The following is a 224859-nucleotide window of genomic DNA, read 5'->3' as shown; positions in this document are numbered from 1 at the left end:
CGCTGGTGCAGACCTCGACAGCGCTGCCGATCATGCTGTTTTCCCTGATCTCGGGTGCGCTCGCAGACAATTACGACCGCCGCCGGGTGATGCTGACGGCGCAGTGCATGATGCTCACGGTCTCGGGCCTGCTGACGGCATGTGCGCTTCTCGGCTGGATCACGCCCTGGCTGCTGCTCTTCTTCACCTTCCTGATCGGCTGCGGCACGGCGCTCAACAATCCCTCCTGGCAGGCCTCGGTCGGCGACATGGTGCCGCGCGCCGATCTGCCGGGCGCCGTCACCCTGAACAGCATGGGCTTCAACATCACCCGCAGCGTCGGCCCGGCGATCGGCGGCGCCATCGTGGCGGCCGCCGGCGCCGCCGCGGCCTTTGCCGTGAACACGCTGAGTTACCTGCCATTGATCTACGCTTTGTCGCGTTGGCGGCCGAGCATGCCGATTTCGACCCTGCCGCGCGAGGCGCTCGCCAGCGCCATCTTCGCCGGCCTGCGCTATGTCTCGATGTCGCCCAATCTCGAAAAGGTTCTCGTCAGGGGGCTTATCTTCGGCATAGGCGCCAGCTCGATCCTGGCGCTGCTGCCGGTGGTCGCGCTTGACCTGGTGGCCGGCGGGCCGCTGACCTATGGCTTTATGCTCGGCGCTTTCGGCATCGGCGCGATCGGCGGCGCCGTGCTGAGTGCGAGAATTCGCCAGGCGTTTTCCGGCGAGACGATCATCCGCCTGGCCTTTGCCGGCTTTGCGCTTAGCGCCGTCATTGCGGCCGTCAGCCCGAGCGCCGTCCTCACCTCAGCCGGGCTGCTCGTCGCCGGCGCCTGCTGGGTCTCGGCGCTGTCGCTCTTCAACACTATCGTCCAGCTCTCGACTCCGCGCTGGGTGGTGGGCCGTGCGCTGTCGCTCTACCAGACCGTCACCTTCGGCGGCATTGCCGGCGGCAGCTGGCTGTGGGGCGTTGCTGCCGATCGCTACGGCGTCGCCAATGCGCTGCTGACGTCATCCGTCGTCATGCTGCTCGGCATTGCGATCGGCTTGCGTTTTTCGATGCCGGCCTTCGCCTCGCTCAATCTCGATCCCCTGAACCGCTTCACCGCGCCGGCGCTCAGCCTCGACATCACGCCGCGCAGCGGCCCGATCGTCATCCAGGTCGACTACGAGATCGCCGACGACGATCTTGCGGAATTCATGACGTTGATGGGCGAGCGGCGGCGTATCCGCATCCGCGATGGCGCGCGGCACTGGGCGCTGATGCGCGATCTCGAAAATCCCGGGCTCTGGACCGAAACCTACCACACGCCGACCTGGGTCGAATACATCAGGCACAACCAGCGGCGCACGCAGGCCGATGCCGAAAACATCGACAGGCTGCGCGCCCTTCACCGCGGCGAAGGTCCGCCGCATGTTCACCGGATGATCGAGCGTCAGGCCATCCCGCCGGGCGATGACGTCTTCCATAAGGCGCCGATCGATCTGCACCATTGAGAACAACCATGTATGATTTCAGGCTTGCCCGCCGATCGGACCTTGCCGCGATCATCGGGCTTCTCGCCGATGATGATCTCGGCAGCACCAGGGAGATCGTCTCGGATCCCGTCGACGCGCGCTATCTCTCGGCCTTCGCTGCAATCGAGGCGGATGCCAATCAGATGCTGGCCGTGGCCAGCGATGCGGACGATCAGCTTGTCGGCTGTCTGCAGCTGAGCTTCATTCCCGGCCTGTCGCGAACAGGTATGTGGCGCGGACAGATCGAAAGCGTGCGGATCGCGCGGGAATTACGCGGCTCTGGCCTCGGCTCCGAGTTCATCGAATGGGCGATCGCGCAATGCGCCGAGCGCGGCTGCGGCCTCGTGCAGCTGACAACGGACAAGACGCGAGGGGATTCGATCCGCTTCTATGAAAAGCTCGGCTTCGTCGCGAGCCATGAAGGGCTGAAGCGCAACCTCTGAAACGGCTACTTCAGCCTGCCTTTCATCGTGGCCTCGGGAAAGCAGGTCGGCTTCATGCTGTTCTTCGCCTGCCACTGGCCGATCGAGCGCCGCGTCTTGTAGCCCGGCAGGCCGTCGGAACCACCGACATCATAGCCCTGCCGCTCCAGCGCCTTCTGCATGGCGGCGACATCCGAACGAAGCATCTTGCCGACATCGCCCCATCGGCCCTGGAAGGCGCCGCCGTTGGAGGCGATCCGGTCGGCGAGATTGCCGATATAGAGCGCATAGAGATCGGAGTTGTTGTATTCCTTGATGATGTAGAAATTCGGGGTGACGATGAATTCAGGCCCGTTGCGGCCGGCCGGCACGAGCATCATGCTTTGCGCGTTCATCTCGCCCGAGGGGAAGTTCTTGCCGGAGATGCGGTCGATGCCGAGCGAGGCCCAATGCGAAAGCGGCTTCGCGAGGTCGGGACCCTCCTGCGCGCAGGAAACTGCCTCCGGGATCGATACCTCGAAGCCCCAGTCGCGATCACGCTGCCAGCCTTTCTTGACCAGGTAATTGGCGATCGAGGCAAGCGTATCCGGCACGGAGGTCCAGATATTGCGGTGACCGTCGCCATCGAAATCCACCGCATATTTCAGATAGCTCGTCGGCATGAATTGAGGCTGGCCGAGCGCGCCGGCCCACGAGCTCTTGAAATCGGCGGGCGTCACGTCGCCGCCGTCGAGAATATGCAGCGCCGCCACCAGCTCGGTGCGGAACATTTCCTTGCGAGTCGACATGAAGGCCTTGGTCGCCAGCACTTCGACCGCCGAATTCGGGATCTTGGCCGCGCCGAAGCCCGTCTCCCGGCCCCAGATGGCCAGCACGATCGAGCCCGGCACGCCATAGGTCTTCTCGATCCGCTTCAGCGTCGAACCATATTGCGCGGCAAAGCCGCGCCCGGTTGCGGCAAGCCTCTTCAGGTGGTCCTCGTTGAAATAGGGGCCTGGCGAGGAAAACTCCGCCTGTGTCTGTTTCTGCTCCTTCGGCGGCGGGAAACCGGGCGGGGCGAGATCCGGCAGGTTCCAATTCAGCGCGACGCCCGAGAAAGCTGCCTTGAAAGTCTTCTCGGAAATACCGCCGGCCTTGGCTTGCGGCCAGAGGTCCTTCTGCACCCAGCTTTCGAATTGCGCCTCGACATCGGTTTTCGATGGGGCTGCGTGGGCTGAGAGGGGGAGGAGTGCGGTCACTACAGCGAGTGCGAGTATTCGCGGCATATAAATCCCTTTCATATCACCGTCCGCGCCCGCAGCGCCGCCGCCAGCGTGCCCTCGTCGAGATAATCGAGCTCGCCGCCGACAGGCACGCCATGCGCCAGCCGCGTGATCTTCACGTCGAGTCCCTGCAGCTGGTCGGTGATATAATGTGCTGTCGTCTGTCCTTCGACGGTGGCGTTGACGGCAATGATCAGCTCGCGGATGCCGCCTTCGCCGATCCGGTCGATCAGCCCGCGAATATTGAGATCGTCGGGGCCGATCCCGTCGAGCGGCGACAACGTGCCGCCTAGCACGTGATAGGCGGCGTTCATCGCGCCGGCCCGCTCCAGCGCCCAGAGGTCCGAGACATCCTCGACGACGATGATGACGGATTGGTCGCGCTGAGCATCGGTGCAGACCGTGCAGGGATCGACCGTATCGACATTGCCGCAGCGCGAGCAGATCTTCACCTTGTCGTAGGCCTCGCCCATCGCGTTCGACAGCGGTCCGAGCAGCTGGTCCTTCTTCTTGATCAGATGCAGTGCCGCCCGGCGCGCCGAGCGCGGCCCGAGGCCCGGCACCTTCGCCAGAAGCTGGATGAGTTTTTCGATTTCGGGGCCGGTGACTCGTTTTGCCATGCGCCGTTCTTAGCTGATATGCAACGAAAACGGAATCGCGGAAGGATCGGCCGTCCCATGAAAATCCTGGCACTCTGCACCGGACATCCTGAAAGGCTGCCCGGCAAGAACTACAAGACCGGCATCTTCAAACTCGCCGTCAACGGCGCCGTGATGATCGATGCCGAAGGGCTGGTCGGCGACGCGATCTGCAACCGCAAACACCATGGCGGCGTCGATCAGGCAGTCTATATCGAGGGATCGCTGACGCTCGACTGGTGGGCGCAGCAACTTGGCCGGCCCTACGGCCCCGGCACCTTCGGCGAAAATATGGTGATATCGGACCTCGACAATCGCGACGTTTCCGTCGGCGACCGCTTCATATCAGGCGATCTCGTCCTCGAAGCCAGCGCATGCCGCATCCCCTGCGCCACCTTCGCCGCCAGGATGGCCGATCCGAAATTTGTCAAGCGCTATACCGATGCCGCCCGCCCCGGCATCTATTGCCGCGTCATCCGCGGCGGCATCGCCGAAGCCGGAATGCCGGTGGAGCATCAGTCATTTGCCGGCGACAAAGTCACAATGCCGGAGCTGATGGAAACCTTTGGCCGACGGCTTTCCGAGGCGGACCGGGCGCGATATCTCGCTGCCCCTATTCACTACAAGCTGCGAGCGATGTTGGAAACACAGCGTTAGGCGCCAGTTTCACCTGTGCATCGCGAACGCGATTGTCACTTCGCCCATCGCAACATCGGTGAAAGAAGATCGAATTGCCTGCTATTAAAACGGCATCTTGAAGCCGGGAGGGATCGGCAGGCCGGCGGTGAGCGCCTTAGTCTTTTCGGCGGCGAGCGCTTCGGCCTTGTCCTTGGCGTCCTTGTGGGCGGCGACGATCAGGTCCTCGAGGATCTCGACATCGTCTTCCTTGAACAGCGACGGGTCGATCTTCAGGCTCTTCAGCTCGCCCTTGCCTGATATGACGACCGTGACGAGGCCGCCGCCCGCCTTGCCTTCGGCCGAGAGCTCGGCGATCTCCGCCTGCATCTGCTCCATCTTGGCCTGCATTTCCTTGACTTTGCCCATCATGCCCATGATGTCGCGCATCGTCTCACTCCTTCTTGAAACTTTAGAATTCTATGTCGTCGCCGGGCAGGATGTCACCTTCTTCGGATTCGGCGGCGGCAGGCGGTGTCGCTTCTTCCGCTTCCTCCTCCGGCGTCGGCGCCCTGACGCGCACATCGATGATCTTGGCGCCCGGAAACTGCGCAAGAATGGCGGCGACATCGGGGTCCTGGCGGGCGTCGCTGACCCGCTGTTGCTGCGCCTTGGCTTCCGCCTCCACCATCGTCGGCCCGCCCTCTTCGCGGCTGGTGCTGACGATCCAGTGGATGCCTGTCCATTCCTTGAGTTTGACGGCGAGCTCGTTCAGCAGCGTGCCCGGCGCGCCCTCGGTGAGGTTCACGTCGAGCCGGCCGGGCTCGATGCGGACAGGCCGCACGAAGTTGCGCACGAGTGCCTTCAGCTTGACGTCCCGCTTTTCGGCCGCGAGGTCGACGATATCGCCGATCGTATTGACCAGGACCAGCGGCTTCGGCGCTTCAGCCGACCTCGTCTCGACGCGGCCGATTGTCTGCGGTTCCGGATTGGGGACGGCGCGCAGCATCGCGGTCGGCCCTGAGGGCTGCGGCCGCGGTGTCGGCTCCGGCGCCCGAGCCGCGACGCTGCTCTGATAGGGAACCCGTGTTCCGTTGCCGCCACCACCGCCGGTAGGCGGGGAGGAGGGGCGCGAGCCGGCACCGTCGCCGGAAAATTCGGCAAGCCGCCGCGCCGCATCCTCGGGCGCCGGCAGATGTGCGGCATGCGCCAGCCGGATCAGCACCATTTCGGCCGCCCCCGCTGTGCGCGACGAGCCTTCGGTTTCGGGAATACCCTTCAGCAGCATCTGCCAGATGCGCGACAGCGTGGTCACGGCAATGCCCTTGGCCAGTTCTGCCGCTTTCGTGCGTTCGATTTCGCTGAGCGAGGGATCGTTTGCTGCATCCGGCACATATTTCAGCCGCGTCACCAGGTGGGTGAAATCGGCAAGATCGGTCAGCACGACCACCGGATTGGCGCCGGCCTCGTACTGGCTCTGGAATTCGCCGAGGGCGCCGGCGACATCGCCTTTGACGATATGCTGGAAGAGATCGACGATCCGGGCGCGGTCGGCTAGGCCAAGCATGCCACGCACGGCTTCCGCCTGCACGGCGCCGGCGCCATGGGCGATCGCCTGATCGAGCAGCGACAGGCCGTCGCGCGCCGAGCCTTCGGCGGCGCGCGCGATCATCGCGAGCGCGTCCGCTTCCGCCTCGATACCTTCCTTGGCAGCAATCGTCGTAAACAGCCCGACGAGGTCCGACGCGCTGATGCGGCGCAGGTCGAAACGCTGGCAGCGCGACAGCACGGTGATCGGCACCTTGCGGATCTCGGTGGTGGCGAAGATGAATTTCACATGCTCCGGTGGCTCTTCCAGCGTCTTCAGCAGACCGTTGAAGGCCTGCGTCGACAGCATGTGCACTTCATCGATGATATAGACCTTGTAGCGCGCCGAAACCGGTCGGTAGCGCACCTGTTCGATGATCTCTCTTATATCGTCGATACCGGTATGGGAGGCGGCGTCCATCTCGATCACATCGACATGCCGGCCTTCCATGATCGCCTGGCAATGTTCGCCGGGCGTGCGAAGGTCGATCGTCGGCTTGTCGATCTCTGCCGTCTTGTAGTTCAGCGCCCGCGCCAGGATGCGCGCCGTCGTCGTCTTGCCGACGCCGCGCACGCCGGTCAGCATATAGGCCTGCGCGATGCGGCCGGTCTCGAAGGCGTTGGTGAGCGTGCGGACCATCGGCTCCTGGCCGACCATCAGATCCGTGAAATCCTTGGGGCGGTATTTGCGAGCCAGCACCCGGTATCCGGTGCCCGTCGAGGCGGCATCTTTTGATTGTCGCTCGGTGTCGCTCATCGCCCTGCTTGTCGCCCGGATGCCGGGCACTTCGTAAAGAGAAGGTGGGAGGCTGGCACGATGACCCGTGCCGGGCTCGTTAGGGCTGCTTCCTTCCGGACCTGACCCGGTTGGCGAGTGGCTCGTCCACCACCAACCTCCCGGATGCACATATCGGCAATATCGTCATCAAAAGCAAGCCAACATGATAAAAAACTGCTAGTCGTTGGAAAAGACAGGAGGAATGTCCCTTGAACGGCTTTACGCTCGACCCCCGGCTGGAAAACGACAGCATCAGCGTCATGGTCACAGGCCTCTGTGATCTGAGATTGTCGAGGGATGCCCGCTGGCCCTGGCTCATTCTCGTGCCGCGCCGGGCCGATATCACCGAAATCTTCGAGCTGACGCCGCTCGACCAGGTGCTGCTCGCCTTCGAGACGGAGCTCACCGCCAAGGCGCTCAAAGAGATCACCGGCGCGACAAAAATCAATGTCGGGGCTCTTGGCAACATCGTCGGCCAGCTTCATGTTCATGTCATTGCCCGCTTCGAAGGCGATGCCAACTGGCCGGGTCCTGTCTGGGGCTTCGGGCGCGCTGAGCCCTACGAGGACGGGAAAAGAGACGAATTCATAGCGAAGCTGCGGGAAGCCCTTTCATCATGAGTCATTCGCTTTTCGATTCGGATGTGCCGCATCCGGAACCCAGCAATCTCACCGCCTTTGCTGCCAACGACCTCAATCGCGATTCCGAACATCGCGACGAAAAGTCGGTCGAAAGGGCGCTGGCGAGGGAAGGCACGCATATCTTCGCCTTCGCCAGGGACAAGCTGGTGCTGAAGCATGATGGCCAGGTGCTCGATCCGCTCTTTGCCCGCTACGAGCTGCAGGAACTGCAGCCGGATTGGGACGAGACGGTGCTTCTCGGCTATCGAAAGACCGGCGAGCCCCGCCTCGCCGTTCCCGTCGGCATCGACGTCGAGGATCTCGCCAGCCAGTACAAGCCTGCGGACGGCCGCACGCTGTTTCGCGAGATGCTGATCGATGAGGTGCTGCTCGGCGAATTCGCCCAGGCCGCCAGCCTCATTCGCTGGAACGGCGACAACCGCTTCTGCGGCCGCTGCGGCTCGGCGATGGAAATTCATATCGGCGGTTACAAGCGTGTCTGCGCCGCCTGCGAGCACATGATCTTTCCCCGCACCGACCCAGTCGTCATCATGCTGACGATCGACGAGAGTCGCGATCTCTGCCTGCTCGGCCGCAGCCCGCATTTTGCGCCCGGCATGTATTCCTGTCTTGCCGGCTTCGTCGAGCCGGGTGAGACCATCGAGAATGCCGTGCGCCGGGAAACGCTGGAAGAGTCAGGCATCCGCACCGGCCGTATCCGCTATCACGCCTCGCAGCCCTGGCCGATGCCGCATTCGCTGATGATCGGCTGTTACGCGGAGGCGAAATCCACCGAGATCAAGCGCGATGAGACGGAGCTCGAGGATTGCCGCTGGTTCACCCGCGAGGAAACGCTCGAGATGCTCGAGCGCCCAGGCGCCAACGGCAAAGCCTCGCCGCCGAAAGGGGCGATCGCCCACCGCCTGATGCGCGACTGGGTGGAGTGGAAGCGCTAGTGCCATGCCGGTTGCCCGTTCGGAACGGCTCCTGACGCTGCTCCAGACGCTTCGGCGTTATCGCAGGCCGGTGACCGGCACCGTGCTCGCTCAGGAGACCGGCGTCAGCCTGCGCACACTCTATCGCGATATCGCCAGCCTGCAGGCCCAGGGCGCCATGATCGAAGGCGAAGCCGGCATCGGTTATGTGCTGAAGCCCGGTTTCATGCTGCCGCCGATGATGTTTTCCGAGGAAGAGCTGGAGGCACTGGTGCTCGGCTCGCGTTGGGTGGCCCGCGCCGCCGAGCCGCGGCTTGCCGGCGCCGGCGCCGATGCGCTGGCCAAGATCGCCGCCGTACTGCCGGCCGATCTGCGTGAAATGATCGATTCGGCCGCTCTCTTCGTCGGTCCCAAACGCCGCGATGAGGACAGCGCGGATGTCTCGGCCATCCGCAGGGCGATCCGCCTGGAGCGTATTCTCGAACTGCATTACGGCGACGAGCAGGGCCGGATCTCCCGCCGCCGTGTCTGGCCTTTCGCGCTCGGTTATTTCGAGCACGTGCGCGTCCTCATGGCCTGGTGCGAGCTGCGCCAGGATTTTCGCCATTTCCGCACCGATCGCATCATCGACATGGCACTGCATGAGGTGCGTTATCCGCGCCGCCGCACAGTGCTTCTCAAGGAGTGGCGCGAGACACAGGACGTGCCGATCGAGAGGTGATCGCTGCTGCCATAAACTGTCAGCAGTTGGCGTTATGATCAGTCTCAATCCACTAAGAAAGGAGTACCGATCATGGCAACGTCTTCATTCATCCGCCAAACCAGCGACCGTTTTGCGGTCGACGCCTTTGCCGATGTCATTTCGGCCGAAACTTTCGCCGATGTCGGGCAGCCCGCGCACTCCGGCCTTCTGCGCCTGGTCATGAACATCTTTCGGATTCGCAGTGCAAACCACACCAGCCTCGATCTCGAGGCTGCACCGGATTGCCGCAAGCGCGACCTCGGCTTCATGGATGGACGCGACCCGCACCGCGAGAGCCGTTTTTCGCTTTAGACTATCCGATCATTATCCACACCGCCCGTCGAGAACGGGGCGTGCTTTCGCAGCGCGCTCAGCTTCCTGCTGCCATGAATTGGCAGCAGGCGATCTCCCGGGTGCCCCAATTGGCAGCAACAGGAAAACCGAAATGACCAGCCCCAATCTGATTATCCTCTACGTCAAGGATCCCGGCGAGAGCGCCGGCTTCTACCGCAACCTCCTGAACCGCGAACCGGCCGTGGAGGCGCCGAATTTCGTCGCCTTTCCGCTCGACGGCGGCTTTACGCTCGGCCTCTGGCGGCGCAGCAAGGTCGAACCGCAGCCCTCCGCCATCGGCAACCGGGGCGAAGTGGCCTTCATGGTGGCGGGGGAAAATGCCGTCGCCAGGCAGTATGAGGACTGGCGCCAGCGCGGCCTGCCGATCGCCCAGGAACTGACGGAGTTGGATTTTGGCCCGACCTTCGTCGTCCTCGATCCGGACGGGCATCGGCTGCGCGTCTGTGAGCCGGATAAGTAATAGCCTGAATGACGGGGCCTGCTTAGAGCAGGCCTCGCATCGCATGCCCCTTGTAGACGCCGAGGATGCGCACCTTCTCGGAGAAGAAACGCAGCTCCTCCAAGGCCCGGCGAACGTTCGGATCGTTCGGATGGCCTTCGATATCGGCGTAGAACTGCGTCGCCACGAATTTTCCGCCGAGCTGGTAGCTTTCCAGCTTCGTCATGTTGATGTTGTTGGTAGCAAAGCCGCCGAGCGCCTTGTAGAGCGCGGCCGGAATGTTGCGGACGTTGAAGACGAATGTGGTGACGACCTTTTCTTCCGCCGAATTGCGCTGTGCCCATTCCTCGTCACGCGAGAGCACGACGAAGCGGGTGACGTTGTTTTCCGTATCCTCGACATTTTCGGCGACGATCTCGAGCCCATAGAGATCGGCGGCAAGGCGCGGCGCGAGCGCGGCCATCGAGCGGTCGCCGGTTTCCTTGACGAGCTTTGCCGCCCCTGCCGTATCGCCGGCGATGACAGGCTTCCAGCCATGGGCGCGCACGATCTTGCGGCACTGGCCGAGCGCATGGATATGGCTGTGCACCGTGCGGATCTCGTCCTTGGTCACTCCGGGCAGCACCATCAGCTGGAAGCGGATCGGCATGAAATATTCGCCGATGATGTGCAGCCGCGATTCCGGCAGCAGGTGATGGATATCGGCAACGCGGCCGGCAATGGTGTTTTCGATCGGGATCATGGCGATATCGGCGTCGCCGTTGTCGACCGCGGTGAACGCATCCTCGAACGTCTGGCACGGCAGCGGCTCCATGGTCGGAAACATGTCACGGCTGGCCATATCGGAATTGGCGCCGAACTCGCCCTGGAAGGCGATCCTGTTGGTCTTGATGTTCATGATGGTTCCGTCAGTTCGACTTTGCGGAGAGGATGCGCCGCGCTTTTTCAAGGTCGGCGGGAGTATCGACACCGAGCGGAACCGTGTCAACGATCTCCACGTCGATGCGCATGCCGGCCTCCAGCGCCCGCAGCTGCTCGAGCGATTCGCGCTTTTCGAGCGTCGACGGGCCGAGCGAGACGAATCGCTCCAGCGCCGAACGCCGATAGGCATAAAGGCCGATATGGTGATAGAGCGGCCCCTTGCCGTAAGGTGCTGTGGCGCGCGTGAAGTAGAGGGCGTGCAGACGGGTGTCCGAGACGGGCGAACCGACGATCTTGACGATATGCGGCGCGGTCTTGTCGTCCTCATCGTCGATTTCGGTCGTCAGCGTGCCGATATCGACCACCTCGTTCTCGAGAGGACGCAGAGCCGCGCGCACGGTTTCCGCATCGATCGTCGGCAGGTCGCCCTGGACGTTGACGATGATTTTCGCTTTCCCGTCCGGATCGACCTTGGTCAGCGCTTCGAAGATCCGGTCGGAACCCGATTGATGGTCCCTGCTGGTCATGACGGCGTCGAAGCCGGCGGCAGAAACGGCATCGAACACCTGTTGATCGTCAACGGCGACGACCACGCGGCCGATGGCTGCCTCTTTGGCGCGCATCGCCACCTGCACTATCATCGGCAGTCCGCAAATATCGGCGAGCGGCTTGCCCGGAAGCCGGGTGGAGGCCATGCGTGCCGGGATCAATACCAGCACCTCGTCTAAATTTGAATCACTCATGGTTCGGGCCTTCTATTCCGGGCTGAAAAGTGTCAAAAAGTCTCACGCATAAGACCATTTAGACAGTTGCAACGATCAGTCAAAAGACATAGGTTCCGCGCGATTTCAAGATGGTCCGGTTCTGGTCTGCCGGCTGCAAGGGGAGCATTGCAGATGAATTCATACGTCAATACGGCCGTGGGGGCGCTGCTCGGAACGATTTTCGTTCTGATGTCGGTCTCCATCGCGTCCGAGGGGATCTTCCATTCCGAAGCGCCGGAAAAGGAAGGTTTCGCGATCGTTGCCGAAGAGGCGCCCGCCGCCGGTGGTGAAGCCGCGCCCGCCGCTGCCGCTCCGATCGCGCAATTGCTCGCTTCTGCAGATGCCAAGGCCGGTGAAGCCGCCTTCAAGAAGTGTCAGGCCTGTCATGACGCCACCAAAGGGGGGCCGAACAAGGTCGGTCCTAACCTCTTTGGTGTCGTAGATCGCCCGATCGCCTCGCATGAAGGCTTCGCCTATTCCGCCCCCATGAAGGATTTTTCCAAGGGCAGCAGCGAGAAGTGGACCTTCGAGAACCTCAACAAGTTCCTGCTGGCGCCGAAGAAGGATGTGCCGGGCACCGCGATGGGTTTCGCAGGCTTGGCGAAGGATCAGGAGCGCGCCAACGTCATCCTCTACCTGCACACGCTCGCCGATTCGCCGGTGCCGCTGCCGGATCCGAAAACCGCAACGCAGTAAGGCGAAGCTCCATCGCATGACAATCGAAGCCCGGCCGCAAGCCGGGCTTTTGTTGTTGATGGAAGATCAGGCGCCGAGGAAATAAGCCCAGAGCGAAACGGTGATGGCGCCGAGCGCTGTTGTCACCGAGATCGTCGAGGCGGCGAGGCTGTGGCCGACGCCGAAACGATTGGCGATCAGCCAGGCGTTGACGCCTGTCGGCACGGAGGAGGTCAGCACGATCGCCGCCGTCCATTCCGGGCTGAGACCGAGGAGACGGCTCGCTGTCCAGACGCAGCCGGGCAGCAGCAGCAGCTTGAGGCTCGAGGTAACGCTGGCGATGCCGAGATTGCCGGAGACGCCGTATCTCTCCAGCGCCATGCCGAGCGAGATCAACGCCGCCGGGCCGGCTATGCCGGCGATCTGGCCGACGACCGATGCCACCGCAGTCGGCATGGTGAGGCCGGAAAGATGCACGGCCATGCCCGCCGCAAGGCCGATCACCAGAGGATTGCGGATGAGATTGATGGCGATCTGGCGAAGCACGAAGACCATGCTGCGGTCGCTTTTGCCGGCGATCTTTCGTTCCGCGTGCTCCATCAACACCGTGCCGGCGACCATCATCACGGGCAGATGCACGGCAAGCAGGATCGACAACGCCACCAGCCCTTCGTCGCCGACGGTCCTCTGGACGAGCGGCAGTCCGATGAAGACGTTGTTGGCGAAGGCCGAGGAAACGCCGGCCAGCACGCCGATCCGTTCGTCGCGGTTGAAGAGGCGCGTGGCGGCGATATGGCCGGCCGTCCAGGTGATGGCGACGCCGGAGAAATAGACGATCCAGAGCCGGAAGGGCGAGGCGCCATGGAAATCCGCCTCGGCGATGGTGCGGAAGAGCAATAGTGGCACGGCGATCTTGAAGACGAATTCACTGAGCGCGTCGCCGACATTTGATGCCATCAAGCCGCTGCGAACGATTACCCAGCCGATGAGGATCAGGATGAAGATGGGAAGGACGTCGAGAATGATGCCTGACATAAGGGAGAATGCTCTGCGGGGAGGGAGTATCCGAGGTCTAGCAGCAAAAGGCCTGCGTTGAAAACGCAATCGGCGCGCGGCCGCGGATGGACTGCATCCGAACGCAAAAAAAGCGGGCATGGCCCGCTTTTCCGCTCCGGCCTTGCCGGATATCCGGATCGCGAGGCTGCCAGTTCATCCGTGGTCAGCACCGCGCCGGTAAGATCGAAGGGATCATCCCTCGTCGCCCGACTGCAACTGAAAGCTGCTCATGCCGGTCTTCTTGCGAGCATGTGTAGGTCTCGAAAATGACAGGGACATGACGGATAAGCGGCACTTTTGCGAAGAATGGAGACGCCATTCACCATTTATCCTTCCAAACCGCGGAAATTTCGCTAAGACCGAACCCCTGATATCACAAATCCGGGACTCCCCATTTCATGACAAGATTCGATGTTCTGACAGTCGGCAACGCGATCGTGGATATCATTGCCCGCTGCGACGACCAGTTCCTCCTTGATAACAAGATCACCAAGGCGGCGATGAACCTCATCGATGCCGAGCGCGCCGAACTTCTGTATTCGCGCATGGGACCGGCACTCGAAGCCTCCGGCGGCAGCGCCGGCAATACGGCGGCCGGCGTTGCGAACCTCGGCGGCAAGGCTGCCTGATTTCGGCAATGTCGCCGCAGATCAGCTCGGCGACATTTTCACCCACGACATTCGCGCCCAGGGCGTCCATTATCAGACCCGTCCCAAGGGGACGTTCCCGCCGACGGCGCGTTCGATGATCTTCGTCACCGAAGACGGCGAACGTTCGATGAATACCTATCTCGGCGCCTGCGTCGAACTCGGTCCTGAGGACGTCGAGGCCGATGTCGTTGCCGACGCCAAGGTCACCTATTTCGAAGGTTATCTCTGGGATCCGCCGCGCGCCAAGGAGGCTATTCGCGACTGCGCCCGCATCGCCCATGAAAACGGCCGCGAAATGTCGATGACGCTGTCCGACAGTTTCTGCGTCGACCGTTATCGCGGCGAATTCCTCGATCTGATGCGCTCCGGCACGGTCGATATCGTCTTCGCCAATCGCCAGGAAGCGCTGTCGCTTTACCAGACCGAAGACTTCGAAGAGGCGCTGAACAGGATTGCTGCGGACTGCAAGATCGCCGCCGTGACGATGAGTGAGAATGGCGCCGTCATCCTGAAGGGCCGCGAGCGTTATTACGTCGATGCGATCCGAATCAGGGAAGTTGTGGACACGACGGGCGCCGGCGACCTTTTTGCCTCCGGCTTCCTCTACGGCTATACGCAAGGACGGTCCCTGGAAGATTGCGGCAAGCTCGGCTGCCTCGCGGCCGGCATCGTCATCCAGCAGATCGGCCCGCGCCCGATGACCTCGCTCAACGAGGCCGCCAAGCAGGCAGGGCTTATTTGAAGGCTTCGCCGGGATAGGCGCCCCAGATTTCCGATTGCGCCACCCAGCCGGTGGCGCCGTCGGTTTCGGCGCGGCACCAGTCGCCATTGCATTCGCCGATCGTCAGCATCACGCCGGGTTCCAGCTTGGCGATGATCGAGGCGGAGGGCTGCGCCTCGCGGCGCAGATTGACGAAGATGCCCTTGCCCTTCGTCTTCATCCAGGGTGCGGCGATCGCCGCACGCTGGCCGGAGAGCAGCGACTGATTGACCCAGCCTTCGGTGCCGTCGGCATCACGGATGCGACGCCAGTTGTCGTACTCCTGGATGATCTCCACCGGCAGGCCGGATTTCAGATACATCCACGAAACCGCGTAATCGGTTCCCGGGCCGATGCGCAGGTTGACACGCTTGGATTTCAGCGTGACGAAACGCGGCAATGGCAGGCCGCTCGGTCCCTTCGCCGCCTGCGCATGGGCAAATTCGACGGGGCCGAGCGATGCCGCCAGAGCGATCGCGAGGGCGAGGCAGGACTTCAGGACTTTGCTGCGCATGGAGGCATCCGTTTGCTCGAATTCACGGGCAGGCCCGCCTGCACGCGGTCCGGGCTGTGACATTCCCCGGCTGCACCACGAGTTTTGTTTGTCTTCGCGTGCGGGTCTGGTAGAAATTGCCCGGAACGGGAAAATTATCACCCCTCTTGGTTAAAGACCTCTGAACAAGGCACCGCAGGCAGCCATGACAGCGAAGAAAAAACCGAAGGTCTACATCACCCGCAAGCTGCCGGATGCCGTCGAAACCCGAATGCGGGAACTCTTCGATGCCGAGCTGAACATCGACGACGCGCCGCGCTCCGTGCCCGAGCTCATGGCGGCTGTCCGGACCGCCGACGTGCTGGTGCCGACCGTCACCGATCGCATCGACGCGGCGCTGATCGAGGCGGCCGGCCCGCAGATGAAGCTGATTGCGAGCTTCTCCAACGGCACCGACCATATCGACGTCGAGGCGGCGGCGCGCAAGGGCATCACCGTCACCAACACGCCGAACGTCCTGACCGAGGACACCGCCGACATGACGATGGCGCTCATTCTCGCGGTGCCGAGACGGCTCGGCGAAGGGGCGCGGGTGCTGACCGACAAGCCCGGCGAGTGGGCCGGCTGGTCTCCCACCTGGATGCTCGGCCGGCGCATTCACGGCAAGCGCATCGGCATCGTCGGCATGGGTCGCATCGGCACGGCGGTCGCGCGCCGCGCCAAGGCTTTCGGCCTTTCGATCCATTACCACAACCGCAAGCGCGTCAATCCGGCCGTCGAGGACGAGTTGGAGGCGACCTATTGGGAAAGCCTCGACCAGATGCTCGCCCGCGTCGACATCGTCTCGGTCAATTGCCCGTCGACGCCGGCAACCTTCCATCTGATTTCAGCCCGTCGCCTGGCGCTGCTGCAGCCGACCGCCTATCTAGTCAACACCGCCCGCGGCGACGTGGTCGACGAAAGCGCGCTGATCAAAAGCCTGAGAGAGGGCAAGATCGCCGGCGCCGGCCTCGACGTCTTCGAAAACGAACCGGCCGTCAACCCGAAGCTCGTCAAGCTCGCCAACGAGGGCAAGGTCGTGCTGCTGCCGCATATGAGCTCGGCGACGATCGAAGGCCGCATCGATATGGGCGAAAAGGTGATCATCAATATCCGCACCTTCATCGACGGCCACAGGCCGCCGAACCGGGTGCTGCCCGGGCGGTGAATGCGGTCAGACGATGCGGGCCTGAGCCGCAAGCATCTTCCGCATCTCGACGAAGGTCGTTCTGGCAAAGCCCGGATGTGCCTTCTCGGCGGTTCTCGAAAAACCCCAGGCGCCAAAGACGGCATGATTTTCGGTGAGTTCGATGCGCGTCTCCAGCCGCAAAGCGGCAAGGCCAAGCGCTGCCGCCGTCGCCTCGGCGGTTGCCAGCAGCCGCTTGCCGAGCCCCCTGCCTTGTGCCTCCGGGAGAACGGCGAGCTTGCCGACATAGAGACAGTCGGCCTCCGGCCGCAGGAACAGGCAGCCGATCAGCTTTTCGTCTTCGATGGCGACATGACCGATCTCGGTTCCGGCTTTTTCGGCCAGCGACTCCGTCGTCAGCTTGAGCGCCGAAGAGGGCGGGTCGATCCTGCCGTTCATCGAGGCGAAGGCAGCGAGGATGAGTGCCAGCAGTTCGTCCCAGCGCGTGAAGCTCTGATCCAGGCGGATGATTGTCATAGGGTCTGTCCTTGCCTTTCCCGGTGGCGTTTATAGCGGATCGTGTCGAACCGGGCCGAGAGCGCGTCGTAGAGCAGCAGCCGTCCGATCAGCGGTTCGCCGGCGCCGGTGATCAGCTTGATCGCCTCCATCGCCATCATCGTGCCGATGACGCCGGTGAGCGCGCCGATGATTCCGGCTTCGGCGCAGGAGGGGATCAGGCCCGCCGGCGGCGCTTCCGGAAACAAATCGCGATATCTGGGATTGGGTGTTCCGTCGTCGCCGGTCTCATAGGGCTTGAGCACCGTCAGCGAACCGTCGAAACGCCCGACCGCGCCGGTGACAAGCGCAATCTGCGCCGCCTCGGCGGCGTCGGCGGCGGCATAACGCGTGTCGAAATTGTCGGAACCGTCGATCAGCAGGTCGAAGCCGGCGAGCTGCCGCTGGGCGGTCTCCACGCCAAAACGTTCCTCGAAGCGGATCAGCCGCACATGCGGATTGAGCCGGGCAATGGCGAGCGCAGCACTTTCGGTTTTCAATTCGCCGATCGTGCCGGAATCATGGATCACCTGCCGCTGCAGGTTGGAGAGCGACACCCGGTCGTCATCGACGATGCCGAGCGTGCCGATACCGGCGGCGGCCAGATATTGCAGGATCGGCGCTCCAAGGCCGCCGGCGCCGATCACCAGCACGCGGGCGGCCTTCAGCCTCTGCTGGCCGGCGCCGCCGATCTCGGGGAGCAGAATGTGTCGGTGATATCGGGTGATTTCGTCGGGGCTGAGCGGTTCCATGGCGGCGATGCTATCATGACGCCCGACGTCGGGGAAAGCCGCCTCCCTCATCCGAACACCTTTCCGTCGGCAACGGTGAAGAACTGCGCCCGGTCTGCGAGCGCTGAAAACATTGTCCGATCCGTGCCCGTCATGAAGGCCTGGCCGCCGAGCCCGTCAATGAGATCGAACAGCGCGGCGCGGCGGCCCTCGTCGAGATGGGCGGCGATCTCATCGAGCAGCAGGATCGGCGCATGGCCGGTGAGATTGCCGACGAGCCGCGCATGCGCAAGCACCAGGCCGACGAGCAGCGCTTTCTGCTCACCGGTTGAGCAACGCTCCGCCTCCATCGCCTTTTCGCGGTGGTGGACGATGAGATCGGCTCGGTGCGGCCCCTCCAGCGTGCGCCCCGCGCCGGCGTCCCGATACCGGCTCTCCGCCAGCATCGCCGCATATTCGTCCTCGAGATCGACCGAGGGGCGGGAGAACTGGCCGTCCATGAAGCCCGAAAGCTGCAACGATGCCGAAGGGAAGGGCGAGCTCTCCGGCCTTTCTTCGATCAGCCGGGTGAGCAGGCCGAGCATTTCCTGTCGGGCGAGCGCCATGGCGATGCCGAGGCTTGCCATCTGCTCCTCGATGCCGGCGAGCCAGGCAGGATCGAAGCGGCCTTCGTCCAGCAATTTGTTGCGGCTGCGCATGGCGCGCTCGAAATCGCTGGCGCGGCGGCCATGGGCGGGATCGAGCGACAGCACCAGCCGGTCGAGAAAGCGTCGGCGGTCGGAGGAGGAGCCGGTAAAGAGCCCGTCCATCGCCGGTGTCAGCCAGAGAAGACGCAGATGGTCTGTCAGTTCGTCGGCGGTTTTTGCCGCGGTACCGTTGATCCGCAGCCTGCGGGTGGTGGTCTCCTCCCCGCTTCAATGCCGGTGCCGATCTCGACTTCGCCCTCCATGCCGTCAAGCGCGGCAAAGATCGAGAAGCCGCCGGCCGCGCCGACGCGGGTAATATCGCCATAGGCGGCGCGGCGAAGCCCCCGGCCCGGCGAAAGCAGCGAGACCGCCTCCATGAGATTGGTCTTGCCCGCACCGTTGTTTCCCGTCAGCACGGCATGTCGGCCATCGAGGGTGAGGCTCACTGCCGCATAGTTACGGAAGTCTGTCAGCTTCAGACGGGAAAGAGAAACCTTGTGCGGCATCGCGTGTCCGGGTTTGGTGAAGCCTGACAGCTATGCCGAAGCGGCGTCGATAGCAAGGCTTGCGGCTCGGCTGCCACGGATCACGCGTAAAATACCCGGGCGGCATTTCGCATGCTCCCGTAAATGAGCTCTGATTCCGGAACTGCACGGTACATTTTTCCAGCAATTCCCAAAAAATACAACCGCATCGAAGCGACCCTGCATCGCACCCTGGGCCGCCCTCAGCCTCGCCATAGCTTTCAAACCGCCTGGATACCAACGGCTCCGCCCGATTCTTCCGAGGCCACTGACGTAACGTAAAGCCCAGAAAAAGTCGGTTGAATTTTGCAACTAACTGGTTGAGTTATGCGGCGGAAACGCTATGGTAAACGAACCGTTTGCGTATGAAAGAATGACGAAGTGCCAGATCCGGTTGATATTATCGTTGGTCGCAACATAAGACAGCTTCGCGCCCTTCGCCGGGTTTCCCAGCTCGAGCTTGGTGAAGCCCTTGGACTGACCTTCCAGCAGATTCAGAAATACGAAAAGGGGACGAACCGCGTTTCCGCCAGCAAACTGCACCAGATCGCGGTTTTTCTCGATGTCGAGATCTCGGTTCTTTTCGAGGGGGCCGACATGCCACAATTCGGCAGCCGCATCGAGCTCAGCCCTGACGCCTATGCGCTTGCCCTGAGTTACGACAAGCTGAATTCACCGGCAGGCAAGGAAGCGGTCAAAACCATTCTCACGCTCATAAGCAGTGGGCAGGCTGCCGAAACCGCCGCGTGATTCGAGCCGGGAACTCGGCTTCCTCGCAGACATTGCAATCTGTTTAAGCTCCGCGTTTCGCAGAAGCCCAAGAACAGCGAGGCATGAAACGCGCCGCGTCGTGTTCGATAAAAAACGTCAGTGAAATTCGCGCTCGTGCAACGCCGTCAGCAGGTCGTCCTGCGTCTGGTGGCCGGCATGATAGAGGTCGATCGCGATGCTGGCGATCGAAAGGCCCTGTTGGCTGCGAAGCTTGATGTTGCGCTCGGCGCACCATGTGTAAATGGCGCCGGCGAGAACGTCGACGTCGTCGTGCTGAGAGGAGAAGGCTGGCGCCATGGCAGTTACTCTTGCTTTGGTTATTCCCCGAACAGAGCGCCGCGCCCGGAAAGGACGGCCAAGGTCGCTCCATCATTCCAATCCGCGCCTGATCCTTCGAAAACCGATTCCGATCTCCGGGCTATGCGCTGACGACAGAGACTGAATTCATTTGGAAAACTTGCAAGCGCCATTATCCGGCTGCGTTAACGCAACTCGACTTTAATCCCGCTGCCGTCTCAATGCGGTACAAATTGCCCGGCGCGCCATGCGAATGTGCCAAAACGGGTCGTCATAACGAAAAAGCCGGGGACGTTTCCGTGCCCCGGCTTTCGAAACGGCTATTCCGGTTGTGGCTCAGCCTTCGAAGAATTCCTTCATTCGGGCAAAAAAGCCCGTCGATTCCGGATTGTTCTCCTTGGAGGAAATCTGCTCGAATTCCTGCAGCAGCTCGCGCTGGCGCTTGGTGAGCTTTTGCGGCGTCTCGATCTGGATCTGAATGTAGAGGTCGCCCGTCTGCGCCGACCGCAGCACCGGCATGCCCTTGCTCTTGAGGCGGAACTGTTTGCCGGCCTGCGTGCCCTCCGGCACGGTGACCCGCGATTTGGTGCCGTCGAGCGTTGCCACGTCGAAGGTTCCGCCGAGCGCCGCCGTCGTCATCGAGATCGGGACCGCGCAATAGAGATCGGCTCCGTCGCGCTGGTAGAATTCATGCGGCTTCACCGACAGGAAAATATAGAGGTCGCCCGCCGGTCCGCCGCGGGCCCCGGCTTCGCCCTCGCCCTGCAGGCGGATGCGCGTGCCGTCCTCGATGCCGGCAGGGATATTGACCGAGAGCGAACGTTCTTCGGTTACCCGGCCCTGGCCGTGGCACTTCTGGCAGGGATCGGGAATGATCTGGCCGCGGCCGTGGCAGGTCGGGCAGGTCCGCTCGATCGAGAAGAAGCCCTGGGCGGCGCGCACGCGCCCCGTCCCCTGGCAGGTGCCGCAGTTCTTGGGCTGCGTACCGGGTTTGGCGCCCGACCCCGAACAGACGTCGCAGGTGATCGACGTAGGCACGCGGATCTGCGCCGTCTTGCCGGAGAAGGCCTCTTCCAGCGTGATTTCCATATTGTAGCGAAGATCGGCGCCGCGTTCGCGCCCACCCGACGAACGCTGGCGCGCCCGTCCGCCACCCATCATCTCGCCGAAAATATCCTCGAAGATGTCGGAGAAGCCGCCGCCGGCAAAGCCGCCACCACCACCGCCCATGCCGCCATGCTCGAAGGCCGCATGGCCGTAACGATCATAGGCCGCCCGCTTCTGCGGGTCCTTGAGCATCTCGTAGGCTTCGTTGATTTCCTTGAACTTCCGTTCGGCGTCCTTGTCATCCGGATTCTTGTCGGGATGGTATTTCATCGCCAGCTTTCGGAAGGCGCTCTTCAGCTCTTTCTCGTCCGCCGACTTGGCTACACCCAGAGTTTCGTAAAAGTCCGCTTTTGCCATTAAGGATTAAACCCCGGAAATGGATTTCCGGCTGCCATGGTGAGCAGCCGGATCAGGTGTTGAAGCATTACCACGCCGCCGCGGATTACGCGGACTTCTTGCGGTCGTCGTCCTTGATTTCCTCGTAGTCGGCGTCGACGACATTGTCGCCGCCTTCCGCGGAGGCATCGGCAGCAGCGCCGCCTTCGGCCTGCTGTGCTTCATAAATCGCCTGGCCGAGCTTCATGGAAACTTCCATCAGCGTCTGGGTCTTGGCCTTGATGTCGTCAGCATCCGGTTCGGAGGCTTCCGATGCCGTCTTCAGCGCGGCGATCGCATCCGAAATCGCGGTGCGGTCGGTTTCGGAGACCTTGTCGCCGTAATCCTTCAGCGACTTTTCCGTCGAGTGGATCAGGCTTTCGGCCTGGTTCTTGGCTTCCACGGCCTCGCGGCGCTTCTTGTCTTCGGCCGCGTGCGACTCGGCATCCTTGACCATCTTCTCGATGTCGGCGTCGGAGAGGCCGCCGGAGGCCTGGATGCGGATCTGCTGTTCCTTGCCGGTGCCCTTGTCCTTGGCCGAAACCTGGACGATGCCGTTGGCGTCGATGTCGAAGGTCACTTCGATCTGCGGCACGCCGCGCGGCGACGGCGGCAGGCCGACGAGGTCGAACTGGCCGAGCAGCTTGTTGTCGGCAGCCATTTCGCGCTCGCCCTGCGAAACGCGGATGGTGACGGCCTGCTGGTTGTCTTCGGCGGTCGAGAAGGTCTGGCTCTTCTTCGTCGGGATCGTCGTGTTGCGCTCGATCAGGCGGGTGAACACACCGCCGAGCGTTTCAATGCCGAGCGACAGCGGGGTCACGTCGAGGAGCAGGACGTCCTTGACGTCGCCCTGGAGGACGCCGGCCTGGATGGCGGCGCCGAGAGCGACGACTTCATCCGGGTTGACGCCCTTGTGCGGCTCCTTGCCGAACAGCTGCTTGACGACTTCCTGCACCTTCGGCATGCGGCTCATGCCACCGACGAGAACGACTTCGTCGATTTCGGCAGCGGTGACGCCGGCATCCTTGAGAGCGGCCTTGCACGGCGCGATCGTGCGCTGGACGAGATCGTCGACCAGGCTTTCGAGCTTGGCGCGGGTCAGCTTCAGCGTCAGGTGCTTCGGGCCGGAGGCGTCAGCGGTGATGAACGGCAGGTTGATTTCGGTCTGCTGCGAGGAGGACAGCTCGATCTTCGCCTTTTCCGCAGCTTCCTTAAGGCGCTGCAGGGCGAGCTTGTCGTTCTTCAGGTCGATGCCGTTGTCCTTCTTGAACTCGGCAACGAGATATTCGACGAGACGCATGTCGAAGTCTTCACCGCCGAGGAAGGTATCGCCGTTGGTGGACTTCACTTCGAAGACGCCGTCGCCGATCTCGAGGATCGAAATATCGAAGGTGCCGCCGCCAAGGTCGTAGACGGCGATCGTCTTGCCTTCTTTTTTGTCGAGGCCGTAGGCGAGAGCGGCAGCGGTCGGCTCGTTGATGATGCGCAGAACTTCAAGACCGGCGATCTTGCCGGCATCCTTGGTTGCCTGGCGCTGCGCGTCGTTGAAATAGGCCGGAACGGTGATGACCGCCTTCTCGACCTTTTCGCCGAGATAGGATTCGGCGGTTTCCTTCATCTTCTGAAGGATCATCGCGGAAATCTGTGCGGGCGAGTAGCCCTTGCCATTGGCTTCGACCCAGGCGTCGCCATTGTCGCCCTTGACGATGCTGAAGGGAACGAGATGCTTGTCCTTCTCGACGGTCGGATCTTCGTAGCGGCGGCCGATCAGGCGCTTGACAGCAAAGAGCGTGTTCGTCGGGTTGGTGACCGCCTGGCGCTTGGCCGGCTGGCCGACGAGGCGCTCGCCGTCATCGGAAAAAGCCACCATGGAAGGGGTCGTGCGCGCACCTTCCGCATTCTCGATGACCTTCGCGTCCTTGCCGTCCATGACTGCGACGCAGGAATTCGTCGTTCCGAGGTCGATACCAATTACTTTTGCCATGTCATTCTCTCCTTGAAGCAAGCTGTCGGAACCCCCAGAAGGCATTTCCCTGACAGCCCCTTACGGGATGGGTCTACTTAAGATTACGCAATCGTGATTGCGGTGATGCGGCGTATATAAGGAGCGGTTTTCTGGACTGCAAGGCGGGAAATCGCCCGGAATCCAGCAAAACGAATGTGTTGCCTCCAATTTTGACGGTAGCCGGGAAAGAGCTCTGCCCATAGCAGGAGGGTGGCTGATTTCCGCGCATGCCCTGCAATGGCGGGTGGCGGTTTTACGGCAGAGACATGCGACAGGCAAAGGCGCTGAACATCGCAGGCGAATCGGAAAGGTCGCGATGCGTTTTGCGGATCGGGCCTGTGCCGGGCGCGCTGCAAAAATCTCACTGGCCCATGATCAGATCGAGCAGCGTGGTGCGCCGCGGCTGCACCGAAGAGGTCGTCTGCGGCGTCCCGACATTGCCGGGCGGTACGACGTTTCCATAGTCGGACCCGTCGCTTTCGGCAATGTCGGCAGGCGGAACCGGGCCGTTTCCTGACGGCGCGGTTTGCTGCCGGACGGGCGCCTGCGGATAGCGGTTGGCATTCTCGTCACCACCGAAGACACCGGAAATGATGCCGCCGATCATCGTCGATGGCGGCGCTTCGGCCGTGACCGGCTGCCCGCCGTCCGGTGCTGCCTGCGCCATCGGCTGGCCGCTGTTCTGATCGCCGATCAGCTGGCCGTTGCCGAAGAGCGGCGCCGGCGAAAGACCCTTGTGGGCGGCGATCATGAATTCCTTCCAGGCCTTGGCCGGCAGGCCGCCGCCGGTCACCTTCTTCATCGGCTTGCCGTCGTCATTGCCGAACCAGACGCCTGTCGTGAGGTTGCTGGTGAAGCCGACGAACAGCGCGTCGCGTGAATTCTGCGTCGTGCCGGTCTTTCCCGCCGCCTGCCAGCCGGGAATCTTGGCGCTCTTGCCGGTGCCGTTGTCGATGACGCCCATCATCATCGCATCCATCTGCGCGGCGATCTGTTCGGACAGCACACGCGGCGGGCTGTCATAGGTATTTTCGTAAAGAACCTTGCCGTCTGCGGTCGTCACCCGGCGGATGACGTGCGGCGTCGCCTTGTAGCCGCCGTTCATGAAGGCGGCATAGGAGGCGGTGAGTTCCATCAGCGACACTTCCGACGTGCCGAGCGCAATCGAGGCGTTCGGCTGCAGCTCGCTTTCGATGCCGAGCCGGTGGGCAAGCTTGATCACCTGGTCGGGCCCGTCATACATCACCAGCTGCGCGGCAACCGTGTTCAGCGACTTGGAAAGCGCGGTGGCAAGGGTCACTTCGCCATTGTATTTCTTCTCGTAATTCTCCGGCGTCCAGTCACCGATGCGGATCGGCGCGTCATTGAACACCGAAAAGGGCGTCAGCCCCTTTTCCAGCGCTGCGGCATAGACGAAAGGCTTGAACGAGGAGCCCGGCTGGCGTTTGGCCTTGACGGCGCGGTTGAACTGGCTCGTTGCATAGTCCCTGCCGCCGACCAGCGCCCGGATTGCGCCGGTGCCGTCGATCGAGACGAGGGCTGCCTGCGAGGCGTCGAGCTTGTCGCCTTCCGCGTCGAGCACACCGACCAGTGATTGCTCGGCCTTTTTTTCCAGTGACTTGTCGATGGTCGTATCGACGATGACGTCCTCCTTGACGTCGCCGATCAGGCCCGGCAATTGATCCATCACCATGTCGGCGACATAATGCCCGGCGCCCGACCAGTAACTCTTGGCCGAAGCCGGGGTCTGCGACATCGCGGTCTTGACCTCGGAATCGGTGATGAAACCCTGTTCGCGCATCGCCGCGAGCACGAGCTGAGCACGCGCATTCGCAGCGTCCGCGTCGCGGGCCGGCGAAAGCCGCGACGGCGCCTTGAGCAGCCCGGCCAGCACCGCCGCCTCGCCGAGGTTCACGTCGCGCGCCGATTTGCTGAAGTAGCGGCGTGACGCGGCTTCGACGCCATAGGCGTTCGATCCGAAGAACACCCGGTTGAGATACATCGCAAGGATCTGGTCCTTGGTGTATTTCTGCTCCAGCCAGAAAGCGAGCAGTACCTCCTGCACCTTGCGCTCCAGCGTTCTCTCGGGAGAGAGGAAGAGGTTCTTGGCAAGCTGCTGCGTCAGCGTCGAGCCGCCCTGCACCATGTGGCCGGCCGTCAAATTGGTGACGATCGCCCGGCCGAGGCCGAGTGGATCGACGCCGAAATGCGAATAAAAACGCCGGTCTTCGATGGCGATGACGGCCTCGGGAATATAGGGCGACATGTTTTCGAGTGATAGCGCCTCGCCGCCGGTGGCGCCGCGATTGGCGATGACGCTGCCGTCGACGGCGGTGATCTTGACGTTCGGCGGCCGCTCGGGAATTGCCCATGTGCTGGCGCTCGGCATGCGCGAACCATAATAGACCACAAGCCCGGCAACGCCGATGCCGGCCCAGATGAAAAGCACGACGCACCAATAGACCACACGTCGCAGAAAGCCGAAAAAGCCGCCGCCTTCACGCTCGCGCGGCTCGCGCCGCCGCTGGCGGGCGGCCCGCTGCGGTGGGGGCCTGGAACCGCCGCGCCGTGTCGGTCTGCTGCCGACGACGCGGTCATCGGCATCGAGCGAAAATTCGTCATCGTCGCGGGCCGGGCGGCCGCTGAAGGACGGTTCTATTCTGTCGCTTGATCTGCCTCTGCCTGCCATCGCCGACCGGTCGCATCCCCTGTTCGATCGCGAAGCCCGCTTCGCATAACGGCGCCCCTGCAGCGCTGCGTGTCCTTCCGGACGCGCAAAGAACGCTGTAGCACTTTGAAGGGCTGCGTGATTTTGCCTTCAACCGATTCCGGTTCAAGGAACGACGCAGCGGGCGACGCGATCATCCGATTGAACTGTAATTGCGGCGATTTAACGGGATGTTAAAGGGCGGCAAACGACGGCGCCGCGCTGCCTCGCGTTAGATCGTCTCTTCAATATTGGCGGGCTTCGCAATCGTCGGGCGTTTCCGGATCCTGCTTATATTCCCACTGTCGGTGACCTCGCGCGGACCAAGGCTTCCCGCTGCTGCCTCGCTGCCCTTCGTCACGCCCGCTGAGGCCGGGAGATCGCGCCCGTCGCGGATCGTCCTTCGCGGCCACCTGCGGGAGCAGAGACACGTTGAATCGATCAAATGCGATTTCTGATTTAAGGAATTATGCGCAGGGCGGAACCAATAGGCTCGACGATTGTTTATTGAGAAGCGGGACACCCCCTCACGTCCCGCCTATGATCGGCCGTCTCCCCTCAACGCGCGCCGATCGACATCAGGCCCGGTGCATCCCCCCAAGGAGCGCCGGGCTTTTTCTGGCACTGCTGTCGCATTGAACCCGTCCATGCAGAAAGGGCGGCATCGCTGCCGCCCTCGATATTTCAGTTGTCGCAGGACGGGTCGCCCGGGCGGCAGACAAAGGGCGAAGCCCTGGGATCCGGGCGGTTGTAGGTGTCGGCCTTCCCGCCCCTGAACTGCGGCAGATCACGGAAATTCGAACTCCTGTTGTCGTCATCCCTGCGGACCTCTCTGCGCCGTTCCTCCCTGCGGACGTCGTCGCGTCGGTCCCGGTCACGATCCCGGTATTCGCGGACCTGATAATCCCGATCCCGATACTCCCGCGGCCGGTAATCCCGATCCCGGTAGTCGCGGTCGCGGTAATAATAGTCCGGGCCGCGGCTCCAGCGGTCACGCTCGCGATAGAAATCGCGGCCGCGGTAGTAGCGGTCCCAATAATTGCCGACGCTGAAGGTAACCATTGGAATGCCCAGCGGACGGTAATATTGCGGACCGACATAGACACGGCGTTGCTGATAGACGGCCTGCACATACTGGCCGGAAACCCAGCCGCGGCCGCCGTAGAATTCGACGTCGCACCAGTTGACGTTGGAAAGACATCCACGGATTTCGACCGAAGAGCCGGCGGGGATGACTGCGACGGCGGGATAGCGCGTGCTTGGTCCCGCACGCATGTTGACATTCGCCGTCGAGTAACCCTCGGCGGCCTGTACTACCGCCGGAGCCAACACAAGCAGCGCGGCCGCGGCGATCTTGACGATGAGGTTTTTCACGCTTCTCACTCCTCGTTGGCGTGTTTTCAGCAGCACTTGGCTGCGTTTCTTTGCGGCATATGCCATATGCGCAAAGATAGAGCGATCGCCGGCATTTGTTAGGGCGTCACCATTTTCCTTGTCTTTCAAAAGCTTATACTGAGGTCGCGATGAACGCAGCTTGAACGAGGGGGATTTTGTGATGCGATTTGGCGGTTTCGACACCGCAGACGCTTGTGCAAGTGTCGTTAACCGCTCGTTAACCTTTCGAAGGCAGTCTCGTTGCAATACCGCCTTCTCCTTGACCACGGATGAACTGGCACTGAGACGAGCGGATAACGAAAGGCCGGTTTGAACCGGCCTTTTTGTTGTCGCAAATTTTTGTGCTGCGTGAGACGCGCCAGTCTCTCTCAGGCGGCAAGGGCCTGAAGAATCCGTATCCAGGAGCGGATGCCCTTGTGATAGGAGAGAAGCTCGTATTTTTCGTTCGGCGAATGGATGCGGTCGTCGCTGAGGCCGAAGCCGACGAGCAGTGATTCCATGCCGAGCATCCTCTGGAAGTCGCCGACGATCGGGATCGAGCCGCCCATGCCGATGACGATGGCGGGTTTCGGCCATTCGTCGGAAAGCGCCGTCTTTGCCTTGGTCAGCAGAGGCGAGTCATAGGAGAGATGAATCGCCGGCGAGCCACCATGCGGATGGAATTCGACCGAGCAATCGGCCGGAATTTTCGACCTGACATAGTTGCGGAAAGCCTCGCGGATGGCGGTCGGATCCTGGGTGCCGACGAGCCGGAACGACACTTTCGCCGAAGCCTTGGCGGCGATCACCGTCTTGAAGCCTTCGCCGGTATATCCGCCCCAGATGCCGTTGATTTCGGCGGTCGGCCGCGCCCAGGTCAGTTCCAGCACCGACCGGCCCTTTTCGCCGGAGGGAATGGAAAGGCCGACTTCGCCGAGGAATTTGTCCGCGGTCTTGCCGAGCGTCTCCCATGACGCCTTGATGTTGTCGGGCGTTTCCTCGACGCCGTCATAGAAGCCGTCAAGCGTGATGCGCCCGGTTTCGTCGTGCAGGCCGGCAAGCGCCTCGACGAGAATATGGATCGGATTTGCCGCCGCGCCGCCGAACAGACCGGAATGCAGATCGCGGTCGGCGGCGGTGACGACCACCTCCTCGCCGACGAGGCCGCGCAGCGCCGCGGCGATTGCCGGCGTGTCGCGGTCCCACATGCCGGTATCGCAGACAAGCGCATAGTCGGCCTTCAGCTCGGCGGCGTTGGCTTCGAGGAAAGGTTTCAGCGACGGCGAGCCCGATTCTTCCTCGCCTTCGAAGAGAATGGTGATGCGGCAGGGAAGCGCGCCGTTGATCTCCTTATAGGCGCGGCAGGCTTCGACGAAGGTCATCAGCTGGCCCTTGTCGTCGGATGTGCCGCGGCCGGTCAGGATCTTGCGGCCCTCGCCGATATCCTTGATCGACGGCTCGAAGGGATCGTTTTCCCAGAGCTCGATCGGATCGACCGGCTGCACGTCGTAATGGCCGTAGAACAGTACATGGGGCGCATCGGCGGAGGCTCCGGCATGGTGGGCGACCACCATCGGATGGCCGGGCGTGTCACGCACCGAAGCGGAAAAGCCGATTCCCTGGAGATAGGCGACCAGCCATTCGGCGGCCTTCCGGCATTCCGCCTTGAAGGCGGGATCGGTGGAAATCGACTGGATGCGCAGAAGCTCGAACAGCTTTTCGAGACTCGAGGAAAGGTTCTGATCCGCGCGTGCAAGCACCTGTTGTACATCCGTCATTTTCGACTCCTTTTTGAAATTCGGCCGGACGATAGACCAAACCAGCAGGGCAGGCGAGGCGGAAAAAACAAAAGGGGGCGCGGCGGAAGTGACCTGATCTGACCCGCGTCGGGAAGATTTGTCGGATAGTATAGAAGAACATCCTAATTCAATTTACGGTTATTTAGTACAACCAAATTAACTTGACCGAATTCAGCTGTGCGAGGGGCGAGATGTTTTCGGTCATTACTTGTATTCGCGACAATCACGATTGGCGGCTGGTGCTCGCGGCGGCCGTGGTCTGCCTGATCGGCGCGATGGCGGCGATGCTACCGCTTGCCCGCGCCCAGGAATGCGATGCCGGACGCCGCAAGCTTTGGATCGGCGCGTCGGCTTTCGCCTTCGGCACCGGCGTATGGGCAACCCATTTCATCGCGATGCTGGCCTATGACGGCGGCATGCCGATCACCTACCAGCTGGGCCTGACGGCGCTTTCCTTCCTCTTGTCGGTGGTCGCCTCGTGGGCGGCAATCCTCGTCGCTTCGCAAGGCCGGGGCAGGTTTTCGTGCATCCAAGGCGGCGTCCTGATGGCGCTCGGCATCGCCTCGATGCACCTGACCGGCATGCAGGCGATCGAGACGCAGGCGGTTATCCTCTACGACCCGTACATGACGTTGAGTGCGGTACTCGCGGGGGTGCTGCTGTCGAGCATTGCCTTCCACGCCTTCTTCCACTTGAAGGGACTGAAACGGCTCCTCGCCTCGTCGGTCACCTTCGTCCTTGCGATCTGCGCACTCCACTTCATTTCGATGGCCAGCATCACACTCGTGCCGGATCCCGGCAAAGAGGTTCCGGCAACGGTGCTGGATACCAGCCTGCTGGCCGCGATCGTCGTAGTGGCGGCCACAGCTCTCATTCTGATCGCTATTGCTGTGGTCTTTGTCGAAAGCCACCTGACGGATCTGAGGGGGCTGGCAAATGCGTCGCAGGAAGGATTGCTGATCCTGCGGGAAGGCAGGATTATCGATGCCAACGAACGCTTTCAGGGCCTTTCCGGCTGGAAGCTTGCCGATCTCCTGGGCAAGGCGCCCTCCATTGTCTTAACCCAGGGACAGAACAGGCCGGGCGAGACGCTGCTCAACACCAGGAACGGCAGGGAGATCTCCGTCGAAGTGAACACCAGCAGGATCGTCTATCGCGGACACAACTGCGACGTGCTGGCGGTGCGCGATCTCACCGAGCGCAGGCAGGCCGAGGAGATGATCGAGCACCTCGCCCACCACGATGTTCTCACCGACCTTCCAAATCGGTCGTTGTTCGACAAGCGCATCCGCCAGGCGCTGCAGATGGCCAAGGGAAAGAACAGCGAGGTTGCCCTCTTCTATATCGATCTCGATCGCTTCAAGACCGTCAACGATATTTTCGGCCACGCCGAGGGCGACCGCATTCTTTGCAAAGTCGCCTCGATCCTGCGTCGCGTGGCCGATGAACGGGATACCATCGCCCGTCTCGGCGGCGATGAATTTGCCATCATTCAGTCCGCCGGACAGCAACCGGCGGCCGCGCAGAAGCTCGCAGCCGCGATCCTCGACGAATTCGCCGCCGAGATGGATATGGCGCGCGACCCGACCGCCGTTGGCGTCAGCCTCGGCATCGCTCTTTATCCAACAGACGGAAGCGATGCAGACGAGATCTGCAACAACGCCGATATCGCCCTCTATCGGGTCAAGCACGGCGGCCGCGGCAAGGCCTGCTTCTTCAATGCGGAAATGGACGAGGCCACGCGAGCCCGCCGCCAGATCGAAAGCGAACTGCGCCACGCCATCACCCGCAATCAGATCCATGTCAGCTATCAGCCGGTTCTTGATGCACAGAGCGGCGAGATCAGCGGTTACGAGGCCCTGATGCGCTGGAACCGGCCGGGCCACGGCCTGAGCGAGCCGGATATCTTCATTCCGATCGCCGAGGAAAGCGGGTCGATCGTCCAGCTCGGCGAGTGGGTGCTGCAGCAGGCCTGCAAGGAGGCCGCGCGCTGGCCGCTTCCGCTGAGGATCGCCGTCAACGTCTCGCCGGTGCAGTTCATGCTGCCAAACCTATGCGAGCGGATCGAGGCGATCCTCAAGGAAACCGGGCTTGCGCCCGGCCGGCTGGAAATCGAGATCACCGAGGCCGCTCTCATCCGTGATCGCGACCGGGTGATGGCCACGCTGCAGCGTCTGCGCAGTCTGGGTGTTCACATCGTCATGGACGACTTCGGCACCGGTTTTTCCTCGCTTTCCAACCTGCGAACCTTCCCTTTCGACAAGATCAAGGTCGACCGCAGCTTCACCGGAATGCTGGACCATGACGCGGCGGCGCGCTCGATCGTGCGCGCGATCATCGGCCTCGGTCACAGTCTCGGCATGCCTGTCGTGACGGAGGGCGTCGAAACCGAGACGCAGCGCCAGATCGTCGTCGAAGAAGGCTGTGCGCAGGTACAGGGGTTTTTGCTCGGCAGACCGGATGTCGAGCCGAGCACCAAGCTCGCTGTCCGCGAAAGCCTCCTGTCCTCGACAGCCTAATGCATGTCGCCCCGACGTGTGCAGCGGTTCCGGGACAACGACATGCATAAAAACAAAAGGCTAAAGCGCGTCGCATGAATCAAATTTGATACGACGCGCTTTAAACGGACGATCCGTCGATAGCGTGGCGGCGATCCACCCGTCTTGCCGGCGAGCAATGCCGGTCAGAGCGCCTTGGCGTTTTCCAGCAGCCGGCGGATATATTCGAGCGTCAGCTCGCGCTCGAAAGTCCGAAAGCCCTTGAACAGCGCGAGGTCGGCCTCGCGCGCGCTTTCGATCGCCTCGGCTTCCATGGCACGCGCCTTCGGCGTCAGGAAGATCAGCTGCGCCCGCTTATCGGATGGATGCGGCCGACGTTCGATCAGCCCGTCGCGGACCATGCGCGACAGCGTATTGGCCATGGTCGCCTGCTCGATATCGACCCGCTCGAGCAGCTGTTTCTGGGTCAGGCCGTCTTCGCCCCAGAGTTCCAGCAGAATGGGAAACTGACCGGGAGAAAAACCGAGCCCGACCGCGCGCCGGTGCAGCGAGCGGGCAAAACCCTTCGCCAGCTGGCTGGCAAGGTAAGCTCCCGAATCCATGCGGTTAAATCCCATGATTGCAAGTTAGGCTCAAAACCATGCCGGAGACAATGCAGCAAATCGCATAGGACGCTCCAAAAAATGCAAGCTTCGCCCATCGTTTCGAGGAGCTGGAAAAACAAAAGTCGCCATGACCTGGAGGTTGGCCATGGCGACCTTAAAATGGGGACAAAGGCCCGGAGAGGGGGATAAAGGCCTTTGTCCAAGCCTGATGCGGCGGGGGACAAGCCGGTAATCAGACCCGCGGCGCGATCAAGCGCCGGTGACATGAATTTGTAACTGCGAATGTGGTTTTTCAAGGGTCACGCCACGTTACAAATCGGTAACAGTTTGGTGAGCAGGAATCCCTTCTGCATACTTCCTTGAACCCGACGCCATAATCTCCTGGCGCGCCGAACTTTATATGGACCTCGTTCCGTGCCCGCGCTATCCATGCACGCATGAAAAAAGGCGATCACCTCTTCCTAGTCGACGGTTCCGGTTTTATCTTCCGGGCGTTTCATGCATTGCCGCCGCTGACGCGCAAGACGGACGGCCTGCCGGTCGGCGCCGTTTCCGGTTTCTGCAACATGCTGTGGAAGCTCCTGAGGGATGCGCGCAATACCGATGTCGGGGTGACGCCGACCCATCTTGCCGTCATCTTCGATTATTCCGCCAAGACATTCCGCAAGGATCTGTACGACGCCTACAAGGCGAACCGTTCAGCCCCGCCGGAAGAGCTCATCCCGCAATTCGGGCTGATCCGCGAGGCAACCCGCGCCTTCAATTTGCCCTGTATCGAGACCGAAGGCTTCGAAGCCGACGACATCATCGCCACCTATGCCCGCCAGGCCGAAGCGACCGGAGCCGACGTCACCATCGTTTCCTCCGACAAGGATCTGATGCAGCTCGTCACAGCAAATGTCCACATGTATGACAGCATGAAGGACAAGCAGATCGGCATTCCCGATGTCCTCGAGAAATGGGGCGTGCCGCCGGAAAAGATGATCGACCTGCAGGCAATGACCGGCGATTCCGTCGACAATGTGCCCGGCATTCCCGGCATCGGCCCGAAAACCGCGGCCCAGCTGCTTGAGGAATACGGGGATCTCGACACGCTGCTCGAACGCGCCACCGAGATCAAGCAGGTCAAGCGCCGCGAGACCATTCTAGCCAATATCGAGATGGCCAAGCTTTCGCGCGAACTCGTGCGGCTGCGCACCGACGTGCCGCTCGATCTCGATCTCGACGCGCTGGTGCTGGAGCCGCAGAACGGCCCGAAGCTGATCGGCTTTCTCAAGACGATGGAATTCACGACGCTGACGCGACGGGTCGCCGAAGTCTGCGATTGTGATGCAAACGCCATCGAACCGGCGGTCGTCCGCATCGAATGGGGTGATGCCGCCCATGGTCCCGATCTCGATGCGGTCGAGCCTGCGCCCGTGGCCGGCGGCATTCCTGATGTCTCGGGGCCGTCCGTGCCCGTGCCGCCGCGTGCGAAGGCTGGCGTCGAAGGCGCCTTTTCACCTGCCGATCTTGCCAAGGCGCGGGCCGAGGCCTTTGCGACGCTGCCCTTCGATCATTCCACCTATGTGACGATCCGCGATCTGGCGACGCTCGACCGATGGATCGCCGATGCGCGCGACACCGGCCTCGTGGCCTTCGATACCGAGACGACGTCGCTCGATGCCATGCAGGCCGAGCTCGTCGGCTTTGCGATGGCGATCGCCGACAATGTCGCCGACCCCACCGGCACGAAGATCCGCGCCGCCTATGTGCCGCTTGCCCACAAGAACGGCGTCGGCGATCTGCTCGGCGGCGGCCTTGCCGAAAATCAGGTCCCGATGCGCGATGCCCTGCCGCGGCTGAAGGCGTTGCTGGAGGACGCTGCGGTTCTCAAGGTCGCCCAGAACCTGAAATACGACTATCTCTTGATGAAGCGTTATGGCATCGAGACGAAGAGTTTCGACGACACGATGCTGATCTCCTACGTGCTAGACGCCGGCACCGGCGCCCATGGCATGGACCCGCTCTCGGAAAAATTCCTCGGCCATACGCCGATCCCCTACAAGGATGTGGCCGGCAGCGGCAGGGCGAACGTGACCTTCGATCTGGTCGATATCGACCGCGCCACTCACTATGCCGCCGAAGACGCCGACGTGACGCTGCGCCTTTGGCTGGTGCTGAAGCCGCGGCTGGCCGCAGCCGGACTGACCAGCGTTTATGAACGGTTGGAGCGGCCGCTATTGCCGGTGCTGGCGCGCATGGAGGCGCGCGGCATCACCGTCGACCGGCAGATCCTGTCGCGTCTGTCCGGCGAGCTGGCCCAGGGTGCGGCGCGCCTGGAGGACGAGATCTACACGCTGGCCGGCGAGCGTTTCAATATCGGCTCGCCGAAGCAGCTCGGTGATATCCTGTTCGGCAAGATGGGTCTTGCCGGCGGCAGCAAGACGAAGACCGGGCAATGGTCGACCTCCGCCTCGGTGCTCGAGGATCTCGCCGCCGCCGGTTTCGAGCTGCCGCGCAAGATCGTCGACTGGCGCCAGCTCACCAAGCTGAAATCGACCTACACCGATGCGCTTCCCGGCTATGTGCATCCGGAGACAAAGCGGGTCCACACCTCCTACTCGCTGGCCTCGACGACGACAGGGCGGCTATCCTCCTCCGAGCCGAACCTGCAGAACATTCCGGTGCGCACCGCCGAAGGCCGCAAGATCCGCACCGCCTTCATCTCGACACCGGGCCACAAGCTGATTTCCGCCGATTACAGCCAGATCGAACTGCGCGTGCTTGCCCATGTGGCCGAGATCCCGCAGCTGACCAAGGCCTTCGAGGATGGCGTCGATATTCACGCCATGACGGCGTCGGAAATGTTCGGCGTGCCGGTCGAAGGCATGCCGGGCGAGGTGCGCCGCCGCGCCAAGGCGATCAATTTCGGCATCATCTACGGCATCTCGGCCTTCGGGCTCGCCAATCAGCTTTCGATCGAGCGGTCGGAAGCCGGCGACTATATCAAGAAATATTTCGAGCGCTTCCCTGGCATCCGCGACTATATGGAAAGCCGCAAGGCGATGGCGCGCGACAAGGGTTATGTCGAGACGATCTTCGGCCGGCGAATCAACTATCCCGAAATCCGCTCGTCCAATCCGTCGGTGCGCGCCTTCAACGAGCGGGCCGCGATCAACGCGCCGATCCAGGGCTCGGCCGCCGACGTCATCCGCCGGGCGATGATCAAGATGGAGCCGGCGCTTGTTGAAGCCGGTCTTGCCCAGCGTGTGCGCATGCTCTTGCAGGTGCACGACGAACTCATCTTCGAAGTCGAGGATGAGGATGTCGAAAAGGCGATGCCGATCATCGTCTCGGTCATGGAAAACGCCACCATGCCGGCGCTCGAAATGCGCGTGCCGCTGCGCGTCGATGCCCGCGCCGCCACCAATTGGGACGAGGCGCATTGAGCGTCTCCCCAAAATGGAAAAAGATTTTTCCGTTTCACGCAACTCATTGAAATGGCGACGCTTTGCCTCTGGGAGCTGTATCGGAACGATCCGGCTGGAAGGAACTTATTAACCTTCCTTTTCTATCCCGGTAGGGTCGTAATTTGTCAGGCATGAGTGAGTAGCGGACGCATGCGTTTTCCCAGAACCAATTTGACGGATGCCGCAGATTTTTCCAGCGGGCTTGAAACGGAGCTTGTGGAGGAAAATCCCGGTGAAAAGCCGGCGGCGCCGATCTGGCAGAGCAACTTTTCGCTCGCGCCGAATGTTCGCTTCACGCGCACCCCGGAAACGCTGATCAGCCGGCGCCGTCCGCCGAACGAGCCCGTTCGCGACGAACCGCAGCTCGAACAGCAGGCGATACGGATCGAACCGGTCGCCGTCGATGTGCCGTTCGACATCTATCTGCCGGAGCCGAGCGAGCTTGCCGCAGCGCCGGCTGCGATGATCGAGATGCCGCAGCCGCCGGCTTCCGGCCGGGCGGAGGCGCCTGCCTTGCGCGCTGCTTCCGAACTGTCTTCGATTTCCGATTTCGCCTTCTGGGAAGTCATGGCCTTCGAAGAGGGCGAGCCGGTCCGCACACCCTCGATCGTTGTCCCGAAGATCGAGACCACGCCCGAATCGATCACGGCCCTGTTCCGTGTCATGGAATGGCGTCCGGGCGCGCCGAAACCGGCTGCCGCCGCATCGCGCCCGATCCAGCCGGCGGCCGCACCCCCGCATCGGCCGCTCCGCGGCCGCCGGCCGCGATCTCCCTGGAAAAGCCGGTGCGTGCTGCGGAGCCGATTGTGCTGGCGCGGAGAGGCGTGCCCCAGGCATCCCAGACCGCGCCAATGCCGCAGGCTACTCCGATGCCTCAGGCGACACCGTTGCCCCAGGCTACAGCGTTGCCCCAGGCGGCGCCGGTGCCTCGGTCGACGCCTCCGGTCGCCGCCGTCCTGCCGTCGCCGCGCCTGATGGCAAGACCGGAAAAGGTCGACGCGTCAGGCTATGAATTCCCGCCGCGCGCCCTGTTGCAGGAGCCGCCGGAACGGCTTGGCGAGATCATGTCGCAGGAGACGCTGGAGCAGAATGCCGGCCTTCTGGAAAGCGTGCTCGAGGATTTCGGCATCAAGGGCGAGATCATTCATGTTCGCCCCGGTCCCGTCGTCACCCTCTATGAATTCGAGCCGGCGCCCGGCGTGAAGTCATCGCGCGTCATCGGTCTCGCCGACGATATCGCCCGCTCGATGTCGGCGCTTTCGGCCCGCGTCGCCGTCGTCCCCGGCCGCAACGTCATCGGTATCGAACTGCCGAATGTCACCCGTGAAACAGTCTATTTCCGCGAGATGATCGAGAGCCAGGATTTCGACAAGAGCGGCTATAAGCTGGCGCTCGGCCTCGGCAAGACCATCGGCGGCGAGCCTGTCATCGCCGAGCTGGCGAAGATGCCGCACCTGCTCGTCGCCGGCACCACCGGCTCGGGCAAGTCGGTCGCCATCAACACGATGATCCTGTCGCTGCTCTACCGCATGACCCCGGAACAGTGCCGGCTGATCATGGTCGACCCGAAGATGCTCGAGCTCTCCGTCTATGACGGCATTCCGCATCTGCTGACCCCCGTCGTCACCGATCCGAAGAAGGCGGTCATGGCGCTGAAATGGGCGGTGCGCGAGATGGAGGAGCGTTATCGCAAGATGTCGCGCCTCGGCGTGCGCAACATCGACGGCTATAATGGCCGCGTCTCCCAGGCGCGCGAAAAGGGCGAGACCATCCATATCATGGTCCAGACCGGCTTCGACAGGGGAACCGGTGCGCCGGTCGAGGAGCAGCAGGAGCTGGATCTCGCGCCGATGCCCTACATCGTCGTCATCGTCGACGAAATGGCCGACCTGATGATGGTCGCCGGCAAGGAGATCGAAGGCGCCATCCAGCGCCTGGCGCAGATGGCGCGTGCGGCCGGCATTCATCTGATCATGGCGACGCAGCGCCCGTCGGTCGACGTCATCACCGGCACGATCAAGGCGAACTTCCCGACCCGCATCTCCTTCCAGGTCACCTCGAAGATCGACAGCCGCACCATTCTCGGCGAACAGGGCGCCGAGCAGCTGCTCGGCCAGGGCGACATGCTGCACATGCAGGGCGGCGGCAGGATTGCCCGCGTGCACGGTCCCTTCGTTTCGGATGCCGAGGTCGAAAAGGTCGTTGCTCATCTGAAGACCCAGGGGCGCCCCGAATATCTCGACACCGTTACCGCCGACGAAGAGGAAGAGCCGGAAGAGGAAGAGGCCGGCGCCGTGTTCGACAAGAGCGCCATGGCCTCCGAGGATGGCAACGAGCTCTACGAGCAGGCAGTCAAGGTCGTCATGCGCGACAAGAAGTGCTCGACCTCCTACATCCAGCGCCGCCTCGGCATCGGCTATAACCGCGCCGCCTCATTGGTCGAACGCATGGAAAAGGAAGGCCTCGTCGGCCCGGCCAATCACGTCGGCAAGCGCGAGATCGTTTCCGGGCGGGGCGACGGCGAATAGCCGCCGCGCCTATAGAAAAGACGATTCGTCGCCTGCTCCGATTATCCAACGGAAAGATGGCAAATTCTTCAGAAGAGTCATTCACGGCGCGGACGCGCCGTGGCTGGATCTCTGTGACAAGCACAGAGATGAGGGTGGGTGAGTAAGCGCCTCCGCCAGGATTTTCTGCTGGCATGTGATGATATGGCGTGAGACACCGGTTACGGAAGGCCAGAGAGACGGCTGTACATGCAGCGCGAAGGAAAACCCGTTTCAGTCCCTGCGACAGTGGATGCGGAAGCTCTATCTCTCCTCCCTCATCTCTGTGCTTGTTGTAAAGCCCGGATACATACCTGACAGATGTTCGGAGACATGCCTGACACTCAGTCCGGGCTTTTGAGATCGATTTTTGCGACCTGAGTTGCGCCGAAGAATACGCCGTAGAGACCGTCGTACTGGAGCGGACGGATGGCGAGGCGCTCGGTTTTGAAGGCGTTGGGCACGCGCCAGAATCGCCCCTTGAAGCTGACATAGCCCTTGGTTGTTCCAACGCGGCGCACGATCTCACCGCTGTCATAGACCGGTTCGGGCAGGCGGTCGGGAAAGGGACGCGATGAGGGACGGTAGCGGCTCGCCGGCACGGCCATGTCGATGCCCTGGTGGGGGCGGTGATGGTTGTAGATGTCGCGCCAGCGGTCGAAGGCGTGTTGCGCCTGAGCGTGGCTGGCGAGCGCGGCAAAGTCGAAGACCTCCGCCTTGAGGCTGCGGTGGAAGCGTTCGTTCTTACCGCGGCCCTGAGGGTGGTAGGGCTTGGCATGGATGAGGTCGATGCCGAGCTTGAGCAGCCAGACGCGCAACCTTGTCCATTGGTTGGGCACGCCGGTGCCCCACGGCCTGCCGTTGTCGGTATAGATGGCCATCGGCAGGCCGTGGCGGCGCAGGATCGGCTCCAGCCGGCCGCGAACGGTCAGCATGCGCTCGTCGGCGCAGGCTTCGAGCCCGACGGCGAAGCGGGAATGGTCGTCGATAACCGTTAGAGGATGACACCAGAGACCTGAGACGAGCTGCGTGCGGCCCTTGAAGTCCATCTGCCAGAGCAGGTTGGGCGCCTCGCGCTCGAAGCGGCCGAGCGCTGGCTGGCCGCCCATCTGCGGCCCGATGCGGTCGTGGCGCACCAGGATGGCATGGACGGTGGAGGCAGATGGCGGCGCGGTCCCGAGATCCTGCAGCCGGCGGGCGATCTTGCGCGCCCCCCAGGCCGGATGTTCGTCGCGTATCTCCAGCACCGCGCCCTCGAGGTCGACGGCGGTGCGCCGCGGGCTCGCATGCGGACGGCGGGAGCGGTCCTCCACCGGCTCGCCTGCCCGCAGGCGCTGCAGCCAGACATAGCCTGTCTGCCGGCTGATGCCGAAGCGCTGGCAAAGCGCCGAGACATTCGCACCTTCGAGCCCCGCCAACCGGCAGAATTCCAAACGCTCATCCACAACTGACCTCGACCGCCAAACCATGCAGACCTCCCGAAAAAACATCTCGAGAGTGTCAGGCATGTCTCCGAACATCTGTCAGGTATGTATCCGGGCTTTACACTTGTCACAGAGATCCAGCGCGCCCAAGTCGTTGGGCGCGGAAGACCTTTCTTCGCGGTACATCACGTCGCTTGCCGGACGTGCAATTCATGCCGCTGGCCTGATCTGTTACCAGGGCCTGCGGCATCGCAAATTTCTGCTGTCGTTCGTCTATTGAACGTCGGCGAGCAGCCCATCGAGGATCGCAACCATCTTCTGCTTGGCCTCTTCGAGCGAGCCGCTATTGTCGAGCTCCGTCACGTCGTAGTCGCCGCGCACCGTCAGCGGCCCGCGGACGAGTCTCGCCATGATATCCTCATGCGTCTCGCGCCCGCGCGCCTCCAGCCGGCTGGCAAGCACTTCGGGGCGGGCGGTGACGTTTATCACCTTGAGCCGCGGGAAAGCGGCCTGGAAACGGTGAAGTGCCGAACGCGAACCATTGGCGACGACGACATGGCCGCGGGACAGTGCCACCGAGACCTCGGCCGGAATACCGTATTTCAGGCCGTGCGCCTCCCACCAGACGGCGAAGGAGCCCGACTGTTCCATCGCCGTAAAGCCTTGGAGGGAGACGGAAAGATGGTCTTCGCCGCCGGCGTCGCGGTGGCGGGTGATGACGCGGCGGGTGAAGTGAATGTCGGCGCGGCCGGCGAAATGCCGGGCGGCGAGGTTCATCAGCGTGTCCTTGCCGGCGCCGCTCGGCCCAACGACGACGACCATGATGCCGCGTTCGGCTCCGGCTCCGGGGTGGGGTTCGTGCGGCGTCATGCGACACGGCGTCCCTGGCGCCAGACGGAGCGTGTCACCGGCACGCCATGCGAGCGGTGGACGCGGACGAGATCGGCGCGCAGCCCGGTTGCGATCCGGCCGCGATCGTCGAGACTGACGGTGCGGGCGGGCGTCGACGTCACCATCGCGATCGCCTTCGGCAGCGTGATGCTCTCGACCTCGTCGGCGAGGATGAAGGGCGCGTGCAGCAGGCTGAGCGGCACGTAATCGGAGGACAGCACGTCGAGCACGCCCATTTCGGCGAGGTCGCGGGCGGCGATATTGCCGGAATGGGATTTGCCGCGCACGATGTTCGGCGCCCCCATCAACACGCTCATGCCGTGCTCGTGCGAGGCCCGGGCGGCGTCGAAGCTCGTCGGGAATTCGGCAAGGCGCACACCGTTGTCGATCGCCTCGTCGACATGGGCGAGTGTGGCGTCGTCATGGCTTGCAACGGTGATGCCGCGTTCGGCGCAGACCTTGGCGATGGCGTTGCGGTGCGGCGTTGAATTGCGCGCCGATTCCGCCTGGCGCTTGGCGACGAAACGGGCGAAGACCTCGTCGCTCAGGCCCCGCTTCTTCTGGTAGTAGAAGATGTACTGATCCATCGTCTGGAACTGACGCTGGCCGGGCGCGTGATCCATCAGCGAGACGAGCCGCACATGCGGATCGTTTTCGAAATCGACGAAATGTTCTAGCACATTGTCGGCCGAGACCTCGCAGCGCAGGTGGAGCAAGTGTTCGGCGCGCAGCCGGCCTTCCTTCTCCGCCGACTGAATCGCGTCGGCCATCTCGCGCATCTCGCCATGTTCGAAGCCGCCGTCCTCGTCCGCACCCATGCGCAGGCAGTCGAAGACCGTGGTGATGCCCGATGTGACGATCTGGGCGTCATGTGCCTGGACTGCGGCGGTCTTGTTCCAACGAATGCCGGGGCGCGGCTGATAATGGCCTTCGAGATGGTCGGTATGCAGCTCGACGAGGCCAGGAATAATGAAGTCGCCATCAAAATCTTCGCCGGCTACCGAATTGCCTTCGGAGATATCGGCAATCTTGCCGTCACGAATGAGCATCGAGCCGAGGAGGATATCATCCTCGAGAACGATGCGGGCGTTGGAAAACACGGTCTCTTTGCTCATAGCCTTTGATCTTTCAGCGTTTGGCGCCGGAAAGCGGCAGCCAGGAATGAACTTTGAACGGGGCGCCGCGCGTCTCCTCGGTGAAGACGGCAAGGCCGGAAATCGAGAGCGGCCGGCCGGTGAAACCGGCAAAACGCTCGGCCAGGATCGCTTTCATCACTGCGGCGCGCGTCTCCGGTACCTGGCCGCTCAGCGTCATGTGAAAGCCGAAATCCTCCATGACGTAAGGATAGCCCCAGCGCTGCAGATTGGCGCGCTGGCTGTCGCTGAGCTTCTCCGGATTGCGCCTGTTGGTGTCGGCCTCGGAGAGTGCGGCGCGAAACGGCTCGAAGGATTTTACCACCTTCGCGGCGAAATCCTGAAGAGGTTGATGAAGAGAGCCGGGAACAAGGGCAAAAAAACGGCCGAGCTGGCCGAGTACGAGCTCGGGAATCTCGAAGGCCGGCGTACTGGCGGCAAATTCCTCCACAACCGCCGTGAGATCCTTCTCGGTGACGGAGGCGGCAAGTGAAAACGGCGCCTTGATCGTGGCGTGAAAGCCGTAGCGTCGCGGGTCGGCGGTCAGCTCGAACTGCTCTGCCGCACTGAGTGTCTCATGCTCCGGCGCAGGATAGGTCTCGCCGGTGAAAGCATCGCGGCCGAGCCAGCGCGAGGCCGCGCCGGTCAGGGGGTCATCCTTCGGCGGCGAGAAATAGAGAGCGTAGCGCAAGGCTTTCATCCTGGGGATCGTCGAGACGGGGGAGCGCAATGTGCAGTGATTTGGAGGCCAACCGCAAGCAGGCTCCCGGCTAAAAGATTTCGGTGACAGAATGATGATGGCGGCAACTTATCAGTGGTTCTTTTTCCCCATCACGCGCGAGCGCAGCGCATTCGAAAGGTTGTCGAAGGCGAAGACGACCAGGAGTATCAGAAGCACCATGTAGGCGACTTTGTCCCAGTCCGAATTGGTCTTCATGGATTCCAGCAATTTCAGGCCAATGCCGCCCGCCCCAACGGCGCCGATCACGGTTGCCGAACGCGTATTCGATTCCCAGAAATAAAGTGATTGCGAGATGAAGACCGGCAGGACTTGTGGAACGACGCCGAAACGTTGAACGGCAACTGGCGCCGCACCCACCGACTTGACGCCCTCACGCTGCTTGTCGTCGATGTTCTCGAGGGCTTCTGCGTAGACTTTTCCGAGCGCGCCCGTATCGGTGAAGAAAATCGCCGCGATCCCGGGAAGCGGCCCCGGGCCGAAGGCGCGGGTGAAGAACAACGCCCAGATCAGCATGTCGATCGAGCGCAGGAAATCGAAGAGCCGCTTCGTGGCCCAGTTCACGGCGCGGTTACGCATGATGTTGCGTGCGGCGATGAAGGCGAGCGGAAAAGCAACCAGGGTGCCGAATAATGTGCCGACAAAGGCCATGACGAGTGTCTGCATCAGTTTCGACAGGATGTCGCCGTGCTGCCAGCTCGCGTTGTTGAGGAAGTTGTCCAATGCCAGCGACGCGTTGGATTGATTAGCATCGAGTTCGTGCGCCCGAGAACATCAGGCCCACGACCTCGGGCAGGCTGCGGCCCCAGAAGGGCGATTGCGTATCGAAGAAGAAGTTCGCCCAGCCGAGAAAGCGGCGCTGCACGTAGACCTGGCTGGTGCGGATTTCTGCCTGTCCGGAAAACCCGTAATAGACATTCACCTTGTTGTCGTCTTGCTGCATCTGGACTGGCGCATCGGCAGGCAAAGAGGCTCGGTCGCGGGTGATGGTGACGGGATAGAGCTTGCCGTCGATATAGACGTCAACGCGGCTTGGGCTCACGTCCAGACGGTCACCGTCGCTGCCGAAGGTGACAGTGTATCTGCGCCCATCGGCGCTGGGCTTCAGCCAGTAGATCTCAGCGCCTTCGGGATACTGGCGACGGCTTGTCCATTGTGGGACGACCTGATCGTTCTGGAAACGCAGGCGCGGCTGGGCACGCCAGGAATACCAGTCCTGAACATAGATTGCTGCGCGATCCCAGTTGCCGTTTACGAAAGTCGGAATGACGTTGAAGAAGGCGAAGCAGAAGGCAAGGTAGACGAGGACTGCCGCAGAGATGAGGAGAAGGCCCCATCGCTGCATGAAGCTACGATGGAAGATGTCCGGATAGGCGGCCAGCAGGCGGTTACGTTCGATAGCGTTCATGGTCAGAGCAGAGGACATCACGCCGCTCCCCGGCCAAATTCGAAGGACTGCTGGCCGATCAGCCGTCGACGCAGCCAGGCGGAAAATTGGTCGACGCAAATGACCGTGATCAGCAGCAGGATGATGATTGCGTAAGTCTTGGCGGCATGGTCGCGGCCAATCGAAAGGCTGAAGACTTCGCCTATGCCGCCGCCGCCAACAGCGCCGATAATGGTCGAGGCACGCACATTTATCTCGGTGCGCAGCAGCGTGTAGGAGACGAAGTTCGGGAGCACCTGCGGCAGGATGGCAAAACGCACACGCTCCAGCCAGCCGGCGCCGACTGCGCGCAGGCCTTCATCCGGCTTCATGTCAGCATTCTCGACAACTTCAAAGAACAGCTTTCCAAGCGCGCCGATAGTGTGGAACCACACCGCGATGATCGCCGAGATAGGACCGATCGAAAGGATTGCCGCGAGAAGCCCGGCGATGACGATCTCCGGGAAGGCGCGCATGATCTCCATGATGCGCCGCACGATCCAGCGCGTCACACCTGCTCCGACGAGATTGGTGGACGCGAAAAAGCAGAGCAGGAACGCGCCGCTCGCACCCAATATGGTGGAGACGATGGCGATGTTGAGCGTGATCGCGAGCTGGTAGAAGAAATTCGGGATATAGAAACTGTCGGTGATCCAGACGCGGTCGCTTGTATAGTCGTATTTTATCGAACCATCGGAGTAGGGCGACGGCAGGTCGAACATGGCGCGGAAAATCTCCAGCGGGCTGTCCGGTACAAAGCTCTTCATGAAATCGAAGAAATAGGGCAGGCGCTCGAAGAACTTGCCCGAATTGGCACTGTTGGCGAAGTCGAGCGAGGCGCCGAGGATGATCAGGAACACCACGATCGAAACGACGGTATAGATGCGTCGCGTTCGAACTTGGCTCTGATAATGATCGAGGATGGTGCGGGAGCTCTCCTGCAATCCGCTGAGAGAGTCCGCGCCGGCCGAGTGCGCCATAGGTGGCTTCCTTCTTGAAAACGGCGGCACCATCATGATGCCGCCGCAAGACGGTTCAGGCTGAGGATCAGCCGCCGATGACGGCCTTACGGGCGTCGATGATCGTCTGGTAGAAGCTCTGGTCGACCGGCGCCCAGTCAACGTAGCCGCCGCCGGTGAACGATTTCGAAGCAGCTCTTGTCCTTCTTCGGCAGTTCGGCGAAGTAGGCGGTAACCTTCTTCTGGAGGTCGGCCGGCAGCTTCTGGGAAACCATCAGAGGACCATTCGGGATGAGGGGCGACTTCCAGACTTCCACGATATCGTCCATGTCGAGCAGGCCCTTGGTGACCATCTGGTGCAGGTTGCCGGAGGTGTAACCCTGCGCCCAATCCCCCTGACCGGAACCGAAGGTGGTACCGACGTCGAACTTCTTGTCGAGAACGCCGAGAACAAGGTTCTCGTGGCCGCCGCCGAAGCCGGTTTCAGAGAAGTACTGCTTGACTGGAGCGCCAGTGTCCTTCGGAAGGGCAACGTTAGGAACAAGGTAGCCGGAGGTAGAGTTCCGGATCGGCGAAGCCGAGCTTCTTGCCCTTGGCGTCGGCCAGCGTCTTGATTCCCGAATCCTTGCGGGCAACCATGATCGAGTAGTAGCCGGTCGAACCGTCGGCCTGCTTGGTGGCCAGAACCGGGGTGACGGCGTTCGGATCCTTGATATAGATCGCGGCGTAAGAGGCGGCGCCCATGACGGCGAGATCGATCGTGCCGCCGAGCAGGCCTTGGATGACGCCGTTATAGTTCGGCGACGGGAAGAGCTGCACTTCGGAAACGCCGGTGGCGGCGATCAAGCCCGGCTTGACGCACTCGGTGCGACGCACCTGGTCGGCTTCGTTTTCACCGCCATCGAGACCGATGCGGAGGACTTTGACGTCCTGAGCGGCGGCATTGCCGGCGAGGGCGGCTACGGCGATGGTTGCCATCAAAATCTTGCGGAATGCTGACATTAGAAGTCTCCCTGTTGTGACGTGGCTCGTCAGTTGGTTCTCCGGCCGTTGTCCCGTCGGCCGGACACGGATCAATGCATGGCGGCTGTCTTGGCCATCATGCCGGAGGATGGGGTCTCGGCGCGGCGCATCGATTCGAGGCTGGTCGACGTCATGGTTTCGTCGATGCCGGCGCCGTCCTTGTCAGTCCCGTAAATTTCTTTGACGGCCTCCCCGGTTAGCTCAGACGGCTTGCCGTCGAAGACGACCCGACCGCCGGCCATGCCGACGATGCGCTCACAATAGTTGCGGGCGGTATCGAGCGTGTGGAGGTTGGTGATGACGGTGATGCCCTCGCGCTCGTTGATGTCGCGCAGCGCATCCATGACGATCTTGGCGTTCAGCGGATCGAGCGAGGCGATCGGCTCGTCGGCAAGAACCATCTTCGGGTTCTGCAGCAGCGCGCGGGCGATCGCCACGCGCTGCTGCTGGCCGCCGGAAAGCGTGCCGGCCGCCTGCAGCGCCGTCTGCTCGATGCCGAGGCGTTCGAGGGCCGCGATCGCGTGCACGCGTTCCTCGCGGGTGAAGATGTTGAGGAGGCTCAGGAACGTCGAGCGGTGATTGAGGCGGCCGAGCATGACGTTGGTGAGAACATCGAGGCGCGGCACCAGGTTGAACTGCTGGAAGATCATCGCGCAGTCGCGCTGCCAGTTGCGCAAGCCCTGGCCGCGAAGCCCGGAGACTTCGACTCCGGCGAAACGAATGGAGCCGGAGCTTGGTTCCTGCAGCCGGTTGATCATGCGGAGCAGCGTCGACTTCCCGGCACCGGAGCGCCCGATGATGCCGACCATCTGGCCCTGGGGAATGATTAGTGTCACGGCATCAACGGCGAGCTTGTTTCCGAAACGGCGTGTGACATTCTTCAGCTCGAACATCATGCTCTTCCCCTTGTATTCCAGGCGTTGATGAGCATCGCATTAGTCCCGCTTCGTGAACGTCGCGTGTCATATTTGTGTAAGTGGCGTCACAATTCTCGGTGCTGCGAAGACCGCTTCTAGCCCTCGTAGCGCGCCAGGAAATCTTCCGCGCTCAGGTTGCGAAAATCCTGCAACGTCAGGCGCAGACGGTCATGGTCCCAGTCCCACCAGGCAAGCCTGTCCATGCGCTCTCCGACCTCTTTCGGGAAGCGTTCGCGGATGAGCTTGGCCGGTACCCCGCCGACGATCGCATAGGGCGCTACGTTCTTGGAGACGACCGCGCCGGCGCCGATCACCGCGCCGTTGCCGACGCTGACGCCCGGCAGGATCGTCGCCCCATGGCCGATCCAGACGTCGTTGCCGATCGTCACGCGGTTTGCGCGCCGCCAGGCGAAGAAGTCCTCCTCCATGTCGCCGTCCGGCCAGTAGTCGGCGGCGCGATAGGTGAAATGATGCAGCGTCGCCCGCCAGGTCGGATGGTTGGTGGCGTTGATCCGCACGGCGGCGGCGATATTGACGAACTTGCCGATCGTCGCGCACCAGACGGAGCCGTCCTGCATGATGTAGGAATAGTCGCCGAAGGTCGCCTCGCTGATGCGGCAGCGCTCGGAAACCTCCGTATAGCGCCCGAAGCTGGAATCGCTGACGGAGGCGGTCTCGTGGACATAGGGTTCAATGCCCAGCCTGCGGCTCATGCGGCGATCTTTCTTGGAGAAAACTGCTGGACGTCGAGGATGCGGTCGGCGACGGCTTCGCGCACTTCCTCATCGTGGAAGATGCCGAGAAGGGCGACGCCCGCCTGCTTCTTTTCCGAAATCATGCAGACGACGACGGCGCGGTTGCGGGCATCGAGCGAGGCTGTGGGTTCATCGAGAAGCAGGATCGTATGCTCGGTGATGAAGCCACGGGCAATGTTGACGCGCTGCTGCTCGCCTCCGGAGAAGGTGGCGGGCGGAAGCTGCCACAGTGCCTCCGGCAGATTGAGCCGGGCAAGCAGGGCGCCCGCCTTTTCCCGCGCGGCGCCGGCTTCCTCGCCACGCGCCACCAGCGGTTCGGCAACGACGTCGATTGCCGCGACGCGCGGCACGGTGCGCAGGAACTGGCTGACATAGCCGAGCGTATTGCGCCGCACGTCGAGCACGGTGCGCGGATCGGCGGCGGCGAGATCGACGACGCGCCCGTCGTGGCGGATGAGGATCTGGCCGGTGTCGACGGCGTAATTGCCGTAGATCATCTTCAGCAGCGAGCTCTTGCCGATGCCCGACGGACCGCCGAGCACGACGCATTCGCCTGAGGCGACCGAGAAGGCGACATCGGAGACGACGGGCAGCCGGATGCCGTCGCGCAGGTGCATGGTGAAGCTCTTCGAGACTTCGGAAACGACGAGGGGCGTTGGCATGATGTCTTCCCTGGTTTTGGACCTGCAGCGGCGCTCAGACCTGCAGGATCGAGGAAACGAGCAGTTGCGTGTAGGGTTCGCGCGGATCGTCGAGCACCCGGTCGGTGAGCCCGTGTTCGATGACGTAGCCGTCCTTCATCACCATCATGCGGTGCGACAGAAGCCGGGCGACGGCGAGATCGTGCGTGACGATGATGGCCGAGAGGCCGAGATCGTTGACGAGGCCGCGCACGAGATCGAGCAGGCGGGCCTGCACCGAGACGTCGAGGCCGCCGGTAGGCTCGTCCATGAAGACGAGGCGTGGGCCGGTGACGAGGTTGCGGGCGATCTGCAATCGCTGGCGCATGCCGCCGGAAAAGGCGCGCGGCTGGTCGTCGATGCGGTCGGCGTCGATCTCGACGCGTTCCAGCCAGTCGATGGCGGTGGAGCGGATTTTGCCGTAGTGCCGGTCGCCGATCGCCATGAGGCGTTCGCCGACATTGGCGCCGGCGGAAACCGTCATGCGCAGCCCGTCGGCCGGGTTCTGGTGCACGAAGCCCCAGTCGGTGCGCATCAGGAAGCGGCGCTCGGCTTCGTTCATATGGTAGAGGTCGCGGTAGCTGCCGTCGCGCATGTGGTATTCGACACTGCCGGTGGTCGGCATCAGCCGGGTGGAGATGCAGTTCAGCAGCGTCGTCTTGCCCGAGCCGGATTCGCCAACGACGGCGAGCACTTCGCCGGGCCAGAGCTCGAAGGACACATTGCGGCAGCCGATGCGGTTGCCATAGAACTTCGAGAGGTCGTTGACTTTGAGAAGCGGCGTATCGGTCATTCTGCAGCCTCCCGGGCCAGCATTTCGCCGGCATGTCCGAGTGCCCGGCGATCTTCGCAATGGTCGGTATCGGAGCAGACGAACATGCGCCCGCCTTTGTCGTCGAGGATCACCTCGTCCAGATAGACGTCCTCGGCGCCACACAGCGCGCAGGGCTTGCCGAAACGCTGGATTTCGAAGGGATGGTCTTCGAAATCCAGGCTGACGACGTCGGTATAGGGCGGCACGGCATAGATGCGCTTTTCGCGGCCGGCACCGAAAAGCTGCAGCGCTTCCGACTTGTGCATCTTGGGATTATCGAATTTGGGCGTCGGCGAGGGATCCATGACGTAGCGGCCATGAACCTTGACCGGATAGGCATAGGTCGTGGCGATGCGGCCGTTGCGGGCGATATCCTCGTAGAGCTTCACGTGCATGAGACCGTATTCTTCCAGCGCATGCATTTTGCGCGTCTCGGTCTCACGTGGCTCGAGGAAGCGCAGCGGCTCGGGGATCGGCACCTGGTAGACGAGCACCTGGCCGGCCTTGAGCTTTTCCTCAGGAATGCGGTGGCGCGTCTGGATGATGGTCGCCTCGCTTGTATGCGTCGTCACCGCGACATTGGCGACCCTCTGGAAGAAGGCGCGGATGGAAACGGCGTTGGTCGTATCGTCGGCGCCCTGGTCGATGACCTTGAGCACGTCATCGGGCCCGATGATCGAGGCCGTCACCTGCACGCCGCCGGTGCCCCAACCGTAGGGCATCGGCATTTCGCGCGAGGCGAAGGGCACCTGATAGCCGGGGATGGCGATCGCCTTCAGGATGGCGCGGCGGATCATCCGCTTGGTCTGTTCGTCGAGATAGGCGAAGTTGTAGCTGGCCAGATCGCTCATTCGGCGGCTTCCTTCATGTCTTCGTCACTGTTGCGGGCGGCTTCGAATTCGCGGCGCATGCGGCGGACGAGATCGAGTTCGGCCTGGAAGTCCACATAATGCGGAAGCTTCAGATGCTCGACGAAGCCGGTCGCCTGGACGTTGTCGGAATGGGAGATGACGAATTCCTCGTCCTGGGCCGGCGCGGTGATATCCTCGCCGAGCTCTTCGGCGCGCAATGCGCGATCCACCAGCGACATCGCCATCGCCTTGCGCTCGCTCTGGCCGAACACCAGGCCGTAGCCGCGGGTAAATTGCGGCGGCGCCTTGGCCGACCCCTTGAACTGGTTGACCATCTGGCATTCGGTGATCTGAATCGTACCGAGCGAGACGGTGAAACCGAGTTCGGGCACGTCGAATTCGACCTCGACCTCGCCGATGCGGATCTCACCGGTGAAGGGGTGGTTGCGGCCGTAGCCGCGCTGGGTGGAATAGCCGAGCGCCAGCAGAAAACCTTCGTCGCCGCGGGCGAGCGCCTGCAGGCGCAGGTCGCGGCTCATCGGGAATTCCATCGGCTCGCGCGTCAGGTCGCCGACCTCGTGATCCTCCGGCATGTCGCCATCGGCCTCGATCAGGCCTTCCTCGCCGAGGATTTCGGAGACGCGCATGACGCGGCCGGTCTCGGCGGCGCGCTGCGCCGGCGTCTCGACTGCCTCGTCGGCAAGCAGCGACGGGTCGAGCAGCCGGTGCGTATAGTCGAAGGTCGGCCCGAGAAGCTGGCCGCCCGGCAGATCCTTGTAGGTCGCCGAGATGCGCCGTTCGATCGTCATATCAGCCGTGTCGAGCGGCTTGGAATAACCGAAGCGCGGCAGCGTCGTGCGATAGGCGCGCAGCAGGAAGATCGCCTCGATCATGTCGCCGCGCGACTGGCGGATGGCGAGTGCGGCGAGCGTACGGTCGAAAAGCGAGGCCTCGGCCATGACCCGGTCGACGGCGAGCGCCAGCTGCGCGACGATCTGGTCGATGCCGATCGCCGGCAGCGACCGGTCGCCGCGCCGGCGGTCGGCAAGCAGGCGGTGGGCATTGGCGATGGCGGCCTCGCCACCCTTGACGGCAACATACATGAGCTCAGATCTCCGTTGCTGTGATCTTGGTGGTGCGCGGCAGGCAGAGGAAGCGCTTGCCCGAGGTCAGCACGATGTCGATGCCGCGGGGGAAGAGCGCGCGGTTCTCGGTCCAGAGCCGCAGGAAGGTCTCCGGCAGGCCAACCGGCGCAATGTCCGCGACACTCTGGATGCCGGGGCCGATCAGCGCCAGCCTGCGCCCACCCTCGAGGTCGGAAAGTTCGATGATGAGCGTCGTCGAGCGGTCGGGATATTCCTGCGTGCCTGAGGCGAAGAGACCGAAGGGGCAAAGCGCAGTTCCGGCTTCCGTGAAGGCGAAGCGTGCCTCGGCCTTCTCCTTGGTCAGCGGCGCGCCGGCGTGGAAGCCGAGCCATTCCGGCACGGTGGATTTTGTCAGCCCCTGCGAAAGCCAGACCGGCGTGTCGTGGTCGCAAAGCGTCAGCGCGATCGCGCCGGCGGCGATGCCGAGCGGCGCAGGCGGCGCGACATCGGGCTGAACGGTCTGGATCGTCCCGGGACGGGCCATGCCGTCCATCAGCATCTTGAAGACGCTCTGGGCATGGAAGACCGGCTCGGCAAAGCCGCCGGTCAAGGCTTCCGTCTTGAAACCCATCAGTTGTCTCCCCGCACCATGGTGAAGAAATCGACGCGGGTCGCCGCCGTCTCGTCGGCCTTGCGGCGTTCGGCAGCGGCGATCCGCTCAGTGATCGGTAAAAGCAGCGCCCGTTCGACGAAATCCTTCGTCGCCTCCTCCTGCCAGAGCGCATCGAAGATCGCCGCCAGCCGCGCCTTCTCACGGTCGGTGCCGAGCGCCTGCGCATGGCCGACCGAGCCGGAGTTGAGCCGGACCGTCGCGCGCGTCACCGTCACTTCGCCAAGATTGAAGGGAGCGCCGCCGCCGCCGATGCGTCCGCGCACCATCACCAGCCCGGTCTCCGGTTCCACGCACCGGATGCGCCGCAGGCTTTTGCGGCAACGCATTCCAGGCCGCCGAGAGTTCGCTGCGCTCTGCGCGCGCCAGCAGATCGGCGACGCGTTTGCGCTCCGATGCCGTCTGTGACGCAGCGTTGTTGCTGTCCGCTGATATCATCGCCGCTTCCTCTAAAATGTCTATTGATATAGACAACCATACAAGCTATATCTAGTCCTAAATCGATGCCGTGACAAGCGTGTGACATCCTGCAGCGCGGCCACGTCTTTTCAGGCGCGTGTAGAGTGTTAAAAAGGCGCGAAATGGCAGGGCAGGGGATGGAATGGCGGGACTGAAGCAGGTGCAAAGGCAGACCGGCGTGGCGCTCTGGCGCCAGATCGCCGACCGGATTCGCGAGGCGATCGGCAATGGAGCCTATGATGAAACCGGAATGGTGCCGCCAGAAACCGTTCTGGCGCTGCAATTCGGCGTCAACCGGCATACGGTGCGCAGCGCCTTGGCAGCCTTGGCGCAGGAAGGGATCGTCCGGGCGGTGCAAGGTCGCGGCACGCTGATCGAACGCAAGGAGCGGCTGAATTTCCCGATCACCAGGCGCACCCGTTTTACCGCCGGCATCGGCGATCAGGCGCGCGAGATGCGCGGCCTGCTGCTCGATGAGATGAAGGAGGAGGCGAGCCCTGAGATCGCCCGCTGGCTGGGGCTGAAGCTGGGCGCAAAGGTGATCCGGCTGGAAACGCTGCGCGAGGCCGACAGGCGGCCGGTCTCAAAGGCGACGAGCTGGTTCCCCGCCGAGCGTTTCGCCGGGATCGGCGAAGCCTACCGCAAGCACGAATCGATCACCAAGGCTTTCGCTGAACTCGGACTGGCGGATTATATCAGGGCGACGACCGAGGTGACCGCGGCGCATGCCGATACGGCCGATCTGGCCGATCTCGAACTCACCCCCGGGGCGATCCTTCTGATCGCCAAGGCGATGAATACCGATCTCGACGGCGTGCCGGTGCAATATTCGATCAGCCGGTTCGCGGCCGACCGGGTGCAGTTCACCATCGAGAACTGAGGACGGCCTTCCCTGTCGGTGCAGGGAAGGCCGTTGGCTTCAATGTGCGCCGGACATGTCGCCGAGCACTTCCTTGGAAGCGACGGTGGAATCGGCGTTCAGCTTGTAGACCATGGGAACGCCGGTCGCGAGGTTGAGGGCAAGTACGCCTTCCTTGGTCAGCTTGTCGAGCACCATGACGAGCGAGCGCAGCGAATTGCCGTGTGCGGCAACCAGCACCTTCTCGCCCCTGAGCACGCGCGGCAGGATCTCCGTGAGATAATAAGGCCAGACGCGGGCGCCGGTGTCGCGCAGGCTCTCGCCGCCCGGAGGCGGTACGTCGTAGGAGCGGCGCCAGACATGGACCTGTTCCTCGCCCCATTTGGCGCGGGCATCGTCCTTGTTGAGCCCGGAGAGGTCGCCGTAGTCGCGCTCGTTCAGCGCCTGATCGCGGATCGTCTGCAGGTCGGGCTGGCCGACCTTGTCGAGAATGAGCTTCAGCGTGTGTTGGGCGCGCACCAGCGCCGAGGTGTAAGCGACGTCGAATTTGATCCCGTATTCGGCAAGTGCTGCGCCGCCGGCATTGGCTTCCTGGATGCCGAGTTCAGTCAGATCGGGATCCTTCCAGCCGGTGAAGAGATTCTTCAGGTTCCAGTCGCTCTGGCCGTGGCGAACGAGGACGAGGGTTCCGCTCATGAATATATCTCCGAAATGTCGTTATTGGGAAGAAAGCCCGAGCACGTCGAGCATGGAATAGAGACCCGGCTTCTTGTCGCGCGCCCAGAGAGCCGCCTTGATGGCGCCGCGCGCGAAGATCGAGCGGTCGGCCGCACTGTGCGACAGGGTGACGATTTCGCCTTCTCCGGCGAAAAGCACGGAATGCTCGCCGATGACGGAGCCGCCGCGCAGCGTCGCAAAGCCGATCGTGCCGGCTTGCCGAGCGCCGGTATGGCCGTCGCGCACCCGGACCGATTTCGCGGCCAGATCGATGCCGCGCCCCTTGGCCGCTGCCTCGCCGAGAAGAAGCGCGGTGCCGGAAGGCGCATCGACCTTGTGCTTGTGATGCATTTCCAGGATTTCGATATCCCAGTCATCAGGATCGAGCGCCCGGGCTGCCTGCTCGGCGAGCACGCTGAGCAGATTGACCCCGAGGCTCATATTGCCCGACTTGACGACGCGGGCATGGCGGGCGGCCGCGGCAACCCTGGCATTGTCGTCTTCCGAACAGCCGGTGGTGCCGACGACATGGACGATGCGGGCCTGGGCAGCGAGGCCCGAAAATTCCACCGTCGCCGCCGGCGAGGTGAAGTCGAGCACGCCCTCGGCATGCAGGAAGGCATTGAGCGGATCGTCGCCGATGATGACGCCGGTCGGGCCGAGCCCGGCAATCTCGCCGGCATCCTTGCCGACGAACGGCGAACCGGGGCGCTCGACGGCGGCATGCAAAGTCACGCCCTCGATGGAATGGATGAGCCGGATCAGCGTCTGTCCCATGCGCCCTGCCGCGCCGACCACCACCAGTTTCATCGCAGCATTGCTCATCTCAGTCTCACCAGGTCAGTTTAGATCGGAGGCCGAAGGCCTCTGCAGATTGTTGAGGCGAGCGTAAAGACCGTCGCTGACCTTCGCAAGCGTCTCGTGATTGCCTTCTTCCACGACCCGGCCCTGCTGCATGACGACGATCTTGTCGGCGCGCACCACGGTTGAAAGCCGGTGGGCGATGACGACGACGGTGCGTCCGGTCATCGCCTCGTCGAGCGCCTTCTGCACAGCGGCTTCGGATTCGGTGTCCAGCGCCGACGTCGCTTCGTCGAGAAGCAGGATCGGAGCATTGCGCACCAGGGCCCGCGCAATCGACAGCCGCTGGCGCTGGCCGCCCGAAAGCGTCACGCCGTTTTCGCCGACCGGCGTATCGTAACCCTGCGGCTGGGCGCAGATGAAATCATGCGCATAGGCAAGCCGGGCTGCCTCCTCGACCTCGGCATCGGTCGCTTCCGGCCGGCCGTAGCGGATATTGTCGCGGATCGTGCCCTCGAACAGGTAAGGCTGCTGCGAGACATAGGCGAGCTGCTGGCGCAGCGACTTCTTGGTGATGTGGGCGATGTCCTGCCCGTCGATCAGGATCTCGCCCTCGCGCGGGTCGTAAAAGCGCGGAATGAGGTTGATGACCGTGGATTTGCCGGCCCCCGAGGGTCCGACCAGGGCCGTCGTCGCGCCGCCTTCGGCGATGAAGCTGACGCCGCTCAACACGCTCTCATTGCCGTAGCCGAAGGAAACGTTGCGGAATTCGATCTTGGCTTGCGTCACCGTCAGCGGCTGAGCATCCGGCAGGTCGCGCTGGCGCGGCTCCATGTCGAGCAGTTCATAGATCATCCGCGCATTGACGACGGCGCGCTCCATCTGCACCTGCAGGCGCGCAAGCCGACGGGCCGGGTCATAGGCCAGCAGCAAGGCGGTGACGAAAGAGAAGAAGGCGCCCGGCGGCACGTTGTAATAGATCGAGCGGTAGGCGGCATAGGCCAGCACGCTGGCGACGGCAAAGCCCGCGAAGCTCTCGGTCAGCGGCGAGGTGCGTTCTGAAAGCCGGGCAATCCGGTTTGCTCGGTTTTCGGCGCCTTTGATCAGTTTGTTGACCTTGCGTTCCAGCTCCTCTTCCATCGTGAAGGCTTTCACGATGGCGATGCCTTGGATCGTCTCCTGCATGGCGCCCAGCACGTGGCTGTTCAGATGCACGGCCTCGCGGGTTGCCGAGCGCAGCCGTTTGGAAACATAACGCAGCGCATAGAGCAGCGGCGGCGCCATGATGAACACGGCAAGGCTGAGCAGCGGGTCCTGGAGGACCATCACGCCGATCAGCGAAACGAAGGTCAGGAGGTCGCGGACCGTCGACGTGATCGTCAGGTTGAGCACGTCGCGGATGCCGCTGACGTTCTGGCTCACCTGCGCGGCGATATGGGCCGAGCGCGCCTCGCTGAAGAAGCCGACGGAAAGCGTCATCAGATGCGCGTAAAGGCGGCGCTGATATCGGGCGACGATATCGTTGCCGACCTTGGAGAGCGCCACCGCCTGACCGTAGCTCGCAAAACCGCGCAGCACGAAGGCGACGAAAATCGAAAGACAGATGATCCAGACGACGTCGGCGCGGCGATTGGCGAAGGCCTCATCGATGATCGCCCGCATGATCCAGGCAGTGAACGCCGTCGAAAGCGCCACGATGATGAGGCAGGCAATCGCGAAGACATAACCCCAGAGATGGTCGCGGCCGTTTTCAGCGATGATGCGCTTCAGGATGCCGGTGACGGTATCGCTGCTGACGCTCTGCTTTCTGCTTTCCGCCGCTTCCAATAATGAGCTTTCCTGTCTCGACCCAACGCGGCGCAGGGGCGACGCGTGCTTTTGGCGGCTCTATAAAGAGTTGGGATCGGTTTGGCTAGAGTGCGGCGCGTCCGGGTGGGACGCGCACTGGATCAGCGCCGCCAGCGGCGGCCTTCCGTCGAGACGCCGAAATTGGCCGGCATGCGCGCATAGGAGGAAAGCCCGGCAAGGGCTGCCAGCGGGTGCGTCACGACATAGGTCGGGATGGTGCGAAGCAGGGCGGTATGCGGAGCCTTGTCCTCGAAGGCCGCGCGGAATTCCGGCTTCTTCAGGGCCGGGAGAATCTTCTGCGAGATGCCGCCGGAGAGGTAGACGCCGCCGCGTGCCATGAACACCATCGCCATGTCGCCGGCCACGCGGCCGAGATAGGTGGCGAATAGCGAGACGGTCTCGACGGCGGCCTTGTCGCTGCCGGCAAGCGCGTGCGAGGTGATGTCGGCCGGATCCTTCATCGTCGGCTGGATGCCGTCGACGATGCAGATGGCGTTATAGAGATTGACGAGGCCGCGCCCGCAGAGGATCTGCTCGGCCGAAACACGGCCTTCGATCGTCTCGATATGCGGAAAGATCTCATAGTCGCGCTTGCTGCGCGGCCCGAGATCGATATGGCCGCCTTCGCCCGGAACCGGGATCCAGCTGTGCTGGGCATGCACGAGGCCGCCGACGCCGAGGCCGGTGCCGGGTCCGAGCACGACGCGCGACGCGATCATGTCGCCGGTGGCATTGCCGATGCGCTCGCGGTTTTCATCCGACAGGGCGGCGATCGCCAGTGCCTGTGCCTCGAAATCATTGACGACGAGCACGTCCTCGATGCCGAGACCCTCGATCATCGTTCTCGGCCGCACCACCCAGTCGCAATTGGTCAGCGGGATTTCGTCGTCGTTGATCGGGCCGGCGACGGCGAGGATCGCCGAGCGCGGCTGCACCGCGGTCTTGTCGAGCACGCCCCTCTGAATCGCTTCGTCGATCGTCGCGAAATCTGCCGTGCGCACGTTCGGAAACTGCTTCGGCTCGGCATAGGCATCGGACAGGATGGAGAAGCGGGCATTGGTGCCGCCGATATCGCCGATCAGGATCGGGAAGGGCAGCGGAGCGGTACTGTTGTTCGGTTTTGGCATGGCCGGTCCCGTGCTGATCAGGCTTCGAGGGTGGGAAGGAGCTTTATAGCGGTCGCGTGGTTGAGTGCCATCGGAATGTCGTAAACGATCGCCAACCGCATCAGCGCCTTCACGTCGACATCATGCGGCATCGGCGTCAGCGGGTCGACGAAGAAGATCAAGGCACCGACCTCACCGGTCGAAATCAGCGCGCCGATCTGCTGGTCGCCCCCAAGCGGCCCGCTTTTCAGCCTGACGACGTCGAGGTCGGGCGCGGCATCGAGCACCCGCCCGCCGGTCGTGCCGGTGGCGACGATCTTCCAGCGCGAAAGAAGGTCCTTGTTGGCGCGGGCGAACGCGGCCATGTCGTCCTTCTTCTGATCATGCGCAATCAATGCGAGGCATTTGCCGCCGGCCATCAATCCCTCCGACCCAACAATTCAATCGATTTGACCGCTTCTATACCAAGAATTTGCGATTTGAAAGACAGCGCCGGGCGCTCCTCATTGGACCACCGGCTTGTCGTTCGGAACCGGGCCGACATCGGGCAGTTCTCCGTCGTCATCCTCGGCGACCGGCGCCGCCGCCGGCACGGCGGCAAGCGCGCTCGCGGCGGAAGGTCCGCCCGCGGCAGAAGGTCCGCCGTAGGTGGCGGCCTGCATCGAGGTGACGGAAGCGGCGTCGAGCACGGCGGCGCAGGCCTTTGGCATGTCGGAGACCATCATCTCGCGCGGCGGCTTCGGCGGCTTGGCGTCGGGTTTTGGCGGTTTCGGCGGCGCCCAAGGCGCCGGCGTGAACCAATAAGCGAGCGACTTGTCGCAGCCGTCTCCCGCGGCGACGGCTGCTTGCGGGGTGCATCCGGCTGCACCGGGCGGACACTTCATGCGGATGTGAAAATGCGAGTCATGACCGTATATCGGCCGGAGCTTGCCGAGGTTGGTGCGGTCGCCCGTCCAGGTGTCGCACATCATTTTCTTGATGGCGGGATTGACGAAAATGCGCTCCACCTGGGGATAGCTCGCCGCCAGCATCAAAAGGCGCGCCCGCGATTCCGTCCATACCTTCGGGTCGACGGTCAGGAACTTGTTCTTCTGCAGCATGGTGGTGAAAGGCAGGTTCTCACGCTCCTCGGCGGTCAGGCGGCGCGCGGGCATCGGTGTGAACCAAATATCGGCATCGAGGCCGATCTGGTGCGAGGAATGGCCGTTGAGCATTGGCCCGCCGCGCGGCTGGGCGATGTCGCCGACGAGAATGCCTGGCCAGCCGGCATATTTGACCGCATCCTGTGAAAACCGTTCCAGGAGCGCGATCATCGCCGGATTGCCCCAGCGGCGGTTGCGCGAAAGCCGCATCGCCTGCCAGGTCGGCCCATCGGTCGGCAGCGCCACCGCGCCGGTCATGCAGCCCTTTGCATAGAAGCCGATCGGCTGCGCTGGCCCCTGCGTGGGCAGGCTGACGCCTGCAAATAGCGCCTTGGCGCTGCCAGGGCTTGGCGTCTTTTGCTGTGCGCCGACATCGCCGGCGGTAAGGCCCGCGCCGATTGCGCCGGCAAGCGCCAGTCTGCCGAATGTTCTGAAAGCCTGGGCGAAGCCGAAAGTCATGCTGTTTCCTTAAGTCGATGCCGAAGTGATTTGCGCTGGAATCTATCGTGAAAAGCGATTTTGGTGAATCGATGATTTGGCGGACAGGCGCAGGAGGAACCGGTGACGGATCGCAGCAGCGCCGCCGAAGCTGCCCTTGGACAGGAGCTGGCGGTCTCAAAATTTCGCGAGCCCGGCAAAAACCAAACTCTTTCCTGTTTTTCGCCCCTATTTCTCGTATTGTCGAATCCATCAATATTCAGGGGAAGTGTGAATGGCTCTGTGGTCGAAGATCGGATTGTTTCTATCGCTTGCGGGGCCCCTGGTGCCGTTGACGGCAGCGGCTGAGGAGCAGCCGTTCCAGATAGGAAGCTCGGTCATCAGCGAGATGAAATACAAGCCGGGCTTCGCCCATTTCGATTACGTCAACCCCAATGCTCCGAAAGGCGGCGACCTGCGCCTTTCCGCAAGCGGCGCCTTCGACACCTTCAACCCGCTGCTGGCCAAAGGCCAGACGGCGGTAGGCCTGTCGCTCGTATACGACACCTTGATGAAGCCCGCTGATGACGAGCTGCTTGTGTCCTATGGCCTGCTTGCCGAAGGGCTGTCCTTCCCCGCCGATGTTTCGAGTGCGACCTTTCGCCTGCGCAGGGAGGCAAAATGGGCGGACGGGCAGCCGGTCACGCCCGAGGATGTCATCTTCAGCCTGGATAAGACCAAGGAGCTCAATCCCGTCACCGCGAACTACTATCGGCACGTGGTAAAGGCCGAAAAAACCGGCGATCGCGACGTCACCTTCACTTTCGACGAGAAGAACAACCGTGAGCTTCCGAATATTCTCGGCCAGTTGGTTGTCGTGCCGAAACATTGGTGGGAGGGGCAGGGATCGGACGGCAAGCCCCGCGATATTTCAAAGACGACGCTCGAGCCCGTAATGGGGTCTGGACCTTATAAGATTGCATCCTTCTCGCCCGGAGCAACGATCCGTTATGAACTGCGCGACGACTATTGGGGGAAGGATCTCAATGTGAATGTCGGCCAGAACAATTTCCGCAACGTCATCTACACCTATTTCGGTGATCGGGACGTCGAATTCGAGGCCTTTCGCGCCGGCAACAGCGACTATTGGCAGGAAACCACAGCTGCCCGCTGGGCGACGGGATATGATTTCCCTGCAGTGAAGGAAGGACGCGTCAAGAAGGAGGAGGTCAAAAACCCGCTGCGCTCCACCGGCATCCTGCAGGCGCTCGTGCCCAACATGCGGCGCGACCTGTTCAAGGACATCAGGGTCCGGCAGGCGCTGAACTACGGTTTCGATTTTGAGGAGTTGAACCGCACGGTTGCCTTCAACAGCTACAAGCGCATCGACAGCTACTTCTGGAACACCGAACTCGCCTCCTCCGGCCTGCCGCAGGGACGTGAACTGGAAATACTGCAGGGCATGAAGGACAAGGTTCCGCCCGAGGTCTTCACGACGCCTTACACCAATCCCGTCGGCGGTGACCCGCAGAAAAGCCGCGACAACCTTCGCAAGGCGATTGCACTGCTGAAAGACGCTGGCTGGGAGATCAAGAGCAATCGCATGGTCAATACCAAGACCGGCCAGCCGATGAGCTTTGAGATACTGTTGTCGAGCCCCATGTTGGAGCGCTGGGCGGTCCCTTATGCCAACAATCTCAAGAAAATCGGTATAGATGCGCGCGTGCGGACAGTCGATGCGTCGCAAGCTGTCAACCGCGAACGCAGCTTCGACTACGATATGATCTGGAATGTCTGGGCGCAGTCGATGAACCCCGGCAACGAGCAGGCCGACTATTGGGGATCCGGCTCGGTGAACCAGCAAGGCTCCCAAAATTATGCCGGCATCGCCAATCCGGCGGTCGACGAACTCATCCGCATGATCATCTTCGCGCCGAACCGCGATGAACAGCTCGCGGCAATCAAGGCGATGGACAGGGTCCTGCTTGCAAACCACTACGTCATTCCGCTGTTCTATCGCGGTACCCAGAACATCGTCTATTGGAACACGATTACCCATCCGGCCGAATTCCCGGCTTACAGCCTTGGCTTCCCCGATGTCTGGTGGTCAGCCTCGGCAAAATGAGCGGGCTTGCAATGCTGGGGCTCTGGGCTCCAAATGGCACGAGCGAATCACGGAAAGCCGGCAGGGCCGGCAAGGGAAGGCTGGCGGATTGAGCGGCATTAGACTGGACGGCAGGCAGACAAGAAGAAGATTTCCGGAGGCTGAAGGCTGATGGGCGCCTATGTCATACGCCGCCTGCTTTTGATGATTCCGACCATTATCGGCATCATGGCGATCTCTTTCATCGTCGTGCAATTCGCCCCCGGCGGTCCGGTCGAGCAGGTGATCGCGCAATTGACCGGCCAGGCCGATGGCGCCGACCAGCGCCTGTCGGGAGGCAGCGACCTGATGGGCGATGGAGGAGGGGACGAAGGCTCCAGATATCGCGGCGCCCAGGGGCTCGATCCGGAACTGATCGCCAAGCTCGAAAAACAGTTCGGTTTCGACAAGCCGCCGCTGACGCGCTTTGGCGAAATGATGTGGAATTACATCCGCTTCGATTTCGGCGAGAGCTTCTTCCGCAACACCTCAGTGCTCGACCTCATCAAGGAGAAGCTGCCAGTGTCGATCTCGCTCGGCATCTGGATCCTGATCTTCTCCTACGCCATCTCCATCCCGCTCGGCATTCGCAAGGCGGTCAAGGATGGATCGACCTTCGATGTCTGGACGTCGGGCGTCATCGTCGTCGGTTACGCCGTGCCGAGCTTTCTCTTCGGCATCCTGCTGATCGTGCTTTTCGCCGGCGGCTCGTTTTACGACTGGTTCCCGCTGCGGGGACTCGTCTCCGACAATTTCGACCAGCTCGCCTGGTGGCAGAAGCCGCTCGATTATTTCTGGCACCTCACTTTGCCGCTGATCTCGCTTTCGCTTGCCGCTTTCGCCACAACGACGCTGCTCACCAAAAATTCCTTCATCGAGGAGATCAAGAAGCAATATGTCGTCACCGCCCGTGCCAAGGGCCTGAACGAGCGGCAGGTGCTTTACGGCCATGTGTTCCGCAATGCCATGCTGATCATCATCGCCGGTTTTCCAGGCGCCTTCATCTCCGCCTTCTTCACCGGCTCGCTGCTGATCGAGAATATCTTCTCGCTCGATGGTCTCGGCCGCCTCGGCTATCTCTCGGTGGTCAACCGGGATTATCCGATCGTCTTCGCGACACTCTACATCTTCTCGCTGCTCGGCCTTTTCGTCAGCCTGATCTCCGACCTGATCTACACCTGGATCGATCCGCGCATCGATTTCGAGCGGAGGGATGTCTGATGGACGCTGCCGCAAATCCCGTCACTGCAACCCCGGTCAAGCCGCCGCGCAAGGGCCTGCTGTCGCCGACCAATATCCGCCGCTGGAAGAATTTCCGGGCGAACGGCCGCGGTTACTGGTCGCTGTGGCTGTTCCTGCTGCTCTTCGTGCTCAGTCTCTTCGCCGAGTTCCTCGCCAACGACCGGCCGATCGTCGCCTCCTACAAGGGTGAGATCCTGTTTCCGGTGCTGATCGACTATCCCGAGGAGAAGTTCGGCGGCTTCCTTGCCGAAACCGATTACCGTTCCTCGGTGATCGCAGACGAGATCAACGCCAATGGCTGGATGATCTGGCCGCCGGTGCGTTATTCCTACCGCTCGGTCAACTCCAACATCCCGCATTCGGCGCCGACCGCTCCTTTCTGGCTGATGACCAAGGAGGAGCGCTGCTCCGGCTATCCTGAAGGGGTGAACGATCCTGCCTGCACGCTCGGCAATCTCAACTGGCTCGGCACCGACGATCAGGCCCGCGACGTGCTCGCCCGCGTCATCTACGGCTTCCGCATATCGGTGCTCTTCGGCCTGGCGCTGACCATCTGCTCGGCGATCATCGGCGTGACGGCCGGCGCGGTTCAGGGTTATTTCGGCGGCTGGACCGATCTTTTGCTGCAGCGCTTGATCGAGATCTGGTCGTCAATGCCGGTGCTTTACATCCTGCTGATCATCGCCGCCATCCTGCCGCCCGGCTTCTTCGTGCTGCTCGGCATCATGCTGCTCTTTTCCTGGGTCGGCTTCGTCGGCGTCGTGCGCGCCGAATTCCTGCGCGCCCGCAATTTCGAATATGTGCGCGCCGCCCGCGCCCTTGGCGTCAACAACCGCACCATCATGTGGCGCCATCTGCTGCCGAACGCCATGGTCGCGACGCTGACCTTCCTGCCCTTCATCCTCTCCGGCTCGATCACGACGCTGACCTCGCTCGATTTCCTGGGCTTCGGCATGCCGCCGGGCTCCCCCTCGCTCGGTGAGATGATCGCCCAGGGCAAGACCAACCTGCAGGCGCCATGGCTCGGGCTGACGGCCTTCTTCGCCATGTCGATCATGCTGTCCCTGCTGATCTTCATCGGCGAAGCCGTGCGCGACGCCTTCGACCCGAGGAAGACGTTTCAATGAATGACATGACAGAACCGCTCCTTTCCGTCCGCGATCTCTCGGTTGCCTTTCATCAGGGAGGCGAAACCTCGCTTGCCGTCGATCGCATCTCCTTCGATATCGCCAAGGGCGAGGTCGTGGCGCTGGTCGGCGAATCCGGCTCCGGCAAGTCGGTCTCGGCCAATTCGATCCTGAAGCTTTTGCCCTATCCTTCCGCAAGCCACCCCTCCGGCGAAATCCTGTTCAAGGGCAAGGACCTCTTGAAGGCGTCGGAGCGGGCGTTGCGGGGGTGCGCGGCAACGACATCACCATGATCTTCCAGGAGCCGATGACCTCGCTCAATCCGCTTCATACGATCGAGAAGCAGATCGCCGAAATCCTCGCCCTGCACCAGGGCATCACCGGCCAGCCGGCGCGCCAGCGCGTGCTGGAACTGTTGAACCAGGTCGGCATCCGCGAGCCGGAAAAGCGGTTGAAGGCCTATCCGCACGAACTGTCCGGCGGCCAGCGCCAGCGCGTCATGATCGCTATGGCGCTCGCCAACCGGCCGGAATTGCTGATCGCCGACGAGCCGACCACGGCGCTCGACGTCACCGTGCAGGCGCAGATCCTCGAACTGCTGCGGCAGCTGAAGGCGGCGCACGGCATGTCGCTGCTGTTCATCACCCATGATCTCGGCATCGTCCGCAAATTCGCGGATCGCGTTTGCGTCATGACCAAGGGGAGGATCGTCGAGACCGGAACCGTCGAGGAGGTCTTCGCCAATCCGAAGCACGATTATACCCGGCACCTCCTTGCCTCCGAGCCGCGCGGCGAACCGCCGCTTGCCGATCCGTCGAAGCCGGTGGTGATGGAAGGGTCCGACATTCGCGTCTGGTTCCCGATCAAGGCGGGGCTGATGCGCCGTGTCGTCGACCACGTCAAGGCAGTCGACGGCATCGATCTTTCGCTGCGCGCCGGCCAGACGCTCGGTGTCGTCGGCGAGTCCGGCTCCGGCAAGACCACGCTCGGCCTGGCGCTGACGCGGCTGATCTCCTCGCAAGGGCGGATCGCTTTCGTCGGCAAGGATATAGCCGGCTATTCATTCAGCGAGATGCGGCCGCTGCGCAACCAGCTGCAGATCGTCTTCCAGGATCCTTATGGCTCGCTGAGCCCCCGCATGTCGGTCGGCGATATCATTGCCGAAGGGCTGAAGGTGCATGAGCGCTCCTTGAGCGCCGAAGAGCGCGACCAGCGCGTCTGCTGGGCGCTGGAGGAGGTCGGTCTCGACCCTCTGACCCGGTGGCGTTACCCGCATGAATTTTCCGGAGGCCAGCGCCAGCGCATCGCCATTGCCCGCGCCATGGTGCTCAAACCGCGCTTCGTCATGCTCGACGAGCCGACCTCGGCCCTCGATATGAGCGTCCAGGCCCAAGTGGTCGATCTCCTGCGGGACCTGCAGAAAAAGCACGACCTCGCCTATCTCTTCATCAGCCATGATCTGAAGGTGGTGAAGGCGCTTGCCAACGACGTCATCGTCATGCGTTTCGGCAAGGTGGTGGAGCAGGGGCCCTCCTCGGAAATCTTCCGTGCTCCGAAGGACGATTACACCAAGGCGCTGATGGCCGCCGCCTTCAACATCGAGGCGGTGCCGACGCCCGCCGTGCAGCAGTAAAGAACATCATGTCCGCACCTTCTCCTGTTCTCGTCGACATCAAGTTCAATCCCGAAGGCGTCGCCCGCGTGCTGAAAACGGCCTTTGCCGACCGCGGCAGCATCAATCTCGCCGATCCGGCCGATCGCATGCGGGATCTCCGCGCGGCCGAATACGCGCTTGTCTGGAAGCCGGATGCCGATCTTTTCAACCGGGCGCCGAACCTCAAGGTCATTTTCTCGGGCGGCGCCGGCGTCGACCATATCATCGGCATGGACGGCCTGCCTGAGATACCAATCGTTCGTTTCGTCGATCGCAGCCTGACCACCCGCATGAGCGAATGGGTGGTGATGCAATGCCTGATGCATCTGCGCGGGCAATACGCCCATGATATCAGCCAGCGGCGGGGCGAATGGGCCAAGTTGATCGCGCCCGAAGCAGCGGAGGTGACGGTCGGCGTCATGGGCCTCGGCGTGCTTGGGCAGGACGCGGTCGCCAAGCTGAAAGTGATGGGTTTCAACGTCATCGGCTGGTCGCGTACCCGCAAAGAAATCGATGGCGTCGAGACCTTCGACGCGCGCGAATTGGACGGGTTCCTCGCCAGGACCGACATTCTCGTCGGCCTCTTGCCGCTGACACCTGACACCACGGGCTTCTATGATAGCGGGCTATTTAAAAAGCTCCGCCGTGACGGTGCGCTTGGGCGGCCGGTCTTCATCAATGCCGGCCGCGGCCGCAGTCAGGTCGAGGCCGACATCGTCTCGGCCATCCGGGACGGCATCCTCGGCGGCGCTTCGCTTGATGTTTTCGAGGTGGAGCCGCTCGCGTCAGACAATCCGCTATGGGAGTTGGAGAACGTCTTCATCACCCCGCATGACGCGGCGGTCTCCGAAGAGAACGCGCTGTTCCGCCATGTCGAGACCCAGATCGCCCGTTTCGAGCGCGGTGAGCCGCTGGAATTCGTGGTCGACCGCGCCGCTGGCTATTGAGCGTCCGGAACCTTCGAGACGACTGACCGTTTTCTCTGCAAAAGTTTCTTGCGGCCGGATCGGCCGCCAAGGCAGCGGAAGGAGACGATGATGGCGCATCAGACGGAAACACGCTGGGAAAAATCCGACGGCAAGCTTCACAAGGAAGAGCAGATCCCGCCGGTCAAGGCAAAGCAGGGGCGCATGGGATACCGCATCCTGACGGTGCTGCTCGTCGCGCTGATTCTCGCTTTCGTCGTTTGGATCCCGGTCGAGATCTGGGGCAATCGCGAGGCGAACGAGGTGGCGCCGCAGCAGCCCGGCCAGCAGCTCCAGCAACAGCAATCGGACGCAGCACCTGCCCCGACGCCGCAGAACGGCAATGCCGCGCCGACAGCGCCGGCCCCGAATGCTGCGCCGGCACCGGCCCAGCCAGCGGCGCCGGCCCAATAGAGCAATTCCAGATGATCTCCCCATCCCGCCGCATGCCGCGGCGGGATGTTTATGTTTTGTCTGGACTTTTCCTGCCGATTTTTCGATAAGAAGACGCACGAGCCGGTTTCGTGCGCCGGCCCGCAAACTTGGCAGCACCTGACCGGATTGGACAGGGGCAGGAATTCATGGCCAAGACCGATATTGCAAGACGCGTCTACAATCACGCTTGGAAGCTCGACCCGATCATCCGCAGCCTGATCGATACCGACTTCTACAAACTGCTGATGCTGCAGATGATCTGGAAGCTCTATCCAGACGTCAATGCCTCCTTCACGCTGATCAACCGGACCAAGCGCGTCCACCTCGCCGAGGAGATCGACGAAGGCGAATTGCGTGAACAGCTGGATCACGCCCGTACGCTGCGGCTCTCCAAAAAGGAGATGATCTGGCTTGCGGGTAACAGCTTCTACGGCCGCGCGCAGATTTTCGAGCCGGAATTCCTCGCCTGGCTTTCCAACTTCCAGCTTCCCGAATACGAGCTGTCGAAGAAGGACGGCCAATATGTGCTGGATTTTCATGGGGCCTGGAAGGAAACCACGATGTGGGAGATCCCGGCGCTCGCGATCGTCAACGAGCTGCGGTCGCGCTCGGCGATGAAGGCGCTCGGCCCTTTCACCCTCGACGTGCTCTATGCCCGCGCCAAGGCGAAGATGTGGTCGAAGGTCGAGCGGCTGAGGGAACTGCCGGGCTTGCGCATCTCCGATTTCGGCACCCGCCGCCGTCACAGTTTTCTCTGGCAGCGCTGGTGCGTCGAGGCGCTGAAGGAAGGCATCGGCCCGGCCTTTACCGGCACCAGCAATGTATTGCTGGCTATGGATTCCGATCTCGAGGCGGTGGGCACCAATGCCCACGAGCTGCCGATGGTGGCCGCTGCCCTGGCGCAAACCGACGAGCAGCTGCGCAACGCGCCCTACAAGATCCTGCGCGACTGGAACAAGCTCTATGGCGGCAACCTTCTGATCGTCCTGCCGGATGCCTTTGGCACTGCGGCCTTCCTGCGCGACGCGCCGGAATGGGTGGCCGACTGGACCGGCTTCCGCCCGGACAGCGCCCCGCCGATCGAAGGCGGTGAGAAGATCATCGACTGGTGGAAGAAGATGGGCCGCGATCCGCGCCAGAAGCTGCTGATCTTCTCCGACGGCCTCGATGTCGACGCCATCATCGATACCTACCGGCATTTCGAAGGCCGGGTGCGAATGAGCTTCGGCTGGGGCACGAACCTGACCAATGATTTTGCCGGCTGCGCACCGACCGAAATCTCGGGCCTCAACCCGATCTCGGTCGTCTGCAAAGTCAGCGACGCCAACGGCCGTCCGGCAGTGAAGCTCTCAGACAATCCGCAGAAGGCGACCGGCGAACCGGCAGAGGTCGAACGCTACCTGAAATTTTTCGGCACCGAGGACAGGGTCGATCAGACCGTCCTGGTTTAGGCTCGCCGCGCCGGACGGCCGTCCCGGGGCATATCGATGTGCCCGGCCATCGCGTCCTCGATTGCCCAGCCGAAGCGCCAGGCGTCGAACATCGAAAACCACTCCTGCAGATCGGTGATCGGCAGGACATCCGGTTTCGACATCGGATTGTCGGCCAGACTGCGGCCGAGCGAACGGTCGCGTGCGCCGCGTTCCTGCATCTCAAGCAGATCCTCGAACATCGTCACCCCCTCTTTAGATGGGTTTATGCAATCATGCTAATGAAGCCTTGTCGAGTCCGGATGCGACGATTCCGGTTTTTCACAGGATTAGCCCTAATTCGCTATCTCGATGCCGATTGACGGGGAGGCCCGGCTTCCTGGCTGGGGTCCGCCGCCGAGCCTCCCGGCTGGCCGATCTTCAAGTCGGCAGCGCCGACAACTTGTCGCCTTCCGGCCGGGGCGATCCAACCAAGATGAGATCAATGGTGAACGGTCGGCTAATATCCACCGGATCTGTGCCGATCCCACACGATCCGGCAGGTCGGTTGCGACATCCTCGACTGTTCAGGCCGCAGCCTGCGAAACCGGGTTCTGATCCGGTCGAGGTAATAATGGCCGGGAGATGGCGCCGCCGTCATCGCATGGGCTTCCGAAGAGGGAACGCCCTCGAACAGCCGTTCCTCGCCATTCCTGAAGCAAATCCTGAGCCGCCCGCCTTCCTGGCTGAAATAGACGGATTTGATGATCTTCGACTTCACCGAAAGTTCTTCCACCTGTTTTGCCTCTGTTTTTAGCTTTGCAGACGGTAAACCCAAACGTGCAAAGACGCGGTGAAGCAGCGTGGTAAAAATTCAGGAAATCTTTTCTGATCAACCCTGGCGTTTCCTTCGATGGGGATCAGGCCTTCGTTTCCCGCAGGTTATGGGAAATCAGGCGATGTTGACAAACCTTGCCAAACAACTCAATTTTGATGAAACGGAGAGCTTCGATGGCGACCATGAACGTATCGCTGCCCGATCCCATGAAAGATTGGGTGGAAGCGCAAACCAAAACAGGCCGTTATGCCAATGCGAGCGATTATGTCCGCGACCTCATCAGGAAAGATCAGGAGCGAAACGACAAGATCGCAGCTATGCAGCGCTATGTCGATGAAGGCTTGAAGAGCGGCGTCGGGTCGCGGTCGAAGGACGAGCTCTTTGAGGCGGCGCGGGCGCGCCTGGAAAGCTCTCGCGGCAACTGATGATGGGCTTTCGCATTACGGAACAAGCGGAAGAGGACATTGTCGGCATAGCCGAAACGGGCATTCGCCTGTTTGGCTCAGCGCACGCTCGGCGCTACCATGATGAACTCTACGCCATTTTTGATCTGATTGCTGCCAATCCCCGTATGGCGCGCGAACGGCATGAAATTTCTCCTCCGATGCGCATTCATCCGTTCAAGGCCCATCTCGTCGTTTATACGATTGCGGAGGGCGATAATGTTCTGATTGTCCGTATTCGCCACGGACACGAAGATTGGTCCAGTCAGGTCTAAAATTCAATCTGTTGGATGAAAATGCGAAAAATGGCGGACAGGGAGGGATTCGAACCCTCGGTACGCTTTCACGTACACACGCGTTCCAGGCGTGCGCCTTAAACCACTCGGCCACCTGTCCTTTGGCGTTCGCACCAGGAGAGGAGCAAATCGTCGGAACGGCGCGATATATACCGATGAATTTTTGCCGATCAACCCAAATCTAACAGTTTTTTGACTTCTTCCGATAAAACTCGCTTGCGCCCGTCCATTGTGCTTCACCCCATCGATGACTATGTAATTCTCAAGGTGGAGAATGGCGCGGGTCCGCCGGAATTGTCCGGCATATCGAAGCGTCGGAGGAGTTGATGCGTTTCCTGTTGCGTCTGGCCAGTCTTGTCGCGCTTGCGGCGGCCGTTATTGCCGGGACCATCGATTCGATCCAGTCGGTTGCGGCATCCGCCGTTGTCATGACGCCGATGTCGGAGGCTTGGCAGGATGTGAGCCCGGACACGCTGACGTCGCTGCAATCTGCGCTTTCCTACTATATCCATCCCCGCTTCTACGCCTTCATCTTCCAGTGGCTGATGCTCCAGCCGGCCTTTGCCGTCTTTCTGGTGATCGCGCTGCTTCTTTGGATGATCGGTTACAAGAAGCCGCCGATCGCCGGTCGCTTCACGGCTTAATGCATGTCGCCCGGAAGTGTGCAGCGGTTCCGGGACAACGACATGCATAAAAACCAAAGGGCTAAAGCGCGTCGCATGAATCAAATTTCATGCGACGCGCTTTAGATGTTTGAGCCGGTGCGATCCGGCAAAAGACCGGGTGCATTTGCCCGTCCCCGGTTTCAGCAACGGCCAGCGGATCGGCTAAAAAATCCGCATCCCGGTCGGCGAGATGTCCAAAAATCCGCCCGGCAGAACTGATTTTCAGCAATTGCTGCAAATCTTTACCGCCTGAAAAATTTCTGGTGAATTTTTCCGTGAGCCATGCAAGGATGCGCGCAGCCAGGCCTCCGGGGGGAGGTCGGTGGTTCCGCAGACATGTCCGCAAAGGGCTTGCGGGAGGACCCCAAACAAATAGCAACAACAGGGCTGCAACTCATGAAAAAATCCCTTCTCACTCTTCTTGCCGTGGCTGCCATGTCGACGACGGCGCTTGCCGCCGATGTCAAGCCGGCGCTGGTTTACGGCACTGGCGGGAAGTTCGATAAGTCTTTCAACGAAGCGGCCTATAACGGCGCCGAGAAGTTCAAGGCCGAGACCGGCATTGCCTATCGCGACTTCGAGCCGACCGGCGACACCCAGGGCGAACAGGCCATCCGCAACTTCGCAAGCCGCGGCTTCAACCCCGTGGTCGCCGTTTCCTTCGCCTGGACTTCGGCCATTGAGAAGGTCGCAGCCGAATTCCCCGACACCAAGTTCATCATCGTCGACTCCGTCGTCGATAAGCCGAACGTCCGCTCGGTCGTCTACAAGGAAGAAGAAGGCTCCTATCTCGTCGGCATTCTCGCCGGCATGGCCTCCAAGACCGGCAAGGTCGGCTTCGTCGGCGGCATGGACATTCCGCTGATCCGCAAATTCGAATGCGGCTATGAGCAGGGCGCTCGCGCCGCCAAGGCCGATATCCAGGTTTTCCAGAACATGACCGGCACCACCGGCGCGGCCTGGAATGACCCGGTTCGCGGCGGCGAGCTCACCAAGAACCAGATCGACCAGGGCGCCGACGTCATTTACGCGGCCGCCGGCGCCACCGGCCTCGGCGTTCTGCAGACCGCCGCCGACAACAAGAAGCTGTCGATCGGCGTCGACTCCAACCAGAACCATCTGCATCCGGGCTCGGTGCTGACCTCGATGGTCAAGCGCGTCGACCTCGCCGTTTACAACGCCTATACCGACACCAAGAACGACAAGTTCACCGGCGGCGTTCAGGCGCTCGGCGTCAAGGAAGATGGCGTTGGCGCCGCGATCGACGACAACAACAAGTCGCTGATCACGCCGGAAATGCAGGCCGCCGTCGACAAGGCTAAGGCCGATATCATTGCCGGAACCGTCAAGGTTCACGATTACACCTCGGACAATTCTTGCCCGAAGTGATCCGCGCCCTGATGTAATCGACGATTGAGATCGGGCGTATGGCGGAGGGGATTTTCGCCATACGCCCTTTTCTTATTTGGAGCCTGCTGTGACAGATAAGCCCGCTATCGAGCTTGTCGGCATCGATAAGAAATTCGGTGCCGTCCACGCCAACAAGGACATCAACCTCACCGTTGCCAAGGGGACGATCCACGGCATCATCGGCGAGAACGGCGCCGGCAAATCCACGCTGATGTCGATCATTTACGGTTTTTACCACGCCGACAGCGGTGAGATCCGCGTGAACGGCAATCCGATCACCATTCGCGACAGTCAGGCGGCGATCGCCGCCGGCATCGGCATGGTGCACCAGCATTTCATGCTGGTCGACAATTTCACGGTGCTCGAAAATGTCATGCTCGGCGCCGAAGGCGGCTCGCTGCTGGCGAGAGGCGTCGCCTCGGCCCGCGCCGAGCTCAAGCGGCTGGAAACGGAATACGGCCTCGAGGTCGATCCGGACGCGTTGATCGAAGAGCTGCCGGTCGGGCTGCAGCAGCGCGTCGAAATTCTCAAAGCGATGTATCGCGGCGCCGAAATCCTGATCCTCGACGAGCCCACAGGCGTGCTGACGCCGGCGGAAGCCGATCACCTCTTCCGCATCCTCAAGGTGCTGCGCGACCAGGGCAAGACGATCATCCTCATCACTCACAAGCTGCGCGAGATCATGGCGATCACCGATACGGTCTCCGTCATGCGCCGCGGCGAGATGGTCGCCACCCGCAAGACGGCGGAGACAACGGTGGAAGAACTCGCCGAGCTGATGGTCGGTCGCCGTGTGCTGCTACGGGTGCAGAAGGGCGAGGCCATTCCAGGCGCTGCCGTGCTCTCCGTCCGCAACCTCACGGTCAAGGACAATCGCGGTGTCACCATGGTCGACAATGTCTCCTTCGACGTGCGCGCCGGCGAGATCGTCGGCATTGCCGGGGTTGCCGGCAACGGCCAGTCCGAATTGCTCGAAGCGATAGCCGGCATCCGCAAACCCACCTCCGGCGAAATCCTTCTCGACGGCCAGACGATCGATAAGGCCGATCCCGCCCGCCTGCGCGATCTCGGCCTCGCCCATATTCCCGAGGACCGCCATCACATGGGCCTGGTTCTGAAATTCGAGGAATATGAAAATTCCGTGCTCGGCTATCACCGCCGTCCGGGCTATAGCAAAGGTCCGCTGCTCGATCTCGAAGCGATCCGCAGGGACGCGATGGAGAAGATCGAAAAATACGACATCCGCCCGCCGAACCCGCGGCTGAAGACGGCGAATTTTTCCGGCGGCAATCAGCAGAAGATCGTCGTCGCCCGCGAGATCGAACGCGATCCGAAGATGCTGATCATCGGCCAGCCGACGCGCGGCGTCGATATTGGCGCCATCGAATTCATTCACCGCCGGATCATCGAAATGCGCGATGCGGGCAAGGCGATCCTGCTCGTCTCCGTCGAACTCGATGAAATCCGCGCCCTTTCAGACCGTATCCTTGTCATGTTTGCCGGCCATGTCGTCGGCGAGAAGACGCCCGATGCCGGTGAACAGACCCTCGGCCTGATGATGGCCGGCATTGCCGCGTGAGGCCTTTATGAGCACTGCTTCCGTTCCGCTACCAAACTGGATCAACTACGGCCTGATCCCGCTTTTGAACCTCATCGTCGCCTTCCTGATCTCCGGCTTCGTCGTCTGGCTGATCGGCGAGAGCCCGCTTGCCGCCCTTTCTCTGCTGATCGAAGGTGCTTTTGGCAGCGGTGAAGGCATAGGCTTCACGCTCTACTATGCGACGAGCTTCATCTTCACCGGCCTTTCCGTCGCGGTGGCGATCCATGCCGGTCTCTTCAACATCGGCTCCGAAGGCCAAGCCTATATCGGCGGCCTCGGCTGCGCGCTGGTGGCGCTGGCGCTCGACAATTACGTGCCCTGGTACGTGACGATGCCCGTCGCCATCGTCGGCGCCGGCATTTTCGGCGCAGCCTGGGCCTTCATCCCCGCTTTCCTTCAGGCCAAGCGCGGCAGCCACATCGTCATCACGACGATCATGTTCAACTATATCGCCGCTGCCCTCATGGTTTATCTGCTGGTGCACGTGCTGATCGTGCCGGGCAAGATGGCGCCGGAAACCCGCACCTTCCTCGAAGGCGGTCAGCTTCCCAAGCTCGGTTGGCTCATGACGATGTTCGGAGCCAAGCTCGGTGCCGCCCCCTTTAACGTCTCCTTCATCGTCGCCCTCTTTGCCGCCTGGTTTGTCTGGATCCTCATCTGGCGCACCAAGCTCGGCTTCGAGATGCGCACGCTGGGTGTAAGCTCGACAGCCGCCGACTATGCCGGCATTCCCTATGCGCGGATCGTCATCATCGCCATGCTGCTTTCCGGCGCGCTCGCAGGGATGATGGCGCTCAATCCCGTCATGGGCTCCTCCGCCCGTTTGCAGGTCGAGTTCGTCGGCGGTGCCGGCTTCGTCGGGATCGCGGTCTCGCTGATGGGCCGCAACCATCCGCTCGGCATCATCCTGGCGGCGATCCTCTTCGGCACCCTCTATCAGGGCGGCGACTGGATCTCTTTCGAAATGCCGAATATCACCCGTGAAATGATCCTCGTCATCCAGGGTCTGGTGATTCTCTTTGCCGGTGCGCTGGAATATATGTTCCGCCCGGCAATGGTGCACATCTACCAGCAGTTCAAGCCAGCCTGAGGAGCGGACGATGGATTACTACGACATCTTCATCAACGTCCTAAGCTCGACGGTCCGGCTCTCCATTCCGCTGATCTTTACGGCGCTGGCGGGATTGTTTTCCGAGCGCGCGGGCGTTTTCGATATCGGTCTTGAAGGCAAGATGCTGGGCTCGGCCTTCGCCGCGGCCTGTGTGGCCTATCTCACCGGCTCTGCCTGGCTGGGGCTCGGCGCCGGCATCGTCTGCTCGGTGGCGCTCAGCCTGGTGCATGGCTTCGCCTCGATCACCAATCGCGGCAATCAGATCGTCTCCGGTGTGGCGATCAACTTCTTCATCGCCGGCATCACCATCGTGCTCGGCCAGGCCTGGTTCGGCCAGGGCGGGCGTACGCCGCAGCTGCCGCCGGATGCGCGCTTCGCGCCGATCATCCTGCCGGGCGCCGATGCCCTCCGTGACGTGCCGATCCTTGGCCCGCTCTATGCCAACGTCATATCGGGCAACAATATCCTCACCTATCTCGCCTTTCTCGCCGTGCCCTTCTCCTGGTGGGTGCTTTACCGCACCCGCTTCGGCTTGCGGATGCGTGCCGTCGGCGAAAACCCCGGTGCAGTCGATACCGCCGGCATCTCGGTCGCTTGGCTGCGCTACCGTGCCGTCATGTGCGCCGGCATCCTCTGCGGCTTTGCCGGCACCTATCTGGCGATCGCCCAGTCCGCCGCCTTCATCAAGGACATGTCGGCCGGCAAGGGCTATATCGCGCTCGCCGCTCTGGTCTTCGCCAAGTGGAAACCGGTGCCTGTCATGTTTGCCTGCCTGCTCTTCGGCTTCCTCGATGCGTTGGCGAATTTCATGCAGGGCAAGCAGGTGCCGGTGCTCGGCGAAGTGCCGGTCCAGGTCTTCCAGGCGCTGCCCTATGTCCTCACCTGCATCCTGCTTGCCGGCTTCATCGGTGTCGCGATCCCGCCAAAGGCCGGCGGCGTGCCCTATACGAAGGAACGTTGATCATGTCCCACGACCTGTTCGAAGCCGCACGCGGCGCCATGGCCTTTGCCCATGCGCCCTATTCGAAATTTCCCGTCGGCGCGGCAATCCGCGCCGAGGATGGCAAGGTCTATACCGGCGCCAACATCGAAAACCTCTCCTTTCCGCAAGGATGGTGCGCCGAGCCGACGGCAATCAGCGCCATGATCATGGGCGGCGCCAGGAAGATCGTCGAAATGGCTGTCATCGCCGAGAAGCTGCCGCTCTGCCCGCCTTGCGGCGGCTGCCGCCAGAAGATCTCCGAATTCGCTTCCAAGGACACGAAGATCTATCTCTGCGACGAGGCCGGCGTGCAGAAGACCATGACCATGGAAGAGCTTCTTCCCTTCAGCTTCGAGACGGAACTCGGATGAAGGCGACGGTCGACCTGCTCGCCGCCTTGCTCGGCGCCATCAAGCCACGCCATGGCATCGTGCTCGGCTCCGGCCTCGGCTCCCTCGTCGGTCAGCTGGACGGCGCCGTGCGTATTCCCTATCGCGACCTGCCGGGCTTTCCCGTCAGCGCCGTCTCCGGCCATGCCGGCGAGGTCGTCGCCGGCCAACTCGGCGGCGTGCCCGTCGTCATGCTTTCCGGCCGCGTGCATTATTATGAGAAGGGCGATCCCAAGGCCATGCGCCTGCCAATCGAGGTCTTGAAGGCGCTCGGCGTCGAGGCGCTGATCCTGACCAATTCGGCAGGATCGCTGCGTGACGACATGCCGCCCGGTTCGGTGATGCAGATCACCGACCATATCAACTATTCCGGCATGAACCCGCTGATCGGCGAGGAAAGCGATCATCGCTTCGTCGGCATGACCAATGCCTATGATGCCGGTCTTGCTAGCGCGATGCGGAAGGCTGCGGCAAAGCTGAAGATCGAGCTGGCGCAGGGTGTCTATATGTGGTTCTCCGGCCCGAGCTTCGAAACGCCGGCCGAAATCCGCATGGCGCGCATCCTTGGAGCCGATGCCGTCGGCATGTCGACGGTGCCAGAGGTCATCATCGCAAGAATGCTGGGCCTGAGGGTTGCCGCAGCCTCCGTTATCACCAACTATGGGGCGGGCATGACCGGCAATGAGCTCAGCCATGAAGAAACCAAGGACATGGCGCCTGTCGGTGGCGCCCGTCTCGCCGCCATACTGAAAGAGATGATTGCGGCCAGAACAGGATGATTTTAGGCCGGGTCGGCCTAAAATCTGAATCCTGTTCTACACTAATAGCGAGAGCATGATGTCGTCCGAAAACCGCTCACACTTTTCGGCATCATGCTCTAGAGGAAGTGAAAATGAATAGCCATTCCATCCGGGAAACGGCGGCGGTCGCCCTTTCCCTTCTCGATCTCACCAATCTGAAGGACGATTGCACCGAGGCGCAGATCGAAGCACTCTGCGCCCGTGCGCAGACGCCCTACGGCAATAGCGCCGCGATCTGCATCTGGCCGCGCTTCGTCGCCCAGGCCCGCAATATCCTCGGCACCGGCCATGCCGTGCGGATCGCGACCGTGGTCAATTTCCCGGCGGGCGAGATGGAAGTGGCCGATGTCGCCGCCGAAACCCGCGAGGCGATTGCCGACGGCGCCGACGAGATTGATCTGGTCATCCCCTTCCGCAAGTTCATATCAGGCAATGAGAAGGCGGCGACCGACATGGTCAAGGCGGTGCGCGCCGAATGCGTCGGCCCCGTTCTGCTGAAGGTCATCATCGAGACCGGCGAGTTGAAGGAGGCGGCATTGATCCGCCGCGCCTCCGAACTCGCCATCGAAGCCGGCGCGGATTTCATCAAGACCTCCACCGGCAAGGTCGCCGTCAATGCGACGCTCGAAGCCGCCGACATCATGATCCGGGCCATTCGCGAAAGTGGACGCAAGGTCGGCTTCAAACCGGCCGGCGGCATCGGCTCGGTGGCCGACGCGGCGCTCTATCTCAGCCTCGCCGAAACCATCATGGCGCCGGATTGGGCGATGCCCTCGACCTTCCGCTTCGGCGCTTCCGGCCTTCTCGACGATATACTGGCGGTTCTAAGCGGAGCGCAGCCGGCATCGGCGGCGGCATCGGGCTATTGAAATGATCCCGCAGGAGCTCATCCGGCGTAAGCGCGACGGCGGCGAACTCGACGCTGCCGATATCCGCTCGTTCATCGATGCGCTTGCCGCCGGTCGATTGTCCGAAGGCCAGATCGGCGCCTTTGCCATGGCCGTCTGGTTCAAGGGTATGTCGCGCGAGGAAACTGTGGCCTTGACGCTGGCGATGGCCGATTCCGGCGATCGGCTGCAATGGGCCGATATCGACCGTCCGATTGCCGACAAACACTCGACCGGGGGCGTTGGCGATAATGTCTCGCTGATGCTGGCGCCGATCGCCGCCGCCTGCGGCCTCGCCGTTCCGATGATATCGGGCCGCGGCCTCGGCCATACCGGCGGCACGCTCGATAAGCTCGAATCCATTCCAGGCTATATGATCACCCCGGATGCGGATCTGTTTCACCAAGTGGTCAAACAGGCAGGATGCGCCATCATCGGCCAGACCGGCGCCTTGGCGCCTGCCGACGGCAGGCTCTATGCCGTGCGCGATGTGACCGCCACTGTCGATTCCATTCCCTTGATCACCGCCTCCATCCTCTCCAAAAAACTTGCCGCCGGTCTTCAGACGCTGGTGCTCGATGTCAAGGCCGGCAACGGCGCCTTCATGGCCGACCGCGATCAGGCGGAAATTCTGGCACGGTCGCTGGTCGAGGTGGCGAATGGCGCGGGCGTGAAGACGTCGGCACTGATCACCGACATGAACGAGCCGCTTGCCGATAGCGCCGGCAACGCCGTCGAGATGCGCAACTGCCTGGATTTCCTGGCCGGCAGGAAGGGGAATACGCGGCTCGATACTGTCGTTCTTGCCTTCGCCGCCGAGATGCTGGAGAAATCGGGCATTGCCGCTTCGCCTGAGGAGGGCGAGGCAATGGCGCGCCAGGCCCTGTCGTCGGGCAAGGCAGCCGAGGTTTTTGCGCGCATGGTTTCGATGCTCGGCGGCCCCGCCGACCTCATCGAAAACCCGGACAAATACCTGGCCCGAGCGCCGGTCGAAAAGCCTGTCCCGGCTGCCCGGTCCGGCTGGCTTGCCGCCTGCGACGCCCGCGGCATCGGTGTCAGCGTCATCGATCTTGGTGGCGGAAGACGCCATCCCGCGGATCGGATCGATCACCGCGTCGGCTTCTCCGAACTCCTGTCGCTCGGCACCCGCGTGAATGCCGGCGAGCCGATCGCCCTCGTTCACGCCGCCGACGAAGCCGCGGCGGAGAAGGCAGCCGCAGCACTTACCGCGCACTACCGCATCACCGCGGACGAGCCGGTGCTGAACCCCGTCATTGCGGGTCTTATCTGAGGCAGTCTATTGCTTGAGGCTGAGCGAGCCGTCAGCGACGGAATAGGAGGCGAGCTTCTGCAGGAAGCTCATGCCGACCAGCGTCGTCGTCAGCGCTTCATCCCTAAGGACGAAGGCTTCGACATCGCGGACGCGGATGCCGCCGATTTCGATCCGGTCGAGCGTCACATGCGCGGCCTTGGTCTGGCCGTTGGCGGTGTTGACGCCATAGCGGAAATCGAGCTGGTTGGCTGTGAAGCCCAGCCGGCGCGCGAGCGTCTCGTTGAGCGCGACATAGGTGGCGCCGGTATCGATCAGGCCTTGCACCGGTTTGCCGTTGATCTTGAAACTGCCGGTATAGTGGCCCTGCGCATCTGCCTGCAGCCGGATCACATTGCTGCCGGAGACGGGTGCGGGGGCTGCGGGCTTACCGCTTTCGGTCGAGATGTAATTGGCGGAAAGAGTGTCGGCGGGCTGTTGGCCGGTGCCGGCGAAGAAGGACGGCACCTGTGTGGCGAGCGCCGCGGCAATGCTGGCGAATATGATCGTACGCACGAGCATGAAACAGAAATCCTTCCTGTATAAACCCCGCTTCATGCGAGGCCTCATGCTTCCAGACTGCTAAGCCGCAAGTGCTGATAAGTTGCTAAGATCGACAGGAAAACGGCCCGGGGCGAACGGCCGGGCCTTAAAAGTCTTTCGATTTGGTAAAGGAAGGCTGAAATTACTTGGTGCCGTACATGCGGTCGCCGGCATCGCCGAGGCCGGGCACGATATAGCCCTTCTCGTTGAGGTGGCTGTCGATCGCCGCGGTGAAGACAGGAACGTCGGGATGCGCGGCGCGGAAATTGCGGATGCCCTCCGGGGCGGCAAGCAGGCAGAGGAAGCGGATATTGTGGGCGCCGCGTTCCTTCAGCTTGTCGATCGCCGCGATCGAGGAGTTGCCGGTCGCCAGCATCGGATCGACGACGATGATCAGGCGCTCGGCCACATCTTCCGGTGCTTTGAAATAATATTCGACCGGCTGCAGCGTTTCGTGATCGCGATAGACGCCGATATGAGAGACACGGGCGGAAGGCACGAGATCGAGCATGCCTTCAAGCAGCCCGTTGCCGGCGCGCAGGATCGAGGCGAAGACCAGCTTCTTGCCTTCCAGGATCGGCGATTCCATCGTCTGCAGCGGCGTCTCGATCGTTGCCATCGTCAATTCGAGATCGCGGGTGACCTCGTAACAGAGCAGCGTGGAGATTTCGCGCAGCAGCCGCCGGAAACTTCCCGTCGATGTCTCCTTGCGCCGCATGATGGTGAGCTTGTGCTGCACAAGCGGGTGATCGATGACCGTGACGCCGTCCATGGGGAAGCCTTTCATTCTTTCTATCGAATGTTTCTTTCACGGAAATCGGCCCGACCGCAAGAGTGCAGCCGAATTTGCGCCGATCTTCCCCAACCTCCGGAGCCTTTCCTGGTAAGATAGGCTCTCACCCTCAAAGGCGGGCGAGCAGGGCCCTCCGCGTCTCCTCGTCGACGAAGGCCGCTTCGATTGCGGTGCGCGTCATGGCGTCGATCTCCGCATCGCCGAAGCCGAAAGCTTCAGCGGCAAGCGCATACTCCCGTTCGAGCGATGTATGAAAGAAAGGCGGATCATCCGAGCTGATCGTCACCTGCACGCCCGCTTCCTTCAGCCGGCGCAGCGGATGCGAAGCGAAATCGGGAAAGACCCGCAATGCGATATTCGAGCCGGGGCAGATCTCGAGCACGGTGCCGAGATCGGCAAGCCGCTTCACCAGATCGAGATCTTCGACGGCGCGCACGCCATGGCCGATGCGCGCGGGGCGCACGGCATCAAGTGCATCGGCGACGCTGAAGGCGCCGCAAACCTCGCCGGCATGAATGGTGAGCCCCAGGCCGGCATCGCGGGCGATATCGAAGGCGCGGGCATAATCGGCCACGCGGCCCATGCGTTCTTCGCCGGCCAGGTTGAAACCGGTGATCAGGGGATTGCCGGCCTTTGCGGCATATTCGGCAGCGCCGATCACGCTCTCCGGGCCGAAATGCCGTTCGCCGGTGACGATCAGCCGGGCCTCGATGCCGCTTTTTTCCCGTGCGCGCCGGATGCCTTCGCAGACACCCGCTATATAGGCATCGGCGCCGAGCCCGATGCGTTTGCCGTGATCGGGTGAGACGATGAGTTCGCTGTAGATCGTGTTGATGGCGGCCAGTTCATCGAGATAGGTTTCGGTCAGAAGCGCATAGTCCTCCTCGGTCTTGTAGACCTCCGAAACCTTGTCGTAGCATTCGAGGAAACTCGCGAAATCATGCCAGACATAGGCGCCGTCGCGAAGCTGCCCGCTGATGTCGATGCCGTATTTCCGCGCCTGCGCCTCGGTCAGGGCAGGGGGTGCCGCACCCTCCAGATGGCAGTGCAGCTCGACCTTCTTCAAATGCGATGTCACAGAAAACTCCTTCCGTGCGGCCCCGCCGGAATGCCGAGATGGCGCGCAATGCTTTCGCCGATATCGGCATAGGTGCGGCGTACGCCGATCGAACGCGAGCGGATGCCGGGGCCATAGGCGATAACAGGCACGCGTTCGCGCGTATGGTCGGTGCCGCGCCAGGTCGGATCGCAGCCATGATCGGCGGTAAGCACGACGAGGTCGCCCGGCTTCAGCTTCTTGTGGACTTCGGGCAGGCGCGCATCGAAGGCTTCGAGGGCTGCGGCATATCCCGGCACGTCACGGCGATGGCCATAATTCATGTCGAAATCGACGAAATTGGTGAAGACGAGATCGCCGTCCTCCGCCTCGTCGATCGCCGACAGCGTCGCATCCATCAGCGCCTCGTTGCCGTTTGCCTTGATCAGCCTGGAAATGCCCTGATGGGCGAAGATGTCGCCGATCTTTCCCACAGCATGCACATGCCGGCCGTGCTCGAGCAGTCTGTCGAGCAGCGTCGGCTCCGGCGGCAGCACGGAGAAGTCACGCCGGTTTCCGGTGCGCTGGAAGGTGGAGGCCGAATGGCCGACGAAGGGCCGGGCGATGACGCGGCCAATATTGTAGGGATCAAGCAGTCCCCGGGCTATACGGCAGAAGGTGAGCAGCCGATCGAGGCCGAAATGCACCTCGTGCGCTGCGACCTGGAAGACCGAATCCGAAGAGGTGTAGCAGATCGGCTTGCCGGTGCGGATATGGTCCTCGCCGAGCCGGGCGATGATATCGGTTCCCGAGGCATGACAGTTGCCAAGAATGCCCGGCACTTCAGCCTCCCGGCACAGCGCCTCGATCAATTGCTGAGGGAAGGCGTCGCCCTCGGTCGGGAAATACCCCCAGTCGAAGGCGACCGGCGTGCCGGCGATCTCCCAATGGCCTGACGGCGTATCCTTGCCGCGGGAGATTTCGCTGGCGGCGCCATAAACGCCGTAAACCTTGTCCGGGACGGGCATGCCGGCGGGGAAACGGCCGGAGGCGGACCGTGCGATGTGCATCAATCCCAGTTCCGACATGTTGGGCAGGGAAAGCGGCCCGCCGCGCAATCCGTCGCGATCGCCGGCTCCGGCTGCACAGAATTCGGCGATGTGACCGAGCGTATCGGCGCCCTCGTCGCCATAGGCCGCCGCATCCGGCGCGCCGCCGACACCGAAGGAATCCAGAACGAAAAGAAAGGCACGCGCCATGTTGCACCCGAGAGACCGATCACCCCTCCGGCATGTCGGAAGCGGCTAAGGCCCAGGCATATAATGCCGCGGCCGGATTGGCAAATTCGAGATCGTGAAGGCCGTCAGCAGTCGCCGCAGGGGATCGAATCGCCTTGCCGCTGGCGGTAGAAATAGCTGCGGCTGATGGTGATCGTGCGCATCCCATCCGGCATGAAGTTCGGCGCGAACAGGAACATTGTATAGGGAATGCTGAGTTCGGTGCGGACGAGGAAGCTGTTGGCCGTCTTCATGTCCGAGGGCACGTCACTGACCGCGGCGTTCTTGGCATAGGGCACGCTCCCGTCCTGCGCCCAGGACCAGAGCACCTTCGCATTGGCGCTGGCGTCGACGGTAATCCCGGTGATCTTCAGCGTCAGCGAGGTCGAGTTGTAGGGCACGAAGATCGCGGTTGCGACCGACCGCATCTCTGCGAGCGTGCTCTTCGTGACGGATTGCTGCTGGGTGACAAGATCGGCGATCGAACCGGCGGCGCGGGTCGCACGCTTGGAGACGCTGAGGCCGATCGTGATCTCGAAAGCGCCGATATAGAGCATGACCAGCACGGGAAAGAGGATCGCAAATTCGATCGCGCCGGCGCCCTGGCGCTCTCGGATCAGCCGCCGCGCCGTCAGTGCCAGTCTGGTGAACGGGTTGCGCAATGCCATTATGGATACTGCTCGTTCTGGAACGCCGCCGTCGCGATAATCAGGTATTGCGTCGGCATCGAACCGTCGGAGGGACGGATCGTCGTGATGTAGGGCCGGACCAGATCCGTGATAATTTCCCAGCGATAGTAGGCGCGCACCATGTTGATCGTGCCGGCGCCGCCGGGCGAATATTTGATAGCGGCCGTATTGATGTCGGAATATCTGTCGGTGGAGAGCTTGGGGATTGTCGTCGGAATGGCCGAGAAGGCGGCGAAGGTCTGCACATCCAGGTAAAGCTTGCTCGGCGTGGCGGCCTCGGTCGCCGAGCAGCTGATCAGAATCGCGATCTCGCCGCAGAAGGCCTGACGGAATTGCGTTTGAGTCATATCGGTCGGACGGCCGAGATTGTAGGTGATCTGCCCGGTCCGCATCCGGCGGCTCATCGTATCGACGGCATTGGAGACGAGTTCTTCAGCGGCGAAAGCGATGAAGGTTTCGAGGATCGCGAAGATCACAACGAAATAAGGAATGGCAAGCAGGGCGAATTCGATCGCCGCCGCGCCGTCGCGCGAGCGGGCGGCAGCGCGAAACTGGGAAAAACGGAACGACGCGAAGGCGCGCTCCCCATCCGTCTTCTGATCAACTACCGTCATTGCCTGGACCCGAGCGACATCTGCCTGCCACACTAGGGTGCGTTCGTTGATTTTCCGTTTCAGTCCGATACGACGATTTTAACGAATGGCGAAGATCCGGGCCGGGCCGATCAGGGTGACGTGGTGCCGCCGGCCGCTTGCTGCGCATGCTGCTCGCAGTTCGGCGTGCAGGACAGCACGGAGCGCTCCGTCTGCCGGTAGACGCGCACCGTGTTGCCCTCGTCGATCGACACCAGGATGCGCTCGTCGAGGATGGCGTTGCCGTCGGCGTCCAGCAGAACGAGATTGGTCGTGCCGAAGCTGCGTCCTGTCAGGACGATCGTCTTGGCATCGGCCACGGTCGCGTCGGCGACCTTGGCATTGCCGACGATCACCTTGCTGACGGGGCGGTCGAGCTTCAACACGCGCGCGTGATCCATATAGACGCGCAGCATGTCATCGTCTGCGGCCGCGGAAACTCCCGAAACACCGAAAACGGCGATCATGCCGGCAAAGAAAGTGGTTTTGCCGCTCGATGACATTTGGTCCTCTTTCACGATCACAGCGCAATAGCGCATAGAATGGAAAAAAATGGTGAATGAAGCTTTAAACTCACCCAGTTGTTTCGAGGTGAGGCAGGATGATCCGATTTGGCACGCGCTCCGGGGCGGCACACGTCTCAGTTGGATACGGCTCCCGTGCTATTTCCAGATGAAACCCCTCGTTACCCAGGAATATTGTTAAATATTGAGAAAAATTAATAAGGTAATACTTACCCTAAAGCAGGCTCTTATTGCCTTCACACGTCGTTAACTCTTTTTCTTAAGCCGATGGAAACGCCCATTCATTAGATTGCGGTCATCCGATCAACGGCAACAGTTGGCGGACGTGCTGAACATCAACTGGAGTTAGGAGTAACCATGACCAAGCTTTTTAGCCGTTTTCTGAAGGACGAATCCGGCGCGACCGCAATCGAATACGGCCTGATCGCCGCACTCATTTCCGTAGCGCTCGTTACTGGCGCTACCACGCTCGGTGGCAAGCTCAACAGCACCTTTACCACGCTGGGTAACAAGCTGGACGACGCTGTCACCCCTGAATTGAGAGCGCAGCTCTGTCTAAAAGATCGGGCTCACGAGCGAAATGCCGTGAGCCTATCCGTATTGGGCAGATGAGAATTTTGAGGCAGGTAAGAAGATGGTCGTAGCCGCAATCCTTCTGGTTTTTCCGCTCTGCCTTGCTTTTGCGGCCTTCTCGGATCTGTTCACCATGACGATTCCGAACCGCGTTTCCCTGATCCTTATCGTCTCATTCCTCGTGCTCGCGCCGCTTTCCGGCCTGGGCCTAGCGGCAATCGGCATGCATCTTTCCGCTGCCGCTATCGTGCTTGCCGCCTGTTTTGCGCTTTTTGCATTCAATGTGATGGGCGGTGGAGACGCCAAGCTTCTGACCGCCACCGCGCTCTGGTTCGGCCTGAACCAATCCCTCGCCCTGCTGATGACCGACGTCGCCATGATCGGCGGTCTCATCACCTTGCTCATCCTGCTGGTGAGAACCCAGTCGAACACCATTCTCGCCATCGGCCTGCCGCTGCCTAACTCGGTGCTGCTCGCCAAGAAGATCCCTTACGGCATCGCCATCGCGATCGGCGGCTTCATGGCCTTCCCATCCTCGCCGCTCTTCATCGCCACGCTGGAAAGCCTGAAATAACGGCATTTAAATGCCCGTTAACTTAAAATGTAAGGGTTCCATTAACCATAATTATACCAATTGCTGAGCATTCTGCAGGGCGAACATATCGTGCCTTGAGGAATGATCGATGAAACCGGCCCGCCTGATAATCCTAGCTGTCGCCCTGGTGGCAGCCGGCCTCGCCGGCTTCCTGGCGATGCAAATGGCCGGCAGTGGCAGTGTCGTCACCCAGGTCCAGTCGGTCATCGAGAAAGAACCCACCGTCAATATCCTCGTCTCGAGCGCCAATCTGCCGGTCGGCGCAAGACTGGGCGACGACACGGTGCATTGGATGGCCTGGCCGAAGGGCGGCGTCGTCCAGGGATTCATCACCGAAGCCGACAAGCCGGATGCCATCAAGGATCTGCAGGGCGCCGTCGTGCGTCTGCCGATCTTCGAAGGCGAGCCGATCCGGCCTGAAAAAGTCGCCGATTCCAGCAGCCGTATCCTGTCCTCGCTGTTGCCCGCCGGCAAACGCGCCGTCGCGACCGAGATATCCGTGGCAACAGGCGCCGGCGGCTTCATCCTGCCGAACGACCGCGTCGACGTCATCATGGTCCGCAAGGGCACCGAGGCCAACAAGCTCATCACCGAAACGGTGCTCAGCAATGTCCGCGTTCTCGCCATCGACCAGCAGATCCAGGAAAAGGATGATGGCTCGAAGGCCGTGGTCGGCACCACTGCGACGCTTGAGCTTACGCCCGATCAAACGAAGGTTCTCGCCGTCGCCCAGCAGATGGCCGACCGGCTGTCGCTCGCGCTGCGCTCGGTCGCCGATGCGCAGGAGCAGGATACCAGTGCCGCCGACTATCTGCTGAGCGGTGACAACGGCAGTGCGATCATTCAGGTCATCAAGTCGGGCTCCATCGTAACGGATGCCGGCGAAGCGCCGAAGCCGGAGTAAAGGGACGTGCAAATGGGCAATTCAACGCGGCGCGCCAAGCTTCTCCTGACAGGCAGTCTTTCGTTTGCGATCAGCGTCACCGGCCTGGCGCCAGCCCCTTTCGGGCCGCTTCTCGCCCTCGATCAGGCGCGTGCCGATTCTGGTAACCTCATCCGCATCGCGCAGACCGGCCCCGACGCGCATCGTCGGCTGAAGCTCGGACTGAACAAGGCCGTCGTCGTTGATCTGCCGGAGGATGCGCACGATATTCTCGTATCCGATCCGAGCATGGCCGATGCCGTCACACGTACCTCGCGGCGCATCTATTTGTTCGGCAAGAAGGTCGGTCAGACGAATATTTTTGTCTTCGGCGCCGGCGGGCAGGAGATCATCAATCTCGATATTGAGATCGAACGCGACGTCTCCGGTCTCGAAGCCAATCTCCGCCGCTTCATTCCTGATTCCGCCATCAATGTCGAAATCGTCTCCGACAACATCGTCCTGACCGGCTCCGTGCGCACCCCGCAGGATGCCACGCAGGCCGCCGATCTCGCCCAGGTCTTCCTGAAGGGCGGCGAGGCGACGACGAGAACGGAGACGGCGTCCGGTACCGGCGGCGACAGCGCCGTGGCGCTCTTTGCCGAAGGCCGACAGACTTCCCAGGTCGTTAACCTGCTGAAGATCGAGGGTGAGGACCAGGTCACCCTCAAGGTGACGATCGCCGAGGTCCGTCGTGAGGTCCTGAAGCAGCTCGGCTTCGACAACCTGGTTTCCAATTCCTCCGGCATGACGGTCGCCCAGCTCGGCACTCCCAGCGCCGACGGCGCGACGGCGACGGTTGGCGGCGGCCTGGCGGCACTCTTCAAGAGCTCGATCGGCAAATACGATATCTCCACCTATCTCAATGCGCTGGAGCAGGCCAAGGTCGTCAGGACGCTTGCCGAGCCGACGCTGACGGCTATCTCCGGCCAGGCCGCGACCTTCAATTCCGGCGGCCAGCAGCTTTATTCGACCACCGACAGCGACGGCAATGTCACCGTCGTGCCCTTCAATTATGGTATCAACCTGGCCTTCAAGCCGGTTGTCCTGTCGTCGGGCCGCATCAGCCTGGAGATCAAGACCAACGTCTCCGAGCCGGTGGCCGGCAGCGGCAACGCCACCTATCAGCGCCGTTCGGCAGAGACCTCGGTGGAGCTGCCCTCGGGCGGCTCGATCGCGCTCGCCGGCCTCATCCGCGACAACGTTTCCCAGACGATGGGCGGCACGCCCGGCGTTTCGAAGATTCCGCTGCTCGGAACGCTGTTCCGCCAGAAGGGCTTCGAACGTCAGGAAACCGAGCTCGTCATCATCGCAACGCCCTATCTGGTGCGTCCGGTGGCGCGCAATCAGCTGAACCGGCCGGATGACAATTTCAGCCCGGAGAATGACGGTGCGACCTTCTTCCTCAACCGTGTCAACAAGGTCTATGGCCGCCGCGAAGCACCCGTCGCCGATGCGCAGTTCCACGGCTCTATCGGGTTTATCTACAAATGAGTGAGGGGCATCGGCAGCAATGGCACAGAACAGAGATCAGGCGATGGCCTTCATGACTTCGACGACACCCCGGCTCGCAATCTCCAAGGCGCTTTTCGTCACGGCCGCCGTTTCGATGGCGATTCTTTCCGGATGCGCCGGCCCGCACGATCAGCTGACAACCGGCGGCATTCCGGATGATTACCGTGCCCGTCACCCGATCATCGTCACCGAGGCCGAGCAGACGGTGGATATTCCGGTTGCTTCCACCGATCGGCGCCTGACCATCGCCCAGCGCGATCTCATCCGCGGCTTTGCCGCAAACTATATCTCCCGCGCCTCAGGTCCGGTGTATGTATTGTCGCCGGAAGGCTCGCCGAATTCGGCAGCCGCCCATCAGCTGCGCAATCAGGTCCGCGCCGAGTTGGCGTCGAGAGGGATCGCGAGCTCGAAAATCATCAATACCTCCTATGCCGCCGCCGGTGCCGGCGATGCGGCGCCGATCCGCCTGAGCTTCACCGGCACGACCGCGATCACCACGCAGTGCGGTCAGTGGCCGAAGGACATCTCGAACGATTTCGCCAATCAGAATTACTATAATTTCGGCTGCGCCACGCAGAACAACCTCGCCGCCCAGGTCGCCAATCCGGAGGACCTGGTGGCGCCTCGCGGCATGACGCCGATCGACGCGCAGCGGCGCAACAATGCGATCCAGGAATACCGAACGACGACATCGACGATCGAGGATGTCGCCGGTAGCGACAGCAGCTTCTGAGGCGAGACGGGACGATGAGCGCCATCGAATACGAGATCAAGAACCCCAGCGAGCTTCGTCACGCCGAAGAGGCGGTGCGCATGGCGGATCTGGAGGCCATGCGGCCGCTGCCGCGCATCTCCGTCCACGCCTTCTGCGAGAGCGAGACCCTGCAGCATGTCATGGAACGCTGTGCCAATGATCGGCGCATGGCGAAGGTAAGCCTGCGCATCACCAGCGGCGGCATCGCCGCTGCCGCCAATATGTTCTCCGGCGCGCCGACGCCGAACCTCATCATCCTCGAGACCAAGGCGAATGTCGGAAGCCTCCTTGCCGAGCTCGCCCCGCTCGCCGCCGTCTGCGATCCGACCACTAAGGTCGTCATCGTCGGCTACTATAACGATATCGGACTTTATCGCGAGCTGATCCGCAACGGCATTTCCGAATACATGGTCCAGCCCGTGGCCATGCCCGATATCCTCGCGGCGATGGCCTCGATCTTCGTCGATCCGGAAGCCGAGCCGCTCGGCCGCAGCATCGCCTTCATCGGCTCGAAGGGTGGCACCGGCGCTTCGACCATCGCCCATAATTGCGCTTTCGGCATTTCCAATCTCTTCTCCACCGAGACGATCCTCGCCGATCTCGACCTTCCCTACGGCACGGCGAATATCGATTTCGACCAGGATCCGGCCCAGGGCATCGCCGAGGCGGTCTTCGCGCCCGACCGTCTCGACGAGGTCTTCCTCGACCGCCTGCTGACGAAATGTTCCGAGCATCTGTCGCTGCTCGCCGCACCCTCGCTGCTCGACCGCGCCTATGATTTCGACGGCCAGGCCTTCCAGCCGGTGCTCGACGTCCTGCAGCGCAGCGCCCCCGTCACCGTGCTCGACGTTCCGCATGCATGGTCGGAATGGACCCGCTCGGTGCTGGCGAGCGTCGACGAGGTGGTCATCGCGGCTGTTCCCGATCTTGCCAACCTGCGCAACACCAAAAACATGCTGGATGCGCTGCGCAAGATGCGGCCGAATGACAAGCCGCCGCATCTCATCCTCAATCAGGTCGGCATGCCGAAACGTCCCGAGATCTCGCCGTCGGATTTCTGTGAGCCTTTGGAGATCGATCCGATCGCGATCATCCCCTTCGACATCAATCTCTTCGGCAACGCCGCCAACAGCGGCCGGATGATCTCGGAAGTCGATCCCAGGTCGCCGACGGCTGAGACCTTTTCGCAGATATCTCACATCGTCACCGGCCGAGCGGCGATCAGGAAGGCGAAGAAGGGCGGCCTGCTGGGCCTCCTAAAGCGCAAGTAAACGATGAGCAATTCCAGCAAAAGTGTGAAGCGGTTTTGCCAGGCAAATCGCGAAGCGCTTTTGCCGGGAATAGCGTGAAAACAAAAAGATAGAGCATTTCCGTGAACTCGGAGAAAGCGGAAATGCTCTAGAACGAGCAGATTGGATCGAGGGCATGTTTGGAAAACGCGGAAACGAAGGTTTCGGAAAGGCTGGGGGTGCGATCGCTTCTCCGCCGCCGGCTCCGGCCGCGCCCGCATCCGCACCCGTGGCATCCTCTCCCTCGATTCTGGTCGAACCCTCGCGCGAGAACCAGCGCCAGCAGGTGACGCCGCCGCCGATGCAGGCGCCGCAACGTAAGCGCCCCGTTCGCACCGACGAATATTACGACACCAAACAGCAGGTCTTTTCTGCACTGATCGACACGATCGATCTCTCGCAGCTTTCCAAGCTCGACGGCGAAAGCGCGCGCGAGGAAATCCGCGACATCGTCAACGACATCATCACCATCAAGAATTTTGCGATGTCGATCTCCGAGCAGGAGGAATTGCTTGAGGATATCTGCAACGACGTCCTCGGCTACGGTCCGCTGGAGCCGCTGCTGGCGCGCGACGACATCGCCGACATCATGGTCAATGGCGCCGGCCAGACCTTCATCGAAGTCGGCGGCAAGACGATCGAATCGGAAATCCGTTTTCGTGACAACGCGCAGCTTCTTTCCATCTGCCAGCGCATTGTCAGCCAGGTCGGCCGCCGCGTCGATGAATCGAGCCCGATCTGCGATGCGCGCCTGCCCGATGGCTCGCGCGTCAACGTCATCGCGCCGCCGCTGTCGATCGACGGGCCGGCGCTCACCATCCGCAAGTTCAAGAAGGACAAGCTGACGCTTGATCAGCTCGTCCGTTTCGGCGCGATCACCCCGGAAGGCGCGACCGTGCTGCAGATCATCGGGCGGGTGCGCTGCAACGTCATCATTTCAGGCGGCACGGGCTCGGGCAAGACGACGCTTCTGAATTGCCTGACCAATTATATCGACCGCGACGAGCGCGTGATCACCTGCGAGGATACGGCCGAACTGCAGCTGCAGCAGCCGCATGTCGTGCGGCTCGAAACGCGCCCGCCGAATATCGAAGGCGAGGGCGAGATCACTATGCGCGATCTCGTCAAGAACTGCCTGCGTATGCGTCCCGAGCGCATCATCGTCGGCGAAGTGCGCGGACCGGAGGTTTTCGACCTGCTGCAGGCGATGAACACCGGCCACGACGGCTCGATGGGCACGATCCACGCCAACACCCCGCGCGAATGCCTGAGCCGTATCGAATCGATGATCGCCATGGGCGGCTTCACGCTGCCGGCAAAAACGGTGCGCGAGATCATCTCCACCTCGGTTGACGTCATCATCCAGGCGGCGCGCCTGCGTGACGGTTCGCGCCGCATCACCCAGATCACCGAGGTGGTCGGCATGGAAGGCGACGTCATCATCACCCAGGATCTGATGCGCTACGAGATCGAAGGCGAAGATGCGAACGGCCGCCTGATCGGCCGGCACATGTCGACCGGCGTCGGCAAGCCGCATTTCTGGGATCGCGCCCGCTACTTCAACGAGGAAAAGCGTCTTGCCGCCGCCCTCGACGCGATGGAAGCGAAAACCAAGGAATAGGCGAGATGTTCGGGTTCGATCCAATAGTGCTGGCAATCGTCGCCCTGGCCGCCGTCTCCGCGGGAGCGGTGGCCTATGCCCTGTTGTTTTCCCGGATCGAGACCGACAAGAAATCGGCAAGCCGCATCAACCGCGTCAAGTCGGCCGAAAGCGACCGTGTCAAGGTCAAGGCTGCCCGCGACCGGGTGCAGGAGCTGTCGAAGCGCCGCAAATCGGTGCAGGACAACCTGAAGGACCTGGAAAAGCGTCAGCACGAAAAGACCAAGAAAACGCTGTCGATGAAATCCCGGCTAGTGCAGGCCGGCCTGACGATCACGGTGGCGAAATTCTATCTCATCAGCGCCATCTTCGCCTCCGTGCTGCTGCTCGTGGCCTTCATCGTTGGTGTATCGTGGTTGGTCATGGTCGGTATCGCCGTCGTCGCCGGTCTCGGCCTGCCGCGCTGGGTCATCGGCTTCCTGATCAAGCGCCGCCAGAACAAGTTTCTCAACGAGCTCCCCAATGCACTTGACGTCATCATCCGCTCGATCAAATCCGGCTTGCCACTGAACGATGCGATCCGTCTTATCGCAACCGAGGGCACCGAGCCGGTCAAGAGCGAGTTCCGGCGCGTCATTGAAGCGCAGCAGGTGGGTCTCAGCACTCCCGATGCCTGCGCCCGCATGACGATCCACATGCCGCTCCAGGAAGTCAATTTCTTCGCCATCGTCATCGCCATCCAGTCGCAGGCGGGCGGCAATCTCTCGGAAGCGATCGGCAACCTCTCCAAGGTCCTGCGTGATCGCAGGAAGATGAAGGCCAAGGTTACGGCGCTCTCGATGGAAGCCAAGGCGTCGGCCTACATCATCGGCGCACTGCCCTTCATCGTCGCGACCCTCGTCTATCTCACCTCGCCGAACTACATGATGATCCTTTTCACCGATCCGCGTGGCCATTTCATCATGGGTTTCTCGGCGATCTGGATGTCGATCGGCATTTTCGTCATGCGCAAAATGGTCAGTTTTGATATCTAACCGGAAGGAAGCGCCATGTCGCAGGACGTTGCCGCAATGCTCACCAATCCGAGCATGCTGATCGCACTTTTCGTGGCGATCGCCGTCTTCGCTGCTTTTTATACGATCGCTGTCCCCTTCTTCGAGCGCGGCGATCTGACCAAGCGCATGAAGGCCGTTTCGACAGAGCGCGAGCAAATCCGCGCCCGCGAACGCGCCCGCATGAATGCCGACCCGGCTACCGGCAAAGCGTCGCTCAGGAGCCAGAACAACCGCTCGGTCCGCCAGATCGTCGAGCGTTTCAACCTGCGTAAGGCGCTGGTCGACGACAATACGGTCAACAAGCTACGCGCCGCCGGTTTCCGCTCGGAGAATGCGCTGAATACCTTCCTCGTCGCGCGCTTCCTGCTGCCCTTCCTCTTCCTGGCGCTTGCTGCCTTCTGGGTCTTCGGCCTCGGCAATCTCGCCGAAAGGGGCATGGCCATCCGCCTCTTTGCTGTCGTCGGCATCGGCTATCTCGGCTTCTACGCACCGAACATCTATATCTCCAACCGCATGGGCAAGCGCCAGCACTCGATCAAGCGCGCCTGGCCGGATGCGCTGGACCTGATGCTGATCTGCGTCGAATCCGGTATCTCGATCGAGGCGGCGATGCGTCGCGTGTCGGAGGAACTTGGCGAGCAGTCGCCGCCGCTTGCCGAAGAGATGGTCCTGACGACGGCAGAGCTCTCCTTCCTGCCGGATCGCCGGGTGGCGCTCGAAAACCTTGCCACGCGCACCCAGATCGAACTGGTGCGATCGGTCACCCAGGCGCTGATCCAGGCCGATCGCTACGGCACGCCGATCGCCCAGGCGCTGCGCGTTCTCGCTCAGGAAGGGCGCGACGAGCGCATGAACGAAGCGGAAAAGAAGGCGGCCGCCCTGCCGCCGAAACTGACGGTGCCGATGATCCTGTTCTTCCTGCCGGTGCTGATTGCCGTCATTCTCGGCCCGGCCGGCATCCAGGTGGCGGACAAGTTCTGACGGGTGCCCAGACGATATGTCGTCCGTGCCCGTGACGGGCGCCGGCATAGCTGCTAAACGGGATGGACGATGATCGGCTGCGCGGAGGCCGTGCGTCTCTGACGCCTTCCATCCCGAAAGAGAGGTTCCGATGTCTTCTCAGGGCATTTTCATCAGCATCATGGCAGCCCTGGTGGTTGGCGCCATGAGCCCCGGCCCGAGCTTCGTCGTCGTCTCCAGGATCGCCATTTCACGGTCGCGGCTGGACGGACTTGCGGCCGCGCTGGGCATGGGTGCCGGTGGTGTGGTGTTTGCCGTGCTGGCGCTCGCCGGGCTGACGGCGCTGCTATCTCAATTCGAATGGCTCTATATCCTGCTGAAGGTCGCAGGCGGCGCCTATCTCGTCTATATCGCCGTCAATATCTGGAAAGGCGCCGGTCGGCCGCTCGAGGTTTCCGACGCCGTCCATGGCCGCCGCGCGCCGATGCGCAGCTTCACGACCGCGCTGCTGACCCAGCTCAGCAACCCGAAGACCATCATCGTCTATGCCAGCCTGTTTGCCGCGCTTTTACCGAGGACGGTGCCGCTCGATCTCATCTTCGCCCTGCCGCTCGGTGTCTTTGCGGTGGAGGCGGGCTGGTATTCGATCGTGGCGCTCGCTTTTTCGGCCCGCCATCCGCGGCGGCTCTATCTCCATGCCAAGGGGTGGATCGACCGGGCCGCCGGCGCCGTCATGGGCGGCCTCGGTCTGCGTCTCATCCTTTCGGGCCTCAGCGTCCGCTGAACACGGTTTAGTTGGTGTTGCTGCCGTCCGCCGCGCCCGGCGTCTTGTCCTTGGCGGCGAGCTTCTGCCAGGAATTCTGCTGCGAGAGCATCCCCCTGAGATAGGCGACATTGGCATCGGCCTGTTGCGGCGAAAGTTCGCGCCGCGCGATCTGCTCGGCCTCCGGGAAACGTCCCTGCAGGCCGACGACGAGGGCAAGGTTCTGCCTGACGCGGCTGTCGGCGTTTGGTTGGCCGGCGGCCGAGCGCAGATAGGTTTCGGCCGTGCGCAGGTCGCCGGTCAGCACGTAGGACATTCCGAGATTGGAAAGGATGGACGGTTCGTTCGGCTGAATGTCGAGCGCGTCGCGGTAGCGCTGCCTGGCCTCGCTTGCCCGGCCCATCTGATCAAGGATCGCGCCTTGGGCCGAGATCAGCCTCCAGTCCGGACGATCCGGTGTCTGTGCCCGGCCGATCGTGTCGAGCGCCTGCTGGAACTGTCCGGCTGCCGCTTGCGCCTTGCCATAAGCGGCCAGCACGTTGCGGTCGCCGGGATTGGCGATCGCCACCTGCTGCATGACGGCGAGCGCCTGCGCGTCACGGCCGTTCATGCGCAGCAGATTGGCATAGCTGACGCCGGTGACGGGATCGCGCGGGTTCTTGTCATAGGCCTGGCCGAGCCGATCCGTTGCCGAGCGCAGCTCGGTCGCGTCCATCTCTTCGACCGGCTTGGTGAGTTTCGGCACCGAGCCTGTCGTCATCCGGTCCTTCGTCGTCGTCGAGCAGCCCGCCAGCGCAAGGACGATCAGCGACGCCGCGACGCCCTGCAGGAAGCGATTGGTGGATATGAAGGTGAGCGAGGCAGGCATGACGCGTTCCTGATTCCGAAATCGGCGCCTGACCTCGAACGCGGAACAGGGAAAGGTTTGACGCAATCTTCGCTCCAGCAATAGTCTGTTAACCCTAACAGACCGTTAAGAAGTGATTCCTGACGACCGCCGAAGGACAATCATGGCCCCCTATCAGTTCATCGAAAGACCGACCCCCTTCAACACGAAGGGCGGTTCGACGCTGCCGATCTTTGCCGTCACACCCGCCCATATCGAGACCGGCACAATCGATCCGATCGCCCTCGATTGGGCGAAAAAGGCAGGCTTCAAGGCAGAGAGCGGATCGTTGCTGCTGATCCCGACCGCCGAGGGCCATCTCGGCGGCGCGCTTTTCGGCCTCGGCACCAATCCGTCCGAACAGCCCTATATCGCCGGCAGACTCGCGCGTGCGCTGCCGGCCGGCGACTGGCACATCGAGACCGCGCCGCTGACGGCAAATCGCCTGGCCCTCGGCTTCGGGCTCGGCAGCTACCGTTTCGACCGCTATAAATCGGAAAAATCTCCAGCTGCGACAATGCTCATTCCGAGCGATGCCGACGGCGCCGACATCAAGCGCCAGCTCGCCGGCGTCTTTCTCGCCCGCGATCTCATCAATACGCCGACGAACGACATGGGGCCGGACCAGCTCGAGGCGGCTTTCCGCGGCCTGGCTCAGCATTACAAGGCCGAAGTATCGGTTATAACAGGTGACGCGCTCCTTGAGCAAAACTTCCCGCTCGTCCATATCGTCGGCCGCGCCAGCGCCGATGCGCCGCGCCTTCTCGAACTGCGCTGGGGCAAGAAGGGCCATCGCAAGGTGACGCTCGTCGGCAAGGGCGTCTGCTTCGATACTGGCGGTCTCGACATCAAGCCTGCCGCCTCGATGCTGCTGATGAAGAAGGACATGGGCGGCGCCGCCAACGTCATGGGGCTCGCCCTGATGATCATGGACGCCAAGCTGAAGGTCGATCTGCGTGTCATCATCCCGGTCGTCGAAAACGCGATCTCCTCCAACGCCTTCCGCCCAGGCGACATTTATCGCAGCCGCAAGGGCCTCACTGTCCAGATCGACAATACCGACGCCGAGGGCCGCCTGATCCTGGCCGACGCGCTCGCCTATGCCGACGAGGAGGAACCCGAGCTCTTGATCGACATGGCGACGCTGACCGGTGCCGCTCGCGTTGCGCTGGGTCCGGATCTTCCGCCCTTCTTCACCGACGACGCCAATCTGGCGCATGACCTGACCGAAGCGAGCCTGGAAACGGACGATCCGATCTGGCGCCTGCCGCTCTATCCCGGCTACGAAAAAGATATCCGCGCCAAATTCGCCGATCTCACCAACGCGCCGGCCGGCGGCATGGCGGGATCGATCACCGCTGCGCTTTTCCTCAAGCGTTTCGTCAGCAAGACGAGGAGCTGGGCGCATTTCGATATTTACGGCTGGGCCCAGTCTGAACGGCCGCATTCGCCGGGCGGCGGCGAAGCCCAGGCGATCCGCGCGCTCTTTCATCATATCCGCACGGGCCTGAGGTGAGGCAGGCTGGCCGAAAACCCCGTCGGCGTTGTTAGAGGCGATCGTTAAAATTTTATTCACCCTGCCGGACGGCAATTGCCGGCCGCCCTTGCATGTCCATGGCAACTGCCGGAAAATGAAACGCTAGCGTAACGATTTTCCGGAGGGGCCGTGCCGATCGAACTGACCGCCTCGCAGGCGCTGGGGCTCTGGCATGGCGTGGCGCTCGATCAGGTGCGCCTTGACGATCGCGATTTGACGTTGCGCCAGATGGCGATCCTGCTGCATATTTATCTGGTGCCGCCGCCCCACACCGTGCGCGGGCTTGCCGCCACGCTCGGTGTCACCAAGCCGGTCATCACCCGCGCGCTGGACACGATGGGCGAGATGGGCCTGGTCGACCGCGTGCGTGACGATACCGACCGGCGCAACGTCATCATCAAGCGCACCGTCGGCGGCGCGCTTTACCTGGAAAAGCTCGGCGATCTCGTCCGGGAGCAGGGCCGCCGTCTGTCGATCTGAAAGGGCGATCTGAAAGGAATGGGAATGACGATGTTCGACCGCCGCCTGCATGCCTATAGGCCCGATCTCGCGGAAGCAGAACTCGAAGGCAAGGTGGAGGCATCGCGCTTCGTGGAAGGCGCCCCGGCGCGCGTCGCCGTTCCCGTCATTGCCTTGCGCCCCGAGCCGGCGCTTGCGCGCGGCATCGATACGGAGCTGCTCCTTGGCGAGCAGGTGACGGTTTTCGATCGCGCCGACGGCTGGTGCTGGGTGAAAGCCGCTTCGGACGGTTATGTCGGTTATGTAACCGCTGACGCGCTCTCGCAAATTGACCCGGCACCGACCCATATCGTCACCGCGGCGCGTACCTTCCTCTACCCGGAGCCCGAACTGCGCAAGCCGCACCTGACGACGCTTTCGATGGGAAGCCGCGTTCACGTCGCCGGCGAGGCGGAAGCGCGGGGCAATCACTATGTCGTGCTCGAGGATGGAACCGCGATCTTCGCCAGACACGTCCAGCCGATCGGCGCTCTCGACGGTGCCGATTATGTCGAGATCGCCGCTCGATTCCTGGAGACGCCCTATCTCTGGGGCGGGCGCTCCGGCCTCGGCATCGATTGCTCCGGCCTCGTCCAGCTTGCGATGCTGATGACGGGCCGACAGGCGCCGCGTGATACCGACATGCAGGCAGCCGGCCTCGGCGAAGCGATCGACCGCTCCGAAATCCGTCGTGGTGACCTGGTGTTCTGGAAGGGCCATGTGGCGATTTTCGAGGATCCGCAGACCATCCTTCATGCCAATGGTCACAGCATGACGGTGGCGCGCGAGAATTTCGAGGCCGCCGTCGAGCGCATAGGCTCGCTCTACCAACAGCCGACCGGCTATCGCCGCCCGTTCAAGTGACTGGTGGCCGCGGCCAGGCGCTTACGCCGCCCGTCCAGTCTTCGAAGGCTTTCGACAGCCTGAGGACCCGCATGTCGTCGAAGCGTGGCCCGACGATCTGCAGCCCGATCGGCATGCCCGACCGGGAGAAGCCGCAATTGATCGAGGCGGCCGGCTGTTCCGACATGTTCCATGGCACGGTGAAGGCGATATGTTCGAACGGCCTTGCCGGATCGTTGGTCGGCGATGCCCATTCGGCCGGATAGGAAATGATCGGGTTAGTCGGCGAGAGCAGCGCGTCGACCGTGGTGAACAGCTGCCCGCAGCTCCTGCGCATTTCGATCGTCTGGTTGAAGCCTCTTACCGCATCGACGCCGCTGACATCGGCGCCGGCCTTCGCCCAATCGCCTATATAGGGCAGGATACTGTCGCGCCGCTCTTCGTCCAGGCCTGCGATATCGCTCCAGAGGCGGGCGCGCCAGAAGCTGTCGAGTCCGTCAAGCATGGCGCGCGTCAGCACCGGTTGGACGGATGTTATTGTGGCGCCGGCCTTCTCGAAACCTTTTGCCGCCGCTTCGACCGCGCTCCCGATTTCGTCGTCCACCGTAAGCCCGCAGCCGGCATCGAGCATCAGGCCGATCTTCATGCCTGACATGTCGATGTCGAGATCCATCCAGTTGAAATCGTTCGGCGGCAGGCTGGTGCCGTCGCGCCAGTCCGGTCGTGACAGCGTCGCCATGGAAAAGGCCGCATCCTCGACCCTGCGCGTCATCGGGCCGAGGCAGCGCCCGACATAATAAGGATCGGCCGGGATGCGCCCATGGCTCGGCTTGTAGCCGAAGATGCCGGTCCAGCCGGCGGGCAGGCGCACCGAGCCGCCGATATCCGTGCCGATATGCAGCGGCCCGTAACCGGCCGCAGCCGCGCCGGCAGCCCCGGCGCTCGATCCGCCGGGATTCTGTGTGATGTTCCAGGGATTGCGGCTGAGAGGATGAAAGCTCGAAAGGCCGGAGGAAAGCATGCCGTAATCGGGGCAGGTGGTCTTGGCGAAGATCACTGCGCCATCCTCGCGCAGCCGGGCGGCGGCTGGCGCATCGGCGTCTGCCGGTTTCAACTCCACCGCCTTGGTGCCGAACGGCACCGGCTGGCCCTTCGTGGCGATCAATTCCTTCAGGGTCACCGGAATGCCGTCGAGCGCGCCGAGCGGCCGTCCCTTCGCCCAACGCACAGTCGATGCTTTCGCCTGCACACGCGACGCTTCCGGATCGTAGAGGTAGAGCGCTGAAATCGACGGCTCCCAGGCGGCGATATGGTCTTCGAGCGCGAGCCAGTATTCCAGCGGCGAAAGGCTTTTATCGGCGAAGCGCCGTCTGAGCTCGCGGATCGTCAGATTGGTGTCGCTCCTCGCCTCGGTCCTGGGCTTTTTGTCTCGGGAGGACATCAGCGGCTAGCCTCGCGTGGATCGAGAAGGTCGCGCAAGCCGTCGCCGAGCATGTTGAAGCCGAGGACAGCAAGCGCGATGGCAAGGCCCGGCAGGATCGCCAGCCAGGGGGCCAGCGCCAGATAGGTTTGCGCATCGGCGAGCATCCGGCCCCATGTCGGCGCCGGCGGCGCCATGCCGAGTCCGAGAAAGCTGAGGCCGGCTTCGGTCAGGATCGCCAGCCCGAGCTGGATCGCCCCATGCACAATGATCTGGCTGATAATGTTCGGCAGCACATGGCGCAGCGAAATGGTCAGGCGCGTATTGCCGATCGCGCGCGCCGCCGTCACATAATCCCGGCTCCAGGCCTGCAGCGAGGTCGCAAGCGTCACCCTGGCAAAGACCGGGATCATGAACACGGCGATCGCGGCGATCGCGGTGAACCGGCCCGGCCCGAGAAAGGCGCCGAGCACCATCGCCGACAGGATTGGCGGCAAGGCAAAAATGACATCGCAGATCCGCATCAGCAGTGCTTCGAACGGGCCGCGGATCGCCGCGGCCGAAACGCCTGCGATCGAACCGAGCGTCCCGCCGATCGCAACCGCGCTGATGGCGATCGACAGCGAATTCCAGCATCCCGCCATCAGCATCGACAGCACGTCGCGGCCGAACTGGTCGGTGCCGAGCAGGCCGAAGGCGAGCGGCGGCTGCAGTTTGTGGACGATCTGCATCTTTTCAGGCGGCAGCGGCGTCCAGACGAGAGACAGCAGCGCAACGGCGATCAACAAACCGACGATGACAGCACCAGAAATCAGGTTCCTTCGCCGGCTAAGTCTAGAGGCCGGACGGCGGTGGGCGATGGTCGTGGATGTGATCGGTGCCATTTGTCAGGCCGCCTTTCTCATCCTGGGATCGATCGCCAGATAGGAGAGATCGACGATGAAATTCACCACGATGACGAGGGCGGCGAAGAACAGCACGACATCCTGCATAACGATGATGTCGCGCTGGGAAAGCGCCTGAAGGGCAAGGCGCCCGAGGCCGGGCAGGTTGAAGACGTTTTCCACCAGCACCGCGCCGGCGACGAGAAAGGTGAACTGCAGCCCGATCATGGTGAGGATCGGGATCAGCGCGTTTGGCACGACGTGCCGCCACAACACGGCGCTGCGCGAAAGCCCTTTGGCCACCGCGGTGCGGGCAAAATCCTCATGCATGGTCTCGAGCACGGCCGAACGCGCCACTCGCGTCAACACGCCCGCCTGCGGCATTGCCAGCGCAACCGCCGGCAGACCAAGCGCCTGCAATCCCGGCAGAAGACCGGCGCCCCAGCCCGGGAAACCGCCGGCCGGCATCAGTCTGAGCATCGTCGAAAACAGGATGATCAGCAGCAGCGCCACCCAGAAAGCGGGCATTGCGATGCTGATCTGTGAAAACAGCACTGCGGCGATATCGAAGGCACGGCCGCGGCGCGAGGCGGCCAGTACCCCGAGCGGCAGGGCGATCGCCACCGAAATTGCGATCGCCATCAACGCCAGCGGCAGCGTCACCGCCAGCCGCTCGACGATCAATCCCGCGACAGGAACACCATAGGTCAAGGATTGCCCGAGATCGCCTGACAATACCCCCGCCAGCCATTGCCCGTAACGCAGGATGAGCGGCTGGTCGAGCCCGAGATCATGGCGCAGCGCCGCTAAGGTCTCCGAGCTTGCAGAGGTGCCGAGCATGATCGAAGCGGGATCGCCGGGCAGGAGATCCATGACGGTGAAGATCAGCAGCGAGACGATGAGAAGCGTGATGACAAGGCCGGCGAAGCGGCGGGCGAGGAGGGTGATCATGTGGGCCACGCTGCCGAGGTGGCACGGCGGCTCTCCCATGGGCTGGCGTTGGGTTTGGCGAGAAGCTCCACCCCACTCTCCGTCTTCCTCGGCCTTGAGCCGAGGATCCATGTCGCGGCTGGTGGAAGCCGTGTGGATGCTCGGCTCACGGCCGAGCATGACGGAGTGCGGGGTGGGTGGAGCGAGCCATCAAAAGTGCTGACGCCAGGGGTGCCATCCAGCGAAATCAAACCATGTCGGCGCCAGCTGAACGGAGTTGGCGAGCCAGGGAAAGGGCTGCGCGTTATATCGGCCAAATACATCTCGGATCTGTCCAAGGCCATCCTCTTTTTCGCGTCCCCACCGGCCCGCAGCTCACTCCTCCCAGGAAACCCCGGACAGCACGTTGGAAGGGATCGGCTCGTTCTCCCACAGCCCTTTCAGCTTCTTGTCCCAGACGCCGAGTTTCGGCATGACGAAGAGGTAGAGCGCCGGCACATCCTCGGCGAGGATCTTCTGCGCTTGCGCATAGATCGCATTCTGCGCGGCGGGATCGGTCGTCTCCTGGACCTTCTTCATCAGCGCGTTGAAGGCCGGGTTCCTGTAGTTGAAATAATAGGGATCGCGGGCATAGATGTCGATGTCGAGCGGCTCGGCATGTGCGACGATCGTCATGTCGAAATTGCGGTCCTTCATGATGTCCTGGACCCATTTTGCCGGAAATTCCGTCGGCTCGATATTCATCGTCACGCCGATCTCGGCAAACATCGCCTGCATCACCTGAGCGCTGCGCGGCGCATAAGCCATCTGCGGCGATTTGATCGTGAATGTGAAGCCGTTGGGATAGCCGGCTTCGGCCAGCAGCGCCTTGGCCTTCTCGACGTCGTAGGGCAGCACGCCGGTCATATCCTGATAGCCCGGGTCGTTCGGCGTGTAATGGCTGCCGATCGGCGTGCCGAGGCCCGACCACGCGCCGTCGATCACCGTCTTGCGGTCGATCGCCATCATCAGCGCCTGACGCACGCGCTTGTCGTCGAACGGCTTCCTGGCATTGTTCATGCCGGCGACGACCTTGAGCTCGGTATTGCCGATCCTGGTGACGAGCCTGGTATCGCCGTCGAACGAACTCATCAGCTCGGGTGCGGCAAATTCCGGAAAGGCGTCGAGATCGCCCGATTTCAGCGCGGCCGCCTGCGCCTGTGGATCGGCGATGAAGCGGAAGGTCACCTTGTCGAGCTTGGCGGCGGCATCCTTGTTCCAGTAGTTGGCATTTCTGGCGAGTTCGACCTTGTCGCCCTTCGCCCAACCTGCGAATTTGAAGGGACCGGTGCCGATCGGCGTCACCTTGTCGTCGGCCGCCGTCTTCGGCGCGACCATGACAGAGGCTGGCCAGCCGAGCCAATAGATCAGGCTGCCGGTCGGCGCTGAGAGATGCAGCACCAGCGTTTCGGCATCGGGCGTTTCGATCGAGGCGATCGAGGCGAAGAAGCGCTTCTGCGGATTGACCGAATCCGCGCCGCGGGCGCGGTCGAGCGAAAACTTGGCGCTGGCGGCATCGAAGGCCTCGCCGTCGTGGAATTTGACGCCGGTCTGCAGCTTGAACGTATAGGTCAGGCCATCGGGAGAGATCTCCCAGCTTTTTGCCAGCTGCGGCTGGATCTTGCCGGCCTGGTCGATCGTCACCAGCCCCTCGAACACGTTCTGCCAGGTCACCTGGCCGATGGCGACCGGTGCCGCGATCGTCGGGTCGAGGCCGGTCGGCTCGACACTCATGCCGAGAGTGAGCGTGGTTTTTGCCGCCTCCGCCGGCGTCATCGCCGCCATCACGAGGCCGGCCGAAAGTGCGGCACCGAGGGAAAGCCGCCGAACGAAATGCGTCGAAGGCGCAAAGGAAAGCTTGATCATCATATTCCCTTGTCTGGCCGCGCGCCGATGACGACGACCTTTTGCGAATAAAATGGCACTATGCCAGTGCACACACAATGACGATTTTGTGTCCTCAGTGTAGCCGAAAAAGCTACACAGCAAATTCGCGGCCAATGCAAGCTCGAAGCGTCAGTCTCTCGTCTCCGCCCGACGGTTCGTGCGCTCGCGCATGAACCTCTCGATAAAATCAAGCAGCTTCGTCGCGGCGAAGGACAGTTGCCGGTCGGGCGCGACGCAGAGATCGACATGGGTACGGATGCCGGTCTTGCCGGCAAGCGGAATGGCCAGGAGCTGACCCGCCTCGATCTCGCGGCGGACAGTCAGCGCCGGCAGCAGCGTCACCGCAGCACTGCTAAGCACCAGTTCCTTCAGCATTTCGAGCGAGCTGGTGACAAAGACGGGATCGAGGCTCAACCCCTCCTTTTCGAACAGCGCGTCGAAGGCCTGGCGGAAGCCGAAGGATTGATCCGGCAGCGCCAAGGCGTAGTCGGCAAGCGTCCTGAGCGGGATCTCGGCATGCGCGGCGGCCGGATGCTGCGGCGTGGCGATCAAATCATAGGCGATCTCGGAGCGCAGCCGCACCTTGGTGCCTGATATGACAGGTGCAAACAGCGTCACCGCAATATCCGCCTCGGCGCTGTTGACGGCATCGACCGCCTGCCGCGCGCTGGCGATCGTCACGGTAAAACGCAGCTGCGGGTATTTCAGGCTGAATTCGGCCAGCGCCGGCGCCAGCAGATTGGCGACGGTGGCGCCGTTGGCATAGATGCTGACGCGGCCGCGCTGCAGGCCCTTCAAATCTTCGATCAGCTGCTGCACGTGGTCGAGTTCGCGCAGCGTCCGGCCGGCGCGGGCGGCAAGCAGCTCGCCGGCCGCCGTCAGCTTGACGCCGCGGGCGCTGCGTTCGACGAGCGGCGCGCCGAAGTGATACTCGAGGTTCTCGATCTGCCGGCTGATCGCCGTCGGCGCGACATTGAGGTTCTCGGCCGCCTGGCGCATCGAATTGGTCCTGACCAGCTCGTCGAAATACATCAGCGCCCGGATCTGCATTCACGTCTCTCCGCCATTCGGCATGTTCGGCTGACCCTATCCAATCAATGGGCGTTCGGGTAGCGGTCGCGCCAAGCCTTTTGCCCACCCTTTGCCGGCAGCGCGGTGGCGGAGTAGACGCCGCGGGCGATTGCCCGCGCCATGACAATGGTGGCAAGGTGGCAAAGTTCCATCAGGCTTGCCATATCGTCTCTCCGATGCCTGGCCGTCGAGGCGGCAAAAACGGTGTCGCCGTCGAGCGGCAGGTGCGCCGGCAAAAGCGCCCGGGCGAAGCCGTCATGGCCGGCCAGCGAAAGCCGGTGCGCCTCCGCCTTCGTCAGCTGCGCATCGGTCACCACCGCACCGATCGTCGTTGCCGGCGTGTTCATCCCCTTGAGCCTCATCCTGTGATCGGTCACGACAGGCATGCCGAGCCCGCCGAATTCGCCGTCCTTCTCGAAGGGCGCTGCCCAGAAATGCGGCCCGTCGCCGATCGTTGCCGCGCCGAGCGCGTTGACGGCGACGATCGCCGCGATGCGGTGCCCGGCGCTGCTGACGGCGCTGGCCGAGCCGAGCCCGCCCTTGAAGGTAGCCGTTGTCGCCCCCGTCCCGGCGCCGGCGGTGCCGAGCGCGAATACGCCCTTGGCGGCCGCCTTCAACGCCGCATAGCCCATGTCGCGATAGGGTGAATGCAGCCCCCAATCCTTGTCGCCGCCATTCAGCAGGTCCATCAGGATCGCCTGCGGCACGATCGGTATGCGCACCGAAGCAACCGCAAAACCGCGTCCGATCTCGCGCAGTCCCGCCTGGACGCCACCGGCGGCATCAAGCCCGAAAGCCGAGCCGCCGGAAAGCACGAAGGCGTCCACGGCGCTGACGGTCATCGACGGGTCGAGCAGGCCGGTATCGCGCCCACCCGGCGCGCCGCCAAGCACCGTACCGGACGCGACGGCCGGCTCGTCGAAGACGATGACCGTGACGCCGGAGCCGAGGGTGAGATCGGTCGCATGGCCGACGGCGACGCCATCAATATCGGTGATCAGGTTTAGAAGCTCAGGCAAGGGCGGATCCTTGTGCACGAAGGGCCGCCGATAGGACTGCAATTGTCCTCAAAAAACAAGACCGGCCCCTAAGGACCGGTCACAACAGGAAAGCCGCCAAACTCGGCAGCGGCCGCGTGCCCTCAGGCATGAACCGGCTTCGGATGACGGCGGGTCATCAGGTCATGGATGGCCAGCCGCACCTCGTCGGGCGAACCGAACCGCTGCTCGTCGAGGTCGTGGACATGATATTTCACGGCGATAAACTTCAGCCGGTCTTCGTCGGGAATGACGATCCCGACGGGAACGCCGGCATATTCGATAACTTGCTTCTTCATCGATAGAACTCCTGCCGCGCGACATGCGCAGCCATGGCGAATTGACTTGTCTGGTACCGTTGAAAGGAGGACGAACGTCACATTCGACAGTTCGGGCGGGAGAGGGCGCCCGGACGGTCATTGCCAAGCACAGGTCGCCCAAGGAGATCGGCGAGAATATCGATGTCTATCATGTCTCGTTCCTTGCGTTGGCGTTGCGCTTGAGTGGTCCCGGAAGAGCCCGGGGCCGGTGATGGCTCTCTTCTGTAATCTACTAACTTGGTAGAGATTACCCGAGAGCCTGTCAGAAACATATTCCGAAACGTGTCAAAAAATCGACGATCCGAAAAAAATCATTCCGCCTTGCCCAAAACTTACGGAAAGAAACATATCAGCTCTTCGTAAAATTCGGATGACAGAATCGAAACTCTTTCGACCGCCGCAGCAGAGATAGGAAGCCTTGCTGATTCCGGCAATGGGCCACATCCCCAAAAACCGAAATGCCTCGAAATGACCGATTTGGTTAAGGCAGCAAGAGCTACGTTCACCAGCCTTCGTCGAGCACCTTTTCCAGCATGTCGGCGAAGAAATCCGCGCTTTCGATGCTAAGGCAGAGCGGCGGTTTGATCTTCAGCACATTTTGGTGATCGCTGGTCGGCTGCATGATGACGCCGAGATCGAGAAGCCGGTCGCAGATCGCCGCCGTCTCTTCTTTTGCCGGCTCCAGCGTCGTTCTGTCGCGGACGAATTCCAGGCCGAGATAGAGGCCCATGCCATGCACGGCGCCGGCGATCGGGTGGCGGTCGATCAGCGCGGCAAGCCGCCCCTTCAGATGTTCGCCGACCGTGCGGGCATTTTCCTGCAGCTTTTCCTCGGCCATAATGTCGAGCACCGCCAGGCCGGCGACGCAGCTGACCGGGCTGCCGCCGGTGGAGGAAAAGAAGGGCCCTTCCTTCTCCAGTGACCGTGCGATCTCGCGTGTGGTGATGACGGCGCCGAGTGGATGGCCGTTGCCCATGCCCTTGGCGACGGTGATGATATCGGGCGCGACCCCTTGTTGTTCGAAACCCCAGAAATAATGACCGAGTCTGGAATAACCGACCTGCACCTCGTCGGCGATGCAGAGGCCGCCGCGGGCCCGCACCTGCGCGTAGATCTCCTGGAGATAACCATCTGGCAACGGAATGCCGCCGGCATTGCCGTAGACCGATTCGCAGATGAAGCCGGCCAAGCCCTGGCCGCCGGCGTCGATCGCCTCCAGCATTGGCATGACGGCGCTGAGATAGCTCGCTGCCGTGTCGGGCCCGCGAAACGCGCCGCGATAGGTATTCGGCGAAACGGCCGCATGCACCCAGTCCGGCCGGGTGGTCAGCGCCTGCGGATTGTCGGCGATCGAGGTGGAGACGGCGTCACTCGCCGCCGACCAGCCGTGATAGGCTTCGAGCAGGCAGAGCATATTGCGTGCGCCGCTATGGGCTTGCGCCAGCCGGATCGCCAGATCGTTCGCCTCCGAGCCGCTGTTGACCAGAAAGACCGTATCGAGCCCCTCCGGCGAAAGGGCGGCGAGCCGTTCGGAAAATTCCGCGATCGCGGCATAATGGAAGCGCGAATTCGTATTGAGCAGCAGCCATTGGGCGCTGATCGCCTCCGCCAGCTTGGGATGGCCGTGGCCGAGAATCGTGACGTTGTTGACCATGTCGAGATAGGCGCGGCCCTCGACATCGAACAGATGCTCCCTCCAGCCGCGCTCGATCTGCGGCGGCGCGGCATAATAGTGCTTCTGCGGGTCTGCGAGATACGCCTGCCGCGTGACGAGCAGTTCCGCAGTTTTCGGTTGCGGCGCATCCGCTCCTGGGCTGAGAAGGGGCGAGGGCGAAGGGCAGAGCACCGACCAGGCGGCTGCCTCCCGCGGCGTGGCAAAGAGCGGCGGTTCGAGGCCGGCGACGCTGCAGAGCTGGAGGCGCAGCCCGCCAAGCGACGACGCCTCTCCGAAAACCGAACCGAGCGGATCGCCGGCGGCAAGCACGGCGCCATCCTCGACCCGACCCTCGATTGAAGGGGTGAGCCCATCGAGGTGCAGGGTCATCGTCTCGGAGGTCAGGGTCAGATGCTGGTCCTTCCAGCCGATGCGGCCGGCAAAGGGTGCTGTGACCGCGCTTCCCGCGGCAAGGCATATGTCGACATGCAGGGCGCAGGTCGCCTGTCCCTTGGTATTCCCGAGCGCCGCGCGGGAGAGCCGATATTCGCCGTAGCGCGTTGCCGCCGTACCGCTTTCGGCTGCAGCCCGGGCCAGCAGCCGCCAGTCCATATCGGCATTCAGCCAGTTGCCGGCGGAAAAATGCGGGCTTCGCACGCCAAGGTCGATATAGGCGATCGCGGAGGGATCGATGTCCGGCAGCAGCGGCAGCCATTCCGATGTTTGCGGAGCGGCGACGTCCGCGCCTGCTGCCTTGAGGATGGCGGCTTCCATGAGTTCGAACGGAACCGACATTGCCGTATCGAAGATCGCCCGCTCGCGCTCGAGATTGCCGCGGACGTAATCATTGTCGGGATCGATTGAAATCTGCTGCTCGCTGCTGGCGACGAGGATGACCGCGCGGGCGACGATCAGTGGCCACAGCGCCTTCAGTTCGTCGTCGCTCAGCGGGTAGATCGCCTGATAGGCGGTGACGGCAGGCAGGATATGAAAGGGATCGCCATTTGCCAGATGCAGCAACGAGGCGCAGGTGACGGCGAGGTCGCCGATCAGCCAGCCGCGGATGATGTCGCCGAAATCGATCACCCCGTCGGGAATCGTGTGGCCATGGGCGTCGCGATGACCAACGACATTGTCGCCGGTGACATCGTGATGGACAGCCTGCAGCCGGAGCGATGGCGCCAAGGGCTGGATGCGGCGAACGGCCAGCACCATGGTCTTGGCGATCCGGTCGCGGGCAGCGCTGTCGGTGATGGCGGAAAGCAGCTGCACGGCGACCGGCCCGGCGCGCCTCAGATCCCATTGCAGGCTGCGGTCGAGGCCCGGATGGTCGAAATCGGCAAGCGCCTGGGCCAGCCTGGCGCAGAGAGCGCCGAGCGCTGCGACGGAAGCCGGCGCGACATATGTCAGTTCCGTCAGCCCCTGGCCTTCGAGATATTCCAGCAGCCGGACCTGGTAGCCCTGCCCACGCACGGTGAGGACAAGGATTTCTCGCCCGTCATTCGTGGCGACGACGTTCGGAACACGCGGCGCGTCTGCCTTGCCTTTCAGGTGATGGATCGCCGCGTTCTGCGCTTCGAGTTCGCGGGTCTCGTAGGCGGCATGGCAGATCTTCAGCACATAACGGCCGCGATCACTGTCGACGCGGTAGTTTCGATCCTGCTGGCTGCCGAGTTCGGCAAGCGTGCCTGACAGGCCGTAATGATCAAGCAGAATCTCTTCCGCGTCCGCGACGGTGACGTCCGGACGCGGCAGCGCCATGCGATCAACAAGCGCCTCGTCGGTCATGACACCCCCTCCCGCAGCATGATTCGATTACCCGTTGAACGAGATAATCAAATACTTGCTGCCGGCAGGCAACGGGTGATTGTCGTTTGCCAGCAAAAGAGATGCGGGTCTTGACCAGCCTCAGCCCATGCGTTCGGAGGCGTAGCTTCCGGGGCTTGCCGGGAAGACGACGGTGCGGTTGCCGTTGATGAAGGTGCGGTGGTGGATATGGGCGTGGATGGCCCGGGCCAACACCTGGCTTTCGACGTCGCGGCCGATCGAGACATAGTCGTCGGCGCTCTGGGCGTGGGTGATGCGGGCCGTGTCCTGCTCGATGATCGGGCCTTCGTCGAGGTCGGCGGTGACGTAATGGGCGGTCGCGCCGATCAGCTTGACGCCGCGCTCATAGGCCTGCTTGTAGGGGTTGGCGCCCTTGAAGGACGGCAGGAAGGAGTGGTGGATATTGATGATCCTGCCCGACATCTGCTTGCAGAGCTGGTCGGAGAGGACCTGCATGTAGCGGGCGAGCACGATCAGCTCGGTGCCGGTCTGATTGACGAGCTCGACCAGCTGGGCTTCGGCCTGCGGCTTGTTCTCCTTGGTCACCTTGATGTGGTGGAAGGGGATGTCGTGATTGACCACGACCTTCTGATAGTCGAAATGGTTGGAGACGACGCCGACGATGTCGATCGGCAGCGCCCCGATCTTCCAGCGGTAGAGCAGGTCGTTGAGACAATGGCCGAAGCGCGACACCATCAGCAGCACCTTCATGCGGCTTTCGCTGTCGTGGAAATCATAATCCATCGCAAAGGGCGCGGCGACGGCGGCAAAATCGGTGCTGATCGCGGATCCCGACAGACCCTCTTCCGAAATGAAGCTGACCCGCATGAAGAACTTGCCGGTATCGAGATCGTCGAACTGCGAGCTGTCGATGATGTTGCAGCCCTTCTCCGCCAGATAGCTCGAAATCGCCGCAACGATGCCGCGCGTCGATTTGCAGGATACCGTCAATACATAGCTTGTCATGTCTGTCCCTCTTCCCTCTTCAAGAGCGCCGCCGTGCTTAGATCAAAGCCCGGGCCGCGAATAGGCCGGTGCGCTTTCATTCATGCGACAAATTGCAAGATGAACCATCATGTTTCTGCAAGTTCTCTCGCTTCCAGGCCTTAGCTTAGAAGAAGTTGCGCAAAAAACTGTGCCGCCAGCGCCGCGGGGATGCGTATTCTCGCCTTCGGCACGAAAGTCAGGCCGGCGGACGGCTTGCCGCGGCCACCTTGCGGCGCGGCGTGGTGATTTCGTGGACGATGGCGCCGCCGATCGACGAGAGCACCAGCGACAGGATCACGAAGAGCACCGGCTGCTGCAGGATACCGAATGGCAGGCGGTCGGCGGCGACCCTCAGAAAAGCCAGCGTGAAGGCGTGGGTGATATAGATGGCGTAGGAGCAGTCGCCGAGATAATTTAGCCATCCGAGAACCGGCAGCCGGGAAAAGTCGATGGAAACTGCGCCGTAGAGGATGAAGATCGCCGGAATTCCCCAGGCGTAGAACCGGCTCTCCGGCTGCATCAGCGCCTCATTGACGAAGAGGAACGCAAAGCCGGTGGCCAGTGCCGCCCATGCCCAGCGGTTGGCCAGAAGCACCTTCTGCCGGTAAAGCCAGCCGAGCACCACGCCGGCGAGAAATTCCAGCATGATCGGCTCGCCGTAGAATCGGGTAGCGATCGTTTCCGGCAGCAGCCGGCAGGCGATCAGGATCACGGCAAAGACGGCAAACATGGCCGGAATGCGACGGGCTTCCGAGAGTGGCAGCAGCAGCGCGAACACGAAATAGAAGAACATCTCGTAATTCAGCGTCCAGCCCGGTATGACGACGGGGGTGATCGTTGTCGGATCGGCGGCATTGGGCCATGGCAGGAAGAGCAGCGAAGCGGTCAGATGCGGAAGGTCGAACACGGTCGACTTTAGGAGTGACGGCGCCGCCAGCGCCACGACCGCCGAAAACAACGTGGCCAGCCAATAGAGCGGGACGATCCTTCTGATACGGCGGCGGGCGAAATCGATAGGGCTCGTCGCGCTCCCGCTCGTCGTCAGCCACATCACGAAACCGCTCAAGACGAAGAAGAGGTCGACGCCGGTTTCACCGTAAAGAAAGGCCGTGGCGTCGATGGCGGGATCGACTTTGGCAAGCTGCAATATCGCATGGAAATAAACGACCATCAGCGCTGCAACGGCGCGCAGATACTGAAGCTGGACAAGCATCGAGCGTCTTGCTCCCCGGGCTTGCGGACGACGGTCGCCACCGTGCCGCTGCGGTCAACTCTCTACATCTGCCGCACGACCCTGCCGGATGCGCGGGCTGTCGTGGAAGCGCATATATCCGACGACGAACCACAGGAGGCCGGCAATCTTCATCGAGAAAACGGCGGTCCCTCCGATCATCATATTCAGAAAAATGAAAAGAGAAAGTGAATGGGCGCAACGTCGCTGCGCCGCCGTGCGGCCGGCGGGGAAGAGGCAGACGAACAGCCAGAAAGCGATGACGCCGAAGATGGTCGCCGCGTAGAGCAAATAGACATAGCCGCTGTCGGCGAATTCGCCGACCCGGTCGACCGAAAGCCCGAGAACGGCCAGAGGATCGAGATCCATGATCTTCTTCATGGTCAGGTTGATGCGGCCGGTGAAATTGTCGCCTGTCGCATTGGGTTTCAGGGTATAGACCAGGAAACCCGCAGCGACGATCAGCGGCATCAGCGCCAGATTGAAATTCTTCGGGATCTTCGGAAAGACGAAATAGCCGACGATGCAGGCAAAGCAGAAGATCAGCATTGTGCGTGTATCGTTCGTCACCAGGATCAGCACTGCCGTAGCGATGAATAGCAGCCGGTCCCAACGGCCGGTTCTTTCCCACATGGAGATCAGATAGATCGCGATCACGCCGCAGAAATTGGCGAGCGACACCTGTTCGAGGAAGATTGACGACGAGCGGTGGTCGATGATGCCGAAGGAAAAGCGCTCGGGAAAACCGAGCGCGTTCTGAAACAGGCCCGTCTTATTATAGCTCAGCGGCAGCAGCCCGCGTGTATTGGCAAAATAGTCGGACGGATGCACGATACTGACATAGAACGGCACGCTGACGATCTCGAAGATCAGGAAGATCAGTACCGCAAGGCTGGCCCAGCGAAAGGCCAGCTTCATCGTTTTCTCGTTGCTCCACCCGCCGAGGCCGGAAAAGCAGAAAATGATCAGCACGTTGCGGAAATGATCGACGAAGGGCATGCGGTTGAGCACGCTGACATAGATGGTCACGACAAGCGTGAACAGCAGGAACAGGAAGGCCGGCAGGTCGGTTTCGTAAATCCCCTTATGGAGGATGTAGATGATGGCGCTTGCCAGAATCAGGCCCTCGCTGGCGGCGACATGCGTCAACGAAAGCGGCATGATGTTGTGGTTGATGAAGGCCAGAATGCCGTTATAGAGCACCGACAGCAGGCCGAGCCAGAGCACCGGATAGTCGACGCGCGATCCCCTCGCGGCCGCATCGAGCCGGTTGCCCGTCACAGTGAACGTCGCTGCCTTCTGATCGACGGCTGCCACGGTCAGTTCTCCGCGGGCTTGACGGCGGTGCAGGCGCCGGCACCGGCTTTGGCCGCCTCGGCAAGAAGCCGCATCTGCGGCCGCTCAGCGCCCTCATGCGGCTGAACGTTGAAAGGTTCGGTCGCCGGCCACCATTCGCCGGCCGCCCAATAGGACCAGCCGAGCCAGACGTCGCTATTTCCAGACATGGTGGCGTAGATTTCTCTCAGCCCGCCCATGCAGTCCTTGTCGGCGGCGGCGCCGAATTCACCGAGGAAGCCGCGCTTGTGGTTCTGCTTCAGCCAGGCGGTGACGCCGGCGATTGCCTCGACTGCGCCGGCCGCACCTTCGCAGGTCGGATGGGTTCCCGACGAATCGACGTCGAGATATTGGTGGACCTCGTAGGCGTAGAAATCGAGCGGATCGCGCACACCGAGCATCACCGTGCCGTTGGCGCCGCCGATCACGTCCTTTTCCCAGCTGTGGGCGCCACTCCAGGCGGTGCCCGGTACGAGGATGAGGTTGCGTGCGCCGACGGCCCGGATGCTGCGGATCGCGGCGTTGGCGGCATCGAGCCAGTCCGTTGCCTTGATGTCATGCGGTTCGTTCATCAGGCCGAAGAGCACGCCGCTCTCATTGGCGAATTCGAACGCGAGCCTCGCCCAGAAGTCGGCGAATGCGGCGTCCGTCGCCGGCGCAGTGCCGATCTGTACCTTGTCGTAATAGCCGAAATTATGCGGGTCGAGCAGGACGGCCATGCCGTGTTTGCGGATCAAAGCAGCGGTATCTTTGATCCGCTTGATCTCGTCCTCGTCGAGCCGACCGCCGAGCGCCGGCTGCAGCCGCTCCCAGCGGAAGGGCAGCCGGATGATCGTCATGCCCTTTTTGGCGAAATAGCCGATCGTCTCCTCGCTCGGATAGATGTAGTTCGTGCCGTAGGTGGCGTCGCGCTCGCCATATTCGCCGCCGGACAGATTGACCCCGCGATAGCAGGGCTTGTTGGCCGCAATCGCCGGCGACGGGATGAGGGCGGCCGCAATCAGCAGCGCCGTCAGATGTCGTGTCGTCCTCATGGCTATCCCTCGCAGTCGCGGCAAACGCCAACATCTCTATGGCCGCCAGTATCTTAACGGTCCGTTAGCTAAGAATTTCTAAAGTCTCGGCACCTCGGCTTCAGTCTTTCACGCTGGGCGGGACACGAGTGCGCGTATGAGCCAGTATGACAGGAATAGAGTAAGCCGGCTGCCCGGCTGGCGCAGTTATGAGCCGCCTCAGACTGCGCCGGAAGGCGTGCGTCTGCGCAGTCCTGTCGTCCGCCCGGATGATTTCGCCCGCCCGGCGCCCGAACCCTCTCCGCCGCCTTTCGTGCCGCCGCCGGCCAACATCGCGCAAACGCGCCGATACGAGCAGCCGTCGCCTCCGCCTGCCGAGCGGCCTGCGGCCGATCTGCCGCCGCAGAGCACATCGGCACCACCCGCAGCCCCGCTTCTTGATCTCCGCTCCAGCATCGCGGCGATCTGGAGCCGCCGGCTGGTGGTGCTTGCCCTGACCCTGATCGGCGCCGTCGCCGGCGGCGCGGTGGCGCCGTTCATCGGCCAGAAATTCACCGCCGTCAGCAGCCTTTATTTCGATCCGCGCCAGATCGGCCTTGCCGAGGCCGGTGCGCAATCTTCCGGTCCGTCGCCGGAAATGATCTCGGCGCTGATCGACAGCCAGGTGCAGATCCTGACCTCGGGCAATGTGCTGCGCCGCGTCGTCGAGGCGATGAAGCTCGATCAGGATCCGGAGTTCACCGGCGGCCGGACCGATGGCGCTGCCGTCATCGGCACCCTGCAGAAGGCGCTTGTCATCACCCGCCAGGCCACCACCTATGTCGTTTCGCTTGCCGCGACGACCAATGATCCGGAAAAATCCGCAAGGCTTGCCAACCAGGTCGTCACCGCCTTCACCGAAGAGGAGAACAGCGCCTCGAACGGCCTCTACGAAAACACCTCCTCGACGCTCGACGGACGCCTCGACGACCTGCGCCAGAAGGTGCTGGAGGCCGAGCAGGCGGTCGAGACCTTCCGGGCCGACAACGACATGGCCGCGACCGAGGGCAATCTGATTTCCGATCAGCGGCTCGGCTCGCTGAACACGCTGCTGGTGACGACGCAGGAAAAGACCATCCAGGCGAAGGCCCGCGCCGACGCCGTCGCCAATCTGCGCGTCGAGGACATCGTCGCCGGCAATCAGACCGAGGGCGGCGTCACTTCGCCACTGGTCAGCCTGCGCCAGCAATATTCCAGCCAGGCCGCCGCCGTCGGCAGCCTCGAAAGCCAGATGGGCACGCGTCATCCGCGCCTGCAGGCGGCCCGCTCCTCGCTGCAGAGCATATCCGGCGAAATCAAGGGTGAATTGCAGCGTCTCGCCACCTCGGCACGCGGCGAATACGAACAGGCCAAGGCCGCCGAGGACAGCATCGCCAAGGAGCTTGCCGTGCAGAAGGCGCTGCAGGCGACGACCTCGGACAAGCAGGTGGAACTGAACGAATTGCAGCGCAAGGCGACGGCGGCGCGCAATATCTACGAGACGGTCCTGAAGCGCTCGAGTCAGACGAGCGAGGAGCAGAACCTCAGCCAGAGCAACATTCGCGTCATCTCGCCGGCCGAGCCGCCCGTCAAGGCCGATGGCCCGGGAAAGAAGATCCTGCTGGTCGCCGGCATCATCGGCGGCCTGCTTGCCGGTTTCGTCGTCGGCGCCGGTTTTGCGATCCTCGCCGGCCTCTTCAGCCATCCCATCATCAGAAGCTATATCAGGAAATCGCCCGCAGCGGCTGCTTGATCAGGATCTCCGGTTTTCCTACATCCTATGGGCGGCCGACGATGCCGGCAGGAGAGGTTCCATGCGGCTTGTGATGATGTTTCCGATATTGCTCGTTGCTCTAGCAGGCCTTGCGCCGGCGTCCGCCTTCGCCGTCGACTGGACGAAACCGGTGAATTCGGACGTTCAAGCCCTCTATCCCTACAAGGGTCTGCCCGGCGTCAAGGCGCAGCCGGACAAGAAGGAGGAGGAATCCTATAATTGCCGCACTGAAACCGTCCAGGTCCGCCGCCGCTACGACGAGATCTTCCGCTCCGGCGGCATGCCGACGCTGATGTATGTCTGCGAACGCGACGGCTTCGTCACCATGGGCGGCAAGGTGCCGCTGCGCGGCCACTATCAGCCGGTGCGATAGACGTCTTAGCCGGTCAGCAAAGCCTTTGGGTACGCCTGTCGGAACCGCTGGGCCGGAAGCTTCATCCTCAAATAGTCGAAGCCGGCATTTGCTTGCGATCGATCGACGAGCGAATATTTGACCATGCCTTCTTCTTCGGTGCGCCGCAGCGGCAGGCTTTCGGCCGCCGCAAAGCCTAGCCGCTTGTAAAGACCGATCGCTTTTTCATTGTGGGAGAAGACGTGCAGTTCGGCCGTTTCCACCCCAAGCCCGGAAAACATCCACTCCAGCATTGTCATGCCGCAATGGAACATGAGGTTCCCGATACCACTCGCCCTGCCGCGGATGACGTTGTCGAATTCGGCCGAGCCGGGCCGGATGTTGCAGAGGCCGAAATTGCCGAACCGGTTTCCGCCGGGATCGCAAATGACGAATAGGATGCGATCGGCGGCGGGCAGCGAGATTGTTTCAAGCCACCACCGCGTGCGTTCCTCGGTGGCGCTGAACTGCGTGAGGAAAAACGGCATCGACTGGTTGCGCCACGTCGTTAGGTCGTCGATCAGGCCGGGCTCATCGAGCATCGACCTGTCGATGCATTGCAGGTCGCCCACGTGCCTGCCGCGATCGTCCCGGATCGGAAGCCGGAGCCGTCCAGCCGGATCCGCGTTGTCCTTAAGACTGACGATATCGACCTGCGTCATCAAGACGATCCCTGATTGTCCGCTCACGCCTTGCGGCAGACGCAGTAACCGCCCGGCGAGGAAGACAGCACGAGCTTGCCGTTCAGAACCGGATCAACCTCGAAGCGGTCGGTTTCCGTCAGATAATCGGTAATGGCCTTCAGCGGTTCGTTGCCGCGCAGCCAGACCTTGGAGCGCTTTGTGAAAGCCTGTTCCTCGGTCAGGTGACCGATGAGCGTGTCGGCGACGACGAGGTAGCAGCCTTCCGTCACCAGCGGGCCGTAGGCGCGGCATTCCGCCAGAACATGCTGATAGGAATGGTCGCTGTCGAGCACCACCATCACGCGGGCGCCCGGTGGAATCTCGGCCTTCACTGCAGCAAGCACCTCGTTGTCGACGGAACCGCCCTGGATCATCTTGATCCGGCTCGACATCGGATGGGATTCGATCGACTCGCGGTTATGGGCCCGGATGTCGATGTCGACGCCGACAACCTTGGCCTTGTCGTTGCCCATGGCGGCGAGAATCGACGCCATGAAGATCAGCGAACCGCCGCGGGCGATGCCGGTTTCGATGATGACATCGGGCTTGGTCGCCCAGATGACTTCCTGGGTCGCCAGGATATCGACCGGCAGCTGGATGATCGGCACGCCCATCCATGACCAGAGATAGAAATAGTCGAACTTGTCGAGCCCGATCAGCGTGTTCAGCGATTGTTGGAAGCTTGCCTCGTCCTTGCCGAGCGCAAGCGACATCTCCCGCTTATGGGCTTCGAATTCGAGACGATCGTCCTTGGTGGTCATGACTGTTCTGTGTCCTTCGCTGTAGGGCTGTCTTAGACCGACTGCCGTAATGCCGTGCTGTTGTGGTGGATTCGCCCGGCGGCCATGTCGAGCAGCGTTGCCGCCACCTGGTCGACATCGGCTTCGCTCATGTCGTGATAGCTGGGCAGATTGATCGCGCGGCCCGGAATGCTCCAGGCGTTCACGTTCTCCGGCCGGTCCTCGAACATGGAGAGGCTGGAGAGGGGGTAGAAGAACACGCGCGCATCGATATTGGCGGTCTCGAAGGCCTGCTGCATCATTTCGCGGGTAATCCCGGTCGACGGATGAAAGACCGCGGTCGGCATCCACGCGCCGTTGATCGTGCCGCTATATTCCGGGTTCATCGAGATGCCAGGCAGGGCGGAAAGCCGGAGCATGTAGGCGGTGAGGATTTCGCGCTTGCGGGCGACGAGCTCTGCAACGCGCTCGAGCTGCGCGCAGCCGATGGCCGCCTGGATGTTGGACATCTTGTATTTGAAGCCGATCGCATCAGGCCAGAACTGCTTGGTCTGGCCGCGTGCGCGGCCGTGGTTGCTGAGCGTCAGCACCCGCTCGTAGAGCGCGGCGTCGCTGGTGACGAACATGCCGCCTTCGCCTGTCGTCAACGTCTTCGTGCCGTGGAAGGAGAAGGTGCCGAAGACGCCCATCGAGCCGGCGCGGCGGCCGTGGTAGACGGAGCCGATCGCTTCCGCCGCATCCTCGATGACAGGGATTCCGGTGCGCTTGGCGATCTCGAGCAGCGCATCCATGTCGCAAAGATTGCCGTAAATGTGGGTGGCAATGATCGCCTTGGTTTTCGGGGTGATATGCCGCTCGACCTCTTCAGGATCGATGCACCAGGAATCCGCCAGCACGTCGACGAAGACCGGCTTGGCCCCAAGGTGGACGATCGGCGAAACGGTGGCGACCCAGTTGGTGTCAGCGAGGATCACTTCGTCGCCTTCGCCGACCCCGAGTGCGGCCAGACCCATGTGCATGGCGCCTGTGCAGCTCGATGTCGCGATGGCGAAGTCGCTGCCAAGATAGGCCTTGAAGTCGCGTTCGAAGCGGTTGATGTAGTCGTAACAGCGTGCGCCCCAGCCGGTTGCTGCCGCGTCCGCGGCATAATCGGTTTCAAGCTGGGTGATGGAAGGCTTGGTATAAAAGATCCTGTTTGTCATGCCGCTATTTCTGTTGAATTGAAGTCAAGACGCAGGCGCCTGCCACGACACTAGCTTTTGAAACTGGCGCCAGGCTCACATGAGAATGTGCCGAACGACGTCGTGCTCGTGGAACACCAGATTGGGCAGGTAGCCGAGAGCCACGAAATACTCCCGGTCCCTTTCGACGCTGACGAAGACGGCTGTGCTTTCCAGCGGGCTGTCGCTGAGTTCCTTGGTCAACTTCACCTTTTCGCTGAGGCCAAGCTCCCGCATTAGATTTTCGAGCGCGATGATCTCCGTGAAGCCAGCAAGAAGCAGCGTATCGATTCCGACTGCCGAATTCACCTCGCTGACCAGCGTTTGGATGGCCACCAACAGGGGCAGCCCTTCGCGGAAGGGGCGGATCTCCGGGTGGTCAAGCATCCCGCCCCACATCACGCGCGTATAGAGTTCATACGCCTTGATGAAGTTCTTGCGCGCCGCCCAGAAGCGGAAGGCGACTGCCATGCGGTTGAGCGTGAAGATCCTGCACATCTCCTCATATTTGCGGCGTGTGTCGGGAGTCAGGTTCAGTGCGCCGCGTCTGACCCCTGTGTAGAGGAAATATTCAAGTCCTCCGCGATACCGGTCCCAGCTCGACATAACGTCGTTGGTGCCTTCCTGGGGCCGGTCGCGAACGATCGCCGAATTGCCGATGGAGCGATAGAACGGCCGCTGCAGGAAGGTGACTGCGCCTTGATCGAGGAAATGCGCAAGGAACGGGAACGGATAGAAGCATATATCGCGCGGAATCCAGGCCGAGCGCAGAGCCGACGCGCGGTAGATCGCGATTTCCGGAAAGATATGGCGGTCGAATATATAGTGAAAGACCTCGGTAAAGCTGCCATGCGCAAACTTCCGGTCCTCCTCGACATGATAGAACGTCGTGATGTCGGTGTTGGCGACTTCGTCATACAGGAACCAGGGCGCATGAGCGCAGGTCACATCCTGGTTCTCATCGAGATATTTGACGGTTTCGGCCACCGCATCGGCAATCAGTATGTCGTCGTCCGCGAGATAGATGAGGTATTCGCCCCTGCCGAGGCGCAGGGCGCTCGTCACGTTGGCGTTGGCACCCGCATTGATCTCGCGCTTGTAATAGCGAATCGGTAATCCGTGAGCGAGGAACTCCTCGACAACCTGTTGGGTGTCATCGGTGGAGGCATTGTCGCAGATGACGATCTCGAAGGGAAAGTCGAACCTGTAATCGTTCCGGCAATAGGTCAGCGCGCTTCTGAGATAGGCTTCGCGATTGTATGTCGGAATGCAGATGCTGAGTTTGATGCCGCTCAAAGGTTTCTCTCCTGGCGGTAGCTTTCAAGCGCGACGTCGCGCTCGCTGATGACGCTCGGCCTAAAAGGCCAGGCGATCGAGAAGGCGGGATCGTCCCAGCGGACACCGCGGGCGAGTTCGGGCACATAGGCTTCCGACATCTGGTAGAAGAGTTCGCAGTCGTCCTCGAGCGTCAGGAAGCCATGCGCGCAGCCTGCGGGAATATAGAAGGCATTGTGGCTGGTCGCATCGAGTTCGACGGAGGCCCATTTGAGATAGGTTGGCGACCCCCGTCTCAGATCGAGCGCGACGTCGAAGACCCGGCCGCGCACAGCCCTTACCAGTTTCGCCTCCGGCTTCGGATCAGCCTGATAGTGCATGCCGCGCAGCGTTCCGCGCCGGTGGTTCTGGGAGAGGTTGCATTGCGGATAGACCGAGGCAAGCCCATGCGTGGCAAAACTTTCCGCGCAGAAGGTCCGCGCAAACATCCCGCGGTTGTCGGCGTGTAACTCGATTTCGACGACGAAGGCGCCCGCAACCGCGGTCGGCGCAAATCTCATCCGAGCACCGTCAATTCAGGCACGGCGACGGCAAATTGTCCGCCCCAGCTGGCGACCTTGCTGTTGCCGGAAACAACCTCGTTCTTGATGTTCCAGGGCAGGATCAGCACGTAGTCCGGCCTCGTCTCTTCCATCTTCTCCGGCGCATAGATCGGCAGCTTGCTGCCCGGCAGGTAATGGCCCTGCTTGTGCGGGTTGCGGTCGACGACATAGTCGATGAGATCTGTGCCGACGCCGCAGAAGTTCAGCAGCGTATTGCCCTTGGCGGCGGCGCCATAGGCGGCCACGCTCTTGCCGTTCCGCTTCGCCTCTTCGAGGAAGGAGAGCAGCCCTTCCTTGATCGGCGCGACGCGGCTTTGGAACGCCTCGTATGTTTCCGTCCTGTCGAAGCCGGCCGTTTTTTCGTCGGCCTGCACTTTGGCCAGGCCAGCGCCTGTCGCGTGGGCGGTCGAGGTCGCACAACACGCGAGGATGCGCAGGCTGCCGCCATCGAGTCGGCAGTTCCTCGACGTCGAACACCTTCAGGCCGTGGGCGGCGAATACCTTTTCGACGGCGAGCAGCGAGAGATAGTAGAAATGTTCGTGATAGACGGTGTCGAACTGAATGCTTTCCATCAGCCGCAGGAGATGCGGAAATTCGACGCTGACGACACCATCCGGCTTCAGCACGGCCGAGAGCCCGCCGACGAAGTCGTTGATGTCGGGTACGTGAGCAAGCACATTGTTGCCGATGACCATGTCGGCGGCGTGGCCGCGCGACACGAGATCGGCGGCGGTCGCCTTACCGAAGAATCGTGCCTCCGTCGGAACGCCTATACCGCGGGCGACTTCGGCGACGTTTTCTGCCGGCTCGATGCCGAGCACCGGCACGCCGGCCTCGACGAAATGCTTCAGCAGGTAACCATCATTGCTCGCCACTTCGATGACTTGCGATGTCGCGCCAAGGCCGAAGCGCTCGCGGGCCATGATGGTGAAGCGGCGCGCATGCTCCACCCAGCTGTCGCTGTAGGAGGAGAAATAGGCGTAGTGGCTGAAGATGTCCTCCGGCGGCACGAAGGCGTCGGCCTGCACCAGCCAACATTGCGAGCACACGAAGGCGCGCAGCGGATAGGACGGCTCCGGCTGTGTGAGCTGCTCTGCCGTCAGATAGGCATTGGCGAGCGGCGTCGAGCCGAGATCGACGAAACGATGCTTCAACGGAGCGTCGCAAAATCGGCAATTGTGCGCTGTCATGATATGGCTTCCTCATAGGCCGTGATCTGACCGAGCGAGAAGGCGCGCATGTCTTCGCCCTCCCGGTTGGCCCGGTACCAGGCGGCAGTCCAGTCGATGGTCTGTTGCAGGCTGAGGCGCGGCCGCCAGCCGATGGAGTCGAACGCCAGCGCCGAACTCAGCGTCAGGGCCGGCGCTTCGGGCAGATGTTCGCCCGGCGCAAGCCGCCACACGTCTTCGACGCGGTGCGCGCGCCCGAGCGCTTCGGCAAGTTCGGAAACGGTCGCGAAGCTCTCGGGATGCGGACCGAAATTCAAGGCATCGGGCAGCTTCCTGTCACCGCCAAGCGTCAGTGCTTCGGCGAAGGCGAGATAACCGCCCAATGGCTCCAGCACATGCTGCCAGGGACGGACCGCCTCCGGATAACGCAGCAGGATCGGCTGGTTGCTCTCGAAAGCGCGAATGAAATCCGGGATCAGCCGATCCTTCGACCAGTCGCCGCCGCCGATCACATTGCCGGCGCGCACCGTGGCGAGCTGGATATCGCGCCCCTTGAAGAAACTGTCGCGATAGCTCTGGCAGACGAGTTCCGTGCAGGCCTTGGAGTTGCTGTAGGGATCCTTGCCGCCGAGCGTATCGGTCTCGATGAAGGGTATGCCGCTGCCATTGTTGGCATAGACCTTGTCGGAGGTGATGACGAGCACGGTTTTGACCGAGGGCGCCTGCCTGACCGCGTCGAGAACATTCGCCGTTCCCATGACATTGGTCGAGAAGGTTTCGGCCGGGTTCTCATAGGAGCGACGCACCAGCGCCTGCGCCGCCATATGAATGACGATCTCCGGCTCGAAGCCTTGAAAGACGTCAAGAAGCGCGCCAGCATCACGGATATCGATGATATGGTGGCCGCGATCGTCCCAGGGCGCGAGTTTCCGATAGAGCGACGGTTCGGTCTCCGGCGCCAGCGAAACCGCGGCGACATCGGCGCCGAGGCGCTCCAGCCAAAGGGAGAGCCAGGACCCCTTGAAGCCCGTATGTCCGGTCAGGAAGACCCGCCGCCCTTTCCAGAAGTCCGTCAGGCCCATAGCTTCCACGGCGCCTTTCCGGAATTCCAGAGTTCCTCCAGATGGGTGCGCTCGCGAAGCGTATCCATTGGCTGCCAGAAGCCGTCATGCTTGAAGGCGGCAAGCTGATTGTTGGCGGCGAGCCACTCCAGCGGTCCGGCTTCCCAGATCGTGTCGTCGCTCGGGATGAGATCGATCACCGAGGGGTCGAGCACGAAGAAGCCGCCATTGATACGCTGGCCGTCGCCTCGCGGTTTCTCCACGAAGGAAGTGATGAACTGACCCTCGATATTCGTGGCGCCGTAACGTCCGGGCGGGGTTACCGCGCACATCGTCGCCTTCAGGCCATGATCGCGATGGAAGGCGACTTCGGCCGCAATGTCGATGTCACCGACACCGTCGCCATAAGTCATGCAAAAGGGTTCGCCTGGTGTGAGATGCTCGCGAATGCGCCCCAGACGGCCGCCGGTCATCGAATGCATGCCGGTATCGACCACGGTCACGCGCCAATCCGGTCGTTTGCCGCCGTGATAGTTGATGCTGTTGGCCCCGAGGTCGACGGTTATGTCGCTGTGATGCAGAACAAGGTTTACGAAGTATTCCTTGATCATGTAGCCCTTGTAGCCGGCGCAGATGATGAAGTCATTGAGGCCGTGGTGGGCATAGATGTTCATGATATGCCAGAGGATCGGCATGCCGCCGATTTCGACCAGGGGCTTGGGCCGCACGCTGGTCTCTTCGGCAAGACGCGAGCCAAGGCCACCGGCGAGAATTACAACTTTCATCCCAGGTGAACTCCAGAGTGTCCAGCAATCGGCTTTCCGCGGGAGTTCGCTGAGACCCCGACAGGCGGGATGACTCTCCTCGGGCGGAAAGGCCGGATGTTTATCCTTCTCTCGGTATCCGATTTCGTTCTTGTGCGAGGCTTGCGGAGGGATGGGACGGGGAGCGGCGCTTTCCGCAAGGCCATGTGAGCAATGGAACAGCTGAGCTGGCCGCACCAGCCACGTCGGTCTGCCGGAGGGATCAGAAGAAAATGGCTCTATCGGGCAACAAAATCGCTTTCCACCTTGCCCGGCACGCTCCTTGCATTATTACTAATATTCTAATCCTTGGGGAGAAAGTGCAATGCAATGGAACACATCGGCGGATTTTTCGCCTCTTGTTCTCTTTCTTGGCGCCCGGCACCAGCGTAGGATCGTGAGAACGCTCCGCGATGCCGCCGAGGTTTTAATGACGGAATGGCCGCTTGAGGATGGAGAGGAATACGTCGCGGCCGTGAAGGCTTGCGCGGATGCCATTACGGGGCAAGCGGGGACGGATCAGCTTAGGGATTTGCTTCTGAGCGCCGCCAGGGAGGCTGGCATCGCCGTTTTGTCAGTGATCCCCGACAGTGGGCAGACAACGCCGCACATGGCGGCGTAGAGGCCATTTTTCACCTCATCAAGCGTCTCCTAAGAGTTGTAGACACTTGCTTGGGCCATATTCAGCGCCAGCATCGACGAACCATTTCGAATTCGTCAAGTATAGAGAATATCTGCCGCACGTAATCGGCGGCGGTCCATTTGCGAGCCCGTATATGACCCTTCTCGATCATCTGCTGGCGCAGATCAGGGTTTTGCAGTAACTGTCGAACCGCAGCAGCGATTGATTCCGGCGCCAAGGCGTCGACGTAGAGGGCGGCGTCCTCCAATTGTTCGTGGGCGCCGTCATAATTCGAGGCTATCACCGGGCATCCGAAGGCAAAGGCTTCCAGGGGCGGCAAATTATCCGGTCCGAACTGGCTTGCATAAGTCAGCGCGAACGCTCCCTGATAGAGCGCGGTCAGATCCTCACGGGCGACAAAACCGAGGAACAGCACCTGTTGTTCTATACCAAGGTTGCGCGCCAGCGAGCGCAAGTGCTCAAGATTGCCGTGATCGGACCCCACCAAGGCAAGCTGGAACGGCTCCGCCTCTCCGTCATTGATCAAGCGTAACGCGTGCAATAGGTTGGCGTGGTTCTTGTGTGCCCAGAATTGCGCTGGATAGTACAGATATCGGCCGGTAATTCCCAAAGCCTGGAGCCGGGACGGCGTGTCGATCTCAGGAGGATTGAAGCAAAAGCTAGGCGTGGGCAGGGGAATAACACGGATGCGCGTTGCCGGAACACGGTAGAAATTTTCGATTTCGCGCCGGCCTTCTTCGGTGCCGGTAATCACATACGCAGCACGCCTGAGATAGCGGCTAAAGAACTCTTCACGAATATCCCACAATCCGCCCAGGCTGACTTCGGGAAAAAACGGCTGCAGCCTGTGCTGAAGGTCGAAGACGGTGGTAATGTAAGGCACGTCGAAAGCTTCATGCTCATAGTGCCCGATCGACCAAGTGAACTCGATATCATTCCGCGCCAGGACCGCCGCGGCACGGCTGATCTGAGGCCCCTCTTCGCGCGCTCCATTGTTTTTTCCCAGCACGCGCCGCAAGAAACGCTTGACGCGCCGGCGTGGCGTGAGCGGCGGCTCGGGAGCGGCCATGGCAGAAATATGCACGTTGGAAGGACGGCCCGGAAGGGCAGAAAAATCCTCTTTCTTATCGTGTTCGCAAATCACGTGAAATTCGTGACGTGAATCCGCCGCCAGTTCCAGAAAGGACCTGAAGATATCCTGCTGATAAGTAAATACGCCGCCAGATTGCGGAGAAGGATCATTGAAGAAAAAGCCGACCTTCAAACTGCGCTCCGTTACTGGCCTTGGTACGCGGCCGTCGGCCTGTCCGACATTTTCCGCACAACATAAGTCATGTTCCAGTCGTCCTTAGACACTGCTTTTTCCGGCTGCATAAAGGGGCATCGCAGAAGAACTTCGAAACCGAGCGCTGTCAGCAAGTCGACCATTTCCTGCGGGAAATAAAACCGCACGCGATGGTTCTCGCTGAAATGCTTTACGGTCCCGTCTGCATAATCGACCTTGAATTCGAAATTGACGACGGCTTGTTGTGCAATCTCATCGAGGGTCGTACGGGAAACGCGCTCCACCTTGCGTTTATCGTCCGCCTCGTGCCTCACCTTGTGAGGGGAATATTGCGGCAGCACCGCCGCGCCGTTCCACACATCGAAAATGAAAATGCCGCCCGGCGCCATTTTCTGCGCGACATTCCTCAAGGTCAGTTCAAAATCGGTAAAGCGGGTGAGATAGCCCAGTGCCGCAAACATGGCCAGAACGACGTCGAAAGAACCCGGGATTGTATCGGCAGTTTGAAACGAACACTCGTGGAATCCTACATCGAGCCCGCGTTCCCTGGCGCTATCGCGCGCCACCGCAACCATCCCCGATGAGATGTCGCTACCTTCGACAACATAGCCCCCGGCCGCCAGTTCCATGGCATGACGTCCTGTACCACAGGCCAGATCCAGAACCCGAATCGGCGCATCATGTTGACGCGGCGCGTATTGCTCAATCAGAGCCGCGACAAAGCCAGCCTCACCGGCATAGTCCTTGTCGCGGTATATAAGATCATAGATCGCGGAGTATTCGCCGAACGGAATCGGCTCTTGTTCTTTCCCTGTCACGGCGCAAAAACACTCATTGGTCCAATGCTTCGATCAGGCTCTGGCAGACGTAATCAATGTCGTCATCAGAAATCGCAGGGCCGCTGGGCAGATAAAAGCCGCGCAGGCCGAGGTCGTTCGCCACCGGGCATTCATCGGCACTGGTCCAGCCGCGATCGATAAAAATCTCCTGCATGTTGTAAGGCAGGAAATTCTCGCGGCTCTCAATGCCCTTCTGTGCCAGCGCACGCATCACTTCTGCGCGCCGCCCCGCGTTGCGTCCGCTGACGAGCACCATGTACATCCAGTGAACATTGCGGGCATAAGGCTTTTCCACCGGCAACTGCAGGTCGTCGCGCCCGCGCAGGCGTTGCGTATACTTGTTTGCAATGCTTCGCTTGGCATCGATGATCTGTTCGATCTTGCCGAACTGGGCATGCCCGATCGCTGCCTGCAGATTGGTCATCCGAAAGTTGTATCCGATGTCCTTATGCATAAATTTGTTCTTGTCACCGAACGCCAATCCCTTGAGATTACGGGCGCGGTCAGCCCACTCGGCGTTATTGAGTGTCAGCATCCCGCCTTCACCTGTTGTGATCACCTTGTTGGCGTAGAAGCTGAAGCAGCCGATGTCGCCGATACCACCGACCTTGCGGCCTTTGTACAGGGCGCCATGAGCCTCGGCACAGTCTTCGATCACGTACAGATTGTGCTCGCGGGCAATCTGCATGACGGGATCCATGTCGACCGGGTGACCAAACAGGTGCACCACCAGAATAGCTTTGGTCTTCGAAGTGATCTTTGCGCGTAACAGCGCCGGATCGAGGTTCAAAGTATCGGCTTCGGAGTCAATCGGGACAGGATGCGCCCCCTGGTACAGCACCGCGAAAAACGTTGCCATATTGGTCAGCGAGGCCACTAGCACCTCGTCGCCGCGACCGATCGACAGGGTTGCCAGCGCCAGGTGAAGTGCGGTGGTTCCGCTGGACACCGATACCCCATGAGCACAGTCGCAATAAGCGGCGAATTCCTGTTCGAACGTTGACAGGTAGTCGCCGAAGAAACCCGAGATGGCGCCTTGGGCCAAGGCCGCGTTGACATGATGGGTTTCTTCCGGCCCCAGCAATGGCTGCGAGACGGGCACGCGACGTACGGATGCGGACGAATCCTGGCGCAAGGATTGTGTTGACATGGCTCAGATACCGGTTGCCAGGGGAACGTCGAGACGGAACGTATCGCTTTCGTATTCCTTACCGCCACGCGGTCCCCTGGTAAAGACCAGCAGATCAGCATCATCCAAGCCTACAAGGGCATGGCGCACATGGGGCTTCGTAACGAAGAGTTCGCCCGGATTCATCACAATCTCAACCACCGGCTCGCCGGGCAACTGACTGACCAACTTGATGCGGCCCGATATCACATAGTTCCATTGGGTGGTTTGCTCGTGATAATGGTTGCCGCGTACCGCGCCTTTGGAAAAGGTGATGCGCGTAATTGCGTTGATCGTCTCGTTTTCGAGAAGATCGGTAATTTCGCCGCGAGCATCCTTGAATGCGGGGGCCAGGGAGATTTTCTCCATTACGTGCTCCTTAAGAACAGTCAGTCGACGATTTTGGGGAAGGGGATCGGGATAATGAATTTGCCTCCCCGGCGCCGGAATTCGTGCAGGTTTCCGATGATCTCCTCGGCAAAATTCCAGGCCAAGAGCAATGCATAATCAGGCTGACGGTTGAGCAGTTCTTCATCGGATACCACGGGAATGTGCGCGCCCGGGGTATAACGGCCAATTTTCAGCTTCGACTTCTCCGTGACGAAATCAAGTATGTCGGCGTCAAGGCCGCAGTAATTGAGCAGGGTCATACCCTTGGCGGGGGCGCTGACGGCGGCGATCCGCTTGCCCTCATGCTTGAGGGAATGAAGCAGCCAGGTCAGTTCGTCCTTGTTGCGCCTGACGGCAGCGGCAAACTCGGCCAGTTTTTCGTGGCTGTATATGCCCATTTCCACTTCTTGTTGCGCCATGCGTTCTGCGTCCGACGAAGCGGGCCACATGCCGGTCCGGCCCACATGCACACGGAAAGAGCCGCCATGAATATCGCGCTCCTCAATATGAAATATTTCCATGTCGTGCTTGCGGAAAAAGGCCAGCAGAGGTTTGACCGACAGGTACGAGAGATGCTCGTGATATATCGTGTCGTATTCGTTGTGCTTGAGCAGATTGACGAAATACGGCGCTTCAAAAATGAACACGCCTTTTTCGCTAAGCAATTCCTTGACGCTGGAGATAAAGCGATCCAGGTCATCCACATGGGCAAATACGTTGGTCGCGGTAACCACCGATGCGTGACCTTTGTCGGCAACGATCGTGCGAGCGGTGTCTTCATTGAAAAAATCGCAGATCGTGTCGATCCCATTTGCCTGGGCGATCAGGACGATGTTGGCCGCAGGGTCGACGCCCTGCACCCGCAAGCCTTGGCTTTGGAAAGCGCCCAGCAGCACGCCCACATTGCTGCCGATATCCACCGCCAAGTCCTCCGGCCCTAACTTAAGGCGTTCAACGACGCTGGCAGCGAACTCCGACCAGTGCGCCTGACCGGTACGGGTGGTGGAACAACTCATAAGGATAGTCGTTTCGATATAAGACTTCTGGAGAGACGACATGACTCAACTGGGCCAAGCCACAATCGTCACACATCATTACCTGCAAGGGATAATAAACGTCCGGCTCACGCGCCTGATCCCTGCGCCGGAATTGGTCGGCTGGAGGTGTAAAACCCAAGTCGAGAAATTTATGCAACTTGGTGCTGCCACACATACGACAATTCATGGGTGATATCCCTTTATTTCTGTAGTCTGAACCCAACTGGGGACGCACTCGGTTGACGGCAGACCGCTGGATTCCATTGATCAAGGGTTTGCGAAATCGGTGTACTAACTATTGAACGGACGATGCCAATGCAACGACGTTTTTCCGATCCGAACGGCGTTACGGTGTCGATCTCGCCGAAAATCGACCACCTTCGCAACATTCGCCTGCGACGCATCGTCGGCGCGAGGCTGTCTGACGTCTCGGAGATCGGACTTGAAGCGGTCGAGCCGTCGGTAATGACGGGGTCACGGATATCAGCATTCGGCTGAAGATTGCGCCTGTGCTGGTGGAAATAACGACGCAAAGTCCACCCTGGGAAATTCGTCCAATTCGCCGCCGGCAGTCGCGTTGAAAATACGGATGCCATGATGCTGGGCGATCTGCTTGATCGACCTGTACTGCTCCCAGAGGCGCGCCAATCCCACGAACTCCGCATACCAGGAAGTGGGCTTGCCGTCGGCATCGACGGTACTGTCCTTGCCGCGCAAAACCGTTGGCTCGAAGCAATACTTGTATTCAGCGGTGCGGAAGTGGTCGTGGTCGGTGCCAAGAAGATATATTTCCGAAAACCCCATATACATAGCGATCATCAAACCCATGACCGGCACCGACTGAACGGCGGGTATGCGGGATGCGATGTCCGGAATCTCATCTGTCGGATATTCGGAAAAGCCGCCCGAGAAAACCGTATATCGTACCTGGCGGCCGGCGAAGAGCTTCTCCTCGCGCGCGACGGCTTCTTCCGTGTGATTGAGAAAAAGCACCGCGTGCCCGAGTTTCTGGTGCATTTCGCGAAACCAGGCAACAACGTCGGCTCGGGACATTAAGCCGTAGGTAATCTGCGGCACGCAATGATATGCGGGTGCGATTTCTGCATAATCGGAATGTAGATATCCGCTGGATACCGAAATTACATGCTCGGACTTGAGTACGCGGATATCCTGCTGCTTTATACTTGGTCCGTTGGCAAGTATGAAGCAACGCTGGCCTGCGTGCCGATTGCGCAGCTGCACATTCTGCGCGGCTAACGCCAACGGTGCAGCCAAGCGCTTCAGTTCTTCTCGAGCGTGCTTTTTGGCGAGAATCGCGCTGCGCAGACTGCCGTATAAAATTCTGATTATCGATGTCATTTCATTTCAAGCAAAGTCGAGAGCTGCCAATTACGCAGTGTATTGCAGACTGGCGATGGCCGGAAAAAGTCTGCATCGAGAATAGTCGCCATTATACCGATCCAGTGCCGACAGCAAAACGAAACCGCGAAACCCGTGCGTCGCCATGTTTCGGGAGCTTCTTTTGGCTTTGGGCGAGCCGGCATCGCCTTGTCTGCTGTCAACAAATGTTCAGATGCAACGAAATTGCAGAGAATAGCGGAAGAGCACTTGGGAGCAGGGTTTTGGGGCGTTCAGAACCGCCTGGAACGGCGGCCTGAAATTGGAAATGGTGCCCAGAAGAGGACTCGAACCTCCACGCCTCGCGGCACAGGTACCTGAAACCTGCGCGTCTACCAATTCCGCCATCTGGGCGACGGAGAGCGATGTAAGGGGGTGGCTCGTGACTGTCAACTGGGTTTTTGAAGTTTTCCTGACAGTCGGCAAAAAACTGCCGATCACATGCGGAAGAGCCGCCGGAGGATGGGCATAGCGCTTCGCTCGCGACGCCCTATATGGAGGGAATATCGAAAGGAATGCTTCATGGCTGCTGCCCGCACGCTTCTGTTCGCCGGTCTTCTCGCCGTTTTCGCGCCTGCCATGGCCAGCGCTGATTCGCCGAAGCCGGGTCTCGGGCCGCTCAATACGGGGTCGACGCTCTGCGATTTTCGCGGCTGCTTCGGTTTCGGGCCGCAGCAATGGCATCGGCCCGCCTATGTCCAGCCGAACTACCGTCCGCGTGGCGCCGGGCCGACCTATTATCTGCCGGGTGCGGCCGGGCGGCCGCAGCTGACCTATGATCCGCCGCCGGTGCGCCGCGCACAGCCGGCGGCGCGCGATATGAACAAGCATATCGCCTGGTGCACCAACGAATACCGCTCCTACAATCCGCGGACGGATCACTTCCTCACCTATGAGGGCGTCTACCGGGTCTGCCGCTCGCCCTATCGCTGAGGTCAGCTCTCGAGCGAGGCGCGGTCGACATGGCCGAGATCGCGGCCGGGCTCGACGATGTCGCGAACCCGCTGCTTCAGCTCTTTCGGCCCGGGAAAGCCGCCGTCGCGCTTGCGCTCCCAGATGAGGTCGCCATTGACGCGGATTTCGAAATTGCCACCGGTGCCGGGGATCAGCGCCACCTCGCCGAGGCTGTCGGAAAAGGTGTGCAGCAGCTCCTGCGCCATCCAGGCGGCGCGCAGCAGCCAATTGCACTGGGTGCAGTAGAGGATCGAGACGCGGGTTTTTTCGGTCATGGCCATTTCCTTTCGTTCCGGCAGGTTTAAGCCTTGCCGCCTGCGTGCGCAATCGGTCTTGCACAAGCGTCTTGCGCGCCCCATCCGGGCATGATCTCCTCCCGCTATCGGCCAGATCGGGAAAAGCCATGCGAGTCGCAGTCGTCGAAAATATGAAAAATACCGGGCTCGGCGCGCTTGCCACAGCGCTCGAGGAGGCGGGAGCGGAGATCGAGTGGTTCCGCGTGTGGCGGGACGGCAGTCTGCCGCAAGATATAGCCGGCCATGACGCGCTCGTCGTTCTCGGCGGCGAACAGAGCGCGCTGGATGACGAGACTCACCCCTACCTGCCGGAACTCGTGCGGCTAACGCGCCGCTTCGGCGATGCCGGCAAAGCCGTGCTCGGCATCTGCCTCGGCAGCCAAATCCTCGCCCGCGCCTATGGCGCCGACAATCTGCTGGGTGCCGCTCGTGAGTTCGGCTGGCACAGCATTGGCGTCACGGGTGAAGGCCGGTCCGATCCGCTGCTGTCTGATGTGGGCGGCGAGTTCACCATCTTTCAATGGCATGCCGACACGTTTTCCTTGCCCGAAGGTGCGGTTTGTCTTGCGACGAGCTCCGTCGCCGAGAACCAGGCCTTCCGCATCGGCCGCGCCGTCTACGGCACGCAGTTTCACTTCGAGGCCGACACTGAGGTCGTCAGGCAATGGAACAGCGAATTCCCCGGCACGATCGAGCGTATCGCTCCCGGCTGGCTGGAGAATTATGACGAATTGGCAGCGCGCCATGGCGCCGCCGCCGATGCCGCAGGCCTTGCCATAGCGCGCGCCTGGGTCAGCCTGATCGAGCGGCAAGAGGCCGGACTGCTGTCGCAGGCGACCGCGTGAGGAACGAGGCGATGCCGGTCAGCGAACGCGAAAAGATGGCGGCCGGGGAATGGTATTGCTGCCTTGACGACGAACTCGATCGCCTGCGCCAGCAGGCGCGCGTGGCCATCTACGCCCACAACACCCTGCCGCCCGACGAGCGGGGCGCCGCGGCGCCTGCCTTGAGGGCGCTCTTTGCGCAGGCCGCGCCCGATATCTTCATCGAAGCGCCGTTTCACTGCTCTTACGGTATCAACATCGTTCTTGGCGAGCGCGTCTATTTCAATGCCGGCTGCACCATTCTCGATTCCGGCCGGGTGACGATTGGCGATCGCAGCATGTTCGGTCCGGGCGTACAGATTTATTGCGCCGAGCATCACAGGGATCTTCCCCTCCGCGGTGCGGGCATCGAGATCGCCCGGCCGGTCACGATCGGCAGCGACGTCTGGATCGGCGGCGGTGCCATCATCCTCGGCGGCGTGGCGATTGGCGAGGGCGCGATCGTCGGCGCCGGCGCGGTCGTGACGAAGGATGTGCCGGCGGGTGCAACGGTGGTCGGCAATCCCGCGCGTCCGATAAGCCGTCCCTGAGATTCGTGGCCGCGGGCTCCCTCGACAATGGCGCCGGCTCCGCTAGATCAGGTGGCGGAAGGGGAGAGTAATGATGACAGCAAAGAACTTACCCATGGAAGGCGGCTGCCGTTGCGGCCGGGTGCGGTTGAAGATCAGCGCGCCGCCGCTACTGACCATGGCTTGCCATTGCACGGGCTGCCAGAGGATGACCGCGAGCGCCTATTCGCTGAGTGCCGCCATCCCAAGCGAAGGTTTCGAGGTGACGAAGGGCGAGCCCGCCATCGGCGGCCTGCACGGCACGACGAAACACTATTTCTGCCCGCATTGCATGAGCTGGATGTTCACCCGCCCGGAAGGCATGGACTGGTTCGTCAACCTGCGCGTCACCATGCTCGATGACCCCAGCTGGTTCACGCCTTTCATCGAGACATGGACGAGCGAGAAGCTGGCCTTTGCCGAGACCGGCGCGGTGCACAGCTACACGGCACTGCCGGAGATGGCGGCCTACGAGGGGTTGGTGAAGGAGTATATGGCGCGATCGTAGAAACCAATCTCGGGATCAAAAGGATGTTGAATGAACTAGCCGTCGGTCTTTCCGCCTGGATCATCATGGATGGAAACTACGGCGAATTCCAAAGGGGACAGCGGGCGGCCTTTGCCCTGGAATTCTACAATGAAACGGCGCTGAGGATTAGTGACCATCGCGGCGATGTTTTCATGAGGCGTGAGAGCGGCTCGTTCTATCAGGCTCGCGGGCGTGTCACACACATATCCGAAGATTGGTGGGCTATGGATTTCGGAATACCCGCATTTCAAAATGTGGCGCCGCCCAAGGACGCGCGCCCCGGAACATGGCTGGAAGGCCGTGTCTATATCGGGATCGACCCGTTCTTCTATTTCGAGCAGATCAGCCACTTCGACGATGCGCCAGCTATGATCCATGATTGGATCATTGAAGGGATCGAGATGCAGACAGCGCCGTTTGTCGACGCAGGCGAAAACCGGATGGTTCGCGATCCTGCCCTGAGTGGATGGCGGGAAATTCCTGAAACCGATGCATGGAACGACGACGATCGCTCGGCGGAATATCTTCTGCATTGCCGACGGATTTCCGAGAACTCCGCGAAGGGCTTTGACGACCGATAGCTAGAGCATGATGCGGGAAAAGCGTGCAGCGTTGATTTCAGAAGCCCTGGAAGAGAAAGTCGACGGAAGCCACGATGCGGTCGCTGTCGGCGGTAAGATCCGCGATGGCGCTTCCGAGTTCCGTGGTCGGGATCGATGCCATGCGCTGAGTCGCCATGACGTAGGCTTCCCCCTCGATTGAGAAGCGCGGGTTTAGCCGCGAGATCGACCAGCTCAGCTCCTGAACTGGATGCAATGGGACCATGACCCGCGATGGCAGATCGTCAAGCAGATTGGCTTGAAGATCGATGGCCAGGACATTCCCGCTTTTCAAGCGATAGACGTGAAAGCGCGCCATTAAAACTGACGGTATTTGGCGAAGGGCAAGCCGTGCTTTTCGACATACTCGTTCTCCAGCCGGATGGCCTCCGCGTTCTCGACACGCCACAGCCGTTCGCGTTCCGCCTTTATGGCCTTCGCGATCCCATCTTCCGCCGCCCGGGATATGTTGATCTTCAGCTCACGCGCCTGCGACACGAGTCCCTCATCGAGAGAGAGGTTCGCTGCTTTCCTTGGCCGCTGCGCCATAACGATCTCCTTGGCCTTATGCGCAAATCATATGCGCATAAGGCACTATTGAGAAGCGTTATTCGTCGCCCATCTTCAACGCGGCGATGAAGGCTTCCTGCGGAATTTCGACCTTGCCGAACTGGCGCATGCGCTTCTTGCCGGCCTTCTGCTTGTCGAGCAGCTTGCGCTTTCGGGTGGCATCGCCGCCGTAGCATTTCGCTGTCACGTCCTTGCGCAGCGCCGAGATCGTCTCGCGGGCGATGACGTTGCCGCCGATCGCCGCCTGGATCGGGATCTTGAACATGTGCTTCGGGATCAGCTCCTTGAGCTTCTCGCACATGTCGCGGCCGCGCTTTTCGGCGGCGGTGCGGTGCACCATCATCGACAGTGCGTCGACCGGCTCGCCGTTGACGAGGATCGACATCTTCACGAGGTTGCCCTCGCGATGATCGGTCAGCGTATAGTCGAAGGAGGCATAGCCCTTGGAGATCGACTTCAGCCGGTCGTAAAAATCGAAGACGACTTCATTGAGCGGCAGATCGTAGGTCAGCATCGCGCGCGTGCCGACATAGGTGAGTTCGATCTGGATGCCGCGCCGGTCCTGGCAGAGCTTCAGGATGCCGCCGAGATAATCGTCGGGTGTGAGGATCGTCGCGCGGATCCACGGCTCGTGGATTTCCGAGATCTTGACGACGTCGGGCATGTCGGCCGGATTGTGCAGCTCGCGCTCCGTGCCGTCGGTCATGAACATCTTGTAGACGACGGAAGGGGCGGTGGCGATCAGGTCGAGGTCGAACTCGCGCTCCAGCCGCTCCTGGATGATTTCGAGATGCAGCAAGCCGAGGAAGCCGCAGCGGAAGCCGAAGCCGAGCGCCGCAGACGATTCCATTTCGAAGGAGAAGGAAGCGTCGTTAAGGCGAAGCTTGCCCATGGCGGCGCGCAGATCCTCGAAATCGGCGGCATCGACCGGGAAGAGCCCGCAGAACACCACCGGCTGTGCCGGCTTGAAGCCCGGCAGTGCCTGTGCGGTCGGCCGCTTGTCTTCGGTGATCGTATCGCCGACGCGGGTATCGGCCACTTCCTTGATCGAGGCGGTGATGAAGCCGATCTCGCCGGGGCCGAGGCTGTCGACATTGACCATCTTCGGCGTCAGCACGCCGACACGCTCCACCTGGTATTTGGCATCGGTGCCCATCATGCGGATCGTCTGGCCCTTGGTCAGCACGCCGTCGATGATGCGCACGAGAACCATGACACCGAGATAGGTGTCGTACCAGCTGTCGACGAGCAGCGCCTTCAGTGGCGCCTTGTCGCCGCCCGGGCTCTTCGGCGCCGGCAGCTTGTGGACGATCGCTTCCAGCACATCAGGAATGCCGAGGCCGGTCTTGGCTGAGATCAGCACAGCCTCCGAAGCGTCGATGCCGATCACTTCCTCGATCTGTTCCTTGATGCGGTCGGGTTCGGCCGCCGGCAGGTCGATCTTGTTGAGCACGGTGACGAGCTCGTGGTTGTTGTCGATCGCCTGATAGACGTTGGCGAGCGTCTGCGCTTCCACACCCTGCGAAGCGTCGACGACGAGCAGCGAGCCCTCGCAGGCCGACAGCGACCGCGAGACCTCATAGGCGAAGTCGACGTGGCCGGGCGTGTCGATCAGGTTGAGAATGTATTTCTCGCCATTGTCAGCCTGGTAGTGCAGGCGCACTGTCTGGGCCTTGATGGTAATGCCGCGCTCGCGCTCGATATCCATATTGTCGAGCACCTGCTCGGACATTTCGCGCTCGGCAAGGCCGCCTGTCGTCTGGATCAGGCGGTCGGCCAGCGTCGATTTGCCGTGGTCGATATGGGCCACGATCGAGAAGTTGCGGATATGGGATAGCGGAGTGGTGGAATTGGTGCTCATGCGCGCCATATAGCAGCGCTGCCTCCGGCCGCAAAGCGGTAATTATCCCGCCGTTTACGCTATTTTACGAGCCGGTCGAACGCCTCTCAGACCGGCCAGGTCTCCAGCCGCCAGGCGGAATCCCAGAACATCCATTCATATTGCGAGGCGCGCACGAAAACATCGGCCATTTCGGCGCGTTCCATCGGCGAGGCGGCGCGGGCGGCGATGTCGGTCAGCGCGATCACCTCGCGGGCGCCGGCAGCAAATTGCGGATCGCCATAGGTGTTGATCCAGGCTTGGAAGGCATTGCCCTCGACAACAGGCCGGTTCTTGATCGCCTCGCCGACATGCCAGTAGATCCAGAAGCAGGGGAGAATGGCGGAAAGCGCCACCGCGTAGGAGCGGTGATAGGCGGTGGCCAGCAGAAAATTGGTATAGGCAAAGCAGGTGGGCGACGGCTCGGCCGAGGTCACATCCGCGGCCGTGATGCCGAACTGGGTGAGGAAGCCGGCATGCAGGCCCTGCTCGACGGTGATCGCCTTCTGCGCCGAGCCGAGAAAACGCAGCACCTGCGCATTGTCGGGCGCCTTGGCCGCGACGATGGCCAGGCATCGCGCATAGTGCTTGAGATAAAGCGCGTCCTGCAGGATGTAGTGGCGAAAGATTTCCGGCGGCAGCGTGCCGTCGGAGAGCCGCGTCAGAAGCGGCAGTGCCTTGATCTCGGCCATGATGGGTGCAATCCTGTCCCAGGCGGCGGCCGTGAAGCTTCCCGTCAGTTCCGTGCTCTGCGTGCTGGCGTCCATTGGTCTCTCCATCGATCGCGCTGACATATACCGGCGAGGCTGCGGCGAAGGCAAGTTGCGTGCGCGCCCCGCTTATTGGCTTGATTCCATCATTGGATCATGTATTTCTCTTATAGTAGAATTGCGGATGGGACGATGGAACAGCAACTCGAACAGGCGATCGGCATTCGCATCCGCACGCTGCGGCTGGATAAGGGTTTGACGCTGGAGGATCTTGCCGCAGCTTCCGGCGTCAGCCGCGCGATGATTTCGCGGATCGAACGGGCCGAGGCGAGCCCGACGGCCTCGCTGCTGGCAAGGATCTGCGCCGCGCTCGGCCTGTCGCTCTCTGCCTTCTTCGCGGAGGAGGGGGAGCAGGCCTCGCCGCTTGCCCGCCGGCAGGAGCAGCAGGTCTGGCGCGATCCGGAAACCGGCTATCTCAGGCGTGCGGTGTCGGCGCCTGGCACCGCCTCCGATGTCGATATCGTCGAAGTCGAATTCCCCGTTGGCGCGCGCGTCAGCTTTCCCCGCATGCGGCATCCCACGGCATGACGCAGCATATCTGGCTGTTCGATGGCGAGCTGGAGATGACGGCGGGCGAAACCGTCTACCGGCTGCGCCCCGGCGACTGCCTCTTCATGCCGGTCGGCGAGGGCCATGTCTTTCACAATCCCGGCAACGCGCCGGCGCGTTATTGCGTCGTGCTCGATCGCGGCGGCCGATAACGATATTCATTTCAGGAGAAGCATATGCCCGCCATTCGTGCCCTTTCCGCCGCGGAGGCCCGCGCCGCCATCGCCGATCTTTCGGACGTGCTCGCCGATTGCGTCGCCGGCGGCGCCTCCGTCGGCTTCATGCAGCCCTATGGGCCTGACGATGCCGAACCCTACTGGCGCGATGTCGCCGATGCGGTCGGGGCGGGCGTCAGCCTGCTTCTGGTCGCTGAACTGGAGGGCAGGATCGTCGGTACGGTGCAGGTGGGGTCGGCGCAAATGCCGAACCAGCCGCATCGCGGCGATCTGAAGAAGCTCCTGGTGCATCGCTCCGTCCGCGGGCGGGGCCTCGCCCGGCTGCTGATGGAGGCCGCCGAACGCGAGGCAGCAAAGCACGGCAAGACCCTGCTCGTGCTCGACACGGCAACCGGCAGCGATGCCGAAGCGATTTATCCGCGTCTCGGCTGGCAGCGCGTCGGCGTCATTCCCGACTACGCGCTGTGGCCGCAAGGTGGCTATTGCGACACCACCCTGTTTTACAAGCGGCTCGCCTGATTGCCCCGGCTCCACTCACGCCGGTCGACGCAAAGCCGGAAATGCCCCGGCAAGCGTGGTGCCTGCCGTCCATTGCGCCGCGTTCCAGCCGAACTGCCGCGCCGCTTCGATATTTTCCGCCGTGTCGTCGATGAAGCCGATTTCGCCGGGCGGGGCGCCGGCGCGTTCGGTCGCCAGCCGGAAAAAGTCCGGCGAAGGTTTGCGATGTCCGAGCGCGGCGGAATAGATGATGCCGTCGACATGCGCGCCGAGGCCGGCCTCTTCCATCAGGTAGCGTGCCCGCCTGTGCTCCTGATTGGTCGCCAGAAAGACGGCAACACCGCCTTGCCGGAGGGCGGCAAGCTCTTCCAAGAGATTGAGATCGAGGCGGGAATCGTTTTCGAACCAATAATCGATCAGGGTTGCGGCGCTAAGATGGGGCGCGATCTCTGCAAGCACGGCCGAAAGCCGCGGTTCCAACCCCTCGCGGCCGATGACGATGTCGCTCCAGTGGGTCTGGAAGAATGCCTGCTGCAGCAGGTCGAGGCGCAGCCCAAGGTCGCGCTCGAGATAGGTGAAGAGAGGCAGGCCATCGGCCGGTCGGCCATGAATGAGCACACCGTCGACATCGACCATCAGCACTTTCATGCGGAAAATTTCCTCGTTCTGAAAACATCGGCGAAGGTGGCGTCATTTAGCTCGGCGATCAAGCCGACACACTGCTTTTTCGTTGGGGCGAAGCCGTGTAAATCTCGATTTTCAATCAGGAGCAGAATCTGCAATGCGCGTCATCTATTCCGAAGACCATAAGCTGCGCGATGCCAGGACCGAGCTCTATGCCGGCCAGCTGGTGACCCCCTTCGAGGCGCCTTTCCGGGCCGAATGGATCCTGGCGGCAGTGAAGGAGGCGGGCTTTGCCGATGTCGTCGCACCCGATGCGCACGGGCTGGAAACGGCCAGGAAGGTGCATGACCCCGCCTATCTCGATTTTCTCGCCACTGTCTGGGACCGCTGGGTGGCCGCCGGCTTCGAAGGCGAGGCGATCGCCAATTCCTTCCCGGTGCGCCGCACCAGCCAACGCGTGCCCGACAATATCGTCGGCGCGATCGGCCATTATGCCAATGCCGCCGACACCTCGATCACCAAGGGCTCCTACGCGGCGGCGATCGCCGCGATGCGCTGCGCCATAACGGGCGCCGACTGGCTGGCTGAGGGCCATCGTTTCGCCTTCGCGCTCTGCCGCCCGCCTGGCCATCATGCCGGCATCGATCTTTTCGGCGGTTATTGCTTCATCAACAATGCGGGCGTGGCGGCGCAGCGGCTGCTTGATCGTGGTGCGAAAAAGGTCGCGGTGCTCGATGTCGATTTCCACCATGGCAACGGCACCCAGGACATCTTCTATCACAGAGGCGATGTCTTCACGGCCTCGCTGCATGGCGATCCGATGCACGCCTTCCCCTATTTCCTCGGGCACGCCGAGGAGGAAGGCGAGGGGGCGGGGGCGGGCGCCAACCGCAACTATCCGATGCCGCCGGGCACGCCATGGCGGGTCTGGTCTTCGGCCCTTGCCGATGCACTCGCCCGCATCAGGGCCTTCGGCGCCGAGGCGATCGTTCTGGCGCTCGGCGTCGACACTTTCGAACGCGATCCGATCTCATTCTTCAGGCTCACCGCCGACGATTTCACCCGCATGGGCGCGATGATGTCAGCCGCCGGCCTGCCGGTGCTTGTCTGCATGGAAGGCGGCTACGGCGTGCCGGAAATCGGGCTCAATGTCGCCAATGTCCTCAAGGGTCTGGAAGCCTGATCGCTAGATATGATCGACGAGACCGTTCCATCCGATAGCCCGACACCCCGCATGCTGAGCTGGGCGCGCAACTCCACCATCTACCGTCTGGAGCGCCGGATGATGACGGAAAAGCAGCTCTTCGACGCCATTACCCGCAAGGCGAAGGAGAAGTTCGACGAGATCAGCGCCGGCCAGCTCAAGGCCGTTGCCGAATTCGCCGTCAAATTCGCCTATGACAACAAGGTGCTCGACGATCGCGCCTATGCCGAAATAAGCACGCGCTCGGCCGTGCGCGGCGGCAAGTCGAAGCGTGCGATCGCCCAGAAGCTTGCCGCCAAGGGTGTTGCGAGCGACAAGGCGCAGGCTGCGCTCGAAGGGGCTGACGATCTCTACGCCGCGACCATATTCGCCCGCAAACGCGCCTTCGGCCCGTTTCGCCGTGGCGAACTCGACGACAACAGGAAGGCAAAGGAACTGTCCGCCTTCGCCCGCAATGGCTTCAGCTTCGAGATCGGCAAAAAGGTCTTCGATATGAGTTTCGAAGACGCCGAAGAGGTGATCCTCTCCGGCCGCCTCTGATATGCATCAGCTCTCTTGCTGCCTGGATCAGAAGATTGAATTTGTCGGTTGCAAGCGGCCTCCGTATGAACAGCGCTCAATCGGAGATGCAGATGAAAGACGGAACGAACGACGGCGCCGGCGTGCTGGCATTGGAAACGCCTGCAACGTCCTCCGGCCTGGCGGCCGGCGGGCTGATGTGCCTCCTGTCCATGTCGTCGATCCAGTTCGGCGCAGCTCTGTCTTCCCACGCGATCGCCACCTACGGACCGGCCGGCGCAAGCTGGCTGCGCCTCGTCTTTGCCGCCGTCATCCTGGTCGTCGTCGTCCGTCCGCGCATATTCAGTTACTCCAGAGAGCAATGGACAAGCGCGCTCGTTCTCGGCACGACGACAGCGTTGATGACCATGAGTTTTTTCGCGGCGATCGAGCGCATTCCGCTCGGCCTTGCCGTGGCGATCGATTTTCTCGGCCCGCTTTCGGTCGCGACCATCGGTTACGGTCTCAGCCGGCGTCTCGTCTGGCCGCTCATTGCCGCGCTTGGCGTGCTGGCGCTTGCCCATGACGGCGAAGGCTGGATCGGGGATATGTGGGGCATTCTCTTTGCCGGCGGCGCCGGGACCGGCTGGGCGATCTATATCGTGCTGACCAAGAAGATCGGCGCCAGCTTCAAGGGGCTGGAAGGGCTTTCCATGTCGCTGATGGTTGCCGCGGCGGTTGCTACGCCCTTCGGTTTTGCAGGCGCAGCGCCGGCGCTTGACACCTATGGCCTGATCGAGATGGCGGGTCTTGCCGTGCTCGTGCCGCTGCTGCCCTATACGCTGGAGCTGATTGCCCTGCGGCGAATGCCGACAACATCCTTCGGCATTCTCATGAGCCTGGAACCGGCCATTGCGGCTCTGGCAGGCTTCGTCATTCTGATGCAGCCGATGACGCTTCTGCAGATGGCAGGAACGGCCCTGGTCGTTGCCGCAAGCGCCGGCGCGACCTTTTCAGCCAGGCAATGATGCGTCAGCCCGCCTTCTTCGCCGGGTCGTCGAGCGCCGGATTGTAGAACAGCGACAGCGTCAGGCTCTTCGCGATCCGCTCCGCCGTCGCCATGAACCAGGCCTTGGCCTCCGGCGACGGGGTGACATCGTCGAGCGTTGCGGCAAACAGCGCCAGCCATTTCGGAAAGAGATCCGGCGTCAGGTCCGCGACGCCGGTATGCGCCTGCACCGGCTTGCCGCCATAGGCGCCGCTACGGAAGGCGACGGCCGACCAGAAGCTCTTCATCTTCTCCATATGCTCCGGCCAGCGGCCGGAGAGCCTGGCGTCGAACACCGGACCGAGATCGGGATGCGTCAGCACGCGCCCGTAAAAAGTCTCGACCAGCCTGCCGATGAAGGCCTCATCAACGCCCATCGCCCGCATCTCGACCTCCGCCCTTTCGCGGATCGCCGCGACATGGGCAGGACGGCCCTGAATGTCATTATCCATCATAAACCCCGGCGCCGCATAATGCGGCGCTCTCTCATATAGGTGTTTGTGCCGGCGCGCCAAAGGTATCCGTGCGGCTTGCGGCAATCTGTCAGCCGGCCTGTCTGCACCCTTGACCGCCATTGGCTCCTTCTTTAGATTTAGAATAATTCTAAATTATGGAGAATAGTTATGTTGGCGCGATTTTTCAGATCACCGAAACGGTCTTTCGAGTCGCTGTCCGAGCAGGAGATTCTCGCCCTCGCAATCGCCTCCGAGGAAGACGATGCCCGCATCTACCTTGCTTATGCCGACAGGCTCCGGAACGAATTCCCGGCCTCGGCAAAGGTTTTCGAAGATATGGCCGAGGTCGAGGACACCCATCGCAAATCCCTGATCGAGATCCATCGCCAGCGTTTCGGCGAGCGCATCCCGCTGATCCGGCGCGAACATGTGCAGGGCTTCTACGAACGCAAGCCAGACTGGCTCAGGGCAAGCCTTTCGCTCGATGCGATACGGCAGGAGACCGAGGCAATGGAGGACCAGGCCTACCGCTTCTATGTCGAAGCGGCAAAGCGGACCTCGGACGCCTCCACGCGAGAGCTTCTCGGCGATCTCGCGCTCGCCGAGCAGGGACATGAGGATATTGCCCGCATGCTGGGCGACAAACATACGCCCGAAGATATCAAGCGCGACGAGGACGAGGCGGCGCACCGGCAATTCGTGCTGACCTATGTGCAGCCGGGCCTTGCCGGGCTGATGGACGGCTCGGTCTCGACTCTGGCGCCGATCTTTGCCGCCGCCTTTGCCACCCAGGACACCTGGCAGACCTTCCTCGTCGGCCTTTCCGCATCCGTCGGCGCCGGCATCTCGATGGGCTTCACCGAGGCCGCCCATGACGACGGCAAGATCTCCGGCAGGGGCTCGCCGGTCAAGCGCGGCCTTGCCTGCGGCATCATGACGACGCTCGGCGGCCTCGGCCACGCGCTGCCCTATCTGATCCCGCATTTCTGGACGGCGACGATCACCGCGGGCGTCATCGTCTTCTTCGAACTCTGGGCGATCGCCTTCATCCAGAACCGCTACATGGAAACGCCGTTCCTGCGCGCCGCCTTTCAGGTGGTGCTCGGCGGCAGCCTGGTGCTCGGTGCAGGGATTTTGATCGGGAATGGGTGAGCTGCGGTCGGGCAGAGCCCGAGCAATCGACCCAGTGAATTTGATTGCACAGCGAACGCCCGGAGCCATGAGGAGGGCCGGGATAGTACGCGGCAAACGCAACCCACTTACACTGCCGCAATCTCCACGCCGATTTATATCACAAGCCCACCTCCCTCATCCTGGTCGGCAGCCACAGCAAACAGCCCTCATCCTTACACGTTGGGGAGTCCCAGCGGGGAGAAGATGCCCGAAGGGCAGATGATGGGGTGAGGAGCATGAGCGACGAACAGCTTGAGCGGAAGCGAAAGGTGACGGTCGACGCGGTTCCAATTCCCCCAAAAGCAAAAGGCCGGCTTTCGCCGGCCTTTTCCCCGCATCCCCTGAAATCCTCAGCGCAGTGCGCCGACCAGAACGTCGCGGCCGTTCTCGATGGTGACCCAGCGGCCGGCGTTGTAGCTCGACTGGCGCTTGACGAAAGAATAGGGCGTTCCGAACCACGGCTTGACGTCGGCGGCGAGGTTGTCGAGCACGAAGTCGCCCTCGGCGGTGCGCAGCGTCAGGACGGCATGGCCCTCACCGTCAGGCTTGCGCACGACGGTCATCAGCAGGTCGGCGGCCGGAACGCCGCGCTGGATCAGGATGCGCCGCTTCAAGAGCGCGAAGTCCTCGCAGTCGCCGGCGGTGGTCGGATAGGCCCAGACTTCGTCCTTGCCGTAGATTTCCTTGTCGGTCATCGGCGTGATCGTGCGGTTGATGGTGGCGTTGACCGAACGGACGAGCGACCACTTGGCCGGGGTCATCTCCACGGGGCCAGCATTGCGGTTTGCGCCGCATTCACTGCTGTGGGTCTGACAGAAATCATAATGGCCGATCGGCTGCGAAGTGGCGTTGCCTGTTACCATGGAAGCATTTCTGCTTGGAGCTGGGATGGCGGCAGTCGCCATCGCAAACACGGCCATCATGGCCACAAAGATACCTTTGATCCGCACGCCCGCTCTTTCCTCGATCGCCCCTTAATTATTAACAAACTGTTAATGGAGAGGGCCGAGAAGAGTCAATCGTTACTTCTTGTAGGGACCTTGCGACCCGTCGACATGGTTAAAATGCAACAAGTGGCGAGCTTGCTCGGCAGATTATTAGCCGACCATGGAGGAGCGGATGAGACCTTTGACGGCGCTCAGAATAAGGGCGATATCGCTGGGGCGGGACAGGCGATGGTCGCCGTCGCGGATGAAGGTCAGCACCACGTCGTCGGCAGGAAGGTGTTCGACAAGTTTCATCGCATGCGCATGCGGCACGTCGGGATCCTTCATGCCCTGGAGAATATGCACCGGGCAGCCCGTCTCGATCATGCCGTCGAGCACGCGGTTCTTGCGGCCGTCCTCGATCAGCGTGCTGGTATAGATGTCCGGCTCCGGGCTGTATAGCGAGCGCTCTTCGAAATAGCCTCGCTCCGCCAGCGACTTACGCTCCTTGGCCGTCAGGTTCGGCTCGATCAGTTCGGAGGTGAAATCGGGCGCCGGCGCGATCAGCACCATTCCTTCGAGTTTTGGGCCTTCGAGCTTGGGGCCGTCCAGTCGCCCGAGCTCCTGCGCCAGCCGCAGCGCAATCCAGCCTCCCATCGAGGAGCCGACGAGAATAACTCGGTCGGGTGCGATGTGGCGGATGACGGCCAGCGCCTCCTCCAGCCAGCGTGAGATCGTGCCGTCGCGAATGCTGCCGCCGGAAAGTCCGTGACCGGAATAGTCGAGGCGGATGCAGGCGGTACCGAGTTCGCCCGCCAGTCCATCGAGCTCCAATGCCTTGGTACCGCACATGTCGGAACGGTAGCCGGATAGCCAAACAAGTGTCGGGGCGTTGTTACCGACTTGCGCCGGGCGCACCAGCATGGCGATCTCACGCGCCGCCTCGCCTTCACCGACCGTCAGGAACTGCGGCTGGACATTTGGCGTCTGATCGGACATCGGCGAAACTCCTGTTGTTTTGGCCTATAAAACAGATTCTCGGCAGGCTGACAGCAGGTGATTTTTCCGCTAAAGGATGATATTGACTCCGTTGCAGCGATAACGAGATACGTTTGTGCACCCTGGTCGGGAGCGCGCGGCTGCAACATTCCGGAAACAACGCGAGGAGAATACGACCATTCGCAGACCTTTTAAGACCGATGCGCCCGTGAAGGACGGCCCGCGCTCGAACCGTGAAATCCGCATTCCCAAAGTTCAGCTGATCGCGGCTGACGGACAGAATATGGGCATCGTGCCCACCGACCAGGCCTTGAGAATGGCAGAAGAAGCCGGCCTCGATCTTGTCGAAATTTCCCCCAATGCCGAACCGCCGGTGTGCAAGATCCTCGATCTGGGCAAGCTGAAATACGCCAACCAGAAGAAGGCCGCCGAGGCGCGCAAGAAGCAGAAGATCGTCGAAGTCAAAGAAATCAAGATGCGCCCGAACATCGACACCCATGATTATGAGGTGAAGATGAAGGCGATGGGCCGCTTCTTCGACGAGGGTGACAAGGTCAAGGTGACGCTGAAGTTCCGCGGCCGTGAAATGGCCCACCAGGAGCTCGGCATGAAGCTTCTGCAGCAGGTCAAGGCCGACACGCTTGAGATCGCCAAGGTCGAAGCCGAGCCCAAGCTCGAAGGCCGTCAGATGATGATGGTGCTGGCGCCGAAGTAAGCGCCAGACACCTTTTTGCCCAAGGCCGTCCGCAAGGGCGGCTTTTGTGCTTTCGGCCATCGCGATTTTGGGCTGGCGAAGATTCCTCCGCGGCCCCGTTGCACTTTCATGACGCTGCGGTTATAAGCGCGCGTCCGAACTGACCGGCAGGGCATGCCGTGGCAGTTTCGAATGCTTGCGGAACGGTTCGTCGCCGAAGCCGCAGATCAACAACAAACGCTCCCGCACCTTGTTGCGACGGCCGGAGAACCGGACTTCGCGAGAGGGCTTTTTTGATGAAGCGCGCAGGGAGGACAGAAGGAGTAGCAAAATGCCCAAGATGAAGACGAAGTCCTCTGCCAAGAAGCGGTTCAAGATCACCGCGACGGGCAAGGTCAAGGCTGCCGCTGCCGGCAAGCGCCATGGCATGATCAAGCGTACCAACAAGTTCATTCGCGATGCACGTGGCACGATGGTTCTTGCAGAACCGGATGGCCGCAAGGTTATCAAGAATTACCTGCCGAACGGTCTCTGAGACTCGTCCGCGAACGCTAGATTTAAGGAGATCATGATATGGCACGTGTAAAAAGAGGCGTCACCTCTCACGCCAAGCACAAGAAGGTTCTGAAGGCCGCCAAGGGCTTTTACGGCCGCCGCAAGAATACCATCCGCGCCGCCAAGGCCGCTGTCGACCGGTCGAAGCAGTACGCTTACCGCGACCGCAAGGTCAACAAGCGCAACTTCCGCGCGCTCTGGATCCAGCGCATCAACGCTGCTGTCCGCGAATTCGGCCTGACCTATGGCCGCTTCATCGACGGCCTGAACAAGGCTGGCATCGAAGTCGACCGCAAGGTTCTCTCCGACATGGCGATCCACGAGCCGGAAGCATTCGGCGCGCTCGTCAATGCCGCCAAGAAGGCCCTTGAATACCTCAAGGAAACCGGTACGGCCAACGAGTTTGAAGGCGCGGTTCGTTAACCAGCGCTTCCCAAGCTTGACGCTTTTTGACTTTTTGGGAAACCCGCGCTGGTTTGGGCTAGCGCGGGTTTTTCTTTCTTTTATATCCCTTGCGCCGGTCGGCGCCGCCTGCCTCCCGATCCCCGCCTGATACTGGACGGAAAGAAGTGACAATGTCAGATATCGACCAGCTCAACTCATCGCTGCTCGCGGAAATCGCCGCCGCCAATGACGAGGCCGCCCTGGAAGCCGTGCGCGTCTCCGCTCTCGGCAAGAAGGGCTCGGTCTCGGAACTCCTGAAGACGCTCGGCGCGATGACGCCGGAGGAGCGCCAGACCCGGGGTGCTGCGATCAACGCCCTGAAGAATGCGGTGACGGATGCCGTCGCCGAACGCAAGTCGGTGCTGAAAATGGCGGCGGTCAACGCCCGCCTGAAGGCCGAAACCGTCGATGTCAGCCTGCCGGTGCGCTCCTCACCGGCCGAGCGCGGCCGCATCCATCCGATCAGCCAGATCGTCGACGAGATCACCGCGATCTTCGCTGACATGGGTTTCTCGATCGCCGAAGGCCCCGATATCGAGACCGATTATTACAATTTCACCGCGCTGAATTTTCCCGAAGGCCATCCGGCCCGCGAGATGCACGACACTTTCTTCTTCAATCCTGACGAAAACGGTGAGCGCAAGGTGCTGCGCACGCACACCTCGCCGGTGCAGGTGCGCACCATGGAATCGCAGAAGCCGCCGATCCGCATCATCATTCCCGGCAAGACCTATCGCCAGGACAGCGATGCCACGCATTCGCCGATGTTCCACCAGGTCGAGGGCCTGGTCATCGACAAGAAGGCCAATGTCGCCAATATCCGCTGGGTGCTCGAGGAGTTCTGCAAGACCTTCTTCGAGGTCGACAGCGTGACGATGCGCTTCCGCCCATCCTTCTTCCCCTTCACCGAGCCCTCCTTCGAGGTCGATATCCAGTGCGATCGCTCCGGCCCGATCGTCAAGTTCGGCGAAGGCACCGATTGGATGGAGATCCTCGGCTGCGGTATGGTTCACCCGAACGTGCTGCGTTATGGCGGCCTCGATCCGGACGAGTATCAGGGCTTTGCCTGGGGCATGGGCCTCGACCGCATCGCCATGCTGAAATACGGCATGCCCGACCTGCGCGACTTCTTCAATGCCGACGTCCGCTGGATGACGCATTACGGCTTCCGCCCGCTCGACATGCCGACGCTGTTCGGCGGCCTCAGCGCTTGAACGGAGAATTGAGACGATGAAATTCACGCTCTCCTGGCTGAAAGAGCATCTGGAAACGGATGCCACGCTCGATGAAATCTGCACCCGCCTGACCGAGATCGGGCTGGAGGTGGAGGATGTCGACGACAAGGCAGCATTCAAGCCCTTCGTCATCGCAAGAGTTGTCTCGGCGGAAAAACATCCGCAGGCCGATCGCCTGAAGGTGCTGATGGTCGACACCGGCGCCGGTGCGCCGGTCCAGGTCGTCTGCGGCGCCCCGAATGCGCGCGCCGGCCTCGTCGGTGCCTTCGCCGCACCCGGAACCTATGTTCCTGGTATCGACGCGACACTTGCCGTCGGCAATATCCGCGGCGTCGAAAGCCGCGGCATGATGTGCTCCGAAAAAGAGCTGCAGATCTCCGACAGTCACGACGGCATCATCGATCTGCCCGAGGATGCGCCGGTCGGCCAGAGCTACGCCGCCTATGCTCACCTCGATGATCCCGTTATCGAGATCAATTTGACGCCGAACCGGCCGGACTGCACCTCGATCCACGGCATTGCCCGCGATCTCGCCGCTTCAGGTCTCGGCACGCTGAAGACACGGGGCGCGCCGAGCTTCTCCGTCGAAGGCGAAACGCCGGTCAAGCTGACGCTAGATCTCGACGATCCCAAGCTCTGCCCCGGCTTTTCGCTCCGCCTCGTGCGCGGCGTCAGGAACGGCCCGAGCCCGCGCTGGCTGCAGCAGCGGCTGACCGCCATCGGGCTGCGCCCCATCAATGCGCTGGTCGATATCACCAATTACATGACCTTCGATCAGGGCCGGCCGATGCACGTCTTCGACGCCGCCAAGGTCACGGGCAATCTCACCGTTCGCCGCGCCAGGGAAGGCGAGACCGTGCTCGCGCTCGACCAGCGCGAATACAAGCTTGGTCCGAACAACGTCGTCATCGCCGATGAAGATGGCATCGAATCGATCGGCGGCATCATGGGCGGCGAACATTCCGGATGCGACGAGAACACCGTCGACGTGCTGATCGAATCGGCCCTCTGGGACCCGATGAACATCGCCAAATCGGGCCGCAGCCTGGGTATTATCACCGATGCCCGCTACCGTTTCGAGCGCGGCGTCGATCCGGAATATATGGTTCCCGGTCTCGAACGCACGACGGAACTGGTGCTTGAGCTCTGCGGCGGCGCGGCCGCGAGGGCCGAGGTCGTCGGATACAAGGGCTATGAGCCGAAGGTCGTCGATTTCCCCTATTCGGAGGTCAAGCGCCTGACCGGCCTGGAAGTCTCGACGGAGGAAAGCAACTCGATCCTCGCCCGCCTCGGCTTCACGGTTTCCGGCTCCGGCGAACGCGTTTCCGTCTCCGTACCCTCGTGGCGCCCCGATGTCGACGGCAAGGCCGATCTCGTCGAGGAGGTCATGCGCATCCACGGCGTCGACAAGATTAAGCCGGCGCCGCTCGAAAGCCATGCCGCCGTTAACGGCAGGATCCTGACGACGCTGCAGATCCGCACCCGCGCGGCCAAGCGCGCGCTTGCCTCGCGCGGCATGCTGGAGGCCGTCACCTGGTCCTTCATTCCGGAAGATCAGGCAAAGCTCTTCGGCGGCGGTTCCGCCGCCCTGAAGCTCGCCAATCCGATTGCCGCCGAAATGTCGGATATGCGCCCCTCGCTGCTGCCGGGCCTGCTGACGGCTGCTCAGCGCAATGCCGACAAAGGCTATGGCGACGTGGCGATCTTCGAAGTCTCGGGCACCTATGAGAACGACAGGCCGGACGGTCAGCGCCGCGTTGCCGGCGGCATCCGCCGCGGCACCGCCTCGCTCGCCGGCGGAGGCCGCATGTGGTCGAATGCAGTGAAGGGCGGCGGCAAACCGGTCGACGTCTTCGACGCCAAGGCCGATGCGCTCGCCGTCATCGAAGCCTGCGGCTTGCCGATGGGCAATATCCAGATCGAGCAGGGCGGCCCGGAATGGTATCATCCCGGCCGCTCCGGCACGATCAAGATGGGGCCGAAGGTGGTGCTCGGTTACTTCGGTGAATTCCACCCACTGACGCTGGAAGCGCTCGATGTCTCCGGCGCCCTCTGTGGCTTCGAGGTCTATCTCGACGCGATGGCCGAGCCGAAGAAGAAGGCGACCCGCACCAAGCCGGCGCTGGAACTGTCACCCTTCCAGGCGGTCAAGCGGGACTTCGCCTTCGTCGTCGACAAGACGGTGGAATCGGGCGCCATCATCAAGGCTGCGACCGGGGCAGACCGCAAGCTCGTCACCGGCGTCAACGTCTTCGACATCTTCGAAGGTGCGTCTGTCGGCGACGGCAAGAAATCGGTGGCGATCGAGGTTCAGATCCAGCCGGTCGAGCGCACGCTGACGGATGAGGATTTCGAAGCGCTGACGCAGAAGATCGTCGCCAGTGTCGCGAAGTTCACCGGCGGCGTCCTCAGAAGCTGATCCCGCCAGTCTTCGCCAAACACAAAGAATCGGTCGTTGCGGCGGCCGATTCTTTCACGTGTGAAGATGGTAGAGCTTGCTGACGATCACCCATCGGCCGTCGATCTTCAGCAATGAGAGATAGTCGGTAAAGCGCATTCCGGCGAAATCGTCGGTAACCTTGACGCTCGCTGCCTCACCCTCGACGTCGACGCTTTGTATGTCCATGAAGGGCTGCGTGCCGGGCGGCGCCGGCTCCTCCGCCAGGATCGCGGCGATGAATTCGTCCCGCGTCAGCCATTCGACGGCATTCTGGTAGTAGCCGATGATCGAGCTTTGCGGGTGAAAGGCCTTCTTCAAGGCTGCCGCATTGGCGAAGGCCATGCCTTCGACATAGAGATGAACCGTCTGTTCGACTGCTTGCTTGTCCGACATGTTTTCATCCCGTTCTCCGAGATGGCGTTAGATAGTTTCGCCGGCGGCGAAGGCAAGCCCGGCCGGCTGCATCAGGCCGGGCTTCTTCGATTACAGATTCGTCATCGCAAGCGAGGCGTCCGAATAGCGTTTTCCCGCCACCTGTGCGGTGGGGATCGCTTCGCCGAGTTGCCGGAGCTCTGCTGGGCTGAGCGTGATATCGGCAGCGGCGGCGTTCTGTTCGAGATGGTGAAGCTTGCGGGCGCCGGGGATCGGCACGATGTCGTCGCCCTGGCTTAGCACCCAGGCCAGCGCCAGCTGCGCGGCCGTGACGCCCTTCTCGGCGGCAAGCTCTTCGAGCGCTGCGACGAGTGCGGCGTTGGCATCGAAATTTTCCGCCTGGAAACGCGGCACCTGCCGGCGGAAATCGTCGGCGGCGAGATCGTCGGCCTTGCGGATCGCTCCCGTCAGGAAACCGCGGCCGAGCGGGCTGTAGGGCACGAAGCCGATGCCGAGTTCACGGCAGGTGGCAAGCACGTCCTCTTCGGGATCGCGAGTCCAGAGCGAATATTCGCTCTGCAGCGCTGCGATCGGATGGACCGCATGCGCCCGGCGGATGGTGGCGCTGCCGGCTTCCGAAAGGCCGAGCGCACGGACTTTGCCTTCCCTCACCAATTCGGCCATGACGCCGACTGTTTCCTCGATCGGCACGTTGGGGTCGACCCGGTGCTGGTAGAGCAGGTCGATGGTCTCGATGCCGAGACGTTTCAGCGAAGCCTCGGCAACCGCCCTGACATGTTCGGGGCGGCTGTCGACGCCGGCGATGGCGGCAGCGCCCGCCTTACTGGTATCGATCTTGAAGCCGAATTTGGTGGCGATCACCACGCGGTCGCGAAACGGCTTCAGCGCTTTTCCCAGGAGGACCTCGTTGGTGAAAGGACCGTAGACTTCGGCGGTGTCGAAGAAGGTGACGCCGAGATCGACGGCGCGGTTGAGTGTCCGGATCGATTCCGCTTCATCGCTGGCGCCATAGGCAAAGCTCATGCCCATGCAGCCAAGGCCGACGGCTGAGACGGTGAGATCGTTTCCGAGTTTCCGGGTGTTCATGATGCGCTCCTTATTCTGAGCTGAATGTGAACCGCTGAGGATATCGTTGCGGTACGGGCAGATGATATCGGCGGTACATCGATCAGAAAATGCATGCAGTTTCTAACGGCCTGTTCTATAATTTCGATCAATGAACAGAACTCAGCTCTCGCAACTCGCCGTTCTCGCCGCCGTTTCCGAGCATCGCAGCTTTCGTGCAGCGGCCAGGGACCTCCTCGTCGCGCCGTCGGCCATCAGCCATGCGATCTCGAGCCTTGAGGAAAGCCTGGGCGTCAGACTGCTGGCGCGCACCACCCGCAGCGTCGCGCCGACGGAGGAGGGCCGCCTGCTCCTCGAAAGGCTCCGCCCGGCGCTGGAGGAGATCGATGTTGCCTTGGAGGCCGTCAGAGATACGCGCGGCAAGCCCGCGGGAAATCTGCGCATCACCGCGCCGCGCTTCGCCTCCGATATTTTGCTCGCCCCGCGCCTCGGCGATTTTCTCAATCTTTACCCAGACATCACTCTGGAGATCGCCAATGAGGACGGTTTCACCGATATTGTCAGGGAGGGTTTCGACGCCGGCATCCGGCTGGAGGAGAGCCTCGAGGCCGATATGATCGCCGTCAGGATCTCGCCCAAGCTGACGACTGTCATCGCGGCCTCGCCGGATTATTTCGAGCGCTACCCGAAGCCGGAGCATCCGCGCGATCTTGTTTATCACCGCTGCATCAAGCGGCGCTTCACCAACGGCTCCATCTATCGCTGGGAATTCGAAAAGGACGGTCAGGAACTGATCGTTGCAGTCGATGGGCCGCTTGTTGTCAGCGAAGACCGGCTGGCCCTGCTTGCGGCGCTGAACGGTGCCGGCCTCGCCTATCTCTTCGATATGCGGGTTCATGCCGAACTGGCAGCCGGCAGACTGGTGCGGGTGCTGAAGGATTGGTGCGCGCCCTATCCCGGCCCATTCGTCTATTATCCGAGCCGTCGGCAGATGCGGCCGGCGCTGCGCGCCTTCATAGACTTCTTCAAATATGCGGGGGACGGATAAGGGTGGCCGGTCGATATGACGGCCACCCTTTCCATATGGGTCAGGCGGCCTTCGCCTTCTGGTTCGCCGCGGTGGTGGCGAGCTGCGAGAGTTTCTTGTCGGTGGCCGTCTCTTCCTGCAGCGTCTGATCGAGCAGGCTGACGACATCCTTGAGGCCGAGCGTTGCAGCCCAGGTTTTCAGCGTACCGTACCGGGCGATTTCATAGTGTTCGACGGACTGCGCGGCCGAAATCAGACCGGCATCCAGCGCCGGCGTGCCCTTGAATTCTTCCATGATCTCTTCGCCCTCGGCGATAATGCCCTGGATCGCCTCGCAGGTCTTGCCCTGGGCGCGCTTGCCGATCTTTTCGAACACCTGCTGCAGGCGCTCGACCTGGGCTTCGGTTTCCTCGAGATGCTTCTGGAAGCCCGCCTTCACGTCGGAGGACTGGGCGGCCCGCGCCATCTTCGGCAGGGCGCGCAATATCTGCCGCTCGGCGAAGTAAATATCCTTGAGCGTGTCGTAGAAGAGATCTTCCAACGTCTTTTCCTTGGCCATTTTCTCGATCCTTGTTTTGGGAAAGGCCGCGAACGCGGCGACACATTAAGAAGCAAGGATTGCGCAAATTGTTCCCGAGCGATTTCGGGTGGACTGGAAATCTTCGCCGGGCAATCATCCCGCCGTTGATGTCGGGAGGAAAAATGATGCGGAAGCCGGGTTCGATGAAAGGTCTGGAGGATCTGGGCCGCGTGCGGCTGTCGCAAAACTTCTTCTTCCGCGATTTCCTGCATTCCGAAATCGCCGATTTCTACCGCATCCCCAACATTCCCGAGGATCCCGACCTGGCGATCGAGGCGGGAGGCGGCTTTGCGAGGAATTGCTGGAGCCGCTGGAGGCAACCTTCGGGCGCCTGCACATTCGCTCCGGCTATCGCTCGCCTGATGTCAACAGGTTCGGCAACGAGAACAAGCTGAACTGCTCGACCAATGCCGCCACTGCTGCCCATCACATCTGGGATATCAGGGATTTCGACGGCTGCATGGGCGCCGCCGCCTGCATCGCCGTGCCGTGGATGATCGACCGCTATCGCGATGAAAGCGATTGGCAGCGGCTCGCCTGGTGGATCCACGACCACCTGACTTATGCATCGCTCTGCTTCTTCCCCAAGCTCTGGGCCTTCAATATCCAGTGGCACGAACGGCCGAAGCGGATCATCCAGAGCTATGTCAGCCCGCGCGGCATCCTCACCAAGCCGGGCATGGCGAACTGGGAGGGCGATCATGGCGCTTTCTACGAGGGATTTCCCGCGCTCAGAAGCTGATACGATAGCGGATGTGGCCGTCGCTCTCGACATAGCTGTCATAGAGCGCCCGGGCGGTCTTGTTGTTTTCGCTCGTATGCCAATAAAGCCGCGACCAGCCCTTCGCCTTGCCGAGCGCGACGAGATCGTCCATCAACGCCCGGCCGACGCCCTTGCCGCGCGCCTCGGGATCGACGAACAGGTCTTCGAGATAGCAGTCCCTGCCGCGAATCCACGTGCCCTCATGGGTGAGATAGAGCGCAAAGCCCATGATCCTGCCGTCGATCTCGGCGACGCGCATGGCGATCGCCGAGGCCGGATCGAAGACCCGTCGCCAGGTCTGGTCGGTGATATCGGCATCGACGGTCACCTGGTAAAAGGCGAGATAGGCCGCCCAGAGTTGGCGCCAGCGGGTTTCGTCTTCGGGGCGGGCATCGCGTATCGTCATGGTCATCGTCCTATTCTCTCAGCGGCTTCGTCGAGCAACGCCATCGCGTCATCGGAAAGCGAAAGGGTCGCCGCTTTCACCAGGCTTCCGAGCTGCGAAAGGCTGGTGGCGCTGGCGATCGGCGCCGTCACACCCTTCTTGCGCAAGAGCCAGGCAAGCGAGATTTCCGCGGGCTTGGCGCCGGTCTCGGCAGACACCTTGTCGAGCGCGGCGAGAATGCGCAGGCCCTTTTCGTCGAGATATTGCGAAACCCGGCCCTCGCGGGCGCGGCCCTGGGTATCGGCCTTGCTGCGGTATTTGCCGGTGAGGAAGCCGGCGGCGAGGCTGAAATAGGTGATGACACCGATATCTTCCTTGACGCAAAGCTCGGCGAGCGGCCCCTCGAAGCTCGCACGTGCGTAGAGATTATATTCCGGCTGCAGCACGTCGTAACGCGGCAGACCGGCCTTTTCGGCAGCGTCGAAGGAAGCCTCCAGCTGCTCCGCATCATAATTCGAGCAGCCGATGGCGCGGATCTTGCCCTGCGCTTTCAGCTTGGCATAGGCGCCGAGCGTTTCCTCGTGCGGCGTATCGGCGTCCGGCCAGTGCGAGAGATAGAGGTCGATGTAGTCGGTCTGCAGCCGGCCGAGCGACGCTTCGACCGCCTTCACAATATAGCTCGCCTTCAACGTCTTTCCCTGACCCATGTCCGAACCGACCTTGGTGATGATGACGGCCTTGTCGCGCGAAATCCTCGCCTGCTCCAGCCAGCGCCCGATGATCTCCTCGGAATCGCCGCCCTTGTTGCCGGGAGCCCAGGCGGAATAGACATCCGCCGTATCGATCGCATTCAGGCCCGCATCGAAAAAGGCGTCGAGAATGGCGAAGGATGTTTTCTCGTCGGCCGTCCAGCCGAAGACATTGCCGCCGATGACAATCGGCGCGACCGAAAGACCTGTTTTTCCAAGCCGGCGCATTTCCATGACGCTCTCCAAAATCGTTAGGTGAGTGAAATCGCGGATACGGCAGAACGCCGCCTGAGGTAAAGTAGCGCGATCCCGGCATCCGGGAAACCAAACTTCCGTGATTTCATGTCGCACCATTGCGCCGCAGCCAACCCCTGAATATGGTTCGCGGACATCAGTTCCGGGAGGTTTGGACATGCTGCGTTTCGGTATCATTTCGACGGCGAAGATCGGTCGCGACAATGTCGTTCCCGCCATACAGGACGCGGAAAATTGTGTCGTCACGGCGATTGCGAGCCGGGATCTCGCGCGCGCAAGGGAGATGGCCGACCGCTTCTCTGTGCCGCATGCCTTCGGCTCCTATGAGGAAATGCTGGCCTCCGATGTCATCGAAGCCGTCTATATCCCGCTGCCGACCTCGCAGCATATCGAATGGTCGATCAAAGCAGCCGATGCCGGCAAGCATGTGCTCTGCGAAAAGCCCTTGGCGCTGAAGGCCGACGATATCGACGCGGTGATCGCCGCTCGCGACCGCAATAAGGTGGTGGTCACGGAAGCCTATATGATCACCTATTCGCCGGTCTGGCAGAAGGTGCGTTCGCTGATCGATGAGGGCGCGATCGGTTCGCTCCGGCATGTGCAGGGCGCCTTCACCTATTTCAACCGCGATCCCGACAATATGCGCAACGTTCCCGAGCTCGGCGGCGGCGGCCTTCCCGATATCGGCGTCTACCCCGTCATGAGCACGCGGTTCTCCACTGGCAAGGAGCCGCTCTGGGTCCAGGCGATCACCGAGCGCGATCCGGATTTCGGCACCGATATCTATTCGAGCGTCAAAGCCGACTTCGACGATTTCGAGCTGAGCTTCTATGTCTCGACGCAGATGGCCAACCGCCAGATCATGGTCTTCCACGGCACCGACGGTTACATCGAGGTCAAGTCGCCGTTCAACGCCAATCGCTGGGGGCCGGAAGAGATCGAACTTGCCGATCGCAGCCACAATGAATCGCGCATCTTCCGCTTCCAGGACAATCGCCAGTACAGGCGCGAAGTCGAGGCTTTCGCTCGGGCGGTAAAGAACGGCAAGGAAGAGATCGTCACGCTCGAAAATTCGAAGCTGAACCAGAAGGTGATCGATGCGATCTATCGCGCCAGCGAGAAGGACGGCTGGGAGGCGGTCTGATGATCACGCGCGGAAGACGAAGCGCGAATAGCCGAAGAAGCTGAAGACCATCGCGGCGACGCTGGCAACCACCATCGCCGCAAGCGGTTGGAGCCCGGGCAGCGAAAGCAGCAGCGCGGAATAAAGTCCGTAATTGACGAGCGCCGCCGTGACGCCGACCGAGCCGTAGCGGAAGCCTTCGGCGGCCAGCGAGCGGCCGGAGCGATCGAAGGTGAAGTTCCGGTTGAAAGCCCAGGTCGCCGCCATTGCGAGGGCGATCGCAATCAGCCGCGCCAGGAAGGGCCCGAGCGGCGTCAGATCGAGGAGCGCCGACAGCACACCTGCATCGACGAGAAAGCCGATGCCGCCGGCAATCGCGAAACGGATGAGCTTCTTCACGCTGCATTCGCCTTGCCGCGGCCGGCGCGGAGCGCTGGCGCTGGCTCGCGATCAGGCAGCTTGGCTGCACTTGGCGTTTCCAGGCTCATATAGTGGATACGCAGCTGCTCGGCGCGGGCGCGGGCGACCGAATCCAGGATGACGCCGGCGGTGAACAGCATGAAGGAGATCATCATCAGCGCCGTCGACAGAACCCAGGTCGGCATGCGGCTGACGAGACCCGTCTCGAAATATTCCGCCAGCACCGGCGTCATGAAGCCGAGGCTCGCCAGCATGAAGAGACCGCTGATCGCGCTGAAGAAGGCGAAGGGCCGGGTTTCTTTCATCAGCATCGCAAACATCCAGAGGATCTTGGCGCCGTCGCGGAACGTCGAAAGCTTGGAGTGCGAGCCTTCCGGTCGGCGGCCATAATCCAGTTCAAGTTCGCTGACCGGCAGCTTCAGCCGCGAGGCATGCACAGACATCTCGGTTTCGATCTCGAAGCCGCCTGATACGGCCGGGAAGCTCTTGACGAAACGGCGCGAAAAGGCGCGGTAGCCGGAAAAGATATCGGTGAAATCAGGACCGAAGATCGTCCGGTAGAGCAGGTTGAAAAGCCGGTTGCCGAGCGCGTGGCCCTGACGGCCGGCATCGGCATGCACGCCGCGCCGGGTTCCGACAACCATGTCGGCGCGCTCGGTCAGAAGCGTGCGCACCAGCTCCTCGGCATCGCCTGGCGCATAAGTTCCGTCGCCGTCCGCGATGATGTAGATGTCGGCCTCGATGTCGGCGAACATCCGGCGCACCACATGACCCTTGCCCTGCCGCCGCTCGCGCACGACATGCGCGCCGGCCAGCATCGCCTGCAGCGCGGTTCCGTCGGTGGAATTATTGTCGTAAACGTGGATCGCGGCATCCGGCAGCGTTGCCCGGAAGCCCTGCACCACAGAGCCGATCGTCGCGGCTTCATTATAACAGGGAAGCAGGACGGCAATGTTCGGGTGGTGGGTACGCGATCGGGCCATGACTCTACTCGTTACACTGACAGCCGCCACCAGCCTAAATCATGCAGCGTTAATAAGACCCTATGACGCAGGCAAAATCGGCCGCGCCGGCAGCCGGCTTTACACTTTCTTGATCGGCGGCGGCTAAGGTTCGGCCATCCGGAAACGAACCGCTAACCACGATGAACGCCGTACAGCCGATCACCAACACATCATCCGCGACCGATATCCCGAGCGGCGGCATCCGCGGCCTGCTGATGCGTCTGTGGCCGACCGTCATCGCCTATAGCGTCATTCTTGCCGCCGTCATCGTCGCCACCAGGCTCTATGGCGCTGCCGATTACGTCGGCCCCGACAATGACGATGGCATGCGCCTCGTCGAGGTGCGCGATTTTCTCGCCGGCCAGGGCTGGTTCGATCTGATGCAATATCGTCTCGGCCTCAATGGCGGCACGCTGATGCACTGGTCGCGGTTGATCGACCTGCCGATCGCTTCGCTGATCTGGTTCTTCGGTCTGTTTGCGCCGCGTGAGACGGCCGAGGCGATCGCGCTCGGCATCTGGCCCGTATCGCTCATCCTGCCCGCCATGCTCGCCATGGCCGTTGCCGGCCGGCGCATCGGCGGCGTTGCCGGCATGCATATCAGTCTCGGGCTGACCGCGCTCACGATCTATACTGGAAACCGGTTCGCGCCGGGCGCCATCGATCATCACAATGCGCAACTGGCGCTGGTCGCGACAATGACAGCGATGCTGCTGGATCCGAAGCGTCGCGGCTGGAGCTATGCAGTTGCCGGCATTGCGGCCGCCATCGCCATCGCCATCGGCGCCGAGACGACGCCCTTCGTTGCCGCCGTCTGCCTGACGGTCGCCGTTCTCTGGGCATGGGAGGGCAAGGATTTCGCCGTCGCCGCCCAGTCCTTCGGGCTTGCGCTGGCGCTGATGATCAGCATCCTCTTCTTCGCAACGGTGCCGCCGCGGCTCTATTCGATGGTCACCTGCGACAATCTCTCGCTCGGCTATTACAGCCTGGCGGCTATCGGCGGCGGGCTTCTGCTGTTTTGCGTGGTGTTTGCGAGCGGACTCACCAGGCCGCTGCGCTTTGCGGCGCTCGCCGTCGTCGGCGCCGGCGTCCTCGGTTCGACTGTCTTGATCGCGCCGCAGTGCCTGAGCGATCCGCTGGCCGGTCTCGATCCCATGCTGGTCGAACTCTGGCTGCGGAATGTTTCCGAGGCGAAGTCGATCGTAGCTTTGGCGCGCAGCGAAGCTTTCGATATCGGCGCCTTCTATGCGGCCGGTCTTTTCGGCATTGTCGTCTGTATCTTCCGCATCGTTCGGCGCGACCGCGTGCAAATTCACCTCGTTCTGCTGTTCCTGCTTGCCATAAGCTGGGCGATCGCGCTCGTCCAGGTGCGCGGCTCGACCTTCTCGAATCTCATCTCCATCCTGCCGCTTGCCCTGCTGATCATCGATATCAGGCGCATCTCCAACAGTGACAGCGAAAATATCGCCGTTGCCTTCGTCTATGTGGTGACGGTGCTTGCAGGTGTCCCCGCCGCCTGGGCCGTCGGCGGTGGGCTCATCTCGCTGCAGATGCAGAATGAGGCGCAGAAGAAGGCGTCGGAACCGGCAAAGGAAAAGGCCTGTGCATCGAGAGAGGCACTGGCGCCGCTTGCCGGGCTTCCTGTCGGCCTCGTCTCCGCGCCATCGGAAATGGGCGTCGCAATTCTCCGATTTACGCAAAACCGGGTTCTTTCGGCCCCCTATCACCGCAATCAGGGCGGCATGCTGACGGAGTTGCATATCGGCATGGCTGAGCCGCAGGAGGCGGAAGCTTTTCTGAAGGGGGCAGGCGTCACGACGCTTGCCTTCTGCCCTGGTGATCCGCAGACACGGCAGCTCGCGAAACTGAAGCCGGACGGCCTCTATGCGCAGCTCGGCAAAGGAAATATTCCGCCCTATCTGGAGCCGGTTTCGAAAGCGGCGGATGCGGCTGTGCAGTTCTTTCGCTATCGGCCGGCGACGAATTGACGCCGGCGATCATCGTGATGGCAAATCGTTAGAGCCTTTCCTGGTTAGATTGAAGCATTCTGTTGGCTCAAACGGAGTTGGATGGTCGACCGGCCGGCGCGCGTCGTAGCCCAGCTCTACGGCCAAGCCGGCCGGTCGATCAGCCGGCCCGTTTCAGCCAACCTGAAAGGCCGGGCATCTTTCCGCCAGGATCAGAGGCGATCGGCTCGGACGTACCAAGGGGTATGCCCATCGCCAATCGCCTCTGCCCTGACGAAAATCTGCTCCGGCAGAATGCTTCAAGCTAACCAGGAAAGGCTCTAATGGGAAACACGCGGCGCGCGAAAGCGTGCATGGGCATAGAGGCCGAGCACGTAAAGGATCAGGCCGCCATTGTAGCCGAGAATGGCATAGAGGAGGGCCAGGAGCGACACCGGCCCTGGCGAGGTTATCGCCGCCAGCGCGAAGGTGATTCCGATCAGCGCGGCGATCAATGCGATCGCTGCGGCCGAGCGCATTTGCGCGGCGCTGATGCCCAATGCTGCTGCTGTGAGAATAATCATTTCAGCACCTTCCCGAAGAGAACGAGGGGAAGCATAGGAAGCGCCACCTAACAAAGATTTACCGGTCATATCGGCCGAAAACCCTTTGCATTGCGGTGGTTAGCAATCCCTTTCGACTGAAACGCATAGTCTAACTAAGCGTTCCCCCGCGAAACAGATTTACTCGATTTTGTTGCGTTTTTTTTGCGCACAACGACCGCCTGTGGAAGGGACGTAGATCAGCGCCCGCCCTGCGGAGTCTTTTCACCACCAGCTCGACTGCCGGGGGAAACCGGCCTTGGCGCGATCGCGACCTTCCTGTTTGCCGCCGATCGACATAGAAAGAAGAGATGAGCAACCTCTTCGACAGCGATTCGCCGACCAACCTTGCCGAATATTCGGTTTCGGAGCTTTCCGGCTCGATCAAGCGTACCGTCGAAACGGCCTTCGATCAGGTTCGCGTGCGTGGTGAAATATCCGGCTATCGTGGGCCGCACTCCTCGGGCCATGCCTATTTCGCGCTGAAGGACGATCGCGCCCGCATCGACGCCGTCATCTGGAAGACCACCTTTTCGCGGCTGAAGTTCCGTCCGGAAGAGGGCATGGAGGTGATCGCCACCGGCAAGGTCACCACCTTTCCGGGCTCTTCGAAATATCAGATCGTCATCGAGACGCTGGAGCCGGCCGGCGCCGGCGCGCTGATGGCGCTGATCGAGGAGCGCAAACGCAAGCTCGGTGCCGAGGGCCTGTTCGATGCCGCCCGCAAGAAGCGGCTGCCCTTTATGCCCAAGGTGATCGGCGTCGTCACCTCGCCGACCGGCGCCGTGATCCGCGATATCCTGCACCGGATCTCCGACCGATTTCCAGTGCATGTCCTCGTCTGGCCGGTGAAGGTTCAGGGCGAGGGGTCAGGCGAGGAGGTGGCCAACGCCATCCGCGGCTTCAATGGGCTGGAGCCGGCGGGCGCCGTCCCACGCCCTGATGTGCTGATCGTCGCGCGCGGCGGCGGCAGCCTGGAAGATCTCTGGAGTTTCAACGATGAGATCGTCGTGCGCGCGGCGGCCGAAAGCCGGATCCCGCTGATCTCGGCCGTCGGTCACGAAACCGATTGGACGCTGATCGATTATGCCGCCGATGTCCGCGCCCCGACGCCGACCGGAGCGGCGGAAATGGCCGTGCCCGTCAAGGCGGAGCTCGACGCGCAGCTTGCGGCCCTTGCTGCCCGCCTGCAAGGCTGCATGAGCCGGCAGATGGATCAGCGCCGCCAGTCCGTCCGTGGTTTGATGCGGGCATTGCCCTCGCTCGACCAGCTTCTCGCCTTGCCGCGCCGTCGTTTCGACGAGGCGGCGGCCGGCCTTGGCCGCGGGCTCGAACTCAACACCGTCAACAAGCGCCGCGGCTTCGAGCGTGTCGCGGCGCATCTGCGCCCTGATGTTCTGTCCAATCGTATCGCCGAGCGGCGGCAGAGGCTGAATGAGCGGATGGTGCGGGCCGAGCGTATGGTCGAGCGGCTGATCGACCGTTCGACATCGCGCGTCCAGCGCGCTGAGGCGATCCTTGCCTCGCTGCCGGCACGGTTGAAGACGCAAACCGACCGCTCCCGCGAGCGTCTCGGCAATCTTTCGCGCCATGCCGACACGGCAATTCGCCACCAGTTAACGCGTGCCCGGGCCGAGCTTTCCGCACAGGATCGGGTGCTGCAGTCGCTTTCCTATAAGAATGTGCTGAAGCGCGGTTACGCCGTCATCCGCGACGAGGAGGACAGGCCGGTCTCGCAGGCGGCAGGTCTTTCGGCCGGCGCTGCGGTCTCTATCGAATTCGCCGACGGCCGCATCGGCGCCGTCACTACCGAAGGCGGCATGCCGCCCGCCAACGCCAAGAAGCGCAGCGCAAAGCCGGCGGAGCCGACGAAACAGGGAAGTCTGTTCTGACGATGCAGATCCTGTTGGTGCTTGCCCATCCGCTGCCGGAAAGTTTTGCCGCCTCGGTGGCGCGCACGGCTCGCGAAGCCTTGGAAGGCTCCGGCCATATCGTCGATCTGCTTGACCTCTACGCCGAGGATTTCGATCCGCGCCTGTCCGAGGCCGAGCGCCGCACGTATTTCGACACGCCCTACGATACGTCGGCCGTCGCCGATATCGTTGCCCGGCTGCAGTCGGCCGACGGTCTCATCCTCGTCTTTCCGCAGTGGTGGTTCAATTTCCCGGCCATTCTGAAGGGGTTCTTCGATCGCATCTTCGCGCCAGGTGTGGCCTTCACGCATGATGCCGCCGGCGGCCGCATCGTGCCTGAGCTCACCAATATCAGGCTGCTTTATGCGCTGACGACGACGGGCTCGCCCTGGTGGCTGGTTCATCTCTATATGGGCAACCCCGTCCGCCGCCTGCTGAAGCGGGGCATTGCCAACTTCTGTTCGAAGAAGCTCGTCTTCCGCATGCTGAACCTGCACGACATGGACCGCGCCACGGCAGCCAGGCGCAAGGCGCATCTGGAGCGCGTCCGCAAGGCGCTCGCCGCCATCTGATTATTCGAAATCCGACAGAAACTTCTTGAGCAGTCGGTCGAACGCCGCCTTGTCCTCGGCAGTCAGATTGCGCGTCAGCCGCTGCTGGTTGGCGACATGGGCGCCGACTGCCTCTTCGACGGTCGTGAACCCCTTATCCGTCAGTGCGATCAACACGCTGCGCCTGTCGTCCGGATTGACGATGCGTTCGACGAAACCCGCCTTCTCCAACTGATCGATGCGGTTCGTCATCGTGCCGGAGCTGACCATCGTCATCTCCAGAAGTTCGCCGGGTGAGAGCCGATGAGGCGCGCCGGAGCGGCGAAGGGTGGCCAGCACGTCGAAGGACGAAGTGGAAAGCCCGTGCTTCAGCAGCACCGCCTCCACTTCGCGGCCGAGATGCGTGCCGAGGCGCTTCAGGCGTCCGAGGATGCCCATCGGCTCGACGTCGAGGTCCGGGCGCTCGCGCCGCCATTGCGCCAGGATTCTGTCGACGTGATCTTGCTTGTCTTCATCCATTCCACATCGATAACAGTAGATATCTTGACGTCAAGATAAAATACGCTATTCTAAATTTATCTTGATATAGAGATTCTTGAGATGAAGACAAATCCTCGATATTTGACCGATGTGCTGATGACCGCGCTCGCACCCGCTATCTGGGGCAGCACCTATATCGTCACCACCTCCTTCCTTCCGGCAGGATATCCGCTGACAGTCGCGATGCTGAGAGCCCTGCCGGCCGGGCTGCTGCTTCTGCTCCTGGTAAGGAAGCTGCCTTTCGGCATCTGGTGGGGAAGGGCCTTCATTCTCGGCGCGCTGAACTTCTCGTTCTTCTGGGCGATGCTCTTCGTCTCGGCCTACAGGCTCCCGGGCGGCGTTGCCGCAACGGTCGGCGCGGTGCAGCCGCTGATCGTCATCGCCCTGTCGCGGTTTTTCCTCGGCAAGCCGGTTCGGCCGCTGGCCGTGCTGGCCGGTCTTGCCGGCATGGCCGGCGTCGGATTGCTGGTATTGACGCCGAAGGCGGCGCTTGATCCCGTCGGGATCGCTGCCGGTCTCGCCGGCGCCGTCTCGATGGCCTTCGGCACGGTGCTGACGCGGCGCTGGGCGCCGCCGGTATCGAACCTCACCTTCACCGCCTGGCAACTGACGGCAGGTGGCATCCTGCTGGTGCCTGTTGCGCTTTTCCTCGAGCCGGCGCTGCCGGCACTCAGCGCCGCAAACATTGCCGGTATCGCCTATCTCGGCCTGATCGGCGCGGCCTTCACCTATCTGCTCTGGTTCCGCGGCCTGTCGCGCATCGAACCCTCGGCGGCCGCCTCGCTCGGCTTTCTGAGCCCTGTCGTGGCGACCCTGCTCGGCTGGCTGGCGCTCGGCCAGAGCCTGGCGCCGGCGCAGGTCGCCGGCTTCGCCCTGGTGCTCGCCGGCGTCTGGCTCAGTCAGCGCGCGACGATGCCGGTCAGGCCCACTCGCCCTGCCGCATCACCGCAACCCGCGAACCATCCGGCCTGAGGCCGTCGATATCGACCTTGTCCGAGCCGATCATCCAGTCGATATGGATCAGGCTGGAATTGCCGCCCTGCGCCTTGATCTCCTCCTGGCTCAGCGTCGCGCCGTTCAGGAAGCACTTGGAATAGCACTGGCCGAGCGCGATATGGCAGGAGGCGTTTTCGTCGAACAGGGTATTGTAGAACAGGATGCCGCTCGCCGAGATCGGCGAGGAATGCGGCACCAGCGCCACTTCACCGAGCCGGCGCGCGCCCTCGTCGGTGTCGAGCACCTTGTTCAACACCTCTTCGCCGCGCGACGCCTTCGCCTCGACGATCCGCCCGCCCTCGAAGCGTACCTGGATATTGTCGATCAGCGTGCCCTGGTGCGACAGCGGCTTGGTGCTGGAAACATGGCCTTCGACGCGCAGCGCATGCGGCGTGGTGAACACCTCCTCGGTCGGAATGTTCGGATTGCAGGTGATGCCGTTCTTGGCGGTGGAGGCGCCGCCATGCCATTCATGCCCGTCGGCAAGGCCGACCGTCAGATCGGTGCCCGGCCCCTTGAAATGCAGCGACGCGAAGCGCTCGCCGTTCAGCCAGGCGGAGCGCTTGGCGAGATTGGCATTGTGTTCCGCCCAGGCGGCGATGGGATCGTCCACATCGACGCGCGAGGCAGCAAAGATCGCCCTGGCGAGCTTGGCGATCGCGATCGGCTCCGGATCGTCGGGAAAGACCACCTTGGCCCAGGACGGATTGGGATAGGAAACGATGTTCCAGTTGATGTCGAAATTCGAAATCTTCTCCAGCGCCGGCTTGTAGGCCGTCGAGGTGGCGCGATTGGCGCGGCCGACCTTGCCGGCATCCTGCTCGGACAGCAGCAACGGGTTGTCGCCGGCAACCGCAAGACGGGCCGCTCCATTGGCATAGGCCTTGGCCATGCCTTCATAGAGCCAGTCGGAGGCGCGGTCGAAGCTCTCGTCGCTGCCGTACTGATAGCGCGAAAGCGTCGTTTCCTCGTCGGAATAGAAGGCGCTCACCAATCCGGCGCCGGCCTGATAGGCCTGTTTGGTGATCAGGCGCACGAGCGGCAGCGCCACGACAGGCGCGGTGACGACCAGGTCCTGGCCTTTCTGCAGCTGAAGGCCGACCTTGACGGCGACTTCCGCAAGCTTCTCCAGCTTGACGGGATCAACGGCGTTCTGGCTTTGGGGCATGAAAGTCATGGTAAGACCTGCTTTCTGTCATCGATGGTGGAAAGCTGGAAGACTTAGACCCGTTTGCGGCGAAAATGAAGTGCCGCTGCCGAATTGAAGCGGCCGGTTATCTGTCCGGCCGCTTGCAAGGCCTTTACGCCGCGGCAGACTGCCTGAGCAGGATCGAGGAATGTCTTTCGAGGAATTCCATTAGCCGCTGCGGGTAATCAGGGCCGACAGCCGCCCGGATACTCGTCCGCGCGGAAAGAGCCTTGCGCCAGTGCTTCACCCGCTCCAACCCATCGAATATGCCGCTGTCGCCGAGCGTGTCGAAGAGGTCGAAATAACGAAAGACCGGCGCAAAGACGGCGTCGACGAGGCTGAAGCTGCTGCCCGCGAAATAAGGCCCGTCTGTCAGTGCGCTCTCGATCGTTGCGAATTTGGCGATGAGGGCTTTGCGCTTGGCTTCGAGCTGCAGCGCATCCTGCGCCGTTTCATAACCCCAGAGATCGGAAAGCACGGACGAGCCGAATTCCATCCAGCCGCGGCGGCGGGCGCGAGTGAGTGGATCGGCCGGATGCAGCGCGGCGCCCGCCTGCGTTTCCTCCAGATATTCGCAGATGACGCTGCTTTCGAAGAGCACTGCCTCGCTCCCGTCCTCTTCCTCGATCCGCAGCAGCGGCACCTTGCCGAGCGGCGAAATTTTCAGGAACCAATCCGGTTTGTTGGCGAGATCGATGTTGATGCGCTCGAATGGCACGCCCTTTTCAAGAAGCGTGATCACGGCGCGCTGCACATAGGGGCAGAGATGGTGGCTGATGAGGGTAAGCCTGCTCATGGAAATCTCTCCTGGTCACAATCCATGCAAATGCATCTAATATCGCTTGCGGTGGAATTCAAGATAGATGTAATTGCATTTATGTCAGAAAATATGCCGAAACCGAGCGAAGCCACCACCCGTGCCTGGACCAGCATCATGCGCGCCCGCGAGCGCTTGCTTGCCGCCATCGAAGCTGAGCTGAAAGCGGCCGGTATGCCGCCGCTTGCCTGGTATGACGTGCTGTGGGAACTGGCGCGCGCCGGTGATGGCAGGCTGCGCCCCTATGAGATCGAAGAGCGGACTTTGCTTGCCCAGTATAATCTTTCCCGTCTTATCGACCGGCTGGAAGGAGAGGGGCTCGTCCGGCGCGAAGTCTTCGCCGAGGATGGACGCGGTCGCTGGGTTGTCATCACCGAAGCCGGCCGGCAGCTCCGCGAACGCATGTGGTTGGTCTATGCCAGATCGATCGAGAGCCATATCGGTTGCAGGCTCACCGAAAGCGAGGCAGAGAGCATCTCCGCCTTGCTCGCGCGCTTCCTGTGATCAAGCGATCAATGGCGCGCTGACGGCCTTCAACACCGTCAGCGCCTCCTTCGGATCCAGCCGCACCTGCAGCCCGCGCTGCCCGCCATTGATATAGACGAGCGGCTCGGCAAGGGCGGTCTCCTCGATCGCCGTCGGCACGGTCTTCTTCTGGCCGAAGGGGCTTATGCCGCCGACATGATAGCCCGTCAGCCGCTCGGCATCGGCAGGCTTCATCATGTTGGCCGACTTGCCGCCAAAGGCGCTGGCGAGCTTCTTCATGCTGACTTCGCGGTCCGACGGCACCACGACGCAGACCGGCTTGCCGTCCAGCTCCGCCATCAGCGTCTTCAATACCCGATGCGGTGCTTCGTCCAAAGCCTCGGCCGCCTGGAGCCCGACGCGCTCGGCGCCGGGATCGTAATCATAGGTGTGGACGGTGAAGGCGATGCCGGCCTTGGAAAGAACCTGTGTCGCGCGTGTGGTCTTGGACATAAGACGCCTGTCAGCCGCCAAATGTGCTGGTGTAAATTTCCGGCTTGAAGCCGATTACCAGCTTGTCCTTCGCCTCCAGCACCGGGCGCTTGATCATCGACGGCTGGTCGAGCATCAGCGTGATGGCTTTCTCCCGGGTCAGGTTCTCGCGCTCGGCATCGGGCAGTTTGCGGAATGTCGTGCCGGCGCGGTTAAGCACCGTGTCGAGGCCGGCCTGGTCGATCCAGGCTTCGAGATGGGTGCGGTCGATGCCGAGCGCCTTGTAATCGTGAAATTCATAGGCGACGTCGTGGTCTTCCAGCCAGCTGCGGGCCTTCTTCATCGTGTCGCAATTCTTGATGCCATAGATGGTAACGGCCATGCCCGATCGATCTCCCTGTGATGGCAGCGGGATAGCATGCGCGAAGGCCGGCGCAAACGCCATGTGAGCTTTATTCCCGGCAGCGCCTCCTCAGCTCTCCAGCGTGCCGGCCTCGCGCGACGTCTTGCTGGGCCAGGCGCAGACGATCTTCATCAGGTCGCCGCGCCGCCGCACCAGCCGGTCCGACGTCCGCGTCAGGATCAGCCCGTCCTGCGGCGCCTGCACATCGATGCTGCCATCAACTTGCCCCGGCCGGGTGATGATCGTCGCCAGACGCTCGCCCTCCACAACCCTGTCGCCGATCGCGCGATGGAAGAGCACGGCGCCGCCTTCGGGAGCCCGGATGATCTCGACATTGTCGAGCGGCACGGCCGGGCCGGCAAACGCGGCCGGCGCCACCGGTTCGTCGCTGACGATCCCGCGTGATGTGAGGAAACGCCAGAGCCCGTCCGCATCCCGCTTCGCCAGCGCCGGATCGACATCGCGCTTGCCGCGCAGCTCGACCGTGACCGAAAGCTTGCCCAGCATGGACCGTCGTTCGCCGAGGATTTCATATTTCCATGCAAAGCCGACAGCCTCCTCGAAGGCGGAGCTTTCGCCATCCGAAAGCAGCACGGCTTCCATGTCGAGCGCGGCGGCGAGATCGGCCGCCTCCGGCCAGAAAGCCTCGTCGACATAGGCATATTGCAGGGATTCGTCGTCGCAATGCAGGTCGAGGACGAGATCGGCGCCGAGCGCCATATGCAGAAGCTGCCGCTTCAACCTGTCGGTAGCCGGGTAATCGTCGAGCTCTTCGATCAGCGTCGATCGATCGGCAATGGAGATCAGCGGGAAATCCCGGTTGAAATTGGTGCGCGAGCCAAGGTCGAAACGGCCCTGCAAATCACCGAAATGCGACTGCGCCGCACCGATCGGATTGGCCTGCGGCACGATGGTGATGCCGCCCAGGATGCCATCCTGGTCTTCCGCCCGCCGCAGCTGCTCGCAGAGGAAATGCAGCAGCGCCGTTCCCGGCAGTTCGCCGGCATGCAGTGCCGCCTGGATATAGATCTTCGGCGCCTTCGGATCGCGACCCTTGAAGCGCAGCACTGGCAGCCGCCATTCCGTTCCCGGCGTATCGCCCGGGATGATGATCTCTGAAACGTCCATGCTGTCGTGCTCCGCGTTTTGCCGACCCAACGGTTCGTCCAGCTTTATGCGTGCATATCCGGCAAGCGCAAGCCTCACCGGGCACGGTACCCTCAGCCGAGAAGCGGCCAGCGATCGATGATGTGGTATTCGGTTTTTCCGAGAACGCTGTGGATCAGCAGGAATTGGTTCATGGCCTGTCAGGTCGTCATGACCGCCTCGCGCTCCAAAAACGGGACGAAAGATACGCCGGCAAGGGAGGATATCAAGAACAAAAAAAGAACGAGATGCGCAAGAATCGGGTTGAAACAGCGACCGTCCCGTACGATTTTGGTGGTAATCGAAAAGGCGGAGGCTGTGTCATGGCCCACACGATACACCACTATCTCATCTTCGAAACCGCGGGTGGCTTCTGCGGCATTGCCTGGAGCGACGCCGGCATCGTCCGTTTCCAGCTGCCGACGAAAACCGCGGAGGCAACCGAGCGGCTCTTGCTGCGCCGTCTGCCCGATGGCTTGCCCGGTGCGCCGACGCCTGATGTGCTCGAGACCGTGGCGGCAGTGAAGCGCTACTTCCAGGGTGAGGAGACGGATTTCTCCGGCGTTGAACTCGATCTTGCCGGCCAGGATGCCTTTTTCAGGGAGGTTTATGTGGCAGCAAGGCGCATCGGCTGGGGCCGCACCTCCACCTACGGCGCGCTGGCGAAAGAGCTCGGCGCCGGGCCGGAAGCTGCCCGCGACGTCGGCCAGGCGATGGCAAAGAATCCCGTCGCGCTGATCATTCCCTGCCACCGGGTGCTGGCGGCCGGCGGCAAGATCGGCGGCTTCTCCGCTCCCGGCGGTTCGACGTCGAAGACCCGCATGCTGGAGCTCGAAGGCGTCAACCTCGCCCCGCCGCCGCCCGCCCAGCGGTCACTGGGGTTTTAGGCGGCGGGGGCAATTTCAATTGGATTTTGGCTGCTCAATGCGGGCTGGCCGTCGGCCGGATGATGATCTCGCTGACATCGACATCGTCAGGCTGGCTGACGGCATAAAGGATCGAATTGGCGATAGAATCGGGGCTGATCGTGATCGCCCTGAAGGCTTTCATGGCGTCGCGCGCGGTCGGGTCGGTGATCGTGTCGGCCAGTTCCGATGTCGTCGTGCCGGGAGAGATGACGGTCACGCGGATGCGATCGGTCTCTTGCCGCAGCCCGTCCGAGATTGCACGGACCGCGAATTTCGTCGCGCAATAGACGGCGGCCGTTGGCGAGACGCTGTGACCGCCGATCGAAGACAGGTTGATGATCTGCCCGGATCCCTGCGCCTTCATGATCGGCAGGGCTGCGGCGATGCCGTAGAGCACGCCCTTGATGTTGACGTCGACCATCCGGTCCCATTCATCGACCTTCAGGGCCTCGAGCGGCGAGAGCGGCATCAGGCCGGCATTGTTGACGATGACATCAAGCCGGCCGAACTCGGATCTGGCAAAGCCTGCGAAGGCCTCGACCTCGGAGCGGTCGGTGACGTCAAGCTTTCGCAGCCGTACCGTTCCGCCCCTGGCTTCGATGTCGCCGGCGAGCCTCTCCAGGCGCTCAATGCGGCGGGCGCCGATCACGATGTGGGCGCCCGCCGCAGCCAGCACCTTTGCAGCAGCCTCGCCGATGCCGCTGCTGGCGCCGGTGATGGCAATGACTTTTCCTTCGATGTTCGACATTTCAAGCTCCATTTGTCTGTTGAGTGTTTTCTCGGGCGCGGCTCCGTCGGGGAAATCGGCGCTGAGCGTTGTCTGCGCCCAGGCGTCGAAATTTGCCCGCAGCGCATCGAGCCGTTCGCGGGCGATCTCTAGGGCGGGCGCGCCGAGCAGCAGGCGCAATGGCGGCTCCTCCGCCTCGAACGCCGATATGATGGCAGCGGCGGCACGCGTGGGATCACCGGGCTGTTTGCCGGAGATTGAACGGGTGGCCTGGCGCCGCTTGCCTGAGGTTTCGGCATAATCGTCGATAACCGTCCTGGATTCGACCATCGACCGGCCCGCCCAATCCGTGCGGAAGGCACCGGGTTCGAGGATCGTCACCCTGATGCCGAGCGGCTTAACCTCATGGGAAAGCGATTCCGACAGGGCTTCGACTGCGAACTTGGTGGCGTGGTAGTAGCCGGTCGCGGCGAAGGCGACGAGCCCGCCGAGCGACGAGACGTTGAAGATATGCCCCCGCCGGCGCGCGCGCATGCCCGGCAGGACATGCTTGGTGACGGCGATCACGCCGAAGACATTGGTCTCGAACTGGGCGCGTATCTCCGCGTCCTCGCCCTCTTCGATCGCCGCGAGGTAACCGTAACCGGCATTGTTGACGGCGACGTTGATCGCGCCGAAATGCGCCTCGGCGTCGTGAACCGCGCGGGCGACTGAGCGGCTGTCCGTCACATCGAGGGCGAGAGCAAGGGCGCGGTCGCCGTGTTCCGTTGCGAGATCCCGAAGGGTCTCGGGTCTGCGCGCCGCTATCGCGGCCCGCCAGCCACGGGCGAGAACCGCCTCGGCGAGCGCCCGGCCGAGGCCGGACGATGCGCCTGTTATGAACCAGATGGGTGTGGTGGAAGACATGATCCTCATCCTTTCCGGCCGGATAGAGCCTTATTGAGCGAGCTTGTCATTTGCGGCGAAGCACCATGCCGCCGTGATGGAGGGTGTTGCCGTCGACGAAATCACCGTCGGCCGTGAAGCCGGTGTCGTCCCAATATTCGATGTGGCTCCCGGCCACTTCGTAACGGCCTCGATAGGCGCTCTCCCGGTTTCCTCGGGCCTCGTCGTAGCGACCGTTGGGCAGAAGCTGGTGGCGGACCCGGCCGTCGTCGGTCACCCACGTGCCGACATAGGGATGTTGCTGCATCGTGTTCTCGCTTGCTTGTTGACGCGTGGATTGGTGGCCGCCGACGCTATCGGCGGCTGCCGGGCTGACCGCCGTGCCGGCTAAGGTGGCGGCGGCGCAAAAATGCAGGACGGATTTCATGGAAATGTTTTGCATCCTTCTTCCTTTCGAGGTCAGCACCGCTGTTTTGGCGGGCCTCGACAAAAAAGATAGGCGCATGAACTGAAGTGATTAAGTTGCCAATCCGCGATGGCTTGGTTAGGTTTCCTAACCAATGGTCGACGATCTCGAGGGCATCTCAGTCTTTCTCGCCGTGGCGGAGGCGCGGAGCTTTCGCCGTGCGGCAGAGCGTCTCGGCGTCACCCGCTCCGCTGTCAGTCAGTCCCTGCAGCGTCTGGAGGATCGTCTTGGCGTCGCGCTCGTCCAGCGCACAACGCGTAGCGTCAGCCTGACCGAAGCCGGCGAAGTGTTCTTCGCGGCGGTTCGTCCATCGGTCCGGCAGGTCACGGATGCCATGCAGACGGTGCGGGACATGCAGGCGCGCCCGAGCGGCCTGCTGAGGATCACTGTGTCCTCGATCGCCGAGAGCTTTCTGTCCGGCACGTTGCTCGCCGGCTTCATCGAAGCCTGTCCCGAAATCAAACTCGATATCACCGTCACCGATGAAGAATTCGATATCGTCGAGGCTGGTTTTGACGCCGGTGTCCGGCTCGGCGAGGTGATCGAAAAGGACATGATCGCGATATCCGTCTCCCAAGAGCAGCGCCAATGCCCAGCGGCTTCTCCTGCCTACATCAAGCGGCGCAGCCGTCCGCGCCATCCTCGTGACTTGCAAAGCCATGCTTGCATCGGCTGGCGGCCTCGCCCGGATACGGCGCCCTACCGCTGGGAGTTCACTGAAAACAATCGCGATTTCGACGTCGCCGTCGACCCTGCCGTCACAACGAACGATATGGGCATGATGATCCGCCTGGCCTGTGCCGGGGCGGGGATCACCTTCGGCATGGTGGAAACCTTCCAGCCCTACTTCGATCGCGGAGAGCTCGTGCCGCTGCTCGAAGATTTCTGCCCGCCCTTTCCCGGCTTTTATCTCTATTATCCCAGGCGCGAGCGGCAACCGCTGAAGCTGCGGGCACTGGTTGAGCATATCAAGAGGTCTGCCTGGCGTTAGATATGGTCGAGCCCTTGCCGAACTTGCGGTCGATCCAAGCGAACTGAAGTCAGTCTTCCCGGCGAGGGATGCGGCGGTTCCCGCCGGGCATGCGCCCGGCTCAAGGTTGCCCCTATCACGCGGTTTTGTTATTTCCTCATCGCCAAGGATCAGGGGCGAGGGGCTCCCTGTTGCCGGAGAAGCCATGCTGGACGACGTCTTTCGCATTCCAACCAGGGCCCTGATCCGTCAGGGTGGGCGCGCCTGCTTTTTTCGTCTCGTCAATACGAGCCCCTTATTGATCCAGGTGCAATCGGGAACGAAGATCGTCATGGCGGATGACAAGGCTTTGCGTCTTGAGGCGGGCGCTTATGCCCTGCTGCCCGACTATCGGCCGTTGACGATGGAGAACATTCCAAAGGCGCCGCAGAAGTATCAGACCCTGGCGCTGCCTGTTCCAAGACAGCTGTTCGAGGATGCCTATATCGCCATGGGTTCGATCGTCGTCCCCTCGCGGCCGCTCCCGGCCGGTGCCTCGAAGCTGCCTGAGGAAGCGGCGGCATTGTTTGCCTATTGCTGTCAGCCCGGCAATCTGACGAGGCTTCCCGGCCCCATTGCCAAGGCACGTTTGATGGAGCTGATCATCTGGTTCGCGCTCTGCGGCGCGGTGCTCGGCCGATGCGAAAGTCCTCGGCTCGAGGACCGGCTGAGGCAGATGATTGAAAGTGATACGGCCTTTGATTGGACGCTGGGGCATGCGGCGCGCGCCTTCAACATGAGCGAAGCGACGCTCCGGCGTAAGCTCGCCGCCGAAAAGACAAGTTTCAGCGAGATATTGAGCGACACAAGGATGAATCGCGCCCTCGCCCTCATTCAAACCACAACCCTGCCGATGGCACAGGTGGCGCTCGAAGTCGGTTACGATTCGCCGTCGCAATTTTCGGCGCGGTTCAAAGAGCGGTTCGGCGTCAATCCGCGCGATGTGCGGGGCGGAGCTGAGCGTTTTGAGCGGATGGGGGCAGAAGTTGAGCATAGCGGGGCAGATGCGCTGCCGTGATAACGGTAGTTTTCCCGCATCATCAACCGCAGGAAAACAACATGCGTCTTGTAACAGCAGCACTTCTGGCCGCGTCCGTCTTTGGCGCCACCGCCGCCCAAGCCGAAATGAAGCTCACGTCGAAAGATCTGACATCAGGCAAGACCATGGCCGATGCGCAGGTCTTCAACAGCTTCGGCTGCACGGGCAAGAACATCTCGCCGGAACTCACCTGGTCGGGTGCTCCAGAGGGAACCAAGAGCTTCGCCGTCATGGTCTACGACCCGGATGCTCCGACCGGTTCGGGCTGGTGGCATTGGTCGGTGTTCAACATCCCGGCAGACGCCTCAAAGATTGCGACCGGTGCCAGCGGTGACAAAAAGCTTCCGGCAGGGGCCGTGGAAGGCCGTACGGATTTCGGTACATCAGGCTATGGCGGCGCATGCCCGCCGGTCGGCGATGCGCCGCACCATTACCAGTTCACCGTCTACGCGCTCTCGGTCGACAAGCTGCCGCTTCCCGATACGGCGCCGGGCGCGATGGTTGGCTACTATGTCCGGGCGAATACGCTCGACAAGGCCTCGCTTGAAGTCACCTACGGCCGCTGACGCCGCCATCACAGCCATTCTCCCTATCGAGCGCGGCCGGCCGAGGAAATTTCGGCCGGCTGCTGGGATTTGGGAAATCAAGCAGGAACGTAGACCAGCCGGATCACATCCTCGCCAATCCGGTCATTGGCTATAAGGCGGAGTGGCGGTCGGGGTCCGGCGAAATATGGCTTGCCGTGACGGAGCACGACGGGGTGCAGATAGATGACATACTCATCGATCAGGCCAAGATCGGTGAGGCTTCGCGCCAAAACCGGGCCGGCGACTTCGATCTCTCCGTCGCGTTCGGCCTTCAGCTTACGGATCGCGCCCTCGAGATCGCCGTCAACAAGGCTGGCGTTTGGACCGACCGATTTCAACGAGCGCGAGACGACCCATTTCGGCTGGTTCCGCCAGGCGGCCGCGAAGGCGCGTCTGTCCGCGTCCCATTCAGGGTGGTCGTCATCCCAGTAACGCATGATCTCGTACATCTGGCGACCGTACACACTGCCCGCCTGCCGCTGCGTCGCTTCGATGAAGTGACGGAAGAGTATGGGACCTGGCGCAAACGCCGTATGATCGACGTAGCCGTCCAGCGATTGGTTCATTCCGAACACGAGCTTGGCCATGCTCACTTCCTTTCCTTCAAGGGTCCATCCGCATGAGGTCAGATTGCGTCCGCGCCATCGGTGACAACTTAGATCGACTGATTGTACTTTGCAATTGGTTTTTCGGAGGCGAACCACTTGCTGCGCGCTGTGGAATAAGGTCGACTTTATTCTTCAGCCGGGCATATGCGGGTCGACGTCGTCCACCATGAACTCGATGATCGCCGTTCGTTTGGCGCCGGCCTCAGTTTAGATGACAACAAGCCGCCATGGGGCCGTCAAAAATCGACGATGTTTGATTTTAAGCAGATTTTTCACTGAATATCTTTTTGCATCGTTTCGGTATCATCGAGGTGGATTGGCTCTGAGAACCGATTTTAGCGGCTGAGAGCCGCTTCGCTACCAGCGGAAATTACCGTCATATCTCCTGTAGCAAGGTTTCGTCGCCCCGGTGGAGGCCCGTCCAGCCCGCGCCCCAGAACAAGCCGACACGAGGGCCTGACGCAGCGTTGTCGCCTCGTGAGGTCAGGCGGCCGGCAAGCCTGGATCGATGCCGGTCATGGCGATGGAGACGTCCCAGAGCCGCTTCGTGAGCGCCGGATCTTCGGCATGCGGCGCGCGCTTTGCTTCGCCGGCTACACCGCGGATTCCGCCAAAGCCGGTGGGCCCGTAATAGCCTCCGGGCTTTACCTTGCCGGTCGCGGCCAGAAGCGGCGGCCACGCGCCCTTGTCGGCGCTATTGAGCAGCAGGCCGACGATTGGGCCAACGATCTGGATCAGCCCCATGTGACGGCCAAGACTTGTGGCGGCGACTCCAGGGTGGACGCCGATTGCTGTGACGGGCGACTTAGCCGCGCGCAGGCGACGATCCAGTTCGAAGAAGAACAGCGCGCTCGCCAGCTTGCTGGCGCCGTAGCGTTCGGTCTTGATGTAGCTCTTGTCGGCGTTGAGGTCGTCCCAGTCGATCCTGGCCTTCAGATGCGCGACGCTCGACGTCACGACTACCCGTGATCCCGGTGTCTCCGCCAGTTTGGGCAGCAGCAGCGAGGTGAGCGCGAACACGCCGAGATGATTGACGCCGAACTGCGATTCGAACCCCTGCTTCGTGCGCGTCAGCGGCGGGTTCATGATCCCGGCATTGTTGATGAGCGCATCGATCCGTGACTCCTTCGCGGCGATCTCGGCTGCGGTGCGAACGCTGTCGAGGTCACCGAGGTCGAGCGGCAACCAGACGAGATCGGCGTTCGGCGTGATCCGCTTGATCCGCGCGATGGCATCCCGCGCCCTGGTCTGCTCGCGGCAGCCAAGCAGGACGCGCGCGCCCCTGGCGGCAAGCACCCGCGCGATTTCGAACCCGACGCCAGCGTTAGCGCCTGTGACGATGAAGCTCTTTCCCGTCTGTTTAGGGACATCGGCTTCGGTGAAACCCTTGCTATTCGACATTTTCGATCCTTATTTGTGAGTGCTTACATGCTCATTTATCATTTAAAACTCAGGCGGCAGACCCTTTCCAGAACAGGTCGAACCCGGCCTGTCGGATGACGTCACTTTCCTGGGGTCTGGCCGTGACGGCATTGATGCTGATATCGGCCAAATCGAAGAGAATGGTGTCGATGTAAAAGGCGATCCTGTCAGGCGCGGCATGGCCGGCGAGACACTCTTCCACCATTGTCCGCGCATCCCGCAGCATGGCGTGGCACCGGTTCCGGCTTTCCACCGTCACGCGATCCGACACCTTCAGCTGGCGCAGGGCTTTGCGCGCTGTGGCGTGAGCCAGTCCCCAGTCAATCAGACGGTTCCAGACCACAAATAGTCGGTCTTTGGCGGAGACGTCCGCCGGATATGGGGCCAGCACTATTTCTACCAAGTCGGCCTCGATCTCCAAAAAGAGCTGGTTGAGTAGGTCGTCCTTGGTTGGAAAGTAAGTGAACAGCGTCCCCTCAGACACGCCAGCCGCCTTTGCGATCTTGGCCGTGGAGGCGCCTGTGCCCAGGTTGGCGACGAACTCGGCCGCTGCATCGAGCAGTGCCTGTCGCTTTTCTTCACTGAGGGGCCGCGCCATTTTTCCGTCCAATGATATTGAGTGAGTAGATGCTCAATAATATAGGGGGTGACATGAGGTTGTCAAGGGATGCAGCCACGCAGCGCTGAACGGCCAGAAGGGCAATGACGCCCAAGCAGCAATGTCCGCCATCTTAGGAGCGTTCTGAAGCGTACCGCGCACAAAGTCCCACAAGGGGACATTATTCGGTATCCATCGAGAATGTGTGACCCGTCTACATCACGAGACAGTTTCCCGCAGTATTCGAAACTACGCTTCCCTCACTCCCACTCGATCGTGCCGGGCGGCTTCGAGGTGACGTCATAGACCACGCGGTTGATGCCGCGCACCTCGTTGATGATGCGGGTGGCGGCGCGGCCGAGGAATTCCATGTCGTAATGGTAGAAATCGGCGGTCATGCCGTCGACGGAAGTGACGGCGCGCAGCGCGCAGACGAATTCATAGGTGCGCCCGTCGCCCATGACGCCGACGGTCTGGACCGGGAGCAGCACGGCGAAGGCCTGCCAGATGGCGTCGTAGAGGCCGGCTTTGCGGATTTCGTCGAGATAGATCGCATCGGCCTCGCGCAGGATCTCCAGCTTTTCGCGGGTGATGCCGCCGGGGCAGCGGATGGCAAGGCCGGGGCCGGGGAAGGGGTGGCGGCCGATGAAGCTGTCGGGCAGGCCGAGTTCGCGGCCGAGGGCGCGCACCTCGTCCTTGAAGAGCTCGCGCAGCGGCTCGACGAGCTGCATCTTCATGCGCTCCGGCAGGCCGCCGACATTGTGGTGCGACTTGATCGTCACCGACGGGCCGCCAGTGAAGGAAACACTCTCGATCACGTCGGGATAGAGCGTGCCCTGGCCGAGGAAATCGGCGCCGCCGAGTTTCTTTGCCTCCTCCTCGAAGGTCTCGATGAACAGCCGGCCGATGATCTTGCGCTTGGTTTCCGGGTCGCTGACGCCTTCGAGCTCGCCGATGAAGCGATCGGAGGCGTCGACGTGCAGCAGATGCAGATTGTAGTGCTCGCGGAACATGGCGACGACGTTTGCCGCCTCGTCCTTGCGCATCAGCCCGTGGTCGACGAGGATGCAGGTCAGCTGGTCGCCGACAGCCTCGTGGATCAGCAGTGCTGCGACCGAACTGTCGACGCCGCCGGAAAGGGCGCAGATGACGCGCTTGTCGCCCACCTGCTTGCGGATCTCATCGACCGCCTTCTGGCGATAGGCCGACATCGACCAGTCGCCCTTGATGCCGGCGATGTTGTGAATGAAATTGCCGATCAGCTTGGCGCCGTCGGGCGTGTGCACGACCTCGGGGTGGAACTGCACGCCGTAATATTTGCGCTTCTCGTCGGCGATGAAGGCATAGGGCGCGTTGGAGGAGGTGGCGACCACCTCGAAACCATCGGGCAACGCCGTGACGCGGTCGCCGTGGCTCATCCACACCTGATGGCGCGAGCCGGAGGACCACAGGCCCTCGAACAGCTGGCAGTCCTTGTCGACATCGAGGAAGGCGCGGCCGAATTCGCGGTGATGGCCGCTTTCGACCTTGCCGCCGAGCTGCATGCACATCGTCTGCTGGCCATAGCAGATGCCAAAGACCGGCAGACCGCTGTCGAAAATAATCTGAGGCGCCCGCGGCGATCCCTCGTCCACCGTCGAAGCCGGGCTGCCGGACAGGATCACGGCCTTCGGCTGGAGGCGCTTGAAGCCCTCTTCGGCCGATTGGAAGGGAACGATTTCGCAATAGACGCCGGCCTCGCGCACGCGTCGTGCGATGAGCTGGGTCACCTGGCTGCCGAAATCGACGATGAGAACGGAGTCGGGATGTGCTGTCTGGGTCATGTCGAGGCTTTAATGAAAAGCGCTTCGCCTGGCAATCCGGGAAATCGGCGGCATCCGGTTTTTATTGTTCCGATTGTCCCCGCGTCCGATGAGACGCGCAGCACTTTGCCCACTTAGAACCAGAAAACCCCGTCTTCCAGCGCCGTGAACAGGCTGTCGACGCCGTAGGAGAGCTTGCGGTCGACGATATGCAGATATTCGGTCCAGCCGGAGATGTGCTGCAGCTCGACGGCGCCGTCGGAAATGCCGCGCAGGCCGATCAGGGGCAGCTTGTAGCCCTGGCAGGCGCGCAGCACCGCATAGGTCTCCATGTCGACCATGTCGGCGTCGATGTCGGTATAGGCAGCACCCGAGATGACATTGCCGCCTGTGGAAAGGCTTGCCTCGGCAATGCCGGGAATCCGCAGTGGCAGCTCGAGCGTCGCCGGCAGGTCGAGGAAGGGTGTCCGGCCCTTTTCGAAGCCGAGCGGCGAGGCGTCCATGTCGCGGTAGGAAACCGAGGTTACCTGATAGATTTCGGTCTGTTCCAGTTTCGCCGAGCCGGCCGAGCCGAGGGAAACGACGAGATCCGGCAGGTCGTCGGCCGCATCGAGCCGCGCCAGCGTCTTGGTCAGCGCAACCGCCGCCTCGACCGGACCGACGCCGGTCATCAAAGGTTCGATGCGCGAACGCAGGAAGGGGCCGTATTCGGCCTCCGCCGCCATGACGAACAGCATGGATTTTCCCGCGACCGATTTCAGTTCGAACTTCATCCCGTAATTCCTTCTCTGCCGCGGATGACCATCATCGTTCCGGTCATGGAGGCGATGAGTTTCGCCGGCCCGTCGCTGATCGCGTAGCCTCGCCCGTCGGCGACGATGATGGTGGAGCCCGGCTTGGTGATTTCGCCGCGAAACAGGAAGCGCTCGCCGCGTCCCGGCGACATGAGATTGACCTTGAATTCGATCGTCAGGATCGAGGCTTCGGGGTCGATCACGCTGTAGGCGGCAAAGCCGCAGGCCGAATCGAGCGCGGCGGAAATGATGCCGGCGTGCAGGATGCCATGCTGCTGCGTCAGCTTAATGTCGAAGGGAAGCTCGATTTCGACGACGCCGTGCTCGACGCGCGTCAGCTCCGCGCCGATCGTCTGCATCGCCGCCTGGCGCGCAAAGTTGCGGCGGATTCGCGCGCGGAAATCGCCCCTGTCAGTCTCGCTCATGGCTACCCCTCTCGAAGCCGGGAAAGTGGCATGGCGGGCCGGATTCGACAAGCTGGACATCGCTGAAATCGATCCGGACGGCGATGGAAACGTCAAGGCGTGTCGCCAGCGCAACCCTTCGCCGTGCTGTTGCCCCGCATGCCCCGCGAAGACGATTGCAGCTTCGCGCTCAGCGGGTATTCTCCGGCATCCCATCTCGAAATGAGGGAGCGCCGGCGCCATGACGACGATATCGCAATCGGTTCGGATTTTCGAGACCTGGCTAGCGGGCGAACTTGGCGGCGATCTCGTCAAGGACGATCTTAAGGAAAAGCACGAGAAGATGCGCAGCGACGATTTCGGCTTCCTGCGTGCCACCTATTGGCGCTGGTGCGAGGTCATCCTCGATATCTGCCCGGAGCTCGGCCGCGCGCCTGAAGTGCTGGCGATCGGCGATACGCATCTGGAGAATTTCGGCACCTGGCGCGATAGCGAGGGCAGGCTCGTCTGGGGCGTCAATGATTTCGACGATGCGGCGGTCATGCCCTATGCGCTGGATCTCGTTCGCCTTGCGGCAAGCGCCATCCTGGCGCGCAACGGCAACGGTCCCTCGGTTCGGATGATCGGCGAGCTGATCCTCGGCGGTTATCGCAGAGGCCTTGAAAATCCGCTGCCGGTCATCCTCGAACGCGATCACAATTGGCTGCGCAAGGCGCTGATGCTGTCGAATTCCGAACGCCGGGAATTCTGGGGAAAATACGAGATGCTGCCTGCGGGCAAGAAGAAGGCGCCGTCAGCCTATACCGAGGCGCTTGCGGGCGCATTGCCGCCCGGGGCAGGCTCCTTCACGGCCAAGCCGCGCAACGCCGGGACCGGCAGCCTCGGCCGCCCGCGTTTCGTCGCCTATGCCGAATGGCAGGGCGGGCCGGTCTTGCGCGAGGCGAAGGCACTGGTGCCGTCGGCCTGGTCGCTTCACCACAGGCCGCTTGATGTGGCGATCCGTGCGGGCGAAATCGCCGCCGGGCGGGCGCGCTCGGCCGATCCTCATTATCGCGTCTGCGGCCGCATCCTCGTGCGCCGGCTTTCGCCGAACAGCCGCAAGATCGAGATCGACAAGCATGCGGAGATCCTGCTTTCGCCGACAATGCTCGACTTGATGGGCCTCGAGATCGCCAATTGCCATTCCGATGATGCGGCGGCGGCCGCAGCGATCCTGCAGGATTTGCAGGCCCGGGGACCCGAATGGCTGCAGGAGGCGGCAAGAGCCGCGGCATCGAGCGTCAGCGCCGAGCAGAAGGCCTATGCGCGCACCCGCTGAGAGACCCGGACGATGTGCTGATCCCAGGCGACATCGCTGCGCCTCGAGAGGAAATCGCCGTCATAGGAGGAGACGGCAAAGCCATCTCTTGCCGGCGCGATGCCGGCCGCCTCCGGAACGGCGATCTCGGCCAGCACCTTGCCCGTTTTTGCGTCGATGGTCACCGAGGCGCCGCCCTTCGGCGAGGTGATGCCGACAAGACCTTCGCCGCGGTTGACGGCGATCGCCCCAACATAGTTGGCAAGCCTGCGTGTCGTTTCCTCCGGCAGCGCGACGAAGGAAAGATCCTCCCCCTTGGCGAAATGGCCGACGAGCGGCGGCAGGTCCTTGCGGCGGCCTTCGTACTGGCAGGCGAACCAGATGCGGCCGTCGCCGTCGAGGTCGACATGGCGGGTCGACACCTGCGACCATTCGGCCGGCAGCACGTGTTTTTCGATCAACGCGCCGGTTGCCGCATCGATCAGCGCCAGCGACGGCTGCATCGCCCCGAGATTGAGCTTGGTGCGGCCGAAATCCGGATGCGTCTCGATGCCGCCATTGGCGACGATGAGAAGGCGGCCATCATCGGAAACCGTCATATCGTGCGGGCCGATGCCATAGGTTTCGTATTCACCAATGCGGGTGAAGCGATCGGTTGCGTCGTAGAGCCCGACCATGCCGCGATTGCCGTCGAAATCATTCTCGCTGGCGTAAAGGATCCGGCCATCGGGCGAGAAGGCGCCGTGCCCGTAGAAATGGCGGTCTTCGCGGGAACTGATGACGATCGGCTCGCCCTTATCTCGTGGATCGAAGATCATCGCATAGGTGCCCGGCCGGCGCGCAAAGGCGACCGTCTTGCCGGTGACGGCGCTGAAGGCCATGCCGTGGGCGCGGGCGGGAAGCGCCACCTGATCGATGATCTCGCCGCGCTCGGTCACGGTCGCGATAGCAAAGGAACCGTTTGCCGTGCGAATGCCCGAGGCATAGACCGCATCGGCCCGTTCGAGCGCCATCAGCGACCTTGGCGCCAAGCTCGCCAGGAAGCCGATTCCTGCCGCCTTGACGAAACTGCGTCGGTTGATCGGGGCGCTTTGCATCATCGCTTCAGTCTCCGTCGGAAAAGGAAAAGCCCGCCGAAAGGCCGATGGCCGCGCCATATTCGTCGCTGATCCGGGTGATCAGATCACGGCTTTCGGCCAAAAGCGTGTCGAGCTTGGCCTTCTCGGCATCGCTGACGGCGGCGTCGATGTCGGGATTGAGCTTCGGCACGCTGTCGAGCAGCGATTTGAAGTCCTCGTCGATCGAGGCGGCGATCGCCTTTTTGTCCGGCGGCAGGAGTTCGGCCATGCCGGCCTTCTGCCACAGCGTGCGCAGGCCGTCGATATTGGCCGCCATCGATTTCCAGGTGTTTTTCGAACGCCAGTAGATCGCCATGCGCGGACGGGGCGAGGTGTCCTTGCCCTTGTAGAACTGCTCCAGCCGCTGATCGCGGACATTCTCCGCGCCGTGGACGAGAATGCCGAGCAGCGCGGTCACGGCCTCCTTGTTGTCCATGAAATCATTGCTCTGCCGGCCGGGATGTTTCCAGCTCGCCTGCACCCCGTCCGGCTTTTCCCAGGCAGCGACGACTTCGCCGGCCTCGCGCTGGATATTGCCGGCGACGGCGGCGCCATAAAGGCAGCGGAAGCCGCCCTTCTGCCCGACCAGATTTTCCGAGCCATTGCCGTAAAGCACGTATTCCAGCGCCGTCAGGCCCTGCAGCGCGACGCTCTTGCCGGCGATCGCATCGACCGTCGCATCCTTCGGATCGGCCTTGGCTATCAGCGCCTGCACCTGCTTCAGGCCGACGCCCTTGCGATCGGGATAAAACAGGATGTGCTCGAAGAGATTGTCCTGGATGACGGGTCCGGTCTGCACGATCTCGATGATCGACCAATAGCGGATCGTATCGTCGAAGGCCGATTTCGCCTTGTCGAGCGTCTGCTGCGTGCCGCCGTCGCAAAGATCCTTCATCGCCGTCGTCAACCGGGCGGCCGATTGCTGCATGTTGCGATAGCCGGGGCGAATCACCTCGTCGACGGCGCGCTGCATGACGGCGGGAACGGCATCCTCGTTCAGCCCTGCCGGAGGAGCGGCGGTCTGGGCGGCTGCCGATGTGGCGAGACCGATCAGAGTGAGGCAGAGCAGGGGGTGCCAAAGGCGCATCAAAGTGACTCCAGGAATGTAATCAGGGCCGCTCTGTCGTCTCTCGACAGGGCGGAGAAAGCGTTGCGGGCCTTTTCAGCTTCGCCGCCGTGCCAGAGGATCGCCTCGGTGAGATCCCGCGCACGGCCGTCATGCAGGAAAAAGCTGTGTCCGCTGACAGTCCGGGTCAGTCCTATACCCCATAGCGGTGGCGTGCGCCATTCACGTCCGCTTGCAAGGCCGACCTGCTGCCCGTCGGCAAGCCCGTCACCCATATCGTGCAGAAGAAAGTCGGAATAGGGCCAGATCAACTGGAAGGATTGCGCCTTGTCAGGCGAATCCCGGCGCGTGACGAATTTCGGCACATGGCAGGAAATGCAGCCGCTTTCGTAGAAAATCCGTTTGCCCTTCAGTGTGTCGGGGAAGCTCGCCTTGCGGCGCGCCGGAACGGCAAGATTTTCGGAATAGAAGGTCACGAGGTCGAGGATGGGCCCCGGCGCTTCTTCCGCGCCCAGCCGTTTCTGCACGCCGGTCGGCATTTCGAGGCATTTCTCCTCCGCCTTGGTGCAATCGCCATGCGCGTCGGGGTGGTCGGGCGTGGAGATGCCGATATCATTGGCGAAGGCGTCGGCATTCTGGTCGCGCACCGTGGCGTTCTGCGCCTTCCAGCCGAACCGGCCGAGCGCGATTTTGCCGCTGCGATGATGGCGGACGATCGCCGCCTTGCCGGAGACGCCGTCGCCATCGGCATCGTCGGGGTCGGCACGGGCAAGGATATCGGCCTCGGGGATCGCCTCGATCAGCCCGAGGCCGATCATGGCGGGGGCGACGCGTGCCGAGATCGTCGTCGAAGCATCGAGCGGTCCATAGGCCAGATTGGTCGCCGCATAATGCGGCCGGCGCAGCGACATGATCTCGCCGTCGCCAAGCTTTACCGTCTCCTCATCATAGCGGATTGCCATCCGGCCTTCGGCGGCAAGGCCGGGAACGGCAAGATCCTGCAGCTGATGGCCATAGACCGGATCGGGGAAATTAAGGATATCAGCGCCCGCGATCGCCTTTTCCTCTTCCGGCGTCCTGGCTACGCGGGAAAGCCGCAGGAACATGGAGACGGCGCTCGGACCGCCCTCCGGCGGTTTGCCCCGGCCGTCATTGACATGGCAGCTCATGCAGGAGCGGGCGTTGAAGAGCGGTCCGAGGCCATCGGAGGCCTGCGTCGAGGAGGGTGAGGAAACCCAGAGCTTGCGGAAGAGCGCATTGCCGAGCTTGAAGTTCTGCTCGTCCTCGAAGGGAATATTGGCCGAAATATGCGAGAAGCTGTCTTCGGTGACCGGGTCGACCGAGGTCGCGCCGCCCGCCTGCATCGCTTCATATTGTTCGGCCTTGGAAAAATCGCTGGTCGGCCGGGTGACGTCGGCGACGCGCTTCAGGTCGGCTTCGGAGAGGTCGGTGCGTTTCGCCGGCAGATCGAAACCGGCGGCAAGAGCCACAGGCGCGCCTGCAAGCGCGGCGAAGGCAGCGATGCGGAGGGCGATGCGGAGTTTCGAGAAGAGGCGACTTTTCCGAGCGGCAAGCTCGACGCTGCTGACGCGCGCTTCCCTTTCCACTCCCTCATTCCTGTGCTCGTCACAGGAATCCAGTGCGCCCAAGTCCTTGGGCGCGGAAGACTCCCCCCTGACCAGGTCATTCACGGCGCCGACGTGCCGTGGCTGGATTCCTGTGACGAGCACAGGAATGAGGGAAGTAGCGAGTGGCATTTCAGAGTCCGGGCCGCCTCGGCTTTCGAAGCGGCCCGCCTTTTGCTTATTTGAAGACGGCGTTAGGATTATCCAAGCTGTCGGAACCTTCAAGCTGAACCGTGCCGAGATCGAGTGCGGCAATAACGCGCTGGATCGACTTCGTCTGGTCGATCAGCCCCTCGATGGCGGCCTGGACGACGGCGTTGCCTTCCTTGTTGCCCTCACCGATCATCTGGTCGTACTTCTCGACCGTCTCGCCGCGCTTGGCCATGGCGTTCATCGCATCGAGCGTCTTGTTGAGCTTGCCTTCCATCTCGGCATCGAGCGCCTTGTCCTTGGCGGCCACGAGGTCGTGCAGCGAGGGGCCCGTGAGCTTGGTGCCGTCGACGCGGGTATAGTTGCCGGTATAGGCAGCGGCGATGCCGATCGCGTCGTTGAGATGCGAGTTGTAGGTATTGTCGGAGAAGCAATCATGCTCTTCCTCAGGATCGTGCAGCAGCAGGCCGAGTTTCATGCGCTCGCCGGCAAGCTCGCCGTAGGAGAGCGAACCCATGCCCGTCAGGATCGCGACGAGGCCGGCCTTCGGATCGGCTTCGACGTTCTTCGTCGCAGCCCCGTCCGGCTTCCAGTTGTCGGTCATTTCCTGCAGGTCGGAAACCAGCAGCGTGGAGGCGGACTTCAGATATTCGGCGCGGCGGTCGCAATTGCCGTGCGTGCAGTTCTTCAGGTCGTAATCGGTGGCCGGGCGGTTGCCGGCGCCGGGCCCCGTGCCATTCAGATCCTGGCCCCAGAGCAGGAATTCGATGGCGTGGTAGCCCGTGGCGACATTGGCTTCGATGCCGCCGGCCTCGGCAAGCGTGCCGGAGAGGAATTCCGGCGTCAGCTTCGAGGCGTCGACATCCTTGCCGTCGATCTTGATCGTCTTGTTGGCAATGACATTGGCGACATAGAGGGAGTTTTCGTCGCTCTCGGTGCCGTAGGAGGGATCGACATAGTCGATCAGGCCTTCATCGAGCGGCCACGCGTTGACCTTGCCTTCCCACTCGTCGACAACAGGATTACCGAAGCGATAGACTTCCGTCTGCTGGTAGGGGACGCGGGCCCTGATCCAGGCCTCCCGGGCCGCCTTGAGCGTCGCATCGCTCGGCGCCTTCAGAAAGGCGTCGATCGCGGCATCGAGCGCCTTTGCCGTCGTCAGCGAGTCTTCGTATTTCGCATGCGCCACATCGGCATAATGTTTCACCACGGCCGCCGCATCCGTCGCGGCATGCGCGGGAAGGGCGAGCAGGGCTGCGGGGGCGATCGCCAGCGCGGCTGCGCGGAATTTATTGAGCTTCATGATCCTCTCCTGTGACGGATCTTCCGTCGAGCGCATCGGCCCGAAATCGGAATCGATTTCGGAAAGCACGATGCGCCAATTCAAAATGTTACAGCGTCCTTTGCGCGTCTGATAAGACGCGCGGCGCTGTAATCGGCTCCGTTTCTTCGCGCAAAAGTAAACTGGTGTCAAACGGTCTAGTTTGGAATGATTTTAAGATAAGCGATTGCTGCAAAATCGGCTTTTTGCAGCACGTTTGCCTGAAAAACAGCCTATGTACGAGGGCGCGCGCCTCAGCCCTTGCGCTGCATACGGCAGAAGAAGAAGCCGTCCGTGTCGGTGGAAGCAGGCGTCAGCGTCACCGTGAAGCCGTCGGAGGAATGCGGCCGCGGCGCATCTCTTCCAAAGAGCGCGTCCCAGGCGGGCAAGGCGCCGACTATCTGGAAATCGGGATTGTCAGCCGCGAAGCGGCGCACCTGTTCCTCGTTTTCCTGAGGCAGAACCGAGCAGGTGACATAGATCAGCTCGCCGCCCGGCTTGACGAAGCCGCTCGCCTGCGCCAGCGCGTCCTGTTGCTGTGCGGTGCGCTCGTCGAGGTTCTTCGCCGTCAGCCGCCACTTCGTATCGGGGCGGCGGCGCCATGTGCCGGTGCCGGTGCAGGGCGCGTCGACCAGCACCTTATCGCAGCGCCCGGCAAGGCCGGAAAGGCCCCTGGCGTCATCGTGCACCTGGACATTGCGCGTGCCCGCACGCTTCAGCCGTTCGATGATCGGCGCCAGCCGTTTGCGGTCGGCGTCGTAGGCGTGAACCTGTCCCTTGTTCTGCATGGCGGCGGCCATGGCGAGCGTCTTGCCGCCGCCGCCGGCGCAATAGTCGAGAATCTGTTCGCCGTCTTTGGCGAGCACCAGATCGGCGACGATCTGCGAACCCTCGTCCTGAACTTCGAACCAGCCTTTCTGGAACGAAAGCTCGGCTGTCACGTTGGGAAGGCGCGAGGCGCCTTCGCCGGCGGCAATCCGGATGCCGTAGCGGGCGATTTTCGCAGCATGTGCGCCGGCGCGTTCGAGCGCCTTGACGGCCTTGTCGCGGGAGGCCTTCAGGATATTGGCGCGCAGATCGAGTGTCGGGCGCGCCGCGAGCGCCTGCGCCTCGGCAAGCCAGCCGGCGCCGAAGGCCCGTTCGAAGGAGGGTTGGATCCATTCGGGAATATCGGCGCGAATATGCGGCGGCGCATCGTCGAGCGAGCGACTTGCGAAGGCGGCGACGGCGTCTGCCGAAAGCGGCGGCGGTGCAAACTTGTCGTCGGCCAGTTCGGCGACAAGACGGTCGGGCGTGAAGCCCCATTGGCGGAACATGACGGCATGGGCAATGGCTGCAGCGCTGTCGTCATCCATCAGCCAGGCATGGGAAAGCCGCATGCGCAAGGCGTCGTAGACGATGTTGCCGATCGCCGCACGATCGCCGGAACCGGCAAAGCGGTGCGCGAGGCCCCAGTCCTTGAGCGCGTCGGCAACGGGCCGCTTGCGGGCATCGATATCCGCGAGCACAGAAATCGCCCCTTCGAGGCGGCCGCCCAGACGCATTCATATATCTCCTGTTGCCATGACGTGCGAACGATCCGCACACAGGCCGGGCGGATTGTTGACAAGTTTCAACCGCGTGGTAACCGCGATTGACGGCAAGAGCAAGCGCCGGTCAGGGCGCTGCCGGTTGTACGGCGCTGTCGCTTCAGCTGATCACCTCGAGTGTCAGCCTTAGCTGATCACCTGGTAACAGACTTTCGCCGTGCCCGAGCTCACCATGCCGATATTCTGTGCGGCGGCGCGCGACAGATCGAGGACGCGTCCACGAATGAACGGCCCGCGATCATTGATGCGGACGACGACGGTGCGGCCATTGTTGCGGTTGGTGACCTTCACCTTGGTGCCGAACGCCAGCGAACGATGTGCGGCAGTCAAGATGGCGGGGTTCATACGTTCCCCGGAAGCAGTTTTGGAGCGAAGCGCGTACCATGAAGCACCGCCGCAGCCATTGCCAGCAAAACTCTCCGCCGGAAGCAGGCAAGAGCAGGCTGCAATAGTTACGGCAGCGATAATAGAACGACGTATGTTCTTCAAAACAGAGTATCCCTCAACTATTGAACTCACGCCCTTGCAGGCGGCGGGGCTTAAATCTGTTAAAAAGTGGCGAAAAAGTGCCGCGTCAGTTCACGGAATGTTGCGGACTGTAATATTTGTGAGCGCATTGATATAATGACGGAAATCGGTGACATCAGCCATGTGTGGAAAAAACATAATGAAATCAGTTAAAATCAGAATGAATTTTCCGGAGCAGCGGTCGCCGTTCCGCCGTTCACAAAAATCGCGAAAATTTTTTTCTGGCTTTGCCATATTTATTGCCACATTTGGGCAAATTCAAAGGCCGTTAACCATAATATAGGGCGAAATTTTCCCGTGCGCTGACGGAAAGTAGGAATTTCCTACTCCTTTTGGGTGAGCGCACGAGCCGCTGGCGCTAGCCGCGCCAGTGGCCGTCCTGCCACAATTGCGCAAGGGACATCGGATAGGTCGGGAAGGAAAATTCGAAGCCGGCCTTCTTGAGTTTCGCATTCGAAACGCGCTTGTTCTCACCGTAGAAGGTGCGTGCCATCGGCGTCAGTTCTGCGGTTTCGAAAGCCTGTCCCGGCGGCGGTTCGACGCCCATAAGCCGCGCTGCCTCGACGATCACGTCTTGCGGCGGGCCGGGCCGGTCGTCGGTGACATTATAGATGCCGCCGAGACCGCGTTCGGACAGGAAGCGCGTCGCCGCGCCGATATCCTCGACGCGGATGCGGTTGAAAACCTGGTCCTTCTTGATCAGGCGCCGCGCCGTGCCTTTGTCGAGATTGCAGAAGGCGTTGCGCCCGGGCCCGTAAATGCCGGAAAGACGCAGGACCGCCGCCGGCACACCGCGCTCCCGGCCCATCGCCAGCCAGCCCTGTTCGGCCTCGAGCCGCTCCTTCGACCGCCCGGAAACGGGTACGCAGGGCGTTTCCTCGCTCACCCACGCGCCCTTGTGATCGCCATAGACGCCGACGGTGGAGAGATAGCCGATCCATTCGAGCCGGGGCAGGAGACGGGCGCTGTCTTCGCCCAACAGCCGCAGCAGCGGGTCGGCCTTTCCCGGCGCGATCGATTGCACGAGATGGGTGACGCTCTCCAGTGCGCGGCGCAAGTCCTCGTCCATGGTCTCGCCGTCGAACAGGAACGCGTTGATGCCGTTGGCTCGCAGCGCCTCGACCTTGTCGGCCGAACGCGTGGTGCCGGACACGCGCACGTTTTCGCCCGCAAAGGCCTTTGCGATCGCCGTGCCGGAATAGCCGCAGCCAAAGATCATCACATGCATCAGTCCACTCCTGCCAGCCGCCATTCGGTCAATACGTCGTCGTCGCGCTCATCGACCCTTTGTGCGGCAAAAGCCGAGAATTCGCCAGCCTCCATCAGCCGGGAAAGTGCCCAGACCGCCATGCCGCGCACCACCGGCGAGGGATCGCCGGCGAGAAGGCGGCATTGCGCGATGAGCGCCCTCTCGCCGGAATTGCCGGCGGCGATCAGCACGTTGCGGATGAAGCGGTCGCGGCCGATCCGCTTCACCGGCGAACCGCTGAAGAAGGTGCGGAAGGCGGCATCGTCGAGCGTCAGCAGAAAGCTGATCGACGGTTCCCGCAGATCTTCCCGCGCCTTCAGTTTCATTTCGGAGCCGGAGATCGCGAACTTGTTCCAGGGACAGGCGGCAAGACAGTCATCGCAGCCATAGATACGATTGCCGATCAGCGGCCTGAGATCGGGGTCGATCGGCCCCCTATGCTCGATGGTGAGATAGGAGATGCAGCGCCGCGCATCGATCTGGTAAGGTGCGGGAAAGGCGGCGGTCGGGCAGACGTCGAGGCAGGCGCGGCAGGAGCCGCAATGATCGGCCTCCGGCGCGTCGACGGCAAGATCGGCCGTGGTGAACATGCTGCCGAGAAACAGCCAGGACCCATGCGTGCGGCTGACGAGATTGGTATGTTTGCCCTGCCAGCCGAGGCCGGCGGCCGCCGCCAGCGGTTTTTCCATGACCGGCGCGGTATCGACGAACACTTTCACGTCGGCGCCGGCCCGCGCCGCAAAGCGCGTGGCGATCTCCTTCAGCCGGCCCTTGATGATGTCGTGATAATCGCGGTTGCGGGCATAGACAGAAATTGCCGCCTTGTCGGGCTTGCCGAGGATGCCGCGCGGGTCCTCCTCCGGGGCGTAGTTGAGGCCGAAGACGACGACGGACCGCACCTCGCTCCAGAGCGTCAGCGGATCGCCGCGCCGCTCGCGCGTCTCCGCCATCCACTCCATCGTCCCGTGACGCCCGGCATCGATGAACTGGCCGAGGCGCTCTTTCGCTTCGGGGATCGCGTCCGGGCGGGTGATGCGACAGAGATCGAAGCCCTTGGCGGCGGATTCCGCCCGGACGAACTCGGTCAAATTGTCGCGGCGGCGTCGCTCTTTGTCATCATTTTCGGGCATTAAAAGCCCTCGTCAGAAATCCAGATCGGCATAGTGCGAAACCGGGGTCAGGCCGCGCACGCGCTCGGTCAGCATCGGCCGGAAGGAGGGGCGCGACTTCAGCCGCTGATACCATTCCTTGACGACAGGGGCATCGGCCCAGTCGATTTCGCCGAGATAATCGAGGATCGAGATCGAGGCGGCGGCGGCGAGATCGGCATAGCTCATCCGTTCGCCTGCCAGCCATTGGCGCGACCCGGCGAGCCAGGTCAGATAACGCATATGCTGGCGGATATTCGCGCGGGCCGTGCGCAAAATCTTCGAATCCGGTGCTCCGCCGCCCTGATCGGCGGTCATCTGCAACTTATAGACACGCTCGCGTGCGAGCGGCTTGGTCACGTCGTTTTCCATTTTCTGCATGAACCATTCGGCCAGCCGGCGAATTTCCGCCCGCTGGAAAGGGTCCTCTGCGAGCAGCCGCCGGTCGCGCTTCAACACGCCGTGCGTCTCGTCCAGATATTCGGAAATGACGCTCGCGCCGCAGAGCGCGCGCATGCTGTCGTCGACATAGACCGGCAGCGTGCCGGCCGGATTGAGCGCCAGGAAATCCCGGCGCTTCTCCCATGTCTGCTCCTCGATCAGATCCGCCTGATAGCCGTATTCCGCCAGGATCAGCCGGACGAAGCGAGATGCGGATGACATGGGATGATGATAAAGCGTGGGCATCGATACTCGGGCTTTATGATTGCTGTTACAGGACTGTGCGGCAGCTCGTTTATAGCGCCCTAGTCATGACTCATTGGTTGAAGCTATAGGAGCTTGGCCCGGCCAATACAAGCGAATCGGCTTTCACGCCATCTGACAAGGGACAAACAACCGTCTTGCGAATGAGGATAGATGCAGCGCCTGATCGGCTCAAGCGCTGTTCAAGTCCGACTGACCTTTAAACCGGAGACAATTTATGGATTATATCAATGCCGCCATTCTTGGGGTCGTCGAGGGGATCACCGAGTTTCTGCCGATCTCGAGCACCGGCCATCTCATCATTGTGGAGCAATGGCTTGGCCACCGGTCGGACATGTTCAACATCGTCATCCAGGCCGGCGCGATCCTCGCCGTCACCATCATTTACTGGCGCCGCCTGCTGGATCTGGTGCTGGGCTGGCGGGAGCCGGCGAACCGCGACTATGCCGCCAAGCTGATCGTCGCCTTTCTCATCACCGCAATCCTCGGCTTCGTCGTCAAGAGACTCGGCTACGAATTGCCGGAGACCGCGACGCCGATCGCCTGGGCGTTGATCATCGGCGGCATCTGGATGATTTTTGCCGAATGGGCCGCTGCCCGTAAGCCGCCTCATAAAGAGGTCACCTGGCTCGTCGCCATCCTGGTCGGCATCGCCCAGATCGTTGCCGGCGTCTTCCCGGGAACCTCGCGCTCAGGCGCTACGATTTTCGTCGCCATGCTGGCCGGTACCGGCAATCGCGCCGCAGCGACCGAATTCGCCTTTCTCGTCGGCATCCCGACCATGTATGCGGCGAGCGGCTATGAACTGCTGAAGACCTTCAAGGACGGCGGCGCGGCAGGCGAAGACTGGACGGCGCTCGCCATCGCCTTCATTGTCTCGACGATCGTCGCCTTCATCGCGGTCAAATGGCTGCTCGCCTATATCAGGAGCAACCGTTTCACGCTGTTCGCTATCTACCGCATCATTCTCGGCGTGCTGCTGCTCGGCATGGCCGCAACCGGCCTGATCGCCTGAGCCATCTCCACCGCATTGCATTCGCGCATCTCCCAGGCGCGAATGCAATCGCCTGCCGGATGTCGCGAACTGAATTGAGCTCGGCAGGCGCAAACTTGCTGCTGGCAATATCTGAGGGTAGCGTCCGCTGCTTTTCAAGCGGGTAAGACGGGGCGGTCATTGGAAGCGTCCTGATTCAGACGCTCCGGCCGCTGTTTGTCTTTATGAGACCGGCGCCGAGGCCCGGCGCTTCGTCAATGGTTGATCGAGGCCGTCGAGCAAGGATCGACGCCGTAGGCCGGCGAGCAGCCGCCCTTTACCGCTGCGACCGAACCGGACGCAACGAAGGAGCCTGCAAGGATAACCAGCGCCGCACACGCAAACAGGAGCGCGATTGACTTGCCCATCGAGTATTGCCTTTCACAGTGATTTCCGCACGCTTTCGCAGGCGTCGAGTCCATTGGAGACGCGCGGGGTTTGGTAGTCAGTGGAATGGCAAATAGCAATAAACGTTCCTGCTAAATTTGGCGTTAATTCCACAAAATTTCCGCTGCGTCTTTTATGCAACTGCACTTGATGTGACCGGCACAACAACATTTCAAACTTGCGCCGGCTTTGCTTCAAACAAGCACGAAAAAACGCCGTCCGCGGGATGCGCGAACGGCGTTGCGTCGAAGGCTCGAATTGCTCAGGCGGCCTTGCCGGAGCCGGTATATTGGCCGTGCGGGCGATACTGCACCAGATAGGAATCGAGCACCGACGCCGGCATGGTGGGTGCGATACCGAGACCCTGCAGGGTGCGGCCTTCCGCTTCGGCTTCTGCCGAGACGACGTTGTCGCGCTTCAGCAGGCGCACTTGATCCGGCGTGATCGGCGGCGTCACGAAGGGGACCAGGGAAGCGATGCTGCCGATCAGCGACGCCACGCCGAAGGGCAGGGAGATGAACGAGTTCTTGCGGCGCGTCACCTTCAGCATCATCTCGAGACATTCGCGGAAGCTCAGCACCTCCGGCCCGCCAAGTTCATAGATCTTGCCGCCGGCGACCTTGCCGTCGACGGCGCGGGCGACGGCCTCGGCGACATCCTCGACATAAACAGGCTGGAATTTCGTCTTGCCGCCGCCGACCAGCGGCAGGACCGGCGACATGCGGGCCATGTCGGCAAACTTGTTGAAGAAGCTATCTTCCGGCCCGAAGACGATCGAGGGACGGAAGATCACCGCATCGGGCTTGATGGAAAGGATGGCGGTTTCGGCGCGGCCCTTGGTGCGGCCATAGTCCGAATCGGAATTGGCATTGGCGCCGATCGCCGAAATATGGGCGAGGCTCGCGCCGGCATTGCGCGCCGCCTCGGCGACCGCGCGGCCGCCGAACTCCTGCACCGCGTCGAAGGTATTGCGGCCGGTCTCGTGCAGAATGCCGACGCAGTTGACGACGTGGCTTGCACCGTCGACGGCGCGGTCGATCGAGTTGCGATAACGCAGGTTCGCCTGCACGACGGAGATCTGGCCGACGTTGCCGAGCGGCTGCAGGAAACCGGCGAGATCCGGGCGGCGCACAGCGACACGGATGCGATAACCGCGCTTGGCCAGCGCCCCAACCACGTGCCTGCCTACGAAGCCGGACCCTCCGAACACGGTGACGAGCGGCGGCAGGTTGGCAAGGGTCATGGCAGGCTCCTCGAAAGGCTGTGCGGGATGCTGTATCGGCACCGTCTTAGCCCAATCCCAGCGCTACGGGAAGGCCCATCGCGCGCCGAGTTTTGCGGATGCGAGGGTGCTTCAGACGCCTTCGACGACGACCATTTCCGCATCCGCCGCTTCCTGGCGGATTTTGGCGGCGATCTGGTATTCCGGCGAATTATAGCAGTCGACGGCATGCTGCATCGAGGGGAATTCGATCACGACATTGCGAGCGCGCGCCTTGCCTTCGAGCTCGGTGATCGCGCCGCCGCGCGCCAGGAAATTCGCGCCGTATTTTTCGAAGGCGGGCTTGGCCGCCGCCACATAATCCTTGTAGCGCTCGGCATCGCGAACATCGACGCGGGCAATCCAATATCCCTTGGCCATGATCTTCTCCCTTTGGTTCTCGTCAGCGGTTTGCCGGCCAGAGCGCGCCCACCATTTCGTTGAGGACGGCGCGGGCGGCCTCTCTGGGATCGGGCGCCTTGACGATCGGACGGGCAACGACGAGGTGGGTCGCCCCCGCCTTCAATGCGTCGAAAGGCGTCATCACCCGCTTCTGGTCGCCATGGTCGCTACCATCAGGGCGAATGCCGGGGGTGACGATCGCCATGTCAGGGCCGACGACTTCGCGCACTTCGGCCGCCTCCGCCGCCGAGCAGACGATGCCGCCCATGCCGGCGGCACGCGCCTGTGCGGCGCGGCGCAGCACCAGGCTGTGCGGATCCTGGCTATAGCCGGCCTCGGCAAGGTCCTCGGCATCCATCGACGTCAGTACCGTCACGCCGAGCAGACAGAGGCCGGAGCCGGCCGCGGCCTCGACCGCCGCCCGCATCGCTTTGGGATAAGCATGCAACGTCAGCATCGACATGCCCATCCTGGCGATGTTTTCGACGCCCGAGGCGACAGTGTTGTCGATGTCGAGCAGCTTCATGTCGAGAAAGATCTTCTTGCCGCTTGCGGCAAGATCACGGGCAAATTCCAGCCCGCCGGCAAAAACCAGCTGATAGCCGATCTTGTAGAAGAGAATGTCGTCGCCGAGCGTGGAAACCAGTTTTTCCGCCTCACCGACCGTGGGAACATCCAGGCCGACGATCAACCGCTCGCGTGCGTCCATTTCAGCTCACCCCCGCCAGTCTTCGATGGGTGTCCAGTCGCATGATAAGCGGCGATCCGCAAGGCCGAAAGCATAGAGATTGCCGCCGCCGCCCGGCTGGTCGCGGTCGCGGGAGATCGGCCGGCCGGCCAGATGGCATTTGAGCAGCGTGCCGACGCCGCCATGGCCGACGAAGGCGATTGGCGCTGCCGCATCATGCGTGGCGAGAACGGCGTCGACCGCCTCGACGATGCGGCCCTGCGCGTCGACGGCGCGCTCCCAGCCCTTGAAGCTTTCTTCTGGATGAGCGAAGAACCAGTTGGCCGCTTCTTCGAATTGCGGCGGCGGCAGGAAGCCGGTGGCCGAACGGTCGTTCTCATGCATGCCATGGACGATCTCGATCGTCACGCCGGAGGCTTCCGCCAGGATTTCGGCCGTTTCGATCGCCTTGGTCTCGTCGCTGGAGACGATGCGCCGCAATTGCCTGGCCCAGCCGCTCTCGGCCGCTTTGCGGGCACGCGCCGCGCCGACATCGGAAAGCCCCCATTTCGGCACCGGCACGATCGGATCGATCCTGACCTGCGGATGGGTGATATAGAGCCCGAACATTTCAGCCGCGCTTATAGATCCAGAGCTGCGCCGGCGGAATATTGCGCATGACGAAGTCGAAATGCTGAATATGGTAGCGATCGGGATTGGCGGCGATTGGCGAGATCGCGCCATAGGAGATCTGCACCACCGGCCGGCCGGCCGGCAGGCGGTCGAGCAGGCTTTCCAGCAGCGCGACGCGCATCGCCATCGGAAAGTTCAGCATCGGAATGCAGGAGATGACGCAATCGAACGTCTGGTCGGCGAAGGCACCAAGCGTCGTCTGGAGATCGAAGGCGTCGCCGTTGATGAAGTGCACGCCGGGATAGGTTCGCAGCAGGTGCTGGTGGAAATCCGTCGAATATTCGATCGCCACCAGATTGTCCGGCTTCACGCCGCGGCCGAGGATCGCTTTGGTGATGGCGCCCGTGCCCGGCCCGAGTTCGAGGACCGGCAGCCCCGAATGCATATCGATGACGCTGGCCATGCGCTTGGCGGTGATCGAGGAGGTCGGCACGATCGAGCCGACCGTCTTCGGCCCCTGCATCATGCCGCGGAAAAAGCGGATCTCCTCATCGAATCTCTTCCCGAAATGTTCCTTCACCTTGACCCTTAAACGCATTCTCCACCCATCCGCACGTTGATCGACTTTGTTAATATGCTGCTTGTCGCTCTCGCGACAAGGATTTTCGCAATAAGGACATCGGCATCAACAACTCATGCGGCCTTTCGGTCGGAACGCGGCATGAGATCGGCAAGCCTGTCGCTGAGGTGATCGGCGTCGACAGGCGCGCGCAGCTTCTTGTCGGTATTGTCGAAATAGAGATAGACGTCGCGGCCCTTCTTGCGTGACGGCAGGGGCGCAAGTACCCGCGTCGCATTCTCAGGTTCTCCGCCGGTTGCCCAGGCGCGGATGCGCTCGGCCCATAGATCGAGGGCCTCATCCTCATAGCCGCTGACATAAAGCTGTTCGGAGCCATGCAGGCGGCAATAGATGAAGTCGGCGGTGATGTCCATCAACAGCGGCCACTCCACCGTGTCGGCGCAGACGAGCGCGACGTTGTGACGCCTGAGCATCTCGATGAAGGCGGGCGAGCGGAAGCTGTCATGGCGTATTTCGAAGGCGTGGCGGATCGGCTGGCGCCCATCGCTCTTGAGCCAGGCCCGTCCCTTGACGTGCCCGTCATGACGCTTGGCAAGCGCTGTTGCGGCTTCCCCGTCGTGCGGCAGCAGCGCCAGGAAATTTTCGAACAGATCGGGATCGAAGGCCATGTTCGGCGGGAACTGCCAGAGGATCGGCCCGAGCTTGGGGCAGAGCCGCAGCAGGCCGGAGGCGAGGAAATTGGCGAGCGCCGTTTCGATATCCCTGAGCCGCAGCATATGGGTGATGAAGCGCGGGCCCTTGACCGCGAAGACGAAATCCTCCGGCGTCTCGTCGCGCCAGCGGCCGAAGCTTTCGGACCGCTGCAGACTGTAGAAGGTGCCGTTGATCTCGATCGACGGGAAGTGGCGGGCGGCGTAAGAAAGCTCCTGCTTCTGCGGCAGACCCTTGGGGTAGAACTGGCCGCGCCAGGGCGCATAGGTCCAGCCGGATATGCCGATGCGCACGGTTCCCGTCTTTTTCATCAGGAGATCCTCCCGTTTTGACAGGAGGAAAACAACGGCAGGCAGCCTTCGTTCCCGTCAGACGCGCATCGGCATCAGCACGTAAAGCGCATCGTCGCCGGCCGTGTCGCGGATCAGCGTCGGCGAGCCGGCATCGGCCAGCAGGAAGATCGCTTCCTCGCCGGAAAGCTGCGCGGTGATGTCGAGCAGGTATTTGGCATTGAAGCCGATTTCCATCGAATCCGTGTCGTAGCCGACGGCGACTTCTTCCGTGGCGCTGCCGGAATCGGGATTGTTGACGGTCAGCATCAGCTGCCCCTCGGACAGCGCCAGCTTCACGGCGCGGCCGCGCTCGGATGAGATCGTCGAGACACGGTCGACGGCCTGCGCGAAGCTCGTGCAGTCGACGCGCATTTCCTTGTCGTTGCCGGTCGGGATAACGCGCTGATAATCCGGGAAGGTGCCGTCGATCAGCTTCGAGGTCATGACGATCGAGCCGATCGTCAGCCGGATCTTGGCGTCGGAGACCTCGACGGTCACCGTCGTTTCCGGATTGTCGACCAGCTTCTGCAGCTCGCCGACCGTTTTGCGCGGAATGATGATGCCGGGCATGCCCTCGGAGCCGGAGGGCGCATCGACATCGGCGCGCGCCAGCCGGTGGCCGTCGGTCGCAACCGCCCTGAGTTTCAGCTCGCCATTGCTCTCGATCGTGTGGAAGAAGATGCCGTTGAGATAATAACGTGTCTCTTCCGTCGAAATCGCGAACTGCGTGCGGTCGATCAGCATCTTCAGATCGGTCGCCTTCAGCTTGAAGGAATGCGTGAAGGTACCGGCGGTCAGATCAGGGAAGTCGGATTCCGGCAGGCACTGCAGCGAGAATTTCGAGCGGCCGGACTGCACGGTCATCGCACCGCCGTCGGGGCTGGTGGCCAGCAGCACTTCCGAGCCGTCGGACAGCTTGCGCACGATATCGTAGAGAAGATGCGCGGGAACGGTGGTGGCGCCGGCCTGCTCGACGCTAGCCGGTGTCGCCTCGGTGATTTCGAGGTCGAGGTCGGTCGCCTTCATGTCGAGCTTCTGGCCGTCGGCCTTGAGCAATACGTTGGACAGGATCGGGATCGTGTTGCGACGTTCGACCACGCGGTGGACGTGGTTCAGCGATTTCAACAGGTTTGACCGCTCAATAGTAATACGCATGGGATGCTACCGCTTTCGACCGCTGACTGTCCGGGCGCGTCGAGCACCCGAAGAATGCTTTCCCGATTGAGGTCGGGGAGTGGACGGGCAAAATGGCAGACTTCAGCACCGGTTTGCAAGAGGCATGGGCGGTGGGAGGCCCGCATTTCAGGTTTTCTGGAGCAATCCTCACAGAAATCCGAACCCTTGCCGAAGCGGTGCGGCTCGCCCATAAAGGTTCCCGCATAAGGGTTCGACGACGGCGGCACGGAAGCAAACGGCATGAACGAGGAAACGACGGCGGAGGCGGTCACGCGGCGAAGCTTCCGCCTGCACAATATGGCAGTGCCGGCGCGGCCGCTGGAGCCGGCGCTCTACCTCGTCGCCACGCCGATCGGCAATCTCGGCGACATCACGCTGCGCGCGCTGGAAACGCTGGCCGGCGCCGACGTTCTCGCCTGCGAGGATACGCGCGTCACCCGCGTTTTGCTCGACCGCTACGGCATCCAGAACCGTCCTTTCGCCTATCACGAACACAATGCCGACGAGGCCGGTCCGCGCCTCCTCCAGGCGCTCGAGGCCGGCCGCTCGGTGGCGCTGGTGTCGGATGCCGGCACGCCGCTGGTCTCCGACCCTGGCTACCGGCTGGCGCAGCAGGCGATCGCAGCCGGTTATCGTGTCGTCCCCATCCCCGGCGCCTCGGCGCCGCTTGCAGCCCTTGTCGGCTCCGGCCTGCCGAACGAGGCCTTCCTCTTCGCCGGTTTTCTGCCGGCCAAGGATAAGGCCCGCCGCGATCGCCTCGGCGAACTTGCCGCAGCCCCCGCGACGCTGATCTTCTTTGAATCGCCGCATCGCATCGGCGCCACGCTTCTCGCTGCCGCCGATGTGCTGGGCGGCACGCGGCCGGCTTCCGTCTGCCGCGAATTGACCAAGACCTATGAGGAGTTCCGCCGCGGCACGCTGGCCGAACTCGCCGCCCATTACCGGGAGGTGGACAACGTCAAGGGTGAGATCGTTCTCGTCGTCGGTCCGCCGCAGCCGGTGGAAACGCCGGAGGCCGACGTCGAGGCCGTGCTGGCGGATCTGGCAAAGACGATGCCGACGGCAAAGGCCGCCACCGAGGCCGCCCGCCTCACCGGCCTGCCGCGAAAGACGCTCTATCAGCGCCTCTTGGAAATGAAGGGCGCCGATGGGCGATAACGACCTCACCGCCATCAGAAGGAAGGCGCTGCGCCGCGGCCTGATGTCGGAATATGTCGCGGCCATCTTCCTGATGTTGAAAGGCTATCGCATCCTGGCGCTGCGTCACCGAACCCGGCTCGGCGAGATCGATATCGTCGCCCGCAAGGGCGATCTCGCCGTCTTCGTCGAGGTCAAGGCCCGCCATGGCGAGGCGGCGGCCGTCGACGCCGTCTCCGCCGCCGCGCAGAAGCGGATACGGGCGGCAAGCGATCTCTGGCTCGCCCGCCAGGCGGATCAGGCCCGTCTTTCCCAGCGCTACGATATCGTCGCGGTCACGCCCGGCCGGCTGCCGCGCCATTTTCAGGACGCTTTTTAGTCATTCCCGGTCCGGCGGGCTTTCGGATCGTTAAAATTTTAGTTCCGATTTGAACCAGCTTCTTACGACTCTCTGCTATCGCACGCCGTAGGGGTAATGATTGGGGGTTGTTTCATGGCCTGGAAGCTGATGTTTGCAAGTGCGGTCGCCATGGCCGTGCGTTCGGTGCCTTATGCCGTGGCGAAGCCGGCCGGGAAATCCTTCATCGCCCATGCAAGCGACCTGCTGCCGCTCAAATCGACGCCGATCAATCCCGACTGGATTATCAGCGGCAATCCTGAGGCGCGCACCGCCGAACATTCGCGCGGCCATGACGAGGCTTCGCTGACGGCGATCTGGGACTGCACATCAGGCGAATTCCGCTGGTATTTCGGTTGGGACGAGACGGTGATGATCCTAGAAGGCGAGGTCCATATCACCGCCGAGGACGGTACCGAACGAACCCTGCGCGCCGGCGACGTCGCCTTTTTCGCCGGCGGAACCTGGGCAAGCTGGCGGGTCGACAATTACGTCCGCAAGGTCGCCTTCCTGCGCAAGCCCTTCCCGAAGCCCCTGGCGATCGCCTATCGCCTGCGCAACCTGCTGCGCAACAACGGCAACCAGGGGATCGCCGCCTGACCACCGGCGGCGGCGGCAAGCCTTGATTGACCGTTGCGTTTGATACCGGGCCGACCTACATCTGTCCGGCATTCAGCGAGGGACGGAAATGGCCAAGATCACCAATGTAGCGGTCCAGATGGATCATGTCGCCGGCATCAATATCGCAGGTGATTCCACCTTCGCCATGAGCCTGGAAGCCCAGTCGCGCGGCTACCGACTGTTCCATTACACCCCCGACCGGCTGAGCTTCCGCGACGGCAAGCTCTTTGCCAGCGTCGAGCCGATGCTGCTGCGCGACGTCAAGGGCGATCACTTCGAGCTCGGCGCGCCCGAGCGCGTCGATCTCTCCACCATGGATGTGGTGCTGCTGCGCCAGGACCCGCCTTTCGACATGGCCTACATCACCTCGACGCATCTGCTCGAGCGCATCCATCCGAAGACGCTCGTCGTCAACGATCCGGCCTGGGTGCGTAATTCGCCGGAGAAGATCTTCGTCACCGAATTTTCCGACCTGATGCCGAAGACGCTGATCACCAAGGACCCGGCCGAAATCCGCCGCTTCCGCGACGAGATGGGCGATATCATCCTGAAGCCGCTCTACGGCAATGGCGGCGCCGGCGTCTTCCATTCGACCCGCGACGACCGCAATCTCTCCTCGCTGCTCGAAATGTTCGGCCAGATGTTCCGCGAACCCTTCATCGCCCAGCAATATCTGCCCGACGTGCGCAAGGGCGACAAGCGCATCATCCTGGTCGACGGCGAATTCGCCGGCGCCATCAACCGAGTCCCGGCCGAGCATGACAGCCGCTCCAACATGCATGTCGGCGGCCGCGCCGAGGCAACCGAGCTGACGCCGCGCGAAAAGGAAATCTGCGAGCGGATCGGCCCGGCATTGCGTGAGCGCGGCTTCCTGCTCGTCGGCATCGACGTGATCGGCGATTACATGACCGAGATCAACGTCACCTCGCCGACAGGCATCCGCGAGGTCCGGAAGTTCGGCGGCGCCGATATCGCGGCCCTGCTGTGGGATGCGATTGAGCGCAAGCGCGGCTGAGGCTCCAGCCCGAGGCCTGCTGTGACCGGGTACAACCCCGGTCACCATTGATATCCGAAAACGTTCCTTGATCGTTCTTGTTTTATTCCTGCTTCCGTGCCAGATTGCAACCACTGGCCCTGAAGGGTTGCGGGCGGTATAAGAGTTGCGGGCAGGGGATGGGCATATGGTCGCGCGTGTCAGTACGGTGGCATTCCAGGGCATAGAAGGCGTGCCGGTCGAGGTCCAGGTCATGATCGCGCCCGGCAAGATCGGCATGCAGATCGTGGGCCTGCCCGACAAGGCGGTGGCCGAAAGCCGCGAGCGGGTGCAGGCCGCCCTTCACGCCTCCGGCCTGGCGCTGCCGGCCAAGCGGGTAACCGTCAATCTGGCGCCGGCCGACCTCCCGAAAGAAGGCTCGCATTTCGATCTGCCGATCGCACTCGCCTTGATGGCGGCTCTTGGCGGCATTCCCGCCGATGCGCTGTCGGACTATGTCGTCGTCGGCGAACTCAATCTCGACGGCACGATCGCCGCGATTGCAGGCGCGCTGCCGGCCGCGATCGGCGCCAATGCGCTCGGCAAGGGGCTGATCTGCCCGGCCGAAAGCGGCGCCGAGGCCGCCTGGGCCGGCGCCGATGTCAATATCCTCGCCCCCCGCAGCCTGATCGCCCTTGCCAATCATTTCCGCGGCACCCAGGTCCTGTCGCGGCCGGAGGCGTCGATCCGCGCCAATGCCGCCAACCTGCTGGATCTTGCCGAGATCAAGGGCCAGGAAAGCGCCAAGCGCGCCCTCGAAGTGGCGGCCGCCGGCGGCCATAATCTCCTGATGGTCGGCCCTCCCGGTTCCGGCAAGTCGATGCTGGCGGCACGGCTGCCGTCGATCCTGCCGCCGCTTTCGGCGGCCGAACTGCTTGAAGTCTCGATGGTCCATTCGATCGCAGGTCAGCTCACCGGCGGCAAGCTGTCCGATCGCCGCCCCTTCCGCACCCCGCATCATTCCGCCACCATGGCCGCCCTCGTCGGCGGCGGCCTGCGCGCCCGTCCCGGCGAAGCCTCGCTTGCCCATCACGGCGTGCTCTTTCTCGACGAGTTTCCCGAGTTCACGCCGCAGGCGCTCGACGCGCTGCGCCAGCCGCTCGAAGGCGGCGAGTGCGTCATTGCCCGCGCCAATCACCGCGTCTCCTATCCGGCGAAATTCCAGCTGATCGCCGCAATGAACCCCTGCCGCTGCGGCATGGCCGGCGAGCCCGGCCACACCTGCGCCCGCGGCCCGCGCTGCATGAACGATTACCAGGCCCGCATCTCCGGACCGCTGATGGACCGCATCGATATCCGCATCGACGTGCCGGCCGTCTCCGCCGCCGATCTCATCCGGCCGATGGCGGCTGAGGCGAGCGCCGACGTCGCCCGCCGCGTCGCCCGCGCCCGCGAACGCCAGCAAGAGCGCTTCGAGGCCGCCGGCGCCAAGGGCGTCGGCACCAATGCCCGCTGCTCCACCGCCATGATCGAGAAACTCGCCGAACCCGATGCCGCCGGCCTGCAGCTCCTGCGCGACGCCGCCGAAAAAATGAAATTCTCTGCCCGCGGCTATCACCGTGTCCTCAAGGTCGCCCGCACCCTCGCCGATCTCGACGACAAACCGACCGTCGGCCGCCTGCATCTGGCTGAGGCGATCTCCTACCGGATCGCCGGAGAGAGGCTGACGGCGGCGGCGTGAGAAGAAGGGCGGGGCGTCCAGATATTTTGAAGTATTAGCCGTCAGGCCGTCCAGCGACCTGCTGATCGCGCTCGTTGGATTATGAGATTATCTCGCCGTCGGCGGACCCAACGCGACGGAACGATTGATCGCTGCCATCGCGGCGCGCTGCCGGCCGCGAACGCTCTTGGCAGGGGATGATGTGCCAAAAGCGGCGCCGAAGCTGCCTGGGCCGCCGATTTAAGCATCCCTCTGAGTTGCTTATCCGTTAGGGGTAAGGGCCTCTCCTCACTTCGTTGCTCTTTACAATATTAGCTTCGGCTGAAAAAATTTCAGGAAGGATGTCGGTCCGTTGGACACAGTCGATCGGAGGTGACGGATGAGAACGGCTGCCGAGGATGTAGATGAGTAATGAATATCCGGGCTCAAATGCCAAGCCATTGGAAGTTCTGGACTTGGCGAATGCCTACTCTAGCGCTTCCGAACTTCTGTTCAGCGAGGGTGAGAAGCACGTTGCACTAGCCATTGCCCCGGCTCGAATGTGCGCCATTCACGCTATCGAACTCTACTTAAATGCCTTCCTGCGCCATGAGGGCGTTGCTCCGGAGGAAATACGAAAACGGATGCACAACCTCGTTGAGCCAATGTTCGTTGCTAAACTCAAACTGAGAAAAAAGACCGCCCTGCATCTGGAGGCAATGACTGCAAAGCGTGAGTACCTCATCTCGCGATATGCTCCGAAGCAGGCGAGAGAGCACACTGACCCGAATCGTTTGGCTGCGACGCTGGCGGAAGTCATGAAGAAGGTTGGCAAACATTTGCATTCAACGAGCTCAGGTGGGACATCGACCATCGTTATTACGGACTACCACAGAACTTTCGTCCCACTTCGATTGGGATCAGGTGACGGCACAAAAGAAAGGGCGCCGAAGCGCCCCGATATTCTGCAGGATAAATTGCCGGCGGAAAGGCCCGGCCACAGCCACCTTCAGCTCCCCAGCCCCTCAAACAATGCCGTCGAGAGATAGCGCTCCGCAAAGGACGGAATGATCACCACGATGTTCTTGCCGGCATTCTCGGGACGGCTGCCGACCTTGATCGCCGCCGTCAGCGCAGCACCCGAGGAGATGCCGACCGGCACGCCTTCGAGCCTTGCGACCAGGCGGGCCTGTTCGAAGGCCTCGTCGTTGGTCACGGTGACGACCTCGTCGTAGATGCCGGTATCGAGGATCTTCGGCGCAAAGCCGGCGCCGATGCCCTGGATTTTGTGCGGGCCGGGATTGCCGCCTGAGAGAATGGGGGAATCGGCGGGTTCGACGGCGATGATCTGGATTTCGGGCTTATGGCTTTTCAGCACCTGGCCGACGCCGGTAATCGTGCCGCCGGTGCCGATGCCGGAGACGAGGATGTCGACCGTGCCGTCGGTATCGTTCCAAATTTCCTCGGCGGTCGTCTTGCGGTGGATTTCAGGATTGGCGGGGTTTTCGAACTGCTGCGGAATGATGGCGTCGGGAAGCGATTCCGCCAGCTCCTCGGCCTTGGCGATCGCGCCCTTCATCCCCTTGGCGCCCTCGGTCAGCACCAGCTCGGCGCCGAGCAGCGCCAGCATCTTGCGGCGCTCGACCGACATGGTTTCCGGCATGGTGAGGATCAGCCGGTAGCCCTTGGCGGCGGCGGCAAAGGCGAGCGCGATGCCGGTGTTGCCGGAGGTCGGCTCGATCAGCACGGACTTGCCGGGGGTGATCCTGCCCTGCGCTTCCAGGCTTTCGATCATCGCCACGCCGATGCGGTCCTTGACCGATGCGATCGGGTTGAAGAATTCGAGCTTGCCGATCAGGTTGGCCACCACGCCCTTTTCCCGCGCCAGCTTGTCGAAGCGCACGAGCGGCGTGTTGCCGATGGTCTCGGTGATCGAGGAATAGATGCGGCCGCGGCCGGGCTTGTGCGACATGGATGCCTCCCTTTGGACTTCGGTCCCTGAAATCGAAAGGAGAATAGGGGCAAAGGCCGATTGAGGCCAGCCCGCGTTGATGCCGGCGGAGCCGGACGCGGAGAAAAAAAGCTTTGAAAACCGTTTCTTGGCGGATGTTTATTTCAGGCCGCCCGCGTGGCGATGAAGGCGGCCGTGCCGGCCAGGATGCCGGCCGCAACCCGGTTCAGCGCCTGCAGGGCGCGCGGCTGTTTCAGCATCGTGCGGGCCCGCGAGGCCAGCAGCATATAGGGCACGAGCACGGCAATCAGCACGACGAAGGTGACGGCAAGCAGCATCGCATAGTCGCTGAGGCTGATATTGCCGATATCGATCAGCGTCGGCGCCAGCGCGACATAGAACAGCATGGTCTTCGGATTGCCAAGCGTCACCAGCAGGCCCGAGAGGAAGGACAGGCCGATATTGCTGGATTTCTTCGCCGCGATGTCCTGCGGCAGCAGCCCCGCCGTCCAGAGTTTCCAGGCGATATAGGCGAGATAGAGGGCACCGGCGATCTTGATGACGAGGAAGACCTCGGTGAAGGTTTGCGCCACGAAGGCAAGGCCGAGAATGACGGCGGTGAGATAGGTCATATCGCCGAGCACCAGGCCGAGACCCATGAAGAAGGTCTCGCGGAAATTCGAGCCGAGCGCGCGGGCGACGATGGCGGTAATCCCGGGTCCGGGAATGGCGGCTGCGATGAACAGCGCTCCGGCATAGGCAAGCAAGGCGGCAAGGCTCATGTGTGGCTCCTTTTTCCCCGTGTTTTATATCCGCCAAGCCGTGCCAATCAATCCGCCGGCGTTGATGGGTCCATCACCAGAAGAGATGTCTGCCGCCCTGTGGCCTGCCCGCTGTCGTCAGCCTTGAAGCGCCCGCGGCCGCAGCCAGCGCGGCGTCCAGCCGAGGTTCATGCCGGCCGCGGCAAGCAGGATGATGGCGGCGCCCGCAATCTGCATCGGCTGCAGCGCGTGGCCGAAGGCTAGCCGGTCGACGAGGATCGCGGCGATCGGATAGAGGAAGGACAAGGCCCCGGTCAGATGCGTCGGCAGCCGCTGGATGGCGCCGTAGAGCAGCACATACATCAGCCCCGTATGGACGACGCCGATGGAAACGAGGATCGCCCAGCTTCCGGCATCCTGAGGTGGCTGCGAAAAATCCGTGATCGGCGCCAGCATCAGCATGCCGGTTGCGACCTGGATCAGCGCGATCAGATGCGGCGGCGTGCCCTTCAGCCATTTGGCGGCAAGCGCTGCGAGAGCGTAGAAGAAAGCCGCGCCCAGCGCCATCAGGATGCCGAGGCCGTAGCTCTCGAACGTATCGCCGCTTCCGCTCGGTTTTGCCTGGACGATCGCCATCATGCCGGCAAAGGCGAGCGTCAGCCAGAACAGCTTGGCGGCGGTGATCTTCTCGCCGAGAAACAGCGCGCCGAGCACCAGCAGCATGAAGGGCTGGGTGTTATAGACGGTGGTAGCGATCGAGATCGTCGCATGCGAGTAGGAGGCGAAGAGCAGCAGCCAGTTGACGACGATGGCGATGCCGCCGAGGACGGCGACGGCGAAGGCGCGCAGCGTGAGGATGCCCGGTCGCAGCAGCCCGAGGGCGCCGCAGATGACAAGCAGGGTGAGCGCGCCGAACAGGCAGCGCCAGAACACGACGCCGCTGACCGGCTGGCCCGACATGACGACGAACCAGCCGATCGTCCCCGAGATCAGCATCGCTGCCGTCATTTCCGCCGTGCCTCTTTTGATGTCGCCGCTCATGATCGCCTCCATTTTGCTGAGATGATAATATTGCGGCGACAGGCGAAATTATATAAAGATAAAAAGGAGCTACATCGCTGTAGCCTAATAATAAAAGGGAATGACGCGATCATGCCTAACGATGCCCAGCCACTTGATGAAATCGATCAGGCCATTCTCGAAGCGCTGGCCGGCAATGCCCGGATCTCGCTGAAGGAGCTGGCACAGCAGGTGGGGCTTTCCTCGCCGAGTGCGGCCGAGCGCCTGCGCCGGCTGGAGGAGCGCGGCGTCATCAAGGCCTTCACCATCGATCTCGATCCCGCCGCGGTCGGCTATCCCCTGCAGGCGATCGTCCGCGTGCGGCCACTGCCGGGGCAGTTGCATATCGTCGAGCGCCTTATTCAGGAAATTCCTGAAATCGTCGAATGCGACAAGGTGACCGGTGAGGATTGTTTTATCGCCCGCCTGGTCATCCGCTCGATGGCGGAACTCGACGGCCTCCTGGACAGGGTCGCCGAACGCGCCGAGACCAACACCGCGATGATCAAAGCCTCGCCGGTCAAGCGCCGCCTGCCGCCGCTGTCACGTGGGAAATAGATCGACGAACGGGTTAGAAATCGGCCATCGGCGAGAGCATCGCCGGAAAATGCGGGGCGTCGTCGCCGAGCCCGCGCAGCATCAGCACCGTTCCGCTTTCAAACGGCTGCGGCGCGCCCGTCCAGCCGAGCTTGTCCGGCCGGAAGAGCACCTCGACGGTCGCCGAGGCAATGTCGAGCCCGCCGAGGATCGCGGCAAGCGACGGGATCTCCGCTGCCACGACATCGAGAAGGCTGAAGCGGCCTGACCCATCCATCTTCCAGGCGATGACTGCCTGGCAGCCTTCCAGGAAGCTGATGCGGACATCGGCATCGAGCTGCGTGTTGATGAGAAACATCGCTGCATTTGTGGTCACCGAGAGCGTCGTCGAAATCGGGCTGCGTGCTTTCAGAAGCAACTGCAGCAGGGCGAGATCGTCCGCATTCGCCGGCAAAAGCGGCCGAGCGGGTGTGGCGCCAATCGCGGGGGCGGGTGCCGTTCCCTCATATCGGTTCAGTGGTATCGCGCGAAAACCGTAGGCTTCATAGAGCGACGGTTTGTCGGTGTAGAGGATGACCGCCTCGAAGCCCTGCCGCTCGCACCAGTCGAGCGCCTTCACCGTCAGATCGCGATAGAGCCCGCGGCCGCGCCACCGCGGCCGCACCGCGCCCGATTGCAGCCCAGCGGCATGGACGAGCCTGCCGTTGAGGACGAAGGGCAGCGCGAAGGCCGAGAGATTGGCCGCAAGCTCGCCCTCGGCATCGAACCAGCCGAACGGCATGCTGGTGGGATCGGGGCCGCCAAGCTGCTGCAGCGGACCGATATCGATGCCGAAAATATCCCGGAGCAGGCGGACAAGCGCCGCCCATCCTGCAGCGTCGCCGAAATACTCCTGCCGGAAGGTCAGGCCTGCGCTGTCGAGGCCCTTTGCCATCACACGCCGGTGGAGCCGAAGCCGCCTGCGCCGCGCGCGGTTTCGCTTGCCGCGGTGATCTCGGCCACCCGCGCCTGGGTCACCGGCGCGATCACCATCTGGGCGATGCGCATGCCGCGCTCGATGACAAAGGGTTCTTCGCCGAGATTGGCGAGCAGCACCTTCACTTCGCCGCGATAGTCGCTATCGACGGTGCCGGGTGAATTCAGGCAGGTGATGCCATGTTTGAAGGCAAGGCCGGAGCGCGGCCGCACCTGGCCTTCGAACCCCTCGGGGATCTCGAAGATGAAGCCGGTCGGCACCAGCGCCCGCTTGCCGGGCGCAAGCGTCAGCGGCGCATCCGCGTCGACGGCGGCGCGCAGGTCCATGCCGGCCGCTCCCTTGCTTTCATAGGCGGGCAGGTCGAGGCCTTCGCCATTGGCCAGGCGGATGAGGTTCAGCGTCGGGCGCGTGTCGTGATGAATGGTCATGGCCCATTACTTTGCGCCCGCAGCGCCGAGGTCAATTGCAAAGCCGGGCTTTAATCGTTAGATACGCGGCAATTCCACAGGATTCATAGTATGGCCGAAAGTCTCGCCGAGGCGGTCTCCCGCCGCCGCACATTCGCTATTATCGCCCACCCGGACGCGGGCAAGACGACGCTCACCGAAAAGCTGCTGCTGTTCGGCGGCGCCATTCAGCTTGCCGGCGAAGTCAAGGCGAAGAAGGATCGCATGCAGACGCGTTCCGACTGGATGAAGATCGAGCGCGAGCGCGGCATCTCGGTCGTCACCTCGGTGATGACCTTCGAATATAACGACAACGTCTTCAACATCCTCGACACGCCCGGCCACGAGGATTTTGCCGACGACACCTATCGCACGCTGACGGCCGTCGACGCCGCCGTCATGGTCATCGACGCCGCCAAGGGCATCGAGCCGCGCACCCTGAAGCTCTTCGAAGTCTGCCGCATGCGCGATATCCCGATCATCACCTTCATCAACAAGATGGACCGCGAAAGCCGCGATCCCTTCGAGATTCTCGATGAGGTGGAGGAGAAGCTGGCGCTGGATACGGCGCCGATCACCTGGCCGATCGGTCGCTCGAAGACCTTCTGCGGCTCCTATCATCTGGCCAACAGCACCGCCCGCGGTTCCGACACCGAAGTCGAGACGACGCCGGTCAACGGTCCGCGGACGGTCGCCGACAGGCTGCCGGAAAACGAGCGCCAGGCCTTCATCGATGAGACCGAGCTCGCCATCGAGGCCTGCCGCCCCTTCGACCGCGACTCCTTCCTGGAAGGCCACATGACACCGGTCTTTTTCGGCTCGGCGCTGCGCAATTTCGGCGTTCGCGACCTGATCAACGCGCTCGGCGCGTTCGCGCCGCCGCCGCGCGACCAGGTGGCCGATACCAGGACGGTGCATGCGACCGACGACAAGATGACGGCCTTCGTCTTCAAGATCCAGGCCAATATGGATCCCAACCACCGCGACCGCATCGCCTTTGCCCGCATCTGCTCCGGCAAGCTGGAACGCGGCATGAAGGCGCGGCTGGCGCGCACCGGCAAGCAGCTCGGCCTGACGGCGCCGCAATTCTTCTTCGCCTCGCAGCGACAGCTCGCCGACACCGCCTATGCCGGCGATGTCGTTGGCATTCCCAATCACGGGACGCTGCGCATCGGCGATACGCTGACCGAGGGCGAATCGCTGGTCTTCCAGGGCGTGCCGAACTTCTCGCCGGAAATCCTGCGCCGCGTGCGCCTGGAAGACGCGATGAAGGCAAAGAAGCTCAAGGAAGCCCTGCAGCAGATGGCCGAAGAAGGCGTCGTCCAGCTGTTCTCGCCGGAAGACGGCTCGCCCGCAATCGTCGGCGTCGTCGGCGCCCTGCAGCTCGACGTCCTGAAGGAGCGGCTGATGGCCGAATACGGCCTGCCGGTCTCCTTCGAAATGTCGCGCTTCTCCGTCTGCCGCTGGATCTCCGCCGACCAGCCGGCCGATCTCGAAAAATTCCTGACCGTCAAACGCGGCGATATCGCCCGCGATCTCGACGGCGATCCCGTTTTTCTCGCCCAGGACAGTTTCTCGCTGCGTTATGAGGCGGAGCGCTATCCGGCGATCAAGATGGTCGCCATCAAGGAATATCACGCCGCCAAGGCGGCGTGATCATCATCCGGTCAGCCGTTCCGCCAGGAAATCGACGACGGCGCGCACTGCCGGCAGCTGGCCGCGCCGGTGCGGCATCAGGATCGTCGTCTCTATGCTGCCGGCCGTCCATCCCGGCAGCACCCGCACTAGCCGCCCTTCTGCCAGCGCCTTCCGGCAGACGGATGCCGGCAGGCAGGTGATGCCGAGCCCCGCCGCCGCCGTTTCCATCAGCACATAGGGTTCATCAGCTGCCATCACGGACTGCAGCGTGACCACTGCCTCGTCACCGCCATCGGAGGTGAGCCGCCATTGATTTTCCGTCAGGCCGGTCATGATCGTTGCATGCTCCGCCAGTTCCTCCGGCCGGCGCGGTTGCCCATGGGCGCTGACATAATCGGGCGAAGCGAGAATGAAGAAAGGGTGGCTGGCGAGCTTGCGCTGCACCAGCGCCGAATCCGGCAATGGCGCGCGGTGGCTGCGCAGCGCGATGTCGAAACCTTCCTGCACGATATCGACGAAACGGTCCGTCACGTGCACGGAGAGCCGGAGCTTCGGATAGCGGGCCGCCAGCGCCGGCAGATGCTCCGTCAGGGTGAACTGCGCCGTCGGCACCGAGGCCGTCAGGCGAACGCTGCCGGCAGGTTCGGCCAGATGCCGCCGCACGATGCCCTCGGCCATCTCAGCCTCGATGATCGAGGCCTGGGCATGCTGAAAGAATTCGCGCCCGAGCTCGGTCAGCGCGAAGCTGCGTGACGTGCGCTGGATCAGCCGCACGCCGAGGCGCCGCTCCAGCTCCGCGACCCGCTTGCTGACCGTCGATTTCGGCATGCCGAGATGTCTCGCGGCGGCGGTAAAACTGCCGCTGTCGACGGCCTGGACGAAGAGATGCAGATCGTTGAGGTTGAGAAGCGCCATTGTCATCTTCCAGATTTGTGGACATTGCGATGCAATTATAGCCTCTACCGCATGATCGTCCACGTCTTCACATTGATCCTGTCCAAACGGGTTCAATTTTGAAAGGAACGACTGATGTCACCCATATTGTTTTACGGCGTGCCGGAGGGCTGCTCCTTCGGCTCGATCGTCGCGCTGGAATGGTCCGGCCTGCCCTATCGGCTCTGCCGCGTCGAGATGCCGGAAGTGGTTTCCACCGATGAATACAAGCAGATCAATACAGTCGGCGAGACGCCGTCGCTGTTGCTCGAGGATGGCAGGACAATCAGCGAAAGCATGGCGATCCTCAACCATATCGGCGCCCGCGCGATCGGCAGCGGTCTGGGCTTTGCGCAGGGGTCTGAGGATTTCGATCGTCAGAACCAGATGCTCGCCTTCCTCAACACCAGTTTCTTCGCAGCCTTCGGCCCGCTCTGGTATGCGTTGGAGCACCCGCTGGAGCCGCATCAGAAACAGGCGCTTACGGCCTACGGCACCGCCGCGGTCGAAAAGGCGCATCACACGCTGGAGCATCTGCTTGCTGGCCGCGAATGGCTTCTCGGCAACGGCCCGAGCCTGGCCGATGCCTATTTCGTCGGCATCGCCCGCTGGAACGATTTTCACAAGGTCGTCAACCGCAGCCAGTTTCCCGGCCTGCATCGCCTCTATGAGCGCATGCAGCAGGAGCCGGCCGTGCGCTTCGCCCATGCGATCGAGCATCGGCAGGATGCAAAAAGCAGCGGCGGTTTCCTCGGTGAAGTCGATCTGGCCGAAGCTCTCGGCCTATTGAAGCAGGCGGCCTGAATCGTGTGGCCATCGCAGCTTCAGGTGCGATGGCCCTGGCCCTCAGCCGGCGGCAACGATCTCGATTTCGACGAGCCAGTCGTCGCGGAGCGTTTCGACGATGATCGCCGTGGTCGGCACGGCGCGGCCGCCGAGCGCCCGGAGACGGGCGTTCTGGTTTGCCTCGACAAAGGCGCCGTCGCGGAGATAGCTCGTCAGCCGCACGATATTGTCCACCGTCATATCGGCCGAGGCGAGGATGGTGCCGAGGTTGGACCAGATGAGATCCAGCTGCCCTTCAAGGCCGTCCGCCGCCATTCCCCTTTCATCGAGGCCCATCGTGCCGCTGACGAAGAGCAGCCTGGCGGGATGTCTGACCTCCAGCGCATGGATGTAATCGGGACTTGCCGCATAGATCCCGCGTGCCGGATTGTGCTCAATCATTTCCATCGACTCCGCCTCTTTTCCGAATGCTCTATTGAAGAACACCAATATCGCTGATTATTCTTCGGCAGAAAGGAGATTTGCCGAATGGGAAAAAATACAGACGATCTTCGGCAGAAGCGTCCGCAGCCGCCGGTCATCGATGCTTTCGACCGAAAAATATTAGCCGCGCTCGCCGCCGACAGCGGCCAGAGCTATCAGAGGCTCGGCGAATCAGTCGGCCTCTCGGCGCCGGCCGTGCATGAGCGCGTGCGCCGGCTCAAGCAATCGGGCGCCATCAAAGGCGTTCATGCGGCGCTGGATGGCGCAGCCCTCGGCAAGCCGCTGCTTGCCTTCGTGCATGTGGAAGCGGCCGGCTGGGGCAAGAGCGAGCGGCTGATGCAGGTCTTGCGTTTTCCCGAGGTCGAGGAAATGCATTCGGTCGCGGGTGACGCCAGCGTTTTTTTCAAGGTCCGAACCGCAAGCCCGCAGGCATTGGAGGCTTTTCTGGCGCAGATCCATGCCGTTCCCGGTGTCACCGGCACCCGCAGCTATATCGCTCTTTCCACCTATCTCGAGCGTCCGGTGCAGGCTGGTGTCACGGATAGCTGGCCAGATCTGCCGGCACAGGAATAGCTGGCGGCGTTTCGCCGTCAATGCTCCTCGATCCTCGACTCCAGCTATTTTTCCCGCAGCGCGCGGCGGAAACTCTGCGTGATCGGCTCGGCCAGATAGGAAAGCACGGTGCGGGCACCCGTCCGGATCAACGCTTCGCTCGACATGCCGGGCATGAGCTTGCGGCCCTCCAGCTTGGCAAGTTCGCTCTTGTCGATCAGCACGGTTGCGGCGAAATAGGGCGCCCCGCTGCGCTCCTCCACCATCCGGTCGGCCGAGACGATCTCGACGACGCCGTCGAGCGGCGGCAGGTTGTAGCGGGCAAAGGCCGGGAAGCTGACGCGTGCGCGCTGCCCGGGCGCGATCGTCTCGACATCCTCCGGCCTGACCATGGCCTCGACCACGAGCTGCTGCCCGAGCGGCACGACCGTCATCAACGTCTCGCCGGGTTTGACGACGCCGCCTGCTGTGTGGACCTTCAGGTCCATGACGATGCCGTCAACCGGTGCGACGACATTGGTGCGGGAAAGCACGTCCTTGGCGGCGCGCTCCTCCTGCCTGAGGTCGAACAGTTCCGCCTCGACCTTGCTTAGCTCTTCGACCGCCTCGTTCAGCCGCAAGGTGCTGAGATTGAGGATTTGCATGTCGATCTCGGCCATGGCGCTCTTGGCGCGGGCAATGGCCGCGACATTGGTCGCACGTTCGCCCTCGACCTCCCGCTGCTGCCGTCTGAGCAGCAGCCACCGCTCCCGGGTGACAAGGCCGCGTTTGAGGAGACTTTCAAGGTCCTTGGTTTCCCCCTCGAACACCTCGATCTGCTTGTCCTCGGTGACGATCAACTGCTCCAGCCCCGTGATCTCTTCCTGGGTCTGACGACGGCGCTGGCTGAGAATTTCCCGCTCGTCCTTCAAATTGTGGTGCTTCGCCGCGAAGACATCGCGCTGGGCGGCCACCGCGTCCTTTGCCGACCTGGTCGGGTTTGCCAGCAAGGCCGGATCGAACTCGATCTCGGCCTTGTCGTCCCGCTCGGCCCGCAGACGGGCGGCCAGCGCCTCACGTGTTGCGATCCGGTTCTGGAGCAGGTCGAGCTTCGTCCTCGCCTGCGTGCCGTCGAGCTGGATGAGCACCTTGCCCGCCTTGACGATATCGCCATTGGCGGCGTTCAGATCGGCGATGATGCCGCCCTCCAGATGCTGGATGAGCTTGCGGTCGCCGGCCACCTTGATGACACCAGGCGCCACCGCGGCGCTGTCCAGCGGCGCGAGTGTCGCCCAGCCCCCGGCCATGCCGAAGAACAGGAAGATGATCGCGAACCCTGTGACCGTTACGCCTGTGAGACGCAGGGGGACTGGCGCAGGGGGCGGCGAAACCGGTAACGGAACGACCTTCATGTCCGTCATGGCTGTTTCGTTCCTTGCTGCTTCGCCACGATCGTCGGCATCTGCGCGACCTTGCGGACGCGTGCGGCGAGTTCATTGAAGACATGGTCGCGCGGACCGAACAGGTCCTGCTGGCCGCGGTTGAGGACCAGGATCTTGTCGACGGTTTCCATGATGTTCGGTCGGTGCGCGATCAGGATAACGGTCGTGCCCGCCGCCTTGACCATGCCGAGCGCTGCGATCAAGGCCTCCTCACCCTCTCGGTCGAGGTTCGAATTGGGCTCGTCGAGGATGATGAGCGCCGGATCGCCGTAGAGCGCCCGCGCCAGGCCGATGCGCTGGCGCTGTCCGCCCGACAGCACCGCGCCGGATTCGCCGATCTCGGTCAAGTAACCCTTCGGCAGCCCTTTGATCAGATCGTGGACGCCCGCCAGCCGCGCTGCCTTGACCGCCTTGTCGAAGACTATGGGACTGACGGTGGCGAAGCGGCAGATATTTTCGCAGACGTTCCCGGCGAAAAGCTCGATGTCCTGCGGGAGATAGCCGACATGATGACCGCGGTCCTCCGCCGCCCATTGGGCGACATCCATGCCATCGAGCAAAGCCCGCCCGCCGGAAGGGCGCCAGGCCCCGGCCAGTATGCGTGCCAGGCTTGTCTTGCCGGCCCCGCTCTGGCCGATCAAAGCCATGGATTCACCCGGCTCGAGACGGAAGTTGATCCCTTTCAGAATATGTTCGCCCCCCTGTCGGGCAAGCACGATATTGTCGGCCTCGAACCGGCCTGTCGGCCGCGGCAGTGCCAGAACCGGCGTGGCCTCGGGGTGCTGGCCGGCGACGGCGGTGAGACGCCGGTAGGCGGCGCGCGCGCCGACCGTCGCCTTCCACGTGCCGATCGCCTGCTCGACCGGCGATAGCGCGCGGCCCATCAGGATGGAGGCGGAGACCATGATCGCCGGGGAAGCCTCGTTTTGCAGGACGAGATAGGCCCCGAGGCCGAGTATGCCCATCTGCAGCGCCAGCCGGTGGCACCGCGCGATGGCCGAGATGATCCCGCCGCGGTTGGCGGCAAGAACCTGGCCTCTGTTTGCCTCGTCCTGCTGCACCTTCCAGCCCTCGAGCAGCGGCTTCAGCATGCCCATTGCCTGGACGACCTCGGCGTTGCGGATCGCTGCCTCGGCCTGGGTGTAGGCCCGCGACTGTGCGCTGGTCGCCTCGGTCAACGGCTTGCGTGTCAGCCATTCGTTGAGCAGGGCCAGCGCAAACAGCACCGCCCCGCCCGACAGCGCCAGCCAGCCCAGCCAGGGATGCATGAAGAATATGGCGGCGAAAAACAGCGGCGCCCAAGGCGCATCGAGGATCGGGAAGATGCTCGGGCTGGTGAAGAAATTCCGGACCTGATCGAGGTCGCGCAGCGGGCGGGCATTGGCTTGGCCGGGTGCTGAGGCGGCGTATTCCACCGATGCCGTCAGCAGAACGGGCGCCAGCCGCGCGTTCATCCACGCTCCGACGGTTGCCAGAAGGCGACCGCGCACCACCTCCAGCCCCGCCATGGCCGCAAGTGCGCCTGCCGCCATCAGCGATAACATCAGCAGCGTCTCGAGGCTGTGGCTGGACAAGACGCGATGATAGACCTGCAGCATGTAAAGCGCCCCGGTCAGCATCAGGACGTTGATGCCGCCGCTGAACCAGATAAGCGGCCGGATGGCCCGCCTGGCTTCTTTCATCACCACCTGAAGCGCCGGGGGCGGCTGTTTGGTTTTCATCTTTTCTATCTCTGGTACTCGAGATGACACCCTGTGCAATGGATGACGGGGGCAGCGGAGCGGATGCTGCCCCCGTTGGTGACACGTCAGGCGACGTCGACGAGGATGTGTTGCATCTCCGTCTGGTCCCCGTCCGCATCGACCACCTGGAAGGCGAAGTCGAGGTTGGCGTCCGGCGTCTGGGTCACGGTGGAGGTGAAGCCGATGTCGGTGATCTTCAGCACGTCGTTGTCGGTGGCGTCGAAGTTCACCAGGCTAGAGGTCGCATTGCTGCCCCCGCCGGCGCCGGTCACCCTGTTGAGGTCGATCGCGGTATTGTTGCCGGTGATCCCGTTGCCCGACTGCATGATCTGCGCACCCTGCAGCACGTAGTCTTCGCCGGCGGCGTTGTAGTCGTTCTGCTCGACGATCACGAGGCCGTCATTATTGTCGAGCGTGAACTCGCTGCTGTAGGCAGTCGGGACCTGGCCGGTCTTGTAGATGTCGGCGTTCGACACATACATGGCCCGCGTGATCGTGGCATTGTCATCGCCGTTGCCGGCGATGTTGTCGGCGCCGTTCAGATCGATCAGGTTGAGGATCAGCATCAGGTCTTCGCTGTTGCCGATGCCGTCGAACTTGATCGCCATTGCGCCGGCAGTCGCCGTCGGGGTGAGAGCCTCGTTGGCGATGCCGACATTGCTGCTGAAGAACCGCAAGGTCAGCAGTTCGTCTTTCTGGATCGTGTCGCCGGCGACGCCGTTGGTGTTCTGCGTCGCAGAGACCCACGTCTCATTGGTGTTGCTCACCATCTCGTGACCGCCGACGGTGAAGGTGGAATCACCGGACGTGCCCTCGCCGTCGTTCGTCAAGCGGAATGGGTTGGCCCTGTTGACCAAGTTGCCGGTGAACTGCACGTAGAAGTCTTCATCAGGTGATGTGTTCGGGTCATCCGCCTGCAGCCGCTCCACCACGATCTGCGGATGGCCGGTATTGCTCGTCGGCTCCTTGGAGAGGAGCTCGCTGGTATGCAGAATGTCGAAGCTGAAGCCTTCCAGCGGGTCTGTCAGGTTGATGGTATAGGTGTCGGCGGCCTTGTCGAAGACGAGAGTGCCGCCCGCCGTGCCCGCCTGGACGCCGGCCGCCGGATCCCTGTCGTAGGTGAAGGTGAAGTTGAACGTCGCGGAGGTGAGGCTCTCCGACGCCAGCGTCACATTCGAGGTAACGAGATTGCCTCCGCCGCCGCCGATGATCGTGCCGGTCAGTCCGATCTGGACGCCGGCCGTCACGAGATCTTGATCGACGAAGTCGGAACCGCCCCCAGTGTAGAACGCGGCCGGGTGGACATCCGCGCCGATATTATAGCCGAAGGCGCCGGCGGCCGAGGCGTTGAGTGCGTTGGCCAGGGTCTCGTGCTGAATACCTGCGGCAACGGGGTCACCGTCAAACGGCACCGTGATCGTCGGGCCGTCATCCTCGAAGTTGAGGTTCTGGCCGATATTGCGGGTGGCGGTGGCCTGATCGCCGTCGCCGTCGATGATGGTCGCTGTCAGCGTGACGAGATCGGCGGCAGCCAAAGTCCGGCTGTCATCCGGGTTGCTGGCGTCGGCATGGATGATTGCCCGTGCCTGGTCGAGGGTGACGATGCCGAGAGCACTGACGCTGACGGTGAAAACAACAGGACCACCGGCCCCGGCGCGGCCGACGACGCTGCCGCCTTCGAGGAAGAGCAGCACGGATTGACCGGTTTCCGTGTCGGTGAGGCCGCTGACATTGTTGAGCGCGTTGATGCCGAGCGCATAGGTGATGTCGTCGCCATCGGCCCCGGCATTTGACGTGAAGAAGGTCGAGAAGTCGCCGTTGGCATTGGTCGCCAGGATGGTCTCGTCGACCGTCAGGTTCGGCGGGCTTCCGGTTGCCGTGATCGTCGGTCCGTCATCCTCGAAGTTGAGGTTCTGGCCGATATTATGCGTGGCCGAGGCGGGATCGCCGTCATTGTCGGTGATGGTCGCCGTCAGGGTGATGAGGTCGTCGGCTGCCAGGGTCCGGCTGTCATCCGGGTTGCTGGCATCGGCGTGGATGATTGCCCGCGCCTGGTCGAGGGTGACGACGCCGGCGGTATCGACGCTGACGGTGAAGACAACAGGACCGCCGGCCCCGGCGCGGCCGACGACGCTGCCGCCTTCGAGGAAGAGCAGCACGGATTGGCCGGTTGCGGTATCGGTGAGGCCGCTGACATTGGTGACCTGGCTGATGCCGAGCGAATAGGTGATGTCGTCGCCATCGGCCCCGGCATTTGAGGTGAAGAAGGTCGAGAAGTCGCCGGTGGCATTGGTCGCCAGGATGGTCTCGTCGACCGTCAGGTTCGGCGGGGTGCCGGTTGCCGTGATCGTCGGTCCGTCGTCGTCGAAGTTGATGAAGGAGCCAACCTCTTCGTTATGAGCGTTGCTGACCTCACCGCCGAAATGCACTTCCTTGACGTCGAAGAAGTCTTTCTCGGTGTCGATATTCTTGATGGTGAAGCGGTCGAAGGTTCCGCCAACGCCGCCCGCGGTGGTGAAATCGACCGTCACGCCCTCGCCGACATCCTCGAGGATCAGTCCATTGCCGCTGAGATTGACGGTGATGCCGAGCTCCGCCGCCGTTTTTGTCTCACCGTTCAGTTTGAACGTCACGCCGGTAATATTGATCTCGGTGTCGTTGTCGTCAGTGGGGAAGTCAGCGCCTTCCACATTGTCGTCGTTATTATAGGCGTGGATCTCGATGTCGGCGACGGTGCCGGTCGGGGTCGACTGCGAGACCGAGAAACCGGCGCTGGAAACGTTCTCCAGGTGTGAGCCGTAGTCGGGCGCGATCGGCGTGTCGGTAAAGTCCTTGCCCGCGCTCTGGGTGCCGCCGGTGATCAGGTCGATCTGAAGCTCGCGGCCGAAGCGCACGTCTTGAGAGGCGACGCCCAGACCTTGGGTGCTGACATTGACTTCCGCCTGCACGCCATTGTCGTGCGCCGTGACCAGAATCTTCTGCGGGCTGGCCGCGTCGGCGTCGAGAATATACCAGTTGTTATGTCCGGAAGGGGCGTCGCCGAGCTGGCTGAAATTGACCACCGTGGTTCCGGTGACCGAGGCGAACACCTTATTGGTCAGATCGATGCGGTCGTCGGCGTTGGTTGTCACGGGATGAAGCAACGGCACGTACTGGACCGTGTACAGGTCGGCATTGGTGGCACTGGTGCTGATCAGCGCCAGCGAGAAAGCGAGCGGCCCGGTCTCGGCGGGCTCGGCGTTCTGGTCGGAGGTGCCGATGACACCGATCACGACGTTTGCATGCGTCGGATCCTGGAACAGCCAGATATAATTGCCATCGACGGTGCGAATGCCGCTGTTGACGCCGACCGTGGTGGAAAACGGCGTCCCGGAAGCGTTCTGGGTGAGAATCACCGACGTGATGGTTTCTCCTGCGCTCGCCGAGGCGACGACGAAGTTGGACTGGAAGGCGACCTCCGGTGAAGATAGCCCGCCCGAGCCATCGCGGCCCAACATATATTGCAGCGTCGTGTTGGTGCTATGCGGCGCAAGCAACGGATCGATATCGTCGTCTTGCAAACCGGCTGTCTCATCGATGATGAGGTCCTGGGTTGTGATGTCGAGTGCCATGGAAATTCTCCCTCGGTTAAGTCGCAGGGGGCCGGGCCCCGGATGCCGAATGCACCCGGCAGGTCCACCGCTTGCGCATCGGGACTTGCAGCTCCCATCGATCGCGATTGTCTCGCCGATGGAGAGGGACAGTCCGTCTCAATTGGAGGGTACTAAGACCAAAGTCCGCCGTTGATTAAGACCAAAGTCTATGTATAGAGGCTGTCATAACAGCAACTCCGAAGTTTACATTCTCATGAATGCAAGACAGAGTTTGTAAAATTCAGAAGAAATACATTTGTGGCTGTGCAGTCCCCACCAAACTCGGTGCGAGAATTCCCCTCCAGTTTCTTTATACTATAAGTTGGGAGAAATTTCACTTAGCCAGTTCGAGCTAAGGGAGGATCTGTATTGATTTTTAATGACGCTTTTTCTGTTTTTCATCAATGAATACATTGTGTTGACATTTCGACAAGTCCAACGGCGGACTGGCGTCGCGGCGCCTGGTCGAGCATTCGAGGCGGGTGTCCGGCGGCGACGAGACAAAGCCAAACGAGGTCGAAAGAGCATAGGCAGGTGTCATCGAGAGCCGGTCGGAAATGGCGCCCTCGATTGTCGCGCGCTATGTCTTTTCAGACGGGCGGCGTTGGAATGTTTCTCAATCCTCGCCGTCGAACCGCGGCAGCGGTTCGATATTCTCCACCCAGGGCAAGGCTGAGCGGCACCATATCTGTTTCTGCGGCATCAGTTCCCGCCGCTGGTCGATGCTGCCGAGACGGATGCCGATGGCGCTGCCTTTATCATTGGTGCGGTAGAGCGGTGATCCGCAAGTCGGGCAGAAGAACTGCCGGCTGAGGCCGCCGCTGTCGCCATATTTGCTGTATTCTCGCGGTTCGCCCGATATCAGCGTGAAGCGTTCCGATCGCACCGGCGCGGTGACGCGATAGGCCGAACCCGTCAGCCGCTGGCAATCGGTGCAATGGCAGATCGAAACCCGCTCCGCGTCGATCTCCGCCTGATAGCGGATCGCGCCGCAATGGCATCCTCCTGATATATGCATCGGCCAGTCCTCAATCTGCCGGCGCGGCCGCCGGCCGCTCGGCATAAAAGGCCTTGGCATCCGCCGTGAAGGCGGCTCGCTGGTCGGTATTCGTGTAGAACATATGGCCGCCGCGATAGAGCTTCAGCCCGACGCGTCCGCCGGTGAGCGAAGGCGGCAGATGGTCGACGACGTAGCGGCTGACGCCGTAAGGCGTCACCAGATCGCTGTAGCCATGGGCGATCAGCAGATGAAATGCAGAGTTGGAGGCGAGCAACTGCCTGATGTCGTCGGTGGCGCTGGCCTGCAAGCGCGTCCCGCCGCGTCCGCCACCCCATTCCCAGCGCCGGCTGATATCGCCGTCGAGCAGCGAATAGGTCATCTCGGTCTTGAAGCCGAGTTGGCTGCGGGCATAGTCGGCGAAGGCGCCGCCATAGGCGCGGGTGAAACCGTCTAGGATGGCGTCGTCGCCGCGGTCGTAATCCGATTCCGGATAGGGGTCGGGGGCGGCAAAGGAAGCGTCGTAGGGGCTCATCACCGCGCCGCTGCCCCCATCCGAATGTTTGACGAAGGAATTGCCGAGGAAGCCGCGGTTGCGCGCCACGATATCCTCAGGGATACCCGTCAGTCCGGCAATCCTGCCATAAAAGGCGGCGGCATTGCTCCCTGTCGGCGGTGGGCCGGCGAGCGTCGTCAGATAGTCGCCGAGCGCGAAGGTTTCCGCCTCGCGCTGCTTCTCTTCGTCAAAGGCATTGTGACGGTCGAGTTCGGCGGCCGCCAGCGACGGCAGCTCAAGTGCTGCGCCGAGCGCGAACTGATCGGCGTTGAACATCAGCTGGCCTTCGAGCAAGGGCGAAAGCGTGACCGCGCCGGCGACGACGATCCCCTGGCTTTCCTGCAGCACCGACGCGACCTTGGCGGCGCGGAAGCCGCCATAACTTTCGCCGAGAAGATATTTCGGCGAATTGGAACGGTTGTTGTGCGCGACATAGAGCGCGATCGCCTTGGCGATGCTCTGGGCGTCGGAGTTGACGTTATAATAGTTGGAAGCGTCGTCGGCCTTGACCGTCCGGCTCCAGCCGGTGCCGATCGGATCGATCAGCACGAGGTCGGTGAAATCGAGCCAGCTTTGGGGATTGTCGACCAGCTTCGCGTTGGCGCCGTCGCGTCCCTGAGGCCCGAAATCGAGCACTTTCGGTCCGACCAGCCCGAGATGCAGGAAGGCGGAAGCCGCCCCCGGCCCGCCATTGAAGGCAAAGGTCAACGGCCGGTCGGCCCCCGCGTCTTTCGCGACATAGGCGGTGTAGAAAATCGCGCCGGTCCGGGCGCCGTCCTGGCCGAAGAGATCGAGTGTGCCGGCGGTTGCGGTATAGCCGATCTTCCGGCCGCCGATCGTCAGTTCGTGTTCGGTGACGGAATCGGCCGGCAGCAGCTTCAGCACGCCCTCGCGCACGCTGCGCTCGACATTCGCCTTCGGTTGACCGCCGTCCTGTGCCGGAGAGAGGGCAGGGAGCAGCGACGCCGCAAGCGCGGCCAGCAGAAACAGGGGTTGTATACGCAAAATGTCTCCTCCGGCGGTGCGGCATGCGGGTTGAGATAGCGTAGCATCCGCAGCAGGCGACCGGCATCAAGAGATGGTGATGGGCCGGTGAGCGAGCGACTGAGTGAGCAAGTGAGCGCGTGAGCGAGCGGCTCAGGATGCCTTCTCGATCGCGCGTACATTCACCTCCAGCGGCCGGCCGGCCCTCCAGCCGTTGATCGCGGCCGCGAGCCCGAGCGCGACGAAGAGAAGCGCGCACCAGGAAAAGCTGCCGGTCCAGCCGCGAATGAGGCCGACGATGAGCGGGCCGACGGCGGCAAGTAGATAACCGATGCATTGCGCCATGCCGGAGAGATGGGCGGCGACATCGGGATCGCGCGAGCGCAGCACGATCGTCGTCATCGCCGCCGCGATCAGCCCGCCCTGGCCGATGCCCTGCAGCACAGCCCAGAGCCAGACCGTCGACAGCGGCGCGAAGAGCAGGCCGAGCAGGGCGACGACGGCAACGCCGCAGAGGCTGGCATTGATCAGCCGCTGATCGCGGCCGCGCACGGCGATATGCGGCACGATCAGGCAGGATGCGGCCTGCACCATCACCGACAGTGAAACGATCACCCCGGCAGTGACACCGTCGAGCCCGCGTTCGCGCAGGATCGGAACCAGCCAGCCGAAGACGCAATAGGCGAGCGCCGATTGCAGCCCCATGAAGAGCGTCACCTGCCAGGCAAGCCGGTCC

At 62.2% G+C, this 224859-nt stretch carries 215 protein-coding genes, 2 tRNA genes, 1 other RNA gene and 16 pseudogenes (2 of these 234 only partly in view); 91 read left to right on the top strand and 143 right to left on the bottom strand.

The genetic code is table 11. From position 1 onward, the window contains the following. Together MHI61_RS23155 and MHI61_RS23150 are read left to right on the top strand one after the other, a co-directional pair. Positions 1-1478: the 3' portion of an MFS transporter gene (locus MHI61_RS23155; protein WP_239790709.1), read on the top strand. Its footprint begins 154 nt before the window's first position; 1478 of the gene's 1632 nt are visible here — the last part of the coding sequence; its start codon lies off the left edge, out of view; its stop codon occupies positions 1476-1478. Between the two features lie 8 nt (positions 1479-1486). Further along, complete coding sequence (locus tag MHI61_RS23150) at positions 1487-1942, top strand: GNAT family N-acetyltransferase (protein WP_239790708.1); 456 nt, start codon at positions 1487-1489, stop codon at positions 1940-1942. A gap of 5 nt (positions 1943-1947) precedes the next feature. On the opposite strand, the gene MHI61_RS23145 is transcribed toward MHI61_RS23150, so the two are convergent. Next, positions 1948-3186 (bottom strand): lytic murein transglycosylase, encoded by a 1239-nt coding sequence (locus tag MHI61_RS23145; protein WP_239792897.1) that lies wholly within the window; start codon positions 3184-3186, stop codon positions 1948-1950. A gap of 11 nt (positions 3187-3197) precedes the next feature. Further along, the gene (gene recR / locus MHI61_RS23140) at positions 3198-3803 is read right to left on the bottom strand and encodes a recombination mediator RecR (RefSeq protein WP_004676724.1); all 606 of its coding nucleotides are present in this window, start codon (positions 3801-3803) and stop codon (positions 3198-3200) included. Between the two features lie 57 nt (positions 3804-3860). On the opposite strand from recR, the gene MHI61_RS23135 reads away from it, so the two are divergent. Then, entirely contained in the window at positions 3861-4478 is a 618-nt protein-coding gene (locus MHI61_RS23135) for an MOSC domain-containing protein (protein WP_239790706.1), read from the top strand. Between the two features lie 84 nt (positions 4479-4562). On the opposite strand, the gene MHI61_RS23130 is transcribed toward MHI61_RS23135, so the two are convergent. From MHI61_RS23130 to ffs, 3 genes are all read right to left on the bottom strand, one after another. Next, positions 4563-4886 carry a YbaB/EbfC family nucleoid-associated protein gene (locus MHI61_RS23130; RefSeq protein WP_239790705.1) on the bottom strand — a complete coding sequence of 108 codons (324 nt, stop codon included), beginning with the start codon at positions 4884-4886 and terminating at the stop codon, positions 4563-4565. 22 nt (positions 4887-4908) lie between these two features. Next, positions 4909-6780 (bottom strand): DNA polymerase III subunit gamma/tau, encoded by a 1872-nt coding sequence (locus tag MHI61_RS23125; RefSeq protein WP_239790704.1) that lies wholly within the window; start codon positions 6778-6780, stop codon positions 4909-4911. A gap of 44 nt (positions 6781-6824) precedes the next feature. Further along, positions 6825-6921: signal recognition particle sRNA small type (ffs, locus tag MHI61_RS23120), an RNA gene on the bottom strand. 89 nt (positions 6922-7010) lie between these two features. Here ffs and MHI61_RS23115 point away from each other — a divergent pair. From MHI61_RS23115 to MHI61_RS23095, 5 genes are all read left to right on the top strand, one after another. After that, complete coding sequence (locus tag MHI61_RS23115) at positions 7011-7421, top strand: HIT family protein (RefSeq protein WP_239790703.1); 411 nt, start codon at positions 7011-7013, stop codon at positions 7419-7421. Beyond that, on the top strand, positions 7418-8377 hold the full coding sequence (gene nudC, locus MHI61_RS23110; protein WP_239790702.1) for an NAD(+) diphosphatase: 960 nt from the start codon (positions 7418-7420) through the stop codon (positions 8375-8377). The genes MHI61_RS23115 and nudC overlap by 4 nt, the downstream gene beginning before the upstream one ends. Before the next feature lie 4 nt (positions 8378-8381). Next, a complete protein-coding gene (locus MHI61_RS23105) occupies positions 8382-9077 on the top strand; it encodes a YafY family protein (RefSeq protein ID WP_097608088.1) in 696 nt (231 codons plus the stop codon). Positions 9078-9149: 72 nt separating this feature from the next. After that, positions 9150-9410, top strand: coding sequence for a hypothetical protein (locus MHI61_RS23100; protein WP_239790700.1), 261 nt, complete (start codon positions 9150-9152; stop codon positions 9408-9410). Between the two features lie 133 nt (positions 9411-9543). Beyond that, the gene (locus tag MHI61_RS23095; RefSeq protein WP_010034504.1) at positions 9544-9912 is read left to right on the top strand and encodes a VOC family protein; all 369 of its coding nucleotides are present in this window, start codon (positions 9544-9546) and stop codon (positions 9910-9912) included. Positions 9913-9934: 22 nt separating this feature from the next. Here the strand turns inward: MHI61_RS23095 and MHI61_RS23090 are convergent, their stop codons facing one another. Together MHI61_RS23090 and MHI61_RS23085 are read right to left on the bottom strand one after the other, a co-directional pair. Beyond that, a complete protein-coding gene (locus MHI61_RS23090; RefSeq protein WP_004672645.1) occupies positions 9935-10789 on the bottom strand; it encodes a prephenate dehydratase in 855 nt (284 codons plus the stop codon). Positions 10790-10799: 10 nt separating this feature from the next. Beyond that, on the bottom strand, positions 10800-11555 hold the full coding sequence (locus MHI61_RS23085; protein WP_239790699.1) for a 3-deoxy-manno-octulosonate cytidylyltransferase: 756 nt from the start codon (positions 11553-11555) through the stop codon (positions 10800-10802). A 153-nt stretch (positions 11556-11708) separates the two neighbouring features. On the opposite strand from MHI61_RS23085, the gene MHI61_RS23080 reads away from it, so the two are divergent. After that, positions 11709-12272: a cytochrome c family protein gene (locus MHI61_RS23080; RefSeq protein ID WP_239790698.1), complete on the top strand. Its 564-nt coding sequence runs from the start codon at positions 11709-11711 to the stop codon at positions 12270-12272. Between the two features lie 66 nt (positions 12273-12338). Here MHI61_RS23080 and MHI61_RS23075 read toward each other — a convergent pair whose 3' ends face one another. Further along, on the bottom strand, positions 12339-13286 hold the full coding sequence (locus MHI61_RS23075; RefSeq protein ID WP_239790697.1) for an AEC family transporter: 948 nt from the start codon (positions 13284-13286) through the stop codon (positions 12339-12341). A 419-nt stretch (positions 13287-13705) separates the two neighbouring features. Here MHI61_RS23075 and MHI61_RS23070 point away from each other — a divergent pair. Further along, a pseudogene (locus tag MHI61_RS23070) lies at positions 13706-14699 on the top strand (adenosine kinase). Here MHI61_RS23070 and MHI61_RS23065 read toward each other — a convergent pair. After that, positions 14692-15231 carry an SH3 domain-containing protein gene (locus MHI61_RS23065; RefSeq protein WP_038692129.1) on the bottom strand — a complete coding sequence of 180 codons (540 nt, stop codon included), beginning with the start codon at positions 15229-15231 and terminating at the stop codon, positions 14692-14694. The pseudogene MHI61_RS23070 and the gene MHI61_RS23065 overlap by 8 nt on opposite strands. Before the next feature lie 184 nt (positions 15232-15415). Between MHI61_RS23065 and MHI61_RS23060 the strand changes: the two genes are divergently transcribed. After that, positions 15416-16417, top strand: a complete 1002-nt coding sequence (locus tag MHI61_RS23060; protein WP_239790696.1) for a D-glycerate dehydrogenase — start codon at positions 15416-15418, stop codon at positions 16415-16417. A gap of 6 nt (positions 16418-16423) precedes the next feature. Here the strand turns inward: MHI61_RS23060 and MHI61_RS23055 are convergent, their stop codons facing one another. The 3 genes and pseudogenes from MHI61_RS23055 to recF all read right to left on the bottom strand — a co-directional run bounded on the left by MHI61_RS23055 (position 16424) and on the right by recF (position 18853). Further along, positions 16424-16912, bottom strand: a complete 489-nt coding sequence (locus tag MHI61_RS23055; RefSeq protein ID WP_239790695.1) for a GNAT family N-acetyltransferase — start codon at positions 16910-16912, stop codon at positions 16424-16426. Then, positions 16909-17733: a molybdopterin-synthase adenylyltransferase MoeB gene (locus MHI61_RS23050; RefSeq protein ID WP_239790694.1), complete on the bottom strand. Its 825-nt coding sequence runs from the start codon at positions 17731-17733 to the stop codon at positions 16909-16911. Before MHI61_RS23050 ends, MHI61_RS23055 begins: the two co-directional genes overlap by 4 nt. Continuing rightward, positions 17730-18853, bottom strand: a pseudogene (gene recF / locus MHI61_RS23045) (DNA replication/repair protein RecF). Before recF ends, MHI61_RS23050 begins: the two are co-directional and overlap by 4 nt. A 399-nt stretch (positions 18854-19252) precedes the next feature. Here recF and MHI61_RS23040 point away from each other — a divergent pair. After that, positions 19253-19621 carry a helix-turn-helix transcriptional regulator gene (locus tag MHI61_RS23040; RefSeq protein ID WP_097608092.1) on the top strand — a complete coding sequence of 123 codons (369 nt, stop codon included), beginning with the start codon at positions 19253-19255 and terminating at the stop codon, positions 19619-19621. Positions 19622-19738: 117 nt separating this feature from the next. Here MHI61_RS23040 and MHI61_RS23035 read toward each other — a convergent pair whose 3' ends face one another. From MHI61_RS23035 to MHI61_RS23010, 6 genes are all read right to left on the bottom strand, one after another. Further along, positions 19739-19939 carry a hypothetical protein gene (locus MHI61_RS23035; RefSeq protein WP_004672628.1) on the bottom strand — a complete coding sequence of 67 codons (201 nt, stop codon included), beginning with the start codon at positions 19937-19939 and terminating at the stop codon, positions 19739-19741. Between the two features lie 336 nt (positions 19940-20275). Continuing rightward, positions 20276-21403 carry a molecular chaperone DnaJ gene (dnaJ, locus tag MHI61_RS23030; protein ID WP_064681576.1) on the bottom strand — a complete coding sequence of 376 codons (1128 nt, stop codon included), beginning with the start codon at positions 21401-21403 and terminating at the stop codon, positions 20276-20278. An 85-nt stretch (positions 21404-21488) separates the two neighbouring features. Further along, on the bottom strand, positions 21489-23405 hold the full coding sequence (gene dnaK / locus MHI61_RS23025) for a molecular chaperone DnaK (RefSeq protein ID WP_097581291.1): 1917 nt from the start codon (positions 23403-23405) through the stop codon (positions 21489-21491). Between the two features lie 382 nt (positions 23406-23787). Next, a complete protein-coding gene (locus MHI61_RS23020) occupies positions 23788-26115 on the bottom strand; it encodes a transglycosylase domain-containing protein (protein WP_239790693.1) in 2328 nt (775 codons plus the stop codon). A gap of 702 nt (positions 26116-26817) precedes the next feature. Next, positions 26818-27507, bottom strand: a complete 690-nt coding sequence (locus tag MHI61_RS23015; RefSeq protein WP_239790691.1) for an SH3 domain-containing protein — start codon at positions 27505-27507, stop codon at positions 26818-26820. 389 nt (positions 27508-27896) lie between these two features. Beyond that, a complete protein-coding gene (locus MHI61_RS23010; protein ID WP_239790690.1) occupies positions 27897-29285 on the bottom strand; it encodes a dipeptidase in 1389 nt (462 codons plus the stop codon). A 212-nt stretch (positions 29286-29497) separates the two neighbouring features. Here MHI61_RS23010 and MHI61_RS23005 point away from each other — a divergent pair, with 212 nt between their 5' ends. Beyond that, positions 29498-31825, top strand: coding sequence for an EAL domain-containing protein (locus tag MHI61_RS23005; RefSeq protein ID WP_239790689.1), 2328 nt, complete (start codon positions 29498-29500; stop codon positions 31823-31825). A gap of 164 nt (positions 31826-31989) precedes the next feature. Here the strand turns inward: MHI61_RS23005 and MHI61_RS23000 are convergent, their stop codons facing one another. Continuing rightward, a complete protein-coding gene (locus tag MHI61_RS23000) occupies positions 31990-32406 on the bottom strand; it encodes a MarR family transcriptional regulator (RefSeq protein ID WP_004674042.1) in 417 nt (138 codons plus the stop codon). 440 nt (positions 32407-32846) lie between these two features. Between MHI61_RS23000 and polA the strand changes: the two genes are divergently transcribed. Together polA and MHI61_RS22990 are read left to right on the top strand one after the other, a co-directional pair. Continuing rightward, positions 32847-35840, top strand: coding sequence for a DNA polymerase I (polA, locus tag MHI61_RS22995; protein ID WP_239790687.1), 2994 nt, complete (start codon positions 32847-32849; stop codon positions 35838-35840). A gap of 171 nt (positions 35841-36011) precedes the next feature. Continuing rightward, positions 36012-38389: pseudogene (locus MHI61_RS22990) on the top strand (DNA translocase FtsK). A 282-nt stretch (positions 38390-38671) separates the two neighbouring features. On the opposite strand, the pseudogene MHI61_RS22985 reads toward MHI61_RS22990, so the two are convergent. The 15 genes and pseudogenes from MHI61_RS22985 to phnG form a co-directional block, all read right to left on the bottom strand. Beyond that, a pseudogene (locus tag MHI61_RS22985) lies at positions 38672-39876 on the bottom strand (IS481 family transposase). A 228-nt stretch (positions 39877-40104) separates the two neighbouring features. Then, positions 40105-40701, bottom strand: coding sequence for a phosphonate metabolism protein/1,5-bisphosphokinase (PRPP-forming) PhnN (gene phnN, locus MHI61_RS22980; RefSeq protein ID WP_239790686.1), 597 nt, complete (start codon positions 40699-40701; stop codon positions 40105-40107). After that, a complete protein-coding gene (locus tag MHI61_RS22975) occupies positions 40698-41837 on the bottom strand; it encodes an alpha-D-ribose 1-methylphosphonate 5-triphosphate diphosphatase (protein WP_239790685.1) in 1140 nt (379 codons plus the stop codon). Before MHI61_RS22975 ends, phnN begins: the two co-directional genes overlap by 4 nt. A gap of 13 nt (positions 41838-41850) precedes the next feature. Further along, the gene (locus MHI61_RS22970) at positions 41851-42546 is read right to left on the bottom strand and encodes a DUF1045 domain-containing protein (RefSeq protein WP_239790684.1); all 696 of its coding nucleotides are present in this window, start codon (positions 42544-42546) and stop codon (positions 41851-41853) included. A 120-nt stretch (positions 42547-42666) separates the two neighbouring features. Continuing rightward, positions 42667-44020, bottom strand: a pseudogene (phnE, locus tag MHI61_RS22965) (phosphonate ABC transporter, permease protein PhnE). Continuing rightward, positions 44020-45000 carry a phosphonate ABC transporter, permease protein PhnE gene (gene phnE, locus MHI61_RS22960; RefSeq protein WP_096763455.1) on the bottom strand — a complete coding sequence of 327 codons (981 nt, stop codon included), beginning with the start codon at positions 44998-45000 and terminating at the stop codon, positions 44020-44022. Before phnE (MHI61_RS22960) ends, phnE (MHI61_RS22965) begins: the two are co-directional and overlap by 1 nt. A 67-nt stretch (positions 45001-45067) precedes the next feature. Further along, positions 45068-45981, bottom strand: a pseudogene (gene phnD, locus MHI61_RS22955) (phosphonate ABC transporter substrate-binding protein). A gap of 71 nt (positions 45982-46052) precedes the next feature. Then, entirely contained in the window at positions 46053-46895 is an 843-nt protein-coding gene (phnC, locus tag MHI61_RS22950) for a phosphonate ABC transporter ATP-binding protein (protein WP_239792896.1), read from the bottom strand. Between the two features lie 119 nt (positions 46896-47014). Continuing rightward, the gene (locus MHI61_RS22945) at positions 47015-47632 is read right to left on the bottom strand and encodes a DapH/DapD/GlmU-related protein (RefSeq protein ID WP_239790683.1); all 618 of its coding nucleotides are present in this window, start codon (positions 47630-47632) and stop codon (positions 47015-47017) included. Continuing rightward, complete coding sequence (phnL, locus tag MHI61_RS22940) at positions 47629-48336, bottom strand: phosphonate C-P lyase system protein PhnL (RefSeq protein ID WP_239790682.1); 708 nt, start codon at positions 48334-48336, stop codon at positions 47629-47631. The genes MHI61_RS22945 and phnL overlap by 4 nt, the downstream gene beginning before the upstream one ends. Positions 48337-48370: 34 nt before the next feature. Then, positions 48371-49147, bottom strand: coding sequence for a phosphonate C-P lyase system protein PhnK (phnK, locus tag MHI61_RS22935; protein ID WP_239790681.1), 777 nt, complete (start codon positions 49145-49147; stop codon positions 48371-48373). After that, positions 49144-50019 (bottom strand): alpha-D-ribose 1-methylphosphonate 5-phosphate C-P-lyase PhnJ, encoded by an 876-nt coding sequence (locus MHI61_RS22930; RefSeq protein ID WP_239790680.1) that lies wholly within the window; start codon positions 50017-50019, stop codon positions 49144-49146. The genes phnK and MHI61_RS22930 overlap by 4 nt, the downstream gene beginning before the upstream one ends. Then, positions 50016-51122 carry a carbon-phosphorus lyase complex subunit PhnI gene (locus MHI61_RS22925; RefSeq protein ID WP_239790679.1) on the bottom strand — a complete coding sequence of 369 codons (1107 nt, stop codon included), beginning with the start codon at positions 51120-51122 and terminating at the stop codon, positions 50016-50018. The genes MHI61_RS22930 and MHI61_RS22925 overlap by 4 nt, the downstream gene beginning before the upstream one ends. Positions 51123-51126: 4 nt before the next feature. After that, entirely contained in the window at positions 51127-51735 is a 609-nt protein-coding gene (gene phnH, locus MHI61_RS22920; protein ID WP_097665748.1) for a phosphonate C-P lyase system protein PhnH, read from the bottom strand. Further along, positions 51735-52212, bottom strand: a pseudogene (gene phnG / locus MHI61_RS22915) (phosphonate C-P lyase system protein PhnG). Before phnG ends, phnH begins: the two are co-directional and overlap by 1 nt. Positions 52213-52375: 163 nt before the next feature. Between phnG and phnF the strand changes: the two are divergent. After that, entirely contained in the window at positions 52376-53113 is a 738-nt protein-coding gene (gene phnF, locus MHI61_RS22910) for a phosphonate metabolism transcriptional regulator PhnF (RefSeq protein ID WP_239790677.1), read from the top strand. A 39-nt stretch (positions 53114-53152) separates the two neighbouring features. Here phnF and MHI61_RS22905 read toward each other — a convergent pair whose 3' ends face one another. From MHI61_RS22905 to mepA, 6 genes are all read right to left on the bottom strand, one after another. Beyond that, positions 53153-53788, bottom strand: a complete 636-nt coding sequence (locus MHI61_RS22905) for a 2,3-bisphosphoglycerate-dependent phosphoglycerate mutase (RefSeq protein ID WP_004673523.1) — start codon at positions 53786-53788, stop codon at positions 53153-53155. A gap of 21 nt (positions 53789-53809) precedes the next feature. Beyond that, positions 53810-54634, bottom strand: coding sequence for a 4-hydroxy-tetrahydrodipicolinate reductase (dapB, locus tag MHI61_RS22900; RefSeq protein WP_239790675.1), 825 nt, complete (start codon positions 54632-54634; stop codon positions 53810-53812). Positions 54635-54649: 15 nt separating this feature from the next. Continuing rightward, entirely contained in the window at positions 54650-56437 is a 1788-nt protein-coding gene (locus MHI61_RS22895) for an ABC transporter ATP-binding protein (RefSeq protein WP_097608116.1), read from the bottom strand. Between the two features lie 122 nt (positions 56438-56559). Beyond that, entirely contained in the window at positions 56560-57585 is a 1026-nt protein-coding gene (locus MHI61_RS22890; RefSeq protein WP_239790674.1) for a glucokinase, read from the bottom strand. A 17-nt stretch (positions 57586-57602) separates the two neighbouring features. Then, positions 57603-57983 carry a methylglyoxal synthase gene (locus MHI61_RS22885; protein ID WP_239790673.1) on the bottom strand — a complete coding sequence of 127 codons (381 nt, stop codon included), beginning with the start codon at positions 57981-57983 and terminating at the stop codon, positions 57603-57605. A gap of 84 nt (positions 57984-58067) precedes the next feature. Then, positions 58068-59165 carry a penicillin-insensitive murein endopeptidase gene (gene mepA / locus MHI61_RS22880; RefSeq protein WP_239790672.1) on the bottom strand — a complete coding sequence of 366 codons (1098 nt, stop codon included), beginning with the start codon at positions 59163-59165 and terminating at the stop codon, positions 58068-58070. A 253-nt stretch (positions 59166-59418) separates the two neighbouring features. Here mepA and MHI61_RS22875 point away from each other — a divergent pair, with 253 nt between their 5' ends. From MHI61_RS22875 to pncB, 7 genes and pseudogenes are all read left to right on the top strand, one after another. Further along, a complete protein-coding gene (locus MHI61_RS22875) occupies positions 59419-61248 on the top strand; it encodes an extracellular solute-binding protein (protein WP_239790670.1) in 1830 nt (609 codons plus the stop codon). Between the two features lie 150 nt (positions 61249-61398). Then, on the top strand, positions 61399-62487 hold the full coding sequence (locus MHI61_RS22870; RefSeq protein ID WP_097665756.1) for a microcin C ABC transporter permease YejB: 1089 nt from the start codon (positions 61399-61401) through the stop codon (positions 62485-62487). Beyond that, positions 62487-63635: an ABC transporter permease gene (locus MHI61_RS22865; protein ID WP_097608121.1), complete on the top strand. Its 1149-nt coding sequence runs from the start codon at positions 62487-62489 to the stop codon at positions 63633-63635. Before MHI61_RS22870 ends, MHI61_RS22865 begins: the two co-directional genes overlap by 1 nt. After that, positions 63632-65268 (top strand): annotated as a pseudogene (locus tag MHI61_RS22860) (ABC transporter ATP-binding protein). Before MHI61_RS22865 ends, MHI61_RS22860 begins: the two are co-directional and overlap by 4 nt. Positions 65269-65276: 8 nt before the next feature. Then, positions 65277-66236: a glyoxylate/hydroxypyruvate reductase A gene (locus MHI61_RS22855; protein WP_239790668.1), complete on the top strand. Its 960-nt coding sequence runs from the start codon at positions 65277-65279 to the stop codon at positions 66234-66236. An 87-nt stretch (positions 66237-66323) separates the two neighbouring features. After that, positions 66324-66668, top strand: coding sequence for a hypothetical protein (locus MHI61_RS22850; RefSeq protein WP_239790667.1), 345 nt, complete (start codon positions 66324-66326; stop codon positions 66666-66668). Between the two features lie 167 nt (positions 66669-66835). Further along, positions 66836-68140: a nicotinate phosphoribosyltransferase gene (gene pncB, locus MHI61_RS22845; RefSeq protein WP_004673542.1), complete on the top strand. Its 1305-nt coding sequence runs from the start codon at positions 66836-66838 to the stop codon at positions 68138-68140. Here the strand turns inward: pncB and MHI61_RS22840 are convergent. Then, complete coding sequence (locus MHI61_RS22840) at positions 68137-68361, bottom strand: CrpP-related protein (RefSeq protein WP_239790666.1); 225 nt, start codon at positions 68359-68361, stop codon at positions 68137-68139. The genes pncB and MHI61_RS22840 overlap by 4 nt on opposite strands. A gap of 332 nt (positions 68362-68693) precedes the next feature. Then, positions 68694-68894, bottom strand: a pseudogene (locus MHI61_RS22835) (KTSC domain-containing protein); the annotation flags it as partial. 215 nt (positions 68895-69109) lie between these two features. Here MHI61_RS22835 and MHI61_RS22830 point away from each other — a divergent pair. Both MHI61_RS22830 and MHI61_RS22825 read left to right on the top strand, forming a co-directional pair. Then, positions 69110-69361 (top strand): type II toxin-antitoxin system ParD family antitoxin, encoded by a 252-nt coding sequence (locus MHI61_RS22830; RefSeq protein WP_239790665.1) that lies wholly within the window; start codon positions 69110-69112, stop codon positions 69359-69361. A 2-nt stretch (positions 69362-69363) separates the two neighbouring features. Continuing rightward, positions 69364-69654: a type II toxin-antitoxin system RelE/ParE family toxin gene (locus MHI61_RS22825; protein WP_239792895.1), complete on the top strand. Its 291-nt coding sequence runs from the start codon at positions 69364-69366 to the stop codon at positions 69652-69654. A gap of 31 nt (positions 69655-69685) precedes the next feature. On the opposite strand, the gene MHI61_RS22820 is transcribed toward MHI61_RS22825, so the two are convergent. Then, positions 69686-69775, bottom strand: a tRNA-Ser gene (locus MHI61_RS22820). 226 nt (positions 69776-70001) lie between these two features. Between MHI61_RS22820 and MHI61_RS22815 the strand changes: the two genes are divergently transcribed. After that, positions 70002-70319: a hypothetical protein gene (locus MHI61_RS22815; protein ID WP_038686170.1), complete on the top strand. Its 318-nt coding sequence runs from the start codon at positions 70002-70004 to the stop codon at positions 70317-70319. A gap of 61 nt (positions 70320-70380) precedes the next feature. Here the strand turns inward: MHI61_RS22815 and MHI61_RS22810 are convergent, their stop codons facing one another. After that, positions 70381-70578, bottom strand: a complete 198-nt coding sequence (locus MHI61_RS22810) for a hypothetical protein (RefSeq protein WP_239790663.1) — start codon at positions 70576-70578, stop codon at positions 70381-70383. A gap of 158 nt (positions 70579-70736) precedes the next feature. Between MHI61_RS22810 and MHI61_RS22805 the strand changes: the two genes are divergently transcribed. From MHI61_RS22805 to deoA, 8 genes are all read left to right on the top strand, one after another. Then, complete coding sequence (locus MHI61_RS22805; protein ID WP_064693372.1) at positions 70737-71729, top strand: BMP family ABC transporter substrate-binding protein; 993 nt, start codon at positions 70737-70739, stop codon at positions 71727-71729. A gap of 88 nt (positions 71730-71817) precedes the next feature. Beyond that, positions 71818-73329, top strand: coding sequence for an ABC transporter ATP-binding protein (locus tag MHI61_RS22800; RefSeq protein WP_239790661.1), 1512 nt, complete (start codon positions 71818-71820; stop codon positions 73327-73329). Positions 73330-73336: 7 nt separating this feature from the next. Further along, positions 73337-74440 (top strand): ABC transporter permease, encoded by a 1104-nt coding sequence (locus MHI61_RS22795; RefSeq protein WP_038686176.1) that lies wholly within the window; start codon positions 73337-73339, stop codon positions 74438-74440. Positions 74441-74450: 10 nt separating this feature from the next. Beyond that, positions 74451-75422: an ABC transporter permease gene (locus MHI61_RS22790; RefSeq protein WP_097608129.1), complete on the top strand. Its 972-nt coding sequence runs from the start codon at positions 74451-74453 to the stop codon at positions 75420-75422. A 2-nt stretch (positions 75423-75424) separates the two neighbouring features. Next, entirely contained in the window at positions 75425-75814 is a 390-nt protein-coding gene (locus MHI61_RS22785; protein WP_004673557.1) for a cytidine deaminase, read from the top strand. Beyond that, positions 75811-76611, top strand: coding sequence for a purine-nucleoside phosphorylase (locus MHI61_RS22780; RefSeq protein WP_239790659.1), 801 nt, complete (start codon positions 75811-75813; stop codon positions 76609-76611). The genes MHI61_RS22785 and MHI61_RS22780 overlap by 4 nt, the downstream gene beginning before the upstream one ends. Before the next feature lie 113 nt (positions 76612-76724). Beyond that, positions 76725-77501 (top strand): deoxyribose-phosphate aldolase, encoded by a 777-nt coding sequence (deoC, locus tag MHI61_RS22775; protein ID WP_239790657.1) that lies wholly within the window; start codon positions 76725-76727, stop codon positions 77499-77501. Position 77502: 1 nt separating this feature from the next. After that, complete coding sequence (gene deoA / locus MHI61_RS22770) at positions 77503-78810, top strand: thymidine phosphorylase (protein ID WP_239790655.1); 1308 nt, start codon at positions 77503-77505, stop codon at positions 78808-78810. A gap of 6 nt (positions 78811-78816) precedes the next feature. Here the strand turns inward: deoA and MHI61_RS22765 are convergent, their stop codons facing one another. The 7 genes from MHI61_RS22765 to MHI61_RS22735 all read right to left on the bottom strand — a co-directional run bounded on the left by MHI61_RS22765 (position 78817) and on the right by MHI61_RS22735 (position 84301). Continuing rightward, positions 78817-79386: a TIGR02281 family clan AA aspartic protease gene (locus MHI61_RS22765; protein ID WP_097581332.1), complete on the bottom strand. Its 570-nt coding sequence runs from the start codon at positions 79384-79386 to the stop codon at positions 78817-78819. Positions 79387-79513: 127 nt separating this feature from the next. Beyond that, a complete protein-coding gene (gene upp, locus MHI61_RS22760) occupies positions 79514-80143 on the bottom strand; it encodes a uracil phosphoribosyltransferase (RefSeq protein WP_097608133.1) in 630 nt (209 codons plus the stop codon). A gap of 130 nt (positions 80144-80273) precedes the next feature. Then, entirely contained in the window at positions 80274-81242 is a 969-nt protein-coding gene (locus MHI61_RS22755; protein ID WP_097665766.1) for an adenosine deaminase, read from the bottom strand. After that, positions 81239-82459 (bottom strand): phosphopentomutase, encoded by a 1221-nt coding sequence (locus MHI61_RS22750; protein WP_239790653.1) that lies wholly within the window; start codon positions 82457-82459, stop codon positions 81239-81241. Before MHI61_RS22750 ends, MHI61_RS22755 begins: the two co-directional genes overlap by 4 nt. 104 nt (positions 82460-82563) lie before the next feature. Beyond that, on the bottom strand, positions 82564-83145 hold the full coding sequence (locus MHI61_RS22745; RefSeq protein WP_239790651.1) for a TadE/TadG family type IV pilus assembly protein: 582 nt from the start codon (positions 83143-83145) through the stop codon (positions 82564-82566). Beyond that, a complete protein-coding gene (locus MHI61_RS22740; RefSeq protein WP_239790650.1) occupies positions 83145-83780 on the bottom strand; it encodes a TadE/TadG family type IV pilus assembly protein in 636 nt (211 codons plus the stop codon). The genes MHI61_RS22745 and MHI61_RS22740 overlap by 1 nt, the downstream gene beginning before the upstream one ends. Before the next feature lie 110 nt (positions 83781-83890). Further along, positions 83891-84301 (bottom strand): pilus assembly protein N-terminal domain-containing protein, encoded by a 411-nt coding sequence (locus MHI61_RS22735; protein WP_239790649.1) that lies wholly within the window; start codon positions 84299-84301, stop codon positions 83891-83893. Positions 84302-84679: 378 nt separating this feature from the next. Here MHI61_RS22735 and MHI61_RS22730 point away from each other — a divergent pair. From MHI61_RS22730 to MHI61_RS22685, 10 genes and pseudogenes are all read left to right on the top strand, one after another. Then, positions 84680-84853, top strand: a pseudogene (locus MHI61_RS22730) (Flp family type IVb pilin); the annotation flags it as partial. 103 nt (positions 84854-84956) lie between these two features. Next, entirely contained in the window at positions 84957-85469 is a 513-nt protein-coding gene (locus MHI61_RS22725; RefSeq protein ID WP_239790647.1) for a prepilin peptidase, read from the top strand. 109 nt (positions 85470-85578) lie between these two features. Then, entirely contained in the window at positions 85579-86394 is an 816-nt protein-coding gene (cpaB, locus tag MHI61_RS22720; protein WP_239790645.1) for a Flp pilus assembly protein CpaB, read from the top strand. Between the two features lie 12 nt (positions 86395-86406). Then, positions 86407-87906 carry a type II and III secretion system protein family protein gene (locus tag MHI61_RS22715; protein WP_064681525.1) on the top strand — a complete coding sequence of 500 codons (1500 nt, stop codon included), beginning with the start codon at positions 86407-86409 and terminating at the stop codon, positions 87904-87906. A 19-nt stretch (positions 87907-87925) separates the two neighbouring features. Then, complete coding sequence (locus MHI61_RS22710) at positions 87926-88660, top strand: CpaD family pilus assembly protein (RefSeq protein ID WP_239790643.1); 735 nt, start codon at positions 87926-87928, stop codon at positions 88658-88660. A gap of 14 nt (positions 88661-88674) precedes the next feature. After that, entirely contained in the window at positions 88675-89952 is a 1278-nt protein-coding gene (locus MHI61_RS22705) for a CpaE family protein (protein WP_097608141.1), read from the top strand. Positions 89953-90106: 154 nt separating this feature from the next. Beyond that, positions 90107-91591, top strand: coding sequence for a CpaF family protein (locus MHI61_RS22700; protein WP_239790641.1), 1485 nt, complete (start codon positions 90107-90109; stop codon positions 91589-91591). Between the two features lie 5 nt (positions 91592-91596). After that, entirely contained in the window at positions 91597-92604 is a 1008-nt protein-coding gene (locus MHI61_RS22695; RefSeq protein ID WP_239790640.1) for a type II secretion system F family protein, read from the top strand. Positions 92605-92619: 15 nt separating this feature from the next. Further along, entirely contained in the window at positions 92620-93606 is a 987-nt protein-coding gene (locus MHI61_RS22690) for a type II secretion system F family protein (protein WP_239790638.1), read from the top strand. A gap of 130 nt (positions 93607-93736) precedes the next feature. Then, entirely contained in the window at positions 93737-94369 is a 633-nt protein-coding gene (locus MHI61_RS22685) for a LysE family translocator (protein WP_010028582.1), read from the top strand. 7 nt (positions 94370-94376) lie between these two features. Here MHI61_RS22685 and MHI61_RS22680 read toward each other — a convergent pair whose 3' ends face one another. After that, a complete protein-coding gene (locus MHI61_RS22680; protein WP_239790637.1) occupies positions 94377-95216 on the bottom strand; it encodes a tetratricopeptide repeat protein in 840 nt (279 codons plus the stop codon). A 142-nt stretch (positions 95217-95358) separates the two neighbouring features. On the opposite strand from MHI61_RS22680, the gene MHI61_RS22675 reads away from it, so the two are divergent. The 3 genes from MHI61_RS22675 (at position 95359) to MHI61_RS22665 (ending at position 98133) form a co-directional block, all read left to right on the top strand. Continuing rightward, positions 95359-96750, top strand: a complete 1392-nt coding sequence (locus tag MHI61_RS22675) for a M17 family metallopeptidase (protein WP_239790635.1) — start codon at positions 95359-95361, stop codon at positions 96748-96750. A 150-nt stretch (positions 96751-96900) separates the two neighbouring features. Then, positions 96901-97251: a MarR family winged helix-turn-helix transcriptional regulator gene (locus tag MHI61_RS22670; RefSeq protein ID WP_239790633.1), complete on the top strand. Its 351-nt coding sequence runs from the start codon at positions 96901-96903 to the stop codon at positions 97249-97251. Between the two features lie 24 nt (positions 97252-97275). After that, entirely contained in the window at positions 97276-98133 is an 858-nt protein-coding gene (locus tag MHI61_RS22665) for an NlpC/P60 family protein (RefSeq protein WP_239790632.1), read from the top strand. Here the strand turns inward: MHI61_RS22665 and MHI61_RS22660 are convergent. The 12 genes from MHI61_RS22660 to MHI61_RS22605 form a co-directional block, all read right to left on the bottom strand. After that, complete coding sequence (locus MHI61_RS22660; RefSeq protein ID WP_239790630.1) at positions 98126-99553, bottom strand: amidase; 1428 nt, start codon at positions 99551-99553, stop codon at positions 98126-98128. The genes MHI61_RS22665 and MHI61_RS22660 overlap by 8 nt on opposite strands. Then, positions 99553-100416 carry an ABC transporter permease gene (locus MHI61_RS22655; protein WP_239790629.1) on the bottom strand — a complete coding sequence of 288 codons (864 nt, stop codon included), beginning with the start codon at positions 100414-100416 and terminating at the stop codon, positions 99553-99555. The genes MHI61_RS22660 and MHI61_RS22655 overlap by 1 nt, the downstream gene beginning before the upstream one ends. Before the next feature lie 3 nt (positions 100417-100419). Beyond that, positions 100420-101367: an ABC transporter permease gene (locus tag MHI61_RS22650; protein ID WP_239790627.1), complete on the bottom strand. Its 948-nt coding sequence runs from the start codon at positions 101365-101367 to the stop codon at positions 100420-100422. Positions 101368-101721: 354 nt separating this feature from the next. Beyond that, positions 101722-103251 (bottom strand): ABC transporter substrate-binding protein, encoded by a 1530-nt coding sequence (locus MHI61_RS22645; protein ID WP_239790625.1) that lies wholly within the window; start codon positions 103249-103251, stop codon positions 101722-101724. A gap of 150 nt (positions 103252-103401) precedes the next feature. Next, on the bottom strand, positions 103402-104322 hold the full coding sequence (locus MHI61_RS22640) for a LysR substrate-binding domain-containing protein (RefSeq protein ID WP_239790623.1): 921 nt from the start codon (positions 104320-104322) through the stop codon (positions 103402-103404). A 44-nt stretch (positions 104323-104366) separates the two neighbouring features. Continuing rightward, entirely contained in the window at positions 104367-105362 is a 996-nt protein-coding gene (locus tag MHI61_RS22635) for a P1 family peptidase (protein WP_239790622.1), read from the bottom strand. Positions 105363-105484: 122 nt separating this feature from the next. Then, a complete protein-coding gene (locus MHI61_RS22630) occupies positions 105485-105679 on the bottom strand; it encodes a hypothetical protein (RefSeq protein WP_010033580.1) in 195 nt (64 codons plus the stop codon). Between the two features lie 523 nt (positions 105680-106202). Continuing rightward, the gene (locus tag MHI61_RS22625) at positions 106203-109142 is read right to left on the bottom strand and encodes an aminotransferase (protein ID WP_239790621.1); all 2940 of its coding nucleotides are present in this window, start codon (positions 109140-109142) and stop codon (positions 106203-106205) included. Between the two features lie 120 nt (positions 109143-109262). After that, a complete protein-coding gene (purU, locus tag MHI61_RS22620; protein ID WP_239790620.1) occupies positions 109263-110147 on the bottom strand; it encodes a formyltetrahydrofolate deformylase in 885 nt (294 codons plus the stop codon). A gap of 217 nt (positions 110148-110364) precedes the next feature. Then, positions 110365-111381 (bottom strand): acyltransferase, encoded by a 1017-nt coding sequence (locus MHI61_RS22615; RefSeq protein ID WP_239790619.1) that lies wholly within the window; start codon positions 111379-111381, stop codon positions 110365-110367. Between the two features lie 54 nt (positions 111382-111435). Then, positions 111436-112716 carry a hypothetical protein gene (locus MHI61_RS22610; protein WP_239790617.1) on the bottom strand — a complete coding sequence of 427 codons (1281 nt, stop codon included), beginning with the start codon at positions 112714-112716 and terminating at the stop codon, positions 111436-111438. A gap of 2 nt (positions 112717-112718) precedes the next feature. Beyond that, positions 112719-113768: a glycoside hydrolase family 5 protein gene (locus MHI61_RS22605; RefSeq protein WP_239790616.1), complete on the bottom strand. Its 1050-nt coding sequence runs from the start codon at positions 113766-113768 to the stop codon at positions 112719-112721. A 136-nt stretch (positions 113769-113904) separates the two neighbouring features. On the opposite strand from MHI61_RS22605, the gene MHI61_RS22600 reads away from it, so the two are divergent. Further along, on the top strand, positions 113905-115518 hold the full coding sequence (locus MHI61_RS22600; protein WP_239790615.1) for a GumC family protein: 1614 nt from the start codon (positions 113905-113907) through the stop codon (positions 115516-115518). A 61-nt stretch (positions 115519-115579) separates the two neighbouring features. Continuing rightward, complete coding sequence (locus tag MHI61_RS22595; RefSeq protein WP_239790614.1) at positions 115580-115912, top strand: hypothetical protein; 333 nt, start codon at positions 115580-115582, stop codon at positions 115910-115912. Between the two features lie 5 nt (positions 115913-115917). Here MHI61_RS22595 and MHI61_RS22590 read toward each other — a convergent pair whose 3' ends face one another. The 8 genes and pseudogenes from MHI61_RS22590 to rfbF form a co-directional block, all read right to left on the bottom strand. Next, positions 115918-116592, bottom strand: coding sequence for a GNAT family protein (locus MHI61_RS22590; protein ID WP_239790613.1), 675 nt, complete (start codon positions 116590-116592; stop codon positions 115918-115920). Between the two features lie 23 nt (positions 116593-116615). Beyond that, the gene (locus MHI61_RS22585; RefSeq protein WP_239790611.1) at positions 116616-117374 is read right to left on the bottom strand and encodes a CmcI family methyltransferase; all 759 of its coding nucleotides are present in this window, start codon (positions 117372-117374) and stop codon (positions 116616-116618) included. Positions 117375-117406: 32 nt separating this feature from the next. Next, entirely contained in the window at positions 117407-118555 is a 1149-nt protein-coding gene (locus tag MHI61_RS22580) for a DegT/DnrJ/EryC1/StrS family aminotransferase (RefSeq protein WP_239790610.1), read from the bottom strand. A 75-nt stretch (positions 118556-118630) separates the two neighbouring features. Then, positions 118631-119869, bottom strand: coding sequence for a glycosyltransferase family A protein (locus MHI61_RS22575; RefSeq protein ID WP_239790609.1), 1239 nt, complete (start codon positions 119867-119869; stop codon positions 118631-118633). Beyond that, positions 119866-120408 carry a dTDP-4-dehydrorhamnose 3,5-epimerase gene (gene rfbC, locus MHI61_RS22570; protein ID WP_239790608.1) on the bottom strand — a complete coding sequence of 181 codons (543 nt, stop codon included), beginning with the start codon at positions 120406-120408 and terminating at the stop codon, positions 119866-119868. The genes MHI61_RS22575 and rfbC overlap by 4 nt, the downstream gene beginning before the upstream one ends. Continuing rightward, positions 120405-121641, bottom strand: a pseudogene (locus MHI61_RS22565) (class I SAM-dependent methyltransferase). The gene rfbC and the pseudogene MHI61_RS22565 overlap by 4 nt, the downstream one beginning before the upstream one ends. Continuing rightward, a complete protein-coding gene (gene rfbG / locus MHI61_RS22560) occupies positions 121638-122702 on the bottom strand; it encodes a CDP-glucose 4,6-dehydratase (RefSeq protein ID WP_239792894.1) in 1065 nt (354 codons plus the stop codon). Before rfbG ends, MHI61_RS22565 begins: the two are co-directional and overlap by 4 nt. Then, positions 122693-123466 (bottom strand): glucose-1-phosphate cytidylyltransferase, encoded by a 774-nt coding sequence (gene rfbF, locus MHI61_RS22555; RefSeq protein WP_064681496.1) that lies wholly within the window; start codon positions 123464-123466, stop codon positions 122693-122695. Before rfbF ends, rfbG begins: the two co-directional genes overlap by 10 nt. Before the next feature lie 343 nt (positions 123467-123809). Between rfbF and MHI61_RS22550 the strand changes: the two genes are divergently transcribed. Then, complete coding sequence (locus MHI61_RS22550) at positions 123810-124106, top strand: DUF982 domain-containing protein (protein ID WP_010030002.1); 297 nt, start codon at positions 123810-123812, stop codon at positions 124104-124106. A gap of 61 nt (positions 124107-124167) precedes the next feature. On the opposite strand, the gene MHI61_RS22545 is transcribed toward MHI61_RS22550, so the two are convergent. Genes MHI61_RS22545 through MHI61_RS22525 form a run of 5 tightly spaced genes read right to left on the bottom strand, consistent with a single transcriptional unit; the run spans position 124168 to position 128729 of the window. Further along, entirely contained in the window at positions 124168-125391 is a 1224-nt protein-coding gene (locus tag MHI61_RS22545; protein ID WP_239790607.1) for a glycosyltransferase, read from the bottom strand. 11 nt (positions 125392-125402) lie between these two features. Beyond that, positions 125403-126230 (bottom strand): class I SAM-dependent methyltransferase, encoded by an 828-nt coding sequence (locus tag MHI61_RS22540; RefSeq protein ID WP_239790606.1) that lies wholly within the window; start codon positions 126228-126230, stop codon positions 125403-125405. A gap of 13 nt (positions 126231-126243) precedes the next feature. Then, complete coding sequence (locus tag MHI61_RS22535; protein ID WP_239790604.1) at positions 126244-127401, bottom strand: DegT/DnrJ/EryC1/StrS family aminotransferase; 1158 nt, start codon at positions 127399-127401, stop codon at positions 126244-126246. A 3-nt stretch (positions 127402-127404) separates the two neighbouring features. Beyond that, on the bottom strand, positions 127405-127788 hold the full coding sequence (locus MHI61_RS22530) for a cupin domain-containing protein (RefSeq protein ID WP_064681492.1): 384 nt from the start codon (positions 127786-127788) through the stop codon (positions 127405-127407). A gap of 20 nt (positions 127789-127808) precedes the next feature. Next, a complete protein-coding gene (locus MHI61_RS22525; RefSeq protein WP_239790603.1) occupies positions 127809-128729 on the bottom strand; it encodes a class I SAM-dependent methyltransferase in 921 nt (306 codons plus the stop codon). Between the two features lie 432 nt (positions 128730-129161). Between MHI61_RS22525 and MHI61_RS22520 the strand changes: the two genes are divergently transcribed. Continuing rightward, the gene (locus tag MHI61_RS22520) at positions 129162-129344 is read left to right on the top strand and encodes a hypothetical protein (protein ID WP_239790602.1); all 183 of its coding nucleotides are present in this window, start codon (positions 129162-129164) and stop codon (positions 129342-129344) included. Here the strand turns inward: MHI61_RS22520 and MHI61_RS22515 are convergent. Both MHI61_RS22515 and MHI61_RS22510 read right to left on the bottom strand, forming a co-directional pair. After that, entirely contained in the window at positions 129330-130205 is an 876-nt protein-coding gene (locus tag MHI61_RS22515; RefSeq protein ID WP_239790601.1) for a hypothetical protein, read from the bottom strand. The genes MHI61_RS22520 and MHI61_RS22515 overlap by 15 nt on opposite strands. 308 nt (positions 130206-130513) lie before the next feature. Then, positions 130514-130598, bottom strand: a tRNA-Leu gene (locus MHI61_RS22510). A gap of 168 nt (positions 130599-130766) precedes the next feature. On the opposite strand from MHI61_RS22510, the gene MHI61_RS22505 reads away from it, so the two are divergent. After that, entirely contained in the window at positions 130767-131177 is a 411-nt protein-coding gene (locus MHI61_RS22505; RefSeq protein ID WP_239790600.1) for a BA14K family protein, read from the top strand. 2 nt (positions 131178-131179) lie between these two features. On the opposite strand, the gene MHI61_RS22500 is transcribed toward MHI61_RS22505, so the two are convergent. Beyond that, positions 131180-131473 (bottom strand): SelT/SelW/SelH family protein, encoded by a 294-nt coding sequence (locus MHI61_RS22500; protein WP_239790599.1) that lies wholly within the window; start codon positions 131471-131473, stop codon positions 131180-131182. Between the two features lie 128 nt (positions 131474-131601). Between MHI61_RS22500 and MHI61_RS22495 the strand changes: the two genes are divergently transcribed. From MHI61_RS22495 to MHI61_RS22480, 4 genes are all read left to right on the top strand, one after another. Beyond that, on the top strand, positions 131602-132339 hold the full coding sequence (locus tag MHI61_RS22495; protein ID WP_239790598.1) for a type 1 glutamine amidotransferase: 738 nt from the start codon (positions 131602-131604) through the stop codon (positions 132337-132339). 11 nt (positions 132340-132350) lie between these two features. Next, the gene (locus MHI61_RS22490; protein WP_239790597.1) at positions 132351-132908 is read left to right on the top strand and encodes a sugar O-acetyltransferase; all 558 of its coding nucleotides are present in this window, start codon (positions 132351-132353) and stop codon (positions 132906-132908) included. Positions 132909-132981: 73 nt separating this feature from the next. Beyond that, entirely contained in the window at positions 132982-133434 is a 453-nt protein-coding gene (locus MHI61_RS22485) for a GFA family protein (protein ID WP_239790595.1), read from the top strand. A gap of 23 nt (positions 133435-133457) precedes the next feature. Beyond that, the gene (locus MHI61_RS22480; RefSeq protein ID WP_239790594.1) at positions 133458-134036 is read left to right on the top strand and encodes a hypothetical protein; all 579 of its coding nucleotides are present in this window, start codon (positions 133458-133460) and stop codon (positions 134034-134036) included. Positions 134037-134073: 37 nt separating this feature from the next. Here the strand turns inward: MHI61_RS22480 and MHI61_RS22475 are convergent, their stop codons facing one another. The 4 genes from MHI61_RS22475 to tenA form a co-directional block, all read right to left on the bottom strand. Beyond that, a complete protein-coding gene (locus tag MHI61_RS22475; protein WP_239790593.1) occupies positions 134074-134373 on the bottom strand; it encodes a CcdB family protein in 300 nt (99 codons plus the stop codon). Beyond that, positions 134373-134603, bottom strand: coding sequence for a type II toxin-antitoxin system CcdA family antitoxin (locus MHI61_RS22470; RefSeq protein ID WP_239790592.1), 231 nt, complete (start codon positions 134601-134603; stop codon positions 134373-134375). Before MHI61_RS22470 ends, MHI61_RS22475 begins: the two co-directional genes overlap by 1 nt. A gap of 58 nt (positions 134604-134661) precedes the next feature. Next, positions 134662-136494, bottom strand: a complete 1833-nt coding sequence (lepA, locus tag MHI61_RS22465; protein WP_239790591.1) for a translation elongation factor 4 — start codon at positions 136492-136494, stop codon at positions 134662-134664. 77 nt (positions 136495-136571) lie between these two features. Continuing rightward, positions 136572-137270: a thiaminase II gene (tenA, locus tag MHI61_RS22460; RefSeq protein ID WP_239790590.1), complete on the bottom strand. Its 699-nt coding sequence runs from the start codon at positions 137268-137270 to the stop codon at positions 136572-136574. Between the two features lie 135 nt (positions 137271-137405). Between tenA and MHI61_RS22455 the strand changes: the two are divergent. Both MHI61_RS22455 and MHI61_RS22450 read left to right on the top strand, forming a co-directional pair. Next, positions 137406-137974: pseudogene (locus tag MHI61_RS22455) on the top strand (XRE family transcriptional regulator). A gap of 24 nt (positions 137975-137998) precedes the next feature. Continuing rightward, complete coding sequence (locus MHI61_RS22450; protein ID WP_010029497.1) at positions 137999-138517, top strand: GNAT family N-acetyltransferase; 519 nt, start codon at positions 137999-138001, stop codon at positions 138515-138517. Positions 138518-138532: 15 nt separating this feature from the next. Here the strand turns inward: MHI61_RS22450 and MHI61_RS22445 are convergent, their stop codons facing one another. After that, positions 138533-139144, bottom strand: coding sequence for an HAD-IA family hydrolase (locus MHI61_RS22445; RefSeq protein WP_239790589.1), 612 nt, complete (start codon positions 139142-139144; stop codon positions 138533-138535). A 133-nt stretch (positions 139145-139277) separates the two neighbouring features. Between MHI61_RS22445 and MHI61_RS22440 the strand changes: the two genes are divergently transcribed. From MHI61_RS22440 to MHI61_RS22430, 3 genes are all read left to right on the top strand, one after another. Then, complete coding sequence (locus MHI61_RS22440) at positions 139278-140303, top strand: histone deacetylase family protein (RefSeq protein WP_239790588.1); 1026 nt, start codon at positions 139278-139280, stop codon at positions 140301-140303. 9 nt (positions 140304-140312) lie between these two features. Beyond that, positions 140313-140864 carry a recombination regulator RecX gene (recX, locus tag MHI61_RS22435; RefSeq protein ID WP_239790587.1) on the top strand — a complete coding sequence of 184 codons (552 nt, stop codon included), beginning with the start codon at positions 140313-140315 and terminating at the stop codon, positions 140862-140864. A gap of 92 nt (positions 140865-140956) precedes the next feature. Then, entirely contained in the window at positions 140957-141850 is an 894-nt protein-coding gene (locus MHI61_RS22430; RefSeq protein ID WP_239790586.1) for an EamA family transporter, read from the top strand. A 4-nt stretch (positions 141851-141854) separates the two neighbouring features. Here the strand turns inward: MHI61_RS22430 and MHI61_RS22425 are convergent, their stop codons facing one another. After that, the gene (locus MHI61_RS22425; RefSeq protein ID WP_239790585.1) at positions 141855-142322 is read right to left on the bottom strand and encodes a truncated hemoglobin; all 468 of its coding nucleotides are present in this window, start codon (positions 142320-142322) and stop codon (positions 141855-141857) included. Between the two features lie 171 nt (positions 142323-142493). Here MHI61_RS22425 and mbfA point away from each other — a divergent pair, with 171 nt between their 5' ends. Next, positions 142494-143477: an iron exporter MbfA gene (gene mbfA / locus MHI61_RS22420; RefSeq protein ID WP_239790584.1), complete on the top strand. Its 984-nt coding sequence runs from the start codon at positions 142494-142496 to the stop codon at positions 143475-143477. A gap of 371 nt (positions 143478-143848) precedes the next feature. Here the strand turns inward: mbfA and MHI61_RS22415 are convergent, their stop codons facing one another. Then, a complete protein-coding gene (locus MHI61_RS22415) occupies positions 143849-144448 on the bottom strand; it encodes a transglutaminase-like cysteine peptidase (protein ID WP_097606756.1) in 600 nt (199 codons plus the stop codon). A gap of 147 nt (positions 144449-144595) precedes the next feature. Further along, the gene (locus MHI61_RS22410; RefSeq protein WP_239790582.1) at positions 144596-145423 is read right to left on the bottom strand and encodes an alpha/beta hydrolase; all 828 of its coding nucleotides are present in this window, start codon (positions 145421-145423) and stop codon (positions 144596-144598) included. A gap of 178 nt (positions 145424-145601) precedes the next feature. Here MHI61_RS22410 and infC point away from each other — a divergent pair, with 178 nt between their 5' ends. The 5 genes from infC to pheT all read left to right on the top strand — a co-directional run bounded on the left by infC (position 145602) and on the right by pheT (position 150770). Next, positions 145602-146138 carry a translation initiation factor IF-3 gene (gene infC, locus MHI61_RS22405; RefSeq protein WP_082928759.1) on the top strand — a complete coding sequence of 179 codons (537 nt, stop codon included), beginning with the start codon at positions 145602-145604 and terminating at the stop codon, positions 146136-146138. A 310-nt stretch (positions 146139-146448) separates the two neighbouring features. After that, positions 146449-146652 carry a 50S ribosomal protein L35 gene (rpmI, locus tag MHI61_RS22400; RefSeq protein WP_003570998.1) on the top strand — a complete coding sequence of 68 codons (204 nt, stop codon included), beginning with the start codon at positions 146449-146451 and terminating at the stop codon, positions 146650-146652. A 38-nt stretch (positions 146653-146690) separates the two neighbouring features. Continuing rightward, positions 146691-147095, top strand: coding sequence for a 50S ribosomal protein L20 (rplT, locus tag MHI61_RS22395; RefSeq protein WP_064681475.1), 405 nt, complete (start codon positions 146691-146693; stop codon positions 147093-147095). 152 nt (positions 147096-147247) lie between these two features. Then, a complete protein-coding gene (gene pheS, locus MHI61_RS22390; RefSeq protein ID WP_239790581.1) occupies positions 147248-148330 on the top strand; it encodes a phenylalanine--tRNA ligase subunit alpha in 1083 nt (360 codons plus the stop codon). A gap of 16 nt (positions 148331-148346) precedes the next feature. Then, on the top strand, positions 148347-150770 hold the full coding sequence (gene pheT / locus MHI61_RS22385) for a phenylalanine--tRNA ligase subunit beta (RefSeq protein WP_239790579.1): 2424 nt from the start codon (positions 148347-148349) through the stop codon (positions 150768-150770). Between the two features lie 54 nt (positions 150771-150824). On the opposite strand, the gene MHI61_RS22380 is transcribed toward pheT, so the two are convergent. Both MHI61_RS22380 and MHI61_RS22375 read right to left on the bottom strand, forming a co-directional pair. Next, positions 150825-151184 (bottom strand): nuclear transport factor 2 family protein, encoded by a 360-nt coding sequence (locus MHI61_RS22380; protein ID WP_239790578.1) that lies wholly within the window; start codon positions 151182-151184, stop codon positions 150825-150827. A 90-nt stretch (positions 151185-151274) separates the two neighbouring features. Next, complete coding sequence (locus MHI61_RS22375; protein WP_239790577.1) at positions 151275-152270, bottom strand: aldo/keto reductase; 996 nt, start codon at positions 152268-152270, stop codon at positions 151275-151277. Between the two features lie 130 nt (positions 152271-152400). On the opposite strand from MHI61_RS22375, the gene MHI61_RS22370 reads away from it, so the two are divergent. Beyond that, positions 152401-153297, top strand: coding sequence for a LysR family transcriptional regulator (locus MHI61_RS22370; protein ID WP_239790576.1), 897 nt, complete (start codon positions 152401-152403; stop codon positions 153295-153297). 40 nt (positions 153298-153337) lie between these two features. On the opposite strand, the gene MHI61_RS22365 is transcribed toward MHI61_RS22370, so the two are convergent. Further along, on the bottom strand, positions 153338-153835 hold the full coding sequence (locus MHI61_RS22365; RefSeq protein WP_097666946.1) for a ferritin-like domain-containing protein: 498 nt from the start codon (positions 153833-153835) through the stop codon (positions 153338-153340). A 146-nt stretch (positions 153836-153981) separates the two neighbouring features. Between MHI61_RS22365 and MHI61_RS22360 the strand changes: the two are divergent. Continuing rightward, a pseudogene (locus MHI61_RS22360) lies at positions 153982-154598 on the top strand (hypothetical protein). On the opposite strand, the gene MHI61_RS22355 reads toward MHI61_RS22360, so the two are convergent. Both MHI61_RS22355 and MHI61_RS22350 read right to left on the bottom strand, forming a co-directional pair. Then, positions 154588-155031, bottom strand: coding sequence for a GNAT family N-acetyltransferase (locus tag MHI61_RS22355; protein WP_222144896.1), 444 nt, complete (start codon positions 155029-155031; stop codon positions 154588-154590). The pseudogene MHI61_RS22360 and the gene MHI61_RS22355 overlap by 11 nt on opposite strands. Then, on the bottom strand, positions 155028-155987 hold the full coding sequence (locus MHI61_RS22350) for an aldo/keto reductase (RefSeq protein ID WP_239790575.1): 960 nt from the start codon (positions 155985-155987) through the stop codon (positions 155028-155030). The genes MHI61_RS22355 and MHI61_RS22350 overlap by 4 nt, the downstream gene beginning before the upstream one ends. 178 nt (positions 155988-156165) lie before the next feature. Here MHI61_RS22350 and MHI61_RS22345 point away from each other — a divergent pair, with 178 nt between their 5' ends. Further along, positions 156166-157152 carry a Gfo/Idh/MocA family oxidoreductase gene (locus MHI61_RS22345; RefSeq protein WP_239790574.1) on the top strand — a complete coding sequence of 329 codons (987 nt, stop codon included), beginning with the start codon at positions 156166-156168 and terminating at the stop codon, positions 157150-157152. Between the two features lie 3 nt (positions 157153-157155). On the opposite strand, the gene MHI61_RS22340 is transcribed toward MHI61_RS22345, so the two are convergent. Beyond that, positions 157156-157530 (bottom strand): GtrA family protein, encoded by a 375-nt coding sequence (locus MHI61_RS22340; RefSeq protein WP_097666952.1) that lies wholly within the window; start codon positions 157528-157530, stop codon positions 157156-157158. Then, complete coding sequence (locus MHI61_RS22335; protein ID WP_239790573.1) at positions 157527-158534, bottom strand: glycosyltransferase; 1008 nt, start codon at positions 158532-158534, stop codon at positions 157527-157529. The genes MHI61_RS22340 and MHI61_RS22335 overlap by 4 nt, the downstream gene beginning before the upstream one ends. Before the next feature lie 161 nt (positions 158535-158695). Between MHI61_RS22335 and MHI61_RS22330 the strand changes: the two genes are divergently transcribed. Then, positions 158696-160543: a hypothetical protein gene (locus MHI61_RS22330; protein ID WP_239790572.1), complete on the top strand. Its 1848-nt coding sequence runs from the start codon at positions 158696-158698 to the stop codon at positions 160541-160543. Positions 160544-160842: 299 nt separating this feature from the next. On the opposite strand, the gene MHI61_RS22325 is transcribed toward MHI61_RS22330, so the two are convergent. Next, complete coding sequence (locus MHI61_RS22325; RefSeq protein WP_038686303.1) at positions 160843-161085, bottom strand: hypothetical protein; 243 nt, start codon at positions 161083-161085, stop codon at positions 160843-160845. Between the two features lie 329 nt (positions 161086-161414). Here MHI61_RS22325 and xseA point away from each other — a divergent pair, with 329 nt between their 5' ends. Continuing rightward, positions 161415-162995: an exodeoxyribonuclease VII large subunit gene (xseA, locus tag MHI61_RS22320; RefSeq protein WP_239790571.1), complete on the top strand. Its 1581-nt coding sequence runs from the start codon at positions 161415-161417 to the stop codon at positions 162993-162995. 2 nt (positions 162996-162997) lie between these two features. Further along, positions 162998-163588: an NAD(P)H-dependent oxidoreductase gene (locus MHI61_RS22315; protein WP_239790570.1), complete on the top strand. Its 591-nt coding sequence runs from the start codon at positions 162998-163000 to the stop codon at positions 163586-163588. Here MHI61_RS22315 and MHI61_RS22310 read toward each other — a convergent pair whose 3' ends face one another. Next, positions 163589-164086, bottom strand: a complete 498-nt coding sequence (locus tag MHI61_RS22310; RefSeq protein WP_097666960.1) for a MarR family transcriptional regulator — start codon at positions 164084-164086, stop codon at positions 163589-163591. 81 nt (positions 164087-164167) lie between these two features. Here MHI61_RS22310 and MHI61_RS22305 point away from each other — a divergent pair, with 81 nt between their 5' ends. Next, a complete protein-coding gene (locus MHI61_RS22305; protein ID WP_239790569.1) occupies positions 164168-165079 on the top strand; it encodes an EamA family transporter in 912 nt (303 codons plus the stop codon). Here the strand turns inward: MHI61_RS22305 and MHI61_RS22300 are convergent. After that, a complete protein-coding gene (locus MHI61_RS22300) occupies positions 165027-166280 on the bottom strand; it encodes an aminopeptidase (protein WP_239790567.1) in 1254 nt (417 codons plus the stop codon). The two genes, MHI61_RS22305 and MHI61_RS22300, sit on opposite strands and share 53 nt — an antisense overlap. A gap of 124 nt (positions 166281-166404) precedes the next feature. Then, positions 166405-167088 (bottom strand): glutathione S-transferase family protein, encoded by a 684-nt coding sequence (locus MHI61_RS22295; RefSeq protein ID WP_239790566.1) that lies wholly within the window; start codon positions 167086-167088, stop codon positions 166405-166407. An 81-nt stretch (positions 167089-167169) separates the two neighbouring features. Between MHI61_RS22295 and MHI61_RS22290 the strand changes: the two genes are divergently transcribed. After that, positions 167170-167613 carry a helix-turn-helix domain-containing protein gene (locus MHI61_RS22290; protein ID WP_239790565.1) on the top strand — a complete coding sequence of 148 codons (444 nt, stop codon included), beginning with the start codon at positions 167170-167172 and terminating at the stop codon, positions 167611-167613. Here MHI61_RS22290 and ybaK read toward each other — a convergent pair whose 3' ends face one another. From ybaK to MHI61_RS32820, 4 genes and pseudogenes are all read right to left on the bottom strand, one after another. Next, positions 167614-168087 (bottom strand): Cys-tRNA(Pro) deacylase, encoded by a 474-nt coding sequence (gene ybaK / locus MHI61_RS22285; RefSeq protein ID WP_239790564.1) that lies wholly within the window; start codon positions 168085-168087, stop codon positions 167614-167616. 10 nt (positions 168088-168097) lie between these two features. After that, positions 168098-168448, bottom strand: coding sequence for an ArsC family reductase (locus MHI61_RS22280; RefSeq protein ID WP_239790563.1), 351 nt, complete (start codon positions 168446-168448; stop codon positions 168098-168100). 90 nt (positions 168449-168538) lie between these two features. Next, a complete protein-coding gene (locus tag MHI61_RS22275; RefSeq protein ID WP_239790562.1) occupies positions 168539-169597 on the bottom strand; it encodes a succinylglutamate desuccinylase/aspartoacylase family protein in 1059 nt (352 codons plus the stop codon). A gap of 92 nt (positions 169598-169689) precedes the next feature. Next, positions 169690-169767 (bottom strand): annotated as a pseudogene (locus MHI61_RS32820) (2'-5' RNA ligase); the annotation flags it as partial. A gap of 171 nt (positions 169768-169938) precedes the next feature. On the opposite strand from MHI61_RS32820, the gene MHI61_RS22270 reads away from it, so the two are divergent. Beyond that, a complete protein-coding gene (locus MHI61_RS22270; RefSeq protein ID WP_239790560.1) occupies positions 169939-170502 on the top strand; it encodes a methylated-DNA--[protein]-cysteine S-methyltransferase in 564 nt (187 codons plus the stop codon). 34 nt (positions 170503-170536) lie between these two features. Here MHI61_RS22270 and MHI61_RS22265 read toward each other — a convergent pair whose 3' ends face one another. The 3 genes and pseudogenes from MHI61_RS22265 to MHI61_RS22255 all read right to left on the bottom strand — a co-directional run bounded on the left by MHI61_RS22265 (position 170537) and on the right by MHI61_RS22255 (position 172577). Then, positions 170537-171271 (bottom strand): SDR family oxidoreductase, encoded by a 735-nt coding sequence (locus MHI61_RS22265; protein WP_239792893.1) that lies wholly within the window; start codon positions 171269-171271, stop codon positions 170537-170539. Between the two features lie 48 nt (positions 171272-171319). Then, positions 171320-172165 (bottom strand): annotated as a pseudogene (locus MHI61_RS22260) (oxidoreductase); the annotation flags it as partial. A 37-nt stretch (positions 172166-172202) separates the two neighbouring features. Further along, the gene (locus MHI61_RS22255; protein ID WP_239790559.1) at positions 172203-172577 is read right to left on the bottom strand and encodes an Atu4866 domain-containing protein; all 375 of its coding nucleotides are present in this window, start codon (positions 172575-172577) and stop codon (positions 172203-172205) included. A gap of 118 nt (positions 172578-172695) precedes the next feature. Here MHI61_RS22255 and MHI61_RS22250 point away from each other — a divergent pair, with 118 nt between their 5' ends. The 3 genes from MHI61_RS22250 to MHI61_RS22240 all read left to right on the top strand — a co-directional run bounded on the left by MHI61_RS22250 (position 172696) and on the right by MHI61_RS22240 (position 175215). Further along, complete coding sequence (locus MHI61_RS22250; protein ID WP_239790557.1) at positions 172696-173592, top strand: LysR family transcriptional regulator; 897 nt, start codon at positions 172696-172698, stop codon at positions 173590-173592. 184 nt (positions 173593-173776) lie between these two features. Then, positions 173777-174628, top strand: a complete 852-nt coding sequence (locus tag MHI61_RS22245; protein ID WP_239790556.1) for an AraC family transcriptional regulator — start codon at positions 173777-173779, stop codon at positions 174626-174628. 41 nt (positions 174629-174669) lie between these two features. Beyond that, positions 174670-175215: a YbhB/YbcL family Raf kinase inhibitor-like protein gene (locus MHI61_RS22240; RefSeq protein ID WP_239790554.1), complete on the top strand. Its 546-nt coding sequence runs from the start codon at positions 174670-174672 to the stop codon at positions 175213-175215. Between the two features lie 77 nt (positions 175216-175292). Here MHI61_RS22240 and MHI61_RS22235 read toward each other — a convergent pair whose 3' ends face one another. From MHI61_RS22235 to MHI61_RS22210, 6 genes are all read right to left on the bottom strand, one after another. After that, positions 175293-175823, bottom strand: coding sequence for a dihydrofolate reductase family protein (locus MHI61_RS22235; RefSeq protein ID WP_239790553.1), 531 nt, complete (start codon positions 175821-175823; stop codon positions 175293-175295). Between the two features lie 504 nt (positions 175824-176327). After that, positions 176328-177245: an oxidoreductase gene (locus MHI61_RS22230; protein WP_239790552.1), complete on the bottom strand. Its 918-nt coding sequence runs from the start codon at positions 177243-177245 to the stop codon at positions 176328-176330. Between the two features lie 49 nt (positions 177246-177294). Beyond that, entirely contained in the window at positions 177295-177864 is a 570-nt protein-coding gene (locus MHI61_RS22225) for a TetR/AcrR family transcriptional regulator (protein WP_239790551.1), read from the bottom strand. Between the two features lie 260 nt (positions 177865-178124). Then, positions 178125-179687 carry a glutamine-hydrolyzing GMP synthase gene (gene guaA / locus MHI61_RS22220; RefSeq protein ID WP_039617411.1) on the bottom strand — a complete coding sequence of 521 codons (1563 nt, stop codon included), beginning with the start codon at positions 179685-179687 and terminating at the stop codon, positions 178125-178127. Positions 179688-179800: 113 nt separating this feature from the next. Then, a complete protein-coding gene (locus MHI61_RS22215; RefSeq protein ID WP_010061097.1) occupies positions 179801-180439 on the bottom strand; it encodes a 5'-methylthioadenosine/S-adenosylhomocysteine nucleosidase in 639 nt (212 codons plus the stop codon). Further along, positions 180436-180885, bottom strand: coding sequence for a PaaI family thioesterase (locus MHI61_RS22210; RefSeq protein ID WP_010028223.1), 450 nt, complete (start codon positions 180883-180885; stop codon positions 180436-180438). Before MHI61_RS22210 ends, MHI61_RS22215 begins: the two co-directional genes overlap by 4 nt. Positions 180886-181105: 220 nt before the next feature. On the opposite strand from MHI61_RS22210, the gene MHI61_RS22205 reads away from it, so the two are divergent. Next, positions 181106-182182 (top strand): DUF2252 family protein, encoded by a 1077-nt coding sequence (locus MHI61_RS22205; protein WP_239790550.1) that lies wholly within the window; start codon positions 181106-181108, stop codon positions 182180-182182. Here MHI61_RS22205 and MHI61_RS22200 read toward each other — a convergent pair. From MHI61_RS22200 to MHI61_RS22155, 10 genes are all read right to left on the bottom strand, one after another. Beyond that, positions 182164-183261 carry a DUF1513 domain-containing protein gene (locus MHI61_RS22200; protein WP_239790549.1) on the bottom strand — a complete coding sequence of 366 codons (1098 nt, stop codon included), beginning with the start codon at positions 183259-183261 and terminating at the stop codon, positions 182164-182166. The genes MHI61_RS22205 and MHI61_RS22200 overlap by 19 nt on opposite strands. A gap of 4 nt (positions 183262-183265) precedes the next feature. Continuing rightward, positions 183266-184366, bottom strand: coding sequence for an imelysin family protein (locus MHI61_RS22195; protein WP_239790548.1), 1101 nt, complete (start codon positions 184364-184366; stop codon positions 183266-183268). After that, a complete protein-coding gene (locus tag MHI61_RS22190) occupies positions 184366-186102 on the bottom strand; it encodes a di-heme oxidoredictase family protein (protein ID WP_239790547.1) in 1737 nt (578 codons plus the stop codon). Before MHI61_RS22190 ends, MHI61_RS22195 begins: the two co-directional genes overlap by 1 nt. Positions 186103-186148: 46 nt before the next feature. Next, a complete protein-coding gene (locus tag MHI61_RS22185; RefSeq protein ID WP_239790546.1) occupies positions 186149-187423 on the bottom strand; it encodes an imelysin family protein in 1275 nt (424 codons plus the stop codon). A 272-nt stretch (positions 187424-187695) separates the two neighbouring features. Next, positions 187696-188985, bottom strand: a complete 1290-nt coding sequence (locus tag MHI61_RS22180) for an RsmB/NOP family class I SAM-dependent RNA methyltransferase (RefSeq protein ID WP_239790545.1) — start codon at positions 188983-188985, stop codon at positions 187696-187698. A gap of 171 nt (positions 188986-189156) precedes the next feature. Next, on the bottom strand, positions 189157-189519 hold the full coding sequence (locus tag MHI61_RS22175) for a septal ring lytic transglycosylase RlpA family protein (RefSeq protein WP_097579449.1): 363 nt from the start codon (positions 189517-189519) through the stop codon (positions 189157-189159). A gap of 90 nt (positions 189520-189609) precedes the next feature. After that, positions 189610-189792, bottom strand: a complete 183-nt coding sequence (locus tag MHI61_RS22170; protein ID WP_239790544.1) for a hypothetical protein — start codon at positions 189790-189792, stop codon at positions 189610-189612. 124 nt (positions 189793-189916) lie between these two features. Continuing rightward, on the bottom strand, positions 189917-190786 hold the full coding sequence (locus MHI61_RS22165; RefSeq protein WP_239790543.1) for an SDR family oxidoreductase: 870 nt from the start codon (positions 190784-190786) through the stop codon (positions 189917-189919). Then, a complete protein-coding gene (queG, locus tag MHI61_RS22160) occupies positions 190786-191937 on the bottom strand; it encodes a tRNA epoxyqueuosine(34) reductase QueG (protein ID WP_239790542.1) in 1152 nt (383 codons plus the stop codon). The genes MHI61_RS22165 and queG overlap by 1 nt, the downstream gene beginning before the upstream one ends. A gap of 12 nt (positions 191938-191949) precedes the next feature. After that, positions 191950-192642 carry a glutathione S-transferase family protein gene (locus tag MHI61_RS22155; protein WP_097579452.1) on the bottom strand — a complete coding sequence of 231 codons (693 nt, stop codon included), beginning with the start codon at positions 192640-192642 and terminating at the stop codon, positions 191950-191952. A 235-nt stretch (positions 192643-192877) separates the two neighbouring features. Here MHI61_RS22155 and MHI61_RS22150 point away from each other — a divergent pair, with 235 nt between their 5' ends. Continuing rightward, positions 192878-193675 (top strand): undecaprenyl-diphosphate phosphatase, encoded by a 798-nt coding sequence (locus MHI61_RS22150; RefSeq protein WP_097606790.1) that lies wholly within the window; start codon positions 192878-192880, stop codon positions 193673-193675. Positions 193676-193908: 233 nt separating this feature from the next. Here the strand turns inward: MHI61_RS22150 and MHI61_RS22145 are convergent, their stop codons facing one another. From MHI61_RS22145 to dnaN, 8 genes are all read right to left on the bottom strand, one after another. Then, positions 193909-194061 (bottom strand): hypothetical protein, encoded by a 153-nt coding sequence (locus tag MHI61_RS22145; protein ID WP_096771293.1) that lies wholly within the window; start codon positions 194059-194061, stop codon positions 193909-193911. Between the two features lie 281 nt (positions 194062-194342). Then, positions 194343-195323 (bottom strand): complex I NDUFA9 subunit family protein, encoded by a 981-nt coding sequence (locus MHI61_RS22140; protein WP_239790541.1) that lies wholly within the window; start codon positions 195321-195323, stop codon positions 194343-194345. A 111-nt stretch (positions 195324-195434) separates the two neighbouring features. Next, positions 195435-195722: a DUF1330 domain-containing protein gene (locus MHI61_RS22135; protein ID WP_097666992.1), complete on the bottom strand. Its 288-nt coding sequence runs from the start codon at positions 195720-195722 to the stop codon at positions 195435-195437. Between the two features lie 22 nt (positions 195723-195744). Continuing rightward, complete coding sequence (gene pyrF, locus MHI61_RS22130; RefSeq protein WP_239790540.1) at positions 195745-196452, bottom strand: orotidine-5'-phosphate decarboxylase; 708 nt, start codon at positions 196450-196452, stop codon at positions 195745-195747. Positions 196453-196458: 6 nt separating this feature from the next. Continuing rightward, complete coding sequence (locus tag MHI61_RS22125) at positions 196459-197040, bottom strand: histidine phosphatase family protein (RefSeq protein ID WP_239790539.1); 582 nt, start codon at positions 197038-197040, stop codon at positions 196459-196461. 1 nt (position 197041) lies between these two features. Next, a complete protein-coding gene (gene pmtA, locus MHI61_RS22120) occupies positions 197042-197641 on the bottom strand; it encodes a phospholipid N-methyltransferase PmtA (protein WP_239790538.1) in 600 nt (199 codons plus the stop codon). A gap of 95 nt (positions 197642-197736) precedes the next feature. Then, entirely contained in the window at positions 197737-198648 is a 912-nt protein-coding gene (locus tag MHI61_RS22115; protein WP_239792892.1) for a DUF72 domain-containing protein, read from the bottom strand. Between the two features lie 54 nt (positions 198649-198702). Then, a complete protein-coding gene (gene dnaN, locus MHI61_RS22110; RefSeq protein WP_239790537.1) occupies positions 198703-199821 on the bottom strand; it encodes a DNA polymerase III subunit beta in 1119 nt (372 codons plus the stop codon). A gap of 261 nt (positions 199822-200082) precedes the next feature. Between dnaN and rsmI the strand changes: the two genes are divergently transcribed. The 6 genes from rsmI (at position 200083) to MHI61_RS22080 (ending at position 205718) form a co-directional block, all read left to right on the top strand. Then, positions 200083-201000: a 16S rRNA (cytidine(1402)-2'-O)-methyltransferase gene (gene rsmI, locus MHI61_RS22105; RefSeq protein WP_239790535.1), complete on the top strand. Its 918-nt coding sequence runs from the start codon at positions 200083-200085 to the stop codon at positions 200998-201000. Then, positions 200990-201358, top strand: a complete 369-nt coding sequence (locus MHI61_RS22100; RefSeq protein ID WP_239790534.1) for a YraN family protein — start codon at positions 200990-200992, stop codon at positions 201356-201358. The genes rsmI and MHI61_RS22100 overlap by 11 nt, the downstream gene beginning before the upstream one ends. A gap of 114 nt (positions 201359-201472) precedes the next feature. Next, complete coding sequence (locus MHI61_RS22095) at positions 201473-201976, top strand: cupin domain-containing protein (protein ID WP_239790533.1); 504 nt, start codon at positions 201473-201475, stop codon at positions 201974-201976. Positions 201977-202064: 88 nt separating this feature from the next. Next, positions 202065-203012: a glutathione synthase gene (gene gshB, locus MHI61_RS22090; protein WP_239790532.1), complete on the top strand. Its 948-nt coding sequence runs from the start codon at positions 202065-202067 to the stop codon at positions 203010-203012. A gap of 166 nt (positions 203013-203178) precedes the next feature. Then, the gene (locus tag MHI61_RS22085) at positions 203179-204711 is read left to right on the top strand and encodes a YifB family Mg chelatase-like AAA ATPase (RefSeq protein ID WP_239790531.1); all 1533 of its coding nucleotides are present in this window, start codon (positions 203179-203181) and stop codon (positions 204709-204711) included. 383 nt (positions 204712-205094) lie between these two features. Next, positions 205095-205718: a hypothetical protein gene (locus MHI61_RS22080; protein WP_239790530.1), complete on the top strand. Its 624-nt coding sequence runs from the start codon at positions 205095-205097 to the stop codon at positions 205716-205718. Here the strand turns inward: MHI61_RS22080 and cysK are convergent. From cysK to MHI61_RS22065, 3 genes are all read right to left on the bottom strand, one after another. Further along, positions 205679-206641: a cysteine synthase A gene (cysK, locus tag MHI61_RS22075; RefSeq protein ID WP_004673946.1), complete on the bottom strand. Its 963-nt coding sequence runs from the start codon at positions 206639-206641 to the stop codon at positions 205679-205681. The two genes, MHI61_RS22080 and cysK, sit on opposite strands and share 40 nt — an antisense overlap. A 143-nt stretch (positions 206642-206784) precedes the next feature. After that, the gene (locus MHI61_RS22070) at positions 206785-207402 is read right to left on the bottom strand and encodes a LysE family translocator (protein WP_239790529.1); all 618 of its coding nucleotides are present in this window, start codon (positions 207400-207402) and stop codon (positions 206785-206787) included. Between the two features lie 117 nt (positions 207403-207519). Further along, positions 207520-208434, bottom strand: a complete 915-nt coding sequence (locus tag MHI61_RS22065; protein ID WP_239790528.1) for a DMT family transporter — start codon at positions 208432-208434, stop codon at positions 207520-207522. A gap of 99 nt (positions 208435-208533) precedes the next feature. Here MHI61_RS22065 and MHI61_RS22060 point away from each other — a divergent pair, with 99 nt between their 5' ends. Beyond that, positions 208534-208998: an Lrp/AsnC family transcriptional regulator gene (locus tag MHI61_RS22060; RefSeq protein WP_009996823.1), complete on the top strand. Its 465-nt coding sequence runs from the start codon at positions 208534-208536 to the stop codon at positions 208996-208998. A 13-nt stretch (positions 208999-209011) separates the two neighbouring features. Here MHI61_RS22060 and MHI61_RS22055 read toward each other — a convergent pair whose 3' ends face one another. Together MHI61_RS22055 and dut are read right to left on the bottom strand one after the other, a co-directional pair. Then, entirely contained in the window at positions 209012-209911 is a 900-nt protein-coding gene (locus MHI61_RS22055) for a GNAT family N-acetyltransferase (RefSeq protein WP_239790527.1), read from the bottom strand. Then, a complete protein-coding gene (gene dut / locus MHI61_RS22050; RefSeq protein WP_239790525.1) occupies positions 209911-210381 on the bottom strand; it encodes a dUTP diphosphatase in 471 nt (156 codons plus the stop codon). The genes MHI61_RS22055 and dut overlap by 1 nt, the downstream gene beginning before the upstream one ends. Positions 210382-210471: 90 nt before the next feature. Here dut and MHI61_RS22045 point away from each other — a divergent pair, with 90 nt between their 5' ends. Further along, entirely contained in the window at positions 210472-212055 is a 1584-nt protein-coding gene (locus MHI61_RS22045) for a peptide chain release factor 3 (RefSeq protein ID WP_239790524.1), read from the top strand. Positions 212056-212058: 3 nt separating this feature from the next. Here the strand turns inward: MHI61_RS22045 and MHI61_RS22040 are convergent, their stop codons facing one another. Continuing rightward, the gene (locus MHI61_RS22040; RefSeq protein ID WP_239790523.1) at positions 212059-212952 is read right to left on the bottom strand and encodes a LysR substrate-binding domain-containing protein; all 894 of its coding nucleotides are present in this window, start codon (positions 212950-212952) and stop codon (positions 212059-212061) included. 114 nt (positions 212953-213066) lie between these two features. On the opposite strand from MHI61_RS22040, the gene MHI61_RS22035 reads away from it, so the two are divergent. Further along, complete coding sequence (locus MHI61_RS22035) at positions 213067-213774, top strand: glutathione S-transferase family protein (RefSeq protein WP_239790522.1); 708 nt, start codon at positions 213067-213069, stop codon at positions 213772-213774. 42 nt (positions 213775-213816) lie between these two features. Here MHI61_RS22035 and MHI61_RS22030 read toward each other — a convergent pair whose 3' ends face one another. Continuing rightward, the gene (locus MHI61_RS22030) at positions 213817-214203 is read right to left on the bottom strand and encodes a RidA family protein (RefSeq protein ID WP_239790521.1); all 387 of its coding nucleotides are present in this window, start codon (positions 214201-214203) and stop codon (positions 213817-213819) included. A gap of 28 nt (positions 214204-214231) precedes the next feature. Here MHI61_RS22030 and MHI61_RS22025 point away from each other — a divergent pair. Further along, positions 214232-214812: pseudogene (locus MHI61_RS22025) on the top strand (Lrp/AsnC family transcriptional regulator). Positions 214813-214856: 44 nt separating this feature from the next. Here MHI61_RS22025 and MHI61_RS22020 read toward each other — a convergent pair. From MHI61_RS22020 to MHI61_RS21995, 6 genes are all read right to left on the bottom strand, one after another. Further along, positions 214857-216191 carry an HlyD family type I secretion periplasmic adaptor subunit gene (locus MHI61_RS22020; protein WP_239790519.1) on the bottom strand — a complete coding sequence of 445 codons (1335 nt, stop codon included), beginning with the start codon at positions 216189-216191 and terminating at the stop codon, positions 214857-214859. Then, positions 216188-217933, bottom strand: coding sequence for a type I secretion system permease/ATPase (locus MHI61_RS22015; protein WP_239790518.1), 1746 nt, complete (start codon positions 217931-217933; stop codon positions 216188-216190). The genes MHI61_RS22020 and MHI61_RS22015 overlap by 4 nt, the downstream gene beginning before the upstream one ends. An 86-nt stretch (positions 217934-218019) precedes the next feature. Beyond that, positions 218020-221565, bottom strand: a complete 3546-nt coding sequence (locus MHI61_RS22010) for a DUF5801 repeats-in-toxin domain-containing protein (protein ID WP_239790517.1) — start codon at positions 221563-221565, stop codon at positions 218020-218022. Positions 221566-222202: 637 nt separating this feature from the next. Next, complete coding sequence (locus MHI61_RS22005; protein WP_239790516.1) at positions 222203-222604, bottom strand: GFA family protein; 402 nt, start codon at positions 222602-222604, stop codon at positions 222203-222205. Positions 222605-222614: 10 nt separating this feature from the next. Beyond that, complete coding sequence (locus tag MHI61_RS22000; protein ID WP_239790515.1) at positions 222615-224144, bottom strand: carboxypeptidase; 1530 nt, start codon at positions 224142-224144, stop codon at positions 222615-222617. Between the two features lie 132 nt (positions 224145-224276). Then, positions 224277-224859: the 3' portion of an MFS transporter gene (locus tag MHI61_RS21995; protein ID WP_239790514.1), read on the bottom strand. It continues 710 nt past the right edge of the window; only the last 583 of its 1293 coding nucleotides appear in the window; its start codon lies off the right edge, out of view; the stop codon is at positions 224277-224279.

Source organism: Rhizobium sp. K102 (genome assembly GCF_022385315.1).
GTDB classification, from domain to species: Bacteria; Pseudomonadota; Alphaproteobacteria; order Rhizobiales; family Rhizobiaceae; genus Rhizobium; species Rhizobium croatiense.
This window is presented reverse-complemented; position numbering and strand designations above follow the sequence as displayed.

Bases quoted from the DNA above. Each gene is read 5' to 3' on its own strand.
- MHI61_RS22780 (WP_239790659.1), top strand. From the start codon at position 75,811: ATGAAGGCGACGGTCGACCTGCTCGCCGCCTTGCTCGGCGCCATCAAG.
- MHI61_RS23080 (WP_239790698.1), top strand. From the start codon at position 11,709: ATGAATTCATACGTCAATACGGCCGTGGGGGCGCTGCTCGGAACGATT.
- rfbF (WP_064681496.1), bottom strand. From the start codon at position 123,466: ATGAAAGTTGTAATTCTCGCCGGTGGCCTTGGCTCGCGTCTTGCCGAA.
- deoA (WP_239790655.1), top strand. From the start codon at position 77,503: ATGATCCCGCAGGAGCTCATCCGGCGTAAGCGCGACGGCGGCGAACTC.
- MHI61_RS22195 (WP_239790548.1), bottom strand. From the start codon at position 184,366: ATGCGCCTTTGGCACCCCCTGCTCTGCCTCACTCTGATCGGTCTCGCC.
- MHI61_RS23145 (WP_239792897.1), bottom strand. From the start codon at position 3,186: ATGCCGCGAATACTCGCACTCGCTGTAGTGACCGCACTCCTCCCCCTC.
- MHI61_RS22180 (WP_239790545.1), bottom strand. From the start codon at position 188,985: ATGCGTCTGGGCGGCCGCCTCGAAGGGGCGATTTCTGTGCTCGCGGAT.
- MHI61_RS22355 (WP_222144896.1), bottom strand. From the start codon at position 155,031: ATGACCATGACGATACGCGATGCCCGCCCCGAAGACGAAACCCGCTGG.
- MHI61_RS22640 (WP_239790623.1), bottom strand. From the start codon at position 104,322: ATGCAGATCCGGGCGCTGATGTATTTCGACGAGCTGGTCAGGACCAAT.
- MHI61_RS22750 (WP_239790653.1), bottom strand. From the start codon at position 82,459: ATGGCGCGTGCCTTTCTTTTCGTTCTGGATTCCTTCGGTGTCGGCGGC.
- MHI61_RS22625 (WP_239790621.1), bottom strand. From the start codon at position 109,142: ATGACCGACGAGGCGCTTGTTGATCGCATGGCGCTGCCGCGTCCGGAC.
- MHI61_RS22045 (WP_239790524.1), top strand. From the start codon at position 210,472: ATGGCCGAAAGTCTCGCCGAGGCGGTCTCCCGCCGCCGCACATTCGCT.
- MHI61_RS23010 (WP_239790690.1), bottom strand. From the start codon at position 29,285: ATGACGGATGTACAACAGGTGCTTGCACGCGCGGATCAGAACCTTTCC.
- MHI61_RS22300 (WP_239790567.1), bottom strand. From the start codon at position 166,280: ATGACTTTCATGCCCCAAAGCCAGAACGCCGTTGATCCCGTCAAGCTG.
- MHI61_RS22100 (WP_239790534.1), top strand. From the start codon at position 200,990: ATGGGCGATAACGACCTCACCGCCATCAGAAGGAAGGCGCTGCGCCGC.
- recR (WP_004676724.1), bottom strand. From the start codon at position 3,803: ATGGCAAAACGAGTCACCGGCCCCGAAATCGAAAAACTCATCCAGCTT.
- MHI61_RS22765 (WP_097581332.1), bottom strand. From the start codon at position 79,386: ATGAAGCGGGGTTTATACAGGAAGGATTTCTGTTTCATGCTCGTGCGT.
- MHI61_RS22850 (WP_239790667.1), top strand. From the start codon at position 66,324: ATGATGGCGCATCAGACGGAAACACGCTGGGAAAAATCCGACGGCAAG.
- MHI61_RS22365 (WP_097666946.1), bottom strand. From the start codon at position 153,835: ATGGCCAAGGAAAAGACGTTGGAAGATCTCTTCTACGACACGCTCAAG.
- pmtA (WP_239790538.1), bottom strand. From the start codon at position 197,641: ATGCGTTTAAGGGTCAAGGTGAAGGAACATTTCGGGAAGAGATTCGAT.
- MHI61_RS22290 (WP_239790565.1), top strand. From the start codon at position 167,170: ATGTCAGAAAATATGCCGAAACCGAGCGAAGCCACCACCCGTGCCTGG.
- MHI61_RS22660 (WP_239790630.1), bottom strand. From the start codon at position 99,553: ATGTCCTCCCGAGACAAAAAGCCCAGGACCGAGGCGAGGAGCGACACC.
- MHI61_RS23135 (WP_239790706.1), top strand. From the start codon at position 3,861: ATGAAAATCCTGGCACTCTGCACCGGACATCCTGAAAGGCTGCCCGGC.
- MHI61_RS22470 (WP_239790592.1), bottom strand. From the start codon at position 134,603: ATGGCGCAGCGGCCAAGGAAAGCAGCGAACCTCTCTCTCGATGAGGGA.
- MHI61_RS22675 (WP_239790635.1), top strand. From the start codon at position 95,359: ATGGCCCCCTATCAGTTCATCGAAAGACCGACCCCCTTCAACACGAAG.
- phnK (WP_239790681.1), bottom strand. From the start codon at position 49,147: ATGACCGATACGCCGCTTCTCAAAGTCAACGACCTCTCGAAGTTCTAT.
- deoC (WP_239790657.1), top strand. From the start codon at position 76,725: ATGAATAGCCATTCCATCCGGGAAACGGCGGCGGTCGCCCTTTCCCTT.
- purU (WP_239790620.1), bottom strand. From the start codon at position 110,147: ATGACAAGCTATGTATTGACGGTATCCTGCAAATCGACGCGCGGCATC.
- rfbC (WP_239790608.1), bottom strand. From the start codon at position 120,408: ATGAGATTTGCGCCGACCGCGGTTGCGGGCGCCTTCGTCGTCGAAATC.
- mepA (WP_239790672.1), bottom strand. From the start codon at position 59,165: ATGACTTTCGGCTTCGCCCAGGCTTTCAGAACATTCGGCAGACTGGCG.
- MHI61_RS22040 (WP_239790523.1), bottom strand. From the start codon at position 212,952: ATGGCGCTTCTCAACCTCAACGATCTGCATCTCTTCGTCCAGGCCGTC.
- dnaN (WP_239790537.1), bottom strand. From the start codon at position 199,821: ATGCGTATTACTATTGAGCGGTCAAACCTGTTGAAATCGCTGAACCAC.
- dapB (WP_239790675.1), bottom strand. From the start codon at position 54,634: ATGAGCAATGCTGCGATGAAACTGGTGGTGGTCGGCGCGGCAGGGCGC.
- MHI61_RS22255 (WP_239790559.1), bottom strand. From the start codon at position 172,577: ATGCAAAACATTTCCATGAAATCCGTCCTGCATTTTTGCGCCGCCGCC.
- MHI61_RS22725 (WP_239790647.1), top strand. From the start codon at position 84,957: ATGGTCGTAGCCGCAATCCTTCTGGTTTTTCCGCTCTGCCTTGCTTTT.
- MHI61_RS23020 (WP_239790693.1), bottom strand. From the start codon at position 26,115: ATGGCAGGCAGAGGCAGATCAAGCGACAGAATAGAACCGTCCTTCAGC.
- MHI61_RS22035 (WP_239790522.1), top strand. From the start codon at position 213,067: ATGTCACCCATATTGTTTTACGGCGTGCCGGAGGGCTGCTCCTTCGGC.
- MHI61_RS23000 (WP_004674042.1), bottom strand. From the start codon at position 32,406: ATGGATTCGGGAGCTTACCTTGCCAGCCAGCTGGCGAAGGGTTTTGCC.
- MHI61_RS22330 (WP_239790572.1), top strand. From the start codon at position 158,696: ATGAACGCCGTACAGCCGATCACCAACACATCATCCGCGACCGATATC.
- MHI61_RS22185 (WP_239790546.1), bottom strand. From the start codon at position 187,423: ATGAAGCTCAATAAATTCCGCGCAGCCGCGCTGGCGATCGCCCCCGCA.
- MHI61_RS22705 (WP_097608141.1), top strand. From the start codon at position 88,675: ATGAGCGCCATCGAATACGAGATCAAGAACCCCAGCGAGCTTCGTCAC.
- MHI61_RS22785 (WP_004673557.1), top strand. From the start codon at position 75,425: ATGTCCCACGACCTGTTCGAAGCCGCACGCGGCGCCATGGCCTTTGCC.
- pncB (WP_004673542.1), top strand. From the start codon at position 66,836: ATGGCCAAGACCGATATTGCAAGACGCGTCTACAATCACGCTTGGAAG.
- MHI61_RS22515 (WP_239790601.1), bottom strand. From the start codon at position 130,205: ATGACATCGATAATCAGAATTTTATACGGCAGTCTGCGCAGCGCGATT.
- cysK (WP_004673946.1), bottom strand. From the start codon at position 206,641: ATGTCGCACAAGCCCGGCCGCGGCCGCATCTATTCCTCGATCACCGAG.
- MHI61_RS22475 (WP_239790593.1), bottom strand. From the start codon at position 134,373: ATGGCGCGCTTTCACGTCTATCGCTTGAAAAGCGGGAATGTCCTGGCC.
- MHI61_RS22140 (WP_239790541.1), bottom strand. From the start codon at position 195,323: ATGACCCTTGCCAACCTGCCGCCGCTCGTCACCGTGTTCGGAGGGTCC.
- MHI61_RS22410 (WP_239790582.1), bottom strand. From the start codon at position 145,423: ATGTCCGATCAGACGCCAAATGTCCAGCCGCAGTTCCTGACGGTCGGT.
- MHI61_RS22975 (WP_239790685.1), bottom strand. From the start codon at position 41,837: ATGAGCAAAGAGACCGTGTTTTCCAACGCCCGCATCGTTCTCGAGGAT.
- MHI61_RS23130 (WP_239790705.1), bottom strand. From the start codon at position 4,886: ATGCGCGACATCATGGGCATGATGGGCAAAGTCAAGGAAATGCAGGCC.
- MHI61_RS23075 (WP_239790697.1), bottom strand. From the start codon at position 13,286: ATGTCAGGCATCATTCTCGACGTCCTTCCCATCTTCATCCTGATCCTC.
- rplT (WP_064681475.1), top strand. From the start codon at position 146,691: ATGGCACGTGTAAAAAGAGGCGTCACCTCTCACGCCAAGCACAAGAAG.
- MHI61_RS22505 (WP_239790600.1), top strand. From the start codon at position 130,767: ATGGCTGCTGCCCGCACGCTTCTGTTCGCCGGTCTTCTCGCCGTTTTC.
- MHI61_RS22805 (WP_064693372.1), top strand. From the start codon at position 70,737: ATGAAAAAATCCCTTCTCACTCTTCTTGCCGTGGCTGCCATGTCGACG.
- MHI61_RS22245 (WP_239790556.1), top strand. From the start codon at position 173,777: ATGCTGGACGACGTCTTTCGCATTCCAACCAGGGCCCTGATCCGTCAG.
- MHI61_RS22295 (WP_239790566.1), bottom strand. From the start codon at position 167,088: ATGAGCAGGCTTACCCTCATCAGCCACCATCTCTGCCCCTATGTGCAG.
- MHI61_RS22250 (WP_239790557.1), top strand. From the start codon at position 172,696: ATGGTCGACGATCTCGAGGGCATCTCAGTCTTTCTCGCCGTGGCGGAG.
- MHI61_RS22600 (WP_239790615.1), top strand. From the start codon at position 113,905: ATGAGCCAGTATGACAGGAATAGAGTAAGCCGGCTGCCCGGCTGGCGC.
- MHI61_RS22030 (WP_239790521.1), bottom strand. From the start codon at position 214,203: ATGGAAATGATTGAGCACAATCCGGCACGCGGGATCTATGCGGCAAGT.
- MHI61_RS22095 (WP_239790533.1), top strand. From the start codon at position 201,473: ATGGCCTGGAAGCTGATGTTTGCAAGTGCGGTCGCCATGGCCGTGCGT.
- MHI61_RS22490 (WP_239790597.1), top strand. From the start codon at position 132,351: ATGCCGGTCAGCGAACGCGAAAAGATGGCGGCCGGGGAATGGTATTGC.
- MHI61_RS22200 (WP_239790549.1), bottom strand. From the start codon at position 183,261: ATGATGCAAAGCGCCCCGATCAACCGACGCAGTTTCGTCAAGGCGGCA.
- MHI61_RS22150 (WP_097606790.1), top strand. From the start codon at position 192,878: ATGGATTATATCAATGCCGCCATTCTTGGGGTCGTCGAGGGGATCACC.
- MHI61_RS23095 (WP_010034504.1), top strand. From the start codon at position 9,544: ATGACCAGCCCCAATCTGATTATCCTCTACGTCAAGGATCCCGGCGAG.
- MHI61_RS22875 (WP_239790670.1), top strand. From the start codon at position 59,419: ATGGCTCTGTGGTCGAAGATCGGATTGTTTCTATCGCTTGCGGGGCCC.
- MHI61_RS22905 (WP_004673523.1), bottom strand. From the start codon at position 53,788: ATGAGCGGAACCCTCGTCCTCGTTCGCCACGGCCAGAGCGACTGGAAC.
- MHI61_RS22595 (WP_239790614.1), top strand. From the start codon at position 115,580: ATGCGGCTTGTGATGATGTTTCCGATATTGCTCGTTGCTCTAGCAGGC.
- nudC (WP_239790702.1), top strand. From the start codon at position 7,418: ATGAGTCATTCGCTTTTCGATTCGGATGTGCCGCATCCGGAACCCAGC.
- MHI61_RS22715 (WP_064681525.1), top strand. From the start codon at position 86,407: ATGGGCAATTCAACGCGGCGCGCCAAGCTTCTCCTGACAGGCAGTCTT.
- MHI61_RS22520 (WP_239790602.1), top strand. From the start codon at position 129,162: ATGCAACGACGTTTTTCCGATCCGAACGGCGTTACGGTGTCGATCTCG.
- MHI61_RS22865 (WP_097608121.1), top strand. From the start codon at position 62,487: ATGGACGCTGCCGCAAATCCCGTCACTGCAACCCCGGTCAAGCCGCCG.
- MHI61_RS22380 (WP_239790578.1), bottom strand. From the start codon at position 151,184: ATGTCGGACAAGCAAGCAGTCGAACAGACGGTTCATCTCTATGTCGAA.
- MHI61_RS22055 (WP_239790527.1), bottom strand. From the start codon at position 209,911: ATGGCAAAGGGCCTCGACAGCGCAGGCCTGACCTTCCGGCAGGAGTAT.
- MHI61_RS22450 (WP_010029497.1), top strand. From the start codon at position 137,999: ATGCCCGCCATTCGTGCCCTTTCCGCCGCGGAGGCCCGCGCCGCCATC.
- MHI61_RS22945 (WP_239790683.1), bottom strand. From the start codon at position 47,632: ATGAGCCGCAGGCTGGGCATTGAACCCTATGTCCACGAGACCGCCTCC.
- MHI61_RS22215 (WP_010061097.1), bottom strand. From the start codon at position 180,439: ATGAAGTTCGAACTGAAATCGGTCGCGGGAAAATCCATGCTGTTCGTC.
- MHI61_RS22005 (WP_239790516.1), bottom strand. From the start codon at position 222,604: ATGCATATATCAGGAGGATGCCATTGCGGCGCGATCCGCTATCAGGCG.
- MHI61_RS22165 (WP_239790543.1), bottom strand. From the start codon at position 190,786: ATGCATGTGATGATCTTTGGCTGCGGCTATTCCGGCACGGCGATCGCA.
- MHI61_RS22350 (WP_239790575.1), bottom strand. From the start codon at position 155,987: ATGGAAATGCGCCGGCTTGGAAAAACAGGTCTTTCGGTCGCGCCGATT.
- phnN (WP_239790686.1), bottom strand. From the start codon at position 40,701: ATGACGCCGCACGAACCCCACCCCGGAGCCGGAGCCGAACGCGGCATC.
- MHI61_RS22145 (WP_096771293.1), bottom strand. From the start codon at position 194,061: ATGGGCAAGTCAATCGCGCTCCTGTTTGCGTGTGCGGCGCTGGTTATC.
- MHI61_RS22135 (WP_097666992.1), bottom strand. From the start codon at position 195,722: ATGGCCAAGGGATATTGGATTGCCCGCGTCGATGTTCGCGATGCCGAG.
- MHI61_RS23125 (WP_239790704.1), bottom strand. From the start codon at position 6,780: ATGAGCGACACCGAGCGACAATCAAAAGATGCCGCCTCGACGGGCACC.
- MHI61_RS22335 (WP_239790573.1), bottom strand. From the start codon at position 158,534: ATGGCCCGATCGCGTACCCACCACCCGAACATTGCCGTCCTGCTTCCC.
- MHI61_RS23060 (WP_239790696.1), top strand. From the start codon at position 15,416: ATGACAGCGAAGAAAAAACCGAAGGTCTACATCACCCGCAAGCTGCCG.
- rsmI (WP_239790535.1), top strand. From the start codon at position 200,083: ATGAACGAGGAAACGACGGCGGAGGCGGTCACGCGGCGAAGCTTCCGC.
- MHI61_RS22190 (WP_239790547.1), bottom strand. From the start codon at position 186,102: ATGCCACTCGCTACTTCCCTCATTCCTGTGCTCGTCACAGGAATCCAG.
- MHI61_RS22020 (WP_239790519.1), bottom strand. From the start codon at position 216,191: ATGACGGACATGAAGGTCGTTCCGTTACCGGTTTCGCCGCCCCCTGCG.
- MHI61_RS22370 (WP_239790576.1), top strand. From the start codon at position 152,401: ATGAACAGAACTCAGCTCTCGCAACTCGCCGTTCTCGCCGCCGTTTCC.
- MHI61_RS22615 (WP_239790619.1), bottom strand. From the start codon at position 111,381: ATGCTTGTCCAGCTTCAGTATCTGCGCGCCGTTGCAGCGCTGATGGTC.
- MHI61_RS22155 (WP_097579452.1), bottom strand. From the start codon at position 192,642: ATGCCCACGCTTTATCATCATCCCATGTCATCCGCATCTCGCTTCGTC.
- xseA (WP_239790571.1), top strand. From the start codon at position 161,415: ATGAGCAACCTCTTCGACAGCGATTCGCCGACCAACCTTGCCGAATAT.
- MHI61_RS22830 (WP_239790665.1), top strand. From the start codon at position 69,110: ATGGCGACCATGAACGTATCGCTGCCCGATCCCATGAAAGATTGGGTG.
- MHI61_RS22580 (WP_239790610.1), bottom strand. From the start codon at position 118,555: ATGACAAACAGGATCTTTTATACCAAGCCTTCCATCACCCAGCTTGAA.
- MHI61_RS22890 (WP_239790674.1), bottom strand. From the start codon at position 57,585: ATGCCAAAACCGAACAACAGTACCGCTCCGCTGCCCTTCCCGATCCTG.
- MHI61_RS22345 (WP_239790574.1), top strand. From the start codon at position 156,166: ATGCTGCGTTTCGGTATCATTTCGACGGCGAAGATCGGTCGCGACAAT.
- MHI61_RS22225 (WP_239790551.1), bottom strand. From the start codon at position 177,864: ATGGCGCGGCCCCTCAGTGAAGAAAAGCGACAGGCACTGCTCGATGCA.
- phnC (WP_239792896.1), bottom strand. From the start codon at position 46,895: ATGTTCGAGCTGAAGAATGTCACACGCCGTTTCGGAAACAAGCTCGCC.
- MHI61_RS22855 (WP_239790668.1), top strand. From the start codon at position 65,277: ATGTCCGCACCTTCTCCTGTTCTCGTCGACATCAAGTTCAATCCCGAA.
- MHI61_RS22585 (WP_239790611.1), bottom strand. From the start codon at position 117,374: ATGACCACCAAGGACGATCGTCTCGAATTCGAAGCCCATAAGCGGGAG.
- MHI61_RS22485 (WP_239790595.1), top strand. From the start codon at position 132,982: ATGACAGCAAAGAACTTACCCATGGAAGGCGGCTGCCGTTGCGGCCGG.
- MHI61_RS22235 (WP_239790553.1), bottom strand. From the start codon at position 175,823: ATGGCCAAGCTCGTGTTCGGAATGAACCAATCGCTGGACGGCTACGTC.
- MHI61_RS22700 (WP_239790641.1), top strand. From the start codon at position 90,107: ATGTTTGGAAAACGCGGAAACGAAGGTTTCGGAAAGGCTGGGGGTGCG.
- gshB (WP_239790532.1), top strand. From the start codon at position 202,065: ATGGCCAAGATCACCAATGTAGCGGTCCAGATGGATCATGTCGCCGGC.
- MHI61_RS22530 (WP_064681492.1), bottom strand. From the start codon at position 127,788: ATGGAGAAAATCTCCCTGGCCCCCGCATTCAAGGATGCTCGCGGCGAA.
- phnF (WP_239790677.1), top strand. From the start codon at position 52,376: ATGGCGGGACTGAAGCAGGTGCAAAGGCAGACCGGCGTGGCGCTCTGG.
- MHI61_RS22500 (WP_239790599.1), bottom strand. From the start codon at position 131,473: ATGACCGAAAAAACCCGCGTCTCGATCCTCTACTGCACCCAGTGCAAT.
- MHI61_RS22280 (WP_239790563.1), bottom strand. From the start codon at position 168,448: ATGGCCGTTACCATCTATGGCATCAAGAATTGCGACACGATGAAGAAG.
- MHI61_RS22745 (WP_239790651.1), bottom strand. From the start codon at position 83,145: ATGGCATTGCGCAACCCGTTCACCAGACTGGCACTGACGGCGCGGCGG.
- MHI61_RS22305 (WP_239790569.1), top strand. From the start codon at position 164,168: ATGAAGACAAATCCTCGATATTTGACCGATGTGCTGATGACCGCGCTC.
- MHI61_RS23035 (WP_004672628.1), bottom strand. From the start codon at position 19,939: ATGGCGCCAGCCTTCTCCTCTCAGCACGACGACGTCGACGTTCTCGCC.
- dnaK (WP_097581291.1), bottom strand. From the start codon at position 23,405: ATGGCAAAAGTAATTGGTATCGACCTCGGAACGACGAATTCCTGCGTC.
- MHI61_RS22840 (WP_239790666.1), bottom strand. From the start codon at position 68,361: ATGTTCGAGGATCTGCTTGAGATGCAGGAACGCGGCGCACGCGACCGT.
- MHI61_RS22550 (WP_010030002.1), top strand. From the start codon at position 123,810: ATGCAATGGAACACATCGGCGGATTTTTCGCCTCTTGTTCTCTTTCTT.
- MHI61_RS22425 (WP_239790585.1), bottom strand. From the start codon at position 142,322: ATGGATAATGACATTCAGGGCCGTCCTGCCCATGTCGCGGCGATCCGC.
- phnH (WP_097665748.1), bottom strand. From the start codon at position 51,735: ATGGGTTTCAAGACGGAAGCCTTGACCGGCGGCTTTGCCGAGCCGGTC.
- MHI61_RS22375 (WP_239790577.1), bottom strand. From the start codon at position 152,270: ATGAACACCCGGAAACTCGGAAACGATCTCACCGTCTCAGCCGTCGGC.
- MHI61_RS22085 (WP_239790531.1), top strand. From the start codon at position 203,179: ATGGTCGCGCGTGTCAGTACGGTGGCATTCCAGGGCATAGAAGGCGTG.
- MHI61_RS22655 (WP_239790629.1), bottom strand. From the start codon at position 100,416: ATGGCACCGATCACATCCACGACCATCGCCCACCGCCGTCCGGCCTCT.
- MHI61_RS22210 (WP_010028223.1), bottom strand. From the start codon at position 180,885: ATGAGCGAGACTGACAGGGGCGATTTCCGCGCGCGAATCCGCCGCAAC.
- MHI61_RS22445 (WP_239790589.1), bottom strand. From the start codon at position 139,144: ATGAAAGTGCTGATGGTCGATGTCGACGGTGTGCTCATTCATGGCCGA.
- MHI61_RS23065 (WP_038692129.1), bottom strand. From the start codon at position 15,231: ATGCGCAGCAAAGTCCTGAAGTCCTGCCTCGCCCTCGCGATCGCTCTG.
- MHI61_RS22495 (WP_239790598.1), top strand. From the start codon at position 131,602: ATGCGAGTCGCAGTCGTCGAAAATATGAAAAATACCGGGCTCGGCGCG.
- MHI61_RS22010 (WP_239790517.1), bottom strand. From the start codon at position 221,565: ATGGCACTCGACATCACAACCCAGGACCTCATCATCGATGAGACAGCC.
- MHI61_RS22645 (WP_239790625.1), bottom strand. From the start codon at position 103,251: ATGATCAAGCTTTCCTTTGCGCCTTCGACGCATTTCGTTCGGCGGCTT.
- MHI61_RS22080 (WP_239790530.1), top strand. From the start codon at position 205,095: ATGAGTAATGAATATCCGGGCTCAAATGCCAAGCCATTGGAAGTTCTG.
- MHI61_RS22270 (WP_239790560.1), top strand. From the start codon at position 169,939: ATGGCCCACACGATACACCACTATCTCATCTTCGAAACCGCGGGTGGC.
- dut (WP_239790525.1), bottom strand. From the start codon at position 210,381: ATGACCATTCATCACGACACGCGCCCGACGCTGAACCTCATCCGCCTG.
- MHI61_RS23100 (WP_239790700.1), top strand. From the start codon at position 9,150: ATGGCAACGTCTTCATTCATCCGCCAAACCAGCGACCGTTTTGCGGTC.
- ybaK (WP_239790564.1), bottom strand. From the start codon at position 168,087: ATGTCCAAGACCACACGCGCGACACAGGTTCTTTCCAAGGCCGGCATC.
- pyrF (WP_239790540.1), bottom strand. From the start codon at position 196,452: ATGGACGCACGCGAGCGGTTGATCGTCGGCCTGGATGTTCCCACGGTC.
- phnE (WP_096763455.1), bottom strand. From the start codon at position 45,000: ATGGCGCACTCGGCCGGCGCGGACTCTCTCAGCGGATTGCAGGAGAGC.
- guaA (WP_039617411.1), bottom strand. From the start codon at position 179,687: ATGACCCAGACAGCACATCCCGACTCCGTTCTCATCGTCGATTTCGGC.
- MHI61_RS22630 (WP_010033580.1), bottom strand. From the start codon at position 105,679: ATGAAGAAGCAAGTTATCGAATATGCCGGCGTTCCCGTCGGGATCGTC.
- MHI61_RS22315 (WP_239790570.1), top strand. From the start codon at position 162,998: ATGCAGATCCTGTTGGTGCTTGCCCATCCGCTGCCGGAAAGTTTTGCC.
- MHI61_RS22680 (WP_239790637.1), bottom strand. From the start codon at position 95,216: ATGCCTGCCTCGCTCACCTTCATATCCACCAATCGCTTCCTGCAGGGC.
- MHI61_RS23050 (WP_239790694.1), bottom strand. From the start codon at position 17,733: ATGAGGGAGGCGGCTTTCCCCGACGTCGGGCGTCATGATAGCATCGCC.
- MHI61_RS22740 (WP_239790650.1), bottom strand. From the start codon at position 83,780: ATGACGGTAGTTGATCAGAAGACGGATGGGGAGCGCGCCTTCGCGTCG.
- MHI61_RS22685 (WP_010028582.1), top strand. From the start codon at position 93,737: ATGTCTTCTCAGGGCATTTTCATCAGCATCATGGCAGCCCTGGTGGTT.
- MHI61_RS22535 (WP_239790604.1), bottom strand. From the start codon at position 127,401: ATGTCAACACAATCCTTGCGCCAGGATTCGTCCGCATCCGTACGTCGC.
- cpaB (WP_239790645.1), top strand. From the start codon at position 85,579: ATGAAACCGGCCCGCCTGATAATCCTAGCTGTCGCCCTGGTGGCAGCC.
- lepA (WP_239790591.1), bottom strand. From the start codon at position 136,494: ATGGCGCGCATGAGCACCAATTCCACCACTCCGCTATCCCATATCCGC.
- pheT (WP_239790579.1), top strand. From the start codon at position 148,347: ATGAAATTCACGCTCTCCTGGCTGAAAGAGCATCTGGAAACGGATGCC.
- MHI61_RS22015 (WP_239790518.1), bottom strand. From the start codon at position 217,933: ATGAAAACCAAACAGCCGCCCCCGGCGCTTCAGGTGGTGATGAAAGAA.
- MHI61_RS22795 (WP_038686176.1), top strand. From the start codon at position 73,337: ATGAGCACTGCTTCCGTTCCGCTACCAAACTGGATCAACTACGGCCTG.
- MHI61_RS23055 (WP_239790695.1), bottom strand. From the start codon at position 16,912: ATGACAATCATCCGCCTGGATCAGAGCTTCACGCGCTGGGACGAACTG.
- upp (WP_097608133.1), bottom strand. From the start codon at position 80,143: ATGGACGGCGTCACGGTCATCGATCACCCGCTTGTGCAGCACAAGCTC.
- MHI61_RS23150 (WP_239790708.1), top strand. From the start codon at position 1,487: ATGTATGATTTCAGGCTTGCCCGCCGATCGGACCTTGCCGCGATCATC.
- mbfA (WP_239790584.1), top strand. From the start codon at position 142,494: ATGTTGGCGCGATTTTTCAGATCACCGAAACGGTCTTTCGAGTCGCTG.
- MHI61_RS22590 (WP_239790613.1), bottom strand. From the start codon at position 116,592: ATGACGCAGGTCGATATCGTCAGTCTTAAGGACAACGCGGATCCGGCT.
- MHI61_RS22885 (WP_239790673.1), bottom strand. From the start codon at position 57,983: ATGGCCGGCGGCAAATGCCTCGCATTGATTGCGCATGATCAGAAGAAG.
- MHI61_RS22690 (WP_239790638.1), top strand. From the start codon at position 92,620: ATGTCGCAGGACGTTGCCGCAATGCTCACCAATCCGAGCATGCTGATC.
- dnaJ (WP_064681576.1), bottom strand. From the start codon at position 21,403: ATGGCAAAAGCGGACTTTTACGAAACTCTGGGTGTAGCCAAGTCGGCG.
- MHI61_RS22710 (WP_239790643.1), top strand. From the start codon at position 87,926: ATGGCACAGAACAGAGATCAGGCGATGGCCTTCATGACTTCGACGACA.
- rpmI (WP_003570998.1), top strand. From the start codon at position 146,449: ATGCCCAAGATGAAGACGAAGTCCTCTGCCAAGAAGCGGTTCAAGATC.
- MHI61_RS22605 (WP_239790616.1), bottom strand. From the start codon at position 113,768: ATGAGGACGACACGACATCTGACGGCGCTGCTGATTGCGGCCGCCCTC.
- MHI61_RS22665 (WP_239790632.1), top strand. From the start codon at position 97,276: ATGACGATGTTCGACCGCCGCCTGCATGCCTATAGGCCCGATCTCGCG.
- MHI61_RS22125 (WP_239790539.1), bottom strand. From the start codon at position 197,040: ATGTTCGGGCTCTATATCACCCATCCGCAGGTCAGGATCGATCCGATC.
- MHI61_RS22925 (WP_239790679.1), bottom strand. From the start codon at position 51,122: ATGTATGTTGCCGTCAAGGGTGGCGAGGCCGCCATCGCCAATGCCCAC.
- MHI61_RS22205 (WP_239790550.1), top strand. From the start codon at position 181,106: ATGACGACGATATCGCAATCGGTTCGGATTTTCGAGACCTGGCTAGCG.
- MHI61_RS22070 (WP_239790529.1), bottom strand. From the start codon at position 207,402: ATGAGCCTTGCCGCCTTGCTTGCCTATGCCGGAGCGCTGTTCATCGCA.
- MHI61_RS23005 (WP_239790689.1), top strand. From the start codon at position 29,498: ATGTTTTCGGTCATTACTTGTATTCGCGACAATCACGATTGGCGGCTG.
- MHI61_RS22310 (WP_097666960.1), bottom strand. From the start codon at position 164,086: ATGGATGAAGACAAGCAAGATCACGTCGACAGAATCCTGGCGCAATGG.
- MHI61_RS22170 (WP_239790544.1), bottom strand. From the start codon at position 189,792: ATGGCAAAGCCAGAAAAAAATTTTCGCGATTTTTGTGAACGGCGGAAC.
- pheS (WP_239790581.1), top strand. From the start codon at position 147,248: ATGTCAGATATCGACCAGCTCAACTCATCGCTGCTCGCGGAAATCGCC.
- MHI61_RS22790 (WP_097608129.1), top strand. From the start codon at position 74,451: ATGGATTACTACGACATCTTCATCAACGTCCTAAGCTCGACGGTCCGG.
- MHI61_RS22230 (WP_239790552.1), bottom strand. From the start codon at position 177,245: ATGTCGAATAGCAAGGGTTTCACCGAAGCCGATGTCCCTAAACAGACG.
- tenA (WP_239790590.1), bottom strand. From the start codon at position 137,270: ATGGACGCCAGCACGCAGAGCACGGAACTGACGGGAAGCTTCACGGCC.
- MHI61_RS23105 (WP_097608088.1), top strand. From the start codon at position 8,382: ATGCCGGTTGCCCGTTCGGAACGGCTCCTGACGCTGCTCCAGACGCTT.
- MHI61_RS22815 (WP_038686170.1), top strand. From the start codon at position 70,002: ATGCGTTTCCTGTTGCGTCTGGCCAGTCTTGTCGCGCTTGCGGCGGCC.
- phnL (WP_239790682.1), bottom strand. From the start codon at position 48,336: ATGCCAACGCCCCTCGTCGTTTCCGAAGTCTCGAAGAGCTTCACCATG.
- MHI61_RS22825 (WP_239792895.1), top strand. From the start codon at position 69,364: ATGGGCTTTCGCATTACGGAACAAGCGGAAGAGGACATTGTCGGCATA.
- queG (WP_239790542.1), bottom strand. From the start codon at position 191,937: ATGCCCGAAAATGATGACAAAGAGCGACGCCGCCGCGACAATTTGACC.
- MHI61_RS22265 (WP_239792893.1), bottom strand. From the start codon at position 171,271: ATGTCGAACATCGAAGGAAAAGTCATTGCCATCACCGGCGCCAGCAGC.
- MHI61_RS22480 (WP_239790594.1), top strand. From the start codon at position 133,458: ATGTTGAATGAACTAGCCGTCGGTCTTTCCGCCTGGATCATCATGGAT.
- MHI61_RS23085 (WP_239790699.1), bottom strand. From the start codon at position 11,555: ATGAGTGATTCAAATTTAGACGAGGTGCTGGTATTGATCCCGGCACGC.
- MHI61_RS22735 (WP_239790649.1), bottom strand. From the start codon at position 84,301: ATGTCATCGAGCGGCAAAACCACTTTCTTTGCCGGCATGATCGCCGTT.
- MHI61_RS22430 (WP_239790586.1), top strand. From the start codon at position 140,957: ATGAAAGACGGAACGAACGACGGCGCCGGCGTGCTGGCATTGGAAACG.
- recX (WP_239790587.1), top strand. From the start codon at position 140,313: ATGATCGACGAGACCGTTCCATCCGATAGCCCGACACCCCGCATGCTG.
- MHI61_RS22870 (WP_097665756.1), top strand. From the start codon at position 61,399: ATGGGCGCCTATGTCATACGCCGCCTGCTTTTGATGATTCCGACCATT.
- MHI61_RS22440 (WP_239790588.1), top strand. From the start codon at position 139,278: ATGCGCGTCATCTATTCCGAAGACCATAAGCTGCGCGATGCCAGGACC.
- MHI61_RS22695 (WP_239790640.1), top strand. From the start codon at position 91,597: ATGTTCGGGTTCGATCCAATAGTGCTGGCAATCGTCGCCCTGGCCGCC.
- MHI61_RS22930 (WP_239790680.1), bottom strand. From the start codon at position 50,019: ATGAGCGATCTGGCCAGCTACAACTTCGCCTATCTCGACGAACAGACC.
- polA (WP_239790687.1), top strand. From the start codon at position 32,847: ATGAAAAAAGGCGATCACCTCTTCCTAGTCGACGGTTCCGGTTTTATC.
- MHI61_RS23090 (WP_004672645.1), bottom strand. From the start codon at position 10,789: ATGAACATCAAGACCAACAGGATCGCCTTCCAGGGCGAGTTCGGCGCC.
- MHI61_RS22240 (WP_239790554.1), top strand. From the start codon at position 174,670: ATGCGTCTTGTAACAGCAGCACTTCTGGCCGCGTCCGTCTTTGGCGCC.
- MHI61_RS22060 (WP_009996823.1), top strand. From the start codon at position 208,534: ATGCCTAACGATGCCCAGCCACTTGATGAAATCGATCAGGCCATTCTC.
- rfbG (WP_239792894.1), bottom strand. From the start codon at position 122,702: ATGGGCCTGACGGACTTCTGGAAAGGGCGGCGGGTCTTCCTGACCGGA.
- MHI61_RS22275 (WP_239790562.1), bottom strand. From the start codon at position 169,597: ATGGACGTTTCAGAGATCATCATCCCGGGCGATACGCCGGGAACGGAA.
- MHI61_RS22065 (WP_239790528.1), bottom strand. From the start codon at position 208,434: ATGGAGGCGATCATGAGCGGCGACATCAAAAGAGGCACGGCGGAAATG.
- MHI61_RS22325 (WP_038686303.1), bottom strand. From the start codon at position 161,085: ATGATTATTCTCACAGCAGCAGCATTGGGCATCAGCGCCGCGCAAATG.
- MHI61_RS22650 (WP_239790627.1), bottom strand. From the start codon at position 101,367: ATGATCACCCTCCTCGCCCGCCGCTTCGCCGGCCTTGTCATCACGCTT.